The following is a 230,686-nucleotide window of genomic DNA, read 5'->3' as shown; positions in this document are numbered from 1 at the left end:
GTGTCAGGAACTTATTAGCCTCTGCACCGATGACTCCCGGCTGTAACCAGATTTGTTCACCACCGTTGAGGATTTTATGATTGCGCCAGTTATTTGTAAGTGTGATAAGCACTGAATCTGACAGTGCCTGCCCCGATAAGCTTGTTCCTGCTGCCCGGAAAGTCACTGGTATATTCAGGTTGTAACATGCCTTTATCGCGTAAACGACTTCATCCAGAGTATCAAGCTGAAGTATTAGCTTGGGAACCAAGCGATAGAAACTAGCATCAGTACCGTATGCCAACGTTAAGGTGGGATCGGTAATAATCCGCTTATCATCAATCTGATGTTGTAATTGCTCAATCAATGTCTTGTAGGGCTGCTGCATTGTGGCTCCGTGTACTTCCATATGCATAATGCATCTATTGTTATCGGTCGGGCTTGTGCTTCGCGTTGCGATTCACGCATTTATTGTAATAGCCATAGTTTATCGAGGGTGATTTAGTAAATAAATAACCTTTAATTCACAAGTTCGTTGCAAAATGTCGATCAATCGATTGAGCATCACCACAATGCGTTCAATTGCTTCAGCCACGAGCACTACAACTGAACCGAGATTAAGCTAAGTGTGGAGTCTGAGTAAAGTGCGAGGTGCGAGGTGCGAGGTGCGAGGTGCGAGGTGCGAGGTGCGAGGTGCAGAAAGTAGAGCCAGATTTCAGGCATAAAAAAACCAGCTCTAGGCTGGTCTAATACCATCTCACTAGAATGAGATGGAGGCGCGTCCCGGAGTCGAACCGAGGTCCACGGATTTGCAATCCGCTGCATAGCCACTCTGCCAACGCGCCTTCGTTATTACTTCTTGTTCATACCGTCAAAGACATGCCCTGCTCGGTATGGCGCCATTCTACAGAACCCACAGGGGCTGTCACGCAAAAAATGAAAAAATGAAACCGTTTGCTCTAATTTCCACCAATTACAGCAAAACATCGCCACCCCGTAAGCGTTCTGTTGTTGTAACTGGCTTATAAGCAATAAAAAAGCGGCCTGTGGCCGCTTTTCTACAATTCTTTCACGTTTGCTCAGGCATCCTCTGAATTAAGCAAATCGTCCTTTGCAGCCTTCAGGTAAATGTACATTGACCAATATGTCAGCACCATTGCCACATACAACGCGATATAACCAACCCACACTAACCATTCATTTGGGTGCCAAAGCAGAACAAGCAACGCAAACATCTGTGATCCTGTTTTGACCTTGCCAACCCAAGAGACAGCCACGCTGGAGCGCTTACCCAGTTCGGCCATCCACTCACGAAGCGCCGAAATAATAATCTCACGACCAATCATGGTCACAGCAGGGATTGTTACCCACAGAGAATGATAATGCTCGACAACCAGCACCATTGCCGTCGCCACCATTACCTTGTCAGCAACAGGATCGATAAAAGCACCAAAGCGCGTCGTCTGATTAAGCTTGCGAGCCAGATACCCATCAAACCAATCCGTCACCCCGGCTACAAAGAAAATTAATGCGGTCGCGAACGGCGCCCAGGTGTAAGGCAAATAGAATGTGACCACAAAAAATGGGATAAGCAATAGCCGGATGAAGCTGAGGATATTTGGAATCGTTAAACGCATAATTTATTAGTTCTTATGATTGACTTCATTAGGGTGCCGCAAAGCTAACTGTGTTGCAATGCGTCATAAATTTTCTCGGCCAAGGACTTACTGATACCGGGTACCTTAGCGATTTCTTCTCTGCTTGCTCTTTTTAGTTCTTGTAGACCACCCATATACTTCAATAATGCTTGTCTGCGCTTTGGTCCAATACCTTCGACATCTTCCAATGCACTACGTTTTCTGACCTTGGCTCGCTGAGCCCGGTGACCGCTAATCGCGTGATTATGGCTTTCATCGCGAATGTGCTGGACCAAATGCAAAGCCGGTGAATCAGACGGCATCGAGAACTCTTCCCCTGTGACCAAAAGTAGGGTTTCCAGCCCGGGTTTGCGTGTGGTTCCCTTTGCCACCCCCACCAACATTGATCGCTTCGGCCACTCTTTCATCAACGGATTAACTACATCATACGCTCTTGAGAGCTGACCTCTACCCCCATCGATAAAAATTATGTCGGGAATCTTATCTGGATCTAATTGTTTTCCATACCTTCGAGCAAGAACTTGTGCCATTGCAGCATAGTCATCTCCCCCTGTTATCCCGGTGATATTGTAACGGCGATACTCCTGCTTTAACGGGCCATCCTGATTAAACACCACACACGAAGCAACTGTTTTCTCCCCCATGGTATGGCTGATATCGAAACATTCCATCCGCTCAAGAATATTAAGCTTCAGTGCCTCGCTCAGTGCCGTAAAACGCTGCTGAATAGTCATTTTATGATTCAGCTTGCTGATCAGTGCCGTGTTGGCATTCGTTTGCGCCAACTTCTGATAGCGAGCGCGGTTTCCGCGCGACTGGGTTTTCAGCTCAACCTTTCGTCCGGCCAGCTCCGTCAAGGTATCAGCCAGCAAGGTTTTCTCTTCACCCAGATCGGCACCCAGCAGAATCACTGACGGGATTACCCGGCCTTCAGCCTGGTTAAGATAGAACTGGCTGACAAAACTGGATAGTACTTCCGTCAAATCGGCATCATTGGGCATTTTAGGGAAATAACTGCGGCTGCCGAGGATTTTGCCCTGACGTATATACAGCGCATGAATACAAGCCATTCCCCGTTCATGGGCAATACCGATAACGTCCATATCATCTTCGTTGTCATGGCTGACAAACTGCTGCTCCTGGACCCTGCGCAAAGCCTGGATCTGATCGCGATAGGTAGCCGCCTTTTCAAAGGCAAGTTGCTGGCTAGCCTGTTCCATTTTTTCAACCATCGAGGCGATAACCTGACGGTCTTTGCCCTGTAGAAACAGGCGCACAAAATTCACCTGTTCCTGATAGTCTTCATCGCTTACCAGTCCCTTCACGCACGGGCCGAGACAACGGCCAATCTGATACATCAGGCACGGACGGCTGCGGTTGGCATAAACAGAATCTTCGCACTGACGCACGGGAAAGATTTTTTGCAGCAAGTGAAGGCTTTCGCGTACAGCGCCCGAATCAGGATAGGGACCGAAATACTCTCCTTTGCGTTTCTTGGCTCCCCGGTGAATCATCAATCGAGGATGGGCATTCGCGCTAAGGAAGATATAAGGATAGGACTTGTCATCGCGCAGCAATACATTGTACTTGGGCAAGTACAACTTAATGTAGTTGTGCTCGAGGATCAGCGCTTCTGTCTCAGTGTGCGTTACGGTGACATCCACTTTGTGGATATTCTTCACCAAGGCACGGGTTTTCTCTCCCGACACATTGATACGAAAATAGCTCGACAGGCGCTTTTTCAAATCTTTGGCTTTGCCAACATAGATGACCTCGTCAGCCTCGTCGTACATTCGGTATACGCCGGGCTGATGAGTAACGGTTTTGAGAAAGCTTTTTGAATCAAAGCTTTTTTCGTCAACAGATTCGGACACTACAACGTCTCTGTGTCTAACATTCCATGACGAATTGCAAGGTGGGTCAGCTCTACATCACCGTTGATGTCCAGTTTATTGAACAGGCGATAACGATAACTGTTAACCGTTTTGGGACTTAAGTTCAGCTGCTCAGAAATCTCTGTCACTTTCTGACCTTTGGTGATCATCATCATGATCTGAAGCTCACGCTCAGACAGGTCTTTAAAAGGATTCTCAGAATCTGGTGCAAACTGGCTTAGCGCCATTTGTTGTGCAATTTCAGGGGATATATAGCGTTGTCCGCTATTCACCATACGGATCGCATTGACCATTTCATCCGGACCAGCACCTTTGGTCAGGTACCCCGCAGCCCCAGCCTGCATCACTTTGGTCGGGAACGGATTTTCGGTATGAATGGTTAAAACGATAATTTTAACATCGGGATTAAAGCGTAAAATCTTACGTGTCGCTTCAAGGCCACCGATCCCAGGCATATTCATATCCATAAGAATGATATCCGCATGTTCAGCACGGCACCATTTTACGGCTTCTTCACCACTGTCGGCTTCCCCTACCACTTTTATACCACGGACATCTTCAAGAAGACGTCGGATCCCTGTGCGAACCAGTTCGTGATCATCTACAAGGAATACATTAATCAAGCTGTATCTCCAATATGATTTGGCTCTGCACCCAGCCAGAATTGGCGGGATAGCTATTACTGATCTTACCCAATTTTACCCTAACTTGAAATCTGAACTGATGCTGTTTCTGTGTATCAGTGCAAAGTTTCCGCTAGAGTTCATACTTGACAAAAAGGGCTCTAATACTGTTTTTTGCATGTTTGAAACTCAATCATGCTGCACAGCAGTATTTACCATATATGCAAAAAAATAAAGTATAAAATTCAATATATCCAGAAGGTTATCTGCCACAAAGGGAAATAGACTTACATCATATATATTGAGTATGTTCTTAATAGCAAGTTATCACTGATAACACTATGAGGTATAGGAAAAAATCGGCTTTACGCGAACAATTTTCGAACAAATAACAATTATCCCTTTTCATATCCAGTACTTATAGACATGACAAATAAAATAACGTGCTAGAATCCAAATCGCATCATTGTCTAACTATCGATACAATTTTAGCTTAGAAAGCCCAAAAAAAAGATCATCACAATTATTCAATTTTCAACAAAATCTAAAATTTGTATCAATTCTGCGATTAACGATTAACATTTAGACGTCTAGATGTAAGGCTTTCCTTTATTGCTTTGCTTCATGTATGATTGCCACCGCTTATGTCTACCCACATAACCGCACTTGCTCAAAATGGATATTTGCGCACAGGTAATAACACACCACTGGTGTGTTTTTTTGTTCCTGTTGAATAGTTTGGCGGCCGTCTGCTTCTACTAGAGCTTTTCAGGTAGGCATGACAAAGAAAATACCCATAAAGAGTAAATTAAAGGTTATGTCATGAATCTTTCTGCCAAGACAGTGGTTCTTATTGCCATCGGCGCAGCGCTATATGGTATAGGCGGCCTGCCTATGTTTGGTATCCCTGTTTTTGCTAACACCACACTCAAACCGGCTATGGCTGTATTAGCTTTATTCAGCGTATTATTCGGCCCGCTTGTCGGCTTTCTGGTGGGCTTCATCGGCCACTGGGTAACTGACTTGTTTGCTGGTTGGGGCGTGTGGATCACCTGGGTGCTGGGCTCCGGCATTGTCGGGATGCTAATCGGGCTCTACCCGAAAATCACCAAGGAGCGGCTGGAAAAAGGCCTGTTTTCTAAGCTCGATTTCACCCTGTTTATCTTACTTGCCTTTATAGGCAACGTGCTCGGATATGGCTGCTCGGCCTTTCTAGACGCCGTTCTTTACGCAGAACCGTTCACGAAAGTCTTGGCTCAGCTGACCATTATTGCCGCAGGCAACACCGTCCTCATTGCTGTTGTCGGTCACTTCATTCTGACCGCTGTTGCTAAGCGAAAAAAACAGAGCTACAACCTGAAAGAGGCTTACTAGAGCATGACTATTGCGTTTTCCGACTTCTCGTTCAAATATTGGGCATTAGAAAAACCGACCCTTAAGAACATCAATCTCACGATTGAAAAAGGCGAGAAGGTCGTCATTGTCGGCCCGAGCGGCAGCGGCAAGTCAACCCTTGGTCAGTGCCTAAATGGCCTCATCCCGTTTGCAATCAAGGGGGATATCACCGGAAGTCTGTCTATCAACGGCCAAGATACCCGTCAGATGGATCTTCACCAGTGTACCAACATGGTCGGCACCGTCCTGCAAGATACCGATGGTCAATTTGTCGGGCTAAGTATCGGTGAAGATATCGCCTTCGCATTGGAAAACCAGATGGTTGCACAAGGCGAAATGCACAAGATCGTTAAACAAACGGCGAAGATGGTCGATCTGGAGGAAATGCTGAACCTGTCACCGTTCGACCTCAGCGGCGGCCAAAAGCAGCGTGTCTCGCTGGCGGGTGTGATGGTCGACGATGTCGACATCCTGCTATTTGATGAACCGCTGGCAAGCCTGGATCCTAAAACGGGCAAGGCAACCATCGAAATTATCGATCAACTGCACCAGAATTCCGGCAAAACCGTCATCATTATCGAGCACCGTCTCGAAGATGTTCTTCACCGCAACGTCGACCGGATCATCCTGATGGAACACGGGGAAATTGTGGCGAACATGACGCCTGACGAATTGCTGGCCAGTCCGCTACTCGCCCAGCATGGGATCCGTGAACCACTTTATCTGTCGGCACTGAAAGCGGCTGGCTGCGAAGTCACTGCTGCCGATAAACCCGCCCACTTGTCGACGCTTGATCTCGATAGCTTCAAACCTCAGCTACTTAACTGGTATCAGCAAAGAGGTGTCACCGAACAGAGTGAGACCAGTCAGCCTCTGCTCTCGGTTAACAACCTGAGCTATTCATACGATGGCCAGCGCAATACACTGGACGATGTTAGCTTCAGCATCAATAAAGGTGAATTTGTTTCAGTCCTCGGCAAAAACGGCTCCGGAAAATCCACTCTGACCCGCTTAATCATGGGGGTACTGGAACTGGATGAAGGCAGTATTGAGTTTGATGGACGAGATCTTGGCGAAAGCTCTATTTTCGAACGAAGCGAACACATCGGTGTGGTTCTGCAAAACCCGAATCATATGATTTCCCACCATATGATCTTTGACGAGGTCGCCTCGGGCCTTCGCAACCGTAATGTACCGGAGCAAATGGTCGAGAAAAAGGTCAACGAGATCCTGGAACTATGCGGGCTGGGCAAATACCGCCATTGGCCAATAGAAGCCTTGAGCTATGGCCAGAAGAAGCGGGTTACCATTGCCACAATCTTGGTGCTTGAGCCCGAACTGCTGATCCTGGATGAGCCGACTGCCGGACAAGACTATCACCACTATACGGCGATGATGGCATTCATCCGTGAGCTCAACCAGAAGCTTGGGATCACTATCCTGATCATTTCCCATGATATGCATCTGGTACTGGAATATACCGATCGCGCAGTGGTTATTGCCGACAGTCAACTGCTGGCCGATCAGGCTGTCCATACCATTTTCAGTCAACCTGAACTGCTTGAGCAAGCCAACCTAACCGTAACTAGCCTCTATACCATGGCCAAAGAGCTGGGTATCAAGCGTATCGACAACTTTATCCGTTGCTTCATTAACCATGAGGCAAATAAAACTGCATGAAGACAAATAAAATCAAATTTGGTATCAGCTACGCCAATACCGGCTCACCGCTGCACGCATTAAACGGCATCACCAAGTTCATTCTCTTTATGGGCTGGGTGACTATGGTGCTGACTACATTTGACCTCCGGATCATTTGCGTCCTGATCCTGGTCGGTTTCAGCTTGCTGAAACTCAGTCGAGTCCCTTTCGCTACCTACAAGCCTTTGATGATTGGCACGGCATCCGTGTTGGTGATGAATGCCCTGTTTATGTTCCTTATCGCCCCGCAGCAGGGTGTAGAATATATGGGAAGCGAAACCGTACTCATCGCTATGGCGGGAAACTATTCCATCACCACTGAAACCTTGTTCTACCTGCTGACAGTCACGCTGAAGTACTTCAGCATGTTCCCTATCGCACTGGTCTTTGTGTTTACCACCCATCCGACTGAGTTTTCGGCCAGCCTGAACAAGCTTGGCGTTCCTTACCGCATTGCCTATGTCGTCAGCCTGACGTTGCGCTACCTGCCGGAAGTCACCAAAGATTTTGTCAACATCATGCATGCCCAACAGGCACGAGGGGTCGATATCTCGAAAAACGTACCAGTGCTGACAAGAATTAAAAACGTCGCCAAAATCCTTGGCCCGCTGATTTTCTCAAGCCTGGATCGTGCCGATGTGATTTCCAATGCCATGACATTGCGGGGCTTCGGGCGTAACAAGAAGCGCTCTTGGTACAGCCTCAAACCGATGACAAAGGCTGATTATATGGTACTCATCGTTATTGCCAGTGTACTCACACTGGGCTTTATCAATCGCTACCAGTCAGAGCAGCTATTCTGGTACCCGTTCTAGCTGGTCTCCATACTTTTAAAAGCCGCTTCTTGCGGCTTTTTTTTGGTTTATCTCGCCATGTTCCAGGTCGATATCGACAAAATCCAGATCCGCGATAAGTCCATGCCGTTTGAGGAGTTTGTCCAACTAGCGTATTTCAACCAGATTTCGCTCTCGAGTACCGGCTTCTACCGTACACCAAAAATTTACTACGACCATCAAAAAGCACGACGACATCCCTTTTATTATTATGCTTATGGGGCATCATGTTCAGAGGTTGTCATCGACTCACTTACCGGCGAATACAAGATCTTACGAGCAGTTATTCTTCATGGCGTCGGCGCCCGTGCGCGTGCTATGGGCAGTTCAGACGGTCCAACAACCGCAATATACAGAAGTAACCTCAGAAAACCCTGCAGAGGCCACAACGAACATCAAATAACAACAATCAAGATAACAACCGCCAAGGAGTATGACATGTATAACGATAACTGGATCCATGAACTGGCCAAACTCGATGAACAAGGTGAAGCCTGTGTCATGGTAACGGTACTGGCCGACAAGGGATCTGTCCCGCGCGACGCCGGAACCAAAATGCTCGTTACCCGAAACACTATTGTGGCAACCATTGGCGGTGGTCATCTTGAGCACAAAGCAGTAAAAATGGCACGCGACATGCTACTAATAGGAGACAGGCATACCAAAGTTGAACACTTCAACCTTGGTGCCCGCCTTGGCCAATGCTGCGGGGGGATGGCAACGCTCAGTTTCGAGCCTATCGGCCACCAGCAAAACCACCTGGTACTGTTTGGTGCCGGCCATGTTGCCAAAGCATTGCTCCATATTGTGGCAACCTTGCCCTTCCGTGTGACATGGATTGACCAGCGAGAGAACGAATTTCCGGATGAGTTACCAACCGGAGTGAAAAAGCTGGTCTCCGATGATCCCGTGGCCGAGGTCAAGGATATGCCAACCAACAGTTACTATCTGGTCATGACCCATAACCACCAGCTGGATTTCGATCTCGCTAAGGCCATTCTCAACAGAAATGATACCGCCTACTTCGGCATGATAGGGTCATTGACCAAAAGGAAAAAGTTCGATTACCGATTAACAGAGCGCGGCTACAGTCAGGAAACAATCGAGCGAATGACCTGCCCGATCGGTATTAGTGCCGTAAAAGGAAAACACCCGGCAGAAATTGCAGTGTCGGTCGCTGGCGAATTGATTGCCCATTATCAGGGAGTCCCCATGGAGCAAAAACGCCCGACATGTACCACAGCAGCAGAACCGGTAACTCAGGCGAACAACGACAGCGCATGAATGAAATGGTCAGCGAGGACGCCAAGTATGCCGTTATCTTTGCCGGCGAGCTACGTATCCAGCACGGCGTATGTGTCGGGTGCGGCCGCCAAACTGTTTACCCCAAATAACATCGACCGCATCATGTACAACCCAATAGCCTGTCTTGTAAGCAGGCTTTTTACTCAGGCTTCTACCTCTTAATCACAACTGAACTGCCCCTTTAAACCAGCTTTAAAGACAACAGCTGAAATTACTTCACCTGAAAATCCACTTCCCAGGTAGCTCCTGAAGCAAGCGACTTAACGCGGCCCAACGGAAAAATGTGAAAAAAATTGAAAAAACAAGATCTTAATCCTAACACCTTCCTTTCATCACTTAGGTGTACCGTCTCTACCTTTGCGCCAATAGAAACGATAACAATTCTAATTATTGTGTTTTTCATCCCACTCAATGGATTTCAGAACAACAAGCCGCTTTTTTCGTGATTATTCCCTCAGAGTTATTAATCAGCGCCTATGATTAAATTTGGCAAAAACAATATTTATATGTGCCACTTATGGAGGAAGTATTATGCAAGGCAAGACCCAAGTACTCAGTTACTTGAATCAGGTGCTTACCGTAGAGCTAACTTCGATTAACCAGTATTTTCTGCATGCGAGAATGTTCAGAAACTGGGGGCTGGATGAGCTGAACGAGAAAGAATATAAAAAATCAATCAAAGACATGAAGCAGGCTGACGATCTGATTGAACGTATTCTGTTCCTCGAAGGACTTCCCAACCTGCAACACCTCGAGAAGTTGCGGATCGGTGAAGACGCCGAAGAAATGCTTCAATGTGATCTTGTACTGGAGATGGAACAGCTGGCACTGCTGCGAGAAGCGATTGCTTTTTGTGAAACCGAGGCCGATTTCGTCAGCCGAGAACTACTGGAAGATATCCTGGCTTATGAAGAAGAGTATGTCGACTGGATTGAAACCCAGCAGGAACTAATCCGTAACATTGGCATTGAAAATTATCTACAATCTCAAATGTAGAAGATAGGTGACGCATATGAAAGGCAATAGCAAAATCATCGGCACGCTCAACGCACTATTGGCCGGAGAACTTACCGCAATGGATCAATATTTTATCCACTCCCGCATGTATCAGGACTGGGGACTGGAGAAACTTTACGAACGTATTGATCATGAATTTGATGATGAAAAGGGCCATGCATCCCGCCTTATCGAGCGTATTTTGTTTCTCGAAGGCACACCGGATATGACCAAGCGTGAAGATCTCAAGATTGGCAAAGACGTGCCCGAAATGCTTGAAAATGATCTGCAACTGGAATATTCCGTCGACAAGGCGCTCAAAGAAGCCATCAAGGTCTGTGAGGAAGAGCAGGACTATCAGTCACGGGAAATTCTTGAGGTCATGCTAGCCGATACCGAAGAAGATCATGCCTACTGGCTTGAGAAGCAGCTGGGGCTGATTAAGAAAGTCGGTCTGCAAAACTACCTCCAGTCTCAAATGGGCTAAGTTTATTAGCTTACAGGGGGAAGCATCTCCCCCTGGTTGATGAATCATGGAACTGTTTTTCGTCCTTCTCATCCTGCTGGTCACCACTCGTATATTTGGTGAAATCGCCGAGCAACTTGGCCAGCCAAGCCTTGTCGGCGAACTTATCGCCGGCATAACGCTTGGTGCCTTGGCTGCACAGTTCCAAACAGAGCTCTTCCCCCAACTCGACGAACTTGGCAGCAGCCCTGTTTTTAATACGATCACTGAACTGGGCATGTTTTTTATCATGCTTCTTGCCGGCATTGAGCTGCAACCCAGCCGACTCATTGAATACTCAAGGGATGCCCTAGCCGTTGCGGTAAGTGGCATGATACTGCCAATGGCACTCGGTATCGGGCTAGGCTGGCTGTTTCTGCCGGCATCAGATGCTTTTTTTGCCCAATGCGTCTTTCTCGGTACCGCACTTACCATCACGGCGGTACCCGCTACCGTTCGCATCTTGATGGATCTGGGTAAACTCAATTCAAGATCAGGACAGATCATCGTTTCGGCAGCCGTCTTCGATGATGTCCTGAGTTTATTGTTACTGGCCTGGCTCACTGCACTGATCAGTGCCGATCCGCAAGCTAACAGTTTCGAGCTGTTACCTCTTATTGCCAAAGTCGTCAGCTTTTTTGTCATTACTTTCATTGTCGGCGTTTTCGTATTTCCATTCGGCGGCCGTTTTATAGGAGCCATTAAGCAACGGGAGTTCAAGTTCAGTGCTCTTCTTGTCGGTGCCATGGCCTTTTCCGTACTGGCTGAACTCCTCGATCTGCACTTTATTATTGGGGCTTTTATGGCTGGGCTATTTTTTGATCGCCGGACCATCAATGAGTCAGCATACATAGAGGTACGATACAAAACCTCTGCCATGACCTACGGCTTTCTGGCTCCCATCTTTTTTGCATCAGTTGGTCTCCATCTGGATTTATCTGCCGTCTTCACCGTACCGCTTTTCGTCGTCAGTCTGCTGCTTGCGGCCTTTTTCGGCAAATTTATCGCCGCTGGTGCAGCGGCCCGCTGGATGGGACTGTCCTGGCAGGATTCTGCTGCTGTTGGCGTCGGAATGAGTGCACGGGGTGCAGTTGAGCTGGTTATCGCCGATATAGCCCTCAAAGCCGGCTTATTTTCTAACCTCACAGTCAGCTCTCCCGTGGCAGAAAATATATACTCCGCCGTGGTGATCATGGCAGTAATTACGACATTAATGACCCCGATACTGCTTAAATACATTTATTCCAGTAAGACATAAACCAACAAACCTTAAATGGTCATTTAAATAAACGACAAACATTTTCACGATAAGGACTATTAAACCTACCGCTAATTTTAAACTAGCCCAGTTCATTCCCCCCCCCCTAAACAGCCACCATTACATAACAGTTAAACTAATGCTTCAAAATTAACCATCAGTTCAATAACACAAGAACTCAGCATAATCACAAAATAAATCACGAAAGATCTAGACTAAAAACTGGCTTATAACCAAAAACACAAAATTTTTAAACAAATACAACATAAGAAATTCTTTGCACATCAATTAGAATAAGTAATGATTAACTCATTGTTTTTGCGACATAACGCCAATGTTTGATATTGCCAGTAATGTTAATATCCTCCCGCAATTACAGTTTCTAACAAAGATTCGCATTCATTATCCATTAATAAAGAGATGTAGTTATGTGGAATAGACTTAATAAGTCAATGATGGTTTGCCAAATGATGTTTGGCCTATCATTTTACGGCGTGATGGTAATTCTGACTCGATTCTTCCTGGATGATCTTGGGTATAGTGAAGCTAATACCATGATGGTCGTCGGTGCCTTTTCTTCAATTGGTCCACTATTTGCCATCGCTGGCGGATTTATTGCTGATAAATTCCTAGGAGCATATCGCTCTCTGACTATCAGTTTCGGCGGTTTTGCAACGGGTTATACTTTACTAGTACTGGGCGCCTCGGCATCAAACGTTCAAATGAGCCTTGTCGGTATTGCCCTGGCCAGCTACTCCCGGGGCCTGATGTCTCCTTCCTACCCAAGCCTATATAAACGTACCTTTGCAACTGAAGAAGATTTTGAAAATTGCTACCCGGTAAACTATTCAGTAAACAACATTGGCTCCTTCCTGGGTCAATACCTGTTCCCAATGGTTGTACTGGCTATCGGCTTCAATGGCAGCTTTATGCTATCAGCGATTATCGCCTTCTTCGCATTTGCCACTCTGGTTGTTTCTCACAAGCCTTTGGTGGGTGTCGGTGCCGAAATCGATAAAAAACCGGTAAGCCCTAAGAAGTGGCTAGCCTTTATCGGTATCTCGCTATGTATGATCGGCCTGGTATTCTTCATGTTCTCCAACATGGATATCGGCAAGAACATTGTTTATGTTATCGGCGCAGCGGCAATCGGCTACTTTATCTCACTAATGGTCAAGGCTAATAAAGCCGATGCATTGAAAATGGGCACCATTCTTATCATTACTGTGCTAACAACAGCCTTCTTCGTCTACTACGGCCAGATAATGACATCCATGACCATGGTAACTATCAATACTATGCGCGGTGACCTGTTCGGGTTCATTCCAATTGCGCCAGAAGCATCGATGGCAATGAACCCACTATGGTGTATCGTTGGCGGCCCGCTAATCGCGATGACATTCTCTTCACTTGAGAAACGCAACATCAACTTCTCGACAGCAACAAAAGTTGGTTTTGCGTTCATCCTGACAGCGATTGCGTTCGGCATCCTGACAGCGGCTGTGATGGGCGTTGGCCCTGACGCTGTGATCCGCCCAGAAGTCTTCCTGGCTGTCCACTTCTTCCAGGCACTGGCTGAAGTAATCGTCGGTAGTATGGTTGTTGCCTTCATCCTGTCAGTCGCACCAAAGCACATCGAGAACTTCTCTGTTAGCCTGTTCTCTGTGGCCATCGCACTAAGTGGTATTGTGGGTGCGGTATTCTCAACGTCGATTGCTCTTGATAAAGGCCAGGAAATTACTCAGGAAATTATCCAGTCTGTTTACGGTGGCTATTTCAGCACGCTGACTATTTTGGCTGCAGTTATGGTAGTGGTCGCACTGATGGCCTCACGCGTCATCCGCATCATGCTTAAGAGCAGCGAAGCAGCAAACGAAGAGTTGGCACCTGTACAAGCCAAGGGCTAAGCTTTCTAACTAAGTTTCAATATAGGTTTGTTACTATCCAAAAGGCTTCCATCTGGAAGCCTTTTTACAGTAATAATATCAACATTGATGATGTCGCTACTGCTTAAATATATTTATACACAGGACCAATAGCTCAACACCGTATATTAACAAGCTCCAAATACTTATTTAAATAAGCAATAATTACTCTCACAATAAAAGGTTGTTATACAGATAGTTACTTTTAACATTGTTTATTCCATTGCATAAACCGTCCCAAAAACCCGCACTTTAGAATAGCCAAACTAATACTAGGCAACCATTTACCTCATCAGACCACCCAAAGCTAACAGTATAATAATTGCTGAAAACCCAGCCTGACGGGCTAAAATTCGATGTCTGAGCGAAATCAAGAAACTTAACACAAAGACATTCATAAGAAATACTACATATGCTCATTAGAATAAATAATGAATATCTCGCGAATTTTGAGACATAACGCCAATGTTTGATATTATCAGTAATGTTAATATCCCTTCCGCAATTACAAATTCTTACAAAGATTCCCTTTCATTATCCATAGATAAAGAGATTTAGTTATGTGGAATAGACTTAATAAGTCAATGATGGTTTGCCAGATGATGTTTGGCCTATCATTTTACGGCGTGATGGTAATTTTGACCCGATTCTTCTTAGAAGATCTCGGATATAGTGAAGCTGATACCATGATGGTAGTCGGTGCCTTCTCTTCTATTGGCCCCCTATTTGCCATCGCAGGCGGATTCATCGCCGACAGGTTCCTTGGCGCATACCGCTCTCTGACAATCAGTTACGGTGGTTTTGCAACAGGTTATACTCTGCTAGTCTTAGGTGCTTCTGCATCAAATGTTCCAATGAGCCTTGTCGGTATTGCACTGGCCAGTTACTCCCGTGGCCTGATGTCTCCTTCTTATCCAAGCCTATATAAACGTACCTTTGCAACAGAAGAAGATTTTGAAAATGGCTATCCGGTAAACTACTCGGTAAATAACATTGGTGCCTTCCTGGGCCAGTACCTATTCCCAATGTTTGTTCTTGCTATCGGCTTCAACGGCAGTTTTACGCTATCAGCAGCGATGGCCTTCATCGCATTTGCTATCCTGGTTGTTTCTCACAAGCCTTTGGTCGGTGTCGGTGCCGAGATTGACCAGCAGCCAGTTAGCCCTAAGAACTGGGCAGCCTTTATCGGTATCTCTCTGTGTATGATCGGCCTGGTATTCTTCATGTTCTCGAACATGGATATCGGTAAGAACATTGTTTACGTTATCGGCGCAGCGGCAATCGGCTACTTCATCTCGCTGATGATCAAAGCTGAAAAATCAGATGCACTGAAGATGGGTACCATCCTTATCATTACCGTGCTAACAACAGCCTTTTTCGTCTACTATGGTCAGATGATGACATCCATGACCATGGTAACTATCAACACTATGCGCGGTGATCTGTTCGGATTCATTCCAATTGCCCCAGAAGCATCCATGGCAATGAACCCACTATGGTGTATCGTTGGTGGCCCGCTAATCGCGATGACATTCTCTTCACTAGAGAAGCGCAACATCAACTTCTCGACAGCAACAAAAGTTGGTTTCGCCTTCATCCTGACTGCCATTGCGTTCGGTATCCTGACTGCAGCAGTAATGAGTGTCGGTGAAGATGTGGTTATTCGCCCAGAAGTCTTCCTGGCTATCCACTTCTTCCAGGCACTGGCTGAAGTTATCGTAGGTAGCATGGTTGTAGCCTTTATCCTGTCGGTTGCACCGAAGCATATTGAAAACTTCTCTGTTAGCCTGTTCTCTGTGGCTATCGCACTAAGTGGTATTGTTGGTGCTGTATTCTCAACCTCGATTGCTCTTGAGAAAGGCCAGGAAATTACTCAGGAAATTGTCCAGTCTGTATACGGCGGCTACTTCAGCACGCTAACCATGCTGGCTGTGGTTATGGTAGTGGTTGCTCTGATGGCCTCTCGCATTATCCGCATCATGCTAAAAAGCAGCGAAGCGGCACAAGAAGAGATGGCTACAGCAAAAGCTGAGAGCTAAGCTTCTTAACCAGCTTCAATGCTAACTTGTTGAAAAGGCTTCCATATGGAAGCCTTTTCTTTTGGCGGTTTCCCTCTCGATTGAACTATGCAATGTCTCAGAACACTTATTCTGAGCCTCAGCGTCAACCGCGCAAAAACGACTAACCCACCCAACTTGCCTTGACAGCTATAGTCATAATGATTGCGTACTGCATTTGTTAGCTAGAGAGGCGAGCCATTAACATACTGTGTGATATCTACAACTTAAGACGAGAAGCAGACTGAATATGACTATGCTTAACTTAGCTGTAGTAGTGAAATCTGTTGGACGGTATTAATGGAAATCGGGCTAAGAGCAATAGGCAGATCCAGGTGGTGGTGGCCTATTCGAGTTGTACTTGCTGGGGGACTATTAGTTCTTCCTCCATTGGCTGGTGCCTATTGGGCGGGAAAGCCACTGGCTCCCTATCTGAACTTACTGCCCTCGACGCTTTATGTGGAGCAGCCCCCCTTTTCCTGGCCCGTCTTTCTCATGCTCAGTGCACTAATCCTTGCATGCACACTACCCTTTATATATCGCTATTACTGTGTCCCCAAGACTGCCACCTATAAGCCCCCTTCCCGTTTCACCTATCCTTGGTGGGGCTGGATGGGGTTAGTATTACTCGGAGTCAGTTGGGCAATGGCTTTGGCACATAATGATGCCCCTCAGGGGTTACAGCGTTATACCTTCACACCCATTTGGCTGGGATATATCCTGATCATTAACGCGCTAAGTGTTAAGCGAGTCGGATCCTGTCTGATGCTCGATCGACCCAAAATGTTTCTGTTGCTATTTATTGTCAGCTCGGCATTCTGGTGGTTCTTCGAGTACCTCAACCACTTTGTACATAACTGGTACTACCTAGGGCCGCCTATCTCACCGCTGACCCGGGTAGTGACTGCGAGCCTGGCTTTTTCTACCGTACTTCCGGCTGTTCTGAGCACCGTTTACTGGTTAGCAACATTTAAACAGTTTCATCATGCCTACACCGACTATTGGACATTTAAGGTACCGCATCCAAGAGCAATAGCATTGCTGGCCTTGTCCATCTCTACACTGTCACTGTTTGCGCTGGGAGCCTGGCCTGATTCTACCTATCCTATGATCTGGGTGTCACCATTGATTGTTCTGATATCCTTGCAGGCCTTAACCGGTCAGCAAACAATCTTTTCAGTGCTACAGCATGGCGACTGGCGGCCATTTTGCTTCCCGGCACTCGCCGGTCTGCAATGTGGTTTTTTCTGGGAGCTATGGAACTATGGCGGTATGACTCCCTGGAAGTACAACATTCCTTTTGTTGATCGCTTCCACCTGTTCGAGATGCCCCTGCTTGGCTATGCCGGTTACCTGCCCTTTGGGTTGGAATGTATTCTAGTCGCCTCTTTTCTTGGACTTACCGTTCATACCGAACCGCAAACCCAACAGTAATTAATGTCAGGAGCTTACTGTGACAGTGGCCGGTGACGAAACGACCTTAAGTGACAGCGTCAAAGAAAACGTGGCCACTGGCTCATTGCCATCACGCGTCGGGCAAGTCACGGTAACAGAGACGGGCTCATTCACTCGCTTTCCGGTTTGGTGGCTTCTTTCAAGCATCTCGCTGATCATCTTCCCCTGGTAACAACTAAAGACCACATCATCTTCGGGCCTGCGCAAAAACTCCCCCTGGACAGATTTAAAAGCCAGCGACACATTCAGCCCTGAATGGTTGGCCATATCCATCGCCAACAGTCCGGCAGCCACATCGGCACCAATCGCCAATGCCCCGAAATACATACTCTCAAGATGGTTTTTTGTCTTGTCATTGAGCGGGATCTTTAATGACAGATGCTCATCACTTATCTCCAGGATTTCCGGAGTACAGTAATCAATGAGCTTAACTTTTTGTTTGCTAAAACTTTTCAACATCTCATTTGCCTGAGCGACTCTGCTATCCATTGCCTTCTCTCTTTTCCGTTAACTCATTAGACCAGTTAAGTTCGTTGTGCCGAAAAAGTCAAACTTCGATTTAAAAATACAAAAAAAACCCGACAACGTGTTGCCGGTGTCGGTCAAGGCAAAGGTGTTATTCTGTTTGTTCCAGCTTGCAGCCGTTAATTACCAGGTGGGTCAGAAACTCGGCGGCATCGGCGAAGTCCTGTTCATCAAGCTGTTCTTTATCCATCACCTTGCAGATCTGCCAACTGAAATCAGCATAGGTTTGCGTGGCCGCCCATATCGTAAACATCAAGTGTTGTGGTGACACCCGCGCCATTGCTCCGCGCTCGATCCAGCTTTCGAATTTGGCAATGATCATCTGTGACTGGCTGTGAAGTTTATCGGCAATATCGTCAGGAAGGTACTTGGCCCCCGTCATCACCTCATTGGCAAACGCCTTGGAGGCATAAGGGTGGTCACGAGATATTCTCAGCTTTGTCTTGATATATTCGCTGAGTGCTTCAGCCGGATCATCAAGTTCTTCAACCGGACGGGAAGCCTCAAGCAAAGGTTGGGTGACACTTTCGAGCACTGCTCGGTATAAGTTGTCCTTGGCTTTGAAGTAATAATAGATATTAGGCTTGGGTACATCGGCAGCCTTGGCAATATCAGCCACCTTAGTCGCCGCATATCCCTGTTCAGCAAAAAGCTGACAGGCGACTTGTATAATCAGCTCTTGGTTTTTTTCTCTTATCCGTGACATTGACAGTCCCGCCTATCTGACAAATTCAAATACCTAAACCACATATTGCATGCTACCGACACCAGCGTTTTATCAATATGTCTATATATGGTTTTTCTATAGTAATGGATCTCTGATAACGACGAAAGCTCCAAGCTCGGATCAGTTAACCAGATCAATGACTTGCACATCAACATGGACTGTCTGCTTGTCAGTAGCCATCACGCCACTCACTACTGCCAGTTCGTGGCTTCATCGACAAGATGTTGACTGGTATTAATCGCATTAAGTACAGCAAGGTAGAGATCAGAATCCTCTTCACCATATGCGGCCAGTTGGGCTTTGACCTGGTAAAGCTCCTCAAGGTTTTGTTCTTGTTGAGCAAGGTAGCGCCCTACCTGCCCACTGTTTTCGCTTGCCAGAGCGGGCTCGTGATCAACGATTGCAAACAGGACAGTCAATCCCACCGCGAGCGACGCAAAAACACCAGCTTTTGATATCTTCAACATGCCTGAACTCCTTCTACTAGCCACTCCACGTACTGTGTCAAACAATCGAACAGCTTACAATTAATGTCAGCTGAACTTGTTAGCTATTGTTAGTAAACACATGTCGTGAGTAACATCACAAATTTGTTGACCCCGGAGTCAAGTATTGATTAAATAGCCCGCAATTTGATCCCAATCACTTTATTATCGAGAAACTTGCCTATGACAATGACAACCAGCCACACTGCGCACCTAAAAATGTTTGCCTTCACGGCACTGATAAGCCTTTCATTTCCGATTGGTAGTCACATTACCGCGCAGCTAAACCCACTGGTTGTTACTTGGATACGCTACCTCCTTGCCAGCCTGCTGTTTTTGGGACTTCTGCTGGGACAAAAACAGCTCCGCGTACCAACAGCCAAGGACTTTGCCCGCTACACGGTGATCTGTCTGCCCGCACTGACCTATTTTGTCACCATGTTTATTGCACTTCAGGATACCAGTGCGCTCGATACCAGCGCGCTATATACCACAGTTCCGCTGATGAGCGCCGTACTGGCCGCAGTGATCTTCAGACGTCGTACGCCACTGACGGTCATCATTGCTCTTCTGGGCGGAATGCTGGGTGCCGGTTTGATTATTTTCCGAGGCGATCTGTCTGCAGCAGGTTCAATCGCATTAACCAGTTCGAACAAAATCTATCTGCTCGGCTGTTTGGCAATGGCCCTGAACCCAATCGTGGTCAAAAAATACTATCGCGGTGAATCCATTACCCATATGACTTGCTGGACATTAATCTGTGCCACAGGGCTGCTGACATTGGGGGCTGCACCGCAACTCGCCACCACAGACTGGTCTGTCATTTCATCCGACATCTGGTTCGGCATTGGTTATCTGGCCGTCTTTGCAACGGCACTGAGTTTCTTTTTATTCCAGCAAGGAAGCGTGTCGCTGGCACCCGAGCAGGTATCAGCGTATACCTACCTGATCCCGGTGATGGTGTTAATCGTCGATCGCGCACTGGGACATGTCGAGCCTTGGTCACATGTCGGTTACGGCGTGGTAATAGTGATGCTCTCAATGATGGTGATGATTGGAGGAACCTCGATTATCACAACGTTACGTCGTCACAAAATCACACCCTAATTAATTAACCGTAAGCATGCTGAGCCGCTGTCAGCCCGGGGGCCAGTGCATATTGCGTCCGCCAAGCAAGTGCAAATGAATGTGATATACCGCTTGTCCGCCCTGGCGATTGCAGTTCCAGACCAGGCGGTAACCATCCTCTGCCAGAGACAAATCCTTGGCCAGTTGCGTTGCCGTCAGGATCATATGTCCAATCAGCGCTGAGTGTTGTTTTTCGAGATCATTTATGGTCGCAATATGCAGATGCGGGATGATCAGAATATGCGTCGGGGCTTGGGGCGCATTGTCATGAAACGCGACAATTTGCTCATCTTCGTAAAGCAATGTCGAAGGTATCTCTTTACTCGCTATTTTGCAGAAAATACAGTCCATCAGCTCCCTTCCTCAGCATTGTTAGTTTAGCCGTTAACTGACCTGTAAGCCTCGCTGGAACCTTGTTGTATCAAAAGGTCAGTATAAGCATAACTGTATATTTCCTTTTTACCCTCACCCAGCCGGAATAAGTCCACCTCTGTCCAATAAATAAGGCTCTAAGCACTACGCAGGAAAAAGCGCCGTCACTTATGCTGAGAAGTGTCACGCTTGAAGGATCTGTCATCAAAGGAAGGTTTGTTTGTTGGAAGGAGCAACCTATGACCACCGCTTTTATCACTCATGGCGATTATCTGAAGCATGTGATGGGGGCGGATCATCCCGAATGCCCGGAACGCCTGGGAGCCATCACACAATACCTGGCATCCACAGAACTGGGTGATCGCATCAAATGGCTGGCAGCACAAACCGCCTCAGACGAGCAAATAGAGCGAGTCCACCCGGCCGAATACATCTGCTGGCTCGATAGCCTGCAGCCTGAAAAAGGGGTGGTTTATGCCGATGCTGATACCGCCCTAAATCCGCATACGATGCACGCCGCCCGCCTGGCAGCTGGCGCCGTGACTATGGCCACCGATATGGTACTTGACCAACAGGTTACCAATGCATTTTGCGCGGTTAGGCCGCCCGGGCATCATGCCGAAACCAGCACGGCAATGGGGTTTTGCTTCTTTAACAATATCGCTGTTGGTGTCGAACATGCCCTTAGTCGAAATGAGATTGAACGAGTCGCGATTCTCGATTTTGACGTCCACCACTGCAACGGCACTATCGACAGCTTCAAAAATCGCCCGGAAGTATTGGTGTGCTCAACCTTCCAGCACCCTTTCTATCCGCTTAGGTATTACGACATTCAGCGTCCGAACATAGTCAACTCGCCCCTGCGTGCCGGTACCAAAGGCAGTGAGTTTCGCCTTGCGATTAAGCGCGACTGGTTACCCGCTCTGCATAAGCACCAGCCACAAATGCTATTTGTCTCAGCCGGATTTGACGCCCACAAAGACGATCCGCTGGGGCAACTTTTGCTCGATGAGAGTGACTACCGCTGGGTAACGAATATCATCACCGATGCTGCTGCCTGCTATGCCGAAAACAGAATCGTGTCCACGCTGGAGGGAGGCTACAACCTGCTGGCACTGGCACACAGTGTCCACGCCCATATCGATGTACTTGCAGGAAAGACAAGCGATACCTGATCTATACAGCAGGCTGAGAGAGAACAAGAAAGGCCAGCAAGATGAGTCATACTCATACTGCTGGCCTTGGAGACATGGCTCAACTAATGCGCGAAACTAGTCGAACAAGTGACAAGCAACAAGGTGCTCTCCACCCTGTTCGCCGGTATTGTGAGTAGCAGGCCGCTCTTCCTTGCAGCGACTCGACGCATGCGGGCAACGCGTTCGGAAAGTACAGCCGCTTGGCGGGGCCAACGGAGAAGGGACATCACCCTGCAACTTCATTGACTCTTTGCTGGCTGTTGGATCCGGAATAGGAATCGCCGACAGCAACGCCTGGGTGTAAGGGTGCTTAGGGTTACGATAAAGCACTTCAGCCGGCGCTTTCTCGACAATCCTTCCCAGATACATCACGCCAACTTCATCACAGATATGCTGAACCACACCCAGATCATGGGCAATGAACAAGAAAGAAATACCCTTTTTCTCTTGTAGCTCTGCGATCAGGTTAAGTACCTGAGCCTGCACCGACACATCAAGTGCCGATACCGGTTCATCGGCAACAATGAACTTAGGCTCCAATACCAGTGCCCGCGCAATACCAATCCGCTGGCGCTGACCGCCAGAGAACTCATGGGGATAACGATTCAGCACCTGAGGGCGAAGACCAACGATCGCCATCACCTCGGCAATTTTAGCTTCTCGCTCCTCTTCAGTTCCAATTTTGTGGGTATCCAAAGGCTCGCGCAGGATCTCATGGATCGTCATTCGCGGGTTGAGCGAAGCATACGGGTCCTGGAAAATGATCTGGATATCCCGCCGCATAGCTTTAAGCTCACGATTGCTTAGCGAAGAGATATCCACGCCTTCCAGCTTCACTTCACCGGAGGTTGGCTCGTGCAGCCGCAACACGCAGCGTCCCAGTGTCGACTTACCGCAACCGGACTCGCCCACCAGGCCAAGTGTTTTTCCCCGTTCGATAGAAAAGCTGACATCATCAACCGCTTTACAAACCGCTTGAGTACCAAAAAAACGACTGCCCGCCGTAAAGTGCTTCTTAAGGCCGTTAACCTCTAACAATACTTCGCTCATTGGGCATCTCCATTCGGGCTGTAACAAGCAACCTTGTGATTTTCGCATCCACTAAGCTGAGGAACGGCTTGATGGCACTGAGTATGAACTTTGTCACAACGGTCTGCAAAACGGCAGCCGTTCGGCAGGTGCAGCAAGTCAGGAACTACCCCCTTAATCGTTGGCAGGCGCGGGATCTTCTTATCACGTACAACCGGGATCGACTCCAGCAAACCTTTGGTATAAGGGTGCTTCGGATTAGCAAAGATCTCTTCTACCGGTCCTTCCTCGATAATTTGACCGCAATACATCACCACCACACGCTGGCATGATTCAGCCACCACACCCAAGTCGTGGGTAACCAGGATCACGGCCATATTCAGCTCTTTTTGCAACCGGACCATTTCGTCCATCACCTGAGCCTGAATGGTCACATCCAGCGCCGTCGTCGGTTCGTCTGCCAGCAGCAGATCCGGACCACATGACAACGCCATCGCAATCATTACCCGCTGGCGCATACCACCGGATAGTTCATGAGGATACTGATCAATCCTTTTCTCGGGAGAAGGGATCCCGACAGTATCCAGCATATCGATAGCCCGGGCACGAGCCTGCTTTTTGCTGACACTGTTATGAAGCCGGATCACATCGATCATCTGTGTCGAGATCTTCAGCACCGGATTCAGTGCCGTCATCGGCTCCTGGAAGATCATCGAAATTTCGTTACCGCGAACTTTCCGATACTCCTTCTCACTCAGGCCTACCAGCTCACGTCCTTTAAAGCGAATGCTGCCATCAACAATCTTTCCCGGCGGTGACGGCACCAGTCCCATAATCGATAGCGAGCTCACGGACTTGCCGCAGCCGGACTCACCAACAATAGCGACCGTTTCACCCGGCATAACTTTGAAGTTCACTCCGTTGATCGCGCGAACCGTGCCTTTGTCGGTTTTAAATTCAACCGTAAGATTCTCCACCGATAGCAGTGGGGTTTGCTCAGACATATTAAATCTTCCTTGGGTCCAACGCGTCTTGCAGCGAATCAGAGAACATATTGAAGGCCAATACCAATACAAACAACATGCCTGATGAGGCGAAGAAGTTGCAGAAATGGCCGGCTGTTACCTCACCACTGGCTTCTGCGATCATCAGTCCCCAGCTAATGCTGTCTTTCACACCCAGCCCCAGGAAGCTCAAGATAACTTCACTTTTGATAGCGGTAATAAACAACAGGGTCATTTCCACCAGCAGGATATGAGAGGTGTTAGGTAGCAGGTGTTTGAAGATCACCCGGTAAACCGGTACACCCAGCGAACGGGCCGCCTCGGTAAACTCCATGTTCTTCAGTTTGATAACCTCTCCGCGCACCAATCGCGCCGTGCCCATCCAGAAACAGGACATCATGGCGATATGCATGGCATAAGGGTTATCCGCCAGGGCAACGGCAAACGCTGCCACCATCAGGTAGTAAGGGATACAGTCGAGGCAGTTCATCAGCCATAGAAAAAGTTCATCAATCCAGGTACCTGAAAAGTAACCCGTTGTTGAACCCACCAATGCCCCGGTAATCGTTGCGACCACCGCAACGGTCAAACCGACTTCAAAAGCTGTTTTGGTACTGTAGATTGCCCGTTGGAAAATATCCTGGCCGTTGATATTGGTACCGAACCAATACTCAGCCGTTGGGCCCATTTGCCCATCGGCGAGCAGTTCATCCCACCCCTGGGCAATTACGCCAAGCCATACCAGAACCGCGGTAAGCAGGTACAAGCCAACCACAGAAAGGCTGATCATTCCCACTTTGTCACGCGTGAATTTGTGAAAAGCTTTGGTCCATAGGGATTCACGTTTTTCCGGTGCCACCGCGCTACTTACCTGGTCCATTATTGCGTCCGACATTGCTTATTGTCCTTATTTAAGAGAAATACGCGGATCAACAACGCGATACAAGATATCTACCAGGCTAACCACCAGGATAAACATCAATGTGGTCAATACGATAATCGCCTTCAAGACAGGCAGATCACCGGTGGTAATCGCGTCGTAGGCTGTCAATCCAACACCCGGAATACCGAAGTAACTTTCCAGTAAAAGCGCACCACCCACTACTACGAAAGGAATGGAGAATACAATCCGGGTTACTATCGGGATTAGGGAGTTTCTCAGGACATGCTTGAATAAAATCGTGCTCGCACTGTGACCAAACGCCTTGGCTGTACGAACATGATCCCGGGTCGTCTCTTCAACAATCACCGCTCGATAGAATCGAGTGTTATAGCCCAGGGCCACAAACACCGATGATATGGTCGGCACAGTGATGTAGTAGAGGTAATCCGAGAGGGAATTCACTTCCCAGCCATAGACTGGGAAGAGATTCAGGCCATAACTGGAGCAGAAAATCAGCTGCGTCGTTATGATTACAATGAGATACGAAATACTCATCCCCACGACAGAAGACGACATGATCAACTTATCCAACCAACTGGAGCGGTGCATGGCAGCAAACAACGCCAGCATGACCCCCAGCACGTTACCCAGAATAAAGCCGGGCAACTGCAAGGCGATCGATACCGGAATGGTCTTCGCCAGAATCGACGTCACCTTTTCACCGGTTGAATCGGAATACCCGAAATCAAACAAGACAACTTCCTTGATGTACTCAAAGTAGCGTACAAAGAAAGGCTGGTCGTAACCGAGCTGATGCCGGATTTCATTGATCTCTTCGATGGTAGGGTTCCGGCCCAGCAAGTCGTAAGTCTTGTCCGGTCCGAAATAAACCATCAACACAAAGCTGATAAGTGTCACCCCAAAAAGCAACGGGATGCTGTACATCAGCTTCCTGAAACAGTGTTTTAAAATCTCCATAATGACCCAGCTTTAGTTATGATTTGATATCAACGTATTTCAGATAGTTACCCATTACGTCACGCTGTGGCCACATGATGGCGTTTTTGTGCCACATGCGAATACGCGTACGCGAGTAACCGCCGATACCGACACAATCGTCGACAACCATCTGGTTCATCTTCTTGTAGATTTCGGTACGTTCTGGGCTTGGCTGCATTACTGAGGCTTGCTCGTAAAGCTTGTTGAACTCGGGGTTGTTATAGTTCGAGCCATTGGAACCCGGTGAGCGGTTCGGGCCATAGAACAACTGTAGGGTGTTCTCTGCATCCGGATAGTCTAGTCCCCATCCCATAGGAATTAGCTGGGTTTTGCTCATCTTCACGTCTTTGTTGAAGTCGCCGAAGGTCGCATAGGTTTTCTGTCTAACTTTCTTCTTCGGATAACCAATTTTGGTCAGGTTTCCGCGGAATTGCTCAAAGAACTGCTTATTACGGGTACTAGATACACCCGGGTAGTTCAGGACAGGTAGATTTTGCTTGGTCCAGCCATGCTCCTTAAGCAATTTCTTCGCACCAGCAAGATCTTGCTGAATGGAAGACTGATCCATATTTGGATCAAAGCCGTCTGTTCCCGGAACAATAAAGCCAGGATACGCTTCACCAATGCCCAAATAGAAACGGTTCACACGCTGCGGCCAGTTAAAAGATTTCACAATCGCACAACGCAGTGCTTTATTGGCTTCATTAATCTCAGGATCTTTCGAATACCCGAAATATTCATCATCAAAGTTGAAGAAGTTATAAACAAGGCCAGCTTCAGGGTTAACACGGAAATTAAACCGCTCTGCATACTCAGGCTTTAGCTGAACAGGGTGCTTGTTTGCCAGCACTTCGTTCATCTGCTCGTTCTGCAATGTCGTATTGACAATTTCTGTTCCCTTGCTGAATGAGTTCCAGCGTGCAGAGGCTTGCTTAACCCAGTTCAGCTCGACACGGTCAACGATAGGCAGTGTCTTGCCGTCCAAACTTGCGATACCAGTAAAACCATGTACTTTCGCGTCGTAGCCAGAACCGGCCAGATCAAAAGTCTCCTGACGGTAATCGGTATTTTTTTCCAGTACCGTCTTGGTGCTGTTGTGAGACACCAACTTAAACGGACCTGAACCTACCGGGTGAACGGATAGCTCACGACCGTACTTTTCAACCGCTTCGACAGGAACAACACTCGAATAGCCCATTGCCAGGGTATAAGTCAGCTGCGGGAAGGGTTTGATAAGCTTAATCTGTACCGTGTGAGAATCTAGCGCCTTTACACCCTCAATGGTTTTCGAATAGTCAGAACCGTTTGCTTTCCAATCATCGACACCGACTATCTTGCCTGTCCATAGCCAAGAACCCTGAGAGCGGTTTTTAGGATCGAAGTGACGCTTAATCGAATAGACGAAGTCTTCCGCGGTAACTTCACGCCCTTTACCATCGGCAAACGCCGGGTCATCAATGAACTTCACGCCTTTTTTAAGCTTGATGGTATAGGTTAGCCCGTCTTCCGATACCTGTGGCATGTCCACTGCCAGGTTGGGCTTGAGCTCGAAGGGAGATTTTAGGTATTTGTATTCGTAGAGTGTGTCGTATACTGCTGTTGTAACTGTGTTTGCATATGTCGTACCGGCTTGCACCGGATCAAAAGTCGTTGGGGTGCCATCTTCGGAGAACTTCAAGACTTTGATGTCGTCCGCCATTGCCATGCTGGAAACCACCAGCGCCGCCAACGGTAACAAAGTAAATTTTTTCATATAACTTCCTGTTAATTAATCTCATGCTTTTGTTACATCCATGAGCGTTACTTATTGAGCAAAAGTTTCATTTTTTGCTCTTAAACCGGAGGTATCGACTAACGGGCTGCAAACCGGCTCAACATCCAAGTCTCGCCCGCTACAACCTCGGCAGCTCGAAGCTGCCAGAGGGTCAAAAACCCCAATTTATAAAAAGAATATTAAACCAAGTGCAACATGGACAACAGCATCTTGCAGCATAAGTGGGATGTAATGCAAATATTTCTAAACATTTGATACAGTTATATCAGCCTCATATACCAATCTTGACAAACAATATCGCCTAACCCCATTTCAACGAGCCAGTAACCCGTAAGTTAAGCGCTATAAGAATATTTACCATCACTGCAGCAAGGCTCTATCCAGCATCAATTCTCTATTTCCTTGGGTAAACACGAACCCTCTGATTTCGGTGAATAAATGAGATATATTCATGTATAAGCCACAGCAAGAGTTACAGAAAGATGAAGTTAGACGCGATTCTCTGGGATTACGACGGAACCCTTGTTAATTCTGTTCCCAAAAACATTGATATTACCAAATGCATCTTGTCTGAGGTTGCACCTCGTTTGACAGGCGAGAACCTGCCTCACTGGCTACAAAGCGAAGCGGCGTATCATGAGGCCAACCATGCCGCCAAGAACTGGCAGGAACTGTATGTGAAATTCTACGGCATGAGCGAACCAGAGATGCTGGCGGCCGGATCACTCTGGGGAAAGCACCAGCTTAGCAACACCACCCCAGTCCAACTATTTTCCGGCATTGATTCAGCAATACAGGAATTATCCGCCTTGCCACACGGTATCTGTTCGCAAAACGCTTCTACCAACATCATCAATGTCTTAACTGAAGCGCAGGTCGACGCCTGCTTCAAGGCCGTTATCGGCTATGATGATATCGCTCAGCACAATCAAAAACCTTCACCGGAAGGCGGGCTAATCTGCCTGGGTAAGATGTTTGACAAGCTGGAGGATAAAACGCTGATGTATATCGGTGATCATGAAGCCGATGTGCAGTTTGCCCGCAATTTGCAGACTGTATTACCTTCTAGCTCCAAGGTGATTTCGATAGCGGTAGCATACAGTGGCGCCACTCCTGAAAAATGGTCAACCCAGCCCGACTTTATTATTCAGTCTCCGAGAGAGTTAATTTCGCTTTGTCATAGCTCAAAGTAAAAATAGTAATCAATGGCCACCGGATATAGAGCAGCAACAATACAAGTTTGCTGCACTCAATTTGGTGGCTGATTAACGCCTTATCAGTCTTTTATTAAGAGCACACGGTTTATTAATATCGAACTGCCTATTAATAGAGATACACTGCGCCTGAGCTACGAGCACTGTTATCCGTCTGATCGCCACCAATTCCTGTCGCTCCAGAGCCTTCGCCATGAGCCCCGACAGCTAACGTCATACCCTCAGCACTTAGGGACACATCAGAGCAAAAAATATCTCTCACGCCCGGATTGGGGGATTTGATATATGCCTGCTGCTCCCAGGCTCCATCAGCAAGAGTAAATACGTACACCGCCCCTGAATAGCCTATGCTGTTATCCGTCTGATCACCGCCTATTCCTGTGGCACCAGAGTCCTCACCAAACGCAGCAACAGCCAAAGTGGTACCATGAGCACTTATCTCCGCAGCCGTACCAAAGTAGTCTCTTGATTGTGTATTCGAGGCTTTAACATAAGCCTGTTGCGACCATACCCCATCATCACGAGCAAACACATACACCGCCCCAGAGTCAGTCATGCTGTTATCGCCTTGCTCCCCATCAATACCAACGGCATTGGAGTCTTCCCCATGAGCCGTGGCAGCAAGCATCGAACCATCGTTGCTCAGTGACACAGAAAACACCCCAAACCCATCATAGGCTTCAGTATTTGAAGCCTTAATATATGCCTGTTGCGCCCACGCTTGCTCTGAGAGTGTAAAAACATACACCGCCCCCGAGTCAGTGGCACTGTTATCACTCTGATCGCCATCAATGCCTACCGCACTGGAGTCTTCACGTTCTGCCCCGACCGCCAGAGTAGCCCCATCAGCACTTAATGACACTGCAGACCCAAACCGGTCGTCGGCCTCTGTGTTCGAAGCCTTGACATAAGCCTGGTGTGACCACGTCGTTCCGGTCCGGCTATATACATATACGGCGCCTGAACTGACAGCACTGTTATCGACCTGATCACTATCTAGCCCCACACCGCTGGAATCTTCACCGACAGCCGCAACAGCCAAAGTAGAACCATCTGCATCGAGTGATACCGCAATACCGAAGTTGTCATCAGCATCAGGGATTGATGCCTTGATGTACGCCTGTTGTGTCCAGGTGTTGTTAGTGCGGGTAAACACATACACGGCCCCTGAATTGACAGCACTGTTATCGGCCTGATTGCCCCCAACGCCAGAAGCGCCGGAATCTTCCCCAAACGCGCCGACCGCCAATATCGTGCCATCAGCACTTAACGCCAGCTCGGAACCAAAGTAGTCATCAGCGTCAGAATTTGACGCCTTGATATACGCTTGCTGCACCCAGATATTATTAGAACGAATAAATACATAAACGGCACCCGCATTTTCGGCATTGCTGTCATTCTGCTCTCCACCAATCCCTGTCGCACCAGAATCTTCCCTCGAAGCACCGACGGCAAGGGTCGCACCGTCAGCACTTAGGGCAACAGAAACCCCAAAATTATCAAACTGCTCTGAATTCGAAGCTTTAAAGTAGCCAATAGCGGCAGTAACCGCAGCAGGGCCTGGTGTTTTCTCGTTACTTGACGTTTTACCCTGTGTATTAGAAGCAATGACAAAAAAATCTAATTCATCATCAAGTAACACGTCATCCAAGCTTATCTCAGCTTGTGTAGCCGACGTTGGTGCAGCAAGGGGCTCACAATCATCCGGCTTCGAGGTGTTTTTCAGGCAAACCTGATATGAAGTTGCCCCCTGGCTTGCTTCCCAAGTTAAGCGGAATGTTTTAACGCCGATGGCACTGGCCTCAATAGCCTCTAAATTAAAGCTTTTAGGCGCAGGAATGATATTCCCTGACTCGCCCCCTCCATTACAGCCAACCAGTACGGCAAAGAGCAGAGCTAAAATTCCTTTTTTCATGTGAGCACCTATTTATACCAATCTACATAAGTACTTGATCATTCTTGCTAGTTAAAATCACTTTTAACTGCGTTATGAATTTTGTAATTAGAGTAACTAGTTAGCTGCAATTCATGCCTTGTTCTAAGCGACTTTTCCAGCGCAACTATCTGAACAACTACTCATCCAGGTTGGTATTATCTGATATATGAACAACCTGAATACTACTGATTTCAGGCTCAGTTAATTGATTCAAACACGGGTATTAACTCAGGTGGGTAGAACAAATAGGTGAATAATCAGCCATAACAGATCATTATCAATTTAAGCGACAACGAAAATATTTGAATGGCAAATTATCCGGGCTGACTTAGGTTTTCCGTCAAACGCAAACTGGGCAGCCTACGAGCCACCCAGCTTATAATGGAACATAAAGTTCTTTATTACACATTGGTAAATTGCGGCAACCATCGGCGCTGGGCCGCAAACATCTCTTTAAACATGGCATCGATTTGCTCAAGGGTACACACGGTTGCTGTTACAGGATCCAGAGCCAGTGCATAGCGCGCAGCATCAAGATTATTAGTCAGCGCCGCCTCGACAATCAACTCTTGCACGGCAGTGTTGGTTTTGATCAAGCTGGCACACTGCATCGGTAAACGACCCATTTGCTGTGGGTGAAGGCCTTTACTATCAGCCCAAATTGGTACCTCAACAACACAGTTTTCAGGCAGGTTATCAATCAACAACCCTTCTGCTTGGCGGTTCGGTACATTGCCATTTATTCGTGTTCGCTCACCGCTGACCGTCGCATTGATCAGCTTTGGTGCATTGAGCATATTAGGCTCAATAACAAATTTCTGTATACCTGCTAACTGGGCGTCAATTTCCGCCTCGCCCGCGGCATGCACTTTTTCTTCCAGTGCCAACAAGTCCCAGCGTTGAGGCAGGAAGTGGTTAATCATCTCTTCATTTTTACGGAAATAAGGCAGGTAATCACTGCAATGCCAATGGTTTTCGGTGCACCATAATCCAAAGAACTTCAGCACTTCACAACGCACGCCATCAGCGGCATAGACCTTCGGATTATTAACCATTTCACGGATCTTGGGCTGTAAGTCTTTACCATTAGCCACCATCTTGGTGATCCATGTCATGTGATTGATACCCGCAAACTCATAATCAATGTGCGGAGGAACATCCTGATACATTAACCGCTGCCAGCGCTCTGGGGTCGATGGATGATCAACCCAGTCACCCTCCCCCAAATACCCCGCCAGCTGAGCCGTGGTGTAACGGACCCCATAACACAAGCCAACAGACTGTATCGTGCTGTAATCTTTTGCCGCCCAGGTTAACGGCGCAAGAGGGTTAGCATAGTTAATAAACAGTGCCTCGGGACAGACTTCCTCCATATCTCGCAGTATGGCCAGCATTGGCGGAATATGGCGTAGCGCGCGGAAGATACCGCCCGGCCCCATCGTGTCGCCAACCTCCTGTATCACTCCGTATTTGGCCGGGATTTGCATATCCAGCCGCCATGGCTCCAAACCTCCGACCTGAATGGCATTAATAACAAAATCGGCACCACTCAGCGCCTGGCGCCTGTTAGTGGTCATCCTGATCCGAACCCGGCTATTAGCCTGCTCTGCCATTTTTCCGATAAGCTGATAGCTTCTGTTAAGCACTTCGGGATCAATATCCATCAGCACCAAATCAATGCCATTCAGGGCAGGATAAGAGAATAAGGCCGAAGTAATCTGGCGAGTGAACATCACGCTGCCCGCACCGATAATGGTTATCTGAGTCATATCTATCCCTTATTAAAAAGTAACCGCCGCCATGATCCCATGTGCTGTTTCAGCATCATGCTATGGACCATCAACGAAACAAGAATGGTGACACCGTAGATCAGGCGAGTCCAAAAGCCGGCCAATCCGGCGCTAATAATCCCGGCTTCCAATATACCGATAATGCAGGCACCAAATAGGGTGCCAATCAAAGTGCCGCGGCCACCAAGGACAGACGTGCCGCCAATGAATACCGAAGCAAATACCAATAGCATGTAACCCTGCCCCTGATTGGGCCACCAGCTGCTCATCTCAAGGCTGACAAACACCCCGACCAAAGCCGATATCGCGCCCATCAGCATAAATAGCATCAGGCGAGTACGCTCAACCGGTACCCCCATCACGCGTGCCGCTTTTGGGTTATCGCCAATAAAATTGACGTTATCACCGAATACATGACGAGAGAGGATCAGCCAGAGCAAGAAAACCATCGAAAGCGCCCACAGTACCTGGGCCGGGATGAACTCGGCAATACGGCCGACCATCAGAGAGTGAATCCAGCTATCACGCACTTGCGGAATACTCAGCGCAAGGCCGTCAGCCAGCACGGTTGTCAGGCCACCAAGAAAGAACTGAGTGCCGATGGTGGCAATTATTGAAGGAATACGGAAATACACCACCAGTACCCCATTCAGAATACCGCACGCGATGCCCGCAGCAATCGCCGAACCAAATGCCAGTATGGGCGACTGGGTAAGCTGGAATATCTGGGAGAACACAAAACCACCCAGCGCAACAACAGCCGGGAAACTCATGTCGATTTCACGTGCAATGATCAGCAAGGTCAAAGCAAAAGCCAGCATCGCCGTAAACGGGATCGTCGACATGAAAGAGATGTAAATACGACCATGGAGAAAAGTCTCCGGGCTAGATACCGTAAATACCCCCCAGAGAACAACGAGGATAAACGCTGTTAACACCGGAACCCGATGACGTAGCATGAAAGTATTCATCAGGCCCCTCTTCCGACAGCATCCAGCAACGCCAACTGCAGCGAAGACTGGGTCATCTGTGATTTTCGATATTCCGCCACGATACTGCCGCGATCCATCACTACAAACCTGTCGGCAACCCGGTAGGCATCATTCATGTTATGGGTGATCAGCAAACATGCTCTGCCCTGCGACTTTAAGGCCTCGATAAAACACAAAACCTTTTCGACCTCGCCCACCGACAACGCTGTTGTTGGTTCATCCAGGATCACCACCCGAGCATCAAATAACATGGCTCGGCCAATAGCCAACCCCTGGCGTTCACCGCCAGAGAGTGAACTCACCGGCGCATCGATATTGGCCCCGACACCACGAAAATCCAGAGTCTTGAGAAGCTGAGCAGCTTGTCTGCGCTCTTCTTTGTGATCAATAAACCCCAATCTGTTGCGAAAATGCCGGCCAAGAAACAGGTTTCGCCAAACTGGCTGCTGCTCACCGAGAGAGCCAGATTGATAAACGGTTTCAATACCTAACTGGCGGGCCTGCTGTACCGAGTAACGGTGAGTTTGTACTTTATCTCCGCCAATCAGCAACTGGCCATCCTCAATTTGCTCAGCACCGGCGATCAACTTAATAAGGGTCGATTTTCCTGCACCGTTATCACCGAGCAGCGCGCACACTTCACCACGATTGAGCGAAAAGTGAATGTTTTTCAACGCATGAACCGGGCCAAACCATTTGTTCAACCCGGTCAATTCAAGCACTCGCTCCGTCATTAACGAATGCCTTTTGCCGCCAAGGGAGCAATAAAATCAATATTGCTCTGGTTGACAAAACCCGCTCCGGTATTGATATCAAGGCCAGAGAAACCATAACGCTTGCTCAGCACAACCTGCACCACCGACAGGTAACCCATCAAGTACGGCTGACTATCGGCCACCAGCTGGACATAACCGGTTTTAATCGCATCCGCTGTAGCTGGCGAAAGGCTAAACCCGGCGACATACAGCTCTTGCGGACGAACTCCGGCATTGCGCAAGAAATTCCCCATTTGCGAAGTCAGTGCGCCATGATCCACCATAATCAGTTTTACTTTAGGGTTACGCGCCAGATACGCCGTGATCACATTGGTTCCAAGAGAAGGATCTTTATCTGTTTCCGGTGAGATCTGAAGAAAGTCGACAGCAAGCCCGGCGTCTTCAAGCGTACTTATCAACCCACGGGTAGAATCACTGCGCTCGGCGATATCTTTAATGCCCCAAACCAGTGCTTGGTCTCCCGCCTTGAATTGGCCACGGCGCAACGCTTCTTTGGCCAAATGGACACCACGAGCTGCATTACTCACGCCGACATAGCCGAACCCTTTACTTTGCTCGGCCGACATCGTGCCAGGAAGGGCTGTATCCACTGACGTTACCTGTACCCCTTTGCTAAACGCTTCATCAACCAAGCCCTCGTAGGCACTGTCACCCGGATGCCCCATTACCACAATACCCGTTGGTTTGGCCGCCAAAGCCAGCTTGAAGTTCTCGATCATCTTTTGTGGCTGCCAGTCTGAGTACATCACACGCAGATCTACCCCCAGATCACCCGCCGCCTGTGTCGCGCCGTTTTGAACAACCGTTGCGTACGGGCCACCTACCGGACCGCCGACATCAAACCAAATCGACATATCCTTCCCGGAAGGAGCGGCCATCGCTGCCGAAGCGGACAACGAAACTACAGCCGAAAATAAAGCAGACAATGCCACTTTTTTCGATTTACAGGATAAAGCGCCACAAATTTTCACAACCGTAATACTCCACATTGGTATATGCACTTGTTGCGCATGATACCCCTAAAGCATTACCCGGTCTCAAGAGAATAGTCTTTTTATGATTTCTATCTCAATAAGAAGGGAGATTGACCAAAACAATGCGGCTACTAATTTCCTCTACCGACTAACAAGCTTAATACTTAATGTATTATTGCAGCGTAATAAACTTATTATCTTATCCAAGGCACCATCCGTTTTAGGACAATATATTTTCGAGCAAAATGATGATAAAACGCAGCTCCAGCGTGTAAAATAATCAGAATCCAATAAATATATGCACCCGTATTTTTATGGATTGTATCGACAATTGGTTCAAAATGCTCCCAGTCAGTTCGCAACCACTGTTCAACAATAATAGAATACATCGCTGTGTCATTAAATTTTGGAATCTCAAATAGAAAGAAAAAGTTAGTATCTAATTTGGTTTCCATATAGCCGTTATTGGCAGAATAATCATGACAGCGTATAGGCTCCAATGCATGGCATGAGCAGCCATTTTTTCGAACTTGCTTGCGCCTGGTACATCATTGGGTGTCCTATACATAACTTTCCTTTGTATTCCTGAACTTCATTTTTAGCTCCCGCTTCCCATATTTAAAGAAAGTAATGAAAGATAATCTATATAATTTTACCTATTTCGAACCTTAACCATCAGGAGAATTCGACTAAGTTGTTCGATTAATTTGATAGACTAGGGTTATTTATATTAACTAGTTGAAAAATAATATTACGTGTAATCGGTGAGACTACTCAGCACAACTAATATCGGAATAGCTATTCGCCCGTCTTAGCACAACAGGCGAATAAGGTACCAGTGTAATGACCTAATAAAGGAATGATTTTATTGATGACACTCTTTTAGCAATTTCAGGAAAGTAATAACTCGGGGGGCTTGTCAGCATTTTCGGCAAATTCTCTTCATATTTTTGACGAAAGTCTTTTCCATTTTTATATATTGCATAGTAATACTCTCTTTAATGTTGTGGCACTACATGAGCTAAATTCTTAAACATTCCTTTCTTTCGTCATACCAGCTCGTTCAGCATCTCAACGCTGTAAGTGGTTAGCGGCTGTCGGGTACGCACCTTTTCAACGTAATCCGGGTTGGCGATCAGCGGACGGCCGATAGCGATCAGATCTGCATCCCCCTTGTGTAACGTCTTGCGGCCCCGCTCAGCATCATAGCCTCCACACGCGATCACAATGCCTTTATAAAGACTGCGGATATATTGGGTTACCGTGCCGGCAAGATGCTCCTGCTCACTGTCTTCAAACATCCCCGTGTGAACATAGGTAAGATCGTATTGATTAAGGCGTTGCAAGACATAATCCGAGACGGCTTTATCGCGATCATCATGTTCCAAGTGTAAATAGCCCACCGGTGATACACGTAGGCCGACATGGGTAATTTCCTGCTTCACCGCATCCAGTACTTCAAACAGAATACGGGCCATATTCTCTTCACTGCCACCCCAGTCATCTGTACGACGGTTGGTATCCCAATGCAGAAACTGATCCAGCAGGTAACCATTAGCAGCGTGGATCTCCACACCATCAAAACCGGCTTCACGAGCATTAGCTGCCGCCTGAGCGAAGTCCTGAATCATCTGGCGGATTTCTGCCTCTGTCATTTCACGCGGCACATCATATTGCAGATCGTCAGTACGAGGTACGCGTCCCTTCAAGGCAACGGCCGAAGGCGCTATAGGCTTTTCACCATTGAGATAGATAGGGTGTGAGACCCGGCCGGTATGCCAGATCTGGGCGAAAATTTTGCCGCCTTTTTCATGGACTCTCCTAACCACCTTTTTCCAGCCTTCTACCTGTGCCGGAGTGAAAATGGCTGGGGTATTGGGATACCCCTGGGCGCTTGGCGATATCATCAGAGACTCGGTGATGATCAGGCCAGTATCGGCACGTCGGGCGTAGTAATCGGCCATCGCATCGGTCGGTACCAGGTTATCATCAGCCATGCTGCGGTTCATGGGAGCCATAACAATACGGTTGCTCAGAGTAAGATCACCGCTGAGCTCAAAATTGTTAAACAGGATATCTTGGTTCATAGAATACTTACCTTGCTTTAAATCGTTTTACTGGCCTCAGTCCCGGCTAAACCTGGTTTACCCGGGATAACCCCGTTCAGGATTAATTTGCCCAGCGAGTCTGGTTCATACCGCCGGCAATAGCGGCCACTTTACCTTCCGTTTCTTAGTCATAACGGTTTCCTTTAATTTACAACTTCGTATTTAACGTTCACTGGCTGGTGACCAGCGCTTGGCCATGGATATACCATCGAGCTCTGTGCCGACTAAATGATTGGTGTAATTGCTCATTACCTTTAAAGTGATCAGGGCAATTACTTCCAGTGCGTTTTGCTGGCTGTAACCGGACTTAAAAAAAGCGTCAACCAGCGTCTGTGACATCACCCCGCGCTGCTCGACAAGCTTTAGTGCGAAACTGCGTAGCGTGGCTAATTTGGGATTCCCTATCGGCTGGTCATCGCGAATGGCATTGATCACTGCCATATCCACCCCGTGCGTCTCAGCGTACTGGGTATGACCTGCCATGCAGTATCGACATTCATGAAAACGATTGACTGTCATCAGTACCACCTGACGCTCGGTCGGGGTTAAGTCTGTTTTACCGGTTTGCTCAGACAGATAGACATAGCTATTGAGCAGAACCGATGATTCGGCCATGTAACCGAGCAGATTCGGCACAAAGCCCATTGATGCTTTCGCTGCCTCAAGCTGAGCCAGAGAGTCTTGTGGTGCGTTATATTGGCTGTACTTGATAAATTTACTCATTATCCCCCCTCCACAAAGCCGTTGTTTTGCGATGGAAGAAAGATAACCGACATGCTTATCGAATAGAAGACATGGAATATGAATAGCAACTATTCCAATAAAGAATTAATAGAATGGGTAAATTGCACTTATTTGATATTTCACAAAATGGGGAGATCCGGCTCTGTATGCCGGAGAGAATTGTTATTGCCAGCCTAGTAGCCGGCAATTTACTGATAAAGAGTTTTATCAGATAACTTTTGTTTCAAGAAATCGACAAAGCATCGAACTTTAAGCGGCACATAGCGACTTTGAGGATAAATCGCATTAAAAGGAAGTGGTTTTGCTACAAAATCAGACAAAATCTGTTTCAGCTCACCCGATTTAAGATGTTCATCGACCATCCAAACCGGTAGCTGGGCAAGTCCCGTTCCATCAAGAACCAGCTTAAGGATCACATCACCGTTATCGCCCTGAAAGTTGCCATTAACAGCGACGGAGATATTCTTATCCTGATGGAAAAAATGCCAAATGTTGACAGTTTTCAGCATCGAATACACCAGGCAATTATGGCGTCGTAATTCAGTGGGCTCTTTAGGTTCACCGTGTTGAGCCAGGTACTCAGGAGCGGCGACTAACAACATAGGATTGTCGAACAGATGCCTGGCTATTAGGGATGAATCTTCCAGCTCTCTGGCCCGGATTGCCACATCAACACCTTCGCTGATAAGGTCCACATGCTTGTCACTTAATGCCAAATCCACCTTGATTTCAGGGTAGAGGGATAAAAACTCTGACAGTATTGGCGCGATGACAAGACGACCAAAAACAACCGGTGCAGTGATCCTGATAATCCCTTTTGGTGAAGCCACCTGGGAGCGAGCACTTGCTTCCGCTTCATCCAGTTCTCCAATGATAGACACACATTTCTCATAGTATTCCGCGCCAACCTGGGTCAAAGAGAGCTCTCGGCTGCTTCTGGTTAGCAACTTGACACCCAGCATGGTTTCCAGGGCTGCAACTTTTTTACTGATTGTGGCTTGGGTTGTGTTTTTCTCTCGGGCCGCCGCTGAAAAACTGCCAGTTTGCACTACCCGGATAAAAGCCCGCATTGCACCTAACTGATCCATTCACCTTCCTTATTAATTCAAATATCGAATAGATGGTATTCATTTTAGCATTCTTATATTCGATTTGGATAGCACCTATTATTGCTTCAACGTTAGGCAGCAGTCATGACCGACCAGTGAGACCTACTGGCCAGAAATGCCCTGAAGAATATAAAGCAGCCTACCTGAATGGGTGCGACAGGCCCCTGATTAATAGAAAACATAACGTTTAAGAGGTAAACCATTATGTCTAACCATCTCGTATTTTATGTCGAATTTGATGTAAAGCCTGAGTGTGTCGACAAGTTTGTCAAAGGCGCGACCGGTGTCCTCGAGGCGATGTCCCACGAAGATACCTTTGTATCGACCTATTTTCACCGCCACGCCGACAACCCTAACAAGTTCACTCTGTACGAACGCTGGGACGAGCCGTCAATGGATGACTTTATGAAGAACCAGTTGCAAGGCAAATCATACCGCGACGCGTACGAAGCCTACTTGCCGGATCTACTGGCCAGCCCGCGAAAGTTCACCGTACTGGATCCGATTGATGAATGGGAAAGCAAATAACCCCAGCTTTCGTTGATAACATAAACCCGCCTCAGGCCTCGCCAGAGGCGGAAAATCCGAGGAAATAATCATGAATATGCAACAAAAGATGCAAGAGCTGCTCGATAAGCAGGAAATGACAGAAGTCATGTATAAGTTCGCCCGCGCCCTGGACCGGGTTGACGGTGAACTAATGAAGTCAACCTACTGGGAAGATGCGATTGAAGAACATCAGGACCCTATCTTCCCGGATCTGTTCTTTTATAACGATAATGCTCACGCCTTTGTTGAGCCTGCAATGGAAGGGTTCAAAGCCCTGAAAGTCACTCAGCACCGTATCAGCAACCCGCTGATCGAAATTGACGGCGATAAGGCGACAGCCGAGTGCTATGTCTGGGCTTACCATGTTCACGAAGAAGACGGGGTCGACAAAGAGGGCATCTTGGGTGGCCGACATCATTTCCGCTTTGAGCGTCGCGACGGTATCTGGAAGATTAAGCACCGCTCAACCGTATTTGACTGGAACCAGAACCAGAACGCTACAGCGATCTGGGCGGAAAACTACAGCGATAAATTACGCGGTAAACGTAATAAAGAGGATGACAGCTATAACTACATCAGCATCTAAGCTGAAACCATTGTGATTGTTTAGCAGGCACAACATTTTCAAGCGGTAGTGAAGCAGTATATCCACTGCCACTGCTTCACTACTGCCTGATTTGTGCATTACCAGACGCTATTTGTATGCAGACTATGAGAAGGAAAACCCAATGACGGCGAACAAATTTAAGGCTGGCGATCAGTTTCCAATTATCGAGTTGCCCACATTAGACGGCAACAACATTTCCCTTGGTATTCCACAAACCGGCTTTGACTGGAAAATGGTGGTGGTCTACCGAGGCAAGCATTGCCCACTTTGTACCCGCTACCTCAATGAGCTTGAAAAGCTCAAAGAAGACTTTTTTAAGCTTGGTATCGATATTGTCGCAGTTTCTGCCGACAGCGAAACACAAGTAACGGCCCATATGGCAGATCTAACGGTAAGTTATCCCATTGCGTATGGCCTGAGCATAGAGCAGATGCAACAGTTGGGACTCTATATATCCCATCCTCGTTCGGCGCGGGAAACCGATCATCCATTTTCCGAACCCGGCCTTTATGTGATTAACGACAAGGGCCAGGTACAAGTTCTCGATATTTCCAACGGTCCCTTTGTCCGACCTGAATTGGGGGTGCTGCTCTCCGGATTATCATTTATCCGCAACCCGGAGAATAACTACCCGATCCGCGGAACCTATGAGTAAACGCCAACTTAAATGACTTATTGCACGAGTCAATGAGGATATGATGAACATGAAATTACCCCAACAGTTATTAGTCACCACCTTACTATTCAGCTCTATGGTTGGTTGTGCAGCAGAACAGCCGGCAATAGAAAGTGCGGTAGCAGATCTACAGCCACAAAACGTCAGGGAATTTATCGATCCGGCTATCAAGGCTCCGCTAGAACAGCTTCCGCCGGCATTGTCTTTAATCACCAAAGATTCTGTCCTTGATGCCAGAGCCACTGTACACAAAATGCTGAAATTTCCGGACACCCCAGGCGTGAAGGTTGAAAGAAAGGAGATATTAACTGCTGAAGGCGAGGTGCCTGTATTTGTATACCGTCCCGAAAATAGTACAGCGATCACCCCTGCTATCCTATGGATCCACGGTGGTGGCTATATTATGGGACGGGCGGACAGCAACGATTTTGCCGGAGAGTTTGCCAAAGAGCTAAACGCTACCGTGGTCTCTGTTGAATACCGGTTGGCTCCGGAACATCCATTCCCTGCCGGGCATAATGATGTTTATGCAGCCTTTTTATGGCTGGTAGACCACACCAAGGAGTTAGGAATCGATCCTGAACGAATTGCAGTTGGAGGAGATAGCGCCGGTGCCGGCATGGCGGCGGGGATGGTATTGCATAATCGTGATGCTAAGGGGCCGGCAATTGCTCTGCAACTGCTGATTTACCCAATGTTGGACAACTTGCATGATACCCCATCAGGCTCTATCGAAGACTATCCGGTTTGGAACAGGGAAACCTCGTTCAATGCCTGGGATATGTACCTCGGTGGCAGCAATCCTGGTGAAGCGGCATCACCTTATGCGGCACCTGCCAGAGCAAAAGATGTCAGCGGATTGCCTAAGACCTTTATGACTATCGGCGCCGTTGATCTGTTCAGAGACGAAGTTGTCGATTATGCCCAACGATTAATGGCGGCAGGCGTGCCGACTGAACTGGCCGTCTTCCCGGGAATGTACCATGGTGGCCAGGTGTTCGTACCCGATGCGCCTGTTAGCCAGCAAATGCGTGGTGCATACCTATCAGCTCTGAAAGATGCACTCGCCGAGAAATAACCGTCTTTTACACAACGTCTACTCCCTTCACTTGCCTCTAAGCCAGGTGAAGGGATCATCTTCTTCGTGAACCCTTGTCTAGGGGTCGGCACCCTATCTCTAATCACAATATATAGGCGAAAAAAAACCGCTGAAGTTTCAGCGGTTTTCTTAAATATGGCGGAGAGATAGGGATTTGAACCCTAGATACGCTACAAACGTATGCCGGTTTTCAAGACCGGTGCTTTCAACCACTCAGCCATCTCTCCGTAAGTGCGTCGAATAATACACACCCGTTTTGTAAGTGTAAATACCCACTGGCACCGACTGCTTAGTTATCAACCAAATCCGCCAGTTTATACCTATTTCAAAACTCAGAGGAAACAAACCTTGCAGCCGAAGAAAACCGTGTGATACTAAAATGACGAATAAAAAGTTAGGAAGGGAGCCTAAATGAAGTTCGGGTTAACTATCTCTGTATTGATAACCTTTTTATCAGCCAATGTGGCTTCGGCTTCCGAAGACTTACAGGTGTTTGAAGATACAATCAAGCAAGAATGCAGTATTTTGTTTGATCGTGAATTTTCCCGCTATCGACTACATGTCGATCCCTATGGCGCAGAGTCATATGGCATTGCATTTGCCAAAGGGAAATTACGCAGCAGCTCAGGTTTGCGCGCACCAGACTCATCCATGATCTGCATTTATGACAAGCGCTCTCGCCGTGCCGAAATAAGCCAGAGTTTCGACCCTGAACGTCTCAATTAACTCCAAGTATCTAGCCCAATATCTATCATTAGCTTTGAGTCCTAACAGCGACTTGCGCATCTCCGGCAGGAAGCTTCGGCTTACGGGTAACTAGATAAACCGCTATTGCAGCCAGTACAAAACCAATCACGCCATAGCCATCAAATGATTCGTCAAAGACCAGCCAGGCCTGAAAGGCAGTCATTGGCGGCACCAGGTAAAAAGTCGTAGCAACTTTAGATGCTTCGCCATTATCAACCATGTAGAGAAGCAATAAGATTGCAATACCTGACAGCACCACAACCGCCCACACCATGGCGAAGATAAATTCAGGCGTCCAGTCCACCACCATCGTTTCTGTTGTCAGCGCAACAGGCAGAAACAGCATCGCTGCCGCGATATATTGCCACACCGCGCCGCCGACCATATCCACACCCTGACAGAACTTCTTCTGGTAAAGGGTACCCAAGGTGATCCCCAACAACGCAAATGCGGCAAATATATAGGCTGCTTTTCGGCTCCCTTCTTGTTGCCACTCCATATTTCCTTGCAGCACCAGTCCAATCCCGATAAAACCAATAAGCAAACCGATCCATTGTGACAGGCGCGTCTTTTCATTCCATACCATCACGATAATAACAGCGGTAAGAATCGGCTGAAGCCCGACTAGTAACGAACAAAGCCCGGCCGGCATCCCGAGCGAAATCGCCTCATAGGTACCACCAAGATAAAACCCATGAATTAACAAGCCCGACATCATTGAATGGAATAGCGCCTTCCCACGTGGCAAGTGGGCACGCAGTACAAACATCAGCAGTATGAAAAGGACGATGTTGGCTACCATGCGGATCAGCAGAAACGTGGCCGGTTCGGCATACGGGAGCCCAAATCGGGCACCAATAAAACCTGAGCTCCAGAGAATGACAAAAATAAACGGTATCATACGAACAGCCATCACTATTTCCTTTCCTTTTTATTTGTTAGACATTACTTTAATCAGGTACAGAAAAGTTAATAGAGACAGATTTGATTGCTTTTTAGGGTACAGATTGCAACCGAGGAGGTGTGGTGTGTCAAAAAAATACCAGCAAGTTGTTGATCTCATCACTGAACGGATTGACAAGCAAAGCTATCAATCCGGTGACAAGTTGCCCTCAATCCGAGACTTGAGTACCCAGTTGGCAATCAGCAAGAATACCGTTATCCGTGCCTACCAACAGCTCGAGGCTAGTCAGCGAATAGAAGCTCATCCTCGTTCGGGGTACGTGGTCACCCAGCTAAAAAGTCCGGCCACGGCAACCGTCAGTGAGCCCGGCTATGTCGATTTGATGTCTCTGAGCAAGGAGATTATGAGCCTGTCGCTGTCTCATCAGGTACTACCGGCAGGCTCGGCACACCCCGATACCCGCTTTCCGGCCATCCGTTCCCTCTATGCCGAAATCGGCCGCCATAGCCGCTATCAGACCAATATTCCCAGCCACTACCAGCTTCCGCCGGGTAATGAAGTGCTACTTCGTCAGCTCGTCTTTATCAACCAGGAACTTGGCGTCACAACCTCGGCGAGCGACATCCTGATCACCCACGGTGCTCAGCAGGCCATCAGCCTAAGCCTACAGGCCATCACCCAGCCCGGCGACATTGTGCTTGTTGAATCCCCAAGCTACTTCGGCAACCTGCTCCTGCTTGAGTCGCTGGGGTTAAAAGTGGTCGAAATCCCAGCCAGTGTCACGAGTGGAATGGATTTAAACGCACTAGAACAAGCCCTTGAACGCTGGCCTGTCTCGGCCATTATCATCAACCCCAGCTTCAATAACCCAACAGGCTTCATGATGTCCGAACCGGACAGACTCGCGTTTTTGGCTCTCACCAAGGCAATCCCAATCATAGAGGATGACGTTTTCGGCGGCCTAGCCTATGGCCGCAGACAGTTGCCGCTTAAAGCTCTGGATCAGGAAAACCGAGTGATCTATTGCAGCTCACTGTCAAAAACCTTGGATTCCCGCCTGCGTATCGGCTGGGTCATTGCCGGAAAGTACCAGCATCAGATAGAGAAACGCCTGATAACAGACAATATGGGCAGTTTAAACCTGATGCAGTCTGCCGTCGGCCAGTTTCTGACAACAGGTAAATACCGTCAGCACCTCGGAAAGATCCGCAAAAGCTACGCCAGAAGACAACGTCTGTTCTTTAAGCTATTCACAACCGAACTCGATCGCTTCCCATGGCTGCAAGGCCAGTACCACCTCTCCCAGCCTGAAGGCGGTTTTCTTTGCTGGCTCACCTTGCCTGAACACGCAGATTGCACCGACATCTACCAAGAAGCACTACGGCAAAATATCAGCATCCTGCCCGGCAAGATGTTCAGTACACAGAGCCAGCATAATCATTGTATCCGCCTTAGCTTTGCTAATTTTGATGATAACAACCAATGGAAAGCGGGTCTGAAAAAACTCGCGCAGATCATTGCCGACCATAGCAATCAAATCAGTTTCAATGAAAACCACAGCAAATAAGGAAGGCTTGGTCTAAATTACAGGATAAGCCTTACTAACCAAGGACTTTAGCTCATGATTGTCTCTGTTGTCCGCACCATTTCTCTTGTTTTACTTTCCATTTCTGGTGCGCTCCTGTTTGCCGGCGCAGCAAAGGCCATTGAGGTAATAACAGGTTCAAGCAACAGCATGAACTACCAAGTCTCCCTAGTGGCCCAAGACTTGTCTGTTCCCTGGGGAGTGACTTTCATTAGTCCAAATCAATTGCTGATCACCCAACGCCATGGGGAAGCTGTCATCATTGATACTGCCGGGAACAACCGAACTCAGGTTAAGGGCTTGCCAAATGTTGCAGCTGCAGGACAAGGAGGTCTGCTTGATGTTGTGACCGAACCGGGCTACCAACTGCCAAATGGCTGGCTGTATTTTACCTATAGCAAAATGCTTGGTGATCAGGCTGTCACCGTGCTGGCTCGTAGCAAGCTCGACCAAGATACGCTAACCCAGTGGCAGGAACTGCTCGTAACCAATTCTGCCACAACAAGCTATCGCCATTTCGGCAGCCGGATCGCCTTTGATCAGCAAGGGCACCTGTTCTTCTCTGTCGGCGATCGTGGTGAGCGCCCTAACGGGCAGGATCTCACCACCCATGCCGGATGCATTCTTCGCCTCAACATGGACGGGACTGTTCCAGCCGATAACCCGTTTGTCTCCACCCCAGACGTACTTCCGGAGATCTGGAGCTATGGCCATCGCAACCCGCAAGGCCTGGCCTTTGATCTCCGCAATAACCGCCTATGGGCAATTGAACATGGGCCGCGTGGCGGTGACGAAATCAACCTGATCGTAAAAGGCAGCAACTACGGTTGGCCTGTCACCTCCCATGGCAAGGAGTACTGGGGACCTCTGTCTGTTGGGGAAGCCACAGAAAAAGAAGGCATCGTTTCGCCGCATAAAGTCTACATTCCCTCGATTGCCCCAGGAAGCTTACTGCACTATACAGGCGATGCCTTTCCCGGGTGGCAGGGAGACCTGTTTGCCGGCGCGCTAAAACTTGAGCATATCAACCGCCTTTCTTTGAACAAAGACGGAGATATCATCTCGGAGGAACGTTTAGTTTCACCGCTGAAAGAGCGTATCCGGGCACTGATACAAAGCCCCGAAGGCTGGATTTACTTCACAACGGATTCTGGCAATTTATACCTGATTTCACCTGAGCGTTAATCACCTGCTTGCAGCTGTATCTGATCCGCTCCATGGTCAAGGCTGTACAATTATTATCTTCCTTGTTACTGCACAAACCTCACTCTCACCAGGAACAGTAAACAATAACGCACATATGGTAACTGCCTCGCAACCTTAGCAAAGGCTACTGGACAAAACAGCGAGCCTAGGATGATCATTCCCTTAATGAGATAGATAGGCATGACCCCAAGCTCAAGGAATGAAGCACCTCTATGGATCTACAGTCACTCAAGAATTATTACTGTTCAACCCCGGAACTTCTCGATGATGCGTATGCCATTCGATACCAAGCCTATTTGCAACAAGGTTATATCGAAGCCAACCCACGGCAAAGGCTGGCAGACGAATTTGACAGCATGCCGAACAACCATACTTTTGTACTGCAGCACAAAGATCAGGTGATTGCCTCCCTGCGAGTGTCGATCATCAAGCAGCAACCCGGATGGTTAGATATTCCGGTCAAACGGCTATTTCCTGAAGTCTTTACCGAGTTAGAAGAAAAATATGACACCCTTATGGAATTAAACAGGCTCACTGTTTTGCCTGACATCACCGACTTTTCAGCCACGGTTCCCATGGCGTTATTTGCCAGTCCCATGCACTTGACTGACATTTCGGGTAAAACCCTGATCATCTGTGCCGCGAGGAAAAATCACAAGCGATTCTACGAGCGTCTCGGCTTCAGGAAAATCACCGATTACAAGCGGTACCCAACCCTGAAATTCGATACCGCCATGTTTGTCAGCGAATGGGCCCCTGATAAGGATCGTCTGGGCCAATATCCGCTGAAAGCTCATTACTCCCAGCTAAAACCTGCTTTATCCGAAACTGAACTGAGCCGGTTACTTCCCTGATAACCAGAAGCTTCGTAACGTACTGATTAGCTTTCAACCGATGAAAACTTGTCAGAGCAGCGTTGGTTTTATCGGCGAAAAATAAAAAATCCCCTTCGCCAATGACTAAGGGGATTTTTCGCGACAACTACAGGAGCAACAATTACAAGTGCTCACCACGTCGAAGTGCATCAATACGCTTGTCTAGCGGCGGGTGTGTCATGAACAGTTCAGACAGTGATTTCTTGCCGTTAATACCGAATGCCATCATTGAACCTTCAAGCTGAGACTCATGACTGACTTTCAACCGCTCAAGAGCCGCTATCATCTTCTCACGTCCAACCAGATGCGCCGAGCCTGCATCGGCTTTGAATTCACGATGGCGGCTGTACCACATAGTCAGAATACTCGCCAGGAAGCCAAACAGGATTTCCATCACTGTCGAGACAACGAAATACATCATGAAGCTGCCGCCTTCGCCCTCACCGTCTTCGTCACCACTGTTAAACCCGCTTACCGCACCGGCAACCAAACGGGAAACAAAGATTACAAAGGTATTCACGACACCCTGCATCAGCGTCATAGTAACCATGTCACCATTAGAGATATGGCTGACTTCATGCGCCAAAACGGCTTCGGCCTCGTCACGGGTCATGCTGTGAAGCAATCCTGTCGATACCGCAACCAGCGAATCATCCCGCTTGGCTCCCGTTGCAAACGCGTTGATATCTGCCGAGTCATAGATGGCCACAGTCGGCATGCCTATACCAGACTGCTGAGCCTGACGCGATACGGTTTCCATTAGCCAATGCTCGGTTTCATTGCGCGGGTGCTCAATCACCATGCCGCCAACGGAGCGCAATGCCATCGATTTTGACATAAACAGTGAGATTAGCGAGCCACCAAAACCAAACAGTGCCGCCATTACCAGCAAACCGTTCAAGCTACCGGGCTGTAAACTGGTAAAAGCATAGATAAGGTTCAAGACAACACTGAAGACCAGCATCACAGCAAGGTTAGTTGCCAGGAATAATGCAATTCGCTTCATATTTTTAATATTCTCCAATTAGCAATCAAGCTTTCTAGTTCTGTACAAACGATGGTTTACCATAAACAAATTGCATACGGTGCCATCAATTCGATTTGTTATTTATAGTATGGTCGATCAATCTAATTACAAGTAAAAGGGGTAAATTGTTACGTTTCGTTAGTATTGATCCGAGGATACGTCACTGTTATATATTGATATAAGACCACAACTGTACCCTATCATCGTACGCTATCCAAGAATCCAGCCCCGCCGATAACATGCTCGACAATCGGTGATGTTAGTCATAAATGGCAGCTTTAGACTTTAGTCTTATTGAAAGTATGAGAGCATTCCACTATTGTCGAAGGTATAGCATCAACGATGCAGTATACCGTCGTCGAATTTTCAAGGAGGAATGATGGCTGATCACGAAAACTACCAGGTTGCTATTGATATCCTACGCTGTCATCTGGGTATGTCAGCAGACGAAGCCCACAAAGAACTTGGTATTGAACCAACGGCTAGCAAAAAACGTTCTGATACCCAGGAAGCACTTATCGGGCTGACAGGCGAAAGCTAACCTAAGCGTTAACTAATTCCCCAAGACCTCCTCTTTTGAGGAGGTTTTTGTTTCTAACACGCAAAAAACGTGACTCTCATCACCAAATACAGCCTGCATTCAGCGTCCCTGCCGCATAATCGCACCATACAACAATTAATGATAAATCTGCCTGTAACTTCCGGTTTCGCTTATCGCGGTCAACCAGACTACAGCGGGTAAGGATTCTATTATGCAATCGACTCTAATCAAAACAGAAAGCACCTCAGCTAATGTTCAACCATTACACCCATTGATTATTTCATCTGCATACTTTTTCGGAGTGGCCCTGCTACTTGCGGCTTCAGCGTTTGCTATCCACTTCGAGGTTATTAAGTACAACGGCAATATCGGTGAAAATTCACTAATCGAATACCTGCAGGAAGGCTATCTATTCGTTACAGCAAGCCTTTTTGCCGCAGTTGCAATCAAACACCGTGAGCAACGGGGCTTTGCCCTGCTGGTCAGTGCATTTTTCTCTGTCATCTTGATCCGGGAACTCGACAGCCTGTTTGACCAGATTCAGCACGGCTTCTGGAAATATCCTGCGTGGATACTGGCAACTGTCGCTATCAGCTATGCGCTATCCCATAAGGAAACATCAATAAAACCGCTCACCAACTACATCAGACATAAAAGCTATGGATTGATGTTAGCCGGTATTGCAACCCTGTTCGTTTTTGCCCGCATCTACGGCATGGGAGACTTATGGCAGGGCGTCATGCAGGAGAACTACCTGCGTTCAGTAAAAAATCTGGCAGAGGAAGGGGTGGAGCTGCTTGCCTACAGCCTGATCGTATTCGCTGCGGCGTGGTATTGCCTGCCTGAGCTATTCAGAAAGAACAAATAACATCTCATCATTGATGACAAATCCAGCCAATAAAAAACCCTGCCAATGTGCAGGGTTCTTTATATTAAAACTAAACGCGAAACTGTTCGCCAGTAACTGCTTTCAGTTACAGTCCCAGAGGAGAAAGGTCAATGTACTTTGACAAGTCACGCTTCTTAATGCCAGGCATATACGGGATCTCACCCAGCTTTTTCCCTGGCAGATTCTCTTCCAGCATCCGGATAATCTCCGAATAGTTTTCAGTACCTGGATTAATACGGTTTGCTACCCAGCCAACCATCTCCAGGCCGTCATTCTTAATTGCTTCGGCAGTCAGAATTGCATGGCTTAAACAACCCAGCTTAACACCAACAACCAGTACGACCGGCAATTTCTCTTGCTTCACCCAGCTAGAAAGAAAATCGGTACGCGAAACCGGTACACGCCAACCGCCAGCGCCTTCTACCAGTACCACTTCAGATTTCGACTTAAGATGCTCCAGCCCCTGAGACAAGACATCAAAGTTAATCACTCTGTCTTCCTGCTCGGCTGCCAGATGCGGTGACACTGCCGCTTCAAACGCATACGGGTTCACTTCATCATAGGCAAGATCGACTACGGAAGCATCCTGAATATACAATGCGTCTGAGTTACGCATCCCCTCATCGGTCGGCGCACTGCCAGACGCAACAGGCTTATAACCCGCCATCTTAATGTTCGCGCTGCCAGCTGCGTGTAAAATTGCGCGAGAGGCAACAGTTTTACCGACTTCGGTATCTGTTCCTGCTACAAAGAAAGCGTTAGTCATTAATAATTACTCCAAAACAGACTTGGTATGTTGCCGGCAGTTGGCCATTCTCATCTCGGAACTCAGCATAAGCGCTCTCTAACGCCTGAATCGTTTTACGACCGGCCAAGCCTGCCTTGCGCTCCTGCTGCAGATGTGTAGCCCCTATCCCTTTCAGGTCTTTCATGAGTTCAACTGCCGTATTGTATTGCATCGTGATAGGCGTAAATTCTAGGCCATCGCTCGAACAGCCCGCTTGCGCCAGCGCAAGTTTTATCGCCTTTGGCGAAAGAAACTCATTTACATGTTGATACTGATCAACTTGCTGCCACGATTTAGCAAGCTCATACAGCGAACCGTCAGCCAATGTCGAGAACAAGATCAAACCGCCGGGCCTAACCACTCGCTTCAATTCTGCAAGCGGTACCGACAGATCGTCACACCACTGCAGAGCCAGGCTGCTAAAAGCAATGTCGAACTGGTTATCCTCAAGCGGCAGATCCTCGGCATCGGCCTCGATATATGTCGCCATATCGCCACACCGCTTCTTAGCATGAGCCAACATCTGAGCCGATAAATCCGCCGCACTAACCTGATAGCCTCGCTGCAACAATTGCTCGCTGAAGTAACCCGTACCACAACCAAGATCAAGCGCATGGCTGCCCACCGGACTGACAGCCGGAAGTTTGTCTAATAAAAGGTGACCGACCTGGCGCTGGAAGGCCGCCGCTTTATCATAGTGCTTGGCCGCCCGGCCAAAAGCCTCGGCTATCGCTTTTTTATCCTGCGGTTGGATCTCATGCTGACCATGAGTGACTGCATTCATTCCGTTAGTCATGAATCACCTCATTAATAGCTGTTGCGAGCTTGTCGATATCTGCTCGGCTGTGCGCCGCGGTCAATGTAATACGTAGACGCGCGCTGTTGGCCGGAACCGTTGGCGGACGGATAGCACTCACCCAGATCCCCCGATCTTTAAGCGCCCGGGAGGCCGCCATTGTTTTATCACTGTCGCCAATGATCAATGGTTTGATCGGGGTTTGGGTTGCAACAAGATCCACATCCGGAGCAACACGTTCAGCAAGCCGGTCACCCAGATCTTGCAGCTTGTCCCGGCGCCATTGATCCGCCCGGATCAAAGAGCATGCCTTACTTAGGGCAAACGCCTGTGCCGGCGGCATTGCCGTCGAATAAATAAAGTGACGAGCAAACTGGACCAGATATTCCGCCGTTTCCTCGTCGCATAATACTGCGGCCCCTTGCAAACCAAACGCCTTGCCAAAGGTGACAATCAGTACATCGGCCTTGATCCCGGCGTGATCACAACTTCCGCTGCCTTGTTCACCCAAGACACCGCACCCATGGGCGTCATCAACCACCAGCCAGCTGTGATGATTAACACAAAGGCGCTTGATATCCGCCAATGGTGACAAGTCACCATCCATGCTGAAAACCCCTTCCGTGACCACCATTCGGGCCGATTCGGGAGACTGCTGGTTACCGCGCAAGAGCGTGCGTTCAAGCACTGTCATGTCGTTATGGGCGAAACGCCGCATGGTTGCCGGTGACAATATGCCCGCCTCCATCAACGAGGCATGATTCAATTTGTCCTGAATCAGCACATCTTCCTTTTCCAGCAAAGTGAACAACAGCGCCTGATTGGCGCTGAAACCGCTGTTGAAAAGCAACGCCCTGTCGTAGCCTAGCCAATCGGCCAGTTGCGCTTCCAGCTCATGGTGGGCAGAGTGAAAACCAGTCACTAATGGCGAGGCCCCGCTCCCGGTACCATAGAGACTCAAGCCTTGCTGCCAGGCCGCAATCAGCGCAGGCTCCTGCGCCAGACCTAGGTAGTCATTGCTGGAGAAATTAACCAGGGATTCGCCCTGACAGTCGATCATCTGCTGGCGCCGGTCAAGACGAGTACGTTGGCGATACAACCCCTGAACTTTACGATCACTCAGGGCTTGTGTAATGCGGTGCTTAAAGCGAGGCATCGTAGAACAGATCGTCTTTTGACGGACGGGCTGCGACACGCTGAGCGACCTGGCCTAAAAGCTCTTGTTCTTGTATCTCATCCGGTTTTGCCGCTTGCTCCTGACGGTTGATACCGAGCTTGGCAAACAGCTGCATGTCCTTGTCTTCACCCGGGTTCGGTGTCGTCAGCAATTTACAGCCATAGAAAACCGAATTGGCACCCGCCATAAAACAAAGGGCCTGCATCTGCTCGTTCATATCTTCACGACCGGCAGACAGGCGGACTGCCGACTTAGGCATGATAATACGTGCCACAGCGATAATCCGGACAAAGTCAAACGGGTCGACATCCTCTACCGACTCCAGCGGCGTACCTTTCACCTTAACCAGCATATTGATCGGCACACTTTCCGGATGAACCGGCAGGTTGGCCAGCTCCACCAGCAGACTTGCACGGTCACGCGAGCTTTCGCCCATACCGATAATGCCGCCCGAACAAATTTTCATTCCGGCGTCACGGACATGGCTCAGGGTATCCAGGCGATCCTGGTAGGTACGGGTAGTGATAATATTGCCGTAATATTCCGGCGAGGTATCGAGGTTGTGGTTGTAGTAGTCAAGACCGGCACCAGCCAGCTCATCGGCCTGATCGCTAGTGATCATGCCCAGGGTCATACAGGTTTCCAGCCCCATGTCCTTTACACCACGGACCATATCAAGCAGATATGGCATGTCGCGCTCTTTCGGGTTTTTCCACGCCGCCCCCATACAGAATCGCGTCGCACCTGATGCCTTGGCCTTATTGGCCGCATCCAGCACGCGCTCGACTTCCAGCAGGCGCTCGCGCTCGACGTCGGTACGGTAATGGGCACTCTGCGGACAGTACTTACAGTCTTCCGGGCAAGCGCCGGTCTTGATTGAAAGCAAAGTACTAACCTGTACCTTATTCGGCTCATGATGCTGGCGGTGAACCTGCTGAGCTTCAAATACCAAGTCCATAAAGGGCTTGTCAAATAAGGCTTGAACTTCCTTGACGCTCCAGTCGTGACGTACTTCCACGTGTAATAACCTCTTTAGTCAGTGGCTGTTTGGCAACTGGAAAACAAGTAGGGCCAGGCTAAACAGCGACTTTATTCATTCTGTTTTCATTTGAATCAAGACATTAAATATCGATTCAAACAGGTATCAATACTTGGCTAGTCTACTTCGAGTTAGTAAACTGTCAACTACCAACAAGGGCAAAGGTTTACATCTGTGCAAAATTTAATCAACCCAATTGATCTAGAATTTGACCAGCAGCACGTCTGGCATCCCTATACCTCGACACTCAACCCGCTCCCCTGCTATCCGGTAGAGAGTGCCGACGGCGTCTACCTTCAGCTAGAAGACGGCAGGAAAGTGATTGACGGTATGTCTTCATGGTGGTCAACGATTCACGGCTATAATCATCCGGCACTCAATCAGGCCGCCAAGGCACAGATTGATAAAATGTCCCACGTCATGTTTGGCGGAATCACCCACCAGCCTGCCGTCGACCTCTGCAAGAAGCTGGTCGATATGACCCCGGGCCCCCTACAGCACGTATTCCTGGCCGATTCCGGCTCCGTGGCTGTCGAAGTCTCATTGAAAATGGCCCTGCAATACTGGCACGCCAAGGGAGAACGCCGTCCTAAATTTCTGACCGTCAAACATGGCTACCATGGTGATACCTTCGCTGCCATGTCGGTAACGGATCCCGACAATTCCATGCACAGCCTGTACAAAGGCTTTCTACCGGAGCATATTTTCGCCCAGTCTCCGCAGTGTCGATTTGATACAGAATGGAACGAAGAGGATATCCAGAACTTCAAACAGAAACTTGAAGCCAACCAGAATGAGATTGCAGCCGTGATCATCGAACCGATTGTTCAGGGGGCCGGTGGTATGCGGATCTACCATCCGACGTTCCTGAAACGCGTTCGCGAGCTATGTGACCAATCAGGTATCCTGCTTATCGCCGACGAGATTGCCACCGGCTTTGGCCGAACTGGCAAGCTGTTCGCCTGCGAGCACGCCGGGATCAGCCCGGACATTATGTGCGTCGGCAAAGCTCTGACCGGCGGCTACATGACTCTTTCCGCCACCCTCACCACCAAGCATGTCGCTGATACGGTCTGTAGCGGGGAAGCCGGCTGCTTCATGCACGGCCCGACATTCATGGGCAACCCGCTGGCCTGTGCCGTAGCCAATGCCAGCCTTGAACTCTTACTTCAGGGCCAGTGGCAGCAACAAGTCACCAACATAGAAAAACAGCTTGCTCGCGAGTTGCCGGAAATTGCTATGCTAAATAAGGTGAAAGACGTACGCTGGCTGGGAGCAATCGGGGTGGTTGAGCTCTTTGAGCCTGTTGATATGGCAAAAATACAGAAGGATTTTGTAGACAACGGTGTCTGGATTCGCCCTTTTGGCACACTTGTCTACATAATGCCTCCATTTATCATTAAACCACAGGAACTTAGCCGCCTTACTTCCGCAATGTTACGAACTCTGCAGTAGTATCGAAAAGCAGACAATTTCCTAAAATTGTCTGCTTATACTTTTCACTAGCGTTACATCCATTAAATAACGTCAGTAAGGCTATGAATTATGCAGTTACCCCTTTTTCCGTTACAGCTGTATTTGTTACCGGGCGGTATCAGCAAACTCAGGATCTTTGAACCCAGATACACTCGCCTGGTAAAACTTGCAATGGCGTCCGGAGATGGCTTCGGCCTGTGCATGAAAAACGGTGAATCACTTTGTCATTTCGGCACCCGAGCTATTATTACCGACTTTGAACGCCTCCCCGACGGCTTATTGGGCGTCACCGTCAAAGGTGTCGAAAAGTTTGTGATCAATGAACACTGGCAGGAGGATGATGGACTCAGGTTCGGTGATATCACCCTGATGAAGAACTGGTCTCCCACGTTAATGAAGTTTGCCGACCGGGATATCGCAAACAGTCTCCGGGCCTTGTTTGAAGAATATCCTGAACATGCCACCAACTACCCTATTCCAGACTACGAGGACATGACCTGGGTATGCCAGCGCTGGCTGGAAATATTGCCTCTGGAAACAAACCAGAAGCAATGGTTTATGAGTAGAAGTGACCACCGGGCTGCGCTGTCTTTTCTACACAATATTATTGATGAACAACTAAAAAAAGAATAACACGAGATAGAGGATTTCTTGCTGTTATGTCTCAATCTCTGTCTACGGACGTGCCTATTCACAATGACAAGATTGAGATCCTCAGTTTCCGCTAGCATCAGAATAAGTTACAGCTATCACCAAGACACACAACCAAAGCACATAACCAAAGCAACTAAACTCCTAACCTCGGCCATCACGCGCAAGCCGACTATCGACCTGACGTCGGTACCACTGCGACAACCTCCGCCGGATAAACGGTAACGCAATAATCCAGGCCAGGGGCCTCAGCCACCAAATCTTCTGCAGTAGCAGGCTATAGGCATCAAGCTCTCGATAAATCACCCCTTCGGCGTCCTCTACATGCAACACCCTCAAGGCACGGGCGGGATCAATACCGCGATCCATTAAATAGGCTTCCTGATCGGTTATATCAAACCAGCTGACCTGGTCAATGTGTTTGCCAAGCCAGACTTCATAACGAGCACGATCCTCAATGCAGCTCTTACAGGACCCATCGTAGTAAACAATTAGATGCGCTTTGGTCATGGTACCAACCTTAACAATCCGACAACGACTCAGGTGCTGTTTTAAATGTAGGAAATAATGTCTAGTTTTAGCAGTAAATATCAATATTTGTAGTTAAATTACAACAAATCAGGCTTTCTATAATGATAACCATTCTTATGCATGTGAACATTCTGAAAATTTCGTTAAATTTTGAGCTTTTTGATTGGCAAACAATAGCAAAATGATTGTTTCCAAATCTCATCCAATATGAATCACACACTTTTAGTGATGAATATAAGTCATTGATAAAAATCAAAATAAACTCAATGCCAATTTTAACATTCGGAGCAGAATCACAAACAATATATTTGTCATACATATAACAAAACAAAAACAGATAGCCAGATTGATTTTCGCGCCTAGAATACTCCCCCCACAAGATTGCCGGTCACGACAACCTCTACCGACAATTAATAATTAGAAAAATAACTTCACAAACACAATCTGAACACCGACTAATAGAGTGGGATATAGAATGATAAACCTTGCAATATCTGTTGTACCGATTTTGCTTCTTATTTGGATGATGACCAAGAAAGATGCCCTACCTTCGCACATCGCGCTGCCTGTTACAGCGCTTATTATTGGCCTGCTACAACTCTTTTACTTTGGCACTGACATCACCCTGATCTCTGCCAATATTATTGCTGGCTCTTTGTCCGCAATCACCCCAATTTCAATTATTGCAGGCGCAATTCTTCTTAACCGTGTTATTGCCCTTTCCGGTGCCGAAGATGTTATCCGCCAATGGCTAGAAGGGATCAGCCGTAACCAGACAGCGCAGCTGATGATCATTGGCTGGGCCTTCGCCTTCATGATTGAAGGGGCATCAGGATTCGGTACACCAGCCGCGATTGCCGCACCTATTTTGGTCGGTCTGGGTTTCAACCCACTGAAAGTCGCCATGCTGGCACTGGTGATGAACTCTGTACCTGTCTCTTTCGGTGCTGTCGGCACGCCAACCTGGTTCGGCTTTAGCAGCCTTGGCCTGAATGAAGATGCACTGATGGAGACCGGCCGCCTGTCTGCCCTGCTTCATTCCATTGCCGCTTTCATTATCCCGGTGATCGCGCTTAAGTTTGTTGTCAGCTGGCAGGAAATTCGCCGCAACCTGCTGTTTATCCAGCTAAGCGTACTGTCCTGTACCGTACCTTACTTACTATTTGCCCAATGGAACTACGAGTTCCCGTCACTGATTGGCGGTGCGATTGGCCTTACGCTGTCTATCCTGCTGGCACGCTACAACATCGGTCTTGAAACACCGGAGTCAACATCAAGCGTTAAGACAGAGCAGATCCCTTTTAAAACCATTCTAAAGGCCATGAGCCCGACCCTGCTGCTGATCCTTATTCTGATTGTCACCCGTATCCAGCAGTTGGGTATCAAGGGCATGCTGACAGACAACACACCACTATTTAACCTGAGTCTGGGCTTTAGTGATTTGAGTGTCAGCCAGGCGCTAATCATCAAACTGAGCAGTATCCTGGGCACCGAAACCAGCTGGGCATACAAGACGCTTTACGTACCGGCATTGATCCCTTTCCTGCTGGTCATACTCATCTCAATCCCGGTACTGGGTATGCAGCGCAGCACAGTCAAACAAGCTTTTACCGAAACAGCAAGCCGTATCAAGATGCCGTTTATTGCCCTTGTCGGCGCACTGATCATGGTGAAGTTCATGATGATCGGCGGAGACAAGTCGCCAATCATGACGACCGGGCAGGCCTTCTCCAACCTAATGGGGGCCAACTGGCAGTGGGTAGCGTCTTACCTGGGTGCGCTGGGTGCGTTCTTCTCAGGCTCGGCCACTGTATCCAACCTGACCTTCGGCGGCATCCAGCAAACAATTGCCATGAACGTTGCCCTACCGGAAACAACGATTCTGGCCCTGCAATCCGTCGGTGCCTCGATGGGTAACATGGTTTGTATCAACAACATCATTGCTGTTTCGACCATTTTGGGTATCGCCAACAAAGAAGGCTACATCATCAAGCGAACCGTGGTGCCTATGGTGCTTTACGGGGTGATTGTCGGTCTGGCAAGTGCCTTTGTCTAATCGGACAAACTTAAGTCGCAATCTGTGTTCAGCGTGAAATACCACGCTGAACACAAAGAATAACTACCACAATATAAACACGGGTAAACCGTCACTGGAGCAATATCATGAAGGTAAACTTTTTTGCCACCTGCCTGTGCGACACGGTAAAAGCCGAGGTTGCCAAAAAGTCTGTCGTGCTTTTGGAACAGCTTGGCTGCGAAATCATCTTCCCTGAAAAACAAGGATGCTGCGGACAACCTTCATTGAATAGTGGCTACATTGAAGGCAGCAAGCCGGCAATGAAAAACATGATTGCCGCTTTTGAAGAAAATGCTCATCCAATCGTTACACCGGCAGGCTCATGCGCTGCCTCGATCAAACGCTACCCGGAATACCTTGCCGACGAACCAGAGTGGGCAGCCCGCGCACAGAAGGTAGCCGGCCGCCTGTTCGAACTGACTCAGTTTATTGTCAACGAGCTGAGTGTCGAAAATGTCGGTGCCCGCCTGAAAGGCCGTGCCGTTTATCACCCGTCATGCAGCCTGATCCGCAAACTGGGCGTACGTGAGGAACCGCTTCGCCTGCTGGCCAATGTCGAAGGGCTGGAAATGGTGCCAATCAAAAACCAGGAAACCTGCTGTGGTTTCGGCGGCACCTTCTCGGTCAAGATGTCAGAGATTTCCGGTGAGATGGTCAAAGAAAAGGTCCACCACATTAGTGCCGTCGAGCCTGAATACCTCATTGGTGCCGATATCAGCTGCCTGATGAACATTGGTGGACGTATGACCCGTGAAGGGCGTCCGGTAAAAGTACTGCACATTGTCGATGTGCTGATGAGTCGTTAAGAGGGCGTTGTTATGTCAATGAAAACCAGCAATATCAAATTTAAAGACCGTATTGACGTCCAGATGCAAGACGACTTCATGCGTAAATCTGTGGCCAATGCCCAGGAGCGCATGTTTACCAACCGTGCGATTGCCGCCGAGAAGCTCGGCAACTGGGAAGAGTGGCGCGAGATGGGCATGGATATCCGCAACCACGTTCTGGAAAACCTGGACTATTATCTTCAGCAGCTCAGCGACAACGTCCAGAAAAACGGCGGCCATGTATTCTTCGCCCGTACGGCCGAAGAAGCCACTGCCTATGTCGAAAACATCGTCCAGGAGAAAAAAGCCAGGAAAGTCGTCAAATCCAAATCCATGGTGACGGAAGAGATTGGCCTGAACAAAATCATCGAACGCAATGAATGCGAAGTCGTTGAAACCGACCTCGGTGAGTATATCCTTCAGGTCGATGACTGCGATCCACCGTCTCATATCGTAGTACCGGCTCTGCATAAGAACCGGATGCAGATCCGTGACGTTTTCAAAGAGAAAATCGACTATCAGGGCTCTGATGATCCGGAAGAGCTGACCCGCTATGTGCGCGACTACATTCGCCATGATTTCCTGGAAGCGGATATAGGTATCACCGGCTGCAACTTCGCCGTCGCAGAATCCGGCACGGTATCGCTAGTTACCAACGAAGGTAACGCCCGTCTTGCCACCAGCCTGCCAAAGACGCACATTGCCGTGATGGGAATGGAGCGCATCGTTCCGACCTTTGAAGAACTGGATATTGTTGTCAGCCTGCTATGTCGCAGCGCCGTTGGCCTCCCATTGACCGGCTACGTGACGGCCCTGACGGGCCCACGCGAGGACGAGCACTGCGACGGCCCTGAAGAGTTCCACCTAGTGATTATCGATAACGGCCGCTCCGATATTCTTGGCTCAGAGTTCAAGGATATCCTGCGCTGCGTTCGCTGTGCTGCCTGTGTTAACACCTGTCCGGCCTACCGCCATATCGGTGGTCAGTCATACGGTTCTATCTACTCGGGTCCTATTGGAGCCGTGCTCTCACCACTGCTTGGTGGCTATGACGACTTTAAGGATCTGCCATACGCCTGTAGCTTGTGCCGCGCCTGTCACGACGTATGCCCGGTGAAGATTCCGCTGTCGGATTTGCTGCTCAAGCATCGCCAGAAAATGGCGGAAAGCAAACAGACACCATTACTTGAACGTGCCACTGTCAGTGCCTTCAACTTCATTAACGCCCGCCCTCTGCTATGGGGCAATACCGTAAAAGTGGGAGCAACAGTGGCCAGTGGCCTGATCCGAGACGGCAAGCTTCCGGTCAATGTCGGTGTCAGTGCGTGGACCGAATCACGCGACTTACCAGAGCCAGATGGCGAATCCTTCCGCAGTTGGTTCAAAAAACGTAACAAGGGATAAAGGTGGGAATTATGGCTAACAACGACTTAGAAAAAACAATGGTTCACCAGCGCGAACAGCGCATCTATAACCGCGACAGCTTTCTTGACAATATCGCCGAGAAGCTGGGCCGCGAGCGCAAAACAACACCCGTAGAGCGTCCTGCACTAAAATACCGCTGTCACCATGATGTGATGGCCGATAAGAGTCAGGACGAACTTAAAGCGGCGCTGATCAACTATACCGAAACAGCACTTGGTGCTCGTGCGATTGAAACGACTAAGGCCGAGCTGGCTGCGACGCTTAAATCAGCCTGTCTGCATTACGTCAACAACGAGGAAGAGAATTCCGAGCGCCAGGACAGTGAAACCATACTGTCGGCGGATAAAAGGCTACTGGCTCTGGTTAATCCATCTGAACTGGCCGACGAGCAACACACCGTCCATGTCTGGGATCAGTCAGCAGGCTATGAGCCGAATATTACAATTGCCGAACGTGCTCAGGTCGGGGTGGTATTCGCCGAACAGGCTCTGGCTGAATCAGGCACTATGGTGCTCTATAGCAATCCGGCACAGGGACGTGCAGTCAGCCTGCTACCGGAAGCCTCGGTCTTTGTGGTACCGAAGAGCGCGCTGATCCCGCGCCTGACCCAGGCAACAGCGGTCCTGCATGAAAAAGCCAGGAACGGCGAGCGGATCCCGTCTTGTGTTAACTTCATCTCGGGCCCGAGTTCAACCGCCGATATTGAACTGATCAAGGTGGTTGGTGTTCATGGCCCAGTCTACGCCACCTATATCATCATCGATGACATGTAGTCTGTTCTTCGTTTTCTGAAACCGCCCTCCCTGCAAAAGATGCGACCGTATGGTCGCATCTTTTGTATAATGCAGTCAGTTTCGAGGAGTAACCGTTTCCATGCCCCAAATTGATGATCTCGTCTTATTTACCCAGGTGATAGAACATGGCTCGTTCAGCAAAGTAGCCGAGCTAAATACAATCACAAAGTCCGTTGTCAGCAAGCGGATCAGCAAGCTTGAATCCGAGCTTGGTGTCCAGCTTATCTACCGGACAACCCGAAAACTGACCCTGACCGAACCTGGTGAAGTCTTATATCATCGCTCCAAGGATATCCGCCAGATCGCCCATTCGGCATTCGATGCCGTGACCGGTTTTAGCGAAACACTTTCCGGCCATATCCGGATGTCGGTCCCGACCATTTCCGGCGAACTATTGCTGGCTGAGGCGGTATCGGATTTTTGCCAGAAGCACCCCGGCATGACTGTCGATATGTCGCTGGACAACCATTTCGTTGACCTCTTGTCCGAGAACGTCGATCTGGTGATCCGTACCGGCTACCTCGAAGACTCCAGCCTGATCGCCCGCCATATTTTCAACTCGCGCTGGGTCATCTGCGCCTCGCCGAAATATATCGAACAGTACGGGATGCCAATGACGCCGAAGGCTCTCCAGCACCACAATTGCCTTGGCTACAACCAGCAGAGCACCGGCCCGTTCGACTGGCAATTTATCCGTAACGGCGAACTCTATACGCTCAAAGTTGCCGGCAACTTCTCATCTGACAATGCTGCCGCGCTTCGCAAATCGACCCTTGCCGGTAACGGCCTGTCCTACCTGCCTACCTGTCTGATTTATGACGATCTCCAGCAAGGCAGCCTGGTCGAGGTGTTACCGGAGCATGCCGGGAAGGTCGTCGGGATCTATGCGGTCTATCCGTACACCCGCAAACCGGCCAAGCGTATTCAGGCGCTGATAGAACATATTCGCGAGCGCTATCTGGAAATCAAAGACCGTTTCTAATCAGGTCCACCTCAATCAGCGATTCAACAAAACCTTAAGCAAAGAAATGGCGAGCCTATAAAGCTCGCCATTTCTTGTCTCTGATCTCAGCAGGTGTTATCTCTCGGGATTATGAACCGAGAGTTACGCTGCTGAATGCGACATGGCTTTTTTATTCTCCTCATCGACAATTTCCGTCAGGATCTGGGTAAATATATCGCGCAGATTATTCCAGTACTGACTGAAGCGGACCTCGTCGCGAAGGAAGGTTGTCATTACCGCAGAGCGCAGAATATACACCGAACCTTCGGCTTCCCACTCTTGCTCATCAAATCCACGCTCTCGCACATAGATGCTCGGCGTATCGCCATACTCTTCCACCGTCAGGGATGTTGATGAGGTGAGGAAATCTTTGCTGTAGGCACGACCCGACGCATAAGAACAGCGCTCATAAACACGCTGGTTCAGGCTGTTGTGATCAGCCAGACTGTCATTGCCCAGCTCTTTAAACGTAAAGTTGACCATATGAAAGTCCGGATGCATTAACGGGCGAACTTCAAAACTGCGCCCCTGAACAACAAACGGCTCAGCTGTAGCCAGCTTATTGGTAAACCAGTCTGCCGTTACAATACCGCGACCAATCACATGTCCATAGCCACTGATATTTAACGGCACCAGGCGGTGGGCAGCCCATACTGCCGCAGCTGTTGAGCCGGCTTTGGAGCCTTCCATAATCGAAGAGCCCAGCATCACCGGCTTGTCACCGGCATCCTGCTCATCGGACTCTTCAAATACATAGGCTGCATGATAGGAGATAAGATCAACAATACGGCTATCTTTCATCGCAATCGCCCCGGCAGAGTATGGGATATACCCCACTTTGTGCGGATCGACAGTGATAGAGTCGGCTTCTGACATCGCCTGAAACGCCTCATACACATCACGCTTAGGCCAGACAACGCCCTCAGGGATGATTTCCTTACTGCGATAGCTATCAACCAGAGCATCATAGTCCATGAACTGAGACTCTTCATCCAGGAACATAGAGCGGACATAGCCACCGTAGGCAGCATCGACATGAATATAGAACGAGCTGCCGTATCTCTCCTCGCATTCCTGGCGCAGTTTCACCACTTCATGAACGGCATCCACGGAACCTTCTTCGGTTGTCCCCACCACCGACACCATACCCAGAATAGGCGTACCTTCTTCCATGAGGCGGAAGGTTATTTCACGCATTTTCTTCACGTCAGTACGGTAGTTGCTATCTACATCCAGCGGGACAATGTGCTCCTGGCCCAGACCAAGAATATCCATGGCCTTCATCCATGAATAATGCTTTGATCGCGGTACCAGGAACTTGCCCAGCTTACCCGGCTCAACGCCGACACCTCGTGCGGACAATTCTCTAACCTGCTCGAAGATGCCACGTTTCTTCAGCTCATCGGTTAAATCCAGCACGTCTGAACTCTTCATGTTCAGCAATTGCTGCTCTGTTAAACCAGCAACCAGATCTTTTGCCTCATCATGATGGGCCATCGCCAGTGGCATTGATTTCAGGTTTCTGGCAACCCAAATACCTTCATAGTTGGCCACTGTACCGCCCGAGGTAATATGCCCCCATGACTTGCCGACGTCATAACCAAACATCTGGCAAAGATCACGGCCGGCCTCAAGTTCCAAATCTGTTGTGACAGGCGAGGCTTCAACCGCACAGTTATTTTGGTTGTACATCATCGTCATCACGTAGGCCAGATGCGACACCATCAAGGTATCGGCATTCATGTGGCCTAGGTAGCGTGGTGAAAACCAAGGGACTGATTTTGTTTTAAGGCGGGAAGACAAGTCGCGTAAGATATCCTCTGTACGGTATAAGGTATCGCGGAAATCTGGTTGATACTGGCAATGCGGAGTCACCAGAGCCGAATCTTCCGGGTGGAAGCCAGAGCGCCAATGCATATGCTCTGTTATGGCATATTCCATCATCTCTTTATAGAAAACCCGGTTCTCAGATTTAGGCCCCAGGAAAAGGGCATCGACATTTACATCTTTGTTCATAATAAACCCATACTGTAATCGTTTGGAAAACCAATGAAATGGTCCGTGACCATGCATCTGTTGGTCCTCGTTTCCACACTACAATCCAAATTCAGGCAGAGACTTATTCCCTCCGCCAAATCACAAGGTCTGATCGTTTTTCGAAAATTAATGTAATAGCAATCAACAGCAGTTCATCACCACGACCATGACTCAACGCCAAATCTGCCACCTTAAAATTGCAGGTAGCATAAACAATCTAAGGCGTTACTAATTCGAAGACTTCTAACTCGGAATTGGCAGCGATTCTACCGCAATGATCAGGACTTATATATGCAACAAGAAAGGTAAATAGGTATTTTGTAAATCTGGGTAACCAAGTTGTGGGCTTTATCACTAAAACCAACCCAAAATCGAAATATTAAATCCGGCCATAGGATTAATAGGCCGGATTTTTTACTACCAAGGCACCTTGCTGACTCACCTTAAAGCAATTTCTTCGTCTGGCTTGTCAGCGCCTGATTAATGTCTGCTAGCACTAAGGACGAATATGCTCAAAGTCCACTTTCACTTCTTGTAAACCCTCGAAGCCAGCTAACATCTTACCCTTGCTAACCCGAACAATATCAGCTTTATAGTAGTAAGGCTGCAGTGCCCCTTCATATTTAGGCGACAAGGCATAATACAACCGAGCTGGCTTTTCATAAGCTGCCTGGGCGCCAAGATAGCCAACCAAGGCATGCTCAAACTGATGATAACCATTGCCCCAGTGGAATTGCTTAGGTGCCCCTACTCCGCCATATTGGTGGTCTACCCAAGCATCAAAATAGGTGTTGAGGGTAAAGTTGAGCTGCTGGCTGGTGCTGCCCGGCTCGAGCATGTTGAGTGTCACCGCTGCCTGATCCAACTCTGCCCACTGCCAGGAAGAGATGTACCAGTTATACTGACCACTTCGCCAGGTCATAATTTCCGGCAACGTCTGCCACTGGCTATATAGTTTTTCAGACAAATATGGCTTCATCTGAGGCGGAGTCATCCCATATGCCGCACGCTGTAACGTCAGTGCCATCCCTTTGCGCCCCAACTGCTCCCAGTCAGGTTGCTGCAAATAGCGGCCAACCAGGTAAGTCATCCAATACGCCTTGATGGTGTGGCCGTAATCATTGTGTCGGGCAGTCACCATTTTCACCGCCTTATGGTGAATAGCACCATAAAAGCGCTGCTCATCTTCGGAATGGTATTGCGCCAGCATCTGCTCGGTTAGCCAATACAAATCCTGACGCCATTTCTGACGGGCAGGCTCAGGCAACAACGGCGTGACCAGTAATAGGTAAGCATTAATTTGATCCAACTGGGCTACGAGCTCCTGCTGCTTGCGGTATTGCTCGTCTCCGTCCTCGATAACCCAGAGCAACTGGTTGGTCGCCTTATCGCGATACTGGCTAAAGATAAACTGCTGTTGTTCGATCAAGACCTGCTCGACCACAGGATCACGGGTGAGGTAGTAATAGAAAGCCAGCCCCACAATAGCATAGGCCTGGTCCTGAGAGGTTCGCTGCTTCCAATTCAAGCCGGGCTTACCGTTTTCGCGAAAACTGATCATACCGCCATTGCGCTGATCCCTGAGCGTCTCCAGCAGATAATCAACCCCTGCCTTGGCCAGTTTCAGGGCGTCGACATCACCGGTCAAATGGTAAAGCACACCATAAGCATATATCTGACGTGACTTCATCCGGGTATAGTCGCGAGAAAAATGGCTTCGGATCCAATCCTGATTGAGCTCGTTGCAGGGAGCATCTGAATTAAGCAACACACCGTTATCACAGCGGAAAGTCGGAAAATTTCCGATCGGGGTGCCTTTGGCGGTATCCATCATCCAAAACGGACGTAAACCGTTCTCGACATGTTCAAGCCATCGCTCACCGGTCGGTAACGGCGAACTCTCTGACGGGTTCACTCCCGACAAGCTTTTTTCTGACACGCTTTGCGCCATCGCCGGTACTTGAACCACGCAAAACACACTCAGAAAAAGTAGCAGCCCCCGGATGGGGTTTCGTATCCAAGCGTTCATGATAATCCTTTATATTTATCTAATAAAATCAATGGATAATATAATAACAAGGACCTGCACAAACTGTCTTTGAGCTCACAGCAACAAAGTCTGTGATTAAATCTTAATTACTTATTAATTCGCTTCATTGCTGAGCGGAACAGTTCAATGATCGTCGATGCCAACGTTGTTTCCGGATGGGAGGCGTTATAGTCTTCGAGCGCTGAAATATAATTGGATTTAAACTTTTCAACGGCCTCTTTTTCATTGCCGGCATAGATAAGATCATCTTCGACGTCAAAACCTTGTGCAATTAGCTGCTCCTTCTCCCGAAGAAAAGTCTCTGAAGCCGAGTCCAGGAAAGTAAACTGACGACGGTCGGTATTTGGCAGAACAAAAAATTGATATTTGGCCATGTATCCCCTATTCATATTAACTGGATGAATATCTATATCGGCACATCGTGAGTGACCGGACAAGCCCTGAATTTAGTGTTCATTGCTATGATCAAAAAAATAAACCCAGCGGCCCATTGTTTATCCCAAATAGCACCGATTTCTGAGTATTCGCCCCAACCAGTATCGAATCGACTTTGTACCGTCTCCAGACCCTCATTGAGCGCATCTCTAGCACCTAGCACCTAACACCTTCGTTCGAGCAATCAGTGTAAATCTTACTTATGCTAGTTACCACCTCCCTACACTAATCCTTCATCCTTTACTTTTCAGTAGGTCACAACAACACTGTCTAGCTGGGTAGTCAGTATTAACAAAATTCCATGCAGACTAGTCAAGCTTAGATCACATACAGTCACGGCATTTTTGTTTAGCATAGTTCGAATTCGATCGTAATTAGCTCGAATTCGAACTACGAGTGTAATCGATAACAACAATACCAAGCAGTATGGCTGGCATTCATTCTGCTTAATTTCATGACCATCTACATAACAACAAAGATATTCACTACAGATCAGCGCAATAAAAGAGGGAGCAACATGGCATTAGGGAAAATGAAATCGATTAGATACAGCTACCCACTGTATTTTACGGGCTTTATGCTCATTGTGGGGCTGGTGACCACACTGGGTATTACCTACTGGGTATCCCCCAAGTTAGTCGAAAACGAAGAGACGATTATCAAAGGCGTACTTCAGGCGCTAAATAATGAAATATCAACGGAGTTGGAACAAGTTCAGTCGCAGCAGCGCGCCATCACCCAAACCATCCCGCTAGTCTCAAGCGAGCAGATAGATCAGATTTTACCGGGCCTGGTCGATCAATACGGCAACAGCAAAGTCTTTGGCGGTGGTATCTGGCCACTTCCCGAACAAAGACAACAAGGCATTGAGAAATTCAGTACCTTCTTCCACCGCGACGCCAGCAACAAATTAATCATCAATACTTATTGGAACTCGAAAGACTCACTCAACTACTACGAACAAGTTTGGTACAAAAATGGCCTTGCTGCACCAGCCGGACTTTGCGCATGGGCACCGGCCTACAAAGATTCAGCCAGCCCTGAAGCCAGAACCAACTGCGCAATGTCAATCTTCAAAGACAACCAGCGTTACGGCGTGGCAACCATTGATCTGACGCTGGGCTTTTTCAATGAACTGGCCGCCAAGAACGAACAAGCCCTAAACGGGGATATTCTTATTGTTGAAACTGACGGAAAGATCCTCAACAACACACGGAGCATCAATCGCTCGCTGGTGCTCGAGAACCTTTCATCAGTCACTCAGCAATCCCCTTTTGCGGCCAACATAAACAGACATCTCGCCGAGGTAAGGGAAGGCGTCCCGCTGCAGCTTAGCTACGATGATAGGGGTATCGCACATACTCTGTTCATGAACAAAATTGCCGGAACCCCATGGATAGTCGCCTTCAGCACTGAAACAGCGTTGCTCGAAGTGACGACCGATTCCATTCTCGCCACCCTGGCGTCTATCCAGCTCCCGATTGCTGCCACTATTATCGTATTTTGCTTTATTGCCTTCTCTCGCCTGACCCGGCGCCTTGCGGCATTGAGAAATAATATCGAGTCATTGTCGTCGGGCGAGGCCGATCTAACCGCCGAGATCACTATCAACAAATACGATGAAGTCGGTGATATCGCTCTCTCCGTTAACCATTTCATCCTCTATCTGCGCAATATGATGGGCTCGGTATCTGACGCCAGCCACCAGATCTCGGACATCATCCATAATGTCGAAAACCAAAGTCGCACCAACCAAGGTATTGTCGACCAACATGCCGGAGAGACCGTACAGGTCATCACCGCGATCAATGAAATGGCAACAACAGCCGAAACAATGGCACGTAATGCCATCGAGACCGAAACCGTCACACACGAAACAACCAGTGCCGCCGACCAGTCAAAACTGACCATTAATCAGGCCAGCGACAGTGTCTCCTTGCTGATGGAACAAGTTGAGACGGCCTCAATCAATGTCACGGAGATGAGCAATGAAACGCAGAATATCAGCTCGGTGCTCAACGTCATTCAAGGCATCGCCGAACAAACAAACCTACTGGCTCTGAATGCGGCCATCGAAGCGGCACGTGCCGGAGAGCAAGGCAGGGGCTTTGCTGTCGTCGCTGACGAGGTCCGTGCACTAGCGGCTCGTACCCAAAGCAGCACATCTGAAATCAACGAGATGCTGAACCGCCTGCAAACAGGGGTGAACAGCGTCGTTACGGCAATGGACAACACCAAGGCTCGCTGTTCGGTCGTGGTCGATGATACGCAGCGCGTGAATGGCGGCTTAGATGAAATGATTGGCGCCGTGAACACAATCAGTCATTCGAGTACGCAAATAGCCGCAACGGCAAAAGAACAGCACGCGGTAACAAAAGAAATTAATCAGAATATGGCTCAGATCCAAAACATCATCGAGATGCTAACGGTCAATGCCCAACAGACCACCCGTTCAACCCATTCTTTATCGGATGCCAACAAGCAGTTAAATGAACTGGTTAGTCAGTTCAAGCTCAACTGATTCAAATCGGGAAATTGAAGCTCATACTGTCAGGCAGCCACTACCAGCGGCCTGACAGATAGAGTGTCACGCCTAACCCTCTATCAACTTCATGAGCAGGTGACCGTCATACATAGCCTGCTTTACCAAGGCGGCACCCGGCATCGTTGCCTGGGTATAGAAACAGCTTTGTTCGATCTTTAGATCCTGGTTATAAACGGGTAGCGACTGAGTGCGCACACACTCCATGATGGCTGGGTAAAGTACACTCTTGGCGCGGTTAAATTCACCGCCAATCAGAATTTTCTCTGGATTAAACAGGTTCACCATGATAGCAATAGCCTGCCCAAGGTTATGACCCAGCTCGACAATCACCAGTCTCGCCAACGTATCGCCTTCAACGGCCGCATCACAAATCTTTTCGATGGTCAGTACTTTGCCGTGAAGTGAAGACGGATGTCCTTCACGCAAACCTTGCTCGACCTGTTCGATAATGGCTTTTACGCTCGCAACTGTTTCCAGGCAGCCGTGGTTGCCGCAAAAACAACGTTTACCATAAGGCTTGATTTGAATATGCCCCAATTCACCGATATTTCCGATACGCCCCTGAAGCACGATGTTGTCCAACACTATGCCCGCACCGACGCCATGATGTACCGAAATCAGAATGGAATTGGCGACATCACGCGAGTTACCGAATAGCTTTTCAGCCAGCGCCCAGGCACGCGTGTCATTGCCGATAAATACCGGTAGTCCGGTTGCCTCATGGATGGCGGGACCAAGTTCAAGGTTATGCACATCGTAGTGCGGCATCTGCAGAATAACGCCCTTCTCTGCGTTGACCAGTCCCGGTAGTGATACGGCAATGGCCGTGATCCGGTCTAATTCGCCGACGTGGTTGGCAAAAAAGGTATTTATTTCATCAAGGAGCTTCTTGAGGACAGCATCTTGCTGCAATACTTCGATATCCTGTCGCTCTTCCACCAAAATATCACCGCCAAGCTCGTGCAAGGCAATGGTCAGATAGCCGCGTCCGAGACGGATCGACATAAACTGCCATCCTTCGTTTGCCGGAAGCAGCCCTATCGCGGGTCGGCCCCGACTGGTCGATTCCTGATACTGGGTCTCCTTGACCAGGTGAGCTTCAATCAACTCTCGGGTGATCTTGGTGATACTGGCAGGCGCAAGCTGACTGCGTTTGGATAGTTCGATACGAGAAATAGGGCCGTACTGGTCAATAAGCTTGTAGACGCTGCCGGCATTATTTCTTTTAATATGGTCAATATGACCAGGCTGAGCGACATACATGCCAATACTCCCGACATTAAAAGTGAAAATAAACGTTAGTGGATTAATTTTTTTACTTTGCGAACTAATTGTGAAGTCGAATCTTCCTAAGACGTGATACCCATCACGACTAATACGCAACTATACCCATTTTTTGTGCTGTCAAATCATTATCAGGCATCTTTTTTCGATAGTTTTTTTACAAGTAAAATTTAAGATATACCCAACGCAAATTATTGCATGCCAATCTCATATACTCATACTTTTTTCGCACAACACGACCAGCAGATATGGCTTAAATTTCACGTGCCACTATTGACTAAAGACATCCGCCACGAGTTTTGACATAATACTCTGCTGCTATTTTTGCAGACAGTTTTTGCAATATACGATGTTCAACTCGCCACGAGGTTAGCGGTGTACAAAATTAACGAAGTCTTTGAAACCATTCAAGGTGAAGGTGTATTCACCGGCGTCCCAGCCATCTTTGTCCGTCTGCAGGTCTGCCCTGTCGGCTGCGCCTGGTGTGACACCAAACAAACCTGGACGGCCGAACCACAAGATTTTGCCCCGCTAAAAGACATCATGGCAAAAACTGCCGATTCACCGCTTTGGACAAACCTTGACGCAGAAGGCGTTGTTGCCTTGCTCAAAAATCAGGGCTATACCGCCAAACATGTCGTTATTACCGGTGGTGAACCTTGCATCTATGATCTGGTCCCTCTTACCCTATCACTGGAAAACGCTGGCTTCCGCTGTCAAATCGAAACCAGCGGGACATCGGAAATCAAGGCAACAGTCAATACCTGGGTGACTGTATCACCCAAGATCAATATGAAAGCCAAGCTGGCTGTATTGCCTTCAGCCCTTGAACGCGCCGACGAGATCAAGCATCCGGTCGGAACGGAAAAAGATATCGAGCAGCTCGACAACCTGATCGACGGTATCGTACTAAAACCCGATGTCAGCATTGCCCTACAACCAATTAGCCAGAAACCAAGAGCCACAGAGCTTTGTATCGAGACCTGTGTGAAACGCAACTGGCGGCTGTCGATTCAAACCCATAAATATCTTGCCATTGCCTAAGCCGAAACAATCCGTTCCTGTTCGATAGCAGGCTCCCCAAGCCATCATAAAGTGGCTTGGGACAAATTTTACTCAGCCCCCAGCCCTTTTTTCTGCCCTCTAGAGTGGCCGGGGATTAGTTAGTAGCGTGTATCTCACTAACGTTTTTATTCTTACATGTTAGATCCCTGACCAATCTACAAGACACTGCCCTTCCTTTAACACAGCCAAAAAACCCCAAATCTATACTGAGCGCAAAACATAATAAATGTTTGGGGATTTTGTTATGCGCGCTTATCTAGGATATTGCCTTGCCGCTTTCTGCTGCCTGTTACTATCGGCTTGTGGCGGCGGAGGTAAAGACGAACCCGTAGCAGCAGGTGCAGCGGCCCCTGCCTCGACCAAGTTTACGATTACTGTTGATACGCCTGCGGAGTTACTCACCGCCAAAACAACTGGTTTTGGCATTATCAGCTCCGCCTACGCAGAAGCTCAGGCAAACCTTACCGAAAGCAATTTCGCGGCTGTCTGGCTCGACAGCAAAGGGAAGATCCTTGAACGTATTGATATTACCAGTTGGCAAAACCTCGGTAACGGTACCTATGTGATAGAAGCCGGTACCCGGATCAGAGTCAATGCGGTGCTGCTTGTTGATCAATCACCGACCCCGGATATTACGGTGACTATTGGTGATGCAATCCCGTCTCATGTCTATATGGTGCCATTAACCGAAGAAAGAATTGCCGTCAGCCTGAAATCAAGCCTGGCCTATTACGCCCTGACCCAGCGTGTTCAGCTTGACGAAAGTTGGGGGATCTTCGAAGAAATTGTCGCTAACCCCGCACGCAGCAAAGTTTTTTTATTCCAGCAGGATCTCAACGCCATTGCCGATGATCTTGAAGCAACCCTGCTGCCCAAACTGGGGCTTGAGAATATGAGGCTCAGCAACCTGCTCTCACTCTCTATCGTGCAGAGCATGACCGCAGGCAGAATGGAGCGCTTCGTGACGGAGCAGGCTGCTGCAGAGGCCAATATTCAGGCAATTCTCAATGATGGCTACTGGAAAGTAGGGAGTTTCAGCTCCAACAGCGGCAGCGGTATTCTGACCGAGCAGATGGTTTACAGCGGACAGGGCGCTGAGCTAGGGGAAACAACAATCACTGAATATCGCTGGGACAAAAACGGAACTGAAGATATCTCGCTGTCAGAGGTCTTTACCTACCTCAGCGGCTCGACCAGCTTCGGCTCTGACGACATTACCCACCAGGTGCTCACATCAAATGGCTGGGTTGGCCTGTTCGACTACCTCAAGGTCGAGATTGCCACGGCAAAAACCATGTTGCTGACCGATGCGGCGTTGGACAAGGAAGATGAAACAGGGATCACAATGAATGCCAGTGTTTACCCACTTAGCGGTAAGAAGATCCATAACTACCTGTCTGGCAAAGATAACCATTACGTTACCCGCTATATCCAGCCTGAAGCAACATTTGAAGACGGCGCATTCGGCTTTTATTTCACCTGGCGTCCTGAAAATGAACGCTACCTGCTATGTGACAACCGCAACAACAACACCGCCTGCCGGATCTCACCCGTGTTATTACCCGATACCGGCTATACCGACCTGGACAGTGTCCTGACCGATCCAAATGACGCGGCAAACAGCGTTGATGATATAAACGGCTTCAAACTTGCTGATAATATTATTGTCGAGTTTATTTCCGACAATGTCTTTACCGCCCGGTACTGGGTGAACATTGCGGCCGACAACTGGAGCGTACAGGAGGTCAGTACCTGGGCCCCTATCAATGTATCTGGCAAAGCCATGTTCCGTTTTGAAGTGCCGGCTGTTATCAAGCAGTTATCTGACAACTACCCATTTGAGCAACAAAGCCTGTTCCTGGTCGAGGATCGCGGTTTTGTCCATATTGGCGAGAGCCTGCTTGATAATGAAGCCTTCCACTTTTCCGGCTTCGATAATGTCGCCAAGGAGCAGATTTTTGCGGCAGCCAGCCGGGACAACCTACCTCCGTTCGGGGTTTGTAACTTTGGCAACGGCTTCGGGACCAATCTGAGCAAATTCCTCAATGCCGTCACAGAGTGTGGTGGTGACGAGCGCTTTACCTCTCAGAGCGCAAATGCCCTTGTCGATCAGCATCTGGTCCAAATTTCCGAGCAGGGAGAAATCTCAGCGATGATCCTACGCGGCAACAACAGCTGGGAGCAGTATAGTAATACCGCGCTGATCCCCGCTAACCGCCAATGGGCGCTGACCGAAGAAGGCTACCTACAGCTCACCCCGAATAGCGCCAACGCTGATAGGTTTGACTACTGGTCATTGACCAGCCTGGATCGCAACAGAGGGATTCTGGCTCTCAAGGTCTACTCGGCTAACAACGAAACCGGCAATCAGATTTCAACCCTGTTAACCAAACAGTATGCGCCTGATCAGTTGGCTGCCTGTACAACCCAAAATTCGGGTTGGGCTCAACCTGCAGCCACCCCTGTAACCAAGAGAACTCTGGCGCAATATCAGGAGCAAGTTGCACAGTGCAAAGTCATCTGGGAGCAGCGAAACCCGCGCTTTACCGAATCACTGCTCATCGGACAAACCGGCAACACCAGTGACGATAAGGCGTTGCGCTTTGCTGGTGACAGCTCACGCTTCCTGAAGCTTAGCGATAATTTTGAAGGCGACTTTTTCACCGGAAATTACATTCACGAGGATGGCTGCAAATTCAATATCCCGATCAGGTGGAAGCTCGAAGATGACGGTACGTTATATTACGAGGCTGTTGACGGTTCGTTAAATGAGCGAATAGCAATGACCGATACAGACGGTTTCCGTTTCGCTATCAAGGGATTTAACCACCAGACCCGCTGGCAGGAAGATGCAAACTTGCAGTTCGCAACCGATGACGGCGAGATGTGGAGTGATATTGTCTCGTTAATAAGCGCATCAAGCGTGCCGAATGTTACCCACCAGGAGCTGTTAGATAACCCCGAGATCCCTGAAGAAGGACCGATTGCCGGCACTGTTCTTAACGATGGACTCGAATGTGCACCTCCTGCCCCCCCACCGCAGCCTGCACCATAAATTGCCTATACCTGAATTGATATTCAGTAATATAGACAAAAAAAAGCTCGCACTGCCGAGCTTTTTTTTGTCAAAGCGGAATATGACGAGATTTTCCAAAATCTGTTTTATTTGTGACCCACTTGTCACGTCCAACTTCACAATAACCAGCGCAAAACTATTTTTTAACAACCGCAACAAGTACAATATACCCATATAAAAAATATAAGAATAACAGACAGAACTGTTATCTGAACCAACTGAAGTCGCTCTTCAACATGTCAAAAAGCTAGGCAATTATCTTCCCGTTGCTTTGGCCGCTGCCGTGGAAAAAGAAGAGGCACAGGCGGTACTGATTCAGATTACGTGAAAGCCCTACAAAGAGATCATGGAAGATGCGCTTAACAATTGCTCACAAGCTCCTCTTAACACTATTCATCGTGTTCACCGTTGTGCTGATCACATCATTAGCCTATGAATCGCGCCAGCAAAAAGTACTACTAGAGTCGGTAATTAGCGAGCAAACCCTGGATAAGGCCGGCAACTACTTCGACAGCCTGAACATGATGATGCTGACAGGAACCATGGCCCAGCGAGAAACCTTGCGGGACAAGGTTCTTTCCCATAGCGGAATCGAAAATGTCCGTGTCATCCGAAGCCCGGCAGTAACAAATATATTCGGCCCGGGTCTTGAAGATCAGGCGCCAGTCGACGAATTTGACCAACGCGCACTTAAAGGCGAGCAAATTACCGAGACTGTGACCACCAATAACGGCCAAAGCCTGCTTGTTGCCCTGCCAATGAAAGCCAGCTCCAACTATCGCGGCACCAACTGCCTCCAGTGCCACATCGTGCCCGAAGGCGAAGTGCTTGGCGTGGTTCGCCTGGAATATAATCTCGGTCCTCTCTATCAGCGCGTCAATGAGCAACTACTGATTGCCGGCGGGATCATGGCAGCGATTGCAGCAACCGGCTTCCTGTTCTCGTTAACCCTGATCCGCAGAATGATTGTCAGGCCGTTACGCCGAGTGTCGGAGTACATGAAGCAAACTAGTGTCAACAAAGATTTGAGCGGCCGCCTCAATGAAACCCGGACCGATGAGATCGGCGAGCTGTGCCATAGCTATGATCAGATGCTGGATAACTTCTCTGCCAGCCTGCAACAGGTACAAAATACCTCGGAATCTCTTACCCTGCAGGCCAATCAGTTGATCAATGTCTCGGCAGATACCACCAATGCTGCTGACAGTCAGCGCAATGAAACCTCTGAAATGTTTGTTGCCATCGATGATATGCAGCACCAGCAACATGATATTGAGCAACGCACCACAGAAGCTGCAAACTTGAGCCAGAGTGCCTCTCAATCAGCAATTCTGGGTACTCAGCTGGCCAACGATGCCGGCAATGACATCAAAATTCTGGTCTCAGACATCGAAAACGTCAAAAGCCGTATCGATAACCTGAATGAGCAAAGCCAGCAGGTTGCCAGTATTTTAGACGTGATCCGATCCATTGCCGAACAAACTAACCTGCTGGCTCTGAATGCCGCGATTGAGGCTGCCCGTGCTGGCGAGCAGGGCCGCGGTTTCGCCGTCGTCGCCGAAGAAGTTCGCAACCTGGCCAACCGTACCCATCAGGCTACCGGGGATATCCAGTCAATTATCGAAGCACTGCACAGTGACTGCGAAGCGTCAGCCAGTGCCGTCGAAACAACCTGTCAGACCGCCCATAGCAAAATGGCGACCATCGAGCAGTTGTCCCATGCATTGTCCGAAATCGGTAGCGGCATTCAGGTAGTCAATAACCACGCCAACGATATTCAGCAGCAAAGTTCTGCCCAAGCCAATATGGCCGACTCCATCAGAACAAAAGTCGAAACCATCACCAGTCATGCAGACGATACCTCCGCTCATGCACTACAATCTCGTGAGATTAGTGTAAATCTTGAGCAGTTGGCCGAACAACTAGAGCGATTACTTCATCAATTTACCCTTTCAAGTGATAACAATGCTTGATGCTTGACGTAAGACAGGTAATATTGCTCTTTCGGACTGTATCTTTAAGTACAGATCTATAAAGTGCCTTAACGGAGAATAATTTAAACATGACTTACGCGCCTGTAACAGACGTATTAAGCGGAAAGCTAGCAGTAGACACTGAAGTCACTGTTCGCGGTTGGATCCGCTCACGTCGTGATTCCAAAGCTGGAATCTCTTTCCTTGCCATTTATGACGGCTCTTGTTTCGACCCGATTCAGGCCGTGGTCCCTAATGAGTTAAATAATTACCAGGAAGAAGTACTTAAACTGACAACTGGTTGCTCTGTTGAGGTGACTGGCAAGATTGTTGAATCACCGGCTAAAGGTCAGGATTTCGAGCTTGCGGCAACTGAAGTAAAAATCGTTGGCCTGGTTGAAGACCCAGATACTTACCCAATGGCAAAAACACGTCACTCTATCGAGTACCTTCGTGAAGTGGCTCACCTGCGCCCACGTACTAATGTGATCGGTGCGGTTGCACGTGTTCGTAACTGCCTGTCTCAAGCGATCCACCGCTTCTACCACGAGCAAGGTTTCTTCTGGATGTCTGCGCCACTGATCACAGCCTCTGACTGTGAAGGTGCCGGTGAAATGTTCCGTGTCTCTACTCTGGACATGGTGAACACACCGATGACTGACGCGGGTGAAGTTGACTTTGACAAAGACTTCTTTGGTAAAGAAACCTTCCTGACTGTATCTGGCCAGCTAAACGCAGAAGCTTACGCTTGTGCTCTGAGCAAGGTGTACACGTTCGGCCCGACGTTCCGTGCTGAAAACTCGAACACCAGCCGTCACCTGGCTGAATTCTGGATGGTTGAGCCAGAAGTTGCATTCGCAGAGCTTGATGACGTGGCAGAACTGGCTGAAGACATGCTGAAATATGTATTCAAGGCCGTTCTTGAAGAGCGTCGCGATGATCTTGAGTTCTTCGCGCAGCGTATCAACAAGGATGCAATTACTCGTCTAGAGCAGTTTGTAACGTCAGATTTTGCACAGGTTGACTACACTGACGCTATCCAGATCCTGAAAGATTCTGGTCGTGAGTTCGAGTTCGATGTTGAGTGGGGCATCGATATGTCTTCCGAACACGAGCGTTACCTTGCCGAAGAACACTTCAAAGCACCTGTTGTTGTGAAGAACTACCCGAAAGACATCAAAGCGTTCTACATGCGTATGAACGACGATGGCAAGACAGTAGCCGCAATGGACGTACTGGCGCCGGGTATCGGTGAAATCATCGGTGGCTCTCAGCGTGAAGAACGCCTGGAGCTTCTTGACAAGCGTATGGTTGAAATGGGTATCGACCCTGAGCACATGGGCTGGTACCGTGACTTGCGTCGCTACGGCTCTGTTCCTCACTCAGGCTTCGGTCTGGGCTTCGAGCGTCTGGTAACTTACGTAACAGGTATGGCTAACATCCGTGACGTAATTCCATTCCCACGTGCGCCACGCTCTGCAAACTTCTAATCTCAGTTAGAAGTGCACAGGAACCTATCTAGAGGTAGGTCACCGACTCCACAGGACGAGCTTTATGCTCGTCCTGTTTGTTTTCAGCCTTGCTATTTCTTTCAAGCCTGGTTCCGCCCAGCCCCTGCATAACTGACCGCAATATCGACAGGTGGAATATCATAGATAGCGAACAGAGTCAGACGAATAGACTTACTGATTCGCATCGAATAAGCTTATGCCTATCCGCTTGTGTGCCCTAAGCACCAGCACTAAACCCGATGAGCCTATTATGATCAGAGAAACTACCCTCGCGCCAGCAAGCCTGTGGGCCAAACCCTTCGTTTCAGAAGTCGCTGAAATTATCAACCTGCTAAAAGAGTATGGGTATGATTCAGCAACCCTCGCCCGTTTAACTGGCCTACAAGAGAAAAAAATCTCTGATTGGATGTCACGCTACAAGCGTGAACCTGAGAATATTTCTAATATTCCCTACCCTTGCTGGTGTTTTCTCGCAGCCCTCGCAGGCCGACCGAACATTCAAAATAACGGTCAGCCTATTGATGTCGATGCAAGGAAAGTAATGCGCGCATTCAAACCAACTGCGTTTAAAAATAGAAGCATTTTTGAAATGCCTAGCGAAAAAGAATTTAAGCGCATTATTGGTGACAACACCTTCACTGGCATAACGGTAGAAAGCCTTTGTGACACCTTTCAGTGGAAACCAACTCAACTCTCTGAAAGCCTGGAAAAAAGTACACTTCCTTTCTTAAATTGGTGTCTTATTCTCATGCTTTGCGGTTTCAATATCCAAAAAATGCTGCTGACTCAGCATGAGGGAGAAATCTCGCTGGATGAACAGCTCAGCTAAAGCGGTTCCAACTATAACAAAGGCCACCCTTCCCTTGGGTAGCCTTTGTTTATCACACTGAATAGATGTGTTTGATCTCAGTATTACTCTGCAGAACCCGGACGGAACTTCTGCTGAACACCAAGCAGGAAGTTACGCAAAATCTGATCTTTACATTCACGGTAATGCTTGTTGTCTGGTTTTCGGAAAAAAGCGCTTAGCTCATGCTTGCTCATAGTGAAATCAACCGACTCCATAATTTCAAGTATATCTTCAGCCTTGTAATTCAATGCAATACGTAGCTTCATGAAAATCATGTTATTGGTAAGACGTGACTCAGGCTCAGGCTGGACGCCCTCCTTCTTGCCGCGTTTTGAATTTATCAGGCCATTGAGGAAAATAGCCAGTTCACGGTCAGTACACTTCTTAAATGCAGCATCATCATCTTTCTTCAACCAGTCGCTAACTTGCTCTCGGGTTACCTCATGGTCCGCGGCAGCAAAAATGCTGATCATTGCCGCATCGTTATAATCAAAGGTATAGCGAATACGTCGCAAGATGTCGTTGTTAAGCACAGTAAATCCTAGTATTAGTGCAGCATTGCCGAAATGGCGTACTGCGAAATTGCCCGCTACTTTACCAGATATTAGTCCCCATTAGTTACAAACGCTGATTTAAAGCTGCTATAGTGGCCGCCACTCAGATCAAGCGAAGAAACAAAGCACATGAACACGCAACCCAATAACCCGCTGCACGGTATTACCCTGCAAACCCTACTCGGCGAGCTGGTTGATCACTATGGATGGGAAGAACTGGGCAGGCTGGTTAACGTCCGCTGCTTCAACAATGACCCGAGCATGAAGTCGAGCCTGAAATTTCTCCGCCGTACTGAATGGGCAAGAAAAGAAGTCGAACAGCTATACCTTGATACCTTCTTTATCTAGGAACGTATAAGCCCTGACAAGTCACAAATGCTGTCGTCATTAAATACCAAAAGGCCAGCCGCGTAACCGGGCTGGCCTTTCTGAACAGAAGACGCTAGAAAGAAAGTGCTGAATTAGTTCGTTTCAGGCTTCAGCTTTACTTGCTCCGAAGCGGAGTTCGGCTCATCTTCATCCTTAACTACTGAGACCATCAGGCCGGCAAAGATCATCGAAGCACCACCGAGCACAATCGCCATCATTGTATTGCCACCAAAAGCCCAGCGAGTGAAAAAGCCAAGTACGCCAGCAGCAAGGATCTGCGGCAACACGATAAAAAAGTTGAAGACCCCCATATAGAATCCCATTTTCTTTGCAGGCAGCGCGCCGGCCAAAATCGCATAAGGCATACACAGGATGCTGGCCCATGCCAAGCCTATTCCCACCATATTGAGCATCAGCATCGATGGTGTTTCGATCAGAGAAATTGAGGCAAGGCTCAGGCCACCGATGATCAGACTCAGGCTATGCACAAACTTACGGCTGGTGCGTTGGGCAAGCCAGGGTAAGGCAAATGCAGCCAATGCCGAAATACCATTGTAGGTCGCGAAACACAAGCCAACCCAGTCCGCCCCTTCGTTATACACCACTGAGCTGGTGTCAGTGGTACCGAAGATGTGAGATGTCACCGCCGAGGTGGTATAGATCCACATTGCAAACAACGCGAACCAAGAAAAGAACTGCACCACAGCGAGCTGAACCATTGTCTTTGGCATCGCCTTGATATCTGTGATGATCTCTTTCAGGCTGGCTTTTTCTTTTGGCTCAAACTGTTCATTGTTAAACTTTGCCAGCTCTTGCGGTGAATACTCCTTAGTACGAATTACCGTCCATAAGATGGAGCCAATAAACACCACGGCTCCACAAATAAAGGAGATTTTGACCGACGGCGGTACCTCGCCGGCTGGCGCTGTATTTGACACATCGAACACGTTTGTTAGCAGATAAGGCATGGCAGAGGCGACAACCGAGCCCACGCCGATAAAGAATGTTTGAACCGCAAAGCCCTGCGTTCGCTGCTCAGAAGGCAAGTTGTCGGCCACCAGCGCACGGAAAGGCTCCATCGAAATATTTATCGATGCGTCAAGAATCCACAGCATACCTGCGGCCACCCATAAATACGGGGAATATGGCATTACAATCAGCGCCACCGAAGAAGCTACCGCCCCGAACAAAAAGTACGGGCGGCGTCGGCCTAACCCTGTCCAGGTACGGTCACTGAAGTATCCAATGATAGGTTGTACGAGTAACCCCGTAAGCGGCGCAGCAATCCATAAGATAGGGATTTGATCAATGCTTGCTCCCAGTGTTTCAAAGATTCGACTGACATTGGCATTTTGCAAACCAAAGCCAAATTGAATTCCCATGAAACCGAAGCTCATGTTCCATATTTGCCAAAACGAAAGGCGTGGCTTTTCCATTAATATATCCCCGATATATACCACCGCAGTCTGAAATTTTATTGCGACTGCGGTAACTTCCAACTCCAGGCTGAATATGACGAACAATGTAAGAGTTGTGATTTGGTATGTTTATCGCCTGTATGTTATTAAAGCAGGGCTTTTTATATCCTTTAGTACAATAAACAGACCGTATTCATCATATTTGACCGTTTCCATCGGAGAGCAATCCTATTGGAAGCCACCCCCTACCATCTGTGATCAATTTCACACCAACAATGTCAAACATTACCGAATGTTGTAAAATTACACGCTTTTATATTTAAGTAACGAAAAAACGATCAGAAAGTGTATTTTTGCACCTTCTGACGTGGCTAAATGTCGTAATTTTATTGCAAATGAAATTGGTGACGATTGTCAAAGAGTGGTGAAGATTAACCAAAAACTATAACTATGAGCGACTTTGGAAAAATCTTTCATGAAATTGTTGCATTTTGTTGTCAATACTTACCTACAAAGGGTATAAATAAGGTTATGACCGTTTGTTTTTACCAGCATGGATGACCACGATGTTTGAGAAAATTACTGCTGCACCTGCCGACCCAATTTTAGGCCTGACCGAAGAGTTCAAAAAAGACACCCGCCCGGAAAAGATTAACCTGGGCGTTGGTATCTACAAGGACGAGTCTGGCAATACTCCTGTTCTGGCAACAGTAAAAAAAGCAGAAGCTATTTTATTGGAAAAAGAAACAACTAAATCCTATCTCAGCATTCCTGGTACTGCTGAATACGGTTTAGCTGTTCAGCAGTTACTTTTCGGTGCTGATGCATCCATTATTTCGGACAAACGCGCGCAAACCGCTCAGGCACCAGGTGGTACCGGTGCCCTTCGTGTTGCTGCCGAATTTATCAAGCGCCAGCTAGGCGATGTAAAAGTGTGGATCAGCAACCCGACTTGGGCCAACCACATGGGTGTATTCAAGGCTGCCGGTTTGGAAACGGCACAATATGCCTACTACGATGCAGAAACCAAAGACATGGACTTCGATTCTGCCCTGGCTGATCTGGCTAACGCTGCGCCTGGCGACATTGTTCTGCTTCACGGCTGCTGCCACAACCCAACAGGTATTGATCCGGACGCCGCACAATGGCAGAAACTGGCTGAGCTTTGTGTTGAGAAGCAACTGCTGCCAATGTTTGACTTTGCCTACCAGGGCTTCGCCAAGGGCGTAGAAGAAGATGCACAAGGCCTGCGTATTTTCGCGGCTCAGTGTAAAGAGCTGCTGGTTGCTAGCTCCTTCTCCAAGAACTTCGGCCTGTACAACGAACGTGTCGGCGCCTTTACCCTTGTTGCCGAAAGCAACGAGCTGGCAGTGACTGCCTTTAGCCAGGTGAAGAGCATTGCCCGTGTTATTTACTCTAACCCACCAGCTCACGGTGCTGCAATTGTTACCGAAATCCTAAACGATGCAGCCTTGCGCGCCGAGTGGGAACAAGAGGTTGCCGACATGCGTGACCGTATTCAGGAAATGCGTACGCTGTTTGTGCAAACTCTGAAAGATCTGGGCGTCGAGGCAGACTTCAGCTTCATCGAGCGCCAGAACGGTATGTTCTCTTTCTCAGGCCTGAACAAAGACCAGGTTAACCGCCTGAAAGAAGAGTTCGGTATCTACATTGTTGGTTCGGGCCGGATCAGCGTCGCGGGCATGACAAAATCCAACATGCCGCCGCTGTGCAAGGGTATCGCAGCTGTACTTTAACTTGCCGAAGCTCTGTAATAGGGCTTCCACGTTAAAGCACCGAAACAACAAAAAGGGCGCTCTTCGCGCCCTTTTCTTTATCTGTATAGCCTTTCAAACCCATCTGTCTCAAATTTAACGATGCAAAGAAAATCTGTTACTTTGAGTCTGAATCGCCTTTACCTTTATCTTTCTTCCTGAGCCGCTCTGCTTCTTCAGCCAGATTTATCGAGGGGCAAGACATTGCAAAAAAGCTCCCTCTCATATTGGTGTTCTAACTGCTCTCGCCAGGGCTTGTTAGAAACTGGGACCAAATAAAAGGTTTCTCTTGAAGTATCAGTAACAAAGGCCATTCCATGCTGCATCAGCTCGTAGTGAATATCATGGACAAATCCCAGAGAAAAACTCTGCCTGCCCGTTAGCTGATTGATATCTTCGCGCGTCAAACATACCCCTTGATCTTCATCAGCAAAGCGATTGCGGAGCCAGTCAGAAAACTCTCTAGCACTTATCATTGTCATAAAATATAGCCTCCGAGTATCAATTTCCCTGAAAAGTTCACTCCGTTATAGTTAAGTTATAGCAGAGCTGCGGAATATCGACAGCGGCAAAGTAAATTTGTCAATAAAATCAAGTGCCAATAGAAATGACTGATTTGATCGATTCAATGTCGTGGATTGCAGGATGAATATCTGAAAGAAAGGTAGGCAGAGATGTATCAGAAAAAGAACAGCTTGGATAAGAATTAAGAAGGACACCCGCTCCTGCTTTGGCAGGAGCGGGCTCGGCAAGGATTAAAGTGCTTTATAAAGTACTTTGTTACCTGCCAATTGGATACGCTCAACCAGACCTTCTTCGGCCAGTTTCTTAAGCGCACCTGTTGCCCATGAAGCTGCTTTCGCATCTTCCTGGCCAGCTTGAAGACCAATACCCTTAGGATTGATACCTTCAATGTTCTTAACCACAATATCCAGCACTGCCTGCTGTTTTGGAGTTAAAGACACTTGAGCCGCAGCCGGAGCTACCGCTTCAACTGGCTTTTGCTCTTCAACAGGTTTTGCCGCTGGAGCAGCTTTTACTGTTTCTGCAGTTGGTGCTTTTTTTACAGCAGCTTTCACGGCTGCCGGTTTGGCTACTGCTGCTACCGTTGCTTTTACGCGTTTTTGCAGCTTAAGCTGAACTTTACGTTTGTGAGAGATTCTCATTAAATTTCCTACTCCGTTGCACTACTTTCAGTCACCACCATATACCAGTCAAGGAATGAATGAGCTTGGTATTTCCAGCGGGAAAAAGTAAGCGCGTGTTATACCAAGTATGTTAGAGAAATGCCAGCAAACGGTCATTTAACCCGCAACAAAACATGATTTTACTCAAAAATAAGCGCTGGGCTCTCATTTCCAACAATTAGTAGCTGCCTAAAAATGTATCTAATATCAAACGATAACCTATAACTAAGCGGGTATTTTCAGCAAATAGGCCCAATTATGGCTACTTCATTAAAATCTCATTGACTAATATGCATTAGTGGGCACAAAAATATTATGCCAAGAGATCAGCCATACTTAAAAGAAGTGATCAGTAAGGAGAACAGCTTGGAGACACGCTATATAAAGCCACCGATATCAAAGCCCCGGGGACTGCTGCTGATCATCAGCCTGGCCGCATTTATTGCCCTTGGCCTGACTGTGTTCCTTGTGCCGGCGATTAAATCTGCCGCTGTCGCCATCTTATTGCTGGCAATTATCACCTTACTGATCATTGCGATAAAACAGGCGCAAGAGCCCGAGCTGTCCTTTACCCTTACCTTTATGCATATTCAGTTTCATAGCCCGAGTGGCGGCTGGCTGGCGCGATGGAAGAATATTGCCGAGATCGGCCCTGCCACGATTGCCAACCAAGGCTGGCACCAGCCGATACCCTGGGTCGGGATCCGGCTGAAGGATTACGAGGAGTTCCTTGACGCCATCTGTCCTCGTATTGCCAGCAAGATCCTGCTCGAGCAACGGGCATTGCTGTTTCTTGCCTACAAGCGGATGGATAACCCCCCCCATGAAATAGAAGACATGCTGTTTGACGATACGCACTACATCGGTCGTAGCGGAAAAACCTTCAAAGGGTTGCTGGCTATGCTGGCCAACCGAATGCATTACAACCGCGAGCTGCTCGGCTATGACTTCTTCATCTCGGAAGATCTGCTCGACCGCTCAACAGAGGATTTTGTCGGCCTTACCCGCCGTTATCTGGCGGCCTCATAACTGGCTGTTTCCTTTTCCTCGGTTTCCTGCGCTTTTAAGAATGGCAACAATAGCAAACCCACCACAGCCGCTGCCGCCGAGATAACAGTAAAAAAGCCCGACCAGTGGTAATACTCCATCACCAGGGCCAGCGGATAACCTGCCAGCGCCGCTCCCATATAGGCAAACAGTCCGACAAAGCCCGTCGCAGCCCCGGCAGAATTTTTATGGGAGCACTCTGCCGCCGCCATGCCGATTAGCATTTGCGGACCAAAAACAAAAAACCCGATAGTAAAAAAGCAGCCAGCCTGAAGCACAAAACCAGTGATCGGCATCAGCCACAGTGCCGCCACCGACAGAAAGATTCCGATAGAGAAGATCAAGTTCATCGGTCCCCGGTTGCCACCAAAGAGCCTGTCAGACCCCCAGCCGGCGACAAGAGAGCCGACAAACCCACCCACCTCAAACAACGACAACGTTGTGTTGGCAGTGATCAGGCTGTAACCGTGCTGCTCGGTCAGATATAAATTACCCCAGTCATTAACAGCTGTGCGCACGATATACACCAGCACATAACTAAACGCCAGCAGCCAGATATACTTGTTGCTCAACACGTACTTACTCAGGATATCACTGTGGCTCAGTCCCCTGCCCTCGTTTTCCTGGGCCAGCTCCAAGCTGTCCTTGCGCCAGCGGCCAACCGTCGGCAGCCCGAGAGTCACTGGCTTATCCCTTAGCCGCCAGCAAAGTACCAGACCAACCACAACAGCAATCAGACCAGGAACGATGAATCCGTAGCGCCAGCTATAATGCAGGGTCAGGAAACCCACCAGAAGCGGGATCAATGCGCCGCCAACATTGTGGGCAGTACTCCACAGTGACCACCACAACCCACGCTCTGAACGTGAATACCAGGTTGTCATCAACTTGGAGCACGGTGGCCATCCCCAGCCCTGGAACCAGGCGTTCAGTACCCACAGGCTTGTCATTACCAGCAATGAGCTCGAAAAGCCAAACAGGATATTGATCACACCCGTGGCAATCAGACCGATCCCCATAAAATAACGCGGGTTAGAGCGGTCAGAAATGATCCCGGAGAGAAACTTCGAACAGCCGTAGGTGATATAGAACAACGTTCCGATCATGCCAATATCGGCTTTATCAATGCCCAGATCAGCGATCATTGCCGGCAAGGCATAGTTAAAGCTCTTTCGCGTGAAATAAAACACGGCATAGCCGATATACATGGTAAACATTATGTGGAACCGCCAATGACGGTACATCTCGTCGACCTGTTTGGTGTCGGTAACCGTTGGCGCAGATTGCGGTGATTTTAGATAACCCAGCATCATTCTTTACTTATTCATTCAACCCAAGGACGTTACAACAGAAGCAGAATTACAACACAGGCAGAGTCACTCTAAGCTCAGTGCCCTGTGCTTCTCCCATTGTCTGGCTGTGCAGTGTGAAGGTTCCTCCGAGAGCCTGAACCCGCTCGCGCATCCCACGCAGACCAAATCCATTGAGTGTCAGCTCCGGCTTAAAGCCGATACCATTGTCCCTGACAATCAGCTCAACCTCTTCCCTGATGTCGATACGGATGCTCACTTCGGAGGCCCTGGCGTATTTCACGATATTATTGAGTGCTTCCTGGCAAATCCGGTACACAGTCACACTCATGGTGTCACTGAGTGCAGCCAAATCCTGGCCGTTATGGTGCCAATCAATAATGGTCTCTATACCGTGACTTTCGCACTCGAGTTCTCGGACCAACTGGTGCACGGCATCTTCAAGGCCGAGATCATCCAGTGACTTCGGTCTCAGCTGGGTCAGCAGTCCCTTGGTGGTATCGTAAATATTCAGTGACAGCGACTCAATCGTGGTTGCACAAGTCTTCCCCATCGGCGTATTTTCAACACGCTGGATAATCGAGGCCTGGGTACGAATCGCCGTGATGTTTTGCCCTATTTCGTCATGAAGCTCGCGGGCAACTTCGCGTCGGACCGATTCTTCGGCCTTTACCAGCTGACGGGATAAGCTATGGTTACGGACCAGTTCATGGCGGAGCTGCTGGTTCAGCTCACGCTGGCGCTGGATCCCCATCCCCAGCAAAATGCCTGTCAGGCTCTGGGCCGATAGCGACAACAAGAGATCGGTGATCTCAAGGTTGCTGCCCCCGGTTCTGGCCGCAATCAAGGCCACACTGTTTAGCAAGGTGCCCAGCAAAGCGCCCTGCCAGCCATACCGAAACGCCAGAAGAATGATCGGGATTGCCAGGCAGAACGGCGCAAACCGGCGCATCTCATCAGGCAGGCCAAGCTGAATCGCAATACTAACCATAAACAACGAGGCATAAAGCACCACATGCCGGCTTCGCAGCTCAACAGGGCGAGACACCAGACCGACAGTCAGCGGGATCCACGCTTTCTGAAACAAATAGCTCCAAATCAAATAGCAACTGGGCACCAGCATCAACCCGCCGGTAATGCTGACCAGCAGTACCATCAGGCTATGGTTGCTTTGTGAGGCGACTGCCAGCGTATTTATCAGCGCCGTCAGGCCGATCACTGCCCCCATGACGCATAACCTGCGCCACTGGGTGCCGTAATAATATTGATGGGCCAGCCACAGGACCGGCAGGCTGAGTAAACTCGCGGCAATAACCGACACCCACTGTGGCTGTTCGAGCATCACGGCCAAAGAGACAATCAGCCACCACTCCGCCCCGTATATAGCCGGCCAGTATTGTTTGGGGGCATGAAGAGATATCCCCAACCTCATCGCAAAGGGAAAAAATAAGACGGCCAGCTCGGGATCGAGTGTGAAGTAAAAGCCAATGATCCACAGACAAAACCAGCTGCAGGATATCAGCAGCCAGCTACACAGGGAGGTAATAGCAAAATTACGCATCAAAGCGCCTCAGAAGCGAAACACTTTGCCAGCTCGACATTATTCTTGACGTTCAGTTTGTCCATCGCATTGGCACGATGAACATGAACCGTCTTATGGCTAAGGCCCAGCTTGGCTGCCACCGTCTTTACATCCAGCCCCAATGCCAGCATCTCGCCGATCTGACGCTCGCGCTTGGTCAGTTGGGTCAGCTGCTTTCCACCACGATCGGGGGAAGCCAGTTTCAGCGCAATGTCAGGCGTCAGATAACAACCGCCGGTTGCCGCTGTTCGTACCGCCTGAATTAATTCATCCGGGCTACAACGCTTGCTCAAATAGCCCCTGGCCCCTGCTTCCAGTGCTTTTTCGACAATCGCTACCGAGTCATGGACACTCAGCATGATGCAGGCGATTCCTTCCGGCAGATCGGCCAGCAGAGACAAGCCGCTTTCGTCCGGCATCGAAATATCCAGAATACAAACCGTAGCCTTGCTGCCCGGAATGCCCAGCCTTGCTTCCTGAGCAGAGCCAAATTCCCGGACAACCTCTATATCGGTTTCCAACGACAGCAATTGGGCAAACCCAGAACGCACAATAATGTGATCATCTACCAGTACGACTTTGATCATCTAGCACCACCCGGCCACAGCAAAAAGAGGCATAAGCTACATCCATCCGCCCTGACAGGCAAGAGCGAAAAATGAAATCCCAGCATTCATTACATCCCTTATCACAAGAAGCAGTCAGGTCCACTTCCCATATATTCATAAAGGCATAAAAAAACCACCCAGAAGGGTGGTTTATTGAGTCAGAGCAACTTAGGCAAGTTCTACTTCAGTCTCTTGTAGCAGGCGCTTCTCGCGACGGATTTTCTTCTCTTCCGCGATAGCAACAAAGAACAACAAACCGATACATACTGCGGCTGAAGTATCCAGAGCCGCAAAGGTACCCTGCCAACCTGTCAAACCGAAGATAGGCGTACCATCGGCAATCATACCCAGACCAAGCTTGGCAAAACTGTCACCAATCAGGTAGGCAAACGTACCTTTGATACCGTCGGCAACACTGATCGCTTTCTTCGGAACAAAGCCAACGGCAGCAACACCGATAAGCAGCTGAGGACCGAACACCAGGAAGCCAAGTACAAACAGAGAACCCAGGTACATGTACTCAGTTGTCGCGGTCTGATAGAACTCAAGCGCAAAGATGATTAGTGCCAGAGAAACACATGCGACAAGGGCACGACGACCATTGGCCAAATCAGACAGGTAACCCCACATCAAGGTACCGACCAGAGCACCAACCTCGAACATAGTAAAGCCCTGGATAGCCGTTTCCTTCGAGAAACCAAGCTCCTGATAGGCGTAAACTGTCGACCACTGGTCAATACCGATACGTACGATGTACAGGAAGATGTTGGCAAAACACAGCAACCAGATAATCTTGTTCTTCAGCACGTATTCCATGAAGATTTCGCGCTTGGTCATCTGGTTTTCTTCAGCGTTGACATCCTCTTCGCTGACTTCTTCACCGAACAGTTCCTCGGCCTTGCCCAAGCCGTAAGCTTCCGGTGAATCACTGCCGTAACGCAGACCGATAAAGCCCACTACCAGAGCAATGATCGACGGGAAGACAAACATACCGATCACGTGACCATCAAACAGGTAGTTCGCACCGAACAGGGCAACACCTGCCGCACCGGCACCACCGACATTGTGTGACATGTTCCAGAAGCCCAGGTAGGTACCCCGCTTCTTACGCGGTGTCCACTTGGTAATGGTAGAGTAACTAGACGGACCACCGGTACTCTGGAAGAAACCGCTCAGACCATAGAAAGCAATCATCAGGAACAAGCTCACACCTGAACCGCCCATGCTCACACTGAAGCCCAGCATCGCAATACCAGACAGGATCAGCATGAACGGCAGAAACTGCTTGGTATTTTTACCATCGGCATAATAAGAAACGGCTGTTTTACCAATACCGTAGGTGATAGAGAAACCCAAACCAATCATACCTAGCTCTGTCATCGACAAGCCGTAGGTTGAAATCATGTCGTTTTGAGCAACATTGAAGTTTTTGCGGATCAGATACATGGTCAGGTAGCCAATAAATACAACCAGGTACGATTGCATGAATGGCTTAAACCACATCTTGCGGCGCTCTTCTACAGGCAGATCCAGCGTCGGCTTTCTGACCTGCTCCAACAATTTAAACATGTGAAACCCTCAATTTTCTAATATAAAGCCTACTTACTGAATACCTGGCATGTCCTGTTCACCACCGAACTATCAGACGGCATTCAGTAAGCAGACTCCTGGAGATCATCGGGAGCAAAAGAAATAGTTATGCCCATACCGAAACCTCGGCAACCCGCCAAACAAGGCGTTTGAAGGCAAGGCATAAGGATGTTCAACCCGATTGACTGAAGATTTTAAAGACGGTCAGGTTTACTGGCTTGAGAAGCCGACCTAAAACAATTAGGAAAGATTCCTAGTTTTTGCATCTTGGCTGGAAAAGCGTGAAAGTAGTCACATTAAAAAGATGGGGATAAAAGAAGAGAACTATAGTGTGTGCGAATCAATAAACAGAAAAGCGAGAGCTGAACACCCTCGCTTTGTCAGTCCCAGGAATTGAAGCCTGTTAGTACAGCGGCATTTCGTCTGCCACAAACGGATTTGACACCCGCTCTTTGCCAAATGTCGACATCGGGCCGTGACCCGGTACAAAGGAAACATCATTGCCAAGCGGCCACAACTTGCCCTTGATAGAATTGATCAAAGTCTGAAAATCGCCTTTCGGGAAATCGGTACGACCAATCCCGCCATTGAACAGCACATCCCCCACGAAGGCAACACTGGCTTCGGCACTGTAGAGCACGACATGACCCGGCGTATGCCCCGGCGTGTGATACACACTTAAAGACTGATTGCCGACGGTGACCACATCACCTTCTTCCAGCCACTGATCCGGATCGAAAGCTTCTGTCAGCGGGAAACCAAACATCTCGCTCTGACGAGGCAACCCCTGCAGCCAGAATGCATCCTCTTTATGCGGACCAATCACAGGTACACCTAGCTCAGCCGCTAACGGCGCGGTACCGCCGACATGGTCAAGATGGCCATGAGTCAGGATCAGCTTGGTGACTGTCAGCCCCAGTTGCTGAACCTTGTTTTTTAGCAAATGAATATCACCACCGGGATCGACCAAGGCAGCTTCATTGGTTTCATCACACCAAATAACCGAACAGTTTTGCTGAAACGGGGTAACTGGAACAATTTCAAACTGGAGACTCATAGCCCTTTCCTAACTCACAATAATCTGGGGGCAGGATAACACGCCACAGGCAGTAACAACAAAATCCCAGATACAACAAAGCCGGAATCTATCAAGAGAGGGAGATAGAAACCGGCTTTGGAATTATTCGACAAATATTACACTCAACTCGGTTGGCAGTTCGACCTTTATCACTTACCAACGACGAACCGGGCCTGTATCAATATGGACAAAACCACTCTTCGGGTAATAGCCTACGCCACCGAGGCGTAACTCGAGGGCAGCATTGCGCACCTTGGACAAGGGCACCCCTTCAAGATTGAAGTCAATGGCTTCGCCTTTCATATGGTAGCTCTTTTTTGCCACCCCGCCATTTTTCTGCAATGCTTTGTTGGTCTCGGGAGAGCGGTAACCGGAGATAATCCGCACCTGGCCCTTGTGCCCTAAACCCGCCTGTATTTCGGCAATTGCATCAAACAGACGGCGATCCATGTTTGCCACTTCATTACGGCGGAAATCACGGCAAATATGGTTAATTCGCTTCAGTTCTTGCTTGATATAACTTTGACCATCAAAGTACTGGGTTTCCAGATCTTCTTTAGTATGAATATTACACAGCGAAATCTTTCTCGCACTCGTTGCTTTGTACGGGCTAGCCAATGCCACTCCTGGCAATAAACATGCGCCAACCGCCAGTCCCCCAGCAACCAATAACTGGCGGCGCTTGTAATCAATCTCAGACATCCTAAACTAAACCACTTTCTTGCTAATGTCGGGCCAAAGCCATGAATCGAAAAGCAAGATACCGTTCAGTTTTTGTTCAGTCAAATGTGTTAAACGCAATAAAACGCTTAATTATTGTACCGCCATCGGCTAATGACTGACTTATAAGAAAATTATTCGTGGTAAATAATTGTGAATTTTTCTTCTTTTTGAGACATCTCACTCATTTGATCATAGCTATAGACATCATCACGAAAATTCACCAAACCCTGATTGTCTACCCAGGCTGTCTGATAAATCAGATGCACCTTAACCCGGTTGTTGAGTCCGACAGTTTTGGTTTTCGTCCTCGCCTTGAGCTCGTTGACACGCTGCTCGGTGACACCCGAGTAAGTCAGCAAAATCATCGCCAGGTCATCGGCATGCTCGACCCTGACGCAGCCTGAACTGAATGCCCGCTCGTCTTTGTTAAACAGGCTTTTGGCCGGTGTATCATGGAGGTAGATCGAGTTATCGTTCGGAATATTGAACTTAAAGCGACCAAGGGCATTTTTCTTGCCCGGTTTTTGCCGTAGCCGATACGGGAACGCTTTTGCATTGACAATTCGCCAGTCGATGGTATGGATCGGGATCTGCTCCGAACTTGTCCAACTGCGGATGACCCTGAAATCATTCCGGTACAGGTAACCTCGGTCATACCTGGCCTTGGGCAGAATATCTTTACGCATGATAGAAATCGGCACGTTCCAGTACGGGTTGAAGACAACCGATGCCACCGTCGAGGTCATCAAAGGGGTACGGCGACTGGGCCTGCCGACGATCACCTTGCTATCCAGCACATGTTTGTTATCCAGCCACAACGTCAGCTCATAGTCAGGAATATTAACAACAAGCATGGAGGGCTGATCGGCCGGCCATAGATGCAGTCGCTGCGCATTGAGTGCCAGGATCCGAATACGTTCTTTTGCCGGCATCGCCAGCCAGTAACGGGTTTTGGGGCCAATGGTGCCATCAACCTTGAGGCCATGTCGCTGCTGGAAGCTTTTGATAGCATTAACCAAGTCGATGTTGTAAGTGCGTACCTTCGCCTCACGCAACTGTTCTGCCTCGTAATCCTGCAAATCGCCAAGATTTTCGAGGATTGTGATCAAGCCGTCAGGGTTCTTAAGCCGGGTGCCAAGGCGGATAATCCCCTGCTGATAAAACCCGGGCCAGCGCTGGCTGGCGGCCTGCTCCAACTCCTTGATCGCCAGTTCGATCTGCGTATAGCGATCATCAGCCGGTTTTAGCCCGGCGACAAAAAACCGCAGCCTGTCGACCTCAACAGCACTGAGCAACCGCTCAAGCCCTACCGAAGAGGGAGCAGGCAGGCGCGACTCGACCCCGGCACCGAACAACCATCCGCGACCGAATTCAGGCAGACTTTCGATATAGCTCATATAAGCCAGCAGCGAATCGGTTGCCAGTAAGTCGTACTGGCGCCAGTCGTTAGAATTTTTGAAGTGTTGCAACAACGAGTAACGGCGCGTGTAGTCAGCACTAACGCCAGACTGCGCCAAGAGCCTAAGCTGCTCATCAAACTCATTGGCAGTAAAGGTGTCTTGCCAAAGCGGCGTATAGCCGATGGCATGGTATAACTGGGCAAGCTTATCAATATAGCGAATAGCAGAAACATCATTTGCAATTTCGAGTACCCACTGTTTCGCCTTTTGCTGTTGCAAGACATCTTCAGCGGGTTGCTGTAGCGAAGCGCCTACAGCCAAGTGGGATGATGGCGGTAGGCTTTCCGCCGACACCGTCTGTGTACAAGTGACCATCAGAACAAGCCCGATACAGCTAAGCTTTGACATTGCCATGAGAGATCCCCGTCAACAACATTTTAAGTATGGCAAACTCGCAAAATAACGGATTTAAATTTAGCTTCGGGGAACTCGCGGCAATGTTTCAATTCTTAAACTCAATCCATTTCGTCAGAAAAGATACAGGCAGCAGAAAAGGCCACCAGCATCCTATCCTTTTGAGTTAACTCAACAACACAGGTACTGGCAGACTCTATTGGAGATAGCCAAATTATTTTTACAAAAGACTGGAAAAAGGCATTAACTTGGCAAGACGTTCCAATGGTTATCCCACATAACCGGGCTTTGGTAGGCACGAACTTGCTTGGGCGGGGTAATTGTCAGCACTTTTCCTGAGCCCGAGCCGACCAACCACTCGCCATCAATCACACCGACACCGGAGGCATCAATCAGGGGTTTGATCTCAACCAGCTCCATGCTCGCCTCATGCCAGATACCATAACAATTTCCCCGCGGGGAGGTCGCCAGCAAATAGCCATCGACACTGGCAATACTGGCCACATAGTGGTTGAATCTCAACCAATGTTCATCGTCAGCCTTAAGATGTCGCAACGGCTGGCCACGACGATGCAGCGCCACCAGAGGGGCAGCCTGTTCAGGCTCGCCGCGGTATTGCTGCCCGCAGGCGATTTCACCGGTATCCGTGACACTCAGGTGACGGATACTGAGCCGTTTATCCTCCAGCTCAACGCGTTCCAGCACGCCGCCGGTTTGAACATCAAGATACACCAGCGCCGGCTGCATTGAATCCAGATTGAGTGGCTTTCTCCCCTGGGTGTGTACTCCGCCAACACCAATAGCCAGCGTATGCTCATCGGCTAACACGACTTCATGAGGGCCGATACCAAATCCCGTAAACTCGGCAACCTTGGCCATCCCGGCCTTAACGTCATAGACCCCAATCACCCCTTCGCTACTGGTCTTAACGCCTTCGGTCGCATAGAGATAATTGCCATCTGCCGAGAACACGCCATGACCATAATAATGGCGCTGGGGATCGGCGACCCTGATCGGCCACTCTTGCCCGCCCTGATAATCGAATACTTGCAAGTACTGCCCCGGACGACGACTAAACGCCGCCGCCAAGGTACCGTTAGGCTGTATAGCAATGCCGTGTCCACGACCCGGTAGCGCGAATTGATATATCGGCAGGCCATCCTGGCTGGCAACAACCACACTGTAACCACCAACAGGAGTACGGCTGCACCCGATGAGCTTCGGTGTCAGACGCTGTGCTGTCGCACCCGTCGAGCAGGCCGACAGCAAGCCGGCTGCCGGGACGACTGCCATCGCCCCCAACGCCGTCCGTAGCAGTTTCCTGCGAGTATAATCAGTCACCATCGGTTGCATTGAACCCCACCACTATACCCAACTCTGCTGCTACATCATCCTGCAGCGCGATCTGGATATATTCCAGCCCGTTGTAAATATTCAGCAACTCGCGGTAGCCTTCTTTGGTCTTCAACATCGGTACCATCGCGTCCGTTTCAGGCCAACTTTCCAGCAAGGAGGCAAAACGATTGCTGATCTGATCGGCCGTTACGCCATAACCACGCTGGCGTAATAACGCATCAAGCCCCCTGCCATCAGCCATATAAAGCTGCTGCATCGCTTCCACATTGATCTTGAGGTTGCCAAGCGAAGTCTGCGAGCGCCAAGATTCAGTCTGATAGATCTTGGGCGCCCCCGGCTTTCCTAGCGGACGGGTCAGTTTCTTCATACTGTAATCAAGCTGGTTGTTCAGTGCACCCAGATACTCACCGAGGGCCATCTGCGGCGTTAACTGCTGCCACGGATTTGGCCGCCACGCTTTCGTCAGTTGCTCGCCACTTTGCTGCAGACGATCCCCGACAGCTTCCGCCAGCTGACATCCCTTGCCGCTTTGCAGCAATGTCGGCTTTTCATACAAGAACCACTCAACAGCCCCCAGCCCCTGTACCGCAACACTTTGCTCAGCAATATCGGCTGCCGTCCATTCTGTATCCTGCTTCAGTAGCTGGTTAAGCTTGCGTCCGGTTGTATTTTTCTTGTCAGGCCAGAACTGGATTTGCCAGCTTAGCGCCAACGCCTCTTCACTGCCTTTCTCGCGCCCCTGCAGTGCCATCCACCTGTGCATCACCTGCTGCCAGGATTGACGGGCGGCCTCCAGTTGATTCTCATCATAAGACTGACATAAGGCGGTGAGCTCACTATTGACCTGACGAGAGGCATCTGCAAACAGCTCCGCCGCCTGCAGGTGCTGCTGATGAATCGTACCGGTCATGCTTTGCTGCTGATCATTACACCCGGTAACAGCCATTGCGATTGCAACCGCTGATAACGATGTTACTGATAGTTTCATGTCCGCTTCCTTTTACAATGACTGCAGAAATGCAATCAGGGCATCTCGGTCCGTTTTCGACAATGTCAGCACTTTGTCACGGCTTTGCTGGGCCTCTCCGCCATGCCACAGCACAGCTTCCATCAAGGTTCTCGCCCTGCCGTCATGCAGGAAGTTAGTGTGACCGTTAACTTCCTCGGTATAACCGATTCCCCACAGTGGCGCTGTTCGCCATTCACGACCGTTGGCCAAATACTCACCGCGATTATCGGCCAGTCCCTCGCCCATATCGTGCAACAGCAAATCGGTGTACGGATTAATTAACTGCTCGGACAGTGCCGGCAGCTCGGCATTTTTAGCGGTAGTAATCTGGCTGCGGTGGCAGCTATCGCACCCGACTTCTGCGAAAATGGCTTCGCCTTTCATCACTCGCGGATCAGTAACATTACGGCGTGAAGGCACCGCCAGGTGCTGTGAGTAAAACTCGACAAAATCCAGCACATTGTCACTGACTTCTGGTTTTCCGCCATCTGGAAGCTCATTGCATATCGACTGCTGAGAAGTACAATTTTCATTTGGGAACAGGTTGCTTGTCAGACCAACGTCACCATTGAATGCGGCGGCATTTTGCTGCATCAGCGTAGGCTGGCCGGCTTTCCAGCCAAAACGACCGGTTACCAGTTGCTGTTTCTCAACATCCCAGACTTTATTTAACTTGCCGGACACACCCTGGGCCGCATTTTCCTGCTCCCTCGCGATTGCCACCAAAGTCGCCTCCGGGATCTGCTCGAGCAGGCCAAGCCCGATCATCGGCGGGGCAATACGGGCCGACATCAACACATCGGAATGAAGCGGGCCGTAGTTCAGCTCTGTAATCGCCAGTTCAGGCTTACGCAAAGTCACCACTTCGCCATCGGCGAAGGTCACTGGCACATCGCTATAGGTAAGTTTGATCTGCCCTTCCGGCCTGGCCCCAGAAATGGAGAAATCCTGAAGCTGACCACCATAGGTTGGTTCCGGAATTACACCATCGGTGATCACGGCTTTCTTTTGCTCAGCGGTCATGGCAGGGATACTGAGGCGAACCAGCATCGAAACCGCATTACTGTCGCCCGGCTCAGGCGGATGACCCCGACCGTCCTTTATATGGCAGTTCTGGCAACCATTGGTATTGAACAATGGCCCTAAGCCATCACGGGCATCGGTCGTTGCCGGAGCCTGAACCCATGGATTACGGAAGAAACTGTTACCAACGCTGAAATCAAGGCGCTTTGACAAAGGCAGGTTACCTGCTGGCAACGAAAATGCGTTCGGCCCCGATTTTTTGACTGTGGTATCCCCTCCCGACTTCAACGCTTTAATCACACTTGGATCCGGCTTTTCTGGCGCAGAACCGGCATTAGAATCTTGGGCATTAGCGACAGTAGAAATTGCAGACAAAGAAAGAAACGCTGCGGCAAAATACAACTTCATAGCTCACACACTCATTTTTATATGACGACAAAAGGGCTCGACCGAGCCCCTTTCAATTAATTGTGGTTATCAGGTGTTTCTGATAATTAAAACTGGTGATCAGCCGTATCCGGGTTCAGGTTACTAACACCGATAATAGAGGCTGCACGCTCAATTTCTGCCGTCTGCTTAACCAGCGCCATGATAGATTTTCCGACCAGGGCATTACCTTCCTTGTTGCCAGATGCAATCAGCTGATCAAAATGTTGATTTTGCTTTTCTGCAGATTGAACCAGGGTATAAACCTGGCTACGGGCACGGTCAAACTCAGCCTGGATCTCTTTCGCAGCCTGCTTGTCTTTCTTCTCGACAAGATCATGAATGCTTGGACCAGAAACCAGCGTTCCGTTCACGCGCATATAGGTACCGGTATATACGTTGTAGATACCTTGCTCGTTATAGTAGTGGGAGTAGTGAGTGTTGTCAGAGAAACAATCGTGCTCGTCTTCGGTAGAGTTCGCCTCTAGCGCAACCTTCATACGCTCACCGGCCAGCTCGCCCAGAGAAAGAGAGCCCATACCGAATAGCATTTTACGTAAACCGTTGTCTGCCGAATCAGCCAACAGTTCGGTACGGTAGTTAGACGCGACGTCAGCAGACCACTGCTGTTCCATCCAGCTTAAATCGGCCTGCAGCAGCTCAGAAGCCGCCTTCAGGTAATCACGACGACGTTCACAGCCACCATTGGTACACGCTTCACCGTAGGCGAAGTCAGTGTACTGACGCTCACCGGCACCGTTGCCAGTGCCATTGAGATCCTGCCCCCAAAGTAGGAATTCGATAGCGTGATAACCGGTTGCAACGTTCGCCTCAGAACCGCCCAGCTCATTCAGCTCGGCCAGTAGTTCAGGTGTGATTTTTTTCACATCAATCTTGGCATTGCCGACTTGCAGTGACTCGTTACCGATGATGTTAGCCTGCGCGCCTTCATTGCCCAGCTCATACTGATAATCATCAGCAACGTAATCGATCAGGCCCTCATCAAGCGGCCAGGCATTAAGTTGTCCTTCCCAATCATCGACAATCGCATTACCGAAACGGAATACTTCAGACTGTTGGTACGGTACACGTGCCGCTTTCCACGCTTCACGCGCTTTGGCAAGGTTTGCTTCCGATGGGTTGGCGATAAGTGCGTCAAGTGCTTTGTCCAATGACTTCGCTGTGATCAGAGAGTCACTAAATACGCTGTGAGCCAGATCGGCGTAATGCTCGACAACCTCTGCTTTAGTTGGTGCCGCCTGCGCGAAAACTGGAAGTGTCAGTAATGACGCCGCAATAAGGTTGCGAGTGAATTTATTATTCATTGTGAGTTACGTCCTTTATATGAGCTGCTTTACCATAATCACTAATACGTATGTTAGTGATAATCATTTTTATTCACGCATGATAGCCATGATTTTTACATTTGGGAATAACTAATCACTTCATGAATAAAAAAAATAACCATACCGCTCAATTAAATAACCAAAAGATGCCGCGCTGTCTAAATTCCGCGCACTTTGCTAACATATCCAAGATTCTGATTGTTCTTCAATTGACACAAAACACTATCAATCGAGGCCTCCCCAAGTGCCCTTTCGTTGAGTTAATGGTCCTTGGCGACGATAATGAGGTTGAAGAACCACGGTTTTGTCGTGTTTACAGCAACTAAGCCTTTAATGTTTATCAATATTGATGTACCTTCGCGACACTAATTTGGGAGAGTTAAATGGACAAGCACGAAGAAGTCCTCATTGCCCTTCGACAAATTATTCGAGCTATCGATTTACACTCGAGAAAACTCAATAAAGTCGCAGGACTCACGGGGCCTCAATTAGTTTTGATGCGAGCGATTCGTGACTCAGGTGAAGTCACCATTCGCCAGCTATCAAACAACACAAACATGAGCCAGGCGACGGCAACGACGATTCTTGACCGTTTGGAAAAACGTGAGCTGGTCGTTCGTGAACGAAGCAAGCTAGATAAGCGAAAAGTACATGCTTACCTGACAGAAACCGGCAAAGAAGTGCTTGCCAAAGCACCGCTTCCGCTTCAGGAGAACTTTGTTTCCCGCTTTCAGGAGCTTGAAGAGTGGGAGCAGTCGCTGCTGTTATCATCCGTACAGCGGATCTCTTCCATGATGAACGCTGAACACCTTGATGTTGCCGCAGTACTGGAAGTCGGTAGTATCACCAAGCAAGAAGAAATAGCCCCCTAGTGTCAAATAGCCGGCTTGCCGGCTATTTGCTCCAAACTTTATGCCCATCCTGTCTGCCCACTTAGTCACTCACCATCTTAATCATGGAGTACAGCTATGTTACTTGAAGGCATAGAAACCCTGCTGGTACTGGCTAAAGAAGGGACCATGAGCAAAGCCGGCAGCTCTCTGTATATCAGTCAGAGCGCCGTCAGCAAACGTATTGCAAGGCTAGAGAAAAAGTTGGGAAAGAAGCTGATTGAGCCTTCCGGCCGCCGGATAAAACTGACCGTAGACGCCGTCGCCCTAATTGACAATATCGGCCCCAGCTATAAAGAAATCAAAGGGCTGATCTTTGATCAGCAGAGCTTCCAGGACCACACCATCATCACCCTTGAATGCTCAGAAACCCTGGTAGCCGGTTACCTTGGCGAAATGATGGGTAACTATATTAAGACCGACCCCTACATTTCCATTGCAACCCACCATACCCCGGTCATTGTCGAAAAAGTACAATCGGGAGAGGCGACCATCGGCTTTTGTGCCGGTCACCTGCCACCGCAGCACGGGCTGGCTGCCCGCCATCTTTTCGATGAACCCTTTGCGGTGATCAGCCACCAGCCCCTGCCGCAAACGCCGCAAGCCCTGCTGGTCAATGACTTTCAAAATCCGGCCAACGCCAATCAGGCCAGCCTGCTTCAAAAAGTCGGTATTGTTCCCTTGATGGAGATGGACTCCTACACGGCCGCAGCCCAGCTGGCACTGGGAGGCGTGGCCCCTGCGCTCGTACCGGCCTCTATCGTCAAAACGCTAAAGATAGATCCGGCATTTTGTCACCATTTTGATTTTCTTGATGAGCTCACCCGTCCGGTACACCTTTGCTACCGACAAAGCAGCTATCAGTCAGCGCGGATCCGTACGCTTATTGAAACCATTGCGGATGTTGTTCCAACAACAGCTTCACCGCCATCACCATCGAAATAATCACCACCATCGGTCGAATAAGCTTTCTACCTTTAGTCACCACAACCCTGGCACCAATACGGGCTCCCAAAAAGCCACCTACTGCCATCACCAGGCCAATTTCCCAAACCGGCAACCCGGCAAAAATAAAAAATAACAGCGCAGCAAAATTTGAGGTGAAGTTAAGCACTTTTGTTCTGGCTGTCGCTTCAACCAGTCCCAACTGGGCAATGACAACAAAGCCGACGGTGAACAAGGAGCCGGCTCCCGGGCCAAAAAAGCCATCATAAAAGCCGACACCGGCACCGACGGTCAGGGCAAACGCATTGTCCGATAGCTTAGGTGCCCCGCCTCCCTTGCCAGCCTGAGGTGCCAGCAAAAAATAGAGTGAAATACACACCAGCAAGACAGGGATCAGGCTTGTCAGTACGCCGGCCTCAATACGCTGGACAAGTTCAGCCCCGATTGCCGAACCGACGAAGGTACAGCCAATCGCATTTCGCATCTGGCTCAAGTTCACCAGGCCATTTCGCACAAAATATAATGAGGCTGAAAAGCTCCCGAATGCCCCCTGTAGCTTGTTTGTCGCCAGTGCCTGGGTCGGAGGCACACCTGCGGCCAGCAGTGCCGGAACGGTCAACAATCCACCGCCACCGGCAATTGCGTCAATAAACCCGGCCAACCCTGCCACCAAAAACAACAAGGCAATAATATCGTACGAAAAATCCATGTAGCTATATCTCTTCAGCCATACATAATGAGCGTGAAAGTTATCATTGCGGCCTGATCAGGAATAGCGAAACATAGGACGACAACCTATTCCCGATAGGAATCAGTGCATACAAGGTGTAACTTGATGTATTACTGATTAATCAGGGTACGGAGTGTCTGCCAGACCTGTTCGCCTGCCGGGTGGAGACGGGCCTGATACCGGTAAGCATAATAAGTGATGGGCAGCCTTAAGTGCGGCTCCCCGACGACCGCCACTTTGCCTCTCGCCAGCTCATCCTGTATTGCGTAATCCGGCAACCAGGCCACGCCCTGCCCCTGCAAGACCAGTACTTTCAGCAAATCGGTCATTGACGACAGAAACACTGCCTTCAGGTTCACCTGGTCACGAATGGCTTCTACCTGCCGTCCCATATAGGAACTCGGGCTATAAGCCAGCCAGGGAAGCTCCTTGTTGTTACTGATCTGATAGAGCGGCTGGCCATCGCTATCGCATGCGCAGACCGGTAGCAATTCAGCCTGTCCAATCTGCAAAGACTGGTACGGCGGCAACCTTAGCAGCTCATCGTCAAAAGCCAGCAGTATGTCACAGCCCCCTTCCTGCAGCTCTTCAATCGCCTGATCAACATCAATAGCCTCAACACTCAATAGCGGACTGTGCTTGCCGGCCAGCAACTTGGGCTGAATAGAAGGCACAAGGTTGGTTGCCAGCGAGTGCGCCGCGGCAACGCGGACTATATTGCCGCCCAGCTTGGATAAATCCGACAATTGGCCAACGCCGTCCATCATTTGATTAATCAGGGTACGGGCCGTGATCCGGAACAGACGGCCACTTGGGGTCAGGGCAACCGGTGTCTTGCTTCTGTCAATCAACTCAGCCCCGACAGTCTGTTCCAGGGCTTTGATTCGGCGACTAAAAGCGGGCTGGGTCACATTGCGGATCTGCGCGGCCTGCGAGAAATTCCGAACATCAGCGAGAGCGAGAAAATCTTCCAGCCACTTACTTTCTATATTCATAACTATTTGCGTAGGGAAAAAATGCAGTATAACGAAGCCGTATAATTAGACAGACACATTTCAACCACCAGCGATCACAGTTTTGACAATTACCCATACCGATCAGGCATGACAGTCCCAGCAACGGCATTTCTCATCAAAATAGCCTCGTCTTATAGTAAACACAGTTAAAAGTACTGCAGGAATGAGAGCATGAGCAGAAAATTAGGAATTCTTGGTGGCATGGGGCCATTGGCAACGGTTGAATTTATGCAAAAGATTATTTCTCGAACACCTGCTCACAATGATCAGCAGCATATTCCGATGCTTGTTAGTAATAACCCGCAGATACCAGACCGCACCGCTTACCTGATCAGCAATGGTGAAGATCCCTTCCCGGTCCTGAAACAGGGAATGGAGCAGCTGCAGCAAGCTGGCGCCGAATGCATTGTTATGCCCTGCAATACGGCTCATTACTGGTATCCCCGCCTGACCCAACTGTGTAATGTCCACACTATCAGCATTATCGACAGTGTCGTGAATGAAGCCAAAGAACGCCAATACCGCCAGGTGGGTGTACTTGCCACAACCGCAACCATGATGACTCGGATGTACCAGTCCAAACTGGCCCAGCAGCAGATCAATGCCCTCGAAACATCTGAGTCTGAGCAGCAGGCTGTGATGGATGGCATTTATGCCGTCAAAGCCGGCGACGTCGAACTCGGCAAGCAACTAATGCTGCCCGTATTTGAGGCAATGCTGGAGCGCGGTGCGGAAGCCGTCATCTTTGGCTGTACCGAAATTCCTGTTGCGCTGGCTGAGCAGACTCAGTCCCGCCCTGAATGCTGTCTGGATTCACTCGATATCCTAGCGGAGCAATGTATTCAATGGGCGCAGGAAGACGCTCCAGAGCTCGTCGCCTAGACACGCTGTTTCGCTTTAGCAAACGACGGAACTGTTATACTTACTAATGCCACAACATAAAATACGGCATTAGCTGAAGGCAGAGAATATGGCCAGTTTTGCCCGACATACACTTAACGAGGCGAGAAGAATTCAGCCCTATGACTGGGATGAATTTGTCGAAAAGGCCATTGAAGCGATAGACGAATTCTTTCGCCAACACTGGGACAATACGTAACTAAAGCAATCAAAGCTGAAGCAATCAAACAGGTGGAGTAGCAATACCCCGCCTGTTTGCCATTTTACAGATGCTGATTCCGGGTTATCGATTCCGGCACATCTCAGCCGGAAATGATAACTGCACCATCACATAGCGCTTGAACACTTCCTCGTACCCCTGATCATCCAGAGCCTTTTGCATACAAAGCAACCAGGCTTCTTTTTCAGCCACCCCAATCGCCAGGTGGCGGTGGGCGCCGGGGATATTCATACTGCCGTATTTTTCAGCATAGCGAGACGGGCCTCCCATCCAGCCGACCAGAAATGTCGTCAGCTTTTCTCTTGATTCGGTCAAATCCTCGGCATGCATTGCCCGGATTATTTCGGCTTCTGGCAGAGTGTCCATATACTCGTAAAATGCTTCGACCAGCTTCTTAACGCCCGCTTCGCCACCGGCGGCTTGCAGGGTACTGTCTCCAACACCGTATACAGGTGCAGTGGGTTTACTTACTGCGGAAATATCTTCTTGTTGAGGCTTCATGTTACTTCTTACTACTTATTATTAATGTACCGATTCATTGTATAGCAAGGCCCATCGCCATCATTAATAGAATGATCACAGAACGGTGCCCTCGCCATAACCAATCGAGCAACCACCGATAAAGAGCTACCACACAGCAGCCCTTTCCGGCACGGTCATTAACTCTCGTAAATCGGACCACCAAACGAGGTGACAGGCGGCGCTTCGCCTTCGAACTTCTCCATTTCCACCACAACCGTGTTGGCAGAAGTCGCCTGCGCCAATTCCGACGAGCCGACATCCATTGTCAAGGTATTCGGATCGCCATAGGTATCAATCGCACCAAGCTTTTCGTTCAGCGGCCCGTACCAGGCCCCTTCGTGAATACGCACCACACCGGTTGGATAGTCATCCGACACCCTGGCACCGGCCAGCAGTTGACCGCGATCGTTATAAACCCGGACCAGATCACCGTCACTGATTCCGCGCTGTTTGGCATCTTCAGGGCTGATATATATAGGTTCCCTACCCTGGACAGTATAGGTTGCCCGGTACTCTTCTGACTCACACATCTGAGAGTGCAAACGCTGATCGGGATGGCAAGACTGAAGCCAGAGCGGGAACTTGTCCGATTTCGGGCCGCCGTGCGAGCGCTCCGCCTTTTCAAACCACATAGGGTGTCCCTGACAGTGCTCGTAACCAAAGCGGTCTATTTTACGGCTGAAGATCTCGATAAATCCCGACGGTGTTCCCAACGGGTTAATTTCGGGATCCTGACGGAAGTCGGCATGACGGACAAAATTCTTGCCTTCCCCGAAATCGACCACACCATCAGCCCAGAATTTATCAAACTCCGGCATCTCAAAGTTTGCCTTGTTGGCCTCGCGACATTCATCATAGAGCTGTCTTACCCACTCCATTTCATCCATGCCGCGGGTATATTCCTTGTGGCGGCCAAAACGGCGGCAAAGCTCGGTAAAGATTTCAAAGTCCGTTTTCGACTGATACAAAGGATCCACCAGCTTGTGCATCGCCAAAATACCGGATGCCGAATAAGCACCATAGAGATCGATGTCGTTACGTTCAAACTGGGTGCAGGCCGGCAACACAATATCGGAGAAACGGCAGGTAGCCGTCCAGGCAAACTCAATGGTCACGACTGTCTGCAGCTTTTGAAAGGCTGTTTTCATCCGATTCCTGTCTTGGTGGTGATGCCAGGGGTTACAGCCACTGACTACCAGCATTTTGGTCTCGGGCAGCTTAACCTTGCTGCCGTTGTAGTTGATCTCCTTGCCAGGCTCTAAAATCGCATCAATCCAACGCGCTACAGGAATGGTACTGCTGTAGCCCTTAAAGTCATCGTTATCCCACTTGGGCTTTTTACCCTCATCAACATTTCGCGGAAAGCCGCCCGGGCCCGACGCGCCAGTCGGAGGAATTCCGACTCCGCTGTAATGATGAGAGTACGACACACCTCCGCCAGGCAAACCGATTTGTCCCAGCATCGCCGCGATAACCGCACCCATCCAGTACGGCTGCTCACCATGCTGCTGACGCTGGATTGACCAACCGAAGATCAGCTGAGTCCGATCTTTGGCCATCAGCCGTGCCAGCTCCCGTATTTGATCGGCCTTCACACCGCAAATCGGCTCGGCCCATTCCGGCGTTTTTTCGACTTTGTCCTTGGTTTCACCCAGCACATAAGGGATGAATTCATCAAAACCCAGAGCATAGGTCTCGATAAACTTCTTATCGTAGAGCGCTTCTTTATATAAGGTGTGTGCAACCGCCAGCATCATCGGCAGATCGGTTTGTGGGTTAACATAGAGCTGATCACAGCCCAAATAGTTCTGGGTCTTCGAGCGCACGGGATCGATGGAGATCACTTTGATCTCCCCTTTATTCACTTTGTCTTTAAGCTGCTCATAATAGCCGTAGGAATCATGGGTCTCGCACTGCCAGCCTACCTGAGTATTTTTGACCGGATCATTGGCCCACAGGATAATTGTTTTGCTGTTGGCCAGTATGTCCGGCCATGAAGTGCCCTGGGCATAGACTTCGGTTGACCCGAGTACATAAGGAAGTATCGTCTGTCCGGCCCCGGTGGAATAGTCCCCGACCTTGGTCATAAAGCGGCCGTGCATTCCCACGGCCCGCTGCATATGGTTACCACAGCTGTGAAACTGGCCGGTTTGCCGCCACCCGGTCATTCCTGCATGCAGCGCCCACGGACCGTAGTCTTTCTGGATCCGCTCCAGTTCTTGATAGAACAGATCCAGCGCCTCGTCCCAGGTTACCCGGACAAAACGATTATTACCGCGCGTATCACCGCTGTATTTGTGCTTCTTCAGCCAGTTGAGGCGAACCATCGGATAACGCACCCGTGACGGGCTATAGATAATACCTTTAATCCCGTTGATCATATCCGTCGGATACTTGTCTCTCTCGAGCGGTTTTATCTCAGTAACCTTGCCGTTATAGATATGGGCCCGGAACGCTCCCCAATGGGAACCCGAGACTTTCCAGACTCCGTCGGCCGTATACGGTGATGCCTCTTCTGTTGCCGCTCTTGCTGCCTGAACAAGCAGGCTCGGGCCAATAACAGACACAGCCGAGGTTGTCGCTAGGCCTTTTAAGAACTTACGTCGACTTAATGACATGGTTTCCCCCTCACTTGCCTCTTAATGACCGCCATCAGAGAAATCTGATGAATGCTTCTGCAGATACTTAAGTACCAGCGCCTCACTATCGTTATCCAGGTTCACAAATGCCAGCATCCCGTTGAACATACCCGGCCAGGTATTGGCATCGAAGTGATTCTCGGCAGGCTGGGTATGACAGACACTACAGTTGTCTTTGTAAGCCGGGCCCGCGACCGCCCAAATTTCTTCGACATCCTCCATCAGAGATTCTTTCGGCATCCACAGTTTGACACTGATCCGCTGCCAGCCGAGTCCGGTGAGATCGTCTTCTTTCTCTTCAAACTTTTCGACTAATGCATCACTGAGTGCAACATCCTTGCTCAACGCCGCCGTTGGAATATTGAGGCCAAAGTCTTCGTTGATCACCCGACCAAAACCCTTGGTTTTCCGCCAGCCCGCAATCTCAACCTGAATCGCATTATCCTTAACCTGCACCACTTTCACCTCAGAAGCCGGATTCAGCTGGCCACCATCCACCGTCAGCGCTTCGTCTTCGTACATTGGCAAGTAACGAACGCTGAAGTAACTCTCACCTTCCGAGTAACTGGTATTGTTGGCTTTCTGAACCAGCTCGGAGACCATACCGCCGGAAGCCTCCATATTACCCGGCAGCTCATGGGCGATTCCCTTATGACAGTCCATACAGCTCTGGTCCCGCTCGGCTGCCTGTTTCATCTGGACTTTGGCAAGATCGGACATTTCTTCCCACTTCATGCTGTCGTAGTTATGACAGTTTTTGCACTCCAGCGAGCCGTTGGCCGAAAAACGTTTCCATTCGTGATTGGCCAGCTCCAGCCGTTTTTCCAGAAACTTCTCGCGGGTATTAATGGTACCGAAAATTGCCCCGAACACTTCCTTGCTGGCCTGCATCTTACGGGCGATTTTATCTGTCCAGTTATGGGGAACATGACAATCTGGGCAAGTAGCCCTCACCCCAGAATGGTTTGACCAATGCACTGTCGCCTGCAGTTCTTCATAAACGTTGTCGCGCATTTCATGACAACCGATACAAAATTTCTCGGTATTGGTAAACTCAAGCGCGGTATTGAAGCCCCCCCAGAATATAATCCCGGCAATGAAACCACCCAGGCTCAACACACCTAAACTAATATGCACTGCCGGACGCCAAAACGTCGCCCACAGTTTATTTATCAAGCTAATCATAAGACCACCTTTTCGTTAACTTAACTGCTGAGGGCGTATTAACCGTGGCCGGGGGGACCGATGAAAAATGCCTGCATTGCCCAGACAATAAAACCGTAGCCACCGACAAGGACAACGGACAGGATAGGGAAGAGAAAAATGACAATAAACAGGAAGGATTGCCACTCATATTTTGCTCTGTCTTGAGTATCAACAGGTTCTGAGTTATTCATTGCTAACATCCCATCATTTTTATGATTATCCTCTTTGTCTACAGCCAAAGAGGTAGTGCACCACAAAGTATAGTTAAGGATATCAATTGCACTTCAATAGAATGATCCGCCCTGTCTATTTACCCGAACACCAAACGACGGCAAAAATACGGTTAATCAGAAAGCAAAAAGCCTGCTTCAGAGAAGCAGGCTTTTAAAGTTTCAGTATTCGATTATAGCCAATATCCGATTATAGCGACGCCATGTAGATAGTCTGGTGCTGCTGATATAGCTTCAGGCGATTTTCAAATTTGACATAACGCTGGGTGTTGGTTTCTTCCAGCTTTTCGATGGCCACTTCCTGAGCTTCGATAGCCTGGCGGAACTCACCGCATGCAGCATAGGCCGCAGCGAGATTATCATAGTCACCCGCATCACCTGTTCCTGTACGCTTCAGCACTTGCTTGGCCAATTTCAGGGCACGCTCGCCATCACGCATACGCTCGTCTGAACACGTCGCATACAGCCATACCAGATTACGCTTAGACTCTAGCGAACCACCGTTGGACGCTTCGTTAAACCATTTAATCGCATTGCCGCAGTCTACTTTACCGGTAGCACCTGATGCATAGTAGGCACCAAGCTCAACCATCGCCGGTACGTCACCTTCTTTGGCCGCTTCCATGTACCACTGAACAGCACGAAGGTTATCTTTGGGCAGCACTTGACCCGCTTTAAACAGGTCACCAATCATGGTCTTTACTTCCGGCATATCGACTGCCGCTTTTTCCAACCAGTACATGCCTTTCATCGGGTCAGCTCTCAGGCCGTTTGAGCCTTCAAGATAAGCTCGTCCCAGAAAAAGCTGCATATTTTTATCGCCCTGTTCGGCTTCTAGCTCGACATAATTTAAGGTTGATAACAGGTGATTCTCAGGAGATGTCGTTACAGAGGCCTGGGCTGTTCCGTAGCCGACTACAGCAAGGCCGAGCACGGCACCGAAAACAACTTTTTTAAGGGTCATTACTGCAGGCATATTAGGTTCTCTTTCATCTAGCTTCGTGGTGTTGATTGAAATCTATAGAAGTGATGATTAAAAAACAACCTGCAAAAGATAGGCAACAATGACTGAAATGACCGACATTTTCGATTATTCGATGTCAGCTCAGAGAGTTATATTTAAAAATAGTTAGTAGCGTATTGTTGATAATGAGAGATAGATCGTGTTCTTCCACCATATAAACTACCGATATATGCTTAACCAAAGCTGAATCTACAAAGATTATTCTGCTACCACCATGATGGCAAAGCCGCCAGCCCTCGCTGACGGCTTCACTGCGCCACTGTTCGATGGCTCACAATTACAACGGTAGGTATTTGTCTTCACCACTGGCAAGCTGTTGATCGGTATACTTCGGCGAGTCACCATCCAGATCGATATCAAGGTCAATCTGATCCGGCAAATCAAGCAGGCCATCACACACTAACACCACATCATAATTTCCCGCGGGAACGTATGGCATTGAGTAATTATTTTCGTCTGTGACCTTGGCCGTCATGGTCGGCGTGTATTCATTCGATCCAAGATCGCCGTACTTCTCCTGCTCATCATTGGATTCATAAAGATAGACATAGGCATTATCAGTTGTAGGACATGACGAAAGGTCAATGTCACCAAAAATGCTACCTGATAGGTTTTCATTCAGCAGCTGAAATGCTTCTTGCTTGAACTTATAGGCATTCTCAACCAGCTTGAACATACTCCTGAAGTCAAACGTCATTACAAACTTTTCAGGGGCATTGATATTGATATTCAAACCGTCGAACGTCAGATCATCATCAATCACCTTGTTATCGACCCAGCTACCGACATAGGAGTAAGGCACTCCCATAAATTCATCAATAGGTACATTAACAGGTAAATCATCAAGGAATTCGTATTCACCCCTTGCGAGTGACAATGCCATGCTGACATATTCACCGACAGGAACCAGCTGCTCCGAAATCAGGTCAACCAGATCAACACCGGTGATATCATGCAAATCGATCACGATAAACTTCGGTGTGCCGTCATCATAAACCGGGATCTCCGAGCCTTCAGGAATACATTGCTCAGAGCTTTTTACTTCTCCGTTCATGCTTCTTGTGGTCCACTCGACAATCTCGCCGGCTAGGTTGGTTAGCTTGACACTCTGAATTGCCACACAAGCCTGTAGCTGATCGCCGTCACCCGGCACTTCAGGCACTTCTGTTGGCGGTTTTGACACCCCTACTGAAACCGGTACTTCTCCGCTCCCCGAACCCGGGGTTGCATTTGCCGAACCTGAATCCCCAGACGAGCCTCCGCACCCAGCCACCACTAACGTGGCGAGCATCGTTAATATTATATTTCTCATCTCTACACCCCTACGACAATGTATAAATTGGCCGTGACCAAACGCATTCGCGGGCCGCCGCTCAGTTTGGCTTGTTATTCTGGATGGCCGATTCCAACAGTTAAAATTTTAGAGGCTAATAGCACCGCAAATAATTTATCGGTAACGTAATTAAGTAATGAGATGAGGTTCTTAGTAACAAGACATAAGGTCAAAAATGAACCTGTGCCGACAGAGAAATCAATAAAATTGTGCCATAAAAAAAGACCGGATCTCTCCGGTCTTCTCATCAGTTTCTGGGCTTGGCTACGTCGGTTACGCTAGGTCAAGCTCGAGCATTTCCTGGATATTGCCCTGGGATTTTGGCTCCTGGCCAAAACCGCGCAAGCCAACCACATGAACATGCTCGCGATCTTTGAAGATCTTACGAACCAGTTTGTAGGTGGTGCCTTTTTCAGGACTGATATTCTCCGGAGCCGCAATCAACAGCTGCATGTCCAAACGCTCACACAGCTCGAACAGCGTTGCGATAGATTTTGCATCCAGTCGGGCAGCCTCATCGAGGAACAACAGACGACACGGTATGATCTCTTTTCCGCGCAAACGACGAGACTCTTCTTCCCAGCTCTGGACAACCATTAGCAGGATTGCCTGGCCCGTACCGATTGCCTCACCGGTCGATAGCGCACCAGATTCGGCCTGTAGCCAGCCATCTGTACCACGGTTTACCTCAATGCTAAGTTCAAGGTAGTTACGGTAATCAAGCAGCTCTTCGCCCATGATCTGCGGCGAGCGCTGACCCATCTCAATATGCGGGTTCAGGCGCTGGAACAGTTTGGCAATCGCTTCGGAGAACGTCAGGCGATGGTTGCCGAACAGATCCTGATGCTGATCCTGCTGCTCCGCCAAACCGCTCAGCAGTGCCTCATGGGTATCACGCACTTTGACATTCAGGCGAACGCCTTTCACCTGACCAAAACCAATGTTCTGCAGACCCTGGTTCAGCATACGGATACGGTTTTGCTCTCGCTGGATTGTCTTGCGGATAATATTCGCCACCGAGTCAGAACTGATCGCCAGACGCTGTTCGCGGGCCGTCAGTTCTTCGCTCAGGCGAGCCAGCTCGACTTCCATCTCTTCGATCGCCTCGACCGGATCATCGGTGCGAATAATATCGTGACGGATACGCTCGCGAAGATGCTGGTAGACGGCAATATAGAACAGAACCTTACGCTCAGGACGCGAAACATCTTCCGACGCACGCAGCGCATCGCGCAATTCCTCGTTATCAGCCACTGCCAGACGCAATGCCCCCAGCGACTTATCCGATAGTGAGCGCAGCTCGTCGGCAGACATGTAAGCCATCTCGCGACGGTGCAGGCGACGTTCGACATCGCTTTCGCGCGCCAGACGCAACACCGCGCACCAACCGGCCTTGGCAGTTACCACCAGCTTGCGGATTTCCTGGTATTCCTTGCCGACTTTACGCAGACGCTTAACCAGCGCTTTCATCTCCAGCTCAATCGAGGTGATTGCTTTTTCCAGCTGGCTGCGACGGGTACGGGAGCTGTGCAGGCGCTCGTTCAGCTCGTCACGGCGCAGGCGGGCACGTTCTTCGGCTTCAAGATCAGCACGGACACCCAGTTCCTGCAGCTCACGTTCAAACTCCTGAACCGTTTCCAGCTTCGCCTGATGGGAACTCTTGAGCGATGCCATCAACTGGTTGTACTGGTTGGCCTGGGCACGTGACTGCTTCAGCGCATCACGGCTGCGGGTACGCTCGCGTTCTGCCGCAACCAATTTCGCCTTCAACTGCTCATTAAGCTCCGAGCTCTTGTTAAGTAGCTCAACTGAATCGGCATAGCTAAAGTGGTGGCGACGTTCAACCAGGTCCGCAATCGCAAAGATTTTGGTTTTCAGCGACTGCAAAGTGTTGTCAGCCTGCTCGTATTGAGCCTGCAGGGCATCAAACTGCTCCGGATCGGCATCCAGTGCAGATACCAGCCCTTCCAGTTCCACTACAGCCTTACCATGTCGGTCAAGGTAGTTACGTGCCTCATCAAGCTGAGACAGCTGCTGCTCAACGTCTTCAAAGCGCGCTGTCAGGGTGTCGTCTTCAAGCAGGTTAACAACCGGTGTCAGCTTGCCCAACAGCGCCAGCCCCTCACGCGCTGCCGTCAGCTGGCTGCGTTGCTGCTGCTCGGTCGCATCGGAGTCTGACAGGCTACGAGTGATCTGGTTACGCTTGTCACGCGCCGCTTTCAACCCTGCTTCCGGATCGGCATTAAAGGCAACGGCCATGTGCGTGGCAACAAAGCTATTGAAGCTCTGATACAGACGCTGCAGCTTTTGCGAATCAAACGCGGCCTTGGCGTGATCCTCGACAACCTGCTCGCGTTCCTCACGCAGCTGCTCAAGACGCTGCTCGCGGGCAGCTCGGCCAAATAGCGGGACTTTCGGGAAACGAGAGTATCGCAGCTGACGGTCGTTCAGGTGAACACAAACAGCCTCCTCCAATTCGTCAACGTCAAAACCACTGTCATCAAACGAGTCGGCATCCCCCTCGATGATATACAAATCATCCGGACAGTCATCCAACGCCACCAGCTTGTCTTTGATGCCCTTCAGATCAGGCACCACAATTGCGTGGCGCGCCGGGCCGTACATCGCACTGAAGTACGGGGCATCAGCCAGGGTAATGTCGTCATAAATTTCTGACAGCAGGCTACCGCCAAGCGTATCTGCCAATGCGCGCAGGCGAGAATCATCGCTACCGCCCGGCTGTGCCAGGCGCTCGATATCCAGCTCCAGCTGCGTCTTGCGTGCCGCCAACTGGTCGCGCTTTGACGAGGCCTCACGCTCCTTATCCAGTGTCAGCTGCATCGCATCCATCACCGCCTGGCTGTCAAACAGCTCGCGCTCAGACTGCTCAGACAATTTTTCCAGTGCATCTGATGCCGCAATCCAGGCCGGTGCCGATGCCTCTAGCGACGAAATTTGTGCAGACAGCTGCTGCTCCTGACGACGAAACTCGCCACGCTGCTCAACCAATACCTCTTGCTGTTGCTCAAGGCTTTCCAGCGTCGCTTCGTGACGGGCCTGCTCTTCAGCCAGTGCCAGCTCACTGTCGACAGTAACGGCAAAACGCTTGGCATAAGTTTCGGCCAACTCGGTCGCCTGACGCTGGTTGCGCACACTGCGCTCCAGGTCACGGTATTGTGCCTTGAGCTGTTCACCACGATCAGCAACGGCACGAAGCTGGCGGGCATGTGCAATCAGCTCGCGCGCCTTATCACCTGCCTGGGCACGATCAACCACACCGGCAATGGTTGTGACAATTTGCAGGCCTTTATCAAACTGCTGGGCCGCAGCCGAAGACATATCCAGCTTGTGTTTCAGGGCCAGCAGCGCTGTGGTCTGTACTTCCTGCTCCTGCTTGAGCTGAGACAGGTAAGGCACCGCCTGATCTGCAAGTAACTGATGATCACCGGACAGATCGCGGGCTTTCTCCAGCGCCTGTACCGCCTGCTGATATTGCAGGGCACGAGTCTGCTGCATATCCAGCGCCTGCTGGTAGTCCGCCAGCTGAGTTTTCAGGCTGTCGACTTCCTCTTCGCTCAGCAGCGACTGCTCTTCAGCCATCGCCAGCTGTTCGGCCGCTTCTTCAACCACCATCACCTGCTCTTCCAGGCGCTCAGTCAGCTCTTCAAGATCCTCGCGATAGCGTTCAATCTTCTCTTGCTGACGGACTGCGGTCTGAACCAGCTGCAGGTGATCCGACGCTGCCTGATGATCCTGCTCCAGCGCGCCTTCACGCTCTGTCAGTTCATCCAGCTCGCCGGTCATGTTGATCATCGATGTTTGCTGATCATCCAACACCTTACGCGAACCCAGCAGTTCGCCACGCAGGCTCAGGGTCTTTTCCAGCTTCTGGCGGCGCTCGTTGGCATGGCGCATATAGTCCGCAGCAACATAGTTGGTCGCCTCGGTGATCAAATGCTTAAACAGGTCACGGTCGTTCTGGGTAAGCTTAATCGCTTCCAGCGTCATCCGGTTCTCGCGCAGTGCCGCTTCCATATCCTGGAAGGCTTTCTTCACCCCGGTATTTTGCGGCAGCAGGTAGTCACGCAGTGAGCGGGTGATCGCACTCGAGATACCACCGTACAGCGAGGCTTCAATCAGACGATAGAATTTGGAACGATCGCTGCTGTTGCGTAATTTCTTCGGCAGGACACCAAACTCGAACATCTGGGCATGGTAATCCGTCACCGAGTTAAAGGCTTTGAAATGGGTCCCTTCGTACTCGGCGGCAATCTCTTTGACTTCATTGATCTGGCGAACCCGCGCCTGATTGTCAGACAAGGTTTCGACCAGGACTTCGGTTGGCTTAATATCCGATGGCAGGCCCTGGATAATAAATGGCTTAATATCCACTTTCTTGTCACGACCGGCCACTTGCTGCAGCTTGACCGCGAAGATGATGCGTTGCTTCTTGGAGTTAACCACATCCAGCGCCGCATAACAGGCACCCGGCTTCAGCTTACCGTGCAGGCCCTTGTCGCGCGAGGCGTTCGAGCTGCCGGCTTCCGTCGTATTTCGGAAGTGCAGCAGGCTCTGATCCGGGATCAGAGATGTAATGAATGCCGCCATCGTTGTCGACTTACCGGCACCGTTACCACCCGACAGAGTGGTCACCAAATTATCAATGTCAAAGGTGCGGGCAAAGAAGCCGTTCCAGTTGACCATTGTCAGCGATTGATACTTACCGCGTTCCATCAGGCTTCGCCCTCCTGTCCGTCATGCTCGGCTTGTTCTGTTTCTTGCTCGCCCGTTGCATCCAACAGGCTAGACTGGCTTGGCTCCTGCTGGTGAACCACCACCGCTTCACCGTCACGGATCAGACGCAGCTGGGCTTCACGTACATCATCGCCAGTGCGGACATCGGCACCAAAACGGAATACCGCCTCGCTGATGCGGAATTTGCCATTCTCGCCTACCGGAATGATCATCCCGATACGACGCAGGCGACGCAACGACGTTTTGACCTTGTCGAACAGTTTTTCCCGATCGAGATCAGAGCCGGTTGCCCGGTTGGTGACCAGCTTCATCAGCTTGGTCTCGTCGGCCAGTGCCAGTAGCTCGTCGAACAGTTCCTGGTTGGTAAATATCCCTTCGTGCGCCAAGCGCTCCGGGCTCAAATAAAGGAAACACAGTACCTTGCCCACCAGCATGTCGATTTCCGACAGTACGGAGCGGCCGATCAGTGACGTCGAGCGAGGACGCAGGTAGAAGAAACCTTCCGGGGCGCGAACCAACTCGGCATTATAGCGTTTGTAAAACATAACCAGCGGCTGCTCGAACTCAATCAGCAGAGCATGGTTATCCAAATCTTCGCTGGCGATGTGGCGGCCAGAACGTAGCGCATTATCCAGTGCCGGGAAAAGCGGGTTGGCTATTGCCTTGGCCAGCTTCTCAGGCATAAATTCTTCAATATTTATCGATGACATTAGCTTGTACCTTGGCTCCGTATTCATTGATTGCTTCCCAGTCAGGCTGTATTGCATTGAAGTCCGACTCCGAGTAACCGAGCCTTACCGCCTGATCAATCACAATGCGCGCCAAATCAAAGTGCTGCGCATGTGGTTGTTGAGCCAAATAATCTTTAAGAAGCAAACTTAGGTTGATTGCAGCACCCGTTTCTTTATGGGTCTGCAGCATTGCAGCAACTTGGTCGGCCAGCTGGTCGTTCACCAGGCTGAGCTCTTCAAATTCCATCTCTTCCGGCACAATACCGGTAACTTCGTCGTCTCTCAGCACCAACGCCTCGTCGCGCATGTCCAGCAGACGCTCGGCATCGGCGTAGGTCAGCAGCCATGGTTCGTCGAAATAATCGGTGACCGACTGACGCAAGCGCTGGCTGAAGGCACGGTTCTTATCCATATCGATCGCGGTACGGATGAACTTATGAACGTGGCGGTCATAGCCAATCCACAGATCAATGGCCTGCTGCCCCCAGTTGATGATTCGGTCAAGCTTGGCCTGCAGGATAAAGATCATCCCGTCGACGAAATCCAAGTCCGGGTTACCCTGAATTTCCTCCTGGATAGCCAACAGCTGGGTTTGCAGCTGGTCGCCTGCCGCCTGCAGCGTATCCTGCAGCTCACGCAGCGTACTGGAGGTTTCGTTCAGCAGGCTCTCACAGTTGGTGATTGCCGCCCGCCAATCCTGATTCAGCAGCTCGGCAATATCTTGCTTTACCTGTTGCTGCTGCTCATCCATGGTGCGCTGGTTAAGATCAATCCGGTCAAAGATTTCCGCCACTGAATATTTCAGTACGGCGTAGACCTGCTGGCGCCAGTGTTTCTCATCGCCACCTTCCTGCGCAGCTTCCGCTGCCTTGTTGATCTCGTCGGCAACCATTGCCAGCTGAATCGACAGTTTCAGTGAAGAATACTCGCGGTGACGGGCGTAGTAGTCGGTTATGCTCAGCGCAAGCGGGCTGAGACGGTAAATACTGGCCCCATCCGTCACCTCGCTGGTAAAGCGGGTGATCAGGCGCTGGCGAACCAGTTCATTAATGGCGTTATTGGCACGAAAGGCCAGGGTTTCCTGAGACTGATCAAACATATCGCTTACAATGCGAAACGCATCAATCAGCTCCCCTTCCCCTAATTCTTCATCAAAGCGATCGCCGCTTAATACAGCAATCGCCAACAAGAACGCCAGCCGCTCAGTTGGCAGGTTAAGCGAAAACTCATGCTGCTTAACCCAACTCACCAACTCAGGAACGGTCTGGGATACATCACTCATCCGTTGTCCTTATTGCTGTTATCGTTGCTTGTCCCGTTATCAGCCGGTGTCACCAGGTCTGATGGTTTCTGGGCATATACATGGATATAGCGGCCCAGGGACAAATAAGGTTCCTGACGACAAAGCTTCTGCTCCATCTCAAGAACTTGTTCAAAACTGTAGTCACCCACCATGGTTGTCTGCATATAGTCATGGAAGGTACGCACGCCGGTTTTTCCGAGAATGGTAAATCCGGCGTCGGTTAACCAGCTATAGACATCTTCCGGCTTGATAGCCTGCTGTGGCTGTAGCTTAAAGCGCTTGCGGTGCGGCATTCCCTCTTCGATATGAGTCAGGTTGCCACAAATTAAATTCTTGAACAGCAGTCCGTTGTAGTTGTAGAACATCACCGAGATAACCCCGCCGGGCCTGGTTTGCTCCAATAACCGCTCAAGCGCCTCTTTCGGATCGGACAGCCACTCCATCACAGCATGGAATAGCACCAAGTCCGCCGGCTCATTCAAATGCTCGCCAATTTCCTGGACCGAGCTGTGAACCAGACGATATTGCTCAAGAAGGCCGTTGTTGGCAATTTCCTGCTCGGCCAGCTTCAGCATTTCACCAGAAAGATCACATAAAGTGACACGATGCCCCAGCTCAGCAATTTTTTGCGATAGCTGGCCGATCCCCCCGCCTGCATCAAGTATATGCAACGGTGTTTGTGATTCCAGCAAGGCTAAAATTTGCTCAAGATCTTGCCAGACAACAGTCTGCCTGATTTGGCCTTTTGCTGTCCCGTAGATATTTTTAGCAAATTTTTGCGCTAGGTCGTCAAAATTTCGATCTTTGATCACGTCAGCTTTACGTTATGATAGCGGTTGAAAAAATGTGGCTTATTTTCTCACAAGCGTTATAGGAATAAAGGCTTGTGGTGCTTTTTCGAGCTCAACTGCTGAATTTTCGGACTACATTGCATGTTTGAACTAAAAAAAATTGTTTCTGCATTACTCATGCCCCTGCCCGCACTGCTGATAATCGGGTTTCTGGGCTTGTTGATACTCTGGTTTACCCGGCGCAAGGGACTTGCGTCCTTTTTCATCGGATTCGCCTTTATAGGCATTTTCCTCGTATCCTTCCAGCCGATAGCAACCAGCTTGCTTCGGCCATTGGAACGCGAGAATAACCCCTTCGTCCCGACATCCGCGACGGTGGACTATGTCATGGTGCTGGGAAGCGGGCATGTTATCGACCATGCGATGCCAATCACCTCCGAGCTGTCACGAACATCACTGATGCGCCTGGCGGAAGGCATCCGTATCCATCGCATGTTCCCCGGCTCCAAGCTGATCTTGTCGGGCTATGGTGGGGGCACCAGTATCAGCCAGGCCCGAATGATGGCGAAAGTGGCACTGGCGCTGGGGGCCAACAAAAATGATATCCTGCTGCTCGAAACCGCCAAGGATACCTGGGAAGAAGCGTTCCAGGCGGCCTCTGTTGTCGGTGATAGAAAACTGGTTCTGGTTACCTCTGCCAGTCATATGACCCGCGCGATGAATGAGTTTGAGCAAGCCGGCCTGGCTCCAACCCCTGCACCAACCAACTTTCTTGCCAGCAACAAGATCAAACAACCTTGGGAGCGCTATAAGCCGCAGGCCAAATACCTGGAACAAACGGAGCGCTATTGGCACGAAACTCTGGGCCAGTGGTGGCAGCGGCTAAGAAACCTCCTTGGCGAAACCAAGCAAGCTCCCCAGCAACCAGAATCAACGTCTAATGTGTCAATGGAACTGGCACTGAATACCGCCTCTCCCGCTTAGTTTCCCTTCGCTATCAGGCCGGCGAACCGGCCTGATACAACTCTACGCAAAGCATATAAAGCAAATTGCAACCCGCACCCTATACACAACCAGCAAACAATCCAGCCAAGCTATTGTTTTGGTTAATAAACAACCTACAAGTGTGATTATCGAACCCATATTCCAAACAGTTTTAATATGTTCGATTTTCTTATAGTTTTGGTAATAAAAAACCGTTTCTGATAAGTGCCTTGCATCATACAATTGCGCTCCCAGCTAATAGATAAGTCTGAAATAGTGCTTTCAGGCGAACAAAATACTACTTGGAATGGCTCAGCATAATGTATCTAGTGATTAACCTGGCGCTCTTTGCCCTGCTTATTGGCTTCTTGTTCAAACAACAAAAAGCCGAGTACACCCTCTCAAGACAGGTCTTTACCGGTCTTGGCTTCGGCGTCATCTTCGGCGGCGCGCTTCAGCTCGTTTACGGTGGAGGTAGCCCGGTCATTGCAGATACCCTCGACTATATCAATATCATCGGTGCCGGTTATGTCAGCCTGCTGAAAATGATCATTATGCCGCTAATCATGGTTTCCATCATCGGGGCGATTATCAAAGTCAAAGACTCCGGTTCGCTGGGCAAGATCTCAGGCCTTAGCATCGGGATCCTACTGGCGACCACGGCGGCTTCTGCGCTTATCGGGATCCTGGTCAGCAACCTCTTTGGCCTGTCTGCTGAGGGCATCGTTCAGGGAGCACGCGAGATTGCCCGTGGCGAAGTGCTTGAGACTCGCCTTAGCACCGTCGAGTCACTATCCTTTGCCGACATGATTATTTCATTCTTCCCAGTGAACCCATTTGCCGATTTAGCCGGCAGCCGCCCGACATCAACCATCGCCGTTGTGATCTTCTCGGCCTTCATCGGTGTCGCAGGCCTGAGCGTTATCCGTAACCAGCCAGATCTTGGTGCAAGCTTCGAGAAGTTTATCAATGTAGCCCAGGAAGTGGTCCGTACCCTGGTTCGCATGGTGCTTAGCCTGACACCTTATGGCGTACTGGCCCTGATGAGTAAAGTCGTGGCCGGTTCTAACTATGATGACATCCTGAGCCTGATCAATTTTGTGACCGCTTCTTATGTCGGCCTGGCACTTATCCTGGTCATGCATCTAGTGCTGGTCTCATTCGTAGGCATAAACCCAGTTCGTTACCTGAAGAAGATTCTGCCGGTATTGACCTTCGCCTTCACTTCCCGCTCAAGTGCAGGAACTATCCCGTTAAATGTCGATACTCAGGTGAAAAAGCTAGGCAACGGTGAAGGTGTGGCAAACTTCTCTGCTTCCTTTGGGGCTACCATGGGGCAGAATGGCTGTGCCGGTCTGTATCCCGCCATGCTGGCCGTTATGATTGCGCCGACAATCGGTATCAACCCGCTTGACCCTGGCTTCATGCTGACACTGATTGCGATTGTCACTATCAGCTCGTTCGGTATCGCGGGTGTCGGTGGCGGCGCAACTTTCGCCGCTTTGATTGTTCTATCCGCCTTGGATATGCCGGTTGCCCTCGCTGGCCTGCTGATCTCTATCGAACCGCTGATTGATATGGGACGTACTGCGGTAAACGTAAGCGGTGCGATGACGGCCGGCACAATTACCTCGCGGGTTTTGGGCCAGGCCGACAACAGCCTGTTCGACGCTGACGATGATAATGACAACAAAGCAGTTAACGCTTAAAAACCATCCCAACAAATAGATTCAAGACCACCTGCGGGTGGTCTTTTTGTTATTGCCATCATCACTTTTTCGGCAACACCGTTTCATGAACGGAATATGAATTGCCTACTCACATCAAGTTCAGTCACGCTGGTGTTTAATAGCTTCATCAACTAAGACATCAGTTACAAAACCCCCACGCACGAAAACAATCACGATTAAATAGGTAGGATGACCATGATTAAGACAACTGTTTACGCAATTACCGCCGCGATGATCATCATGCCGACTGTCGCACTGGCTAACCCTAACGGTCTGTCGTACAGCGGCCCAATTCAAACAATCACCGTCAGTGAAGTACTCGAGCAGACCAACCTGTTCTCGGAGCAGAATGTCATTCTGGAAGGTAAGCTGATCAAACAAATTAATGCTGATACCTATGTATTCAGCGACGGTAATGATGAAATCAATGTCGAAATCGACGACGATATCCGCCTCGAGCAAACCATTACCGCCAATACCCGCCTCCGTGTCTATGGCGAAGTGGAAGGAGGCACCAGCCCAGAGATTGAAATCGACAAGATTCAAGTCTTGTAGACTCACCGTAACTTGCTCGGAAAACAAAGAGACAAAAAAGGCTGGTCATCATGACCAGCCTTTTAGGTACAAAAATTATCGCTGTCATTCAGCTAACGAGCATTCAACGACCATCAGCCGATCAACTCGCGGACCTTTTCCAGATCCTCCGGCGTATCCACTCCGGCAGGCGGTGCATCAATAGCAACCTCAACATGGATTTTCTCGCCGTACCACAGCACACGAAGCTGCTCCAGCGCCTCGATTTTTTCCAGCGCGCTCGGCTCCCAGTTAATATAGGTATTAATGAAACCGGCACGGTAGGCATAAATGCCGATATGGCGCATCAGATTCTGGTGGATCTCCTGCGGACGCTTGGCAAAATTATCGCGATCCCACGGAATCGAAGCCCGGCTGAAATACATCGCATAGCCATTCTTGTCCGTCACGACTTTTACGGCGTTAGGATTGAAAACTTCGTCAGCATGGTCAATCTCAACAGCCAGCGTGGCCATCGGCGCGTCGTCATTGTGGGCAAGGTTATCGGCAACCTGGCGAATGATGGTTTCAGGAATTAACGGCTCGTCACCCTGTACATTCACCACGATCTGATCGTCTGCCAACTGGTACTTCTCGACAACTTCTGCCAGGCGCTCGGTGCCAGACTCGTGATCATCACGGGTCAGGCAGACTTCACCGCCAAACCCTTCAACCGCATCGACAATACGCTGATCATCGGTAGCAACAATCACCTGCTCGGCACCGGCTTTGCTCGCCTGCTCGTATACCCACTGGATCATCGGCTTGCCGCCAATATCTGCCAGCGGCTTACCCGGTAGGCGTGATGACTGGTAGCGTGCCGGTATGATTACCGTAAACGACATTATTTCACCTCGTCTGGGCTTAACGTGCGAGCTTCAGGCTCAAGCAGAACCGGAATGCCATCCTTGATGGGATAGGCAAGACGGTCAAACTTGCAAACCAGCTCACTTTTGTCTTTATCGAAGTTCAGCTTGCCCTTACAGACAGGGCAAGCCACGATTTCAAGCAGACGATGATCCATATTCTTCCTTTACCTCAATAATCCGGTTAATAATAGCCTCAGCTTCAGGCGCTGGCAGCACGGCATCAACAGGCAGATACCACCAGTTCAGCTGAGCGAAAGTTTGGCATTTCACCGCATCTTTCTCTGTCATTACCAAATGCCGGCCTTGCTCGGCCAGCTGTTTTAATTCCTGCTCGGAGAACGCCTGGTGATCAGCAAACGGCTGACACACCACGGGCGTCACTCCCAACAAGCTTAGTGTATTAAAGAACCGAGGGGGATGACCAATACCTGCCATCGCAACCACATCGGTCAGTTCTGCAGCCTGCCTACGCTCGCCGGTTTGAAGATTAATCAGCGCCGACGGTTGCAGCTGCATAGAGGCTTCACCCTGTTGAGGCTGACCACCGTTGCAGATCAGAAAGTCGACCTCACTCAATCGCTCGCAAGACTCACGTAACGGCCCCATCGGGATCAGCTGCTCATTGCCAAAGCGACGCTGGCCGTCAATAACAACAATTTCGATATCACGCTCTAGCGCATAATGCTGCAGGCCGTCATCGGTAATGATGACGTCGACATCCTGTTCCAGCAGGCGTTGTACGGCTTCAGCACGTTTTGGCGATACAACCACCGGGGCACCAGTACGGCGATGAATCAGTACAGGTTCATCACCGGCTTCTGCGGTCGAGGTTTCTGCACTCACCGCAAAAGGGTAATACGGTGCTTTGCCACCATAGCCACGCGACACGACGCCGGGTTTCAGCCCCTTGGCCTGAAGTTGCTCGACCAGCCAGACGACCACCGGTGTTTTACCATTGCCGCCAGCGGTAATATTGCCGACAACGACAACCGGAACCGGCGCCCGGTAAGCAGCTTTCTCGCCACACTGGTACTGCTGGCGACGGCGACGGCTGATCACACCGAACAACTTGCTAAGCGGCCACAGCAATGGTTTGAGCAATAATCCCGCCGGATGCTGCTCAAACCAAATTTTTTCGATAAGGGTCGACATTATTCACCAAATTGGATGCGATGCAGCTGGGCGTAAGCGCCATTTAGCGCCAGCAGCTCAGCATGAACACCACGCTCGATAATAGCCCCCTCATCGACAACCAGGATCTGATCGGCATTCTCGATTGTCGACAGACGGTGCGCAATAACCAGCACAGTACGGTCTTTCTGAAGCTCATCCAGTGCCGACTGAATAGCACGCTCAGATTCTGTATCCAGTGCGGAGGTTGCCTCATCAAGGATCAGCACCGGCGCATTTCTCAGCAAGGCACGAGCGATAGCAATACGCTGACGCTGGCCGCCCGACAGGCTCACGCCGTTCTCACCGATCATGGTATCAAGACCGTTGTCCATGTCCTTGATAAAGTCCATGGCATAGGCCAACTCGGCTGCCTTTTCAATTTCGGCACGGCTAAACGTATCGCCACTGGCATAGGCGATATTGTTGGCGATGGTATCGTTAAACAGGTGCACGTTTTGTGAGACCACTGCGACTTGCTCGCGCAGGTTAGCCAACTTGTAGTCGCGGATCTCGTGATCATCGATGCTGATCTGGCCCGAATCGACATCATAGAAGCGAGTCAGCAAATTCGCGATGGTACTCTTGCCCGATCCCGAACGGCCAACAAGGGCCAAGGTCTTGCCAGCAGGGAGCGTAAAGTTAACATTGCGCAATGCCGGGGTATCTTTGGTTGGATAGGTGAAGGTTACATCTTTAACCTCAATATCACCTTTAACACGCTCGGCCACGACAGTACCGTGATCTTTTTCCGTTTCCAGCTCCATTAGTCCAAACAGAGTCTGGCAGGCCGCCATACCGCGCTGGAACTGAGAGGTGACATTCGTCAAGGCTTTAAGCGGGCGCATCAGACCGAACATGGCACCGAAAACCAGTGCAAACGTACCCGGCGTCAGCTCGGCGCGCAATGCTTCGGTATTGGCCAGGATCAACACCACCACCAGAGCCAGCGAAGCAATCACCTGGATCACCGGGTTCGCTATCGCCTGTGCCGATACCAGTTTCATCGTCTGCTGGCGCATACGGTTACTGACATCATCAAAGCGCTCTTTTTCAACCTGCTGGCCGCCGTAGCTCAGCACCACCTTGTGGCCTTTCAGCATCTGCTCGGCAGAAGAGGTCACGGAGCCCATGGCGTCCTGCATATTTTTTGAAATACGGCGAAAACGCTTGGAGACCACGCGGATACTGATCGCCACAACCGGGGCGATAACCAACAGAATGGCCGACAGCTGCCAGCTGTTCCAGAACATAATCCCCATAAGGGCAATAATGCTTGCCCCTTCTCGAACCAGGCTAACCAAGGAACCACTGGTAGCGGCGGCTACTTGCTCCGAGTCATAGGTAATACGGGACAATAACTTGCCGGATGATTCCTGATCAAAAAAGCCCACCGGCATTTTCATGAAATGGTTAAACATCTGGCGACGCAACGACATGACGACATTACCGGAGACCCAGGACAGGCAATAGGCAGACACAAAACCGCTGAGGCCACGGAGGATCATCAGTCCCAGCAAGTACAGAGGCATCATTGCCAAGAAGTTCGATTCAACGCTATCCAAGCCGCCGAAACTTTCATCCATAAGTGGTTTGATCATCGAGAGCATCAGCGCATCACTCGCCGAGCTGATAATTAACGCAACAACGGCGACGCCAAGGCCTGCCTTATATAAGCTGATTGAAGGCCAAAGCCGTTTAAACGTATCCCAAGTGGATTGATCTGTTGGTTGTGTCATGAAAACCGGTTTTTCTTGAAGACAATTCTAACCATTCTACTCCTTTCGTGCCGATGCACCAAACAAGTTCCGTCATCTCATTCTCGCGCCGCTTAATTATTAGGCACTTTATCAGCGAGTTACTCGTTAAACAGTGCCCGGAACCAGCTATTTCTGACCTCTTGCCGATAACGCAAAATATCAATGTCGCCGCTGTTAATACTGACGGACACCTGTCCGCTGCGGGCTGTTGACAACCAGACAGCCCCTTTGTCCAGATAGCGTTGCCTGACAGATGCTGAGGGCAGCGGCCACGGGCTATAACGCGCCACGGAAACCAGTGCATAAGCCGGTGCCATCGTGGCAAGCCAGGTAGCCGTCGACGAGGAATTGCTGCCGTGATGAGGAACAAAAAGTATTTCTGGATTGAGGTCAGGTTCTAGATTGGCCAGCAGCAGCTCTGAAATAGCATCAATATCGCCGGTCAGCAGAACCGATGTCGGATTGTCGGGGCTCAATGCCCTGTCACTAATTTCGATGACACAAGAATGCGGATTAGCAGCCCGCTCCACCAACCTGGGGGGCCAGAGTACACGAAAATCCAATTGCAGCCATTGCCACTGTTCGCCGCGAAGGCAAGGCATAAAGCCAGCCCGCCGGTCACTGCTACGTTTCCACCCGGGCTTTAGCCTTGTTATAACATCTGCCAGCCCGCCAGCATGATCGCTGTCCGCATGGCTGAGGATAAGCCCGTCAAGCCGGTTCCTTCCTGTCGCAAGCATGACCGGTTCAATCACCGAAGTTGCAATACTCCCCTGTTCCCAGCGGTTACCGGTATCGTAGAGAACGGTAGAATCGTCACGCCGGATCAGTACCGCCAAGCCATGACCGACATCCAGCATCTCAACCTGCCAGTCAGGGGTAGATTCAGCATCATGCTCAAGCAGTCCGAAAGTCCCGTGCCAGCTAACTATCACCAGAGCAGCCCCAGCGTACAGCGCCTTAAAGGTGCGAACAGGCAGAAACCACAACAATATAGCCAGAGCCAGAACGCCAAATAAAAACGGCAGCCAATACGCCGAGATACGCCACCAGGAACCACTGGCAAGCTCAGCTAACCTTAAGACAGGAAACAACGACAGATCAGCCAACCACCACAACCACGCCGACAATGACGGCAGCCACAAAGTGGCAATAGCGGCCAGCACCAAGGGAACGGTCAGAAAGCTTACCCAGGGGACGGCGAACAGATTGACAACGGCCGCAGCCACAGACACGCCGCCGAACCACAACCACTGTACCGGCAGCATCATGCTCATCAGGACCAACTGTACCATCACCAACAGCTTCAGTTTGTTTCGCCCGCTTCGCAGCCAGGTCGCCTCGCCCCCGGTGTCGGCCCGTATCCCGCTGACACTGGCGACATACAATACGAAAACCGCCGAAAACGATAGCCAAAGGCCTGCCGAATATGAGCCTAGCGGATTAAGGATCAGGCACACCATCAGGGCTAGCAACAAGATCTGCCAACCGGGCCAATGCACCCGGCACCGAATCAGCACCATGACCATGGTGCTCATCAACAGCGCCCGTTGTGTAGGCAGGCTAAATCCTGCTAGCCAAGCGTAACCCAGAGCAAACAACAGGCCCAGCCATAACGGTAGCCAAAGCAGGCAATCCCATTCGGGGCCAATACCGCGGATCTGGCTGCCGAGCCACCATCCGCACACCACAGCCAGGCCAATATGGAGGCCGGAAATCGCCATCAAATGCGACAAGCCGCTGTCTCGCAGCAGAAGCCAGTCTCTATCAGACAGTCCGTCACGAAAACCAAAGCCAAGTGCCAGCAAGTAGGACCGATTAGCCAGACCTTCAGTCAATGCCACCACTCGATCCAGCAACCGTTGCCGCGAAGTGATTTCGGAAAGTACTGGGCCGGAGCGGATAGATGACGGCAACTTCCGACCGGAGAGTACCGTCCCTTTACCATGCAGTTGATTACCCAGGAAATAACGCTCGGCATCAAACCCTGCATGGTTAACCCTGCCATAGGGCCGACGAAGCCTAACTTCCAGCTCCCAGCGCTCGCCCTGCTTCATTTCGACAGTTCGCGGCCACTCCAGTCTCACTCGCAACGGATTATATGCAGGTAGTTCGTGCTGCCCTATCAAAGAAAGCGTAAAATCAAACTTGGAGGTGGGGATATTTTGATTAATTAGGCTGCTAACTTCACCAACTATGGTAATATTCTCGCGCTCATTAGGTATTAATCGGACAGCATCTGCATAAAATGTTGCTCCAATTTTCGCCACAAAGGCACCAATAACGACCCAGATCAACAATCTGAGCCGTGAAAGGTATAAAACTACACCACCTATCATTAAGGCTGTAATAAACCATATGTAATCTGGTATTAACGGCCAGAAATGAAGCGACAAAATTCCTAACGCAATACCGGCTACGGCTTGGTTCATAACCGTGTTGCCACAATTACAAACGAATAAAAATGCCAAGACAAGTAATTAGACGTTTCTTGCCAAGCCATGACGTAATCAAGCGCCAGAAAGCGCTCAAGATTTTCGGTAATGTGCTTTACAACCCCAATTTGTGGTGTCTCAACCGCCGGTCGGCCTCCGGAGCCTTTGCCGTGGGCCTCTTTATGGCATTTGTTCCGCTCCCCAGCCAGATGATCATGGCTGCTGGTCTTGCCATCTTGTTCAGTGTTAACTTGCCCCTGTCTGTTTGCCTTGTCTGGGTCAGCAACCCGGTTACCATGCCAGTGCTTTTCTATGGTGCCTATAAGATCGGGGCCTGGCTGATGAATACTCCCCACCAACCTTTTCACTTCGAACTTTCGTGGGAGTTTTTGCTGCACCAAATGAATCAAATCGGGCCTCCCTTCCTGCTCGGCTGTGCCGTCTGCGGGGTATTTTTTGGTCTTGTGGGCTATCTGGGCATTCGTGGACTGTGGCGCTATTCGGTAGTACGGAGCTGGAACAAACGACGTTTTCGCTAACAGGTGGTTCTCAAGCCCACCACTGCAGAACGTAAAAAACCTCGCCTAAGCGAGGTTTTTTATACTTTTAACCAATGACATACAATGCCTAAATACCCGTGTGAGAACCAGCTATCAAACAATCGGCGGTGCAGTCTACATTTTCCGCGCAAGCCGCGAGGCTATTCTCACAATTTAACGGCTCAGCCTGTCTGTTTACTGATCTTGGATATTGATATTAGCTACTTGGCACTCAGCACCTGAGCAGGCTGCAAGGCACTAGCCCGTCTTGCCGGGTACCAGGTTGCCAGCAGGCTAAGTACAATCGCGGTAAGCGAAACTATCGCGACATCCTGCCAGGCCAGCTCGGTAGGGAGAAAATCAACAAAGTAGATATCTCCGGAAAGGAACTGGTGGCCAATTATACTCTCCAGCCCCTTTATCAGCGATGTCAGGTTAATTGCAACCAATGAACCCAGCATAGCCCCCAGCAGACTGCCAACAACCCCCGACAAAATACCGTGCCAGATAAAAATAGCTTTCACTAGCCCATCGCCGGCCCCCATGGTGCGTAATATGGCAATATCTGCCGAGCGATCTTTTACCGCCATCATCAGGGTCGAAATAATGTTGAAGCATGCCACGCCAATCACCAGCACCATCACCAGATACATAATGGTACGTACCATCTGGATATCCCGGTATAAATAGCCGTATTTCTGGGTCCAGCTCTTCAGGTAGACATAAACCGGCAGGGTAAACCCGACCTCACGCACTATGGTTTGCGCATCCAGTACATTCTCGACATTCAGCGAGATCCCGGACACTCCGTCCCCCATAGACAAATATTGCTGGGCATCCGCCAATGGTACCAAAGCAAAGTTATGGTCTATCTGACCTCCCAGCGCCAGCAGGCCGGATACTTGTAGCCGGATACGGTGCGGAGCCTTAAGCTTCAGCGCCGGATCAGGGTTCGGGATCATTGCCGTGATCCAGTCGCCCTCAGTAATACCCAGCTTGTCAGCGACACCCTGCCCTAAAATCACCTGTTTTTGGCCCGCCGTGAACGACTGCCAGGCGTTGTCCTTCACATAGTCAGGAATCGCACTGACCTTACGCTCCTCTTCGGGATTGACCCCACGAACCTCCACCGCCTTCAGGCTGCTGCCTTTTTCGAGCAGCGCGGTAAAACGGATATAAGGGGCGGCGGCTGTTACCTGCGGATGCTCCTGCACGGTATCCAGCACCGAGGTCCACTCGGTAAACGGTGGCTTAACCGCTTCAAGTTCGCCGTGCGGGATCACCGACAGCACCCGGTTTTGCAGCTCACGCTCAAACCCGTTCATTGCCGACAGGCCGATGATGATCACCGCCACGCCGACAGCGATACCCAGCGTCGATGAAATCGAGATGAATGACACCATCCGGTTACGTTGTTTTGCCCGGCTAAAACGGCTACCGATAAACAGAGAAAGCGGTCTGAACATTACGCCACCTCTACCTTCTCCAGCTCGCCATCTTGCATGTGCATACAGCGATCCAGCTTACCGGCCAACTCGTTATCATGGGTTACCACCAGAAAAGCGGTGCCCGACTCTTTGTTCAGCTTGCGCATCAGCTCATAAATTTCAATGGCCGTCTTGTGATCCAAATTACCGGTCGGCTCGTCGGCCAATACCAAGGCCGGGTTGTTCACAATCGCCCGGGCAATTGCCACACGCTGACGCTCGCCCCCGCTGAGTTCAGAAGGACGGTGCTCCAGACGGTGCTGCAAACCAACCTGTTCCAGCATACTTTCTGCCTGGGATCTTGCCTTATCAGACGGGACACCGCCGATAAGCAGCGGCATCGCCACATTCTCAACCGCACTGAAGTCAGCCAGCAAATGGTGGAACTGATAAACAAAACCAATTTCCTGATTACGGATTTTCGCCTGCTTATTAGCGCTCATGGCGTTGAGCTTCTGGCCTTTGAAAAAAACATCACCCGCCGTTGGCTGATCCAAGGCACCCAGCAGGTGCAACAGGGTACTTTTCCCCGAGCCGGAAGCCCCTACAATCCCGACCAGTTCACCGGCATTGATACCGAAGCCAACGTCTTTCAACACCTCTGTTTCGAGCTGAGCTTCGCGATAAACCTTACGCAACCCATGACAAACCAATAACGAATTACTCATAACGCAATGCCTCAGCAGGACGAACAGATGCTGCACGATAAGAAGGAAACACAGTTGCCAGCAGGCTCAATACAATCGCGCCGACAATAACCAAGAAAATTTGTACCGGCTCGACCACCACAGGCAGCGAACCACCGACCATAAGCAGCTTGACGCCCAGCACAGACAATACAGAATTCAGGTTGAGCGCCAGAAGCGTACCCAACAGGCCACCGGAGAGCGCACCAATAACGCCGCTGCTGGCTCCCTGAACAATAAACACCAGCAGGATTTGACGGCTTGTCATCCCCTGGGTTTTGAGAATAGCAACCTCGGCCTGCTTCTCCATCACCACCATGATCAGCGCCGAGATAATATTAAACGCCGCCACCCCGATGATCAGACCAAGCATCAGGCCCATCATGTTCTTTTCCATCTTGACGGCCTGAAATAACTCACCACGCTGTTCACGCCAGTCAGACCACACCCAGCCATTTTCCAGCGGTAACTGAGCAAGCTCGGTCACAACAAACGGGTCATCGACAAACAGGCGCCAGCCGCTAATTTCGCCGGGCTTATAGCGCAGCAACTTACCGGCATCGACAATATTGGTGAGGATCAGTTGCTTATCGACGTCCGAGCCGGTGTTGAACATGCCTTCGACCACAAAGTTACGCTGGCTCGGAATACGTCCGAGTGGCGTATACTGGCTGGCACTGGTGACCATCAGGCGTACCTTGTCACCAACATCAACGCCAAGCTGTCCGGCCAGTGACTGGCCAAGAATAACGCGATAGCTACCCGGGGTAAGGTTGTCCACTTCTCCCTGAGTGACATAGTAACCGACCGGCTCGAAGGCATCCGGGTCAACGCCCAGCAGCGTGCCAGCCGATAATGACGAGGCACTTTGCAGAACAGTTTCACTGCGGGTTAGCGGCGTAACCATGCCCACATGGGGCAAACCGGTGAGCGAAGCCGGCGGCTCGCTCTCCCAGGCAACCTTGCCACCGGGCTGTGATACCAGTGCCTGGGGCATCACGCCAAGGATCCGTTCCTTGAGCTGCTGTTCAAAACCGTTCATCACCGAAAGCACCGTTACCAGAGCCAACACACCTATGGTGATCCCAGCCGTAGACATATAGGAAACAAAGCGGCTGAATCGGTCCCCGGAACGACCTCGCAAGTAGCGCAGGCCAATAAAGAAAGAGACTGGATGAAACATAAACGAAGTCGAAACCATCCTGTTATTAACTGCCCGCAAGAATACCCGTTGCAGCAAGTGATTACCATCCGGAGGCGCAAAACTAATGTAAAAACAGAGGGTAAAATAGGCACTGTGACAGTGCCGCGCTTGCTCGAAAGCGAAGGGTAAGTGATAATCGAAGGATAGTTAATTAATCACGAGTATGACATGAATCAGGACGAGTATTTTTCGGTCAGTGCCGGGCTAACCATCAACGTCGAGCTGCTCCCCCCCAGCGAACAGCTACCTGATGAGATAGCATTCAGCCATGAAATTCCGCCGCTGTTTCGTGTCGCCAGCGAATGCACGGGGCTCGAGGACGGCATTGAGCAGTCACTGCAAAAGCTCACCAAGGAAGACAGCAAGCCGCTGCTCGATTACCTGACGGCCCAGAACAGCAAGATTAACCTCTTGCTGTCTTACGTGTTGTCACAACAAGACGATCCGGCCCACCGCCACCTCACAGAAACGTTTGGTGCCAGTCAGCTCACATTTTACTCTAACAGTGCTTTTCCTGTCGGCAGCAACGCCCGGGTTAAGCTATTTTTAGACAAGCCATCAGCAGCCGTCTACTGCTATGCCAACGTCACAGGCAGTGCAGCAAAAGGTAATAAGTTTGAAATTACACTCAAATACAACCGCCTGCAGGAAGATGATCGGGACTTGCTGATACGCGCAGCTCTCTATTTTCAACAAAAACTATTGCGCCAGCGCGCCCAACAGCGAACAGATACCCAGTAAAGCACATGAAATCGAATCAACTACTCTCCCTTCCTTTACCGACCAAGCAAGGGGACAACCGGTTTATCGGTAACGTATCAGGCGCAGCTCTGGCCTTGTCTGTTGCAGAGCTGGCTCAATTGCATCAGGGACCGGTACTGGCCGTTGTGCCTGATACCCAGACAGCCCTTCGCCTACAGCCCGAGATAACCCAGTTTACCGGCGTAGAGGTCAGCGTCTTTCCGGATTGGGAAACCCTGCCCTACGATAATTTTTCGCCGCATCAGGACATCATTTCTGATCGTCTTTCACGTCTGTATAAGCTGCCGACACAAAGTGACGGGATCATCCTGGTTCCTATCAGTACGCTATTACAGCGTCTGACACCGCGTGAATTTATCCACCAGCATGCATTGATGGTCAGCAATGGTGATAGGCTGTCACTGGACAAGCTTCGCCTCCAGCTTGAGGCCTCTGGCTACCGGCATGTTGATCAGGTCATGGAGCATGGCGAGTATGCCAGCCGCGGTTCATTGCTGGATCTCTTCCCGATGGGCAGCAACCAGCCGTACCGTATTGACTTTTTTGATGATGAAGTCGACTCGATTCGCCAGTTTGACCCGGAAAACCAGCGCTCGACTGGCGAAATGGACAGTATTCACCTCTTGCCTGCCCACGAATTTCCGACCGATGAGATTGCGGTAGAAAACTTCCGTATGCGCTGGCGCGAACGATTCGAGGCACGTCGAGAACCTGAGTCTATCTACCAGCAGGTAAGCAAGCGGACCTGGCCGGCCGGCATCGAATACTGGCAGCCTCTATTTTTCGAACAGACCGAAACCCTGTTTGACTACCTGCCCGATTCAAGCCTGCTGATCACGGTAGGTGAGCTGGAACAGGCGGCCGATCAGTTCCTGGCAGATGCCGAATACCGATTCGAACAGCGCCGCGTTGACCCGCTCCGGCCGCTCCTTAGCCCGAAGGAACTCTGGCTAGGCAAAGACGAAATGTTCAGCTGCTTTAAGACCCTGCCGCAAGTACGTATCCGTCCGGATGCCGAGCCTGAAAAAGCAGGCCGCTACAACCCGCAGTTGGACGCTGTACCGACGCTGACTATCAACCATCAGCTCAAAGAGCCTCTTGCCGAGCTGCGCCGTTACTCGGAACAGTTTGATGGAAAAATCATTTTCTCCGTAGCCTCCGAAGGCCGCCGCGAAGCCCTGCTCGATCTGCTGGCCCGTATCAAGCTTCGCCCTATGGTATGCAGCACCCTCCACGAGGCTGCCAATTCACCGGGAAAATTTGCCCTGGTAATTGGTGCCGCGGAACAAGGTTTTGTCCTGAGCGAACCGTCTATCGCTTTTATCTGCGAAAGCGACTTGCTCGGGGAGCGTGTGGTACAACGCCGCCGACGCGAAGATAAAAAAACCGTCAACGCCGATACGATTATTCGCAACCTCGCCGAGCTCCAGATCGGCCAGCCCGTTGTCCACCTTGACCATGGTATCGGCCGCTACCAGGGCCTGCAGACCCTGGAAGCCGGCGGGATCACCACCGAATACGTGACACTTGAATATCAGGGCGGCGCCAAGCTGTATGTCCCAGTTGCTTCGCTGCACCTGATCAGCCGCTACTCCGGTGGGGCAGAAGAAACCGCGCCGATTCACAAGCTGGGCGGGGAAACCTGGGCCAAGGCACGCAAGAAAGCGGCAGAGAAAGTGCGCGATGTAGCCGCCGAGCTGCTGGATGTCTATGCCAAGCGCGAAATGAAGCCCGGCTTTAAATTCACACTCGACCGTGAAGCCTATGCCGATTTCTGCACCGGATTCCCGTTTGAGGAAACCCACGACCAGGCACTAGCCATCAACGCCGTGCTGTCGGACATGTGCCAGGCCAAGGCCATGGACCGCCTGGTTTGCGGTGACGTCGGCTTTGGTAAAACCGAAGTGGCGATGCGAGCAGCTTTTGTTGCCGTTGATAACAGCAAGCAGGTAACCGTACTGGTGCCAACCACGCTGCTGGCACAACAGCATTTTGAGAACTTCCGCGACCGTTTTGCCAACACCCCGGTACGGGTCGAAGTATTGTCTCGCTTCAAGACGGCCAAAGAACAGAAACAGATCTTGGCCGACGTTGCAGAGGGTAAAATCGACATCTTGATCGGTACCCACAAGCTGCTCAATGCCTCGGTCAGCTACCAGGATCTGGGGTTACTGATTGTCGATGAAGAACACCGTTTCGGTGTCCGCCAGAAAGAGAAAATCAAGGCAATTCGTTCCGATGTCGATATCCTGACGCTAACGGCCACCCCGATCCCCCGAACCCTGAACATGGCGATGAGCGGGATGCGCGATCTGTCGATTATCGCCACTCCGCCGGCAAGACGCCTGGCTATCAAGACCTTCGTTCGCGAACGCGAGGATATCCTGGTTCGTGAAGCCGTTCTTCGTGAAATCATGCGTGGCGGACAGGTCTACTTCCTCCACAATGATGTCGACTCCATTGAAAAAACAGCCGAAGATCTGGCCAAGCTGATCCCGGAAGCTCGCATCACCTTTGCCCATGGCCAGATGCGCGAGCGCGAGCTTGAGAGAATCATGAGTGATTTCTATCACCAGCGTTTCAACCTGCTTGTCTGTACCACAATTATCGAAACCGGTATCGATGTCCCGACCGCCAACACTATTGTGATTAACCGTGCCGACCATCTTGGTCTGGCCCAGTTGCACCAGTTACGCGGCCGTGTCGGACGTTCCCACCACCAGGCCTATGCCTACCTGCTGACACCGCACCCGAAACGAATGACCAAAGATGCGGTGAAACGCCTTGAGGCAATCTCGTCACTCGAAGATCTCGGTGCCGGCTTTACCCTGGCAACCCATGATCTCGAAATTCGCGGTGCCGGGGAGCTCCTGGGCGACGAACAGAGCGGTCAAATCCAGTCCGTCGGCTTCACATTGTTTATGGAAATGCTGGAACAGGCTGTCGAGGCTCTGAAAGAAGGCAAGGAGCCGTCGCTGGATGATCTGCTAAAACAGCAGACTGAAATTGAGCTGAGACTGCCGGCATTGCTGCCCGACGAATATATCCCGGATATCAATACCCGTCTGTCGCTCTACAAACGCATTGCCAGTGCCGACAGCGAAAACGCCCTGAACGAGCTGAAAGTCGAGCTAATAGACCGCTTTGGCCTATTGCCGGATGCAACCACCAACCTGCTGACTGTCAACAAACTTAAACTGAAGGCTGCCGGTTTGGGCGTTCGCCGTATAGAGGCTGGCGAGAAAGGCGGATATGTAGAATTTGCCCAAAACGCGTCTATCAACCCGGGCTTCCTGGTCAATTTGTTACAGTCACAGCCGCAGCACTACCGGATGGATGGCCCGACTAAACTGAAAGTGATGGCTCCGATGAGTGATCGCAAAGACAGAATAAAGTATGTTGACGGGCTTCTAACAAAGCTTGCGGAAAACACCCTATAATTGATGGCACTATAGTGCGGAGTATTATCTTGAAAAAACTGATTTATTTGCTGCTTATTGCCATTAGCTGGCCAAGTCTGGCAGCGCGACAATTTGATATTGAGGTTATTCTGTTCAAGCGCAACATCGATCCTGCGCAAGTCAGTGAGGCCTGGCCGGATCAGCAACAACCCGTCAATATGAAGGGCACCGTATCTTTCGATGACGAAAGCCTGCTGGCCAGCAAGGACATCAGCCTGATGTTGCCAGAGCAGTACCAACTGACGCCACAGTACAATAAGCTCAAAGGTCATGCCGGTTTCACACCACTGGCTCATTTTGGCTGGCGTCAGGGTGACCTGAGCAAGGCAGCGGCGCCGAAGTTTCACCTAACGGCCGGCAAAGATTATTCACCCCAGTACCTTGCCGACGGTACCTCGAAAGCAGCACTTAGCCGCGAGGCCATCAGCCCGCAACCAGAGCTACCTGCTGTTGCCGAAAGCGAAACCGTAATGACAACAGACGGCATGCCTGTCACGACGGAAGTACCGGCCGTTGCCCCTGAGCCACCGCTTTATGAACTTGAAGGCAATATTCGCGTCTACGTCCAGCACTATCTGTTTACTGAAACCAGCCTTGACCTGCGCGAGCCGGGTCGTCGTGAGGTGATTGTCGGTGCCGAGCCTATCGATCTCGAAACCGACCTGCTGGCTGAGGACAGCAATGTTCAGGTAGGCCACTTGCAAGAAGTGAAGAAGAAAGTGGAAGTTGAGGAGTTCCTGAAAAGCTACCGCTTTGAACAGCAGCGAAAAATGCGCAGCGGCGAAACCCACTACCTTGATCATCCGCTGATGGGCATGGTTATTCAGATCCGCCGGGTTGAAGAATAACCCGTCCAACGTGATGTCACCGAGAAGGCTGCCAGTGGGCAGCCTTTTTTATCGACGCAAAAAGTAAATAGATTTCACAGATATAGCCACCACCCGTTGCCGACATGCCGCTCCCTTCCTATGCTTACCTTGGACACAAGATCTCCCTCAGGGACGTAGACTAAGGAAAGTTTTCCCCCATGAATACCGACTTTGACATCTCCACGCCGCGACTTGTGCTTCGCCCATACAAGATTGTCGATCTTAACGAACTCATTGATGCGGTCAGGTCGTCGGTATCCGAGCTAAGCCCATGGCTAAGCTGGTGTACGTCAGACTACGACCAGCATGATGCCTACGAGTGGATCAATGCCAGCAGAAACAACTGGCAACACAACATCAGCTACGAGATGGGGATCTTTGAACGCCACTCCGGGCTGCTAGCCGGTAGTGTGTCACTAAATAACGTGTCAATAACCTTGAATTCGGCGGAACTTGGCTACTGGATCCGGAGCTCCTTCCATCGTCAAAGGTTTGCGACCGAGGCCTGTCAGGCTATCAGTGAATTTGCGTTCAGTACCCTGGGGCTGACGCGGCTGGAAATTGTTACCCATACTGGCAATCTTGCCAGCCAAAGAACCGCCCTGGCCATCCAAGCCAAATTCGAATGTACTGCCAGAAACCGGATCTTTGCCGCAGGCAAACCCAGCGACGGACTGGTGTTTTCGCTTATCCCGCAAGATCTGCACCCTGCCAAGCCAGCCTTCCCGACAGCATAATCATTTCACAGTGACCGGGATCACTGCCTGCCAGCGGACAAAGTTGGTATGAATTATACGGTTAAGGTACTATGAGCCAGACCTCAAGCTAAGGAGCGGGTATCTATCGTGTTTAAAATTATCATCACTATTGCGATCATCGGCCTTGTCATTTTCTTCATGCAACGCTCTCAAAGCAATAAGCAATCAGCAGCTGAAAACATCAAAATTGGCCAGGAGTTTCTGGCTGAGAACGGACAGCAGGAAGGCGTGAAGAGCACCGATTCAGGCCTGCAGTATCTTGTTCTTCAGGAAGGTACCGGCACGGTACACCCGAAACCGTCTGACAAAGTCACCGTTCACTACCATGGTACGCTGATTGACGGCACCGTATTTGACAGTTCTGTCGAGCGTGGCAAAACTATCGAGTTTGGCCTTGGCCAGGTCATCAAAGGCTGGACTGAAGGGTTACAGCTGATGGTTGAAGGGGAAAAGACCCGGTTGTTTATTCCCGCAGAGCTTGCCTACGGCAACCGCTCAGTCGGCTCGATCCCGGCCGGTTCGGTACTGATTTTTGATGTCGAGCTCATCAAGATCAATTAAGGCTTTTACCTGGCCATATAAAAAGTTTTGAAGTAAAACATTACGATATAAAAACGCCGCTAACGAATAGCGGCGTTGTTATAGGCAACGAATAAGCGCTCGGCTGTTAATGTAGCTTCAGGTTCGGACGCAACACACGGTTAATTCGACCGACCAGCATCATCAGGCCGGTCTTGAACACGCCGTGAAGCGCGACCAGGTGCATGCGGTACAGCGAGATATACACCACGCGGGCAATACGCCCCTCAACCATCATCGAGCCCTTGGTCAGGTTGCCCATCAGGCTACCTACCGTCGAGAAGCGACTGAGCGAAACCAGTGAGCCATGATCGCTATAGACATAAGGCTTCTGCGCGCGATCTGTCATCTTGGCAACAATGTTAGAGAAACAGCGGCTCGCCATCTGATGCGCGGCCTGAGCTCTCGGCGGTACGAAACTACCGTCCTCCTGCTCGCAGCAGGCCAAGTCACCAATCACGTAAATATCGTCATCGCGAGTCGTCTGCAGTGTCGGCTTGACCACCAGCTGGTTAATGCGGTTCGTTTCAAGACCCGCAATCTCTTTCATGAAATCAGGCGCCTTAATACCGGCAGCCCACACCATAATCTGAGCCGGGATATGATCGCCGTCTTTGGTTGTCAGGCCGGTTTCATCAGCCTTGGTCACCATCGTCGCCGTACGCACATTCACCCCAAGCTTGGTCAGTTCGCTATGTGCCGCACTGGAAATACGTGGCGGCAGTGCCGGAAGAATACGCTCGCCCGCCTCAACCAGGTTGACATTCAGGCGCGAACTGTCCAGATCGCCGAAACCGTAGGTACGCAGCTCCTTCACCGCGTTGTGCAGCTCCGCCGACAGCTCGACCCCGGTCGCACCGGCACCGACAATCGCAATATCAACGGTTTTTTGGTCTTTGTTCGCGTGCAGCTTCAGGAACTGGTTGTTCATTTCAGTACGGAAACGGTGCGCCTGCTCCGGGCTATCCAGGAAAATACAGTTGTCGCGCACACCCGGCGTATTGAAATCATTGGATGTCGAGCCGATAGCCAATACCAGAATATCGTATTCCAGCTCGCGCTCCGGCATTAATAGCTCGTCGTGCTCATCATAGAGTGCGGCCAGCTTGATTGACTTGTTCTCGCGATCAATCGACTGCAGGCTGCCCATCTGAAAATCAAACGAATGGTTTTTCGCGTGAGCCCGGTAGCTCAGGGCATCAACCCCGGCATCCATCGAACCGGTTGCCACTTCATGCAGCAGCGGCTTCCACAGGTGGCTGGCTTTGCGATCGACAAGTGTTACTGTTGCACGGCGTTTGCGCCCCAGAGTACGACCTAGCTTGGTCGCAAGCTCAAGACCGCCCGCACCGCCACCAACTACGATAATACGAGTCACGATAACTTCCTCTTATTTTGTATAAATTTTATTGCTCAGAGCCGATTGCCCGTTATTCATCCCTAAACGACAGATGACAACGCTCTGGCTAGCTGACTAATACCAAACTGAACAATGCTCTGGTCACGCAGGCACGCCAAAGTCCACTGTGCAATTTGGTATTGAAGCAGACGGACTGGGCCCGTCTGCGGAGGGTAGGAGGTAATTAACGTGTTTCTTTAAAGGCTTTTATAGTTTGTAGATGCTGCGAGATCTTTTTAAATTTATGCGTTTGGTTCTCATCCCAGATGATTTCGTAGTAATCACCCAAGGCATCTTTTGTATCGCGATTATCTAATACTTCATCATTAGTTGAAAGTATGCAAAGACAATTACCGGCATTTTTTTTACGAAAGTCTGTAACACATTTTGTCGAGATGTCGGCATATTCTTCAGGTCGGTCAATTCTTCCTTCCATGTTCAGTTCGGGGTGCAAATTTGGGTTAAATATGACCTGTTTGATCCCGCACAAAAAGCCGATGCGCTCGGACCAAAAGCCACCGAGCCCTACCCCGCAAATCAGCGGATGAGGGTCGCTGGATTCTTCGATTAACTTATGCACTTCCTTGAGCAAATGCTGCATATCGTGCTTAGGATGGAGCGTACTGTAATTCACAAAGCGAACATCAGGGTCAATAAATTGAAGCTGTAGTACCTTTTCATGATTACCTGGGCTTGTAGAATCAAAGCCATGCAGATAGATGATCATTTGTTATCCCCGTCATTCTTATTCTTAACTCTGAATTTAATCTAACACGTTTCGTAAGGTTTAAAAGGCATAAAACACGACTTTCTTAACAAATAAGTGCCATTTACCGCTATTGATTTATCAAAACCGCTACATCTTTGCGGATTGCACTTAACCGATTATCAAAAAACCGAAGCTGGCTCTGTGACAGACTGTGATTAAATCGCCTTAACAGCTCAAAACGGCGATTAAGGTAAAAGTTCAATTCAGACTGAATAGCATCATTTTCCAAGGCAACCAGACGCTGGAGCTCGCGGCTCAGCTCGGCTTCAAAGTCCGGCCGCTCTCTATTTGTCATCAACACACGCCAATTTTGCAGGAACTGATACCAAACAGTGAAAAATTCCGGTTCCATTTCAACCTGGTACCCGGCCAGCTCCTTCAGCAAGGACTTTTGCCTGCTGCTCAGCGTGCCAACCCAATCCTCGGCCGTCTCCTGAAGGGCACTCGCCCTTTTATCGATCTTCTGCCTGGTTGTCAGGATTTCGCGCTCTTGCTTAACCTCATCAATGGCAGACTGAATATTACCGTTCAGCTGCGCTACTTGCTGATCATCCATCAGTTTGAAGGTTGCCGCCAACGGTTTGGCCAGCAGAGCCACTGAATCCTGCCCCAGAGAGGTGAATGAAAAGTGATAGCCTCGGACCTGACCAAACGACAACGGTCGCTGCAAATCGGATTGCAACGCAAAGATGTCACGATGGATCTTTGGCAGTTCCTGCCGCCGGTGAATAGCCAATGCTTTGTCCAGCTCGGCATCAAATACCTTTTTCTGGCCGGAGGTCAGCGTGACATAACCAGAAAGGTAATACGGGATCCAGTAGTTGAGAGTATTGTAGCCAAGGCGCATCACACACCCCAGAAGGATGAGCATGATAAAAGCACCCGTAGCAAAACGCGTCAGCCGTTGGGGCATCTTAACTCCCTTTCAATTGTTTAAGCAGAACAATGAATCGGTGAATTAATAGTGTAGACCTGAGTTTCGGCAGTATACCCAAACTACCTCAAGATGCAGGATTCAGAGTGAGACCAGCGTGCTCAGTTCAAGGAAAATGACGGTAGGAATGGTAGTCCCTTTCAACGTTATTTGACACAGAAATGGGCGCGCTGGCTCACTCCCTAAGGGCGAGTTCCAGTTCTTTTGAATAGATAGGGGCTTCTATGCGTTGTTACCGATTATCAATTTAGAGCCACTAGATTTTCTAATCGGTGCCTAGCCTACAAGCCAAGTAATTCTCGCTGAAACGAGCATCTTGAGGTAGCTTGGGTATATATTTCGCAGCAAAGAAACTGCAGGTAAGTTAGTACCGCGAGGAGCCCGCTTCTGAGTTAGCCACTGTTGATAGTCCCCCTGGCTTGACGCCGTCCAATAGTCAGCTCATGCGCGAGACTGAATCATGATTAGAGTAGCTCTCGGAATAGCTCTTGGGCCAGCTTGTCGGCTTCAGTCTGGTAGCTATTATCTGGCCACACCGTTGCTCCGACATAATACCAGAGCATTGCCAAATAACGGCACCAAGGCTGCCATGCCGTTACCGCAGCCAGCCAGCGCTCATGCTCCCGGGTGCCCAGCAGCCGGCAGTAAACCGCAACAGCCTTCTCCCGCTCCAAACCATTGGCACTGATTGTCAGCGCCAGATCAAGAGAGGGATCGCCCGCGGCTGCGTATTCCCAGTCAATCACCCGCTTATGCCCTTCGGGCTGGCAAATGATATTGTAGCGACCCAGGTCATGGTGGCAGCAAGTGTCATCAAACCAGCTCTGTATAGAGAGGTGCTGGAAGTGAGCAAAGAGTTGTTGCAGTGAGGAAGATTTGAACCTGATGTCGATCTGCTCCCAGTAATGGGCAGCTTTCTGTTTTACATCAAGACGCCAGCAAGGAACCGGCAAGGCGTGAATGTCGACCTGGAGCTGAAGCAACTCCTCATCAGACAGGTTATCAGCAGCCGTCGTCCCTTCAAGCCACTCGACGAGCAAGCCCTTATCCAGCAGCGCAATACTACGCGGGGCCAGGTTTGATGACTCAAGGTTCTTGAGCACCTGATGCTCACGTTCGCGAGAGAGCCCGAATGCCACGCTTGACTCGGCAATCGGTCGCCACACTGCCTTTGAGCACATGGCCGTAGGTACATCTCGAAGTTCAAGCAACCAGCAACGGTTACTCAGGCCGCCGGTCAGCGGCCTGGCAGAAAGTAACTCGATATCCGGCAAGGCATTCAGTAAAGCGGGATCAAACGTATTCACTCATCGCCTCACGTCTTGGCAGAGTTCGAGCATATAGTGCTATTACCAGCCCAGCATGCTCTTGGCTTCCTGCTTGCGGATTTCAGTTTCGTCCGCCCACTCAACCAGACCGGTTTCCAGATCCATCAGGCGCATTGTCATCTTGTAGTAGACGTCTTTATCGCTACCAGCCTGCTTGACGATACTTGCCAGGTTGCCGTATAGCATGTATTCCGCACCCACCATTTTACCAAACTGAATCGCTGTGCTCTGATTCACCAGCTCATCGTTGTTTTGGAAATTCAGCTGCTTGCGCACATTTTCAACACGCGTCATATCAACGAAACGGAATTTACCCGAGTTAAGCAGGCGCGTACTGACTGAGTCAGTCACCGATTCGGTATCGATATGTTCACTGGTTTTGTTCTTAATTCCGTCAACAACAATAATTGGTCGGTTGCCGTTTCCGGTGATGTAGGCCACGGAACCTGAGCTCAGCATACTATCAGTCATTTCCTCAGCAATCTTTTGCAGATCCGTCGAGCCAAACTCGATAGTCGTGGTTTCTGCAGCCTGTGCATCGCCGTAGCTGACCTTCTGCGCACAACCACCCATCAATGCAGCTACGCCTAATAATGCAATTACGCTTTTTTTCATCTTATTACCTTTCATTACTGTTGTCGCAGAACAGGCCACCGGGGTGGCCTCAATCCCCATTAATAATCCGCTTCGCGGATATAGATACGATACTGTTTGGCTTCAGGCTTTCTGGCAACCGCCTGCAAAGTGACTGAGTCCCGGCCATGAAGTACAAACTGGCGCCACGGACTGTCACTGCCGTAGACTTCCAAGCCCTGAGCATCGTACCAGTAGAAGCGGTATTGCAACTTCATATCCGAATCAACTTTACTGGTAACGGGTACACCCGCCTTCATCAACCCATTCGTTTCAGCAACTATCGCTTTCTCGATTTCAATCTGGCCTGCCAGCGATGAATTGCCAATCACTACGTTCTGGTTGCTGCTTTCAATACTGATCCCCGATGTTGTCGACGAACAGGCGGAAAGCGCCAGCGCGAACACCAAGACAGAAATATATTTCATCATTAACTCTCCCCTAACAATACCGACCACCAGCTAAGCTGATTTCCCTGACGGGAAACCCAGACCATTGTGGTTCGTCCTGCCGCAACCTTGATGTCCAGGCTCTGGCCGCTCCAGCTGAGTTTGTGTGTCCCTGCTTGTAAATCAGTATGATACATACTGATTGAAGATGGTAGAGATTGCCAGCTTCGGGTATCCGGTTGCTCGGTCAGCGTATTAAAAATGTTAGCGAGCGCATTGCCCAGTTCATTGCCATTCTTCGCTGCCGACTTCCTGACTTCGTCTTTTGCCAATACCCGCAACGCCTGGCGGACCACTATCACCGGCAGCTCCTCGTTCAGGCTGTTCCTGGCCATATTGTCGACATTCGCCAGCTCGCTCCCGTTAACGGGCTTATCATCAAGCACCAATGTACTCATCGGCGGGCGAGTGGAGTTACGGTAGTAAGGCAATGCCAGGTTATAAATCACCCCGTCGCCGCGACTGTCCTGTAGCCACAGGGGCAAGCGCCATCCGTCTCGGGCCAGAACAACCCCCTGCTCGTCCAGAATGACCACCCGGCCTTCTCCCGCCTCGGCCGGCGCGTACTTGCCATACCGCGCCTGCAGCCGGGTAAGGTCCTCGGTCATCTGCATCCGCGTCGCAAGCCGCAATACGGTATTGGCGATGTACATGTTGTTCGGTGCGACCGCCAGGGCCCGTTTATAGTCGATATAGGCACTGTTCAACTCACCGTCGGCCTCATACAAAATACCCGACAGGTAGAACAAATAGCCATTTTGTACATTGGCGAGCTTTTCCCCGGCATCCGGGTAACGGGCCAGCACGGCACCGAGATTCTGGTTCAGACCCTTGCGCTGTGCTTCCTGGGCCGCCTGACCAAGCTCAGCCTCGCGCAGTTTCCGGGCAGATTCCTGAACCTGATTGGCCCTTCGGACCTCTACCAGCGCCCCTTCCAAATCCTTTTGCTGGATATAGTTGAGAGCAAGGTAAAGGTGCATAAAACCCAGCTCGTAATCCGCAGGCTGGTAGGTGATCATATTGTCATTGGTCAGCAGTGCCCCGGCCTGATTCAGGCCTTCGGACAGCTGAATAACGGCCTGGCGCTGCTGCTCTTTGACCGCCATATCTGCACGCTGAAGCGCGGCGAAACTGTCCGGGTACTGCCCGGCGACAAAATTCACCCGCCCCCGCTCCATCCCGTCAAGGATATCTCCTGCCGGGGCATCAGGGAGGGCTTCGACCGCCTCGGTGTAATTACCCTGTTGCAAGGCTTGGTGAACCTGCGCATTCGACGCGCTGTAATGGCTGAATAAACTCTGAGTCGACAAGTTCGCACAGGCCGTTATGCTCAGCGATAACATCAGCACTGCGGCACGTTTTAGCATTGTGTTAGTAACCCATTTTCAAAAACAAAAAAGTCTGAGTGTTCATGGTAAAAGAACATAATCCACTCAGACCTGACCCAGCAATATTAGTTCCCGCGGTTATCACGGCGATCTATTGTTACTTACCCAACCAGCATCGGGCCTAATGGGCGACCGGCAAGAAGGTGCATGTGAATGTGGTACACTTCCTGACCGCCATGCGGGTTGCAGTTAACAATCAGACGGTATCCGTCCTCCGATACCCCTTCTTTCTCTGCCAGCTTACGTGCAACCGTAAACAGACGCCCCATCATGGCTTCATCATCCGCTTCGACGTCATTGACCGTCGGGATAAGTTTGTTGGGAATAATGAGGATATGGCTTGGCGCACGCGGATTAATATCCCGAAATGCAGTCACTAAATCATCCTGATATAAGACATCTGCCGGAATTTCCTTACGAATAATTTTACTGAAGATAGTTTCTTCTGCCATATCATGCTCCATTTACTATGTTGTGTCTCAGGTTATCTCCTGTCAGTGGAGTATGCTTGAGTCCAAACTATAGAGCAATATTGAACACCGTTTTAAACCATTAATCCAGTAAATATTTCATAAATTAAGTTATTTTTTGATGCCGCCGTCAAAGTATGTAGCGCTGAATTTCATTTATCATTTGCTGCTACTGCTCGTCCCCATGGCAAGATGCTAGAGTGGTATGTGTCGATTTTGTCTTTTTCAGTTTGCTTTTTTTGCTACTTAAAATTACAACATCACAATTTATACGAAGGTCAATAACATAATTACAGCTTCGTATTAATGTACTTTATGTGGGCTTGCTGTCGCTCACGTTTGCCAGAGTTTAGGGATATTATGAAGACAAAGAGACAGACCTCTGTCATTCGACGTATGTACACTGGTTTTGCGGTAATGGTCATACTGTTTGCTGCAACCATTTTTCTGATGCTGGATGGAACAAACCGGATCCACAACCAACTAAAAACGGTCACCTCTGATGCCCTGCCGCTGGTGTCTACCGCCAACCAGACTAGTGTTCGACTTCTTGCCGCCGACAAAATATTCAAGGACTTTCTCACCAGCCAGAATCCGGAACGGATGAAGGTCTACGAAGAAAACTTCAGTCAGGCCCACATCGCCTTTATCGCAGCACTTGATCAGCTTCGTGAAGCCGCGGCGGGTAATGATGCCCTAAGCACCCAATTGAGCGAGCTTATCGCCCTGGAAGAAAGGTATTTTTCCGAAGCCCATGTCGCGATGGATAACTATCGTGCCCAGCTGCTTGCACAAGAAGCCCGTTTGAAGTCTGCACGCCGTTTTCAGCAGCTCCACAACGAGCTAAATACCCGGATGAAAGAGTACGTCGAAGATCAGAGCAGTATTTCTGTCAAAATGATCGCAAAAAACTATTTCATCAAGCTTCGCCAGACCGAAACCATCACCTCTGACGCCCTGGCGACAGATAACATCACGGTCATCGAAAAAGCGGTCAAGAGCAACAAGCGAAACGTCAACCACCTCGGTAACGCCTATCGCTCACTCACCGCCCTGATTCCGGAGCTCAAAGGCACCTTCGACAAATCTATTGCCCAGTACACCCTTGATATCGGCAAGTCCGGCGGGGTACTGGATGTGCATTTTCGCTACATTGAGGCCCGCAACCGCCTCTACGACAACATCGCGACACTGGCAAATGAAATCGATCAGGCTACCAACCTGCTCGATACCTTCAGAACCAAGGCCAACGATTACATGGAAAGCGCCATCGCCAGTGCCGACAGCGCCTATAGCCGTGGGCTGACCAATGCCGTTCTGATAGGTATCGGTGCGACCCTGTTTGCCGTTTTTATCGGCTGGTATCTGGCGCAGAGTGTCCGCAAGCCGCTTGAATCAACGCTGAAGACCCTGGAAGCACTCACCACCGGTGACATGACCAAGCGTAGCGACAACAACAATTTCGTCGAATTCAACAAGCTCAGCCGCCATATCAATACGCTGGCCGATAACTTACAGGAAGTTCTGGGCAAACTCAGCCAGGCATCTCAGGACCTGACATCGGTTGCCGAGGAAAACCAGTCAACAACCACCGAAGCCAAAAACCGTCTCAACGAGCAACGACAGCAAACAGCCTCTGTTGCCACCGCCATGACCGAGATGGAACAATCTGTGACGGACGTCTCACACAGTGCACAAAACACCATGGAGCGGGTCCACGAGGTAGAGAAAGCCTCAAATACCGGCCGCGAAGTCATGAGTCGCAATATCAACACCGCCCACCAGCTCTCCGAGCGTTTGGACGAGTCTGTAAATGCGGTATCCAAGCTTCAGGAGATGAGCAGCAGTATCGGTTCAATTCTGGATGTGATCCGTAACATCGCCGATCAAACCAACCTGCTGGCACTGAATGCGGCCATTGAGGCAGCTCGGGCCGGCGACCAGGGCCGCGGTTTTGCCGTCGTCGCCGACGAGGTTCGCGTACTGGCCAAGCGCACCACCGACTCGACAGCGGAAATTGAAACCATGATTCAAAGCCTGCAGTCACGTTCCGGTCAGGCAGTATCTGTGATGCAAAGCTGTGTTAGCGAGATGGAGAACAGCATTACACAGGCGTCGGATGCCAATAGCGCAATGGAGGAAATACAGGCTATCATCTTCGAAATCAGCCAGATGAGCTCACAAATAGCCCAGGCCGCCGAAGAACAGCGTACGACGACAACCTCCATCGCCCGTAGCCTGGAAGATATCAGCCATATTGCTGACTCCAACTACAGCTCAATGGAAGAAGTCGCCGAAGCCAGCAGCAAGCTCGATAGCCTGGCTCACCAGCAAAATGACCTGGTCATGCGATTTAAGCTGTAACGCCTATACATCTACGGCAACAACCACTAAAGCCAGCATTATTGCTGGCTTTAATTTATCAGCAGGAGTTATCAGCCCGAACCGATACACAACTGAGAGCCATAACAGTGCAAACGATTGCGCTTTAAATCATCAACTGGTTACTTTGTTTGATCATTGCGCTTTACTTAAGGTAGGGATGCTTTTAGAATCGGGCAAATTTTTTGGGAGGGAAGCAATTATGACGACAATTTCGATTACACGTCCTGATGACTGGCACACGCACTTACGTGATGGCGAGGTATTAAAAGATACCGTCCGTGATATCAGTCAGTATATGGGGCGAGCAATCATCATGCCGAACCTGGTTCCACCGGTTACCGATACTGACGCTGCATTAGCCTACCGCGATCGTATCCTTGCCGAAAAACCTCAAGGCAACTTCTCCCCTCTAATGACGCTATACCTCACCGACAACACCTCCCCTGAAGAAATTCGTAAAGCAAAAGCCACCGGCCACATCTATGCAGCAAAACTCTACCCGGCAGGTGCAACCACCAACTCCGATTCCGGCGTGACCTCCATCGACAAGCTAATTCCTACGCTTCAGGCAATGCAAGAAGTCGGTATGCTGTTGCTTATCCATGGTGAGGTCACCACTCACGATGTCGATATCTTCGACCGCGAGAAGACGTTCCTTGATACGGTACTTGCCCCGATTGTCGAGCAGATGCCGGACCTGAAGATTGTTGTCGAGCACATCACAACAAAAGACGCTGTTGAGTTCGTCACCAACGCCGGTCCTAACGTGGGAGCAACCATCACCGCTCATCACCTGATGTTCAACCGAAACCACATGCTGGTTGGCGGGATCCGTCCGCATTTCTACTGCCTGCCAATCCTGAAGCGCAACATCCACCAGCAGGCACTGATTGAAGCGGCGACCAGCGGCAGCCCTAAGTTCTTCCTCGGTACCGACTCAGCCCCTCACGCCCAGGGCCGCAAAGAATCAGCCTGTGGCTGTGCCGGCTCCTACACCGCCCATGCCGCGATTGAACTCTACGCTGAAGTGTTCGAGCAGGCGGGCGCGCTGGATAAGCTTGAAGCCTTTGCCAGCTTCAACGGCCCTGACTTCTACGGCCTGCCGCGCAATACCGATACCATTACCCTTGTCAAAGAGAGCTGGACCGTACCGGAGACGATGTCCTTCGGCAGTGACGTCGTCGTTCCTATCCGTGCAGGCGAAGAAATGAACTGGAAAGTTATCACCAGCTAAACGCCCGATAACCATGCCCTGTCATACAGGACAAGGCAACCAGGCAATGAAAAGGGCTCCCGCGGGAGCCCTTTGAATATCTAACTACTATTGAATTGATGCTAAACCGTAGCTAGGCTGCTTGCGGCACTTTCAGGTGATGGAACATCCGGTACAGAACCGGTACCACAATCAGTGTCAGCACGGTTGCAAAACCCAGCCCGAACATGATCGTCACCGCCATCGGCTTGAAGAACACATCCGGCAGCAGCGGGATCATCCCCAATACCGTGGTAATAGCCGCCATACATACCGGGCGGACACGACTCACAGCTGCATCGACCACTGCCTGATACTTTTCCTTGCCGCTGCTGATCTCAATCTCGATCTGATCGAGCAGAACGATACCGTTTTTGACCAGCATGCCCGACAGACTCAAAAAGCCCAGCAGCGCCATAAAGCCAAACGGTGTATTCAGCAACAGCAATCCTGTCGTCACCCCGATAATCGCCAGCGGCACTGTCGCCCATACAATCACAGCTTCTTTAACCTTGTTGAACAAGAAAATGGTGATCAGGAACATAAACAGATAGCCCATTGGCATGGTCTGGAACAATGACGCCTTGGCATCGGCTGACGATTCATACTCGCCGCCCCATTCCAGCGAGTAGCCCGGAGGGAAGTCCAGCGCCTCAATTTTAGACTGGATACGGCCCTGCAGAGTCGCCGCGGTTTCATCCCCCAAAGGATCAGGATCGGCCATGATAGTCAGCATTCGCTTGCGGTTCTTACGTACCACCAGCGGATCTTCCCAGATCACATTCACCCCGAGCATCACCTGCTGGATTGGAATATAGCCCTGAATAGCCGGGCTCCAAATCTTCATCCCTTCAATGGTACTGACATCCACACGCTCCTCATCGGGCAAGCGCGCCACAATCGGCATCAGATTGGTGCCGTCACGATAGAGACCGACAGACAAGCCGGAGAACGCCATCTGCAATAGATCATCGACGTCAGATTTGGTGATCCCGTAGCGGCGGGCCTGGCTTTCATTGAAAATAGGCTCAAGTACCTTGGTCCGTTCACGCCAGTCATGGCGCACATTAAAGGCACCGGGATCAGCACGCATGATGTCTATCGCCTGCTGAGCCAGGCCTCGGAGCACCGTCGGATCCGGCCCGACCAGACGGGCTTCAATCTTAGAGCCCGAAGACGGACCAAGCTCGATACGCTTGAGCTTGTATTCAATGTCAGGGTGTTTGGTGTCGAGCTCATCGCTGACTTTTCTCAGCATCGGCATTACGTCTTCATAAGTGTCGACGCGGATTATCAGCTCGCCATAGGCCGCGTAGCTCTTCTCCGGTGAGTAGGTCAGCATAAAACGCTGTGCCCCTTTACCGGCACTGGACGAAACGTGACTGACGTTCTCCTGCTGGCTGGCCCACGCTTCAAGCTCATGCAACTTATCGTTGGTCGAACGAATGTCTGTTCCTTCCGGCAACCACACATCAACCATAAACATCGGTGTTGTCGACGACGGGAAGAAGGACTGTTTCAGCTGCGTAAAACCATACAGACTTGCACCAAGCATCGCGATCAAGACAATCACAGTCAGCCACGCATTCCGCATGCAGGCTTCCAGCGCTTTCTTGTATGCGACAAAGACAAACCCTTTGTACGGGTCATCGTCCTCGCCATCGCCTTTATTCTTGACGCCCTTAAAGAACATATCGGCAAAAAACGGGGTTAGCGAAATAGCCGTAAACCAGCTCAGCATCAGAGAAATCAACAATACACTGAATAGGGTGGCACAATATTCACCGGTCGAGTCTTGTGACAGTCCGATAGGCGCAAAAGCGGTAACCGCGATAACCGTGGCCCCCAGTAGCGGCCATTTGGTCTGAGTGACAATATCGGACGCAGCCTGCATCCGCGTCCGGCCTTTTTGCACTCCAATCAGGACCCCCTCGACAACGACAATGGCGTTATCCACCAGCATCCCGAGGGCAATGACCAGAGCGCCGAGCGATATTCGCTGCAAGTCGATCGCCATCCAGCTCATAAAGACGAAGGTTCCCAATACGGTTAACAGCAAAATCAAACCGATCAGGATACCCGAGCGAAGCCCCATGAAGAACAGCAGAACAACGATAACAATGGCTACGGCCTGGCCGAGACTGACAATGAACCCCTTGACGGACTTATCGACCTCATCAGGCTGGCTGTAAATCACGCCAATATCAATCCCGACAGGCTGCTGCTCTTTCAGCTCATCCAGACGGCGGTAAACCCCTTTACCGATTTCCACTACGTTGACACCATCGACAAACGATATGCCGACGCTCAGTGCTACCTTACCGTTATAGCTCAACAGGTTATCAGGCACCTCTTTGAACCCGCGCTTGATTTCTGCCACATCGCGCAGGTAAATCAGCCCTTGGGCACCGCTCTCGGTAATAATCAAATCACCCAGTGCATCCACATCGGTGAACTCCCCGGTCGGATGGACACGAATATACTCGGTCCCGATTTTGACCGCACCGGCGCTCGAGACCAAGTTCTGCGTCGCCAGGGTGTTGTAAATCGTCTGCGGCGAAATACCCAGGCTGCTCAGCCTCTGCAGGGAGATTTCGATAAACACCTGTTCTTGCTGGGTGCCCGTAACAGAGACCTTAGCAACCCCGTCTACCAACTCAATCTCACGGCGAAGATAATCGACATAATCATTGAGTTCTTTGTACGAATACCCGTCACCTGTGATCGCCAGCAAAATACCGAACACATCACCGAAGTCATCAATGACTGACGGCTCTGCGACCCCCGGCGGAAGGTTCGGTTCGAGATCATTGACCTTGCGGCGTAGCTCATCCCAGATCTGCGGCAAGTCATCAGGACCGTAATTGTTCTTCATTGTCACCGTGATCTGTGACAGTCCACGACTGGAGATGGAGTTGACTTCATCCACATAAGCCAGTTGCTGGATTTCCTTCTCAATCGGATAGGTCACCTCTTCTTCGACCTGAAGCGGGGTCGCCCCCGGGTAGGCCGTCACCACCATGGCATCCTTGATGGTAAATGCCGGATCTTCCAAGCGTCCCAGGCCAAAGAAGGCCATGGTCCCGCCAATCAGGAAGATCAGCGACAGCATCCAACTGATCACTTTGTTTTTAATAAAATAGGCTGCGATATCTTGTTTCATTATTGTTCAGCCTCCTTGGCAATCACTTCCACCTGCTGGCCTTCCCGCAAGCGGTTTCCTCCCGCCACGACGATGGTTTCCCCTTCCTCAAGTCCCGCCAGCAAGCGAACGCCTTCAGGAACAACTTTATCGGTTACCACGCGGCGCTTGATTACTGTCTTGCCATCGTTTACCACCCAGACAAACTTGTCTGTTGATGACAGGTCATCGCCATCTTCATTAAAAATGGCCTCCAGTGGGATCACTGGCTCGCCCTTTCTGTAGATTTTCAGTTTCTGCGCATCAGCCCGAACTTCTACGGCCATCCCATCAAGGATGAAGCGATCCTCCGGCATCGGCATGGTCAAGGTCACCAGGAACGAGCCTGACTCAGGATCCGGCTCTGTGGTAAATTCCTTCAGGGAGGCCTGATACTCAGCACCATTGTCAAGCACCACCCGCGCGCCGGGTTTTGATTCCTGAATATCAACAGCAGAGCTTTGGGAATAAATGAGGTCCGGTGCCTGGATCAAAATATCGACACTGTTGGCACTATGAATATTCATTACTTGCTGGCCGACTTGTATGTTCTCGAACTGCTCGATAGGCACCCGGGAAATCACCCCGTCAAAAGGAGCAACCAGCTTGGTAAACGTCAGGTTCAGCTTGGCGATGTTGAGCCTTGCCCGGGCAATCTTACGCTGCGCCCGCAACTCATCAAACTGTGACTGGGCCAGGAAGCCTTTGTCAACCAGCTTGGCCGAGCGCCGATACTGACTATCGGCCACATTGTACTTCGCCTGTGCATCATCAACTTCCAACTGGTAGTCCGTTGGATCCAGCTGGGCAAGCAACTGGTTCTTTTTGACAAAATCCCCAGGGCGCACCGCGATACGGGTCACCTCGCCCTGAATTCGAAATGACAGACTGGATTTATCGGCCGCTGCCGCCACGGCAGGAAAGGTCAATTGCGGCGCGGCATCAGCCAAGGCAACAACATCCACGCTGACGGGTTGTACAATTTGCCGCTCTTCTACCACTGGCTTTTCACAGCCTTGTAATATAAACGCCGCCCCCAGCGCCAATGAGATCAAGGATAGCTTTTTCATCTTACAGTCCTCGCTCCTTAACCCAGGCACGCACTTTCTGGCCTTCCTGAAGCTCCCCTACACCAGAAATCGCAATCTGGTCGCCATCATTCAGCCCGGCGACCACTCGCCCCTTGTCATCCAGCTCAACTTCGGTCTTGTGGGCAATACCGGCTTCGTCGACATGCCAGACATAGGTTGCGCTTCCCTCTTGTATCACCGCGCGTTTGGGAATCGCCCCCGAATTACCTTTCGGAATAGCAATTTTCACCAGCCCCGCCATGCCGGGAAGAATATTCTTGCCTTCAGGGCGTTCCATAAACAACGTCACTTTAAAACTCGACGTTGTGGGGTCAGCCTCGGTATCAATCTCTTTAAACTCAGCCGGGTAGACTTCGTCTGGGATCGTATCGAAAATAACGCTTGGCTGAGTATCTGACTGCCCCTGATAGCGGGCCAAAAGGTGTTCGGGTAATTGGAAGGTGACATTGATCAGACCGGCGCTCTGGATATGCATCACCGGCTCTTTAGCCATGATATATTCATAGTTTTCAATCAATGACAGAGAGAGCGTCCCGTCGTAGGGAGCAACAAGAGTCGCATAGCCCAGGTTTGATTTTTGTTTGCTCAGGGCTGCCTTGGCCTGTTTTAACTCGGCCTTGGAGGTATCGAAATCCAGCTCCGACACGACGTTGGTTTTTCTGAGTTCCTGATCTCGCTTAAACTGCACATAGGCCAGTTCATAATTCGCCTGCGCCTGTTCAACCAGCAACGTCAGTTCATCGGGATTCAGGCTGGCCAGTTTTTGTCCCCGCTTAACATCTTCACCCGGGTTTACATCCAATGAAATGACTTGTCCAGACACCCTAAATGCCAACACCGCCTTGTCACCGGCCTCAACGGTGGCCGGAAAAGTACGGAATGTTTCATTGTCGCCCACGGATACCGCCTGGAGTTTTACCGGCCTCGATTCCGGCTCAGGTACCTCTACCTCTTTCTTACCGCACCCTGACACTAGCAAGCCAGTGATGACGGTCGCTAATAGCGCGCGCCCCATACAACCTCTCCAAAATTATTCTTGTCTACTCTTGTTTTTTCTTCTGGTGTTAAGCGCAAGATCACCAGCCGCTGCTACATTCACAACAAAAAGCCTTTAACCACAAGGTACTAGTGTAGCCAATAAAACGACACAGAAACCCAACAAACCACGAAAAAGAAGAAAAAACAATTCATTAAGCCGAGCCACCGGACCTTACCAAGTCTTTGGGCTATGCTCTATTTTCAAGGGAGGGATTTCAGAGAAAATCAGAAATGGAGAAAAATAGCGGAAGCAAAAAACCTCAAAAGATATAAAAAAAGGAGCCATATAGACTCCTTCTCAAACAGTCAGACGAAATGCTAAGCGTCCATTTCGGCAATATTGACTTTCCAGGTATCCGGACCTGTCTGATGGGCATTGGTCCCTTCAGCATCAACCGCTACCGTCACGGGCATATCTTCGACTTCAAATTCGTAGATTGCTTCCATGCCAAGATCTTCAAAAGCCACTACACGCGCTTTCTTAATAGCCTTAGCCACAAGATAAGCGGCACCGCCGACAGCCATCAGGTAAACAGCCTTGTGTTCCTTGATGGATTCAATCGCGGCCGGACCACGCTCGGCTTTACCTATCATCCCGGTAAGCCCTGCCTGACCGAGCATCATTTCAGTAAATTTATCCATACGGGTCGACGTTGTCGGACCAGCCGGGCCAACAACCTCATCACCTACTGCATCAACAGGACCGACGTAATAGATAAAGCGGTTTTTGAAATCAACCGGGAAATCTTCCCCTTTAGCCAGCATATCCTGAATACGCTTATGGGCAGCATCACGACCGGTCAGGATTTTGCCTGACAACAAAACGGTCTCGCCAGATTTCCACTCCTGGACATCGTCTTTAGTAACTTCGTCAATATTAACGCGGCGAACATTCTCACCCACTTCCCAAGTTACTTCGGGCCAGTCTTCCAGCTTCGGTGGCGTTAACTCCGCCGGGCCGGTGCCGTCAAGTTTGAAATGGACGTGACGGGTTGCGGCACAGTTCGGGATCATACAAACCGGCTTGGAAGCGGCATGAGTCGGCGCTGTTTTGATCTTCACGTCGACAACGGTTGTCAGACCGCCTAGCCCCTGCGCGCCGATACCCAGCTTATTTACACGGTTGTAGATATCCAGGCGAAGCTCTTCCTCAGCATTCTGCGCACCACGTTCCTGCAGCTCATGAATATCAACCGACTCCATCAGCGACTCTTTCGCCAGCACAGCCGCTTTCTCGGCAGTACCGCCGATACCGATACCCAGCATACCCGGCGGACACCAGCCCGCCCCCATTAGCGGCACTGTTTTTTCAACCCACTCGGCAACATCATCCGACGGGTTCAGCATCACCATCTTGGTCTTGTTTTCCGAACCGCCGCCCTTGGCAGCAATCTGAATCTCTACCTTGTCGCCCGGTACCATATCAATATGTACCACGGCAGGGGCATTGTCTTTGGTGTTCTTACGGCTTCCGGCTGGATCCGCAACGACAGAGGCTCGCAGCGGGTTATCCGGGTTGGTATAGGCCTGGCGAACACCTTCGTCAATCATTTCCTGTACAGTCAGATCGCTGTCCCACTGCACATTCATACCAATTTTGACAAAACACGTGACGATACCGGTGTCCTGGCAGATCGGACGGTGGCCTTCTGCCGACATGCGCGAGTTGATCAGGATCTGCGCAATGGCATCTTTCGCTGCCTGACTCTGCTCCTTGTTATAGGCTTTTTCCAAGGCCTGAACAAAATCCAGCGGATGGTAGTATGAAATGTACTGTAGTGCGTCCGCCACACTATCAATCACATCTTGCTTACGAATGACGGTCATAATTGCCCTCGTTATTTATTATCATTCCATGGCGCCCGACTATTTTGCCGTTACAGCATGCTTCCAGTGTAGGGTGTGGTTCGCATTGCTCGAGTCCTGCGTATAGGGAATAGGATGTGCAGAAAGCAATGGAACCACGTGCCATGATCCTCATGGCAGTGTCCTTTATGAGCTACTCAGACTGAATCAGTAAAAATAAAACACAAAGGATCGTCCTTGGGCGTCGTATTAAATTCTGCGTTTATGATACTCTTGCCAACAATTTCGCGCCATGCGCCAATCGAACACCTGTCACAAAAAAGAAAATGATTTGTAAATCGCATCCGCTACTCGCAATTGAACAACTCGATTATACCCCAGAAGCAACTCTGTCGTGGTTTGAGCCCTTGTCCACCCACCCCTGGGCTATGATATTACGCTCGGCAGCTCAGGATCACCCTGATAATCGTTTTGATATTCTAGTTGCCGATCCTTTGGCCACTTTAGAGACACATGGTGAAACAACCCGTATTAAGTTTTCAAATGGTGACGAAAAAGCGAGCAACGCCGATCCGTTCAAGCTAGTAGAAGAACTGCAGGCTTCATTATTGCCGCCGCTTAACCCTATGACGGATGTACCATTTATAGGCGGTGCCCTTGGCTATTTCAGCTACGACCTCGGTCGACGGGTGGAAGATCTCCCAGCGCTTGCCGAACAGGATATTGATGCTGCAGACATGGCTGTCGGCATTTACGACTGGGCACTGATCGCCGATCACCATACCCAAACGCTGTTTCTCGTTTCACCAAAAGACAGCGGACGCCTGCAATGGCTCCAGGAGCAACAAAATGCCTTTAAACTGCAACAGAGCGGCGCCAGCGAGCAACAAAATAAATCATTTTCATTAACATCCCAATGGGCCGCCAATATGACAAAGGCGGCTTATTGCAACAAATTTGACCGAGTGCAGGACTACCTGCTATCCGGGGACTGCTACCAAATCAACCTTGCCCAGCGCTTCCAGGCAAGCTACCAGGGTGATGAATGGACGGCCTACCTGCGCCTTGAACAAACCAATGGCGCGCCGTTCTCCGGGTTTATCCGCACCTCGGAATGTACGGTTCTCTCTGTATCTCCGGAGCGTTTTCTTCAACATAATCAAGGCTATGTTGAAACAAAACCCATCAAGGGCACACGGCCTCGCTCTGCCGATGAGATACAAGATGCCACCAACGCCACCGAGCTACGCCATGCCAGCAAGGATCGCTCGGAAAACTTAATGATTGTCGACTTGCTGCGAAATGATATCGGCCGGGTGGCCAAGCCTGGGTCAGTGGCTGTCCCCAAGTTGTTTGAGATCGAAAGCTTTCCGGCCGTCCATCACCTTGTCAGTACGGTCACCGGCGAGCTGGATACACTGTACTCCTCAACCGATCTATTGCGCGCCTGTTTTCCCGGTGGTTCAATTACCGGCGCACCTAAAATTCGCGCCATGGAAATCATTGAAGAGCTAGAACCACACCGCCGCAGCGTCTATTGCGGCAGTATTGGTTATATCAGCCGCTGCGGTCGAATGGATACCAGTATTACTATAAGAACCCTTATTTCTCAGCAAAGTACCCTGTATGCCTGGGCGGGCGGCGGTCTTGTTGCAGACAGTGATGCCGACAGCGAATACCAAGAAACACTGGACAAACTGAGTAAAATTCTGCCAATCTTAGAAAAGTAGATTGTTATCTATACCCAAGTAATTCTCGTTGAAACGAGCATCTTGAAGTAGCTTGGGTATATCAATAACCACGGACGGTTTATGAACTATCAGCAACAATTGCTAGCGCGTTTTCTGCTAGCCCCACAGACCAGCTATGACCAAAGCCACTCGGCTCGGGTCAGGCAGCATGTGTCTGCGTCCGGCTCCTTTAAGCGAGCTGCGGTTATGATCCCCCTTGTTCCCCGTCAGAATAGTTTCAACGTTGTCCTGACACGTCGCGCCAGCCACTTAAAACACCACCCGGGCCAAATTGCCTTCCCTGGTGGCGGATATGAATCACAAGATACGGATTTAATTGAAACGGCCATTCGGGAAACCAAAGAAGAAACTGGAATTTTATGCAACAGAGAGCGCATATTGGGACAGCTTCCTTCTTTGCCGACAATCAGTGGCTATATCGTTACGCCGTATTTGTCGATCATCTCTCCAAACTACAGGCCAGACCTGGATCCAAACGAGGTTGACGACCTGTTTGAAGTGCCTATCAAACACCTATTAAACCCGGTGAATATGCGCACTGAGAAATTTACTATCGACGGCATAAAACACAATATTTATGCAATTCCATACGGTGATTATGCTATTTGGGGGGCAACCGCCCAGATGATTCGATTGTTATCAAAACAGCTTTGGTATTAATAAACCCGCTTCTAACACATCATTTTCCCTAACCTGCCCGCAACATCCTTTGTGATCAAGATCACCTTTAATTGTATTGCAATTTGCACCCATTACATAACGGGATCTCGATCAAAGTTTTCCTTCTATAAATCCTCAAAATGCGCGCCGTTCCTAATTTCCGTTCCGTAATTTAACTTAGGTATATAACCATGCATACCACTTCCAACACAGCAGTAGCTTCAACGGCTAAAGCAAAATGGACGTATAAAGATTTTACTTGGGCCCTTTCACTATTCGGTACCGCTGTAGGTGCCGGTGTACTTTTCCTTCCGATTAAAGCCGGTGCCGGCGGTTTCTGGCCACTGGTTATCCTAGCCCTGATTGCAGCACCAATGACTTGGTTCGCACACAAGAGCTTGGCTCGTTTTGTACTTTCTGCTAAAAACCCAGAAGCTGACATCACCGATACTGTTGAAGAACACTTTGGTAAAGCTGGCGCAAACATCATCACTTTTGCTTACTTCTTCGCCATCTACCCAATCGTTCTAATCTACGGCGTTGGTATTACCAACACGGTTGATTCTTTCATGGTTAACCAGATGGGCATGGAATCTGTTCCACGCTGGCTTCTGTCTGGCGGCCTGATCGTTGCGATGACTGCTGGTGTTGTCTTCGGCAAAGAGCTAATGCTTAAAGCCACTTCTGCAATGGTATACCCACTGGTATTCATCCTGCTTGCACTGTCTGTATACCTGATCCCTGATTGGAACACATCAATGGTATCGGTAAGCCCAGACTGGAGCGCAATGCCTGCTATTATCTGGCTAGCAATTCCAATCATCGTATTCTCTTTCAACCACAGCCCAATCATCAGCCAGTTCTCTAAAGAACAGCGTCGTGTATACGGTGAAGATGCAGCGAAGAAGACTGACATGATCACTGGCGGCGCAGCAATGATGCTGATGGGCTTTGTAATGTTCTTCGTATTCTCTGTTGTTCTGTCTCTGTCTCCAGAGCAGCTAGCAACAGCAAAATCACAGAACATCAGTGTTCTGTCTTACCTTGCTAACGTTCATGAGTCTCCGCTGATTTCTCTGCTTGGTCCACTGGTTGCCTTCGCAGCAATTACTTCAAGCTACTTCGGCCACTTCCTGGGTGCTCACGAAGGTCTTGTTGGCCTGGTGAAGTCTAGCTCAGAAATGCCAGTTAAGAAGATTGAGAAAATCTCTCTTGGTTTCATCGTAGTTACTACCTGGATCGTTGCGGTTATCAACCCAAGCATCCTGGGCATGATTGAAACTATGGGTGCTCCAATGATTGCAGCAATCCTGTTCCTGATGCCTGTATTCGCGATGTACAAAGTACCAGCTATGGCTAAGTACAAGACATCTGCACCAGTACAGATCTTCACAGCTATTTGTGGTATCGCAGCAATTACTTCTGTAATCTACGGCGCATTCTAATAGGACATCACACTTGTTGTGATAAATATAGACTACCAACTTAGCTGTCTGAGAAAATGTGCCACAACGCATAGTCTTCTCAAGCAATTCGGGTAGAATATATGACACTTAAGAGCAGGAAGCGTGTGCCGACTGCTCTTTTGTTTTTCTAGTGATCTCGCCAAGGAAGGGGCGAGAGTTTAATACTATGACAGTCTTGGCCGGAGGCAAGAGCGCTTCCTACCGACTGAGGTAATTCGCATGATCAGTGTTTTTGATATCTACAAAATTGGTGTGGGCCCTTCCAGTTCGCACACGGTTGGTCCAATGAAAGCAGGTAAGGAGTTCATCGACGACCTGCGCTCAATGGGCAAATTACGTGATGTAACTAAAATTACCGTTGACGTTTATGGTTCACTTTCTCTTACCGGTAAAGGTCACCACACAGATATCGCTATCATTATGGGGCTTGCGGGCAACAGTCCGGAGCATGTTGATATCGATAGTATCCCGGGCTTTATCTCTCGTGTTGAAGAAACCGAGCGCCTTCCTGTTGGCATGCACTGCCACACTGTAGATTTCCCTCGCGACGGCGGTATGAACTTCCATACTACCAACCTTCCTTTGCACGAAAATGGCATGACCATCCACGCATGGATTGGTGACGAAGAAGCCTATACGAAAACGTATTACTCCATCGGCGGTGGCTTTATCGTTGATGAAGAAAACTTCGGCAAATCAGCGGAGTCGAGCGTTAAAGTACCTTACATGTACACCATGGCTGAAGAGCTAGTTGAACAATGTAAAGAAAGCGGCCTGTCTATCAGCTCTCTGGTAATGGCTAACGAGCGCGCGATGAATGCCGAAGAAGAAATTAACACTTACTTCGCCAATATCTGGAAAACCATGCGTGAGTGTATGGAGCGCGGTATGAGCGAAGAAGGTATTCTGCCGGGTCCACTACGTGTTCCTCGCCGTGCAGCAGCACTACGCCAGCAGCTGATGACGACTGAAAAACTGAGCAATGACCCAATGACAGTCGTTGATTGGGTTAACATGTACGCTTTCGCTGTCAACGAAGAAAACGCCGCTGGCGGCCGTGTTGTAACGGCTCCAACCAACGGTGCTTGCGGTATTATCCCTGCGGTACTGGCGTACTACGACAAGTTCATCCAGTCTGTCGGACCAAAAGAATACACTCGCTACTTCGCCGCTTCTGGTGCTATCGGTGGCCTGTACAAGCGCAACGCCTCTATCTCTGGTGCCGAAGTAGGCTGCCAGGGTGAAGTTGGTGTGGCATGTTCAATGGCAGCTGCCGGCCTTGCTGAGCTGATGGGCGGTAGCCCTGAGCAAGTATGTATGGCCGCAGAAATTGCTATGGAGCATAACCTTGGCCTGACATGTGACCCTGTTGCCGGTCAGGTACAGGTACCATGTATCGAGCGTAACGGTATTGCAGCGGTTAAAGCAATCAATGCGTCTCGCATGGCGCTGCGCCGTGCCTCTGAGCCTCGCGTTTCTCTGGACAAGGTTATCGAAACCATGCTTGAGACAGGTAAGGACATGAACGCTAAGTACCGTGAAACCTCTCAGGGCGGACTGGCTATCAAGGTTATCTGCTAAGCAACTAGGTGATTAGAGTATCGAGAAAGTGTTCTTTCTCGGTAAATAACCTGAAAGCTATGTAGTAAAAGCTACCCACTGGGTAGCTTTTTTCTTACCTTAACTTCTTTACTTACGACTCGGCACTCGAAACCTTCAACAGCTGTTCGATATCTTCTGCCAGCGCTTCCCCGCACTGCAGGGTTGTTACCCAGGAGATTGGGATCCCCTTCTCGTCACCAAAACCGTAGCAGGCTCCGGCCAGCGCACCAACCAGAATGCCACGGCCGCAGGTATCACCCGAAACCTGGATATTCTTGATTATCGCCTCGGTATAACTCTCGCTGTTTTGCAATATCCAGGCAGCCATCGGCAAGCTGTCAGCAAGGTGGCAAGCCTGGTTGGCAATAGCCAGGACATGGCTCAAGTCATTCACATCCCCGCTGAGCAACCTGACCTGCTCTATCTTGTCTCGGATTTCTATCGGCGCTTTCACCTTAAGCACGTTGAGTACAGGCTCCATCCGCCTTGAGCGCAACGCCTCGTTGAGGGCACTGGCAAAGGCTTTGGCACACGCGAGCGCTGTCTCATTCTGGTGGGTAATGCCGACAACCCGTTCAATCTCCTGTTCAAGCTGCTCAGAGGGCATTTTCAGAGCCACCAGGGCCGGCACCGAGCACAGGGCCGGATTCTGGTCGTCTTCGCTCCCCGAATCTTCGGGCCAATCTTCCGGTGGCAGTGAGAACAAGGTCAGCAACAGCGCCTTGGTCGGGCTATCGATATAACCAATAAACTCACCGCCCGGTCCGAAGTACTCGAGGATCTGCTGCTGGATAGCATGAGTCCCGGTATCAGAACCGCCCAGCAAGCGAATATACAGAGCCAACCACTCTCCATAAGCCGTTAATTCGCCAGCAGTTAACTTGTCATGGGCATAATAACCGTCCACCCCTTCGTAATGTTCGGCATTCGGCTCGATAAAAGGAAAATGCGGCATGTCTGCCAGCTGCTTGATCCGCTCGGGAGAATATATCCAATGCGTTCCCATGCTGGCGGCATCGGCAACCAATGCGCCCATTAACGCTGCGTAACGTTGCGCCATTATCCCCACCCTCTTGCTCAGAAAATACTAATCATAAGCTTATACCAATTTCAGCCGTACTATTGATCCCTTGTCCCCGGCAGCCGGTTACAAATCGCAGGCATAAAAAAACCTCGCCGGAGCGAGGTTTTTTGCAAATTCTGTCAGATTAAGCAGCGGCTTTCAGGCTTGCTTTCTCTTTTTTCAGTTCGCCAACCGGTAGGATTGTACGGCCGTACTCATTGTTCAGTACCTGAGCCATCGCGAAGTAAATTGCACTTGCACCACAGATGATACCTTCGAAACCAGCGATAGTACCAATCAGTTCACTACCTGTGAAATCACGAGCAGCCAACAGGAAGAACAATACAGTCAGGGAGCCGAATACGAACTGCTTAGCACGTGGGTAGCATAGAGAGCCAATGAACATGAAGCCCGTGAAGACACCCCAAAGTAGCAGGTACCAACCCATGAAGCTTGCAGGGCTTGCAGGCAAACCCATGTAAGGCATAACAATCAGACCAACCAGCGTCAGCCAGAACAGGCCGTAAGAAGTAAATGCTGTTGTGCCAAACGTATCACCACGCTTAAAGCACATTGTGCCTACGATCACTTGGCTAATGCCACCATAGAAAATACCCATCGCCAGGATCATAGAATCAATCGGGAAGAAGCCCGCATTGTGGATATTCAAAAGGATAGTGGTCATACCAAAACCCATAAGGCCAAGAGGCGCTGGGTTAGCAAGTTTCGTAGACATTTAGTTCCCCTACAGGAGTAATTCAAAAAATGTGATAAAAATTAAAAAATGGGTGCATTTTTGATGCGCGGCGAATTCTAAAGGATGATGGGGGGCAAATCAATCCAATTTCAGCTCATTTCTTAGCCAAACTAAAAAAAAGTGGAATTATGGGCTAAATATGTAAAGTTTTTTTGTAATTTTTGACTCGGTTTATTGTGTTTAAATATAATCAAATTCACATACCTAGCTAAATATAAATGGCTTTTTCAGTATAATTTATTGATATACTTCGCAAAAATGCATCCCCCTTGCTTTGGCATTTGTTTACACAATAAAAAACCACAAAAAAAGCAGCCTGTGGCTGCTTTTCTGTTCTAAACAACATTTATCCCGGCTAACGTGCCTTATACTCCAGACACATCGACCGATATCTCGTGTATTACTGACTGACTGTACGCCCCGACGTCAGCCTCTCCGGCACATCTTCAGTTGAAGTATTCAACTCCAGAGAGCCTGTTCCTGCTGCAAGCTGCTCAGCATTGGCTGTCGGCAAGCTGTCGGAGTTACCCATGAGACGTGCCTTAAGCTGTTTAATCTGTTTCTGCTGCGCGGTCACCAATGCCGTTAGGGCGGCAAGCTGTTCATCATCTTTCCGAGCACCACCAGCCTTTTGCGAAGCGGCATACAACTGGCGCGCACTCGTCACCTCGCCCTTAATCTGCTCGGCCTGACTTTTCAGCGACTGATCCCTCAGATCACTGCCATTGAGTGCCATGGATATTTGCAACAGCTTGGTCTCGATATCAAGGATAAAGTTCTCGTATTCATCTTTGCTTCGATCACGAAGTGCTTTAACTTCCAGTGCTATATGCTTGGCATGGGCAAGTTCGAACTGAATTTCAGAAACAATTCGCTTTATATCATCAAAGGCTCTGGGGGCTCTTTCAATCAGCTCCTTACCTTTCAAAATCTCCGCCTCGACTCTGGCATAACTGACAGGCGCATAGTATCTAACATCTTCACGCCGCAGCTTTCGCAGCGCATCTTCCTGGGGAGAAATATAAGTCTTCTTAATTGTCCGTATTTCCAAGCTATGCGCACGCTCTAGAAATTCTTCCTGCTCTTCTTTGGCATCACTCAATTCACTGTTTTCCACCAAGCGGAATAACTTGGCGTAAAATCGGGTCAGCCTGACATACTCGCTGCGATAATACTGGCGGGCATCGATCGAGTTCAGATAGTTCAACTGAGTGATTGCCGGCTCGAGCACATCATCCGCCACACGTTTTAAGTGCTCGAGTTCCTTTAAGGTCTGCTCCAGCACGATAACCTCTTCATAAAAGCGATCAAGGTAGGTCGATGATGAAAACAGCGAATAGCTTTTGGATGCCACCTCTGGCGAATCTTTAAATTCCTGGAAAATTGAATCCGCCTTTTCCCAGCTCGACATCATTAAGGCATATTTATCGGGTGAATAGACTTTCAGTTGTTCGGTACCCTCCAGCTTTTTTAGCCAGATCTGATGCGCTTTCAGGGCTCCCTGAAAGAGATTTTCGGTATGTATCTGAGATGAAACTCCTTCTCCACCCTCTGGTGTGCTTTGGCAAGCACTCAGTAAAGCGGCCAGGCATATAATACAGGCCGCTTTCCCCATTTGTTTCATATCTCATTCCGCTGTTAAAATTTGCAAAGCACAATACTGATTAAATCGACCAACAGATAATAAATAATCACTCTCGGCCATTGGCTGCGACATCCCCAGCCAACTCCAATCAGTGTGGCTGAATGTATCGCTCAGCATCTAAGCAAATACGCTAATTAGTATATTGGACTCAAATTGAGTCTTTTAGTTCTATCTTGTTATTATTTAACACTAAAACCTTTAGTATTGATAAATTCCTTCATAAATGGTCGAGCTTCTTTATTCAAGATTGCCGTAATTTGCTCAGACCACGAAGTCTCTTTGTTACCACCGGTACGGGTTCGATAATACTCACGTACCTTATTGTCATAATGCGCCAGCTGTACGCTATCGAGCTCGGCCTGATAGCTATTTTGATGAACAATTATTGATTGAGGCAATCTAGGCTTCAATTCTGGATGCTGTGCCGGATATCCCAAGCATAATCCAAATAATGGGATCACGTGATGCGGAAGCGACAATAATTTGGAAACCTTTTCAGGATTATTACGAATTCCGCCTATATACACCCCGCCTAACCCCAGAGACTCGGCCGCCACCATCGCATTTTGCGCCATCAGCGCGGCATCCACAGCGCCAATCAGAGTCTGCTCCGTAAACCCCAGTTGCGCCTCGGGATGAATTTGCTGATGACGCTGGAAGTCAGCGCAAAACACCAAAAACTCGGCAGCCGAGGCAACATAGGGCTGACCACCGGCAAATTCAGCCAATTGCTTGCGTTTGTCCGATTCCGTCACTCGGATAATACTGACACACTGAATGAAACTAGACGATGAGGCCGCAATCGCACAGTCAAGAATTGCCGATAACTGCGGGGCAGAAACAGGCTGTTCCGTAAACTTACGGATTGAACGGTGCTGGAGAATAGTCTCGATGGTCTGATTCATGGATATCCTTATCACACTTGAGATTATTTAGAATTGCAGCGCAATGTAACACAAATTCACCGTCTCTATCATTAAGCTTCTGTCAAGATGGAACCAAGTCTGCCGGTTAATTATCCAACTTGTCAGCAGAATCAAGTTCAGGTGATCGCTTGTTGGGACAACAGTTACATATTTGCTCCAGGATGCTTAATAGGCGCTCCTTATTTAATGGTAGCGGATTGCCTTTGATCGCATTCGACAACAGCGCATCTTCAGCCACGTCATTGAACATGACATCGCACAGACCGTATTCCGAAATCGGGGGGAGATTCAACCGTTTCAGGGTACGCTTGGTCCACAAAATGCCGTCGATGATTTCGGCATTCATCCTCCCCGTCAGGATACACGCAAGCTGACGGTAACGGTTGAGTACATCTGCCCTGCCGGCTTCCCTGGCGGCCAGTACATTTTCCTGCATCACGTAGGGAGACAACTGAGCGGTGATCAGGCCATGGGGCGCATTAAGACGGCCACCGAGAGCCGAGGCAAGCCCGTGGGCAGCACCCAGCTTGGCGTTTGCCAATGCCATTCCGCCCAGCATGGCCGCAAATGACATATCGGCACGGGCACGGGGATCATCATCCTCGCTGGCCGCAAGGATCGCCCCGGACAGACGCCGCAGCCCTTCTTCACACACCATATCGGTTAACGGGTTCGGCTCTCCGCATACATAGGCTTCCATCAAATGACTGAAGGCATCCATTCCGCAACAGCCCGACATAACCGGATCCATTCCATAGGTAAGCGTCGGGTCGACTATCGCCAGATCAGCCAGCATATCCGGGCTACGCAGGCTGACCTTGACGTTCTCCTGGGCCGACCGGAGCACCGCATTCTTGCTGACTTCCGAGCCGGTTCCGGCCGTAGTCGGGACCGCAATAAACGGAATAGGCTTGGCCTGCAACGGCACGTTTCGCCCGACTACCTCGACATAGTCATACACACTGCCCTGATTCGGGATCATCGCTGCCAATGCCTTGCCGGCATCCAGCACACTGCCTCCGCCGATCGCCAACACCATATCCGGCCGGAACTTTCGCCCCATCGCGGCCATTTCTTCTATCATGGCTATCAGCGGCTCGCCATGAACAGCTACCTGCTGATAGCGCATATTTTGCTGCTTGAGATAACTGATCACCGGATCGGCCCGCTGGCTGTCTCTGCCGGTCACCAGCAAGACGCTATAGCCAAACTGATTGAGCGAGGACAGTGAATTATTCAGGGCTCCCTCGCCGAATATGATCCGAGTAGACGTCATAAACTGGAACATAGGCACTCCATTACACTATTGAATTATTTCATTATCATCGAGTGTGCCCGCTAGACGGAGTGCAATGTTGATTCTGAGCAACATTTTGCCGAGAACGTGGTACTTGTCAGCCATAATCACTACCTCATCACACTTCGTTCGATTCCGCCTTTTTCACCCTTGCTAGCGAAAACTCGCTATCAATCGGTTTTATCTATCACAGCAAGAGATAAATCCCACTTTCTCATCACATCCAGTCACGATATAGTTACCGCATCAGAATAAAGGAGAGAGATTATGTTCGTTGTTATTTTCGGTCGCCCGGGCTGCCCATTCTGTGTTCGTGCCAAAGAGCTGGCAGACACGCTGAAAGAAGATCGTGAAGACTTCAACTACCGTTATGTCGACATCCACGCCGAGGGCATCAGCAAGGCTGATCTCGAAAAAACAGTCGGAAAACCAGTAGAAACCGTTCCTCAGATCTTCATCGACCAGGAACATGTCGGCGGCTGCACTGAATTTGAAGCATACGCAAAAGAAAACTTGGGTCTTTTTCAGTAAAACCTTGTTTTAACAAACACTTAAAAAAGGCTGACTATTCAGCCTTTTTTTGTGACTTATTGTACTGATATGCGATTTTTCGGTATAACCGTTGCCTAAAATCAGCTAGAATTCCACCACTCTTGTTGCTGTCTTTCTTCACCGGAAAATGTTGTTGTGAACATTGATGTAGCCGCCCTTCTCCATCAGAATGATATTCTGTTGCTTTTTGTTGTACTCGCCGTTGGTCTCAGTGTCGGAAAACTCCGAATCGCCAACCTTCAAATCGGTAATTCCATCGGTGTACTGCTCACGGCATTACTCTTTGGCAATGCCGGGTTTACGTTCAATGCCGAATCCCTGAATATCGGCTTTATGCTGTTTATTTTCTGCGTCGGTATCGAAGCCGGGCCGAACTTTTTCGGCATCTTCTTCCGCGACGGCAAGCATTATCTAATGCTGACACTGGTCGTGCTGCTTTCAGCGATTGCCATCACCATGAGCATGGCAAACTACCTCAACCTTGAACTGGGGTTAGCCACCGGTTTGATGGCCGGATCACTGACAGCCACCCCGGTACTGGTAGGTGCAAAGGATGCGCTGAATAGCGGCCTGTCAGGCATCATCGACAGCAATACGATCAAGCATATGGTTGACAGCCTCAGCGTCGGCTATGCCATGTCCTATCTGGTTGGTCTGGTGAGCCTTATCGTACTGGCCAAGCTGATGCCGAAACTTCAGAAGCAAAATCTGGCCGAATCCTCACAGCAAATCGCCCGTGAACGCGGCATTGGCGAAGTCGGCCAGCGCAAGGTCTATCTGCCGATTATCCGTGCCTACCGGGCCGGTCCTGAACTGATTAACTGGATTGACGGCCGTAACCTGCGTGAGCTGGGTATTTACCGCCAGACAGGTTGTTATATCGAGCGGGTTCGCCGTAACGGTATCCTGGCCAACCCTGACGGCGATGCCATTTTGCAAGAGGGCGATGAAATCGCCCTGGTCGGCTACCCGGACAGCCATGCCCGTCTGGATCCCAGCTTTCGTAACGGGAAAGAGGTCTTTGACCGTGACCTGCTCGATCTGCGGATTGTCGAAGAAGAGATCGTGGTTAAAAATGACAGCATTGCCGGCAAACGCTTGTCCGATCTGAACCTGTCTGAATACGGCTGTTTCCTGAACCGCGTCGTTCGCGCCCAGATCGAAATGCCGATGGACCACAATATCCTGCTCGACAAAGGGGATATCCTGCAGGTCAGCGGTGAGAAAAGTCGGGTACTCGGCCTGGCAGAACGTATCGGTTTTATCTCGGTACACAGCCAGATTGCCGATCTGCTTGCCTTCTGCTGCTTCTTCATCATTGGCTTGTTGGTCGGGACTATCACCATGACCTTTGGCCAGATTGCATTCGGCCTGGGTAGCGCAGCCGGCCTGCTGGTCGCCGGTATTACCCTGGGTTTCCTGAGGGCCAACCACCCGACCTTCGGTTATGTACCGCAAGGCGCACTGAACATGACCAAAGATCTCGGCCTCATGGTATTTATGGTGGGTATCGGTCTGAGTGCCGGCTCCAACCTGTTCGAATCACTGGCCCAAGTTGGCCTGGCCGTCTTTGCGACCAGTCTGATGGTTAGCGTGATCCCGGTCGTACTGGCCTACCTGTTCGGTGCCTATATCCTGAAGATGAACCGGGCATTGCTGTTTGGTGCCATCATCGGTGCCCGTACCTGTGCCCCTGCCATGGATATGATCAACGAGCATGCCCGCAGTACCATTCCGGCCCTTGGTTATGCCGGCACCTATGCTATTGCCAACGTACTGCTGACCATAGCCGGTACCCTCATCATCATCCTCGGCTAGACTGATACAACAGTACCAGACACTGACTCGCAATCTCTGAATTATGATTGACGAGTCAGCGTCTATTCAGTCCTCTTACCTATAGTGATACCAATACAAGCATTTTTAAGCGAATAGTGCGGTTTGAGCACACATTTCATCAGCCCGATATTCGCCAGCCCCTTTTGTATTCAGTATATTGAATTAATACTTTTATTTTTGGTAATCAGAATTATGCGTATCCTTATCGTCGAAGATGACCCGATTCTCAGTCATCACCTAAAATCTCAGCTCAGTGAACTAGGCCACCAGGTACAATGTGCAGGCACTGCAGAGGAAGGCCTGTTCTTTGCCCAAAATTACCCCAATGACGTTGCGATCGTTGACATTGGCCTGCCGGATCGCGATGGCATCAGCCTGATCAAAGATATCCGCAAAAAAGGGCTTCGGTTACCGATTCTGATCCTGACTGCCCGCTCGAACTGGCAAGACAAAGTAACCGGCCTTGAAGCAGGCGCCGATGACTACCTGGTCAAGCCATTCCAGAAAGAGGAAATGGTTGCTCGCCTAAGCGCCCTGGTTCGCCGCAGCGCCGGGTTTGTTAAGCCCGAGATGACCGCGGGCGAAATCCGCGTCGATTTGCTGGCCAAGCAAGTTTTCATCGGCGAAACCCAGCTAGAGCTGACAGCCTTTGAATATGATCTGCTGGAGTACCTGATGCGCCACAGCCGCCAGGTAGTGTCTAAGCAACGCCTGCTAGATGTGCTTTACGAAGATCAGGAAGGCGATCCGAACACCATTGAAGTGATGATCAGCCGCCTGCGCAAGAAGTTCACTACCAATGGCCAGGAAAATCCCATTTCGACAATTCGAGGTCAGGGCTATATTTTCGAGTTGCAAGCTCAATGAGCCAGATCCTGAAACCGAGACTGCGCCGCCGGGTACTGGTTACCTCGGTGGCGATCATTGTCCTTATCACCTCGGCACTGGCTGGCGTTATCAACCAACTCTACAGCCAGAGCTATATGGCTGCCTATTCTTCGGAACTGGTGGCGCAGATGCCGATGGTGGTAGCCCAGCTCAACCGGGCCGGCCTTATCAAGGATGTCGATAAATGGATTGACTCTGTCGATCCCTCCGATACCGACTACATGTCCGTCGTCTGTGATATGAAAGATCATACGATCTGGCTGTCTGACGAAGCCAAGGAAGCCAACATTGGCAACATCTGCAGCGAGCTGCCGGATGATATTCCGGTACCGACCTTAATCGAAACGGCAGATGATGAGAGCTATATTGCCTACAACATGAGCCGGGACCGTGAAGGTGGTAATATCTACCAGTTGGTTGTGTTGCGTTCGGGCGAGTCCTACCAGTCGTCGCTGAACCAGCTGCACAAGCGCACCACCTTTTACCTCGGGCTGTTTGTCCTGATCGCGATAGCTTTTCTTATCGCCGCTTTTCACTGGAGCTTCCAGCCACTGCGAAAACTGGCAGCACAGCTGGATCAGATGACCGAAGCCAAGCGGAACAAGCTTGATGATGATTTTCCGATGGAACTTCAGGATGTTACCCTGGCACTGAACCGACTTATCCAGATCAGCAACGACCAAAAGGGCCGCTATCGCCACGCAATGGATGATCTGGCCCACAGCCTGAAAACACGACTGGCCGCTACCAATGCCTTGCTGGATGACAAGGACATCGCCCGTCCCGATCTCAACCAGCGGATCATGGAGCAAATCAGCCAGATGGATGAACTGGTTCAGTACCAGCTCAAACGCGCCATGATGGGTCAGCAAGGCCTGCAAAAAGATCAAACCGAGCTAAAACCGGCCGTAGACAGCTTCAGCCGTTTGCTGAGCAAAGTCTACAGCGATAAAAGCGTGAATCTCAGATACTTTTTCGATCTTAAGCTCAAGTTGCCAATCAACCGTACCGACCTGATGGAGTTGCTAGGCAACCTGCTCGAGAACGCTTACCGCTTCTGTATTAGTGAAGTGCGGGTTTGTGTCGATGAGCGTAATGATTGCTATATGATCCGGATTGAAGATGACGGCCCGGGAGTGTGCGAAGAGATGCGCGAGGCGATTTTCCAGCGCGGAGTCCGCGCCGACCAGCTCAACCCCGGTCAGGGCATCGGCTTGTCAGTCTGCCACGAGATCGTCAAAAGCTATCAGGGCACGATCCATGTCGAGACAGCCAGCATCGAGGGCGCGGCATTTGTGATTCGCATACCCAAGCACTAAGCCTGTTCTTTACCTCGAGTAAGAAAATGAACAAGCTAGTCCAATCAAAAAAACCGCCCTCGGGCGGTTTTTGTCTTTCTAGTGTTGCCGGTAAGGTAGCTTGATTAGATATTCTCTACATCAAACTCAACCAGCGGGTTCACATCTGCATCGTAGTCTACAGACTCAATACCGAAACCGAACAGCTTCAGGAATTCATCTTTGTATTCCTGGTAGTCCGCAACCTCAAACAGGTTTTCATTCGTTACATTTGGCCACAGATCACGGCAGTGCTTCTGGATATCTTCGCGAAGTTCCCAGTCATCCAGACGCAGACGATTTTCTGCATCAACTTCCGGTGCTGTACCGTCAGCCTTGTATAGACGCTGAGTAAACATACGGTGGATCTGCTCCATGCAGCCCTCGTGTACGCCTTCTTCACGCATTTTCTTAAATACCATGGCGATATACAGTGGCATTACCGGAATGGCAGAGCTTGCCTGAGTGACGACACTCTTCAGTACAGCAACATTTGCCGCCCCACCGGTCGCAGACAACTTATTGTTAAGCTCTGTCGCTGCTCGGTCCAGGTCCATTTTCGCCTGACCCAGCGCACCGTGCCAATAAATTGGCCAAGTAATTTCGGTACCAATGTAGCTGTAAGCAACAGTCTTACAACCGTCGGCCAGCACACCGGCCTCTGACAGGGCATTGATCCACAGCTCCCAGTCCTGGCCGCCCATGACTGTTACTGTGTCAGCCACTTCCTGCTCGTTCGCAGGCTCAATGCTCGCTTCAATCAGCACGTCTTTGTTTGTATCAACGGCTGTTGCAGTGTAAGTCTCGCCCATAGGTTTCAGGGTTGAGCGTATCACTTCACCGGTTTCCGGCATCTTACGCACTGGAGACGCCAGAGAGTAAACCACCATATCAATCTGACCAAGATCTTCTTTAATCAGATCAATCACTTTTTGTTTTGCTTCGTGAGAGAAAGCATCGCCGTTCAGGCTTTTCGAGTAAAGGCCTTCTTCTTTGGCTAACTTGTCGAATGCAGCTGAGTTGTACCAACCTGCTGTACCTGGCTTTTTCTCTGTACCTGGTTTTTCAAAGAACACACCAATGGTCGCCGCACCGCCACCAAATGCTGCAGCAATACGAGAAGACAGGCCGTAGCCGCTTGAAGAACCTACAACAAGTACACGCTTTGGCGCATCAGCAATTGGGCCCTGAGCCTTGGTGTAAGCAATCTGCTCTTTTACGTTCTCTTCACAACCCACCGGGTGAGTTGTTGTACAAATAAATCCACGAATTTTAGGTTTGATGATCATTTTCAACTTCCCTTACATAGTTGACTGTAGGATAAAAGGTTAATGACAAATTCGCATTAAATTTATGAGCGTAAACGTTAAAAAGGGTAGTGGTTGGAGGTGTTGATCACCACTTTTCGACTCATACTGCCGTTTTTTGCACCAAATTTCACTCTCTGTAGTCGTCGCAAAAGTGAAAAAAGAAGGGAGGAAGTTCATCATGCTATTGCGGGAGATCGGCAAATTACAGACAAAAAAGTGCCACGCAATTGCGTGGCACATGGGAGACACCAGGTTTATCGTTCGTTAGAGAGCAATCGCTCTTAGGCAGCCTTTCCCGGTTGCAAACTACCTTTTTTAAACTGAGCAGCAGCAAAGTGATCAACCTGAATCGCTTTCTGTCTTAGCTGGTCAGCATTGTGCATTTTTTCGACATCCTGATCTGTGACGATCCCCGCACTCAAGGCAATTTGTAATTTCTCTGTTAACGAAACCTTGCGCGGGATCTCACCAGACTTGGTTGCCTTGGCAAGTTTACGCTCAATATCCTTTACACCGTGCATGGCAATAAAGGCACGTTCCATAATCGCGACAGGATCGCTGTCTTTCTCGCCGACATAGCACATATGGGTCAAGCGTTCACGATGTGCACCGGGAGTCATTAACAGCTCGGCAATCTTCACCGTAATCTCATCTTTCGGAGCCTGGTAGCGAATCCCCAGCGGGAACAACAAAGTGCGCAGCAGACGACCAACGCCCTTGCGCGGGAAGTTGCTCAGCACTTCGTCAAAGGCCACACCGCATTGATGCAGGCAGTGCTGCAGCGCGTAATGTACCATCGGCAAATCATCCTGCTGACGACCTTCGTCCTCGAACCGCTTCAAGGTTGCCGAAGCCAGATATAAATGGCTAAGCACATCACCCAATCGCGCCGATACCAGCTCACGCCGTTTCAGCTCACCGCCCAGGCTCAGCATGGCAAAATCAGCAGCGACAGCCAGTGCCCGGCTCATCCGCGACAAGTGACGGTAGTAAACCGCCGTTTCACCGCTGACCGGTGATCGGTTAAAGCGGGAACCGCTGAAAGCGTTAAGCAGGGATTTCGACACATTACTAATTGCAAAGCCGATATGCTTCGACAGCAACGTATCGAACTCTTTGGCTCCCTGTTCGGCATCCGGGTTAGCCGCAGCCTCCATTTCACTCAGGACATACGGATGGCATCGGGTTGCCCCCTGACCGAAGATCATCAGGTTACGAGTCAGGATATTCGCCCCTTCAACCGTGATCGCCACCGGCATACCGAAATAATGGTGACCCAGGTAGTTCATCGGCCCCAACTGAATAGCCCGCCCGGCGTGGATATCCATGGCATCGTTAAGGATTGTCCTGGCCATTTCCGTCATGTGGTACTTGGCAATTGCGGTCACGATACCCGGCTTTTCTCCCATATCCAGCGAGCTGGTCGTCAGGGTGCGGGATGCTTCGAGCATATAGGTATAGCCACCGATACGGCCCATGGCCTGGGCAACCCCTTCAAAGTTACCAATTGACATACCGAACTGCTTACGCACATAGGCGTACGCGCCGGTGGTTTTGGCCGTCAGGTGACCGACAGCAGTACCCAGTGCCGGCAATGAGATACCTCGACCGGCCGACAGGCACTCCACCAACATTCGCCAGCCACGTCCGACATAATCCTGACCACCAATGACCCAATCCATCGGGATAAAGACATCCTCTCCGCGGGTCGGGCCGTTCATAAAGGCAAGATTCAGCGGATCATGACGCTCACCGATATCGACTCCCGGGTGATCTGCAGGGATCAGCGCACAGGTAATACCGATATCAGTCTTATCGCCAATCAGTCCATCCGGATCGTGAAGCTTGAAGGCAAGTCCGAGCACGGTAGCAACAGGCGCCAGGGTAATGTAGCGCTTATTCCAGCTCACGCGGATACCCAGCACTTCCTCGCCTTGATATTCGCCATAACAGACCACTCCCTTATCCGGGATACCGCCGGCATCAGAACCCGCTTCCGGTCCGGTGAGGGCAAAACATGGAATATCATCACCGTGGGCAAGACGTGGCAACCAGTAGTCTTTCTGATCCTTAGTACCGTAATGAGACAGCAGTTCACCCGGGCCGAGCGAGTTCGGCACCATGACACACACTGCGGCACTCAGGCTACGGGTCGCAATACTGGTAACAATTGTTGAGTTGGCGTGGGCGGAAAAATTCAACCCACCGTACTCTTTACCAATGATTAATGAGAAGAACTTTTCTTTACGCAAGTATTCCCAGACGTCAGGCGGCAAGTCCCGGTCTTCCTGAACAATCTGGTAGTCATCAAGCATATCAAGCAGGGTTTTCAGCTTGGTGTCGATAAAAGCCTGCTCTTCATCGCTGAGCGATGGCTTCGGGTAGTTCAGCAACGTATTCCAGTTGGGAGAACCACTGAATAGCTCCCCATCCCACCATACGCTTCCGGCCTCCATGGCCTCGCGTTCGGTATCAGATAGTGGCGGCAGTACTTTCTTAAACATCTTAAATGCGGGATCACTGAGGTAGCGTTTTCGCATGTTGGTTAACGTGCTCATGTTTCAGGTCCTTTTGTCTCATTTGTCGTTATTGGTTTTATGTCACTTATCGTGTTCCTGTCGGCTCTTCTTGCACAAGCAAGAGCGGTTGTTCAATAGGTGCAGCAACGCCAGCAGCCAGATAAGGCACCAGTCGTTCAATCAAGTCTTCAGTCGTTACCGTGCGGGAGAAGTCACTTTCGGCAATTTCGCACAAGGCGGTTGTCGAGGCCATGGTGAAAACAGAAGCTCCCAGGGTAAAATGCAATCGCCAGAATAAGGTTTCGGGATCCAAAGAGGGGTTGGCGCGGCATACCGCCGTGGTAAACAATTGCAACACATCTTCATAGCGGGTCAGAATGAACCAGCGGAGGTGCCCCTGAACATCGGTATACCCCCGGCCGATAAGAGACATGAAGATTGTCGCGCCTCTCTGACGGTAGTCGTTCAGGTTGATCAACGGTGTTTTCACGCAACGAAAGACATCTTCCATTGAAAAATCGTCACGTGTCAGCAGCACTTCCAGCTCGGCTTTCAGGGCAGGCATAAACTCTTCCAGATAACGGCTCAGCACTGCTCTGACCAAGGTTTTCTTATCGCCGTAATGATAATTTACCGAAGCCAAGTTAACACCGGCCTTACTGGTTATGGTCCGCAATGACGTTTCCTTGAAGCCATGTTCAGCAAACAACAGCTCTGCCGCATCAAGGATACGGCTCTTGGTTTCTCCTTTTCCCGCCATTTTCATTCACCTGTATTAAACACATGTTTAAACTTTACATCTCATTAATATTTTTAACAAGACACAAATAAATTCGAATGAGTCATTTGGGACTCAAAACCCATGTGAATCAGCCAGTCTGTGATGCTGATCGCCAATTTTTGAAGAATGAGAAAAGAGAAGTACCACCTCCAACTAGGTTAAAAACTTGTTAAATCAACAACTAATGAACCACCAGAATGTTGAAAGCATATTTACTTGGGCAGCAGAGAAAAAATAATAAGAAAAAATGCCATTTAACGGGAACAAAAAAACAGATCGTAGGTCATATATTATGCCACTGCTTTTTCTTAGAAGACTTTCTTCAGAGCCCGTCACCTAATGGAGATGGGCTTTCTTTATTCTGGCAGCCGAACGCTCAGAGACTGCAGCCTAGCTTTCCTCTCCCTTGGTGGCGCTGCTAGCAACAAATACAGACACTTAAAAAAAATTGATAGATTTTTAGAAATTTAAGGAACCAACGCAAAAACGATCAGTCATATATAGTGACATTAAGATTAAAGACACCTTATTTTGTTAGCTGGCCGCCAAGCAAGCCTTCTTTCTTTAATCTAACAATGCCACTGCTGCTAAACTCCTAATTGTGTAAATAGAGCCTTTGCCCGCTGAATTTCAGCGGGCTTTTTTTATACATCGTGATATATACCCAGTACTGCTTCTAGCTACTACCATTCCGGCAGCTATTGAGTTTTAGCTCTATTAAAAAACAAAAAAAAATGAATCTTTTTTTGAACCATTCCTTTTTATGCCAGTCATAACTAATGACATTCACATTAATGGAGAGTTAACCAACACTTTTCATTAATCAACAATGCCACTGCTGCTAAACTCCTAATTGTGTTAAGGATTTAACCCGCTGAATTTTCAGCGGGCTTTTTTTTGCCTAGTGAACAAGTTTGAAATACGATCATCGTTCTCACATGTTACTCACTTCTTGTAATTAAGACAGAAGCAACTCTGAAATGTATTAGTAGTCACGCTGTCAATTACATCTGTGCACATTAAAAACAGGCCATAAAACACACTAACTGTAAGTAAATAAAGCGCTTATAGAAAGCCGATACTATTTTTTTAATTTTTTTTGAACCTTACTGAGTTGGCACAGTCATATTAAGTAAGATTAATGTTATCGGCTCTGTATATGTAAGGTCATATCTCGAGCAGGTAATTATTGATTGCCACTGCTGCTTAAACTCCTATTCATATAATGGAATGTTGCGCTGAGCCTTTTCTCAGCGCTTTTTTTTTGCGTAATTTTTGCTACACCCAAGCTACCTCTATGTTACATCAGTCATACTCGGGGCTCATCGCCATCAGATCGGGGTGTGTCACCGCGATCCCTAATACAGCAAATGTCTGCTCTGCGTTGATCTCCTTTCCCTGCACTACAACCGAAGGCGCAAAATCAGGCAAAGGCAAACCTGCCAGCGTCGCCATTTTGGTATAATAGGCTTGCCGTGACGGATGACTCGGCGCAGCCAGGTGTAACACTGACTGAGCAGGCCAGCATGCAATCACGCAGCTGATAGCCTGAATACAATCATCAAGGTGCACCAGATTCACAGGCTCGGCACCATTAGCCAACGCTGTGCGGCCTGACAGGAATTTAACCGGATGACGCCCCGGACCAATCAAGCCTGCAAGCCGTAGGACAACAACCTTGTCCCCCCATTGCTCATAAAGCCACTGTTCAAGCAACCGATGCGCCTTGCCGCTCGCAGTGTCAGGCACAGGTACCGTAGATTCCGTAACTTCTCCTGTGACGCTGCCATAGACGGAGGTTGTACTGATGAATATTACCCGTTTGCAGCCATGTGCCTGAGCGGCAGCCGACAAGCTTTTTATCTTCGCAACAAAAGCGGCATCAGCGCCTTCACCCCGACCGGGCGGGACATTAATAACTAATACGTCTGTATTGAAAAAGTCAGCATATTGTCTCTGTCTTCCATCGCAGTTTTCAGCCTGTGGGTTTTCGACCGGAAGCGATAATTCAACACCATGAATGCCGGCAGCAGCGAGCTGGCTAATCCGGTTACGATCCCGGCTGGTACCATATGTCTCATAGCCGTTTTGAACCAAATGCTTTGCCAGAGGCAACCCGAGCCACCCGCAGCCGCATATACTCACCCTCATCATTGATCCCTCTTCAAATGCAACAAAAGACATAAAATAACTACGGTTATTTATTTCGATCTGTAAATTAATTCCTTACAAATGAAAATAAACAACATAAATCCCCGCATAATTCGCGCATAACAGGCATTTTTCTAAAAAATTTTTTCAGAACTGAAAGGAAAAATTCGATCCCTGTCAAACTATAATAAAAAGTAAAAGCTATATTCATCGATTTGCTAGGAGCATATCCATAAAAAGTAGTATAGTTTCACCAAATTGGCTTCGTGAACCCATGAAGGCCTCTAATGAAATTCAGTAACGAAGCGCGGTAATCGCTATGAATACCCTAGAGAAAATTCAAAAGAACTTAGATAACTTCAGCAAATCCGAACGTAAGGTTGCTGAAGTAATCATCGCGTCACCACAGACAGCGATTCACTCCAGTATTGCGACACTGGCCAAAATGGCTGATGTCAGTGAGCCTACCGTGAACCGTTTTTGCCGTCGCCTTGATACCAAAGGTTTTCCGGACTTTAAACTGCACCTCGCACAAAGCCTTGCAAACGGAACACCTTACGTTAATCGTAACGTTGAAGAAGACGACGGGCCAGACGCCTATACATCGAAAATTTTTGAATCAACCATGGCTTGCCTGGATGTTGCCAAAAATAGCCTTGATCCGATGCAGGTTAACCGTGCCGTTGACTTGCTGACCCAAGCGAAGAAAATTTCTTTCTTCGGACTCGGCGCCTCGGCTTCTGTTGCCCACGATGCCCAGAATAAGTTCTTCCGCTTTAACATTCCTATCGTCTGTTTCGATGATATTGTTATGCAACGCATGAGTGTAATCAACTGCACTGACGGCGATGTGGTTGTAATGATTTCGCATACCGGTCGCACGAAGAGCCTGGTAGAAATCGCCCGAATGGCACGTGAAAACGGCGCAACAGTAATTGGTATTACAGCCAAAGACTCGCCGCTGGATCGTGAGTGCTCGCTCTCTATCTGTCTTGACGTACCGGAAGATACAGACATCTACATGCCAATGGCTAGCCGAGTGGTTCAGATGACTGTCATTGATGTGCTGGCGACCGGCTTTACTCTACGCCGAGGCGCCGGATTTCGCGAAAACCTCAAGCGAGTGAAAGAGTCCCTGAAGGACTCACGTTTCTCGAAAGAAGGCATCGCGTAGCGGCTGCATCACTCCACCAGCCCACATACTCTAAAAGCATGAGTCGTAACCGGTTCATGCTTTTTTATTCATCCAGCTCCCCAGACAACCAACACGTCCTTCAACTCAACGAGCAACACACTACACTTATTACAGTTCAGCAATCCCCCGCAAGCCCGTATGAATGGCATCAGTTCACGCCATAGCAGCCTGACTGATAATTCTTGCGGCCTCGGGAAGCAAGTACAACAGCTTGAATGACAATGAAAATTTATTCATAAACTTTTCATCTTGACTTGGTAGTTTCTTACAATTACTTGATTGAGAACAGCGCCGTAAAGCGCTATCGTGTAGTAAAGTTTCATCCACATTCAATGTGGCTTGATTATCAAATAATCATCGTTTCATTGTCTTCCACAACATAAAGATGGAGTTTCCAATGTCTGAAAGGCTAAGACGTACAAAAATCGTGACGACCCTGGGTCCTGCGACTGATCGCGATAACAATCTAGAGAAAATTATCGCAGCCGGTGCCAACGTCGTCCGAATGAACTTCTCGCATGGTAGTCCTGAGGATCATATCCAGCGGACTAAAACTGTACGTGAAATTGCCGCGAAGCTTGGTAAACATGTCGCGATTCTTGGTGATCTTCAAGGTCCGAAAATCCGGGTTTCTACTTTCAAAGACGACAAAATCGAGCTGGCCATCGGCGAGACATTTACCCTCGACAGCGACCTGCCTAAAGGCGAAGGCGATCAGCAAGCCGTTGGTCTGGACTATAAGGAATTACCCAAGGACGTTATCCCGGGCGATATCCTGCTCCTTGACGATGGCCGTGTTCAACTACGAGTGACAACCGTCGATGGTAACAAAGTTCATACCGAGGTGACTGTAGGCGGTCCGTTGTCCAACAACAAGGGCATCAACAAAAAAGGCGGCGGCCTGTCTGCCGAGGCGCTGACCGACAAAGACAAAGCCGATATCGTAACCGCTGCGGCAATGAAAGTTGACTATCTGGCCGTTTCTTTCCCGCGCAACGGCGAAGACATGAAGTACGCCCGTCTGCTGGCGACTGAGGCCGGTCTGGAAGCAAAACTGGTAGCCAAGGTTGAGCGTGCCGAGTCCGTTGCGACGACCGAGGCAATGGATGACATCATCATGGCTTCCGATGCCGTGATGGTTGCACGTGGTGATCTCGGTGTAGAGATTGGCGACCCGGAACTTGTCGGCGTCCAGAAGAAACTGATCCGCCGCGCTCGCAGCCTGAACCGTACCGTGATCACAGCCACGCAGATGATGGAATCGATGATCACCAGCCCTATGCCAACACGTGCAGAGGTCATGGACGTAGCGAACGCCGTGCTTGACGGGACTGATGCGGTAATGTTGTCAGCCGAAACAGCTGCAGGCCAATACCCGGAAGAAACCGTCAAGGCAATGGCAAGCGTATGTGTCGGTGCCGAGAAAGAGCCGAGTATTAACGTCTCTAACCACCGTCTGGCACGTACGTTTGCCTCGTCGGAAGAAACCATCGCCATGTCTACCATGTATGCAGCCAACCACATGGAAGGTGTCAAGGCGATGATTACCATGACAGAGTCAGGCCGTACACCGCTGATGATGTCACGTATATCATCTGGTTTGCCTATCTATGCTATGTCACGCAACGAAAGCACGCTAAACCGTTCAGCCCTGTACCGGGGTGTTACTCCGATCTATTTCGATCGTGACAGCGATGCCGGACTGGCGGCGGCAAAACATGCTATCGCGGTACTGAAAGAGCAAAACTACCTGACAGAAGGCGATCTGGTCATCATCACTCAGGGTGACGAAATGGATATTGTCGGCTCGACCAACAACATGCGTATTCTGACAGTGGAATAAACTCTCCCCAACCATGTTCGCCCCCCTCCCCTTTATGGGGAGGGAACAAGACCACACGCACGCGAAAGCTGTATCTGGTCCTCGTCCTTTCAGATAATGAACCAGGTGGGATTATTCCTGTTGCAGGCGGTTACTGCTTGGGCGGGATCCAGTTGGGGTTGATGCGCGAGGTCAGAACATGGTCTTCCCAACGGCCATTAATCAGCAAGTAGTCCTTCGCCTCACCTTCTTTTCTAAAACCGGCGGCATCGAGCACCGCAGCACTTTTTTGATTCCTCGGCATATAGGCAGCCATAACCCGGTGGAAATGCTGCTGCTCGAACATCCACGCCACCGTTGCCTCAAGCGTTTTCCGCATTATTCCTTGCCCCTGGCAGCGCTCATCAAGTGAGTACCCGACATGGCAGGCAAAGAACGGATGTCTGACCAAATTGCTGTAGTTGATCACTCCGCAGATATCATCAGATCCCGGTTTCACGATAATGAAATAATATGCCAGTTTGTGCTTATGTAGCTCCGCAAGCTGACCGAGGCGCTTATCCCAGCCAGCCTCGGTGAAGAAAGCCTCCTCGCGCAGCGGCTCCCAGGGCTGCAGAAATGCCCTGTTCCTTTGATAGTAGGCAGCAATCAAGGGAGCATCCCTTGTGGTGATAAGTCGTACCTTAAGCTCATCCACCGTGATGCTCGGAGAACGATTAATAATTGACTGAAACAACAGTACCTCACCTTCGATTAGGGCCCAATAATAAAACGTTACCACACGCATCGTGCCGACAACATACTTTTAGTCATTTCATAAATGAATGACCAGCATAACATTTTGCCCGCAAAGCCAACTTGTATACGGTTTTCTGAGCTATGATTGGATCAGCTAGCGCTTCCGCCAAGTAGTAATTCTTCAAATGACAGTGATTGATTATGTATTATGACTACCTTGATACGGTATTAGGAAAAATCTATTTACTTGCAGACAGCCAGGGGCTCAGGCAACTAACAGTAGGGAGCGGTGGCTTTTGCCCTGATTCCAGCTGGGAACACAGTCCGGAATTCATGCAACAATTCACCTCCCAGCTCAAGGAATACCTTCAAGGACAACGCAAAACCTTCACCCTTTCCCTCGCCCCCCAAGGCACATCCTTTCAACAACAAGTCTGGCAAGCAATCACCGAAATCCCGTTTGGCACATGCCTCTCTTACCAGCAAATTGCCGATAAAATTCACCAACCCTCAGCGGTGCAGGCCATCGGCATGGCCAGGAACGTCAACCCGATCCCTATTATTATCCCCTGTCACCGGGTCCAGGGAGACAACCACCAGCAAACCAATTGCCGCTACGGTCAAGATATGACACTGCAGTTACTGGCACTCGAGTCGGGCAAGTTGACATTATTGCAGCCCGTATAAGAAAAGGAGGCCAACGCCTCCTTTAATATTTAGTCGTTAAGGTATACCTAATTAGTGCTTGCCAATGCCGTATTCACGCAGTTTATTAGCAACAGCAGTATGCGAAACCCCCAGCCGCTTGGCCAGTTTACGGGTCGACGGATAGCTGCGATAAAGGTTGTTCAAGATCCCCGACTCATAGCGCTTCATGATCTCGTCCAAAGAGCCATCCAGCGTCTCGTCACTAATAACACTGGCCGTTTCGTTTTCCGGTAGCTGGACATCGTCCACGGTCACTTCGGTGCCGTCGACCTGCGTCATGGCACGGAACAGAACATTTCGTAACTGCCTGATATTCCCCGGCCATGCATACTGGCTAAGGTATTGCGCCAGTTCATCCGAAATAACCGGCTTCGGCTGTTGCATCTCCTGCGCAAACTGGGCCAGAAACAGCTCGGCCAGCGAGACGATATCACCGGTTCGTTCACGCAGCGGCGGCACAACAAGAGCCAGTACATTCAGGCGGTAATACAAATCTTCCCGGAACTCACCGCTGGCAACCAAATCAGGCAACTTCTTCTGTGTCGAGCAAATAACCCGGACATCAACCTTCATTTCTTTCTCTTCGCCTACCCGGCGGAACGTGCCGTCCTGCAGGAAACGAAGCAGCTTGATTTGCAGGTGCGCCGACATTTCACCCACTTCATACAGGAAGACGGTACCGCCGTCTGCCTGCTCGAATATCCCCTTCTTGCCCGGCTCTGTGGCACTGCCTGCAAAACCAAACAATTCGGTTTCGGCGGCGTTATCCGGCATCGAGACACAGTTCACCAGCAAAAATGGTTTGTCACGTCTCAGAGAGCGCCGGTGACAGGCGCGAGCCAGCATTTCCTTACCGGTGCCGGTTTCTCCCTGGATCAGCAAGGGGGCGTCCAGCAGTGATAGTTTCTTGGCCTGGGCAAGCAAATGCTTGAATCGAGAAGACTGCCCGACAAAGTGCTCAAAGCCGTTGTCGCTGCTGATCTCCCGCATCGCGACAGGCATTTTCGCTTCAGACAAAGACTTGAGCAGGATAACAGCACTGGCCAGTACCTGCTTTTCGCTTTCGTCGGCAACATACACCGGCATGACCTCCATCATGTAGTCCAGCCCGGAGAGCACGATCATTTCACTGCGCTTGGCCGCCTCTTCTTTTTCCAGCCAGCGGTGAAAATTAAAGCCAAGCAGCGTCTGAATGCCTTCACCAAGAATATCACCGCGAGTTTTGCCCATCAGCAACTCGGCAGCATCATTGGCAAGATCAACCTTACCTTGCAAGTTAATTGAGAAAAACGGATCCGGCAGGGTCTCCAGCAAAGCCTTCAGCTCTTTGTGCTCGCGCTCGCTCGGCATAAACTGGATCTTGCGGACATCGGTCACACCGTCCAGCTGGCGGATTTGCGACATCAGCTGACTAAACTGCTCGAACTCGATCTCCGGGCAGTTGAGGTAGATAATCCCTATTCGATCAATTTCAATACCCCGTAAATCTATCTGCTGACTGGTCAGAATATCCAGTAGCTCGCGGGTCATACCAAGTCGGTCTTCACAATTGACTTGTAGCCTCATATCACACGCCTTCTCAATTACTTTTCTTACAAGGTGTCAGGAATTGTTGACACTGAAGAAGTGTGCGCCTTCACTGTAAACGAGTCAAGTTCGCAATGGTGCATGATGAGAGATTGGACAATAGCGGGAGGCGAGTTTGACCATTTAGTCGCCACATCGGCAATATAACTCGGGGAATATCCCGCAGTTAAGGCTAACCAGGATCAGGTTTAGCCATGCGGAAGAACCCACATGGCTATTTGCTTTACTGGTTATTTCGCGTCTTTCTGCTGACGGGTCAAGCGCAAAACCAAATCTTTGCGGATTTCACTTAACTTCGGCTGCTGATCAGGCTGCCAAGGCAGCGGTCGCATCAAGCTGATCGCTTTGAGTCCCAGGCGTCCGGTCAGCAGTCCGACACCGACGCCTTGCGCCACCCGCGTCGACATCCGGCCAGCCAAGTCCATCGACAACATATCCATGCCGGTATCGGCAATCATCTCGCTGGCACCGGCAACGGCCATGTTGGCAAGTACCAACTTAACAAGCTTGATCCTCGACCAGTACCCCAACTCGACGCCATAGACAGCCGATACCTGATCAATCAGCTTGAAGTTCCGCCACGCCACCAGCAGCATATCGGCAACGGCCAGCGGACTCACCGCCACCATCACCGCGGCCTCGCTGGCATATTTGGCCACAAGACGGCGGGCCAGCTTATCCTGATGAGTCAGCACCATCTGATCATACAGCTGCAGCACCTCACGGTCGTTATGTGTCGCCGCCAGCGACTGCATCCAGCGGTCATAGCCGACATGATCGTCACGAATTGCACTCTGCTTCGCCAACTTGGTACAGAACGCCTTGCCCTGACCAATGCTGTCGGCTTCCAACAATGCCTGCGCCTGCTCCCGCTCGGACTGGCGGTGTTTCAGGCGGCGAAGCTTGAGCAGCTCACTGCCAATAGCCGTAATCCCTGTGGCTGCCACAGCGGCGATAATCGTGCTCCAGCCAAGCGCCAGCCAGTCGGCACTTTGGTAGGCAGTGACAACATAGTCCAGCGTCTGCCAGCCAGCCATTGCCGTCGCGGCAACCAGGAGCCCCTTAAACCAACGACCGCTGCGCTTGGGCTTGCTGGCGAGAGTCTGCGCCAGTTGCTCCTCGACATCAGGCTCAGAGGCCGTGTCCGGCAAGAAAGCCTCACTCTCAGCAAACTGTTGCTGGGCAGTCAGCTCCTGCTCCGCAGTCGATCCCGCCTGCTCGGGCTCATCAAATAATATTTTTGCTTTATAAGGTTGAGTCATCGCAATTTATCTCCCAACAGATATTCCAGTGCTTTATCCATTCTGATGTGAGGCAAAGGCTCATCGCTCTGGATGTCCAACGGACGGAAATTAACAAAATCAAAGCCGTATTGCTGCCAGTAGGCGTCATTCGGCAAACGGCGCGGCACTTCACCCGGAAACAGCATCTGTGCCTGTCCACTCAGGGTATGCCCCCTCAGTGCCGGCACCTGCTGTCCCTGATGGGAAACAAATCCCGGCTCTGTGGCCTGAATCGACGACAAGCTCACGCAATCCATTTTGATCCCTTCAAACGATGCCGTCTGCCAGGCATCGTTGACTATCTGCTGGAGCAAGCTGACCAGGTTCGGATGCTGCTCCGGTGTAACGTGATCAGCCTTGGTTGCAGCAAACAGCACCTTGTCGATTCGTGGTGAAAACAGCCTGCGCAACAACGAACTGCGGCCATACTTAAAGCTCTGCATCAGCTGATCCAGCGCCTGTCGCATATCATTGAATGACTCGGGCCCGGCATTAAGCGGCTGCAGGCAGTCAACCAGAATGATCTGGCGATCAAACTTGGAAAAATGCTCGCGGTAAAACGCTTTGACTACGTGTTGCTGGTAATACTTATAGCGGCTCTTTAGCATCCCGAAATTGCTATGCTCGTCAGCCTGCTGTAACTGGACTTCGGAATATTTATCGGCCCAGACAAACGGGAAGAACTGCAAAACCGGCGCTCCGGCCAGCTCGCCGGGCAGTACAAACCGCCCCGGCTGTACCCAGTGCAATCCCCCTTCGGCCTTGCACTTGTACAGGTATTCGGTAAAAACGGCTGACAGCCGCTCAATCAGGGCCTCGTCAGCCGGTGCCAGCGGGTCAAAGCCCTCGGCCACCTCCAGCCAGCTTTGCGCCAGTTCGCTACGCTTGCCCTTTAACAGTTTAGCCTGCTGCTGCGACCAGCTAAGATAGTCCATCTCCAGCAGGGGCAGGTCCAGCAGCCACTCTCCCGGGTAATCGACAATATCCAGGTACAGGGTCGCGGTATCCTGCAGCAGTTTCATCGGCCCCTTTTGCGGCTTGTAGCGCAATGCCAGCCGGGTCTGGCTGACATCCCGAGTGGGATCCGGCCACATCGGCGGAGACTCCAGCAGTGCACTCATTCCTTCGTCATAACCAAACTTGGGAACATGCATGTCTACCTGCGGCACGCGTTTTGCGCCGAGAAGGTGCCCTTCACGCACGGCTGAAAACAAAGGAAGCCTCGGGTTGGTACTCACATGAAGCAACTGATTAACAAGCGATGTTATAAAAGCTGTCTTACCCGCACGAGACAATCCCGTCACCGCCAGACGCACGTGGCGATCCAGGCTGCGGTTCACTAACTTGTTTAACTCGTTACCAATTCGATTCATATTTCTTCCTAACTCATTACTCTATAAATAGAATACCAACCCCAAAATTAACCACCGATGAATACCTTCGTCCGGGTAGATTCAGCTCAGGGGGATAAGCAAACAGTAAAAAGCAGGCATAAGGCCTGCTTCAGGAATGACTGTTCGGCAAGGTGTCAGCACGCACTCAGAGATTTTTAAACTCTCTGGCAACCTTAAATGCCGAAGAGGTGACATAGGCCTCCATGTGACGTAAATCCTTTTCCATGCCATCCAGTTCGGCTTCGACATTGCTTAAGATCTGCTCCGGAGAAAGCCCGGCCTGCCAAGGCTTCTGCTTGATGGTATGTTCCCGGTAGATGTATTGCTGCTCTCTGCGCTCCTCCGGCATTTTATCCAGAATCAAGCTTGCCGCGATATACGCCACGATGGCAAAGAACCCGAACCCTAGCAAGAAAGCGGACACAGCCAGGATCCTAACTAACCAGATTTCCATACCGAAGTACTCAGCAATACCCGCACAAACCCCGCTTATCTTTCCGTTCTGCGGATCTCTATACAAGGTTTTACTCATCGGCGTTGCCTCCACTGCGGTGCTTCCGCATCCAGAATCTGCTCCAGCGTTTTGATGCGCTCCTGCATCTGTTCTGCACGCATCACAAGGGTTTGCAGCTGTTCATGTTCTTCGCCAGATAGCCCCTGAGTAGCATTACGTTGGCCACGGTAGTGCAGAATCAACCATAGCGGCGCAACAAAAATTAAGAACGCCATCAACGGCCATACTATCCAACCCATAAATTACCTCCATCCTCGTTTCGTGCAGAACCCAATATTGTCACTATCTTACTCTTTATCCTTGATATTTGCCTTCATGCGTTCAAGTTCTTTCTCAATTTCGTCCTGCGCCTGAAGATCGGCAAATTCCTGCTCCAGGTTTTTACCACGACCAATGCTGTAGCTATCGGCTTCGGCTTCCATTTCATCAATACGACGCTCGTACTGTTCAAACTTAGACAGGGCCTCGTCTACCTTGCCGGTATCTAGCTGACGGCGGACTTCGCGACGGTTGCCTGCTGCCTGATGGCGAGTCACCAACGCCTGCTGACGGGCGCGGGTTTCCTGCAGCTTACGCTCCAGCTCGGCCACTTCGCCGCTTAGCTTGTCGATGGTCTCTTCAACCAACTTATACTCTTCGTTAAGCGTTAGCACCACATCACTGAGTTTTTGCTTTTCGATCAACGCCGCACGCGCCAGATCGTCACGGCCTTTCTGTAGCGCAAGGCTCGCTTTCTGCTGCCAGTCATCAATCTGTACCTGCAGTGAGTCGATACGACGCTGCAGCTCTTTTTTGTCTGCCAATGCCCGAGCTGACGAAGTGCGTACTTCAACCAGCGTATCTTCCATTTCCTGGATGATAAGGCGGATCATTTTCTGCGGATCCTCAGCCTTATCCAGCAATGAGTTGACGTTTGCATTGACGATATCTGCAAAGCGAGAAAAAATGCCCATATTGAATCTCCTTAATGCGTTAATCCGCGTTGGTTCCTAGGCCTACATGCTAGGTTGCTGTAATGACTCTACATTAAGCACTGTATCAAACTCTGTGCCAACTTTTTGTTTCATATTTATCAATAGCTTAGCTTTGCAATCCCTAACTCCCAATGCTATGGTGTGAACAAGTACGCCAATAGTTAGTGAGATTGACCATGCAAAAAACAGATAACCTTATCGGTGAGTCAGAATCATTTCTTGCCGTGCTCGATCAGGCCTCCCGCCTCGCCCCACTCAACCGCCCTATTCTTGTTCTGGGTGAACGGGGCACAGGTAAAGAGCTTATTGCCCAGCGCATGCACTACCTGTCCAAGCGTTGGGACCAGCCGCTAGTCACATTAAACTGTGCTGCATTGAGTGAGGGGGTTATCGATTCCGAACTGTTTGGCCATGAAGCCGGCTCCTTTACCGGAGCAAAAGGCCGCCACCAGGGACGATTCGAGCGTGCCGAGGGCGGAACCCTGTTTCTGGACGAACTGGCCACGGCACCACTTGGCGTACAAGAAAAACTGTTACGCGTTATCGAATACGGCGAATACGAACGTGTCGGCGGCAGCAAAACCTGCCAGGCCAACGTACGCCTGATCTGCGCAACCAACGAAAACCTGCCCCAGTTGGCCGAAGAAAGAAAATTCCGCGCCGATTTGCTTGACCGGCTTGCCTTCGACATTATTCATTTACCGCCGCTTCGCGAACGTCGCGAGGATATTTTGCCGCTGGCCGAATACTATGCGGTCCGCATGTGCCGGGAGCTCGACTACAGCTTCTTTGCCGGTTTTACCCCGGCCGCGAGACAGGAGCTGCTCGATTATCACTGGCCGGGCAATATTCGCGAGCTCAAAAACGTCATTGAGCGCTCGGTGTTTCGGCATGCCCTGGAAGGAGAGGCCGTTGATCACATCGTTATCGACCCTTTTCATGCCCCCTGGCACGACAAGCCCGTAGGGAAACCTGCCGAGGAACCGTCTGCGCTTGCAGCAGCAGTGGACTTTCCGCTCGACTTTCGCCAGTGGCAGCAGGATCAGGAAATCGCGGTTATTCGCCAAGCCTTGGAGCAGGCTAAATTTAATCAGCGAAAAGCCGCTGAGCTATTAGGTTTAAGCTACCATCAACTTAGAGGGCTGCTGCGCAAATACCAGCTGGTCGGCAATTCGGAATAAGCCCAAGCAGTCCTTTTTTGCCCTGACAATAGACAGCCGCATAGACAATAGCACTAAGTAATAGAAGGTTATTTTAGGAGATAGCTTGGTGACAGTGATGGATAATGTTAAATTTAGCCACTTGTTTTCAAAAAAATCCTTTTCTTTATGAGCGCCTATACTCGTCTACTGCTTGCGTGCTTTGGACTGTTCAGCCTGATCGGCTGCTCGGAGCCACACCAAGACAGCAATATTCGCAGCCGCGGCTTCGTTTATTGCGGGCAAGATACGCCGACGACCTTTAACCCCCAACTTATTGATGGCGGACTGACCGCGGATACGCTGGCAGCACAGATCTTCGATCGCCTGTTATTGCTCGATCCGATCAGCCACCAGCCACTTCCGTCGCTTGCCCGCAGCTGGTCTGTCAGTGATGATGGCCTCGAATATACCTTCAACCTGCGTAAAGGCATCGAGTTTCAGAGCACGGACTGGTTCAAGCCGACCCGCCAGCTCAATGCCCAGGATGTCGTATTCAGTTTCAGGCGCATTATCGACCCCAGCCACCCCTTCCACAAGGTCTCCGGTGGCCGCTACCCCTGGTTCGAGAGCCAGGGCTTTAGTAGCCTGGTTGATAACATCGAGGTCGTTGACTCTCATACGGTGAAGTTTACCCTTGCCCGCCCGGACAATGCTTTCCTGTCTAATCTGGCGACCACCTATGCGGTTATTCATTCGCAAGAATATGCCCAGAGCCTGTTAAAAGCCGGCAAACTGCATCAGCTGGACATGAAGCCAATCGGCACCGGACCATTTTACCTGTCGCAATATCTGCCCAACGACCTGATCCGGCTGGTCCGCCACTGGGGCTACTGGCAAGGCGCCGCTCCGATGGAGCAGGTCGTCTTTGACATCTCGTCTCGCGGTACCGGCACCCTGGCGAAACTGCTTAGCAAAGAATGCGATGTCCTCTCGTCCCCTGTTGCCAGCCAGCTGCCGGTGATCAGCAACAGCGAGGAGTTTGAACTTATTGCCCAGACCGGGATGAATGTGGCCTTTGTTGCGCTGAATAACAGCAAATCCGAACTGAAAGATCCGCGGGTTCGCAAGGCCATCAACCTAGCCATCAATCGCGAAAACTTGCTCAATTCGGTTTACTACGGCACCGGCACCAAGGCAAAAAGCATTCTGCCGCCAATGTCCTGGGCCTATAACCACAGCAGCAAAGCATTGGATTACGACCCGGTTAAGTCTCTGGCACTGCTCAAGCAGGCCGGTTTTGACAAAAACCTCAGCCTGACGATGTGGGTACCGCTCGAACCGAGGCCTTATAACCCAAGCCCGAGAAAAACCGCCGAGCTGATACAGGCCGATCTCAATGCCGTAGGTGTTCAGCTGAAAATTTTATCGCAAGACACCCTGAGCAGGCTGAGCTCCACGGTTGCAACGAACAGCGACATGGTGCTCACCGGCTGGATTGCCGACAATGGTGATCCGGACAACTTCCTTCGCCCACTGCTGTCATGCAGTGCCAAGAGCGCCGGGTTAAACGTTGCCAATTGGTGCAACCTCGGATTCGATAATCTGCTCGAGCTGGCGTCGCGCACCAACAAGCTCGAACAGCGCGTCGACTACTACCATCTGGCACAGGATATCTTAGATACAGAGGTACCCATTATTCCACTGGCTCACGGTGTCCACTTCCAGGTTCACCATCAGTCTCTGGGTGGGTTGCAAATGAGTCCTTTTGGTACTCGCTCATTCTCCAGTGTTTACCGCAGCGAGTGACATCATGTTTATTTATACTATTCGCCGTTTGAATCTGTTCATGATCACCATGGCTATTTTGACCATGGTCGGTTTCAGCATTCTCCGCCTCGATCACAGCTCGCTCTGGAGCAACCAGCCATTCTGGAGTGGTTGGTTCACCTATATCGACAATCTGCTCGTGGGCAACCTGGGGCTGAATCAACATGGTTCGCCGGTACTGCTTGACGTGCTGACGGTCTTCCCGGCGACGCTCGAGCTGTGTTTCTTTGCCTTCACCCTGTCACTGCTGGCAGGTATCCCGCTTGGAACCCTGGCTGGCGTGAAACGTGGTCGCTTTGTCGATACCTCAATTTCATCCCTGGCCCTGGTCGGCTACTCCATCCCGCTATTTTGGCTGGCAGTATTGCTAATCATGCTCTTTTCGCAGCAGCTTGGCTGGCTGCCCGTGGCCGGACGCTACAGCGTCCTCTATGAAATTGACCATGTGACCGGCGTTGCCCTGATTGATGTCCTGCTCTCTGACAAGCCGTACCGCTCGGAAGCCCTGATGGACACTATCCGCCATCTGATCCTCCCGACCTTGGTACTGGCAATGGCACCGACCACCGAGGTGATCCGCCTGACCCGCACCTCAGTGGCCGAAGTGATGAACCAGAACTTCATTAAAGTCGCACAGACCAAGGGCCTGTCGATGTTCGAAATTATCATGCGCCATGTCCTGAAGAATGCGATTCCGCCGATCATCCCGAAACTCGGCATGCAGTTTTCGACCATGATGACGTTTGCGATGCTGACCGAATCAATCTTCAACTGGCCGGGCATTGGCCGCTGGCTGCTCAATGCTATCTCCGAGCAAAATTATGTCGCAATTCAGGCCGGTGTCATTACTGTCGGTAGCTTTATCCTGATTGCCAACATTCTGTCAGATCTCACTGGCGCCGTTGTTAACCCGCTTGTCAGAAAGGAATGGTATGCTATCAAATAACATCTACCAGGAGCAGAAAATCCCGACTCAGTGGGAGCGGGCCTGGCAAAACTACCGGGCCAACTCGCTGGCCATGTTCGGTTTGTGGTGTTTGCTTTTCCTGCTGATTGTGACTCTCAGCGCGCACTTTATCATCCCTTACGCGCCCAACCAGCAGGTAGGCGAACTCTTGATGCCGCCATCGTGGGATCCGAGCGGCCATGTCGAGTTTTTCTTCGGTACCGACGATCTCGGCCGTGACATACTGAGCCGCCTGCTACTGGGCACCCAGCTAACCTTCGGCTACGCACTGCTCATTGCCCTGGCATCCAGTGTCATCGGTATTGTCATCGGTGTGATGGCAGGTATGACCCGCGGGCTCAAGTCGAGCTTCCTAAACCATATTCTCGATACTGTACTGTCCATTCCGTCGCTGCTGTTGGCCATCATTGTCGTGGCCTATATGGGCCCGGGCGAAGTCAATATCCTGCTGGCTATCTGGCTGGCACTGATCCCTCGTTTCATTCGTGCCATCTACACGGCAGTGCACAACGAGGTTGAAAAAGACTACATCATCGCTGCCCGCCTGGACGGTGCCAACGATTTCTATTTGCTCTATAACTCCATTCTGCCCAATATCCTGACGGCCATTACCAATGAGCTCACCCGGGCCATCTCTATCGCCATCCTTGATATTGCCGCACTGGGTTTTCTTGGCCTCGGCGCCCAGGCACCGTCCTCCGAGTGGGGAGCGATGCTGGGCGATTCCATCGAGCTGATTTACCTTGCGCCCTGGACTGTCACCTTGCCCGGACTGGCAATCACCTTCAGTGTATTGGTAGTAAACTTAGTAGGAGAAGGACTCCGCCAAGCAATCAATGCGGGGATTGATTAATGCCTTTATTAGATATCCGTAACCTGACCATTGAAATCGAGACCCCGCAAGGGTTGGTCAAAGCCGTCGACCGTATGAGCCTGACCCTCAACGAGGGCGAGATCAGAGGGCTCGTGGGTGAGTCAGGTTCAGGCAAAAGTCTTGTCGCCAAGGCCATCGCCGGGGTCACCAAAGACAGCTGGCGAGTCACGGCCGACCGTTTGAGGCTGGGCGACGTTGATCTGCTCTCGCTATCCACCCGTGAGCGCCGAAAGATAGTCGGGCGCGAAATCGCCATGATTTTCCAGGAGCCTTCCTCCTGTCTGGATCCGTCTGAACATGTGGGTGAACAGCTGGAAGAGGCGATCCCCCAGGTATCATTCAGCGGCCATTGGTGGCAACGCTTTCAGTGGCGCCAGAAACAGGCAATTGCCCTGCTGCACAAAGTGGGGATCAAAGATCACAAGCGGGTAATGAAAAGCTACCCGTATGAACTGACAGACGGCGAGTGCCAGAAAGTCATGATTGCCATGGCGATTGCCAACCGCCCTCGCCTATTGATTGCCGATGAACCGACCAACGATTTGGATCCGATCACCCAGGCGCAGATCTTCCGCCTGCTTAGCCGGATGAACCAACTCGGCAATACCACTATCTTGCTGGTCAGCCACGACCTGACGACGGTAACCCAGTGGGCAGACAGGATCACCGTGATGTATTGCGGCCAGTCGGTCGAATCCGGCAGCCGTAAACAGCTGCTGCAATCACCGCATCACCCTTATACCGAAGCGCTGCTCCGTGCCATGCCTGACTTCAATCTGGATGTGCTGCCCCACAAATGTAAACTGGAAACGCTGCCCGGCTCTATTCCTCCTCTGCAGCATTTGCCCATCGGCTGTCGCCTTGGCCCGCGCTGTCCCCATGCCCAGCGCAAATGTGTCGAAGTACCGAAGCGAAGAAAGATAAAAAACCATAAATTCAGCTGTCATTTTCCGCTGAATATGGAGGAAACGAATAAGTGAGTGCGCTACTAGAAGTCGAACACCTGAAAAAAGACTATCACTACCGCTCGGGGCTGTTTCGCCGCCGAACGATAGAGGCCGTCAAGCCGGTATCATTCACCTTGGAAGCCGGTGAGACTATCGCGTTTATGGGCGAAAACGGTTCAGGCAAGTCGACGCTGGCCAAAATGCTATCAGGGGTTGTCGAGCCGACCGAGGGGATCATTAGAGTCAACGGCGAGCCGTTAGCCCCCAATGACTTTCAGACCCGCTGCAAGCTGATCCGGATGATCTTTCAAGATCCCAATACCTCGCTGAATCCACGGATCCAGATAGGCAAAATTCTGGAAGGGCCGCTGAAACGAAATACCAATATGACGCCGCAGGCCCGCGAGCGCAGGATCATGATGACCCTGAAACGCGTCGGCCTGCTGCCCGAGCACGCCTATTTCTACCCGCAGATGCTGGCAACCGGCCAGAAGCAGCGTGTCTCCCTTGCTCGCGCCCTAATCCTCCAGCCTTGTATTATCGTGGCTGATGAAGCCCTTAACGGTCTCGACATGTCTATGCGCTCCCAGATCCTCAACCTGTTGCTGGAGCTACAGGAAGAAATGGGACTGTCGTATGTTTACGTATCGCAGCATATGGGGGTTATCAAACATTTCACCGACAAGGTGATGGTTATGCAAAATGGCGAGGTGGTTGAGCAGGGCCTGACGGCGGATGTTTTCGCCAATCCCCAGCACCCGCTGACGCAAAAACTACTCGACAGCCATTTCTCGGCACCGTCGCACGACCGAACCAACCGTATAAGCAGCGCGACGCCTAAAATTGAGTGCTAAGCGTGCGAAAACAATCTACCTGGCGGGCTGACTTCAGCCCGTCTGTCTATGGGTAACAATCCCTAGTCCAATCAGCCAAATGTCACCCACACCGCGCCAGCCCCTAATAGCACAGAGCCCAAAATCGGTACGATAATAAACTTACGTAATGACTTAGCACCAATAACACTCGCCATGCCCATTTTAATCAGGCTGTTAACGGAAGCGGCAATAAAGATTCCCAGCATGGCCGTATTCACCAGCAGGCCATTGGCACTCTGCCTACCCAGAGCCAGGGTAATGGCATCGACATCGGTAATGCCTGAAATCGCCGCCAGCAGCAGCGTTCCGGTATTCCCAAACCAGTCTTGCAGCAAATTAGCCAGTAACATGATCGCCAGCAGCACGATGCCGAAAAAGAATGCCGAGGACAACGCCAGCGGATTTTGTTTTACCTGCGGTGATTCATCCGTCTCAATCTTGTAGTGAGTCCAGATCCAATAGGCTGGAAGATAAAAGCCCAGCATCATCAGCAACATTGGTAGCCATAGCATTTCGACCAGGGTGTAGTTCACAACAGAGCAGACAAATAAGATACGCGGAAACATCGTTCCGCAGCTGATCAGGATCCCGCTCGCCAGCAAGCCGCTGAGATGCGCCTGCTGTTTGGAAAGGTGTGAAAACTGCAGTGTCAGTGCGGTCGAAGAGCTCAGTCCCGCAAAGAGACAGGTGAACAAGATCCCCTTTTCGGCGCCGCCAATTTTGATTGCGAAATAGCCGACAAAGGAAATACCGGCAATCAGCACCACCATCCACCAAATCTCATAGGGATTGACGGCCTGCCATGGCCCCATTCCCTGATTGGGCAGCAGTGGCAACATCACAACAGAGATCAGTAACAGGCGCAGGGCGGCATCCAGCTCGTACTCCTGAAGCTTCATCAATGCGGTATGCAGCTCTTTCTTGTTATCGAGAATAATGGCAGTGATCACCGCCGCCGAGGCTGCGATCACCGGCTCGCCGACAACTGCCAGGCTACCCAGCAAAAAGGTGATCAGCATGCCGACCAAACCAGTAATGCTGAGGTTTACTTTTACTTTTTGGCTCTTGATGTAGGCGACGATAATCAGGACAGAAAAGGCAAGAAGAGAAAAGCCGAGAAAAAGCTCTGAAAAGAACGAAGCCAACAGGCCGCATATGCCTCCGAGCAGACCAATCAGCGAGTAGGTACGAATACCGGCGATACGTGATCCCGCGGCTTCATTACGATCGACCCAGCCACGCTGGATACCGATAATAGCGCCTAGCATCAAAGCAATGAACAAACGCCAGAACGATGAATCAAAATCGAATGCCACATCCATTTTCGTACTCCTCAGCCTACTCCATCCACGGCCGACATAATGAACAACAATTCTCTGTTTAGTCTAAGTGTATGAAAAAAAACATTGCTGAACATCGATATCCATCGAAACTTTGATCGACTCCGGTCCAAAAGAAACGCCCGGCATTAGCCGGGCGTTATTAGACATTGTCACAGTAAATTGTCTATGCCAGAGATTGGTTGATCTCGGCGAGCACGGCGGCAGGATCGGCCGCTTTGGTTATCGGGCGTCCAATGACCAGGTAATCCGAACCGGCCTGAACTGCCTCGACTGGCGTCATCACCCGGCGCTGGTCGCCAGCAGCACTGCCTGCAGGTCGGATACCCGGAGTGACCAGCTTGAACGCTTCGCCAAGCTCAGCCTTCAGCATACCCGCTTCCTGGGCCGAGCATACCACTCCGTCCAGGCCGCTGTTCTTGGTCAGCCGTGCCAGGTTAAGCACATGCTCCTGCGGCTCAGCCTGGATACCGATGCCACGCAGATCGGCCGCTTCCATACTGGTAAGCACCGTCACGCCAATCAGCAACGGGCGGTCTTTGCCATACGGCTCGAGAATGTCACGCGAGGCCGCCATCATACGTTCGCCACCGCTCGCATGGACATTGACCATCCACACCCCGAGATCCGCCGCTGCCGCTACCGCACGGGAGCAGGTATTCGGAATATCATGGAATTTCAGGTCCAGAAATACAGAATGGCCCCGATCATGCAGTTTACGCACAAAGTCAGGGCCAAAATAAGTAAACATCTCTTTGCCAACTTTCAGTCGACAACTTCCCGGTTCAATACGGTCAACGAACGCCAGGGCTTCGTCTTGGCTTGGGTAGTCGAGAGCGACAATCACTTTTGGGTCTAACATGGCATCTCCTGCTTAGTTATTGTTCAATCCTCCCCAGCGCGCTGAGGGCGGTCAGGATTGTACAGTAAAATCATTTTTTTTCGAGCATTAATTGAATATTGATCCGAAGCCACTAAAAGTACCACTCTTCTTTGCCAGCCAATCGTTTTACCCCGGCAGCAAACATATCGGAGGCTTGAGCAAGTGATATCCGCAAGGACTTAACGGCTTACCTGTCAAGCCAGCCTCACCGCTTTCTCAACACTCTGCATTTTGCTGTGATTAGGGTATATTGACCTGACGATTGGTACGATAAAGGGTGAGGCCCGTTTTCATCACAAGTCACCCCCTATCCACTGAAACGTTGCAAGGATGCGAGTGTGTTTGAGAAAGTCATCGGTATATTATTCCCCGTCTTTGCGATTGTGCTTATCGGCTACGTGATAAGCCGACATCTCAAGCCTGACTTCAAACCAATCAATCGCATCAACATGGACGTGTTTGTCCCGGCTCTGATCTTCTCATCACTGGTAACCATGAAGCCTGATACAACTCAGGTTACCCTGCTCGCTGCCGCAACCTGTGCCGTCTTGCTCCCCGGGCTGCTGATGTTCGCCCTGTGCCGGTTCAGGAAAATCACCTTCAAGGCCTGGGGGCCGCCACAGATGTTTCGCAACAGTGGCAACCTCGCGATCCCACTCTTTAGCTATACCTTTGGTGATACCGCCATCGGATCTGCTGTCTTGCTGTTTGTGGTCTCGACCACCTTGCATATCACCGTCGGGATGGCCCTGCTCAGCAATAAGGGCACCCTGTCGATACAGCAGCTATTGAAAACCCCTCTGTTACTGGCCACACTGGCTGCTCTTGCCTGTAACCTGCTGGAGATTCCGGTCTGGCGGCCTGTTTACGAGGCAACCCACCTTCTGGGCCAGGCGTCGATCCCGGTGATGCTGCTGTCCCTGGGCGCACAGATGGTCAACCTACGCCTGGCTGGATTGCGTACCGGCCTGATGACGACTCTGTTCAGTCTTGGCACGGGCGCCATCGCCTTTGCCGTGATTTACCTCTTCATCCCGCTTCCCCACCAACAGTTGCAAATGATGGTGCTGTTCACCATGTTGCCGCCGGCCGTCATGAACTACCTTTTTGCCGAGCGGTTTGACGTCGAGCCGAACAACGTGGCATCGATGGTGCTGTTTGGCAACTTCTTTGCCGTGGTCACCCTGCCAGTCTTATTGTGGGGTGCGCTGGCGCTATGATCAGGTTGTGCCCCTGATAAGGTTGAAGCCAAAAAAAAGCCCATTCACCAGAACGGGCTTTTCAACATTATTCGCCATCAAGGCCGCGGATCGGTTTGACAGCTCCCCAGCTTTTACATGACGGGCACTGCCAATACAGAGAATGGGTCGCGAATCCGCATTTGCGACAACGGAAATGCGGCTTAATCTTCAGTTGCTCACCAACAAGCGATCGCAGGGTCGTCAGGCTGTCTTTTGCCCGGCCTTCTTCCGCCTCATCCAGGTGATAATCCATCAATTGATAGAAACCTTTCATTGTCGGGTTCTTGGTGAGCTGGCGAGTCATGAATGTCTGGGCCATCACAGAGCCTTCATGCTTGGAGATCTCATCGGCCAGCATTAGCTCAGCCGTCGCCCCGGCCTTCTGCTCGACACACTGACGCAAGTATTTCAGCCAGCCCGTCTCATTGTTGGTGGCTTCGTAGCACTGCAGCAGCATTGGCAGCGTTTCGCTGACATAATCGATATCCTGCTCGACCACCCGCTCCAGCTGTTTGGCGGCCGTCTTATAGTCTTCGGCACTGATCAGAATTTTCGCCATCATTATCGATGCTCGGACACAGGTTTTATCCGCTGACAATGCTTTTTTCAGAAACTGTTTGGCTTTATCCGAGTTCAGGGCGCTCATTTCGAGCATAGCCATCTCGCACCAGTAATGGGCGATGTCATGCTTTAGCTTGGTTTTGCCCATTTTCACCAACTGAGAGGCCACCTCGATGGCTTTTTCCCATTCGCGGGTCTGCTGGTAAATTGTCAGTAACTGCTGCAGCGCCCCTTTACGGTGATCGGGTTCATCCAATAATTGTTCGAAGATTTTTTCGGCACGATCAAAAAAGCCGGCAGCCATATAATCTTTTGCCAGTTGCTGCAGCGCCAGATTTCGCTGATCTATGGTTAGGTTGGGGCGGGCAATTAAATTCTGGTGAATACGAATGGCGCGATCAACCTCGCCCCGGCTGCGGAAAAGGTTTCCCAGAGCAAGGTGAGTATCAATGGTTTCGCTATCAACCTGGAGCAGCTCTATAAACACATCAACCGCTTTATCTGACTGATCAGATAGCAGCAGGTTCAAGCCAGTCACATACTGGCGCGACATGTGGTGAGACTGCTCCTGTTGTTTGTTACTAGCGCTCCTGTTACCCATATACCAGCCATAGGCAGCGGCAATCGGGAGTAACAGGAACAACAGCTCTAGCATTAACGATTATTCCTTAACAGGCTCAGCACGTAGCTGGTTCAGCTCTTGCTGTTGTTTGGCTACCTTTTTGCTTAGGCGGTTTCTTGAGAAACGGGTTTTCAGATACAGCAGGCCACAAATCAACCAACCGATCGCAAAACCGGAACCGAATGCAATACCAAGCAAAGTAGATAGCTGGAACTCACCCTGAGCTACAAGAAAATCGAAATTTACCAGCTGCTGGTTCTGGGCACCAAGAGCCAGCGTGAGCAAAAAGCAAACAGCTAAAATCAGAAAGCTAATTATCTTCATCGTAAATCCTTCTCACTTGATCAAAAGTTTGATGGGTTGATTATGCAAGATTTTGACACATCAGACCATGATCAATAGACATAAAAAAACGGCATACTATCAGCATGCCGTTTTTTTGTTCTAATCACGCTTAACCAGCAGCAATTGCCGAGTTAACTCGATCGCGCAATTCCTTACCAGGCTTGAAGTGCGGAACGTACTTGCCGTCCAACTCAACCTTGTCGCCTGTCTTAGGGTTACGACCGACGCGTGGAGCACGGTAATGCAATGAGAAGCTACCAAAGCCACGGATTTCAATACGATCGCCCTCTGAGAGAGTGGTCGCCATGTGCTCAAGGATTTCCTTGATTGCATCTTCTACCTGTTTGGCAGAAAGATGTGTTTGTTGACTACACAGTCTTTCAATTAATTCAGACTTTGTCATAAACACCCCGTTTTTAGTATGTTTCTCAATAGTATAACCGCTTAGGGGGAAAAGTGATCCCCCTTAGCTCAATTATTCGCCTTTAGCCGCTTTGAAAGCGTCAGCCATAGCGTTACCGAAAGAAGCATCTTCTTGCTTGTTCAGGTTAGCCATTGCTTCTTGCTCTTCAGCAACGTCTTTAGCACGAACAGATAGGTTGATTACGCGGTTCTTACGGTCAACGCCTGTGAACTTAGCTTCAACAGAATCGCCAACAGAAAGAACTAGAGTTGCGTCTTCAACACGGTCAACAGATGCTTCAGAAGCACGTAGGTAACCTTCAACACCTTCAGCTAGCTCGACAGTTGCGCCTTTCGCGTCAACAGCAGTAACAGTACCAGTAACTAGAGCACCTTTCTTGTTAACTGCAACGAAACCGTTGAATGGGTCTTCTTCGATCTGCTTAACGCCAAGAGAGATACGCTCACGCTCTGCGTCTACTGCTAGAACTACTGCAGAAATTTCGTCGCCTTTCTTGAAGTCACGAACTGCTTCTTCACCTGAAACATTCCAAGAAATGTCAGATAGGTGAACTAGACCGTCGATGCCGCCTTCTAGACCGATGAAGATACCGAAGTCAGTGATAGACTTGATCTTACCAGTTACGCGATCGCCCTTAGCTTGCATTTCTGCAAATGACTGCCATGGGTTAGCTTTACACTGCTTAAGACCTAGGCTGATACGACGACGCTCTTCGTCGATATCAAGAACCATAACTTCAACTTCGTCGCCCACGTTAACAACTTTAGATGGGTGGATGTTCTTGTTAGTCCAATCCATCTCAGAAACGTGTACAAGACCTTCAACGCCTTCTTCGATTTCAACGAAGCAGCCGTAGTCAGTTAGGTTAGTTACGCGACCAGAAAGCTTAGTACCTTCTGGGTAACGCTTAGCGATTGCTACCCATGGATCTTCGCCTAGCTGCTTAAGACCTAGTGATACGCGAGTACGCTCACGGTCGAACTTAAGAACTTTAACGTTGATTTCGTCGCCAACATTAACGATTTCGCTTGGGTGCTTAACGCGTTTCCAAGCCATATCAGTGATGTGTAGAAGACCGTCAACACCGCCAAGATCAACGAATGCACCGTAGTCAGTAAGGTTCTTAACGATACCTTTAACTTCCATGCCTTCTTGTAGAGAAGCAAGTAGCTCGTCACGCTCAACGCTGTTTTCAGATTCGATAACTGCGCGGCGAGAAACAACAACGTTGTTGCGCTTCTGGTCAAGCTTGATTACTTTGAACTCTAGCTCTTTGTTTTCTAGGTGAGCAGTGTCACGAACTGGACGTACGTCAACTAGTGAACCAGGTAGGAACGCACGGATACCGTTAAGTTCAACTGTGAAGCCACCCTTAACTTTACCGTTGATGATACCAACAACTGTTTCAGCATCTTCGTAAGCTTTTTCAAGCTGGATCCAAGCTTCATGACGCTTAGCTTTTTCACGAGAAAGTTTAGTCTCACCGAAACCGTCTTCGATTGCGTCAAGTGCTACGTCTACTTCTGCACCGATTTCGATTTCAATTTCGCCGGCAGCGTTTTTGAATTCGTCAGCAGGGATAGAAGACTCAGACTTAAGGCCAGCGTCTACAAGAACGTAACCGTTCTCGATAGCTACTACAGTACCTTTAACGATCGCACCTGGGCGAGTTTCGATTTCGTTTAGAGACTCTTCAAAGAGTAAAGCAAAAGATTCAGTCATTATTTAATCTTCAATATGATTAACAACCATGGGTATCCTACCGCATGGGGTTGGTAGTAATGTCAGTATTCATCCGTGACACCGACGCCATCATGCTGATCACTCAGCAGATAATTTTTTTTCAACATAAGCCAATGCCTGGGCAGTAACTTGCTCTATTGACATCTCAGTAGAGTCTAGCACCAAAGCATCGGCAGCGGGACGCAACGGAGCCACCGCACGGTTGCGGTCGCGATCGTCGCGTTCCTGAATTTCGCTTAAAAGACTGTCAAAGTTAACATCTAAGCCTTTCTGTTGCAACTGGTTCATGCGGCGATTTGCACGCTCTTCCGCACTGGCATCAAGGAAGATTTTCACTTCTGCGCCCGGGAAGACCACGGTCCCCATGTCACGACCGTCGGCAACCAGTCCTGGTGCCTCGCTAAATGCACGCTGACGACGCAGCAGTGCTTCGCGCACGCGTGGCAATGCGGCCACTTTTGATGCGGCCATGCCCGTTTCTTCTCGACGAAGCTCGCCGGACACATCCTCGCCTTCAAGAATAACCTTGACCAACTCGCCTTCGGCCTTGAACTGAACATCAAGGTGTGCCGCTAGCGGAACCAGCGCATCTTCAGATTCAAGATCAACACCATGGTGAATAGCTGCCAGTGCCAGTACGCGGTAGATCGCTCCGGAATCAAGCAGTTTCCAGCCCAGTTTATCTGCCAATAGCATACATAGCGTCCCCTTGCCGGCGCCGCTTGGCCCATCAACAGTGATCACTGGAGCATGAGTAGACATAGGTTTTCTCCGAATTCGTTCAAATATCGAGCTTTAATACCAAACATTTAGCCCATGGCACTGGCCAATAGGTTTGGTATTACAGCTCACAAACGGGGGCGTATTATACGGGAAAAAAATCGTGAGTACTATCAAATCGAATTGCTGAAACCACCGAATGTTCGTTATCTGGCATTGTTGCTGGCACACAGAAGACAAAAACCCGCCAGGTGGCGGGTTTCTCTAATAACAGAATGACTTAGCGGTTTGTCAGTTTAGCAACTTAGCTCGGCCAGCTTGTCAAAATAGTCCGGGAAGGTCTTCGAGGTACACTTGGGATCATTAATGGTCACCGGAGTATCGCTCAGTGCCACCAGCGAGAAACACATCGCCATCCGGTGATCATCATAGGTATCAATCGCCGCATGCTTAAGCTGCGCCGGCGGGGTAATGATAATGTAGTCACTGCCCTCCTCGACCTCGGCACCGACCTTGCGCAGCTCGGTAGCCATTGCAGCAAGGCGATCGGTTTCCTTGACCCGCCAGTTATAGACATTGCGGATCGACGTCACCCCGTCAGCAAACAACGCTGCCGTCGCAATGGTCATTGCCGCATCCGGGATATGGTTGAAGTCCATATCGACAGCCTTTAGTTCGCCACGGCGGGCAATGACATAATCGTCGCCCCACTCAATCTCAGCACCCATCGCTGCCAGTGCATCAGCAAACTGAACATCCCCCTGGATACTCTTCTTGCCAATACCGGTGACTTTCACTTGTCCGCCCTTGATAGCAGCCGCTGCCAGGAAGTAAGAGGCCGACGATGCATCGCCTTCAACCAGGAACTCGCCCGGCGCCTGATAGATCTGACCCGCCGGAACAACAAACTCCTGGTAGTCACGGTTCTCTACCGTCACCCCGAACTGGGCCATGATATGCAGAGTGATATCAATGTAGGGCTTGGAAACCAGCTCGCCTTTAATTCGGATTAAGGTATCGGCCTTGGCCATGGGTGCCGACATCAAAAATGCGGTCAGAAACTGGCTGGAGATAGAGCCATCGATTTCGACTTCTCCCCCCTGAAGGCCCGTTCCCTTGATTTTAAGCGGTGGATAGTTGTCATTTTCCAGGTAGGTAATCTCAGCACCGGCAGTACGAAGCGCCTCTACCAAGTGGCCGATCGGACGCTCCTTCATGCGAGGTTCACCGGTCAGAACGAACTCTCCCTCACCGAGACATAATGCCGCGGCTAACGGACGCATCGCGGTCCCGGCATTACCCAGGAAGAGTTCAAGCGCCTGCTCGGGTTTGAACGCCCGCCCCAACCCGGTGACCTCGCAGACTGTTTTGTCATCGGACAACTGATAGCTCACACCCAGCTGCTTGAGGGCATTTAGCATGTGACGGATGTCGTCGCTGTCGAGCAGGTTGGTAAGTCGCGTGGTACCTTGAGCTAACGCCGCCAATAGAAGGGCACGGTTTGAAACACTCTTCGACCCCGGTAGATTTACTTCGCCATTGATCTGATTTATCGGCTGTAACGTTAAACTTTCCATCTGTTATCTATTCAATCCTGTTTTTTGGGCGTTCCAGCAGATTAGCGAATAATGTCTCAGTTAGCTAGTACTGATTAAACCCAATCGATATCACAGAAAATGGTAAGATGAGTCAGCCGTGAATTCGCAGGCATCCAGAGAGATTTTTCATAACAAGGAGTAAAATGTGGCAGCAGAAACACCCAAAGTCGGGGTCGGTGTGATCATTGTTAACGACCAGGGAAATGTCTTGATTGGCAAAAGGAAGAATAGCCACGCGCCCTACTATTCGATCCCCGGTGGCCACATGGACATAGGAGAGACCTTTACCCAGTGTGCTGCGCGCGAGATAGAAGAGGAAACCGGGCTGCTGATTAAGAACCCAAAAGTCATTGCCGTCACCAACAACCTGCAAACCTACCATGAGTCCGGCAAGCACTATATCAGTGTGACTGTGCTGGCCACCGAATTTGGCGGACAGCTGGAGCTACGCGAGCCTGATAAGTGCGAGGGGTGGCAATGGGTCGATCCTACTCACCTTCCCCTGCCGCAGTTTGATGCCAGCGAGCAGGCTATTCGCTGCTACCTGGAAAAACGCTTTTGCCTTGAGTAATACCAATCTATACCCAAACTACCTCAAGATGCAGAATTCAGAGTGAGTCCAGCGAGCTCAGTTCAAGGAAAATGACGGTAGGAATGGCTATTCCCTTTCAACGTTATTTGACACAGAAATGGGGTCGCTGGCTCACTCCCAAAGGGCGAGTTCCAGTTCTGTTAAGTAGATAGGGGCTTCTATGCGTTGTTACCGATTATTAATTTAGAGCCACTAGATTTTCTAATCGGTGCCTAGCCTACAAGCCAAGTAATTCTCGCTGAAACGAGCATCTTGAGGTAGTTTGGGTATACATATATAAAAACCGGTGTCGTGGACACCGGTATTTTTGTTTGTCGAGTTTTAGCACTCAAACTTGAGGGATGCATTATCCACCCAGTCTTCACCAAGTATCTCAATAGCCAGGGATGAAATACGCTGCATCACAGGAAGTGTCGTCAGCCCGCTAAAAATCAGGCCGCAGGAGTCTGAAACAAAGAAGCGCTTTAAAAGGTTGGCAAGCAAATTGATTCGAGCTTCCTGTTGACTATCGAGGCTCCTCGTCAGTGACAGGGTAAGGTTGTCTGCACCGGCAACAATGCATAACTTTGCGATATCATTAAGCTCATACTCGGACGCAATTTCATCCAGCGGCAAGCGAAGGTTAAGCGTGTAATGGCCGCATTGTTCCTTGAGCGAAACCAGCATATTAAAAATATCGTGGCGCAGTGCGGAGCGATACAGCGCAAGCGGAAAATCAACTTCGACTTCTGCAATCGTGCTGTCGCTTGCAGCCGCCGCATGCGGAAGCATCGCTTCACTGTCGCTACCTGAAAAGTACCCTGTGCTCACAAGGTGCTTTTTCAGTGAATAAAAGAATGGCTTCTGTTGATTGAAAACCAGGTAACACGTTGCATCCTGCAGCTGTTGACTCGCTTTATGCTCGCTAAACAAAGAAGTCAGGCACTCCTTGTCGCGGCCTTGCAAACTCAGTAACTGAAAATCTGATGCTTTCTTTTGATATACATTTGAGTTCATCATCGTTCTAGCTAATCCCTCGCAATAATTTCCTCATATGATACAAGAAAATAGCCTCAACACTGTTTCCGCTGAGGGAAACTGTGTTTATCTAGATGGTTAAATTTTGCACAGTGATTGTGATGTATATCTGATGCTATCGGCAAAAATATGTATAAAATGGCATCGGGAACCTCTTGCCACTCGCTGAGCAACCATATTCTTCTCCACTACCATTCCAGACTGGAATAGTGATCTTATCCGTCAAGATCTTACGTACACTACGAGTGTTACCCTAAAACATCACTCTTACAGTCACCCGACAAAAGGTAGAAGATGAACTTAATTACCCGTTTTTTGACGACAGTTGCTCTATTTTACTTGTCTGGCTGCACTGGTATGCCAGAGCAAATAACGCCGGTCAAACCGTTCAGCATAGATCGTTATCTTGGCACCTGGCACGAAATAGCACGTCTAGACCACAGCTTTGAACGGGGCCTTTCCCAAGTTTCAGCAACATACAGCCTTAATGAGGATGGCTCTGTCAAAGTAATCAACCGGGGCTATAGCAAAGAAGAAAATGAATGGAAGGAAGCAGAAGGTAAGGCCAAGTTCGTCGGCGCCAGCGATACAGCCCACCTCAAAGTATCTTTTTTCGGCCCTTTTTACGGCAGCTACGTTGTCTTTCACCTCGAACCCGACTACTCCACTGCTTTAGTTAGCAGCTATAACACAGATTATTTCTGGATTCTTTCCCGCGACAAGTCACTGCGCCAAGACAAGGTGCAATACTACCTCTCGATTGCCGAGCAAAATGGCTTCGATACCCGCAAAATCATCTTTCCGCAGCAGTGATAAAAAAGCCTCTCAAAAGAGAGGCCTTGGTGAATGAAATTCGGGCTACTATGCGTTTTCTTGCTCAAATTTCTGCATGAAGTCCACCAGTGCCTGCACACCCTCGAGCGGCATGGCATTGTAGATAGACGCCCGCATACCACCGACAACACGATGACCTTTCAGTGCCTTCAGGCCGGCAGCATCCGCCTGCTCAAGGAATTCCTTGTCCAATTCCGGCTTTTTCAGCTGGAACGGAACATTCATCAGCGAGCGGTTCGCAGGGTGTACCTCGTTGCGGTAAAAATCAGACTGATCAATAAAGCGATATAGCTCTTCCGCCTTGGCCTCATTGCGCTTTTGCATCTCTTCGACCCCGCCGATCTCTTTCAGCCACTTAAACACTTCCCCGGCCAGATACCAGGCAAAGGTCGGCGGCGTATTGAACATCGAGTCCTTATCAACCAACACGGTATAGTCAAGAATACTCGGCAACACCTGCTTGGCCTTTCCGAGCAAATCATCACGAACAATAACAATCGTCAGACCGGCCGGACCGATATTTTTCTGAGCACCGGCATAGATCACACCGTATTTCGATACATCGATTTTTCGTGACAGTATGGTCGAAGACATATCGGCAACAATCGGTTTGTCTGTCACCGGCAGATCACGGATCTCGATACCGTCGATTGTTTCATTCGGACAAAAATGTACAAATGCAGCATCACCTGACAGCGGCCACTCAGATGCAGGCAATACCGCCTTCTTGCCGTCACGCTCACAGGTAATATCAACAACATTCGGCTGACAGTATTTCCCGGCTTCCTTGGCTGCACTGTTAGCCCAGTAACCACCATCCATATAGTCGGCGGTATCTGCCTCACCTAACAGGTTCATCGGTACCGCTGCAAACTGGCCGCGAGCACCACCGTGACAGAAGAGTACATGGTAGTTAGCTGGGATAGACAGCAACTCTCGCAGATCTTTTTCTGACTGCTCGGCAACCGCAAGAAACTCCTTGCTGCGGTGGCTAATTTCCATCACAGAGGTGCCCAGGCCGCTCCAGTTAACCAATTCTTTCTGTGCTTTCTGTAAGACATCTGCTGGGATCATTGCCGGACCAGCACAAAAATTGTAGACCTTTTCCATGATGTAAGACTCGCTCCTGCTCTGCATAGGGATAATATAGCTATTTGTCACATCTGGCGCCCGCAGGCTAAGTGTGACAAAGATCAATTACTTTTGTTTTTACACCTTTATGCGTACGCTGAAAAGCCTTAACAACAAGTATTTCTGCAAAAAAGAACAACTGACCGGATATTCAGGGCAAACTGAACAATTCACAGACTCAACAGGAAAAATAGCAGCCGTTTGGGCTCCCCGTCAGACATAAAAAAACGCAGCCCGTAGAGGCTGCGTTCTTGTTAAGCAAATTGTCGTGAAGTTTATTCTTCGTCAGAAGAAGGGGCTTCATCTGAATCTGATTGCTCGGCTGGATCTGCGTTGTCAGTATCAGCAGCTTGCGCTTCTGTTACTTCTGCATCTTCGATATCGGCATCAATGATGTCTTCCTCTTCAGGCTCATCGATACGTTGCAGGCCAACAACCAACTCTTCATCAGCAGTACGGATTAGCGTAACACCCTGGGTATTACGGCCAACGCGGCTTACTTCAGATACACGAGTTCGAACTAACGTACCACCGTTGGTGATCATCATGAACTCATCGCCGTCTTCGGTTTGAATAGCGCCAACAACCTTACCGTTACGCTCAGAGACCTTGATCGATACAACACCTTGTGTCGCACGGCTCTTCGATGGGTACTCTTCAAGCGAAGTTCGCTTGCCGTAACCATTTTCGGTTACCGTCAACACGTCGCCGTCGTTGTGAGGAACGATCAGAGAAACCACTTTGTCGCCATCGGCCAGTTTCATACCACGGACACCCGCAGCAGTACGGCCCATACCACGTACTTGCTCTTCAGAGAAGCGAACGACTTTACCGGCTTCGGAGAACAGCATGATTTGGTCGGTACTGTTTGTTACATCGACCCCAATCAGCGAATCGCCTTCGCGTAGGTTCACCGCAATGATACCTGCGCTACGCGGACGGCTGAAGTCTGTCAGAGGTGTCTTCTTAACGGTACCGTCTGCCGTTGCCATGAATACGAACTTATCCGCTTCGTATTCTTTAACCGGCAGGATTGCAGTAATACGCTCGCCTTCTTCCAGAGGAAGGATATTGACGATAGGCTTACCACGCGCGGTACGGCTCGCCAATGGCAGCTGGTACACTTTCAGCCAGTACATACGACCACGGCTAGAGAAGCACAGAATGGTGTCGTGCGTATTGGCAACCAGCAGGCGCTCAATGAAGTCTTCATCCTTCATTCGCGTTGCCGCCTTACCCTTACCACCACGGCGCTGAGCTTCGTAGTCACTCAGCACCTGGTATTTCACGTAGCCTTCGTGTGAAAGCGTAACAACCACATCTTCCTGAGTGATCAGATCCTCAAGATCGATATCATGGCTAGCGGCAGTGATTTCAGTACGACGCGGATCATTGAACTGCTCTTTAACCAGTTCAAGTTCTTCACGGATCACTTCCATCAGGCGCTCAGAGCTACCTAGGATATGCAACAGTTCAGCAATTTCTTCCAGCAGCGCTTTGTATTCGCCCAGGATTTTCTCGTGTTCTAGACCGGTCAGCTTGTGTAGGCGCAGATCAAGGATTGCCTGTGCCTGCTGCTCTGTCAGGTAGTACTGGTTGTCACGAATACCGTATTGCTCTTCCAGCCATTCCGGACGTGCCGCATCGGTACCGGCACGTTCCAGCATTGCAGCAACGTTACCCAGATCCCAACCACGCGCAACCAGGCCAGCCTTCGCTTCAGCCGGTGACGGAGCACTCTTGATCAGCTCGATAATTTCATCGATATTGGCCAGCGCCAGTGCCAATCCTTCAAGGATATGGGCACGCTCACGGGCTTTGCGTAATTCGTAAATAGTACGGCGTGTCACCACTTCACGGCGGTGGTTCACGAAGCACTTCAGCATCTCTTTCAGGTTGAAAAGCTTAGGCTGACCATTGTCCAGCGCAACCATGTTGATGCCGAATGTCGTCTGCAGCTGCGTCTGAGCGTACAGGTTGTTCAGCACAACCTCGCCAGTCGCATCACGTCGACACTCGATAACAATACGCATACCGTCTTTGTCTGACTCATCGCGCAGGGCACTGATGCCTTCAACTTTCTTATCTTTAACCAGCTCGGCGATTTTCTCGATCAGGCGGGCTTTGTTCACCTGATACGGGATCTCGGTAACAATAATGGTCTCTTTGCCATTCTTGTCCGCTTCGATCTCGGCTTTTGAGCGCATGTAAACTTTACCGCGCCCCGTCTTATAGGCATCAATGATACCTTTGCGACCGCTGATCAGTGCCGCTGTCGGGAAGTCCGGACCTGGAATATATTCCATTAACTGATCAATGGTGATGTCTTCATCGTTGATATAGGCCAGGCAGCCATCGATGACTTCGCCAAGGTTGTGCGGCGGAATGTTCGTTGCCATACCGACGGCAATACCCGAAGAACCGTTAACCAGCAGGTTCGGAATTTTCGTAGGCAGTACTGCCGGAATTTGTTCAGTGCCATCATAGTTAGGCACATAGTCAACCGTTTCTTTGTCTAGATCGGCCAGCAGCTCGTGGGCAATTTTTGCCATACGAACTTCGGTATAACGCATCGCAGCCGCGGAGTCGCCATCGATAGAACCGAAGTTACCCTGACCATCTACCAGCATGTAGCGAAGAGAGAAAGGTTGCGCCATACGTACGATGGTGTCGTAGACCGCACTATCACCGTGTGGGTGATATTTACCGATTACGTCACCAACCACACGGGCTGATTTTTTATATGCTTTATTCCAGTCATTGCCTAGCACATTCATCGCGAACAATACGCGACGGTGCACTGGCTTAAGGCCATCACGCACATCCGGAAGAGCACGACCCACGATAACTGACATCGCGTAGTCGAGGTATGAGCCTTTCAGCTCCTCTTCAATGTTTACGGGCGTGATCTCTTTTGCAAGATCGCTCATGGAGCCAATATCCCTCAGGTAATTTCTGTCGTATTTTTATACGTGCAAGGTGCGAGAATATAGCATAAATCAGCCTAGATAGGCACACCTTTCACAATTTATGTTGTGAGTAATTTAGCGGATTTACCAAAAATCAGACACTAACTTGACGCCTTTCTGGCATTAATCACGCTCAAACGGTTATTTTTCACCCACTTCGATGAATTGAGATTTTTCTCAAAATAAAAAAAGTGCTACCAATTGTAAAAAATGGATCTTGTCGCTTTTTATGCAACTTAGCGCAATACCTGACTGGGAGCTGAACAGTTATCTGATCAAGGTCACTTTAATCATCATATTGCGGCGTAAAATTGCTGTTGCACCCACCGTTTAGCAATATGAAACGGACCTGTACACTAATATTTTTCAAAGGAAAATAAGTGAGGTCACTATGTTAGGCAAAGCAATCAACACCATCGGACTGTGCATCATTGGCGGTAAATACATTTTAATGCTAATTCTCGCTGCAATGACGGTTTTTTCAGGCTCTTTCAGCCCTGAATTGCTGGCATTTAACAATAGTTAACAATGATCATGCCCCCAAGCTTCCTACTCCCAGAGTCGTATCAAACCGAACAGGGGAAAGCCTGAAGCAGTAGCCCTGATCTGCTGCTTCCTTTTCTAGGAACGTCCAAAATCTGCTGCCTGCCCCCTTGCCGCTAATCGTCTGCCCAGGCGACAAAAACTATTATTTCCTGCTCCGGTCTTCCGCTATAATGTCGCCACCAATAAAGGAAATGGCGATAAGAATGACCAAGCAGTTGAATGTCGATCCGGCAGAAATCAGTAAATTTGAAGAAATGGCCTCCCGTTGGTGGGACCTTGAGGGTGAATTCAAACCACTTCATCAAATCAATCCACTACGCCTGAATTACGTCATCGATAATGCTGGCGGCCTGTTTGGCAAAAAAGTCCTTGATGTAGGTTGCGGCGGCGGCATTCTGGCCGAAAGCATGGCTGTAGAAGGCGCAGACGTAACGGGCCTCGATATGGGTAAGGAACCACTTACTGTCGCTCGGCTTCATGCGCTGGAAACTGGCACCAAACTGGAATATGTCCAGCGAACCGCCGAAGAGCATGCCGACATGTTCCCGCAAACCTACGATGTCGTGACCTGTATGGAGATGCTTGAACACGTACCGGATCCCGCTTCCGTCATCGCATCATGTGCCAAAATGGTGAAGCCTGGCGGCCATGTCTTTTTCTCGACCCTCAACCGCAACATCAAATCCTACTTGTTTGCCATTGTCGGGGCCGAGCAGCTATTAAAACTGGTCCCCAAGGGAACCCACGATCACAATAAGTTCATTCGACCGTCAGAGCTGATTGACATGATCGACCAAACCCCGCTCCAGGAACGCCACATTACCGGCCTCCATTATAATCCGCTCACTGACAACTACTGGCTGGGTAACAATGTAGACGTCAACTACATTGTCCATACCGTCAAACCCTAACCGGTTTTGCAAGGGCGCTTTCCGGCGCTCTTGTACCAAATTCAGTTGCCTCTCTCCCGACTTTCGACACACCCGCACTTTCTGCGGCTACAATAAGAAAAGTAACTCGCAATATTTTCCGTTACCACCAACTATTTCAATTGGATAAGGTACGATAGTCCCCTCTTTATGATAAGGATATTGCAATCATGAGCCTGCCTATCAGAGCCGTACTGTTTGATCTCGACGGTACTTTACTTGACACTGCGCCCGACATGGCCGAGGCCGCCAACAAAGTACTGGCTGACTATGACCATGGCCCGCTCACCGAGGAGCAAATTCAGGCCAATACCAGTTACGGGGCTAAAGGTCTGCTAACCGCGGGCTTCGGCTCAATTCCCTCCCACCTGGATGCCCAGCAGCTCAGACGCGAGTTTCTCGGCTATTACCAGCAGAACATCTGCGAGGGCACATCCATCTACCGCGGCATCAACCGGCTACTCGCCTATCTCGATCACCAGCATATTCCCTGGGGGATCATGACCAACAAGCCCGGTTTTCTGACCGAGTTGCTGCTGCCGTTTTTCCCCGAACTGTTGAAAGCACAAGTCATTGTATGTGGTGACACCCTAACCGTTGCCAAGCCGCACCCCGAGCCATTGCTTCACGCCAGCGAAATGCTTGGCATTGCGCATACGGCATGTGCCTATATCGGTGACATAGAAAAAGACATGATAGCGGCCAATGCTGCCCGTATGCATGGGTATGTTGCCGGTTGGGGATATATCGGTGAGGCCCATACCCCGAGCACCTGGCAAGCCAAAGGTATCCTGCCTACGCCGGAAGCGCTGATAGATATGCTCGAGCAGCAGAACGACCATCGGGACCCAGAATAAGTCATTTCTTAATCAATAAGTTCACAGCATCTTGAGTACGTTAAAATTGATAAAAATCAAGGGAATTTTTTTTTATCCCGATAATTTTTTCCTCGGATTTTATTTGATTTTTCCTATTATATTGGCGCATCTGTCTAAATCAGTTAGTGAACGCTAACATTTTTTTTGCCATCCCCATGTTATCCACAGGCGGTTAAAAATTACCGCCTTGCAAAACGGCCCCTTCATCACTATCTTGTAACCCCATAAGCTCAACACCCCAATATATAGTGTTTTCGTTTCACCTTAGGAAGTGAACAAAGATCACAATCTTTGCTACTCTTAGTGTGAAAGTTGCAAAAAACACTGTTATTCAAGAAATACTGGGAAAAAGACCAAAAATGAATCAACAGCTAACTGTTACCAAGCGTGATGGACGCAAAGAAAGTATCGATTTGGAGAAAATCCACCGAGTGATAGCCTGGGCTGCCGAAGGCCTGGAAAATGTCTCCGTATCACAAGTCGAGCTAAAGTCTCACATTCAGTTTTACGAAGGGATCAAGACTGAGGATATCCACGAAACCATCATCAAAGCAGCAGCTGACTTGATTTCAGAGGAAACGCCTGACTATCAGTACCTTGCTGCACGTCTTGCTATCTTCCACCTGCGCAAGAAAGCCTATGGTCAGTTCGAGCCACCAAAACTTTTTGACCACGTTACGAACCTTGTAGAAAAAGGTAAGTACGACAACCATTTGCTCGAAGACTATAGCAAAGAAGAATTTGACCTGATGGACAGCTACATTGACCATTGGCGTGATATGAACTTCTCTTATGCCGCTGTTAAACAGCTGGAAGGCAAGTATCTGGTTCAGAACCGTGTAACAGGCGAAATTTTCGAAAGCGCCCAGTTCCTGTACATGATGATCGCTGCCTGCCTGTTCGGCAAGTATCCGAAAGAAACCCGTCTTAGCTACATCAAGCGTTTCTATGATGCGGTATCGACATTCAAGATTTCACTACCGACACCTATCATGTCAGGTGTACGTACTCCGACCCGCCAGTTCAGCTCCTGTGTACTGATCGAATGTGACGATAGCCTGGATTCAATCAATGCCACAGCAAGCTCGATTGTACGTTACGTTTCCCAGCGTGCCGGCATCGGTATCAACGCTGGCCGCATTCGTGCTCTTGGCTCGGAAATTCGTGGCGGTGAAGCCTTCCATACGGGCTGTATCCCGTTCTACAAGTACTTCCAGACTGCCGTTAAGTGCTGCTCGCAGGGCGGTGTTCGTGGCGGTGCCGCAACCCTGTTCTACCCAATTTGGCACGGTGAAGTCGAGTCATTACTGGTTCTTAAGAATAACCGTGGTGTTGAAGAAAACCGCGTCCGTCACATGGACTACGGTGTTCAGATCAACAAGCTTATGTACACCCGCCTTATTAAGGGTGAAAGCATCAGCCTGTTCTCACCATCAGATGTTCCTGGCCTGTACGATGCGTTCTTTGCCGACCAGGCCGAATTTGAACGCCTGTACGTGAAGTACGAGCAAGACAGCAGCATCAAGCGCAAAACCATCAAGGCAATTGAGCTATTCTCGCTGCTGATGCAAGAGCGTGCGTCTACCGGCCGTATCTACATTCAGAACGTCGACCACTGCAACACCCACAGCCCGTTTGATCCGGCTGTTGCACCAATTCGCCAGTCTAACCTTTGTCTGGAAATTGCACTGCCGACCAAACCACTGAACAACGTTGAAGACGAAAACGGCGAGATCGCCCTGTGTACGCTATCAGCGTTTAACCTTGGTGCTATCGACTCGCTGGATGATCTGGAAGAGCTGGCCGATCTGACTGTTCGCGCGCTGGATGCCCTGCTTGATTACCAGGACTATCCGCTTCCGGCTGCACGCCGCTCGACCATGAACCGCCGTACCCTGGGTGTCGGTGTGATCAACTTTGCCTACTACCTGGCGAAAAATGGTGTTCGCTACTCAGACGGCAGTGCAAACAACCTGACTCACCAGGCATTTGAAGCAATGCAGTACTACCTGCTAAAAGCATCTGTCGGTCTGGCAAAAGAGCAAGGCGCGTGTCCGTCATTTAACGAAACCACCTATGCTCAGGGCATCCTGCCTATCGATACCTACAAGCAGGACATCGATAAGATCTGTAGCCAAGAGCTTCACTACGACTGGGAAACATTGCGCGAAGAGATCAAAACACACGGTCTGCGCAACTCGACCCTGTCTGCCCTGATGCCATCTGAGACCTCATCTCAGATCTCGAACGCAACCAACGGTATCGAGCCACCACGTGGTTTCGTATCAGTTAAGGCATCGAAAGACGGTATCCTGAAGCAAGTTGTACCTGAGTACAGCAAGTACAAAGACAACTACGAGCTACTTTGGAACATCGGCAGCAACGACGGCTACCTGCAGCTGGTCGGTATCATGCAGAAATTCATCGATCAGGCGATTTCAGCCAATACAAACTACGATCCGAGCATCCAGCCGGGCGGCAAAGTACCGATGAAGCTCTTGCTTAAAGACCTGCTGACAGCGTATAAACTCGGCGTGAAAACCCTGTACTACCACAACACCCGTGACGGCGCGGCAGATAGCCAGGGCGATGCAGGCGCAGATGACTGCACCAGCTGCAAGATTTAACTGAATTGAAACGATGGGAGCTTAAGCTCCCATCGATGTTGAGGATATGATGGCATATAGCACTTTTTGTCAAACCAATAACGATCAGCTAAAAGAACCGATGTTCTTCGGCCAGTCAGTCAACGTTGCTCGTTATGACCAACAGAAATTTGAAATTTTCGAAAAGCTGATTGAAAAGCAGCTTTCCTTCTTCTGGCGTCCGGAGGAAGTAGACGTATCGGGCGACCGCATTGATTACAATAATCTGCCCGATCACGAAAGACACATTTTCATCAGCAACCTGAAATATCAGACCCTGCTTGATTCTATTCAGGGCCGCAGCCCGAACGTTGCGCTACTGCCAATTGTTTCGATCCCGGAGCTTGAAACCTGGATTGAGACCTGGTCGTTCTCGGAAACGATCCATTCGCGTTCCTATACCCATATCATCCGCAATATCGTGACGGATCCGGCCATTGTGTTTGACGATATCGTTGATAACGAGCACATCATCAAACGTGCCGGCGATATCTCGAAATACTATGACGAGCTGATCTCTGCCACCAGTGATTATCATCGCCTGGGCGAAGGTACCCATACCGTCAACGGTCAAACCGTTACGGTTAACCTTCGCGAGATCAAGAAGAAGCTTTATCTGTGCATGATGTCGGTCAACGCGTTGGAAGCGATCCGCTTCTACGTCAGCTTTGCCTGCTCGTTTGCTTTCGCCGAGCGAGAGCTAATGGAAGGTAATGCCAAGATCATCAAGCTGATTGCCCGCGACGAGGCTCTTCACCTTACCGGCACCCAGCATATCCTGAACCTGCTGCGTACCGGTCAGGACGATCCTGAAATGGCTGAGATCGCCCAAGAGTGCCAGCAAGAGTGCTTCGATATCTTCAAAGAAGCTGCCGAGCAGGAAAAAGAGTGGGCGGAATACCTGTTCAAAGATGGTTCGATGATCGGTCTGAACAAAGACATCCTGTGTCAGTATGTCGAGTACATCACCAACCTGCGGATGAAGGCGGTTGGCCTTGAGCATGCTTATCCGGGTGCGACGCAAAACCCAATTCCGTGGATTAACTCATGGCTATCTTCGGACAACGTTCAGGTTGCCCCACAGGAAGCTGAGATCAGCTCATACCTGGTCGGTCAGATTGACAACGACGTCAGCGCCGACGATCTGGGTGACTTCGAGCTATGAGTCAATTAACCATCAAGGTTAACGGACAAACGGTTCACGGCAACAGCCGTGAACCGTTACTAAACCAACTGGAAAAAGCCGGCCTGCAACCTGAGTTCCAGTGCCGAAATGGCATGTGCGGTGCGTGCCGCTGCAAATTGAAGGCCGGTGCCGTCAATCAGGATGATGTGATGGCTTTTGTCGCCCCTAACGAAGTATTAGCCTGCAGCTCGGTGCCCAAGAGCAACCTCGAGATCGAATTCGATTACCTGCTGGCAGAAAACCCACTGGCCGACCAACAAGCCGCCAATAGCTAACAACTGACTACGACACCAACTCGACCTCTTCACTCAGCGTAGGCCGCTTGAACGTCTTCAGCCATTCCAGCAATGTCTGCTGCGGCATTGGTTTAGCATAATAAAACCCCTGATGATAGTTCACCCCTCGCAGCAGCAGGCTCTCTGCCTGCTGAACTGTCTCCACGCCTTCGGCTATAATCGACATATCCAGACGACGAGCCAGTCCTATCATCGAATCCAGAAGCGGAATGGCGGTGCCTTCTTCCACGAGCTCTTTAATAAAGACCTTGTCGATTTTAACCACATCAAACGGAAAACGCCGGATCAAATCAAGCCCTGAGTAACCGGTGCCGAAATCATCCACTGCAATTCGAAAACCACAGGCCTGTAGCCGGTTGAGCTGGGCGATAACAGTCACCATCTCCGACTCCGAAAATGCCAGCTCCTCGGTCACTTCCAGGAGCAAGTACTGGGTGATCATCCTATCGTTATTGCAACGCTGGCAGATACGATCCGCAAACTCGTGATCAAGCAGTGAGTGACGGCTAATATTCACCGACAGATAACGCGACTCCATCAGGGCTTCATTGTCACGAATAAAGTCGATAGCTGTGTCGAGTACGAAATCGGTTAGCGCGGAGATTTTTCCCAGTTGCTCGGCCAGCGGAATAAATATTAGTGGCGAGATCATTCCATGAACCGGATGTTGCCAGCGCAATAACAATTCAAAGCCCAGGGGCTTATCAATACGGGGATCAACAATTGGCTGGAAGTAGACTTCCAGTTCGCGATTTTTTAGTGCCCACTCAAACGTGGCTGGCAAAGACTGGCGTAATACCCTGCGGTGGCTCGCATAGGCATAAATCAGGCTAAAGACACTGCCAAGCAGTATCGATATCCAGTACTGCTCTATCAAATAATGTAATTTAAACCGCGGCGTCACCAGAAATTCAAGTTCTAGTGGGTACTGGGGTGAAGAAAAATTCAAGACACTCACCTGATGCCTTGCCTCATTAACATCAATGCTATTGTGAGCACTCTGGTGGGGCTTTCCGGCAACAGTAACAACAAAGGGTAAATTATCAAACTGCAGCCCTTTACCGACTAGCTCAGTAAGAACATCGGGCGGGATCAGTGCATTCGCCCCCATGCCATCCTGACCACGCAGGTATATAAAAAAGGATTGGGTCTTCCCCGTTTTCGCCCGGGTTAAAGAAAGTGTTCTGCTGCCTGCGGTTTCCGGCCAGCGCGCAATCGTACTGGGAAAAATACGTATCGATGTCCGGCCAAGGTTACTGGTACAGTATACTCTGTTGTCCTGGTTAATCAGGCCTATCTCTTTCACACGATATGAAAGAAACACCGTTTTACGCAGCGCCCCAACATCACCCGGCGTACAGGCCATATTGTCCATCAGCAACGGCTGAAGACTCGCAGCAGTATTATCAACAAAACTATTAATTCGAGATAGCGCATCTTCACCCAATATCGAAAGTTCCGCATGGAGCTTCCAGAAATAAAAGGGCAAGCTAAGAAAAAATGTCAGTAAATAAATAACAACCACATCCCTAAATAAGGAACGGTTAGTGCCTGTCTGATTTCCTAAACCTTTTCGCTTCGATGTTATATTATTCCGTTATATCATTATCACCATGCATCCAAGCCAACTTGTTTAGTTATTTTTCATTAAAATATGGAAGTGATGTCTAATTTTTATCTTTATAATGGGGATACTACATACTATTTCGACAAATAAAAAGAGCGGATCAAACGAACAGTTCAAATATGATATTGACCTTATCATAGCAATGATAATATTCACATATTTTTGCAACTAACACTAAGTTGCAAACATTATTTTTTGCGATAAATATATCTTTTTACTTTAGATTTCAGCGCATATCCATATGAAACAAATACAATTCATCATTAATTATAATGATAGTTCTATTAGTAATAGGGGTATTAGAATAAAAAATAAAAGCTGCCAAGTGACAGCTTTAAATAACAATTTAACTTATTAAAGCGAGAGGAATACTTCCTGCTCTGTTGCCAGTGATTCATACTGGCCGATAACCGGACATTGATCCAGGTACCTTCTCAGCATATCTAGCATGACGGTGGCAATGACACTACGCTGGGCACGGTGATTATAGTTACGTTTAGGCGAGATCCGTTGTGCCCAACTCCCCGTCGGAGTCGACAGCGCTACAATCACTCCCCCGTCATTACACGCTCCCGATACCAATGCCAACTGAGCTCCCACTTCTTCACGAACGGCAACGGCTACCGCCGCGACTTCTTTCGGGCTTTCGCTTTCTAAGTTTGGCTCTGCCGACATTGTCCAGGCCTGCTGTAAGGCACCTCTGCTCTCGTCATGATCCTGCAACCAATTCGCTAGCCAGCCGCCGGTAAAATGCTCAACAACCGTCAGGCGCTGATCGGTCGCCACTAGCTTTTGACCCACATGTTGCACCAGGTCAACATCAACACTGACAACATTATCGCCTAACAGCTCAATCATCTGTTGCTGTACCGAGGCTGCCAGTCCGGCAGCCCGGGGCGTAAATAGCTTTACTTCAATAAACGGTAGCGAAGAACGATAACCGACTTCAAATCCGGCAGGTAACTGCAAGGATGCCAGCGTTTGGCCGATCCCTGACTCAGACAGACCAAAGGTGTAAAAACGATGGCAGTCCAGCGCATGAATAGTGTCAAACTTTGACTTAAGACGAGGCAGAATTTCCTCCTGCGTCATCTTCTTAAACTCACTGGGCACACCGGGCGTAAAATAGACCCATGCCCGATTAAGCTTGATCGCAAAACCACAGGCTGTGCCAATCGGGTTCTCGAGCAATTCAGCCCCTTCAGGTAGCATTGCCTGCTTGAGGTTTGTTTTAGGCATCTCCCGCCCAAGTGCCTGATACTTGGCTTGCATCTGCCGGACCCAGTAGTCCGACTGCTCCAGGCCTGAATCAGCAGCAATAGCAGCCGCCTGAGCAGTTAAATCATCCGTTGTCGGCCCGAGCCCACCATTAACCACCACAATATCAGCCGTTAGGCTGCAATGCTCAATTTCAGCCGCTAAGTCTTCAAGCTTATCGCCAACAGTCGTTCTGCGAGACAGAGGAAAACCATGTTGAAAAAACAAACGCGATAGCCATGCGGCATTTGAATCGACAATATCCCCATGCAGTACTTCTTCCCCGGTACTGATCATTGCTACTTGCAACATGCTTTCCCTCTTTTTGTCATTATGAGCGGTATCTAATACACCTTATACCCAAGCTACCTCAAGATGCTAGTTTCAGCGAGGATTACTTTACTACTAGGTCGAGCCGCGCAGACCAGGCACAAATATTCAGTTGATTTTATAGCCAGCCCCGCGCATTGGCATTTATTGAAAAAGTCAACACCTCCACTCACCCATCACTCGAAATGTAAATAAATGTTTACAACCAAAAATACACTTGTTGACAGTCAGTATCACTACCTTTAAGGTAGCAAGCAGTTTCAATCAGGAGCAGACTTCGGATACGCAGGCTGTTTAACTATAGAAAGGTCAAATAACGTGAAAACTTGCTTCATCTACACCGACTATCGATAGCCACAGTGGCACGAACAGGTGTAAAGAATAGTTACCACCCGGTACTCAGCATTCATCTCGATTCCGCCATTGTGGCCATTTCTCTACCGGGAGATAAGAGCACAGGTATGCGCCTATCAAACAGCTGCCATCTCCCCCACTAACTAGAACTAACAACAGGGAAATTTAACGCAATGACCATGAACAAAACACTCGGCAGCACATTAATTATTGCCGGAACCACCATAGGTGCCGGTATGCTGGCACTGCCACTGGCTTCAGCCGGACTTGGCTTTGCCACAGCGACACTTCTCATGTTCGGTATCTGGGCCCTGATGATTTACACCGCGCTGCTCATGCTGGAGGTCCACCAGCACGCCGATCAGAATGCAACGTTGCATACTCTGGCCCACCAGTTACTGGGACGAAAAGGCCAGATCATTGCCAGTTTTGCCATGTTGTTCCTGTTCTACTCTCTCTGCGCGGCGTACATTGCCGGGGGCGGAGCCCAGCTCAATGACAAGCTAAACAACTGGATGGGAATGCATGTCGGCCCGCAAACCGGTACGATTATTTTTACCCTGCTGATTGCTTCGGTCGTGTCGGTGGGGACTCACTCGGTTGATATGGTGAACAGGATCCTGTTTGCCCTCAAGATTGTCGCGCTTGCTACCATGCTTTTCTTGCTGGCACCGCACGTACAGGGCGGACATCTCGTTGATATGCCAGTCCAAAAAGGCCTGTTGCTTTCTGCTCTGCCAGTCATATTTACGTCTTTCGGTTTTCACGGCAGCATTCCGTCCATCGTTCGCTACGTCGGCCTGGATATGAAAGCGCTGAGAAAAATCATGATTGTGGGCTCGGCAACGCCATTGATGATCTACGTTTTCTGGCAGGTTGCCAGCCAGGGCGTCTTGAGCCAGCCGGATCTAATGGCCAGTACCACGCTTGGCACTTTCATCGCAACGCTAAGCCAGATGCTACACAACCCAATGGTAAGCCAATCGGTGTCTGTCTTTGCTGATCTGGCACTGGCAACCTCATTTCTAGGCGTCAGTCTGGGATTGTTTGACTTCCTGTCTGACAGCCTTAAGCGTGGTAACCAGGTTAAAGGTCGCCTGCAGACAGCCCTGGTCACTTTCGTGCCACCTCTGGGTTTTGCCCTCTTCTACCCACAAGGCTTTATTATGGCGCTGGGTTTTGCTGCCATCGCCCTTGTGATCCTGGCAATTTTCTTGCCTGTCGCTATGGTAAAGGCACAACGCAAACAACGTCCGCGCAGTGAAAGCGACTACCAGGTAAGTGGTGGCTCTGCAACCCTGGCGCTTGTCACCGGTCTGGGGATCATGATCATCTCGGCCCAGTTCCTGCAAATGGCCGGCTTCATTCCTGCCGTGGGTTAATAGATAGCATCAGGTTAATAACGCAAGATAAATAGACGCCAGATTAATAGACAGATACATAAATAGACTGACAATCTAATGGGGTCCCATTTATTGCCAGTTTGTTACAACCATAAGGCTTGCACATGCAAGCCTTATTCATTATCAATGATAATGATAAACTTAGCAGGCAAAATTCATCATCTAACGCCAATTGCTGCGAAACAGCAAAAACAACAAGTATTTCCTCTAGGAATTTTTTCCCATTTCAGTAATACTCTTGCCCGTCCTTAACCCCACCCTGATTTCGTTAATTCGGAGCGTACCTTGCGCACTACACACTTGTCCTCTGCGATGCTGGGCTGCTCGCTAAGCATGTCTGCTTTGGCATGGAATGATGTTACGGCATCCTACGATACCTATACCCAGCCTATATTTTTGCACGCTTATACCGAGACGGTTCAGTACTCGGCCTCAAGTTCAGCCCCTCTCCCGACTGCCGATAGTGACAACGAGCTGAGGAACAATCCTCTGCCGCTGCACCTGTCGGGCTCACCTGAAAAAGACTGGGACTATTTGCTGGGCCAGTCGTATACCATTCTCGGACTAAGTGTTGCTACCGTCGGGCTCATGACACTGTTGCCGGAGAGTGTGACAAACTGGGACGAAGAAGATCGTAACCTTAGCAACCTTGGGAAAAAATGGTGGGACAATGTCAGTGCCGGGCCGGTTTGGGATGAGGATGCGCACTACCTTAACTACATTATGCACCCTTACTTTGGCGGGGTTTACTATACTGCGGCCCGCCATTCGGGCTTCAATGAGTGGGAATCGTTCTTATATTCCGCAACGATGTCGACGTTCTTCTGGGAGTATGGGGTAGAAGCTTTTGCCGAGGTTCCTTCCATTCAAGATATCATCGTAACACCGTTATTCGGTGCCGCCGTGGGTGAATGGATGTACCAGACCGAAGCCGAGATTACGGCCAACGGCGGCGAGGTCATGGGATCTGAGAGTCTGGGGAACGTCAGCCTGTTCCTGCTAAATCCAGTCGGCCATATCCACTACTGGATGACAAACTGGTGGGAAGGCGATACCGAAGTCAGCTTCACCTATACCCCCTGGTTTGGCAACACAGAAGCGGCCAACTTCGCCCTGGACGCCGGCGCAAATTACGATAGCGCCTTTGTCGGCCTACAGGTCAGGCTCGACCTGAACTAGCCGACACAACTGCTTAATATTATGGTGATTTTTTAAGCATGCTCCGACATAATATGATTTCTGTAAATTGTCATACATAGGCTGAGATGGATTTAGGAATATTACTGGCGATGACGCTGATTTTTATCGGCTCATTCGTACAAAGTTCAATAGGTTTTGGACTGGCGATAGTGACCGCTCCTATCCTGTTTCAAATTTCACCCAGCTATGTCCCGGCCCCTATTACTGTCGTGGCGCTCTTCCTGTCCGTCATCAATGCCAGCCATCACAGAGCAACCATTTCCCTCAAAGGGTTGTGGATGGCGTTTATCGGCCGGGTGCCCGGCTCGGTGGCTGGCGCATTTCTGCTCTACTGGGTTGACGCGAACCAATTGTCGCTCTGGCTGGGCGTGCTGGTGATCCTCGCCGTAATCGTCAGCTTGCTCCCTTTCCGTATCCAGCCAACGCCAAACAGAATGATGATTGCCGGCTTTTTTTCCGGCTTCTTTGGCACCAGCTCCGGGATCGGCGGACCGCCAATGGCGCTGTTGCTACAGCATCAGGAGGGTAACTTAATCAGAGCCAACCTGTCGGCCTTCTTCGTGGTCAGCAGCTTGCTATCGTTGATCGTCCAGGTCCCAATCGGCTATATGACATTGCACCATTTTTATCTGTCACTTCCCCTGCTCCCGGCCTCCTATCTCGGGTACAAAGTCGCAATGCGCTATATAAACCGGATTCCCAAAAAAAACATTCGCCTGGCCTCGTTGGCTATTTGCTTTGTATCGGGGATAACGGCCATTGTCTCGGCCCTTTCTTAAAGGGCCTATGGATTAAAGGAACTCTGGATTAAAGGGACTCAGGCACTAACTCTGCGTGAATTAATATATTCCTCGGCGTGATCGGCTTGGGACAGAAAGTGCCAACGGACACCTGGTACCCCGACTCTTCCATATAGCAGGCCCGGTCATACACCAGCCACATCTCCAGCGGACGCCTGAACAACTGGCGTACTAGCTCCATCCGCTCTACAAGCGCAAAGCGCTTTTCACCCACCTGTTGCCAATACTGATAATCAATACCTGCCGGCAGGATGACTTGCTTCTTGTCGGCCGCCCAGCGGCAAAAATCCTCAAACCCGTCATTAAGCTGCGCTTTCTGGACATTTGGAACCGGCATATAGTCATCACAACCTCGTACAAAACGTTGCAAACTGTCAAAACCGAGACGAAAACTCACTTCGACAAATCGCTGTTTGCGCACACGCTGGCCTGCCGTCACCGTCTCCTGCAACGGTAAACGCAAGTCATGCTTACCTAAAGTCAATGTGCTTTGCCGACCGATCCGCGACAGCGGCTGATAATGCTTTGCTCGGATCAAATGATAGCAACACGGAGAAATACTTACGGCCCGGCCTTGCTTGGCAGCCACACGCTGCAATAGCGATACATGCAAATCCCCACAGGCGTGCAGGGCAACCGCATGCTGCTGTGAACAAATATGCTGCTCGCTGGCCGGATCAAAGGCATCACCCTGGACAAAATCAATCGGCAACTTTAGCTTGCGGGCTGCTGCTTCCCCTTCTTCACACAATGCCTGTTGCCACTCCAAACTGGTAACCGCTGTGCCGTGACTCGCAGCCAGTACCCGGCCAAGATGCCCTTTGCCGGCGCACCACTCAAGCCAGGGTAATTCCAGCGCAGGGATGACTTGGTTAAAAGCGGTGATCTGCTGCCACTTTCGTCCGGGGATCCCAACATCCAGTCCTTTAGGCAAAGACTTTTGCTGACTGGGGTAAGACTCGGTCATCGCGAGCTGATACAGCTGCGGGGCATCAGGGATCCACTCGACTAAGGCCTGTGACAATGCGTCGCCCTCTTCGATATAGCGTGCAATCGCCTCGTCATCCAGCGACAGCAGCCACTGGCAAAGCCCGGGGTGGCTATGCGTCCAGACCAGTTGATTTGAGGCAAACGGCATGAACTGCCAAAACTCGCGATTTGAGGTTAACAGCGCATCAAGGCGGCGATACAGTGGGGAATACCCTGTCATGAAACGACTACTCTCAGGCAATAATGGGATCAGCCCGGCATTTTATATTAGAGCCGCTATTTTTACTCATTATTTTGAACAAGAAGAGGTTTGACCAAAAAGAAAGAGCCGCACAAGTGCAGCCCTTATAACGCTTTGTCATGGTACTACTTAACCGGCAAATCCATGCTCGAGAACATCGCCTCGATTTCTGCGTTGGTTTTCAGCGCTACTGCCTGATCAACCACATTTCGCGTCAGGTGCGGAGCGAATCGCTCCATAAAGTCATACATGTAAGTGCGAAGGAAGGTTCCCTTCTTAAAGCCAATCTTGGTCGTACTGGCTTCGAAGATATGGCTGGCATCTATCGCCACCAGATCATCGTCGGTTGCCGGATCCATTGCCATGCTGGCAATCACGCCAACACCGATCCCCAGTCTCACATAAGTTTTTATCACGTCGGCATCTGTCGCGGTAAACACGATTCTCGGCGTCAGTCCCGAACGGTTAAACGCGCTGTCCAGCTCTGAGCGACCGGTAAAGCCGAAGACATAAGTCACCAACGAGTAGGCAGCCAGGTCATGAATCGTAATTTCGGACTTCTTGGCCAGTGGGTGATCGGCCTTGACAACAATGGAACGATTCCAGTGGTAACAAGGCAGCATGATCATATCTTGATATAAATGCAGCGCCTCGGTGGCAATGGCGAAGTCTGTGGTGCCCTTCGCAACGGCATCGGCAATCTGGGATGGCGTACCCTGGTGCATATGTAACGAGACTTTAGGGTACCTTGCAGTAAAGCCCTGAATCACGGAAGGTAGTGCATAGCGGGCCTGAGTATGCGTTGTGGCAATATTCAAGGTTCCGATTTCCGGATGGGTGTGTTCGCCCGCGACTGACTTGATACTCTCGACACGTGATAAAATGTCACGGGAAATTCGGACAATGTCCTGACCGGCCGGTGTCACCTTGGTCAGATGCTTACCACTACGCTCGAAAATTTGGATCCCCAGCTCATCTTCCAGCAAACGAACCTGCTTACTGATGCCGGGCTGAGATGTGTATAAACTCTCTGCTGTAGAAGAGACATTAAGGTTATGATTAACAACCTCAACAATATATCTTAACTGTTGTAGTTTCATGGTACCGCCCAACTTATAGTCCGTTACATCATATCAGTGCAACCATGGATTTCATCATGTTATATATCGAATCTCTTCATTTTCATAGCAATTCTTTACGATTTTACAGCATGTGAGCGCGGTTTTTGTTCAATAAAAACCAATAGCACATTTGGAATAGTGCCGACGCTCCGGATAAGCCAGACCCACGATGGATAAAACCGCTTATCTATTCGGGCATTAGCGGACTAGTGTAGCAAAATTGACTGTCATGCTATGCCGTAATTGCCAGATAGTGTATCTTATAGGGCTCGACCAAACGCACGGAAGACATACGTATCTTATGAGTATACCTTTAATGATTGGCCTCATTTCGTTGTTGCTGATACTGATTGTTGGATACAACATCATCATCCAGTATCGCCAACGTCTAGAAAGCGCGAAACACCAAGAGCTGGCCAAATTCATTGCTATCATTGATGCTACTGAAGATCTTATCGGTAACGCTCACCATTTGCCGTACAGCAAAGAACTTCTGGTGTGCCTGAACCAACGAATTTTGCACGCGCTGGAGAGCATGAGCGAAGCTGATCCTTCGGACAGAAACCTGCCTGCGCGAATCAAAAATGTTGCCGAGCAAATCAACCAGCTCCAGCAGAATTATTCCAATGCCGATGTGGCGACCTTCAAAGTGCCAAGCACCGACAAACAGGCGATTGGAATGCTGCAACTTGTAAAACGCCTGAAAACCGTTATTAAAAGCGAACATAGCAAAGGTCGATTTGCTACTCAGGCTTTTGTGGCCGAAAATGCCCGCCTTGAAGGTATTCAATTACGGATCAACATTGAAAACGTTATCAAGCGAGCCAATGATGCGCGTATGAAACGCCAGCTTGGTACGGCAAAACAGCTGCTTAAAAAGGGCATCGATGTACTGGCGAGCAAAAACGACAATTATGCCAATCAGACTCGCGACAAGCTGCAAAAAATGCTGGGCGAAATAGACAGCAGCCAAAACCAGAGCCATGAGCAGGAACGCCAGCAGATCATCGAGAAAGAACAGGATGATTTGGATGTATTGTTCCAGCCTAAACGGAAATGGTAGGGCGACAGCTTAAGTAAGTTTCCAAGACTAAAGAACACCACAAACAAGGCCGCGTAATGCGGCCTTGTTTTATTTACATCATCTATACCCAAGCCACTATCAGGCAGCCAGCGACTTACTCGCCTTCAGCTTTTTTACCTTTTCATCGCCCTCTTCTACTCCTGCCTGATCACTGAGTACCTCCGCGAGCGTCGAACGGGACAATCGCCCTTCAACGTCACCGTCCGCGTTGATGACCGGCAACGGGTGATCGCTGTCTAGTGTTTCGGGGATCACTGCTTCCAGCAAGGCATCGGTATGAACTGCCGGCACACTGTCGAGCAGGGACGGGTCGATAGCCTTGCCATACTCGGACTGCTCGACACCCTCGAGCGTTTCCTGGGTGAGCACGCCCTGATAGCCATCTTCGTTAATATAATAGCCGTAGTCATCCTTGGACTTGCGCATCTCGGCAAGTGCCTCACCGATAGTCTCGGCAGAAATACGGCAAACCTGCGGCTTCATGACCGTCTCGACAGTCAGTGCACGTGCCCGGTTTACGTCCTTCACGAAGGCTTCAACATAATCGTCAGCAGGATGGAGCAAGATATCAACCGGCTCTCCCTGCTGTACCAGTACGCCATCGCGCAAAATGGCAATACGATCGCCAAGACGCAGCGCCTCATCCAGATCATGGGTAATAAACACAATTGTCTTGTGCAGTTTTTCCTGCAACTCGATAAGCTGATCTTGCATCTCGCTCCGGATCAGGGGATCCAGTGCCGAGAAGGCCTCGTCCATCAGCAGGATATCGGCATCGGTACACAGGGCTCTGGCCAGCCCGACACGCTGCTGCTGACCACCGGACAGATTGGCAGGAAAATGCTTGTCATAACCGTCAAGCCCTACGGTTTCTAACCAATATCTCGCCTGCTTTTCACGCTCTTGCTTCGCGACACCCTGGATCTGTAGCCCGTAGCCGATATTATCCATGACACTACGATGCGGCATTAACCCAAAGCGCTGAAATACCATCGACATCTTATGACGACGAAACTGCTGCAAGGCCTTATCGTCAAACGACATCACATCACTGCCTTCGACTTCTATCACCCCTGCGGTAGGATCTATCAAGCGATTGAAATGACGGATAAGGGTCGATTTTCCCGAGCCCGACAGCCCCATCACAACGAAGATTTCGCCGGGGTAGATATCCATATTGATGTCACTGAGTCCAACGGTATGCCCGGTTTCGGCCAAGATGTCGTCCTTGGACTTGCCCTCTTTCACCTGCTGCAATACTTTGCCGGCATTGGGACCAAAGACCTTGTAAAGGTTCTTTACCCTTATTAGCGGGGTCTTTCGCTCTTTACTAGCCATGATCGTGGCCTCCTAAGTGCTGCTGAGTACGTTTGGCATAGCTTTGCGTGACCCGGTCAAAAATGATCGCCAGCGCCACAATCGCCAAACCATTAAGCAGGCCTAGCGTAAAATACTGATTGGTAATGGACTTCAAAACGGGTTGTC

Annotated in this window: 197 protein-coding genes, 2 tRNA genes and 1 pseudogene (2 of these 200 only partly in view); 85 read left to right on the top strand and 115 right to left on the bottom strand. The window is 49.9% G+C overall.

Annotation, left to right across the window (positions count from 1 at the left end; genetic code table 11):
- From EIZ48_RS01215 to uvrY, 5 genes are all read right to left on the bottom strand, one after another.
- On the bottom strand, window positions 1–367 hold the 5' portion of the coding sequence (locus EIZ48_RS01215) for an FAD-binding and (Fe-S)-binding domain-containing protein (protein WP_160648308.1). The gene continues 2,480 nt to the left of window position 1, outside the view; only the first 367 of its 2,847 coding nucleotides appear in the window; its start codon is at window positions 365–367; the stop codon falls past the left edge of the window.
- Window positions 368–750: 383 nt separating this feature from the next.
- Window positions 751–824, bottom strand: a tRNA-Cys gene (locus EIZ48_RS01210).
- A 234-nt stretch (window positions 825–1,058) separates the two neighbouring features.
- Entirely contained in the window at window positions 1,059–1,616 is a 558-nt protein-coding gene (gene pgsA / locus EIZ48_RS01205; RefSeq protein WP_160648307.1) for a CDP-diacylglycerol--glycerol-3-phosphate 3-phosphatidyltransferase, read from the bottom strand.
- Window positions 1,617–1,660: 44 nt separating this feature from the next.
- Entirely contained in the window at window positions 1,661–3,511 is a 1,851-nt protein-coding gene (gene uvrC, locus EIZ48_RS01200; RefSeq protein ID WP_160648306.1) for an excinuclease ABC subunit UvrC, read from the bottom strand.
- Window positions 3,511–4,155: a UvrY/SirA/GacA family response regulator transcription factor gene (gene uvrY / locus EIZ48_RS01195; RefSeq protein WP_075766377.1), complete on the bottom strand. Its 645-nt coding sequence runs from the start codon at window positions 4,153–4,155 to the stop codon at window positions 3,511–3,513. Before uvrY ends, uvrC begins: the two co-directional genes overlap by 1 nt.
- 822 nt (window positions 4,156–4,977) lie before the next feature.
- Here uvrY and EIZ48_RS01190 point away from each other — a divergent pair.
- From EIZ48_RS01190 to EIZ48_RS01145, 11 genes and pseudogenes are all read left to right on the top strand, one after another.
- Window positions 4,978–5,529: an ECF-type riboflavin transporter substrate-binding protein gene (locus tag EIZ48_RS01190; RefSeq protein WP_160648305.1), complete on the top strand. Its 552-nt coding sequence runs from the start codon at window positions 4,978–4,980 to the stop codon at window positions 5,527–5,529.
- A gap of 3 nt (window positions 5,530–5,532) precedes the next feature.
- Window positions 5,533–7,230, top strand: coding sequence for an ABC transporter ATP-binding protein (locus EIZ48_RS01185; protein ID WP_160648304.1), 1,698 nt, complete (start codon window positions 5,533–5,535; stop codon window positions 7,228–7,230).
- Window positions 7,227–8,066 (top strand): energy-coupling factor transporter transmembrane component T family protein, encoded by an 840-nt coding sequence (locus tag EIZ48_RS01180; protein WP_160648303.1) that lies wholly within the window; start codon window positions 7,227–7,229, stop codon window positions 8,064–8,066. Before EIZ48_RS01185 ends, EIZ48_RS01180 begins: the two co-directional genes overlap by 4 nt.
- A gap of 42 nt (window positions 8,067–8,108) precedes the next feature.
- Window positions 8,109–8,390, top strand: a pseudogene (locus EIZ48_RS29170) (molybdopterin cofactor-binding domain-containing protein); the annotation flags it as partial.
- 132 nt (window positions 8,391–8,522) lie between these two features.
- Window positions 8,523–9,368 carry a xanthine dehydrogenase accessory protein XdhC gene (gene xdhC / locus EIZ48_RS01175; RefSeq protein ID WP_205298568.1) on the top strand — a complete coding sequence of 282 codons (846 nt, stop codon included), beginning with the start codon at window positions 8,523–8,525 and terminating at the stop codon, window positions 9,366–9,368.
- A 552-nt stretch (window positions 9,369–9,920) separates the two neighbouring features.
- A complete protein-coding gene (gene bfr, locus EIZ48_RS01170) occupies window positions 9,921–10,385 on the top strand; it encodes a bacterioferritin (RefSeq protein WP_160648301.1) in 465 nt (154 codons plus the stop codon).
- A gap of 16 nt (window positions 10,386–10,401) precedes the next feature.
- Complete coding sequence (bfr, locus tag EIZ48_RS01165; RefSeq protein ID WP_160648300.1) at window positions 10,402–10,872, top strand: bacterioferritin; 471 nt, start codon at window positions 10,402–10,404, stop codon at window positions 10,870–10,872.
- Between the two features lie 46 nt (window positions 10,873–10,918).
- Window positions 10,919–12,148, top strand: coding sequence for a cation:proton antiporter (locus EIZ48_RS01160; RefSeq protein ID WP_160648299.1), 1,230 nt, complete (start codon window positions 10,919–10,921; stop codon window positions 12,146–12,148).
- Between the two features lie 428 nt (window positions 12,149–12,576).
- Window positions 12,577–14,055 (top strand): peptide MFS transporter, encoded by a 1,479-nt coding sequence (locus EIZ48_RS01155; protein ID WP_160648298.1) that lies wholly within the window; start codon window positions 12,577–12,579, stop codon window positions 14,053–14,055.
- 578 nt (window positions 14,056–14,633) lie between these two features.
- Window positions 14,634–16,112, top strand: a complete 1,479-nt coding sequence (locus tag EIZ48_RS01150; RefSeq protein WP_160648297.1) for a peptide MFS transporter — start codon at window positions 14,634–14,636, stop codon at window positions 16,110–16,112.
- Between the two features lie 630 nt (window positions 16,113–16,742).
- Window positions 16,743–17,564, top strand: coding sequence for a hypothetical protein (locus EIZ48_RS01145; protein ID WP_160648296.1), 822 nt, complete (start codon window positions 16,743–16,745; stop codon window positions 17,562–17,564).
- 6 nt (window positions 17,565–17,570) lie between these two features.
- On the opposite strand, the gene EIZ48_RS01140 is transcribed toward EIZ48_RS01145, so the two are convergent.
- The 3 genes from EIZ48_RS01140 to EIZ48_RS01130 all read right to left on the bottom strand — a co-directional run bounded on the left by EIZ48_RS01140 (window position 17,571) and on the right by EIZ48_RS01130 (window position 19,304).
- A complete protein-coding gene (locus EIZ48_RS01140) occupies window positions 17,571–18,074 on the bottom strand; it encodes a PaaI family thioesterase (RefSeq protein WP_160648295.1) in 504 nt (167 codons plus the stop codon).
- Between the two features lie 127 nt (window positions 18,075–18,201).
- On the bottom strand, window positions 18,202–18,816 hold the full coding sequence (locus tag EIZ48_RS01135; protein ID WP_160648294.1) for a TetR/AcrR family transcriptional regulator: 615 nt from the start codon (window positions 18,814–18,816) through the stop codon (window positions 18,202–18,204).
- Window positions 18,817–19,028: 212 nt separating this feature from the next.
- Window positions 19,029–19,304, bottom strand: a complete 276-nt coding sequence (locus EIZ48_RS01130) for a hypothetical protein (protein ID WP_160648293.1) — start codon at window positions 19,302–19,304, stop codon at window positions 19,029–19,031.
- A 201-nt stretch (window positions 19,305–19,505) separates the two neighbouring features.
- Between EIZ48_RS01130 and EIZ48_RS01125 the strand changes: the two genes are divergently transcribed.
- Complete coding sequence (locus tag EIZ48_RS01125; RefSeq protein ID WP_240152824.1) at window positions 19,506–20,429, top strand: DMT family transporter; 924 nt, start codon at window positions 19,506–19,508, stop codon at window positions 20,427–20,429.
- Between the two features lie 30 nt (window positions 20,430–20,459).
- Here EIZ48_RS01125 and EIZ48_RS01120 read toward each other — a convergent pair whose 3' ends face one another.
- On the bottom strand, window positions 20,460–20,801 hold the full coding sequence (locus EIZ48_RS01120; protein WP_205298564.1) for a histidine triad nucleotide-binding protein: 342 nt from the start codon (window positions 20,799–20,801) through the stop codon (window positions 20,460–20,462).
- A 260-nt stretch (window positions 20,802–21,061) separates the two neighbouring features.
- Here EIZ48_RS01120 and EIZ48_RS01115 point away from each other — a divergent pair, with 260 nt between their 5' ends.
- Window positions 21,062–21,997, top strand: coding sequence for a histone deacetylase family protein (locus EIZ48_RS01115; RefSeq protein WP_160648292.1), 936 nt, complete (start codon window positions 21,062–21,064; stop codon window positions 21,995–21,997).
- Between the two features lie 96 nt (window positions 21,998–22,093).
- On the opposite strand, the gene EIZ48_RS01110 is transcribed toward EIZ48_RS01115, so the two are convergent.
- The 5 genes from EIZ48_RS01110 to EIZ48_RS01090 are packed head-to-tail and all read right to left on the bottom strand — an operon-like array spanning window position 22,094 to window position 27,686.
- Window positions 22,094–23,068, bottom strand: a complete 975-nt coding sequence (locus tag EIZ48_RS01110) for an ABC transporter ATP-binding protein (RefSeq protein WP_160648291.1) — start codon at window positions 23,066–23,068, stop codon at window positions 22,094–22,096.
- The gene (locus EIZ48_RS01105; protein WP_160648290.1) at window positions 23,065–24,051 is read right to left on the bottom strand and encodes an ABC transporter ATP-binding protein; all 987 of its coding nucleotides are present in this window, start codon (window positions 24,049–24,051) and stop codon (window positions 23,065–23,067) included. The genes EIZ48_RS01110 and EIZ48_RS01105 overlap by 4 nt, the downstream gene beginning before the upstream one ends.
- A gap of 1 nt (window position 24,052) precedes the next feature.
- On the bottom strand, window positions 24,053–24,946 hold the full coding sequence (locus EIZ48_RS01100) for an ABC transporter permease (protein ID WP_160648289.1): 894 nt from the start codon (window positions 24,944–24,946) through the stop codon (window positions 24,053–24,055).
- A gap of 12 nt (window positions 24,947–24,958) precedes the next feature.
- On the bottom strand, window positions 24,959–25,912 hold the full coding sequence (locus tag EIZ48_RS01095) for an ABC transporter permease (protein ID WP_083651949.1): 954 nt from the start codon (window positions 25,910–25,912) through the stop codon (window positions 24,959–24,961).
- A 16-nt stretch (window positions 25,913–25,928) separates the two neighbouring features.
- Window positions 25,929–27,686, bottom strand: coding sequence for an ABC transporter substrate-binding protein (locus EIZ48_RS01090; RefSeq protein WP_160648287.1), 1,758 nt, complete (start codon window positions 27,684–27,686; stop codon window positions 25,929–25,931).
- Between the two features lie 503 nt (window positions 27,687–28,189).
- On the opposite strand from EIZ48_RS01090, the gene EIZ48_RS01085 reads away from it, so the two are divergent.
- A complete protein-coding gene (locus tag EIZ48_RS01085) occupies window positions 28,190–28,900 on the top strand; it encodes an HAD family hydrolase (protein ID WP_160648286.1) in 711 nt (236 codons plus the stop codon).
- A 130-nt stretch (window positions 28,901–29,030) separates the two neighbouring features.
- Here EIZ48_RS01085 and EIZ48_RS01080 read toward each other — a convergent pair whose 3' ends face one another.
- The 9 genes from EIZ48_RS01080 to EIZ48_RS01040 form a co-directional block, all read right to left on the bottom strand.
- On the bottom strand, window positions 29,031–30,836 hold the full coding sequence (locus tag EIZ48_RS01080) for an integrin (protein ID WP_160648285.1): 1,806 nt from the start codon (window positions 30,834–30,836) through the stop codon (window positions 29,031–29,033).
- A gap of 422 nt (window positions 30,837–31,258) precedes the next feature.
- A complete protein-coding gene (locus EIZ48_RS01075; RefSeq protein ID WP_160648284.1) occupies window positions 31,259–32,626 on the bottom strand; it encodes an alpha-glucosidase/alpha-galactosidase in 1,368 nt (455 codons plus the stop codon).
- Between the two features lie 2 nt (window positions 32,627–32,628).
- Window positions 32,629–33,618 carry an ABC transporter permease gene (locus EIZ48_RS01070; protein WP_160648283.1) on the bottom strand — a complete coding sequence of 330 codons (990 nt, stop codon included), beginning with the start codon at window positions 33,616–33,618 and terminating at the stop codon, window positions 32,629–32,631.
- The gene (locus tag EIZ48_RS01065; protein ID WP_160648282.1) at window positions 33,618–34,373 is read right to left on the bottom strand and encodes an ATP-binding cassette domain-containing protein; all 756 of its coding nucleotides are present in this window, start codon (window positions 34,371–34,373) and stop codon (window positions 33,618–33,620) included. The genes EIZ48_RS01070 and EIZ48_RS01065 overlap by 1 nt, the downstream gene beginning before the upstream one ends.
- Window positions 34,373–35,269: a sugar ABC transporter substrate-binding protein gene (locus EIZ48_RS01060; protein WP_160648281.1), complete on the bottom strand. Its 897-nt coding sequence runs from the start codon at window positions 35,267–35,269 to the stop codon at window positions 34,373–34,375. The genes EIZ48_RS01065 and EIZ48_RS01060 overlap by 1 nt, the downstream gene beginning before the upstream one ends.
- 314 nt (window positions 35,270–35,583) lie before the next feature.
- The gene (locus EIZ48_RS01055; RefSeq protein WP_160648280.1) at window positions 35,584–35,844 is read right to left on the bottom strand and encodes a cytochrome b/b6 domain-containing protein; all 261 of its coding nucleotides are present in this window, start codon (window positions 35,842–35,844) and stop codon (window positions 35,584–35,586) included.
- A 594-nt stretch (window positions 35,845–36,438) separates the two neighbouring features.
- Window positions 36,439–37,476 (bottom strand): alkene reductase, encoded by a 1,038-nt coding sequence (locus tag EIZ48_RS01050; RefSeq protein WP_160648279.1) that lies wholly within the window; start codon window positions 37,474–37,476, stop codon window positions 36,439–36,441.
- Window positions 37,477–37,659: 183 nt separating this feature from the next.
- Window positions 37,660–38,220: a carboxymuconolactone decarboxylase family protein gene (locus EIZ48_RS01045; protein ID WP_160648278.1), complete on the bottom strand. Its 561-nt coding sequence runs from the start codon at window positions 38,218–38,220 to the stop codon at window positions 37,660–37,662.
- 209 nt (window positions 38,221–38,429) lie between these two features.
- A complete protein-coding gene (locus EIZ48_RS01040) occupies window positions 38,430–39,329 on the bottom strand; it encodes a LysR family transcriptional regulator (protein ID WP_160648277.1) in 900 nt (299 codons plus the stop codon).
- 225 nt (window positions 39,330–39,554) lie between these two features.
- Between EIZ48_RS01040 and EIZ48_RS01035 the strand changes: the two genes are divergently transcribed.
- The 4 genes from EIZ48_RS01035 to EIZ48_RS01020 all read left to right on the top strand — a co-directional run bounded on the left by EIZ48_RS01035 (window position 39,555) and on the right by EIZ48_RS01020 (window position 42,260).
- Window positions 39,555–39,878 carry a putative quinol monooxygenase gene (locus EIZ48_RS01035; RefSeq protein WP_160648276.1) on the top strand — a complete coding sequence of 108 codons (324 nt, stop codon included), beginning with the start codon at window positions 39,555–39,557 and terminating at the stop codon, window positions 39,876–39,878.
- Between the two features lie 70 nt (window positions 39,879–39,948).
- Window positions 39,949–40,485: a nuclear transport factor 2 family protein gene (locus EIZ48_RS01030; protein ID WP_160648275.1), complete on the top strand. Its 537-nt coding sequence runs from the start codon at window positions 39,949–39,951 to the stop codon at window positions 40,483–40,485.
- A 142-nt stretch (window positions 40,486–40,627) separates the two neighbouring features.
- The gene (locus EIZ48_RS01025) at window positions 40,628–41,161 is read left to right on the top strand and encodes a peroxiredoxin-like family protein (RefSeq protein ID WP_160648274.1); all 534 of its coding nucleotides are present in this window, start codon (window positions 40,628–40,630) and stop codon (window positions 41,159–41,161) included.
- Between the two features lie 49 nt (window positions 41,162–41,210).
- Entirely contained in the window at window positions 41,211–42,260 is a 1,050-nt protein-coding gene (locus tag EIZ48_RS01020; protein WP_160648273.1) for an alpha/beta hydrolase, read from the top strand.
- A gap of 157 nt (window positions 42,261–42,417) precedes the next feature.
- Here the strand turns inward: EIZ48_RS01020 and EIZ48_RS01015 are convergent.
- Window positions 42,418–42,508 (bottom strand) — tRNA-Ser (locus tag EIZ48_RS01015).
- A 184-nt stretch (window positions 42,509–42,692) separates the two neighbouring features.
- Between EIZ48_RS01015 and EIZ48_RS01010 the strand changes: the two genes are divergently transcribed.
- The gene (locus EIZ48_RS01010) at window positions 42,693–43,007 is read left to right on the top strand and encodes a hypothetical protein (protein WP_160648272.1); all 315 of its coding nucleotides are present in this window, start codon (window positions 42,693–42,695) and stop codon (window positions 43,005–43,007) included.
- Between the two features lie 28 nt (window positions 43,008–43,035).
- On the opposite strand, the gene EIZ48_RS01005 is transcribed toward EIZ48_RS01010, so the two are convergent.
- Window positions 43,036–43,941 (bottom strand): DMT family transporter, encoded by a 906-nt coding sequence (locus EIZ48_RS01005; protein ID WP_160648271.1) that lies wholly within the window; start codon window positions 43,939–43,941, stop codon window positions 43,036–43,038.
- 115 nt (window positions 43,942–44,056) lie between these two features.
- Here EIZ48_RS01005 and EIZ48_RS01000 point away from each other — a divergent pair, with 115 nt between their 5' ends.
- The 3 genes from EIZ48_RS01000 to EIZ48_RS00990 all read left to right on the top strand — a co-directional run bounded on the left by EIZ48_RS01000 (window position 44,057) and on the right by EIZ48_RS00990 (window position 47,577).
- Window positions 44,057–45,499: an aminotransferase-like domain-containing protein gene (locus EIZ48_RS01000; RefSeq protein ID WP_338046886.1), complete on the top strand. Its 1,443-nt coding sequence runs from the start codon at window positions 44,057–44,059 to the stop codon at window positions 45,497–45,499.
- A gap of 168 nt (window positions 45,500–45,667) precedes the next feature.
- Window positions 45,668–46,702: a PQQ-dependent sugar dehydrogenase gene (locus EIZ48_RS00995; protein ID WP_439126568.1), complete on the top strand. Its 1,035-nt coding sequence runs from the start codon at window positions 45,668–45,670 to the stop codon at window positions 46,700–46,702.
- A gap of 233 nt (window positions 46,703–46,935) precedes the next feature.
- Window positions 46,936–47,577 carry an N-acyl amino acid synthase FeeM domain-containing protein gene (locus tag EIZ48_RS00990; protein WP_160648268.1) on the top strand — a complete coding sequence of 214 codons (642 nt, stop codon included), beginning with the start codon at window positions 46,936–46,938 and terminating at the stop codon, window positions 47,575–47,577.
- Between the two features lie 142 nt (window positions 47,578–47,719).
- Here EIZ48_RS00990 and htpX read toward each other — a convergent pair whose 3' ends face one another.
- Entirely contained in the window at window positions 47,720–48,604 is an 885-nt protein-coding gene (gene htpX, locus EIZ48_RS00985) for a protease HtpX (protein WP_160648267.1), read from the bottom strand.
- Window positions 48,605–49,004: 400 nt separating this feature from the next.
- Between htpX and EIZ48_RS29010 the strand changes: the two genes are divergently transcribed.
- Together EIZ48_RS29010 and EIZ48_RS00980 are read left to right on the top strand one after the other, a co-directional pair.
- Window positions 49,005–49,166, top strand: a complete 162-nt coding sequence (locus tag EIZ48_RS29010; RefSeq protein ID WP_192928416.1) for a hypothetical protein — start codon at window positions 49,005–49,007, stop codon at window positions 49,164–49,166.
- A 211-nt stretch (window positions 49,167–49,377) separates the two neighbouring features.
- Complete coding sequence (locus EIZ48_RS00980; RefSeq protein ID WP_160648266.1) at window positions 49,378–50,034, top strand: hypothetical protein; 657 nt, start codon at window positions 49,378–49,380, stop codon at window positions 50,032–50,034.
- A 106-nt stretch (window positions 50,035–50,140) separates the two neighbouring features.
- Here the strand turns inward: EIZ48_RS00980 and bioD are convergent, their stop codons facing one another.
- From bioD to bioB, 4 genes are read right to left on the bottom strand one after another with little or no spacing between them, the layout of a single operon-like run.
- A complete protein-coding gene (gene bioD, locus EIZ48_RS00975; protein WP_160648265.1) occupies window positions 50,141–50,821 on the bottom strand; it encodes a dethiobiotin synthase in 681 nt (226 codons plus the stop codon).
- On the bottom strand, window positions 50,814–51,638 hold the full coding sequence (gene bioC, locus EIZ48_RS00970) for a malonyl-ACP O-methyltransferase BioC (protein ID WP_160648264.1): 825 nt from the start codon (window positions 51,636–51,638) through the stop codon (window positions 50,814–50,816). Before bioC ends, bioD begins: the two co-directional genes overlap by 8 nt.
- A complete protein-coding gene (gene bioF / locus EIZ48_RS00965; RefSeq protein ID WP_160648501.1) occupies window positions 51,631–52,794 on the bottom strand; it encodes an 8-amino-7-oxononanoate synthase in 1,164 nt (387 codons plus the stop codon). The genes bioC and bioF overlap by 8 nt, the downstream gene beginning before the upstream one ends.
- A complete protein-coding gene (bioB, locus tag EIZ48_RS00960) occupies window positions 52,781–53,833 on the bottom strand; it encodes a biotin synthase BioB (protein ID WP_160648263.1) in 1,053 nt (350 codons plus the stop codon). Before bioB ends, bioF begins: the two co-directional genes overlap by 14 nt.
- A gap of 195 nt (window positions 53,834–54,028) precedes the next feature.
- On the opposite strand from bioB, the gene bioA reads away from it, so the two are divergent.
- Both bioA and EIZ48_RS00950 read left to right on the top strand, forming a co-directional pair.
- Window positions 54,029–55,309, top strand: a complete 1,281-nt coding sequence (bioA, locus tag EIZ48_RS00955) for an adenosylmethionine--8-amino-7-oxononanoate transaminase (protein WP_160648262.1) — start codon at window positions 54,029–54,031, stop codon at window positions 55,307–55,309.
- A 90-nt stretch (window positions 55,310–55,399) separates the two neighbouring features.
- Window positions 55,400–55,963 (top strand): LON peptidase substrate-binding domain-containing protein, encoded by a 564-nt coding sequence (locus EIZ48_RS00950; RefSeq protein ID WP_160648261.1) that lies wholly within the window; start codon window positions 55,400–55,402, stop codon window positions 55,961–55,963.
- A gap of 162 nt (window positions 55,964–56,125) precedes the next feature.
- Here the strand turns inward: EIZ48_RS00950 and EIZ48_RS00945 are convergent, their stop codons facing one another.
- Window positions 56,126–56,491, bottom strand: a complete 366-nt coding sequence (locus tag EIZ48_RS00945; RefSeq protein ID WP_160648260.1) for a DCC1-like thiol-disulfide oxidoreductase family protein — start codon at window positions 56,489–56,491, stop codon at window positions 56,126–56,128.
- Between the two features lie 496 nt (window positions 56,492–56,987).
- Between EIZ48_RS00945 and EIZ48_RS00940 the strand changes: the two genes are divergently transcribed.
- The 5 genes from EIZ48_RS00940 to EIZ48_RS00920 all read left to right on the top strand — a co-directional run bounded on the left by EIZ48_RS00940 (window position 56,988) and on the right by EIZ48_RS00920 (window position 62,617).
- A complete protein-coding gene (locus tag EIZ48_RS00940) occupies window positions 56,988–58,568 on the top strand; it encodes an L-lactate permease (protein ID WP_160648259.1) in 1,581 nt (526 codons plus the stop codon).
- Window positions 58,569–58,675: 107 nt separating this feature from the next.
- Window positions 58,676–59,395: a (Fe-S)-binding protein gene (locus EIZ48_RS00935; RefSeq protein ID WP_160648258.1), complete on the top strand. Its 720-nt coding sequence runs from the start codon at window positions 58,676–58,678 to the stop codon at window positions 59,393–59,395.
- A 12-nt stretch (window positions 59,396–59,407) separates the two neighbouring features.
- On the top strand, window positions 59,408–60,820 hold the full coding sequence (locus EIZ48_RS00930) for a LutB/LldF family L-lactate oxidation iron-sulfur protein (protein WP_160648257.1): 1,413 nt from the start codon (window positions 59,408–59,410) through the stop codon (window positions 60,818–60,820).
- 38 nt (window positions 60,821–60,858) lie between these two features.
- Entirely contained in the window at window positions 60,859–61,614 is a 756-nt protein-coding gene (locus EIZ48_RS00925; RefSeq protein ID WP_160648500.1) for a LutC/YkgG family protein, read from the top strand.
- 100 nt (window positions 61,615–61,714) lie between these two features.
- Window positions 61,715–62,617, top strand: coding sequence for a LysR family transcriptional regulator (locus EIZ48_RS00920; protein WP_160648256.1), 903 nt, complete (start codon window positions 61,715–61,717; stop codon window positions 62,615–62,617).
- A gap of 123 nt (window positions 62,618–62,740) precedes the next feature.
- Here EIZ48_RS00920 and EIZ48_RS00915 read toward each other — a convergent pair whose 3' ends face one another.
- The 3 genes from EIZ48_RS00915 to EIZ48_RS00905 form a co-directional block, all read right to left on the bottom strand.
- Entirely contained in the window at window positions 62,741–64,654 is a 1,914-nt protein-coding gene (locus EIZ48_RS00915) for a pyridoxal phosphate-dependent decarboxylase family protein (RefSeq protein ID WP_160648255.1), read from the bottom strand.
- Between the two features lie 517 nt (window positions 64,655–65,171).
- Window positions 65,172–66,626, bottom strand: a complete 1,455-nt coding sequence (locus EIZ48_RS00910) for an AGE family epimerase/isomerase (protein WP_240152837.1) — start codon at window positions 66,624–66,626, stop codon at window positions 65,172–65,174.
- Between the two features lie 185 nt (window positions 66,627–66,811).
- Window positions 66,812–67,099, bottom strand: a complete 288-nt coding sequence (locus tag EIZ48_RS00905) for a hypothetical protein (protein WP_160648253.1) — start codon at window positions 67,097–67,099, stop codon at window positions 66,812–66,814.
- A gap of 578 nt (window positions 67,100–67,677) precedes the next feature.
- Here EIZ48_RS00905 and EIZ48_RS00900 point away from each other — a divergent pair.
- Window positions 67,678–69,681 carry a methyl-accepting chemotaxis protein gene (locus tag EIZ48_RS00900; protein ID WP_205298563.1) on the top strand — a complete coding sequence of 668 codons (2,004 nt, stop codon included), beginning with the start codon at window positions 67,678–67,680 and terminating at the stop codon, window positions 69,679–69,681.
- Between the two features lie 72 nt (window positions 69,682–69,753).
- On the opposite strand, the gene mlc is transcribed toward EIZ48_RS00900, so the two are convergent.
- Entirely contained in the window at window positions 69,754–70,968 is a 1,215-nt protein-coding gene (gene mlc / locus EIZ48_RS00895; protein WP_160648252.1) for a sugar metabolism global transcriptional regulator Mlc, read from the bottom strand.
- 396 nt (window positions 70,969–71,364) lie between these two features.
- Here mlc and queE point away from each other — a divergent pair, with 396 nt between their 5' ends.
- The 5 genes from queE to EIZ48_RS00870 all read left to right on the top strand — a co-directional run bounded on the left by queE (window position 71,365) and on the right by EIZ48_RS00870 (window position 79,443).
- Entirely contained in the window at window positions 71,365–72,033 is a 669-nt protein-coding gene (queE, locus tag EIZ48_RS00890) for a 7-carboxy-7-deazaguanine synthase QueE (RefSeq protein ID WP_160648251.1), read from the top strand.
- 265 nt (window positions 72,034–72,298) lie between these two features.
- The gene (locus EIZ48_RS00885; RefSeq protein WP_160648250.1) at window positions 72,299–75,109 is read left to right on the top strand and encodes a hydrogenase expression protein HypA; all 2,811 of its coding nucleotides are present in this window, start codon (window positions 72,299–72,301) and stop codon (window positions 75,107–75,109) included.
- Window positions 75,110–75,483: 374 nt separating this feature from the next.
- Window positions 75,484–77,103, top strand: coding sequence for a methyl-accepting chemotaxis protein (locus EIZ48_RS00880; protein ID WP_160648249.1), 1,620 nt, complete (start codon window positions 75,484–75,486; stop codon window positions 77,101–77,103).
- A gap of 89 nt (window positions 77,104–77,192) precedes the next feature.
- A complete protein-coding gene (asnS, locus tag EIZ48_RS00875; RefSeq protein ID WP_160648248.1) occupies window positions 77,193–78,593 on the top strand; it encodes an asparagine--tRNA ligase in 1,401 nt (466 codons plus the stop codon).
- Between the two features lie 271 nt (window positions 78,594–78,864).
- Window positions 78,865–79,443 carry a hypothetical protein gene (locus EIZ48_RS00870; protein WP_160648247.1) on the top strand — a complete coding sequence of 193 codons (579 nt, stop codon included), beginning with the start codon at window positions 78,865–78,867 and terminating at the stop codon, window positions 79,441–79,443.
- A gap of 83 nt (window positions 79,444–79,526) precedes the next feature.
- Here the strand turns inward: EIZ48_RS00870 and EIZ48_RS00865 are convergent, their stop codons facing one another.
- On the bottom strand, window positions 79,527–79,997 hold the full coding sequence (locus tag EIZ48_RS00865; protein ID WP_160648246.1) for a DUF1456 family protein: 471 nt from the start codon (window positions 79,995–79,997) through the stop codon (window positions 79,527–79,529).
- A 150-nt stretch (window positions 79,998–80,147) separates the two neighbouring features.
- Between EIZ48_RS00865 and EIZ48_RS00860 the strand changes: the two genes are divergently transcribed.
- Window positions 80,148–80,366, top strand: coding sequence for a VF530 family protein (locus EIZ48_RS00860; RefSeq protein WP_075766448.1), 219 nt, complete (start codon window positions 80,148–80,150; stop codon window positions 80,364–80,366).
- A gap of 113 nt (window positions 80,367–80,479) precedes the next feature.
- On the opposite strand, the gene EIZ48_RS00855 is transcribed toward EIZ48_RS00860, so the two are convergent.
- Entirely contained in the window at window positions 80,480–81,823 is a 1,344-nt protein-coding gene (locus tag EIZ48_RS00855; protein ID WP_160648245.1) for an MFS transporter, read from the bottom strand.
- Window positions 81,824–82,371: 548 nt separating this feature from the next.
- Between EIZ48_RS00855 and EIZ48_RS00850 the strand changes: the two genes are divergently transcribed.
- Complete coding sequence (locus tag EIZ48_RS00850; protein WP_160648244.1) at window positions 82,372–83,562, top strand: amino acid aminotransferase; 1,191 nt, start codon at window positions 82,372–82,374, stop codon at window positions 83,560–83,562.
- Between the two features lie 194 nt (window positions 83,563–83,756).
- Here EIZ48_RS00850 and EIZ48_RS00845 read toward each other — a convergent pair whose 3' ends face one another.
- The gene (locus EIZ48_RS00845) at window positions 83,757–84,062 is read right to left on the bottom strand and encodes a hypothetical protein (RefSeq protein WP_075766450.1); all 306 of its coding nucleotides are present in this window, start codon (window positions 84,060–84,062) and stop codon (window positions 83,757–83,759) included.
- 273 nt (window positions 84,063–84,335) lie between these two features.
- Window positions 84,336–84,746 carry a MarR family transcriptional regulator gene (locus EIZ48_RS00840; RefSeq protein WP_075766451.1) on the bottom strand — a complete coding sequence of 137 codons (411 nt, stop codon included), beginning with the start codon at window positions 84,744–84,746 and terminating at the stop codon, window positions 84,336–84,338.
- Between the two features lie 387 nt (window positions 84,747–85,133).
- Between EIZ48_RS00840 and EIZ48_RS00835 the strand changes: the two genes are divergently transcribed.
- Window positions 85,134–85,796 carry a DUF2982 domain-containing protein gene (locus tag EIZ48_RS00835; RefSeq protein ID WP_240152823.1) on the top strand — a complete coding sequence of 221 codons (663 nt, stop codon included), beginning with the start codon at window positions 85,134–85,136 and terminating at the stop codon, window positions 85,794–85,796.
- Here EIZ48_RS00835 and EIZ48_RS00830 read toward each other — a convergent pair.
- From EIZ48_RS00830 to EIZ48_RS00780, 11 genes are all read right to left on the bottom strand, one after another.
- Entirely contained in the window at window positions 85,778–87,124 is a 1,347-nt protein-coding gene (locus tag EIZ48_RS00830) for an MFS transporter (RefSeq protein ID WP_160648498.1), read from the bottom strand. The genes EIZ48_RS00835 and EIZ48_RS00830 overlap by 19 nt on opposite strands.
- A gap of 49 nt (window positions 87,125–87,173) precedes the next feature.
- Window positions 87,174–88,685: a signal transduction histidine-protein kinase/phosphatase UhpB gene (gene uhpB, locus EIZ48_RS00825; protein WP_160648242.1), complete on the bottom strand. Its 1,512-nt coding sequence runs from the start codon at window positions 88,683–88,685 to the stop codon at window positions 87,174–87,176.
- Window positions 88,685–89,293: a response regulator transcription factor UhpA gene (gene uhpA / locus EIZ48_RS00820; protein WP_160648241.1), complete on the bottom strand. Its 609-nt coding sequence runs from the start codon at window positions 89,291–89,293 to the stop codon at window positions 88,685–88,687. The genes uhpB and uhpA overlap by 1 nt, the downstream gene beginning before the upstream one ends.
- Window positions 89,294–89,482: 189 nt before the next feature.
- Window positions 89,483–90,883, bottom strand: a complete 1,401-nt coding sequence (uhpT, locus tag EIZ48_RS00815; RefSeq protein WP_160648240.1) for a hexose-6-phosphate:phosphate antiporter UhpT — start codon at window positions 90,881–90,883, stop codon at window positions 89,483–89,485.
- 424 nt (window positions 90,884–91,307) lie between these two features.
- Complete coding sequence (locus EIZ48_RS00810; protein ID WP_160648239.1) at window positions 91,308–91,961, bottom strand: MBL fold metallo-hydrolase; 654 nt, start codon at window positions 91,959–91,961, stop codon at window positions 91,308–91,310.
- A gap of 174 nt (window positions 91,962–92,135) precedes the next feature.
- Window positions 92,136–92,684: a peptidoglycan L,D-endopeptidase MepK gene (mepK, locus tag EIZ48_RS00805; RefSeq protein WP_160648238.1), complete on the bottom strand. Its 549-nt coding sequence runs from the start codon at window positions 92,682–92,684 to the stop codon at window positions 92,136–92,138.
- Between the two features lie 152 nt (window positions 92,685–92,836).
- On the bottom strand, window positions 92,837–94,519 hold the full coding sequence (locus EIZ48_RS00800; RefSeq protein ID WP_160648237.1) for a L,D-transpeptidase family protein: 1,683 nt from the start codon (window positions 94,517–94,519) through the stop codon (window positions 92,837–92,839).
- Between the two features lie 243 nt (window positions 94,520–94,762).
- Window positions 94,763–95,872 (bottom strand): DUF1513 domain-containing protein, encoded by a 1,110-nt coding sequence (locus EIZ48_RS00795; protein ID WP_192928414.1) that lies wholly within the window; start codon window positions 95,870–95,872, stop codon window positions 94,763–94,765.
- The gene (locus EIZ48_RS00790; RefSeq protein WP_160648236.1) at window positions 95,853–96,863 is read right to left on the bottom strand and encodes an imelysin family protein; all 1,011 of its coding nucleotides are present in this window, start codon (window positions 96,861–96,863) and stop codon (window positions 95,853–95,855) included. Before EIZ48_RS00790 ends, EIZ48_RS00795 begins: the two co-directional genes overlap by 20 nt.
- Before the next feature lie 12 nt (window positions 96,864–96,875).
- Window positions 96,876–98,315 carry a di-heme oxidoreductase family protein gene (locus tag EIZ48_RS00785; protein ID WP_160648235.1) on the bottom strand — a complete coding sequence of 480 codons (1,440 nt, stop codon included), beginning with the start codon at window positions 98,313–98,315 and terminating at the stop codon, window positions 96,876–96,878.
- A gap of 86 nt (window positions 98,316–98,401) precedes the next feature.
- Window positions 98,402–99,658, bottom strand: coding sequence for an imelysin family protein (locus EIZ48_RS00780; protein WP_160648234.1), 1,257 nt, complete (start codon window positions 99,656–99,658; stop codon window positions 98,402–98,404).
- Window positions 99,659–100,062: 404 nt separating this feature from the next.
- On the opposite strand from EIZ48_RS00780, the gene EIZ48_RS00775 reads away from it, so the two are divergent.
- Both EIZ48_RS00775 and EIZ48_RS00770 read left to right on the top strand, forming a co-directional pair.
- Window positions 100,063–100,551 carry a MarR family winged helix-turn-helix transcriptional regulator gene (locus tag EIZ48_RS00775; RefSeq protein ID WP_075766463.1) on the top strand — a complete coding sequence of 163 codons (489 nt, stop codon included), beginning with the start codon at window positions 100,063–100,065 and terminating at the stop codon, window positions 100,549–100,551.
- Window positions 100,552–100,647: 96 nt separating this feature from the next.
- Window positions 100,648–101,514 carry a LysR family transcriptional regulator gene (locus tag EIZ48_RS00770; RefSeq protein ID WP_160648233.1) on the top strand — a complete coding sequence of 289 codons (867 nt, stop codon included), beginning with the start codon at window positions 100,648–100,650 and terminating at the stop codon, window positions 101,512–101,514.
- On the opposite strand, the gene EIZ48_RS00765 is transcribed toward EIZ48_RS00770, so the two are convergent.
- Both EIZ48_RS00765 and EIZ48_RS00760 read right to left on the bottom strand, forming a co-directional pair.
- Entirely contained in the window at window positions 101,453–102,223 is a 771-nt protein-coding gene (locus EIZ48_RS00765) for a TSUP family transporter (RefSeq protein WP_160648232.1), read from the bottom strand. The two genes, EIZ48_RS00770 and EIZ48_RS00765, sit on opposite strands and share 62 nt — an antisense overlap.
- A gap of 131 nt (window positions 102,224–102,354) precedes the next feature.
- Complete coding sequence (locus EIZ48_RS00760; RefSeq protein WP_160648231.1) at window positions 102,355–103,239, bottom strand: LysR substrate-binding domain-containing protein; 885 nt, start codon at window positions 103,237–103,239, stop codon at window positions 102,355–102,357.
- A 192-nt stretch (window positions 103,240–103,431) separates the two neighbouring features.
- On the opposite strand from EIZ48_RS00760, the gene cuyB reads away from it, so the two are divergent.
- Both cuyB and EIZ48_RS29655 read left to right on the top strand, forming a co-directional pair.
- Entirely contained in the window at window positions 103,432–104,142 is a 711-nt protein-coding gene (gene cuyB / locus EIZ48_RS00755; protein WP_075766467.1) for a cysteate racemase, read from the top strand.
- An 88-nt stretch (window positions 104,143–104,230) separates the two neighbouring features.
- The gene (locus tag EIZ48_RS29655) at window positions 104,231–104,359 is read left to right on the top strand and encodes a hypothetical protein (RefSeq protein WP_275690343.1); all 129 of its coding nucleotides are present in this window, start codon (window positions 104,231–104,233) and stop codon (window positions 104,357–104,359) included.
- Between the two features lie 84 nt (window positions 104,360–104,443).
- Here the strand turns inward: EIZ48_RS29655 and EIZ48_RS00750 are convergent, their stop codons facing one another.
- The 10 genes from EIZ48_RS00750 to cmoM all read right to left on the bottom strand — a co-directional run bounded on the left by EIZ48_RS00750 (window position 104,444) and on the right by cmoM (window position 118,935).
- Window positions 104,444–104,881, bottom strand: coding sequence for a group II truncated hemoglobin (locus EIZ48_RS00750; RefSeq protein WP_160648230.1), 438 nt, complete (start codon window positions 104,879–104,881; stop codon window positions 104,444–104,446).
- A 158-nt stretch (window positions 104,882–105,039) separates the two neighbouring features.
- Window positions 105,040–107,520, bottom strand: coding sequence for a trimethylamine-N-oxide reductase TorA (torA, locus tag EIZ48_RS00745; protein ID WP_160648229.1), 2,481 nt, complete (start codon window positions 107,518–107,520; stop codon window positions 105,040–105,042).
- Between the two features lie 21 nt (window positions 107,521–107,541).
- Entirely contained in the window at window positions 107,542–108,726 is a 1,185-nt protein-coding gene (gene torC / locus EIZ48_RS00740) for a pentaheme c-type cytochrome TorC (protein WP_160648228.1), read from the bottom strand.
- Between the two features lie 38 nt (window positions 108,727–108,764).
- Window positions 108,765–108,938: a periplasmic nitrate reductase, NapE protein gene (locus EIZ48_RS00735; RefSeq protein ID WP_075766471.1), complete on the bottom strand. Its 174-nt coding sequence runs from the start codon at window positions 108,936–108,938 to the stop codon at window positions 108,765–108,767.
- A 229-nt stretch (window positions 108,939–109,167) separates the two neighbouring features.
- Window positions 109,168–109,953, bottom strand: coding sequence for a tetratricopeptide repeat protein (locus tag EIZ48_RS00730; RefSeq protein WP_160648227.1), 786 nt, complete (start codon window positions 109,951–109,953; stop codon window positions 109,168–109,170).
- 325 nt (window positions 109,954–110,278) lie between these two features.
- Window positions 110,279–111,313 (bottom strand): hypothetical protein, encoded by a 1,035-nt coding sequence (locus EIZ48_RS00725; RefSeq protein WP_160648226.1) that lies wholly within the window; start codon window positions 111,311–111,313, stop codon window positions 110,279–110,281.
- A 294-nt stretch (window positions 111,314–111,607) separates the two neighbouring features.
- A complete protein-coding gene (gene mukB / locus EIZ48_RS00720) occupies window positions 111,608–116,068 on the bottom strand; it encodes a chromosome partition protein MukB (protein WP_160648225.1) in 4,461 nt (1,486 codons plus the stop codon).
- Window positions 116,068–116,799 (bottom strand): chromosome partition protein MukE, encoded by a 732-nt coding sequence (gene mukE / locus EIZ48_RS00715; protein ID WP_160648224.1) that lies wholly within the window; start codon window positions 116,797–116,799, stop codon window positions 116,068–116,070. The genes mukB and mukE overlap by 1 nt, the downstream gene beginning before the upstream one ends.
- Window positions 116,780–118,102: a chromosome partition protein MukF gene (gene mukF, locus EIZ48_RS00710; RefSeq protein ID WP_075766476.1), complete on the bottom strand. Its 1,323-nt coding sequence runs from the start codon at window positions 118,100–118,102 to the stop codon at window positions 116,780–116,782. The genes mukE and mukF overlap by 20 nt, the downstream gene beginning before the upstream one ends.
- Window positions 118,099–118,935: a tRNA uridine 5-oxyacetic acid(34) methyltransferase CmoM gene (gene cmoM / locus EIZ48_RS00705; RefSeq protein ID WP_160648223.1), complete on the bottom strand. Its 837-nt coding sequence runs from the start codon at window positions 118,933–118,935 to the stop codon at window positions 118,099–118,101. The genes mukF and cmoM overlap by 4 nt, the downstream gene beginning before the upstream one ends.
- 120 nt (window positions 118,936–119,055) lie before the next feature.
- On the opposite strand from cmoM, the gene elyC reads away from it, so the two are divergent.
- The 3 genes from elyC (at window position 119,056) to EIZ48_RS00690 (ending at window position 122,183) form a co-directional block, all read left to right on the top strand.
- On the top strand, window positions 119,056–119,898 hold the full coding sequence (gene elyC, locus EIZ48_RS00700; RefSeq protein ID WP_160648222.1) for an envelope biogenesis factor ElyC: 843 nt from the start codon (window positions 119,056–119,058) through the stop codon (window positions 119,896–119,898).
- A gap of 320 nt (window positions 119,899–120,218) precedes the next feature.
- A complete protein-coding gene (locus EIZ48_RS00695) occupies window positions 120,219–121,607 on the top strand; it encodes an L-cystine transporter (protein WP_192928413.1) in 1,389 nt (462 codons plus the stop codon).
- Between the two features lie 216 nt (window positions 121,608–121,823).
- Window positions 121,824–122,183 (top strand): YgiW/YdeI family stress tolerance OB fold protein, encoded by a 360-nt coding sequence (locus tag EIZ48_RS00690; RefSeq protein WP_160648221.1) that lies wholly within the window; start codon window positions 121,824–121,826, stop codon window positions 122,181–122,183.
- A 113-nt stretch (window positions 122,184–122,296) separates the two neighbouring features.
- Here the strand turns inward: EIZ48_RS00690 and kdsB are convergent, their stop codons facing one another.
- From kdsB to EIZ48_RS00665, 5 genes are all read right to left on the bottom strand, one after another.
- The gene (kdsB, locus tag EIZ48_RS00685) at window positions 122,297–123,046 is read right to left on the bottom strand and encodes a 3-deoxy-manno-octulosonate cytidylyltransferase (RefSeq protein ID WP_075766481.1); all 750 of its coding nucleotides are present in this window, start codon (window positions 123,044–123,046) and stop codon (window positions 122,297–122,299) included.
- Window positions 123,046–123,225 (bottom strand): Trm112 family protein, encoded by a 180-nt coding sequence (locus EIZ48_RS00680; RefSeq protein ID WP_075766482.1) that lies wholly within the window; start codon window positions 123,223–123,225, stop codon window positions 123,046–123,048. Before EIZ48_RS00680 ends, kdsB begins: the two co-directional genes overlap by 1 nt.
- Window positions 123,206–124,222: a tetraacyldisaccharide 4'-kinase gene (gene lpxK, locus EIZ48_RS00675; protein WP_160648220.1), complete on the bottom strand. Its 1,017-nt coding sequence runs from the start codon at window positions 124,220–124,222 to the stop codon at window positions 123,206–123,208. The genes EIZ48_RS00680 and lpxK overlap by 20 nt, the downstream gene beginning before the upstream one ends.
- Window positions 124,222–125,979 carry a lipid A ABC transporter ATP-binding protein/permease MsbA gene (msbA, locus tag EIZ48_RS00670; protein WP_160648219.1) on the bottom strand — a complete coding sequence of 586 codons (1,758 nt, stop codon included), beginning with the start codon at window positions 125,977–125,979 and terminating at the stop codon, window positions 124,222–124,224. Before msbA ends, lpxK begins: the two co-directional genes overlap by 1 nt.
- 119 nt (window positions 125,980–126,098) lie before the next feature.
- Window positions 126,099–128,432, bottom strand: a complete 2,334-nt coding sequence (locus tag EIZ48_RS00665) for a DNA internalization-related competence protein ComEC/Rec2 (RefSeq protein ID WP_160648218.1) — start codon at window positions 128,430–128,432, stop codon at window positions 126,099–126,101.
- 32 nt (window positions 128,433–128,464) lie between these two features.
- Between EIZ48_RS00665 and EIZ48_RS00660 the strand changes: the two genes are divergently transcribed.
- A complete protein-coding gene (locus EIZ48_RS00660) occupies window positions 128,465–128,974 on the top strand; it encodes a DUF2062 domain-containing protein (protein WP_075766486.1) in 510 nt (169 codons plus the stop codon).
- A 221-nt stretch (window positions 128,975–129,195) separates the two neighbouring features.
- Here EIZ48_RS00660 and lolE read toward each other — a convergent pair whose 3' ends face one another.
- The 3 genes from lolE to lolC are packed head-to-tail and all read right to left on the bottom strand — an operon-like array spanning window position 129,196 to window position 132,330.
- The gene (gene lolE, locus EIZ48_RS00655; RefSeq protein ID WP_160648217.1) at window positions 129,196–130,440 is read right to left on the bottom strand and encodes a lipoprotein-releasing ABC transporter permease subunit LolE; all 1,245 of its coding nucleotides are present in this window, start codon (window positions 130,438–130,440) and stop codon (window positions 129,196–129,198) included.
- A complete protein-coding gene (gene lolD / locus EIZ48_RS00650) occupies window positions 130,440–131,129 on the bottom strand; it encodes a lipoprotein-releasing ABC transporter ATP-binding protein LolD (protein ID WP_075766488.1) in 690 nt (229 codons plus the stop codon). Before lolD ends, lolE begins: the two co-directional genes overlap by 1 nt.
- Complete coding sequence (lolC, locus tag EIZ48_RS00645; RefSeq protein ID WP_160648216.1) at window positions 131,122–132,330, bottom strand: lipoprotein-releasing ABC transporter permease subunit LolC; 1,209 nt, start codon at window positions 132,328–132,330, stop codon at window positions 131,122–131,124. The genes lolD and lolC overlap by 8 nt, the downstream gene beginning before the upstream one ends.
- A 189-nt stretch (window positions 132,331–132,519) precedes the next feature.
- On the opposite strand from lolC, the gene EIZ48_RS00640 reads away from it, so the two are divergent.
- The 5 genes from EIZ48_RS00640 (at window position 132,520) to bamJ (ending at window position 138,762) form a co-directional block, all read left to right on the top strand.
- Complete coding sequence (locus EIZ48_RS00640) at window positions 132,520–133,092, top strand: PilZ domain-containing protein (protein WP_160648215.1); 573 nt, start codon at window positions 132,520–132,522, stop codon at window positions 133,090–133,092.
- A 5-nt stretch (window positions 133,093–133,097) separates the two neighbouring features.
- Complete coding sequence (gene mfd / locus EIZ48_RS00635; RefSeq protein WP_160648214.1) at window positions 133,098–136,553, top strand: transcription-repair coupling factor; 3,456 nt, start codon at window positions 133,098–133,100, stop codon at window positions 136,551–136,553.
- Between the two features lie 29 nt (window positions 136,554–136,582).
- A complete protein-coding gene (locus EIZ48_RS00630; RefSeq protein WP_160648213.1) occupies window positions 136,583–137,422 on the top strand; it encodes a peptidoglycan binding protein CsiV in 840 nt (279 codons plus the stop codon).
- Window positions 137,423–137,601: 179 nt separating this feature from the next.
- Window positions 137,602–138,180 carry a GNAT family N-acetyltransferase gene (locus EIZ48_RS00625; RefSeq protein ID WP_160648212.1) on the top strand — a complete coding sequence of 193 codons (579 nt, stop codon included), beginning with the start codon at window positions 137,602–137,604 and terminating at the stop codon, window positions 138,178–138,180.
- 108 nt (window positions 138,181–138,288) lie between these two features.
- Window positions 138,289–138,762: a BamJ family beta-barrel-assembly machinery protein gene (bamJ, locus tag EIZ48_RS00620; RefSeq protein ID WP_160648211.1), complete on the top strand. Its 474-nt coding sequence runs from the start codon at window positions 138,289–138,291 to the stop codon at window positions 138,760–138,762.
- A gap of 106 nt (window positions 138,763–138,868) precedes the next feature.
- On the opposite strand, the gene EIZ48_RS00615 is transcribed toward bamJ, so the two are convergent.
- The 8 genes from EIZ48_RS00615 to hinT all read right to left on the bottom strand — a co-directional run bounded on the left by EIZ48_RS00615 (window position 138,869) and on the right by hinT (window position 146,132).
- Entirely contained in the window at window positions 138,869–140,158 is a 1,290-nt protein-coding gene (locus EIZ48_RS00615) for an FAD-dependent oxidoreductase (RefSeq protein WP_160648210.1), read from the bottom strand.
- A 205-nt stretch (window positions 140,159–140,363) separates the two neighbouring features.
- A complete protein-coding gene (gene ycfP / locus EIZ48_RS00610; protein WP_160648209.1) occupies window positions 140,364–140,906 on the bottom strand; it encodes an alpha/beta hydrolase YcfP in 543 nt (180 codons plus the stop codon).
- A gap of 109 nt (window positions 140,907–141,015) precedes the next feature.
- Window positions 141,016–141,861: a DUF6279 family lipoprotein gene (locus tag EIZ48_RS00605; protein WP_160648208.1), complete on the bottom strand. Its 846-nt coding sequence runs from the start codon at window positions 141,859–141,861 to the stop codon at window positions 141,016–141,018.
- A gap of 485 nt (window positions 141,862–142,346) precedes the next feature.
- Window positions 142,347–143,189: a phosphotransferase gene (locus EIZ48_RS00600; RefSeq protein ID WP_160648207.1), complete on the bottom strand. Its 843-nt coding sequence runs from the start codon at window positions 143,187–143,189 to the stop codon at window positions 142,347–142,349.
- Window positions 143,190–143,231: 42 nt separating this feature from the next.
- Window positions 143,232–143,825: a penicillin-binding protein activator LpoB gene (gene lpoB / locus EIZ48_RS00595; RefSeq protein ID WP_160648206.1), complete on the bottom strand. Its 594-nt coding sequence runs from the start codon at window positions 143,823–143,825 to the stop codon at window positions 143,232–143,234.
- A 59-nt stretch (window positions 143,826–143,884) separates the two neighbouring features.
- Window positions 143,885–144,271 (bottom strand): YcfL family putative periplasmic lipoprotein, encoded by a 387-nt coding sequence (locus tag EIZ48_RS00590; protein WP_160648495.1) that lies wholly within the window; start codon window positions 144,269–144,271, stop codon window positions 143,885–143,887.
- A gap of 2 nt (window positions 144,272–144,273) precedes the next feature.
- Window positions 144,274–145,659: a COG3014 family protein gene (locus EIZ48_RS00585; RefSeq protein ID WP_160648205.1), complete on the bottom strand. Its 1,386-nt coding sequence runs from the start codon at window positions 145,657–145,659 to the stop codon at window positions 144,274–144,276.
- A 122-nt stretch (window positions 145,660–145,781) separates the two neighbouring features.
- Complete coding sequence (gene hinT, locus EIZ48_RS00580) at window positions 145,782–146,132, bottom strand: purine nucleoside phosphoramidase (RefSeq protein WP_160648204.1); 351 nt, start codon at window positions 146,130–146,132, stop codon at window positions 145,782–145,784.
- 378 nt (window positions 146,133–146,510) lie between these two features.
- On the opposite strand from hinT, the gene EIZ48_RS00575 reads away from it, so the two are divergent.
- The gene (locus EIZ48_RS00575; protein ID WP_192928412.1) at window positions 146,511–148,514 is read left to right on the top strand and encodes a methyl-accepting chemotaxis protein; all 2,004 of its coding nucleotides are present in this window, start codon (window positions 146,511–146,513) and stop codon (window positions 148,512–148,514) included.
- Window positions 148,515–148,734: 220 nt separating this feature from the next.
- Complete coding sequence (gene pyrC, locus EIZ48_RS00570) at window positions 148,735–149,769, top strand: dihydroorotase (RefSeq protein WP_160648203.1); 1,035 nt, start codon at window positions 148,735–148,737, stop codon at window positions 149,767–149,769.
- A gap of 112 nt (window positions 149,770–149,881) precedes the next feature.
- Here pyrC and EIZ48_RS00565 read toward each other — a convergent pair whose 3' ends face one another.
- The 4 genes from EIZ48_RS00565 to EIZ48_RS00550 form a co-directional block, all read right to left on the bottom strand.
- On the bottom strand, window positions 149,882–152,950 hold the full coding sequence (locus EIZ48_RS00565; RefSeq protein ID WP_160648202.1) for an efflux RND transporter permease subunit: 3,069 nt from the start codon (window positions 152,948–152,950) through the stop codon (window positions 149,882–149,884).
- Window positions 152,950–154,038, bottom strand: coding sequence for an efflux RND transporter periplasmic adaptor subunit (locus EIZ48_RS00560; protein WP_160648201.1), 1,089 nt, complete (start codon window positions 154,036–154,038; stop codon window positions 152,950–152,952). The genes EIZ48_RS00565 and EIZ48_RS00560 overlap by 1 nt, the downstream gene beginning before the upstream one ends.
- A gap of 1 nt (window position 154,039) precedes the next feature.
- The gene (locus tag EIZ48_RS00555) at window positions 154,040–155,074 is read right to left on the bottom strand and encodes an efflux RND transporter periplasmic adaptor subunit (protein WP_160648200.1); all 1,035 of its coding nucleotides are present in this window, start codon (window positions 155,072–155,074) and stop codon (window positions 154,040–154,042) included.
- Window positions 155,075–155,415: 341 nt separating this feature from the next.
- A complete protein-coding gene (locus EIZ48_RS00550) occupies window positions 155,416–156,924 on the bottom strand; it encodes a fumarate hydratase (protein ID WP_160648199.1) in 1,509 nt (502 codons plus the stop codon).
- 305 nt (window positions 156,925–157,229) lie between these two features.
- On the opposite strand from EIZ48_RS00550, the gene pabB reads away from it, so the two are divergent.
- The 4 genes from pabB (at window position 157,230) to EIZ48_RS00530 (ending at window position 162,361) form a co-directional block, all read left to right on the top strand.
- On the top strand, window positions 157,230–158,633 hold the full coding sequence (pabB, locus tag EIZ48_RS00545; protein ID WP_160648198.1) for an aminodeoxychorismate synthase component I: 1,404 nt from the start codon (window positions 157,230–157,232) through the stop codon (window positions 158,631–158,633).
- Window positions 158,634–158,714: 81 nt separating this feature from the next.
- Window positions 158,715–159,314 (top strand): CoA pyrophosphatase, encoded by a 600-nt coding sequence (locus EIZ48_RS00540; protein WP_160648197.1) that lies wholly within the window; start codon window positions 158,715–158,717, stop codon window positions 159,312–159,314.
- Between the two features lie 191 nt (window positions 159,315–159,505).
- Complete coding sequence (locus EIZ48_RS00535) at window positions 159,506–160,759, top strand: aromatic amino acid transport family protein (protein ID WP_160648196.1); 1,254 nt, start codon at window positions 159,506–159,508, stop codon at window positions 160,757–160,759.
- A 240-nt stretch (window positions 160,760–160,999) separates the two neighbouring features.
- Window positions 161,000–162,361 carry an L-serine ammonia-lyase gene (locus tag EIZ48_RS00530; protein ID WP_160648195.1) on the top strand — a complete coding sequence of 454 codons (1,362 nt, stop codon included), beginning with the start codon at window positions 161,000–161,002 and terminating at the stop codon, window positions 162,359–162,361.
- Between the two features lie 112 nt (window positions 162,362–162,473).
- Here the strand turns inward: EIZ48_RS00530 and EIZ48_RS00525 are convergent, their stop codons facing one another.
- The 5 genes from EIZ48_RS00525 to EIZ48_RS00505 form a co-directional block, all read right to left on the bottom strand.
- On the bottom strand, window positions 162,474–163,442 hold the full coding sequence (locus tag EIZ48_RS00525; RefSeq protein WP_160648194.1) for an ADP-ribosylglycohydrolase family protein: 969 nt from the start codon (window positions 163,440–163,442) through the stop codon (window positions 162,474–162,476).
- Window positions 163,443–163,590: 148 nt separating this feature from the next.
- Window positions 163,591–164,181 (bottom strand): acetate uptake transporter, encoded by a 591-nt coding sequence (locus tag EIZ48_RS00520; protein WP_075766510.1) that lies wholly within the window; start codon window positions 164,179–164,181, stop codon window positions 163,591–163,593.
- Window positions 164,182–164,602: 421 nt separating this feature from the next.
- On the bottom strand, window positions 164,603–165,826 hold the full coding sequence (locus EIZ48_RS00515) for a coiled-coil domain-containing protein (protein ID WP_160648193.1): 1,224 nt from the start codon (window positions 165,824–165,826) through the stop codon (window positions 164,603–164,605).
- Window positions 165,827–166,026: 200 nt separating this feature from the next.
- A complete protein-coding gene (nfsA, locus tag EIZ48_RS00510; RefSeq protein ID WP_160648192.1) occupies window positions 166,027–166,752 on the bottom strand; it encodes an oxygen-insensitive NADPH nitroreductase in 726 nt (241 codons plus the stop codon).
- 106 nt (window positions 166,753–166,858) lie between these two features.
- Window positions 166,859–168,061 carry an iron-containing alcohol dehydrogenase gene (locus EIZ48_RS00505; protein ID WP_160648191.1) on the bottom strand — a complete coding sequence of 401 codons (1,203 nt, stop codon included), beginning with the start codon at window positions 168,059–168,061 and terminating at the stop codon, window positions 166,859–166,861.
- A gap of 276 nt (window positions 168,062–168,337) precedes the next feature.
- Between EIZ48_RS00505 and EIZ48_RS00500 the strand changes: the two genes are divergently transcribed.
- From EIZ48_RS00500 to EIZ48_RS00485, 4 genes are all read left to right on the top strand, one after another.
- Window positions 168,338–168,601 carry a GrxA family glutaredoxin gene (locus tag EIZ48_RS00500; RefSeq protein WP_075766514.1) on the top strand — a complete coding sequence of 88 codons (264 nt, stop codon included), beginning with the start codon at window positions 168,338–168,340 and terminating at the stop codon, window positions 168,599–168,601.
- A gap of 156 nt (window positions 168,602–168,757) precedes the next feature.
- On the top strand, window positions 168,758–170,440 hold the full coding sequence (locus tag EIZ48_RS00495) for an aspartate:alanine antiporter (RefSeq protein ID WP_160648190.1): 1,683 nt from the start codon (window positions 168,758–168,760) through the stop codon (window positions 170,438–170,440).
- Between the two features lie 213 nt (window positions 170,441–170,653).
- Window positions 170,654–171,328, top strand: a complete 675-nt coding sequence (locus EIZ48_RS00490) for a response regulator (RefSeq protein ID WP_075766516.1) — start codon at window positions 170,654–170,656, stop codon at window positions 171,326–171,328.
- Window positions 171,325–172,668 carry an ATP-binding protein gene (locus tag EIZ48_RS00485; protein ID WP_160648189.1) on the top strand — a complete coding sequence of 448 codons (1,344 nt, stop codon included), beginning with the start codon at window positions 171,325–171,327 and terminating at the stop codon, window positions 172,666–172,668. The genes EIZ48_RS00490 and EIZ48_RS00485 overlap by 4 nt, the downstream gene beginning before the upstream one ends.
- 104 nt (window positions 172,669–172,772) lie before the next feature.
- Here the strand turns inward: EIZ48_RS00485 and fabV are convergent, their stop codons facing one another.
- The 4 genes from fabV to EIZ48_RS00465 form a co-directional block, all read right to left on the bottom strand.
- The gene (gene fabV, locus EIZ48_RS00480; RefSeq protein ID WP_160648188.1) at window positions 172,773–173,975 is read right to left on the bottom strand and encodes an enoyl-ACP reductase FabV; all 1,203 of its coding nucleotides are present in this window, start codon (window positions 173,973–173,975) and stop codon (window positions 172,773–172,775) included.
- Between the two features lie 302 nt (window positions 173,976–174,277).
- Window positions 174,278–176,554: an acyl-CoA dehydrogenase gene (locus tag EIZ48_RS00475; protein ID WP_160648187.1), complete on the bottom strand. Its 2,277-nt coding sequence runs from the start codon at window positions 176,552–176,554 to the stop codon at window positions 174,278–174,280.
- Window positions 176,555–176,600: 46 nt separating this feature from the next.
- Window positions 176,601–177,275: a TetR family transcriptional repressor PsrA gene (gene psrA, locus EIZ48_RS00470; RefSeq protein ID WP_160648186.1), complete on the bottom strand. Its 675-nt coding sequence runs from the start codon at window positions 177,273–177,275 to the stop codon at window positions 176,601–176,603.
- A gap of 1,326 nt (window positions 177,276–178,601) precedes the next feature.
- Complete coding sequence (locus EIZ48_RS00465) at window positions 178,602–179,450, bottom strand: SDR family oxidoreductase (protein WP_240152822.1); 849 nt, start codon at window positions 179,448–179,450, stop codon at window positions 178,602–178,604.
- 316 nt (window positions 179,451–179,766) lie between these two features.
- Between EIZ48_RS00465 and EIZ48_RS00460 the strand changes: the two genes are divergently transcribed.
- The gene (locus EIZ48_RS00460; protein WP_075766522.1) at window positions 179,767–180,621 is read left to right on the top strand and encodes a MurR/RpiR family transcriptional regulator; all 855 of its coding nucleotides are present in this window, start codon (window positions 179,767–179,769) and stop codon (window positions 180,619–180,621) included.
- Window positions 180,622–181,039: 418 nt separating this feature from the next.
- A complete protein-coding gene (gene pyk, locus EIZ48_RS00455; protein ID WP_160648185.1) occupies window positions 181,040–182,485 on the top strand; it encodes a pyruvate kinase in 1,446 nt (481 codons plus the stop codon).
- Window positions 182,486–182,615: 130 nt separating this feature from the next.
- Here pyk and rimJ read toward each other — a convergent pair whose 3' ends face one another.
- A complete protein-coding gene (gene rimJ / locus EIZ48_RS00450) occupies window positions 182,616–183,200 on the bottom strand; it encodes a ribosomal protein S5-alanine N-acetyltransferase (protein WP_160648184.1) in 585 nt (194 codons plus the stop codon).
- A 203-nt stretch (window positions 183,201–183,403) separates the two neighbouring features.
- Here rimJ and EIZ48_RS00445 point away from each other — a divergent pair, with 203 nt between their 5' ends.
- Window positions 183,404–183,889, top strand: a complete 486-nt coding sequence (locus EIZ48_RS00445) for a methylated-DNA--[protein]-cysteine S-methyltransferase (RefSeq protein ID WP_160648183.1) — start codon at window positions 183,404–183,406, stop codon at window positions 183,887–183,889.
- Between the two features lie 51 nt (window positions 183,890–183,940).
- On the opposite strand, the gene tyrR is transcribed toward EIZ48_RS00445, so the two are convergent.
- The 6 genes from tyrR to pspA form a co-directional block, all read right to left on the bottom strand.
- Entirely contained in the window at window positions 183,941–185,476 is a 1,536-nt protein-coding gene (tyrR, locus tag EIZ48_RS00440; protein WP_160648182.1) for a transcriptional regulator TyrR, read from the bottom strand.
- Window positions 185,477–185,727: 251 nt separating this feature from the next.
- Window positions 185,728–186,759 carry a YcjF family protein gene (locus EIZ48_RS00435; RefSeq protein WP_160648181.1) on the bottom strand — a complete coding sequence of 344 codons (1,032 nt, stop codon included), beginning with the start codon at window positions 186,757–186,759 and terminating at the stop codon, window positions 185,728–185,730.
- Window positions 186,756–188,153: a YcjX family GTP-binding protein gene (locus EIZ48_RS00430; RefSeq protein ID WP_160648180.1), complete on the bottom strand. Its 1,398-nt coding sequence runs from the start codon at window positions 188,151–188,153 to the stop codon at window positions 186,756–186,758. Before EIZ48_RS00430 ends, EIZ48_RS00435 begins: the two co-directional genes overlap by 4 nt.
- Before the next feature lie 166 nt (window positions 188,154–188,319).
- Window positions 188,320–188,706 (bottom strand): envelope stress response membrane protein PspC, encoded by a 387-nt coding sequence (pspC, locus tag EIZ48_RS00425; RefSeq protein ID WP_160648179.1) that lies wholly within the window; start codon window positions 188,704–188,706, stop codon window positions 188,320–188,322.
- Entirely contained in the window at window positions 188,703–188,927 is a 225-nt protein-coding gene (gene pspB / locus EIZ48_RS00420; RefSeq protein WP_075766530.1) for an envelope stress response membrane protein PspB, read from the bottom strand. The genes pspC and pspB overlap by 4 nt, the downstream gene beginning before the upstream one ends.
- Window positions 188,928–188,975: 48 nt before the next feature.
- Window positions 188,976–189,641, bottom strand: a complete 666-nt coding sequence (pspA, locus tag EIZ48_RS00415; protein WP_160648178.1) for a phage shock protein PspA — start codon at window positions 189,639–189,641, stop codon at window positions 188,976–188,978.
- 197 nt (window positions 189,642–189,838) lie between these two features.
- On the opposite strand from pspA, the gene pspF reads away from it, so the two are divergent.
- The 6 genes from pspF (at window position 189,839) to EIZ48_RS00385 (ending at window position 196,273) form a co-directional block, all read left to right on the top strand.
- The gene (gene pspF / locus EIZ48_RS00410) at window positions 189,839–190,843 is read left to right on the top strand and encodes a phage shock protein operon transcriptional activator (RefSeq protein WP_160648177.1); all 1,005 of its coding nucleotides are present in this window, start codon (window positions 189,839–189,841) and stop codon (window positions 190,841–190,843) included.
- Between the two features lie 147 nt (window positions 190,844–190,990).
- A complete protein-coding gene (gene sapA, locus EIZ48_RS00405) occupies window positions 190,991–192,610 on the top strand; it encodes an ABC transporter substrate-binding protein SapA (protein WP_160648176.1) in 1,620 nt (539 codons plus the stop codon).
- 4 nt (window positions 192,611–192,614) lie between these two features.
- Window positions 192,615–193,577: an ABC transporter permease gene (locus EIZ48_RS00400; RefSeq protein WP_160648175.1), complete on the top strand. Its 963-nt coding sequence runs from the start codon at window positions 192,615–192,617 to the stop codon at window positions 193,575–193,577.
- Window positions 193,564–194,451, top strand: a complete 888-nt coding sequence (sapC, locus tag EIZ48_RS00395; protein ID WP_160648174.1) for a putrescine export ABC transporter permease SapC — start codon at window positions 193,564–193,566, stop codon at window positions 194,449–194,451. The genes EIZ48_RS00400 and sapC overlap by 14 nt, the downstream gene beginning before the upstream one ends.
- Window positions 194,451–195,452: a peptide ABC transporter ATP-binding protein gene (locus EIZ48_RS00390; RefSeq protein WP_075766536.1), complete on the top strand. Its 1,002-nt coding sequence runs from the start codon at window positions 194,451–194,453 to the stop codon at window positions 195,450–195,452. The genes sapC and EIZ48_RS00390 overlap by 1 nt, the downstream gene beginning before the upstream one ends.
- On the top strand, window positions 195,449–196,273 hold the full coding sequence (locus tag EIZ48_RS00385) for an ATP-binding cassette domain-containing protein (RefSeq protein ID WP_160648173.1): 825 nt from the start codon (window positions 195,449–195,451) through the stop codon (window positions 196,271–196,273). The genes EIZ48_RS00390 and EIZ48_RS00385 overlap by 4 nt, the downstream gene beginning before the upstream one ends.
- Window positions 196,274–196,344: 71 nt before the next feature.
- Here EIZ48_RS00385 and EIZ48_RS00380 read toward each other — a convergent pair whose 3' ends face one another.
- Window positions 196,345–197,616: an MgtC/SapB family protein gene (locus EIZ48_RS00380; protein WP_160648172.1), complete on the bottom strand. Its 1,272-nt coding sequence runs from the start codon at window positions 197,614–197,616 to the stop codon at window positions 196,345–196,347.
- 184 nt (window positions 197,617–197,800) lie between these two features.
- Window positions 197,801–198,496, bottom strand: a complete 696-nt coding sequence (gene pyrF / locus EIZ48_RS00375; RefSeq protein ID WP_160648171.1) for an orotidine-5'-phosphate decarboxylase — start codon at window positions 198,494–198,496, stop codon at window positions 197,801–197,803.
- Between the two features lie 359 nt (window positions 198,497–198,855).
- On the opposite strand from pyrF, the gene EIZ48_RS00370 reads away from it, so the two are divergent.
- Complete coding sequence (locus tag EIZ48_RS00370; RefSeq protein ID WP_160648170.1) at window positions 198,856–199,737, top strand: AEC family transporter; 882 nt, start codon at window positions 198,856–198,858, stop codon at window positions 199,735–199,737.
- A gap of 67 nt (window positions 199,738–199,804) precedes the next feature.
- Here EIZ48_RS00370 and lapB read toward each other — a convergent pair whose 3' ends face one another.
- From lapB to aroA, 6 genes are all read right to left on the bottom strand, one after another.
- Complete coding sequence (gene lapB, locus EIZ48_RS00365) at window positions 199,805–200,974, bottom strand: lipopolysaccharide assembly protein LapB (RefSeq protein ID WP_160648169.1); 1,170 nt, start codon at window positions 200,972–200,974, stop codon at window positions 199,805–199,807.
- 6 nt (window positions 200,975–200,980) lie between these two features.
- Window positions 200,981–201,265: a LapA family protein gene (locus tag EIZ48_RS00360; RefSeq protein WP_075766542.1), complete on the bottom strand. Its 285-nt coding sequence runs from the start codon at window positions 201,263–201,265 to the stop codon at window positions 200,981–200,983.
- Window positions 201,266–201,395: 130 nt separating this feature from the next.
- The gene (gene ihfB / locus EIZ48_RS00355) at window positions 201,396–201,689 is read right to left on the bottom strand and encodes an integration host factor subunit beta (RefSeq protein ID WP_075766543.1); all 294 of its coding nucleotides are present in this window, start codon (window positions 201,687–201,689) and stop codon (window positions 201,396–201,398) included.
- Window positions 201,690–201,761: 72 nt separating this feature from the next.
- Window positions 201,762–203,432, bottom strand: a complete 1,671-nt coding sequence (rpsA, locus tag EIZ48_RS00350) for a 30S ribosomal protein S1 (protein WP_160648168.1) — start codon at window positions 203,430–203,432, stop codon at window positions 201,762–201,764.
- Between the two features lie 99 nt (window positions 203,433–203,531).
- Window positions 203,532–204,215 carry a (d)CMP kinase gene (gene cmk, locus EIZ48_RS00345; RefSeq protein WP_075766545.1) on the bottom strand — a complete coding sequence of 228 codons (684 nt, stop codon included), beginning with the start codon at window positions 204,213–204,215 and terminating at the stop codon, window positions 203,532–203,534.
- A 254-nt stretch (window positions 204,216–204,469) separates the two neighbouring features.
- Entirely contained in the window at window positions 204,470–205,750 is a 1,281-nt protein-coding gene (gene aroA / locus EIZ48_RS00340; protein WP_160648167.1) for a 3-phosphoshikimate 1-carboxyvinyltransferase, read from the bottom strand.
- 166 nt (window positions 205,751–205,916) lie between these two features.
- On the opposite strand from aroA, the gene EIZ48_RS00335 reads away from it, so the two are divergent.
- Window positions 205,917–206,342, top strand: coding sequence for an NUDIX domain-containing protein (locus EIZ48_RS00335; RefSeq protein WP_160648166.1), 426 nt, complete (start codon window positions 205,917–205,919; stop codon window positions 206,340–206,342).
- A gap of 342 nt (window positions 206,343–206,684) precedes the next feature.
- Here EIZ48_RS00335 and EIZ48_RS00330 read toward each other — a convergent pair whose 3' ends face one another.
- Entirely contained in the window at window positions 206,685–207,362 is a 678-nt protein-coding gene (locus EIZ48_RS00330; RefSeq protein ID WP_160648165.1) for a hypothetical protein, read from the bottom strand.
- 312 nt (window positions 207,363–207,674) lie between these two features.
- Here EIZ48_RS00330 and EIZ48_RS00325 point away from each other — a divergent pair, with 312 nt between their 5' ends.
- Window positions 207,675–208,193 carry a lipocalin family protein gene (locus tag EIZ48_RS00325; protein WP_192928411.1) on the top strand — a complete coding sequence of 173 codons (519 nt, stop codon included), beginning with the start codon at window positions 207,675–207,677 and terminating at the stop codon, window positions 208,191–208,193.
- 48 nt (window positions 208,194–208,241) lie between these two features.
- Here the strand turns inward: EIZ48_RS00325 and serC are convergent, their stop codons facing one another.
- Both serC and gyrA read right to left on the bottom strand, forming a co-directional pair.
- Entirely contained in the window at window positions 208,242–209,324 is a 1,083-nt protein-coding gene (gene serC / locus EIZ48_RS00320; RefSeq protein ID WP_160648164.1) for a 3-phosphoserine/phosphohydroxythreonine transaminase, read from the bottom strand.
- Between the two features lie 296 nt (window positions 209,325–209,620).
- Window positions 209,621–212,275, bottom strand: coding sequence for a DNA topoisomerase (ATP-hydrolyzing) subunit A (gyrA, locus tag EIZ48_RS00315; RefSeq protein WP_160648163.1), 2,655 nt, complete (start codon window positions 212,273–212,275; stop codon window positions 209,621–209,623).
- 430 nt (window positions 212,276–212,705) lie between these two features.
- Between gyrA and EIZ48_RS29650 the strand changes: the two genes are divergently transcribed.
- The 6 genes from EIZ48_RS29650 (at window position 212,706) to EIZ48_RS00290 (ending at window position 218,773) form a co-directional block, all read left to right on the top strand.
- Window positions 212,706–212,840, top strand: coding sequence for a hypothetical protein (locus tag EIZ48_RS29650; protein WP_275690342.1), 135 nt, complete (start codon window positions 212,706–212,708; stop codon window positions 212,838–212,840).
- Window positions 212,841–213,063: 223 nt separating this feature from the next.
- Complete coding sequence (ubiG, locus tag EIZ48_RS00310) at window positions 213,064–213,771, top strand: bifunctional 2-polyprenyl-6-hydroxyphenol methylase/3-demethylubiquinol 3-O-methyltransferase UbiG (RefSeq protein WP_075766552.1); 708 nt, start codon at window positions 213,064–213,066, stop codon at window positions 213,769–213,771.
- A gap of 188 nt (window positions 213,772–213,959) precedes the next feature.
- Window positions 213,960–214,646, top strand: coding sequence for an HAD family hydrolase (locus EIZ48_RS00305; RefSeq protein WP_160648162.1), 687 nt, complete (start codon window positions 213,960–213,962; stop codon window positions 214,644–214,646).
- A gap of 380 nt (window positions 214,647–215,026) precedes the next feature.
- A complete protein-coding gene (gene nrdA, locus EIZ48_RS00300) occupies window positions 215,027–217,294 on the top strand; it encodes a class 1a ribonucleoside-diphosphate reductase subunit alpha (protein ID WP_160648161.1) in 2,268 nt (755 codons plus the stop codon).
- Window positions 217,295–217,343: 49 nt separating this feature from the next.
- Window positions 217,344–218,477: a class Ia ribonucleoside-diphosphate reductase subunit beta gene (nrdB, locus tag EIZ48_RS00295; protein WP_160648491.1), complete on the top strand. Its 1,134-nt coding sequence runs from the start codon at window positions 217,344–217,346 to the stop codon at window positions 218,475–218,477.
- A complete protein-coding gene (locus tag EIZ48_RS00290; protein ID WP_160648160.1) occupies window positions 218,474–218,773 on the top strand; it encodes a 2Fe-2S iron-sulfur cluster-binding protein in 300 nt (99 codons plus the stop codon). The genes nrdB and EIZ48_RS00290 overlap by 4 nt, the downstream gene beginning before the upstream one ends.
- Window positions 218,774–218,780: 7 nt before the next feature.
- Here the strand turns inward: EIZ48_RS00290 and EIZ48_RS00285 are convergent, their stop codons facing one another.
- Both EIZ48_RS00285 and EIZ48_RS00280 read right to left on the bottom strand, forming a co-directional pair.
- Window positions 218,781–220,319, bottom strand: coding sequence for an EAL domain-containing protein (locus tag EIZ48_RS00285; protein ID WP_338046885.1), 1,539 nt, complete (start codon window positions 220,317–220,319; stop codon window positions 218,781–218,783).
- A gap of 456 nt (window positions 220,320–220,775) precedes the next feature.
- Window positions 220,776–221,990, bottom strand: a complete 1,215-nt coding sequence (locus tag EIZ48_RS00280; RefSeq protein ID WP_160648158.1) for a CinA family nicotinamide mononucleotide deamidase-related protein — start codon at window positions 221,988–221,990, stop codon at window positions 220,776–220,778.
- A gap of 545 nt (window positions 221,991–222,535) precedes the next feature.
- Between EIZ48_RS00280 and tyrP the strand changes: the two genes are divergently transcribed.
- The 3 genes from tyrP to EIZ48_RS00265 all read left to right on the top strand — a co-directional run bounded on the left by tyrP (window position 222,536) and on the right by EIZ48_RS00265 (window position 225,744).
- On the top strand, window positions 222,536–223,744 hold the full coding sequence (tyrP, locus tag EIZ48_RS00275) for a tyrosine transporter TyrP (RefSeq protein WP_160648157.1): 1,209 nt from the start codon (window positions 222,536–222,538) through the stop codon (window positions 223,742–223,744).
- A 306-nt stretch (window positions 223,745–224,050) separates the two neighbouring features.
- Window positions 224,051–224,944 carry a DUF3943 domain-containing protein gene (locus EIZ48_RS00270; RefSeq protein ID WP_240152821.1) on the top strand — a complete coding sequence of 298 codons (894 nt, stop codon included), beginning with the start codon at window positions 224,051–224,053 and terminating at the stop codon, window positions 224,942–224,944.
- An 86-nt stretch (window positions 224,945–225,030) separates the two neighbouring features.
- Entirely contained in the window at window positions 225,031–225,744 is a 714-nt protein-coding gene (locus EIZ48_RS00265; protein WP_160648156.1) for a sulfite exporter TauE/SafE family protein, read from the top strand.
- 28 nt (window positions 225,745–225,772) lie between these two features.
- Here EIZ48_RS00265 and EIZ48_RS00260 read toward each other — a convergent pair whose 3' ends face one another.
- Window positions 225,773–226,975, bottom strand: a complete 1,203-nt coding sequence (locus EIZ48_RS00260) for a methyltransferase (protein ID WP_160648155.1) — start codon at window positions 226,973–226,975, stop codon at window positions 225,773–225,775.
- A 146-nt stretch (window positions 226,976–227,121) separates the two neighbouring features.
- Entirely contained in the window at window positions 227,122–228,096 is a 975-nt protein-coding gene (gene cysB, locus EIZ48_RS00255; RefSeq protein ID WP_075766561.1) for an HTH-type transcriptional regulator CysB, read from the bottom strand.
- Window positions 228,097–228,418: 322 nt separating this feature from the next.
- On the opposite strand from cysB, the gene EIZ48_RS00250 reads away from it, so the two are divergent.
- Entirely contained in the window at window positions 228,419–229,180 is a 762-nt protein-coding gene (locus EIZ48_RS00250) for a DNA repair protein (RefSeq protein WP_160648154.1), read from the top strand.
- 99 nt (window positions 229,181–229,279) lie between these two features.
- Here the strand turns inward: EIZ48_RS00250 and EIZ48_RS00245 are convergent, their stop codons facing one another.
- Both EIZ48_RS00245 and EIZ48_RS00240 read right to left on the bottom strand, forming a co-directional pair.
- Complete coding sequence (locus tag EIZ48_RS00245) at window positions 229,280–230,539, bottom strand: quaternary amine ABC transporter ATP-binding protein (protein ID WP_160648153.1); 1,260 nt, start codon at window positions 230,537–230,539, stop codon at window positions 229,280–229,282.
- Window positions 230,532–230,686 carry the final stretch of an ABC transporter permease gene (locus EIZ48_RS00240; RefSeq protein ID WP_075766564.1) on the bottom strand. Its footprint extends 745 nt past the window's final position, so 155 of the gene's 900 nt are visible here — the last part of the coding sequence; its start codon lies beyond the right edge, outside the window — the gene reads right to left on this strand; its stop codon occupies window positions 230,532–230,534. The genes EIZ48_RS00245 and EIZ48_RS00240 overlap by 8 nt, the downstream gene beginning before the upstream one ends.

This window comes from Photobacterium alginatilyticum (genome assembly GCF_009910675.1).
Taxonomy (GTDB): domain Bacteria; phylum Pseudomonadota; class Gammaproteobacteria; order Enterobacterales; family Vibrionaceae; genus Photobacterium; species Photobacterium alginatilyticum.
Note: the sequence above shows the minus strand (reverse complement) of the source record. Positions and strands in the feature narration are given on the sequence as shown.

Excerpts from the sequence above, each read along its gene's own strand:
- EIZ48_RS00920 (WP_160648256.1), top strand. The coding sequence starts at position 61,715 with ATGCCCCAAATTGATGATCTCGTCTTATTTACCCAGGTGATAGAACAT.
- EIZ48_RS00790 (WP_160648236.1), bottom strand. The coding sequence starts at position 96,863 with ATGAAACTATCAGTAACATCGTTATCAGCGGTTGCAATCGCAATGGCT.
- EIZ48_RS00855 (WP_160648245.1), bottom strand. The coding sequence starts at position 81,823 with ATGGAAAAGCCACGCCTTTCGTTTTGGCAAATATGGAACATGAGCTTC.
- EIZ48_RS00990 (WP_160648268.1), top strand. The coding sequence starts at position 46,936 with ATGGATCTACAGTCACTCAAGAATTATTACTGTTCAACCCCGGAACTT.
- EIZ48_RS01145 (WP_160648296.1), top strand. The coding sequence starts at position 16,743 with ATGGGGTTAGTATTACTCGGAGTCAGTTGGGCAATGGCTTTGGCACAT.
- bfr (WP_160648300.1), top strand. The coding sequence starts at position 10,402 with ATGAAAGGCAATAGCAAAATCATCGGCACGCTCAACGCACTATTGGCC.
- EIZ48_RS00325 (WP_192928411.1), top strand. The coding sequence starts at position 207,675 with ATGAACTTAATTACCCGTTTTTTGACGACAGTTGCTCTATTTTACTTG.
- torA (WP_160648229.1), bottom strand. The coding sequence starts at position 107,520 with ATGTCATTAAGTCGACGTAAGTTCTTAAAAGGCCTAGCGACAACCTCG.
- bioD (WP_160648265.1), bottom strand. The coding sequence starts at position 50,821 with ATGACTAACGCTTTCTTTGTAGCAGGAACAGATACCGAAGTCGGTAAA.
- EIZ48_RS01180 (WP_160648303.1), top strand. The coding sequence starts at position 7,227 with ATGAAGACAAATAAAATCAAATTTGGTATCAGCTACGCCAATACCGGC.
- EIZ48_RS01095 (WP_083651949.1), bottom strand. The coding sequence starts at position 25,912 with ATGGAGATTTTAAAACACTGTTTCAGGAAGCTGATGTACAGCATCCCG.
- EIZ48_RS00925 (WP_160648500.1), top strand. The coding sequence starts at position 60,859 with ATGGTTCACCAGCGCGAACAGCGCATCTATAACCGCGACAGCTTTCTT.
- lpxK (WP_160648220.1), bottom strand. The coding sequence starts at position 124,222 with ATGTCGACCCTTATCGAAAAAATTTGGTTTGAGCAGCATCCGGCGGGA.
- uhpT (WP_160648240.1), bottom strand. The coding sequence starts at position 90,883 with ATGTTTAAATTGTTGGAGCAGGTCAGAAAGCCGACGCTGGATCTGCCT.
- EIZ48_RS00750 (WP_160648230.1), bottom strand. The coding sequence starts at position 104,881 with ATGAAGCCTCAACAAGAAGATATTTCCGCAGTAAGTAAACCCACTGCA.
- mlc (WP_160648252.1), bottom strand. The coding sequence starts at position 70,968 with ATGTATGTCGCTCAGCCTGGTCATATTGACCATATTAAAAGAAATAAT.
- EIZ48_RS00535 (WP_160648196.1), top strand. The coding sequence starts at position 159,506 with ATGCATACCACTTCCAACACAGCAGTAGCTTCAACGGCTAAAGCAAAA.
- ycfP (WP_160648209.1), bottom strand. The coding sequence starts at position 140,906 with ATGATCATCTATCTGCATGGCTTTGATTCTACAAGCCCAGGTAATCAT.
- EIZ48_RS01050 (WP_160648279.1), bottom strand. The coding sequence starts at position 37,476 with ATGAACCAAGATATCCTGTTTAACAATTTTGAGCTCAGCGGTGATCTT.
- pabB (WP_160648198.1), top strand. The coding sequence starts at position 157,230 with ATGATTTGTAAATCGCATCCGCTACTCGCAATTGAACAACTCGATTAT.
- EIZ48_RS01115 (WP_160648292.1), top strand. The coding sequence starts at position 21,062 with ATGACCACCGCTTTTATCACTCATGGCGATTATCTGAAGCATGTGATG.
- EIZ48_RS00730 (WP_160648227.1), bottom strand. The coding sequence starts at position 109,953 with ATGCCTGCAGTAATGACCCTTAAAAAAGTTGTTTTCGGTGCCGTGCTC.
- sapC (WP_160648174.1), top strand. The coding sequence starts at position 193,564 with ATGCTATCAAATAACATCTACCAGGAGCAGAAAATCCCGACTCAGTGG.
- tyrR (WP_160648182.1), bottom strand. The coding sequence starts at position 185,476 with ATGAGGCTACAAGTCAATTGTGAAGACCGACTTGGTATGACCCGCGAG.
- asnS (WP_160648248.1), top strand. The coding sequence starts at position 77,193 with ATGACTTACGCGCCTGTAACAGACGTATTAAGCGGAAAGCTAGCAGTA.
- mukE (WP_160648224.1), bottom strand. The coding sequence starts at position 116,799 with ATGTCATCGATAAATATTGAAGAATTTATGCCTGAGAAGCTGGCCAAG.
- EIZ48_RS29650 (WP_275690342.1), top strand. The coding sequence starts at position 212,706 with ATGTTAGGCAAAGCAATCAACACCATCGGACTGTGCATCATTGGCGGT.
- cmk (WP_075766545.1), bottom strand. The coding sequence starts at position 204,215 with ATGTCTACTCATGCTCCAGTGATCACTGTTGATGGGCCAAGCGGCGCC.
- EIZ48_RS00585 (WP_160648205.1), bottom strand. The coding sequence starts at position 145,659 with ATGCTAAAACGTGCCGCAGTGCTGATGTTATCGCTGAGCATAACGGCC.
- EIZ48_RS01005 (WP_160648271.1), bottom strand. The coding sequence starts at position 43,941 with ATGGCTGTTCGTATGATACCGTTTATTTTTGTCATTCTCTGGAGCTCA.
- EIZ48_RS01190 (WP_160648305.1), top strand. The coding sequence starts at position 4,978 with ATGAATCTTTCTGCCAAGACAGTGGTTCTTATTGCCATCGGCGCAGCG.
- EIZ48_RS01150 (WP_160648297.1), top strand. The coding sequence starts at position 14,634 with ATGTGGAATAGACTTAATAAGTCAATGATGGTTTGCCAGATGATGTTT.
- rpsA (WP_160648168.1), bottom strand. The coding sequence starts at position 203,432 with ATGACTGAATCTTTTGCTTTACTCTTTGAAGAGTCTCTAAACGAAATC.
- EIZ48_RS01135 (WP_160648294.1), bottom strand. The coding sequence starts at position 18,816 with ATGTCACGGATAAGAGAAAAAAACCAAGAGCTGATTATACAAGTCGCC.
- EIZ48_RS00885 (WP_160648250.1), top strand. The coding sequence starts at position 72,299 with ATGCGCGCTTATCTAGGATATTGCCTTGCCGCTTTCTGCTGCCTGTTA.
- EIZ48_RS01035 (WP_160648276.1), top strand. The coding sequence starts at position 39,555 with ATGTCTAACCATCTCGTATTTTATGTCGAATTTGATGTAAAGCCTGAG.
- EIZ48_RS01160 (WP_160648299.1), top strand. The coding sequence starts at position 10,919 with ATGGAACTGTTTTTCGTCCTTCTCATCCTGCTGGTCACCACTCGTATA.
- EIZ48_RS01100 (WP_160648289.1), bottom strand. The coding sequence starts at position 24,946 with ATGTCGGACGCAATAATGGACCAGGTAAGTAGCGCGGTGGCACCGGAA.
- EIZ48_RS01090 (WP_160648287.1), bottom strand. The coding sequence starts at position 27,686 with ATGAAAAAATTTACTTTGTTACCGTTGGCGGCGCTGGTGGTTTCCAGC.
- EIZ48_RS00485 (WP_160648189.1), top strand. The coding sequence starts at position 171,325 with ATGAGCCAGATCCTGAAACCGAGACTGCGCCGCCGGGTACTGGTTACC.
- EIZ48_RS00860 (WP_075766448.1), top strand. The coding sequence starts at position 80,148 with ATGAACACGCAACCCAATAACCCGCTGCACGGTATTACCCTGCAAACC.
- EIZ48_RS00640 (WP_160648215.1), top strand. The coding sequence starts at position 132,520 with ATGAATCAGGACGAGTATTTTTCGGTCAGTGCCGGGCTAACCATCAAC.
- xdhC (WP_205298568.1), top strand. The coding sequence starts at position 8,523 with ATGTATAACGATAACTGGATCCATGAACTGGCCAAACTCGATGAACAA.
- EIZ48_RS00765 (WP_160648232.1), bottom strand. The coding sequence starts at position 102,223 with ATGGATTTTTCGTACGATATTATTGCCTTGTTGTTTTTGGTGGCAGGG.
- EIZ48_RS29655 (WP_275690343.1), top strand. The coding sequence starts at position 104,231 with ATGGCCAGTTTTGCCCGACATACACTTAACGAGGCGAGAAGAATTCAG.
- EIZ48_RS00760 (WP_160648231.1), bottom strand. The coding sequence starts at position 103,239 with ATGAATATAGAAAGTAAGTGGCTGGAAGATTTTCTCGCTCTCGCTGAT.
- EIZ48_RS00900 (WP_205298563.1), top strand. The coding sequence starts at position 67,678 with ATGGCATTAGGGAAAATGAAATCGATTAGATACAGCTACCCACTGTAT.
- EIZ48_RS00500 (WP_075766514.1), top strand. The coding sequence starts at position 168,338 with ATGTTCGTTGTTATTTTCGGTCGCCCGGGCTGCCCATTCTGTGTTCGT.
- EIZ48_RS00250 (WP_160648154.1), top strand. The coding sequence starts at position 228,419 with ATGAGTATACCTTTAATGATTGGCCTCATTTCGTTGTTGCTGATACTG.
- EIZ48_RS00905 (WP_160648253.1), bottom strand. The coding sequence starts at position 67,099 with ATGGCCAAATATCAATTTTTTGTTCTGCCAAATACCGACCGTCGTCAG.
- lolD (WP_075766488.1), bottom strand. The coding sequence starts at position 131,129 with ATGAGTAATTCGTTATTGGTTTGTCATGGGTTGCGTAAGGTTTATCGC.
- EIZ48_RS00780 (WP_160648234.1), bottom strand. The coding sequence starts at position 99,658 with ATGAATAATAAATTCACTCGCAACCTTATTGCGGCGTCATTACTGACA.
- EIZ48_RS00605 (WP_160648208.1), bottom strand. The coding sequence starts at position 141,861 with ATGCCCCAACGGCTGACGCGTTTTGCTACGGGTGCTTTTATCATGCTC.
- bioC (WP_160648264.1), bottom strand. The coding sequence starts at position 51,638 with ATGACTAACGGAATGAATGCAGTCACTCATGGTCAGCATGAGATCCAA.
- EIZ48_RS01105 (WP_160648290.1), bottom strand. The coding sequence starts at position 24,051 with ATGTCTGAGCAAACCCCACTGCTATCGGTGGAGAATCTTACGGTTGAA.
- EIZ48_RS01070 (WP_160648283.1), bottom strand. The coding sequence starts at position 33,618 with ATGAATACTTTCATGCTACGTCATCGGGTTCCGGTGTTAACAGCGTTT.
- tyrP (WP_160648157.1), top strand. The coding sequence starts at position 222,536 with ATGACCATGAACAAAACACTCGGCAGCACATTAATTATTGCCGGAACC.
- EIZ48_RS00430 (WP_160648180.1), bottom strand. The coding sequence starts at position 188,153 with ATGAATCGAATTGGTAACGAGTTAAACAAGTTAGTGAACCGCAGCCTG.
- EIZ48_RS00680 (WP_075766482.1), bottom strand. The coding sequence starts at position 123,225 with ATGGATCATCGTCTGCTTGAAATCGTGGCTTGCCCTGTCTGTAAGGGC.
- kdsB (WP_075766481.1), bottom strand. The coding sequence starts at position 123,046 with ATGTCGTTTACGGTAATCATACCGGCACGCTACCAGTCATCACGCCTA.
- cysB (WP_075766561.1), bottom strand. The coding sequence starts at position 228,096 with ATGAAACTACAACAGTTAAGATATATTGTTGAGGTTGTTAATCATAAC.
- EIZ48_RS00400 (WP_160648175.1), top strand. The coding sequence starts at position 192,615 with ATGTTTATTTATACTATTCGCCGTTTGAATCTGTTCATGATCACCATG.
- EIZ48_RS01055 (WP_160648280.1), bottom strand. The coding sequence starts at position 35,844 with ATGGAAACCAAATTAGATACTAACTTTTTCTTTCTATTTGAGATTCCA.
- nrdA (WP_160648161.1), top strand. The coding sequence starts at position 215,027 with ATGAATCAACAGCTAACTGTTACCAAGCGTGATGGACGCAAAGAAAGT.
- mfd (WP_160648214.1), top strand. The coding sequence starts at position 133,098 with ATGAAATCGAATCAACTACTCTCCCTTCCTTTACCGACCAAGCAAGGG.
- bfr (WP_160648301.1), top strand. The coding sequence starts at position 9,921 with ATGCAAGGCAAGACCCAAGTACTCAGTTACTTGAATCAGGTGCTTACC.
- EIZ48_RS00520 (WP_075766510.1), bottom strand. The coding sequence starts at position 164,181 with ATGTCTACGAAACTTGCTAACCCAGCGCCTCTTGGCCTTATGGGTTTT.
- EIZ48_RS00565 (WP_160648202.1), bottom strand. The coding sequence starts at position 152,950 with ATGAAACAAGATATCGCAGCCTATTTTATTAAAAACAAAGTGATCAGT.
- EIZ48_RS00770 (WP_160648233.1), top strand. The coding sequence starts at position 100,648 with ATGTTACTTGAAGGCATAGAAACCCTGCTGGTACTGGCTAAAGAAGGG.
- EIZ48_RS00690 (WP_160648221.1), top strand. The coding sequence starts at position 121,824 with ATGATTAAGACAACTGTTTACGCAATTACCGCCGCGATGATCATCATG.
- gyrA (WP_160648163.1), bottom strand. The coding sequence starts at position 212,275 with ATGAGCGATCTTGCAAAAGAGATCACGCCCGTAAACATTGAAGAGGAG.
- EIZ48_RS01075 (WP_160648284.1), bottom strand. The coding sequence starts at position 32,626 with ATGACTCAGATAACCATTATCGGTGCGGGCAGCGTGATGTTCACTCGC.
- EIZ48_RS00525 (WP_160648194.1), bottom strand. The coding sequence starts at position 163,442 with ATGGCGCAACGTTACGCAGCGTTAATGGGCGCATTGGTTGCCGATGCC.
- EIZ48_RS01130 (WP_160648293.1), bottom strand. The coding sequence starts at position 19,304 with ATGTTGAAGATATCAAAAGCTGGTGTTTTTGCGTCGCTCGCGGTGGGA.
- pyrC (WP_160648203.1), top strand. The coding sequence starts at position 148,735 with ATGACGACAATTTCGATTACACGTCCTGATGACTGGCACACGCACTTA.
- ihfB (WP_075766543.1), bottom strand. The coding sequence starts at position 201,689 with ATGACAAAGTCTGAATTAATTGAAAGACTGTGTAGTCAACAAACACAT.
- EIZ48_RS00445 (WP_160648183.1), top strand. The coding sequence starts at position 183,404 with ATGTATTATGACTACCTTGATACGGTATTAGGAAAAATCTATTTACTT.
- EIZ48_RS00540 (WP_160648197.1), top strand. The coding sequence starts at position 158,715 with ATGAACTATCAGCAACAATTGCTAGCGCGTTTTCTGCTAGCCCCACAG.
- EIZ48_RS01125 (WP_240152824.1), top strand. The coding sequence starts at position 19,506 with ATGACAATGACAACCAGCCACACTGCGCACCTAAAAATGTTTGCCTTC.
- EIZ48_RS00940 (WP_160648259.1), top strand. The coding sequence starts at position 56,988 with ATGATAAACCTTGCAATATCTGTTGTACCGATTTTGCTTCTTATTTGG.
- EIZ48_RS01010 (WP_160648272.1), top strand. The coding sequence starts at position 42,693 with ATGAAGTTCGGGTTAACTATCTCTGTATTGATAACCTTTTTATCAGCC.
- EIZ48_RS00800 (WP_160648237.1), bottom strand. The coding sequence starts at position 94,519 with ATGGCAATGTCAAAGCTTAGCTGTATCGGGCTTGTTCTGATGGTCACT.
- sapA (WP_160648176.1), top strand. The coding sequence starts at position 190,991 with ATGAGCGCCTATACTCGTCTACTGCTTGCGTGCTTTGGACTGTTCAGC.
- EIZ48_RS01020 (WP_160648273.1), top strand. The coding sequence starts at position 41,211 with ATGAAATTACCCCAACAGTTATTAGTCACCACCTTACTATTCAGCTCT.
- EIZ48_RS01085 (WP_160648286.1), top strand. The coding sequence starts at position 28,190 with ATGAAGTTAGACGCGATTCTCTGGGATTACGACGGAACCCTTGTTAAT.
- EIZ48_RS00840 (WP_075766451.1), bottom strand. The coding sequence starts at position 84,746 with ATGAGAATCTCTCACAAACGTAAAGTTCAGCTTAAGCTGCAAAAACGC.
- EIZ48_RS00490 (WP_075766516.1), top strand. The coding sequence starts at position 170,654 with ATGCGTATCCTTATCGTCGAAGATGACCCGATTCTCAGTCATCACCTA.
- EIZ48_RS00360 (WP_075766542.1), bottom strand. The coding sequence starts at position 201,265 with ATGAAGATAATTAGCTTTCTGATTTTAGCTGTTTGCTTTTTGCTCACG.
- lolE (WP_160648217.1), bottom strand. The coding sequence starts at position 130,440 with ATGTTCAGACCGCTTTCTCTGTTTATCGGTAGCCGTTTTAGCCGGGCA.
- aroA (WP_160648167.1), bottom strand. The coding sequence starts at position 205,750 with ATGGAAAGTTTAACGTTACAGCCGATAAATCAGATCAATGGCGAAGTA.
- EIZ48_RS01025 (WP_160648274.1), top strand. The coding sequence starts at position 40,628 with ATGACGGCGAACAAATTTAAGGCTGGCGATCAGTTTCCAATTATCGAG.
- pyk (WP_160648185.1), top strand. The coding sequence starts at position 181,040 with ATGTCTGAAAGGCTAAGACGTACAAAAATCGTGACGACCCTGGGTCCT.
- EIZ48_RS00590 (WP_160648495.1), bottom strand. The coding sequence starts at position 144,271 with ATGAAATATATTTCTGTCTTGGTGTTCGCGCTGGCGCTTTCCGCCTGT.
- torC (WP_160648228.1), bottom strand. The coding sequence starts at position 108,726 with ATGATTAGCTTGATAAATAAACTGTGGGCGACGTTTTGGCGTCCGGCA.
- EIZ48_RS01060 (WP_160648281.1), bottom strand. The coding sequence starts at position 35,269 with ATGTCGATTTGGTTTGATGTCGGCGGTCCGGTAGGTGGCCCGTACGCA.
- EIZ48_RS00505 (WP_160648191.1), bottom strand. The coding sequence starts at position 168,061 with ATGTTCCAGTTTATGACGTCTACTCGGATCATATTCGGCGAGGGAGCC.
- EIZ48_RS00390 (WP_075766536.1), top strand. The coding sequence starts at position 194,451 with ATGCCTTTATTAGATATCCGTAACCTGACCATTGAAATCGAGACCCCG.
- EIZ48_RS00945 (WP_160648260.1), bottom strand. The coding sequence starts at position 56,491 with ATGACCAAAGCGCATCTAATTGTTTACTACGATGGGTCCTGTAAGAGC.
- pspA (WP_160648178.1), bottom strand. The coding sequence starts at position 189,641 with ATGGGCATTTTTTCTCGCTTTGCAGATATCGTCAATGCAAACGTCAAC.
- EIZ48_RS00735 (WP_075766471.1), bottom strand. The coding sequence starts at position 108,938 with ATGAATAACTCAGAACCTGTTGATACTCAAGACAGAGCAAAATATGAG.
- EIZ48_RS00830 (WP_160648498.1), bottom strand. The coding sequence starts at position 87,124 with ATGCTGGGTTATCTAAAATCACCGCAATCTGCGCCAACGGTTACCGAC.
- EIZ48_RS00845 (WP_075766450.1), bottom strand. The coding sequence starts at position 84,062 with ATGACAATGATAAGTGCTAGAGAGTTTTCTGACTGGCTCCGCAATCGC.
- cuyB (WP_075766467.1), top strand. The coding sequence starts at position 103,432 with ATGAGCAGAAAATTAGGAATTCTTGGTGGCATGGGGCCATTGGCAACG.
- EIZ48_RS00515 (WP_160648193.1), bottom strand. The coding sequence starts at position 165,826 with ATGAAACAAATGGGGAAAGCGGCCTGTATTATATGCCTGGCCGCTTTA.
- EIZ48_RS29010 (WP_192928416.1), top strand. The coding sequence starts at position 49,005 with ATGGCTGATCACGAAAACTACCAGGTTGCTATTGATATCCTACGCTGT.
- EIZ48_RS00725 (WP_160648226.1), bottom strand. The coding sequence starts at position 111,313 with ATGAGAAATATAATATTAACGATGCTCGCCACGTTAGTGGTGGCTGGG.
- EIZ48_RS00435 (WP_160648181.1), bottom strand. The coding sequence starts at position 186,759 with ATGACTCAACCTTATAAAGCAAAAATATTATTTGATGAGCCCGAGCAG.
- EIZ48_RS00980 (WP_160648266.1), top strand. The coding sequence starts at position 49,378 with ATGCAATCGACTCTAATCAAAACAGAAAGCACCTCAGCTAATGTTCAA.
- lapB (WP_160648169.1), bottom strand. The coding sequence starts at position 200,974 with ATGCTAGAGCTGTTGTTCCTGTTACTCCCGATTGCCGCTGCCTATGGC.
- mukB (WP_160648225.1), bottom strand. The coding sequence starts at position 116,068 with ATGGAACGCGGTAAGTATCAATCGCTGACAATGGTCAACTGGAACGGC.
- EIZ48_RS00245 (WP_160648153.1), bottom strand. The coding sequence starts at position 230,539 with ATGGCTAGTAAAGAGCGAAAGACCCCGCTAATAAGGGTAAAGAACCTT.
- EIZ48_RS00660 (WP_075766486.1), top strand. The coding sequence starts at position 128,465 with ATGCCAAGACAAGTAATTAGACGTTTCTTGCCAAGCCATGACGTAATC.
- EIZ48_RS01030 (WP_160648275.1), top strand. The coding sequence starts at position 39,949 with ATGAATATGCAACAAAAGATGCAAGAGCTGCTCGATAAGCAGGAAATG.
- EIZ48_RS00555 (WP_160648200.1), bottom strand. The coding sequence starts at position 155,074 with ATGGGGCGCGCGCTATTAGCGACCGTCATCACTGGCTTGCTAGTGTCA.
- EIZ48_RS00305 (WP_160648162.1), top strand. The coding sequence starts at position 213,960 with ATGAGCCTGCCTATCAGAGCCGTACTGTTTGATCTCGACGGTACTTTA.
- uhpA (WP_160648241.1), bottom strand. The coding sequence starts at position 89,293 with ATGATCAAAGTCGTACTGGTAGATGATCACATTATTGTGCGTTCTGGG.
- pspC (WP_160648179.1), bottom strand. The coding sequence starts at position 188,706 with ATGAGTAAAACCTTGTATAGAGATCCGCAGAACGGAAAGATAAGCGGG.
- pgsA (WP_160648307.1), bottom strand. The coding sequence starts at position 1,616 with ATGCGTTTAACGATTCCAAATATCCTCAGCTTCATCCGGCTATTGCTT.
- EIZ48_RS00775 (WP_075766463.1), top strand. The coding sequence starts at position 100,063 with ATGGACAAGCACGAAGAAGTCCTCATTGCCCTTCGACAAATTATTCGA.
- EIZ48_RS01120 (WP_205298564.1), bottom strand. The coding sequence starts at position 20,801 with ATGGACTGTATTTTCTGCAAAATAGCGAGTAAAGAGATACCTTCGACA.
- fabV (WP_160648188.1), bottom strand. The coding sequence starts at position 173,975 with ATGATCATCAAACCTAAAATTCGTGGATTTATTTGTACAACAACTCAC.
- EIZ48_RS01080 (WP_160648285.1), bottom strand. The coding sequence starts at position 30,836 with ATGAAAAAAGGAATTTTAGCTCTGCTCTTTGCCGTACTGGTTGGCTGT.
- serC (WP_160648164.1), bottom strand. The coding sequence starts at position 209,324 with ATGGAAAAGGTCTACAATTTTTGTGCTGGTCCGGCAATGATCCCAGCA.
- psrA (WP_160648186.1), bottom strand. The coding sequence starts at position 177,275 with ATGGCGGGAAAAGGAGAAACCAAGAGCCGTATCCTTGATGCGGCAGAG.
- EIZ48_RS00935 (WP_160648258.1), top strand. The coding sequence starts at position 58,676 with ATGAAGGTAAACTTTTTTGCCACCTGCCTGTGCGACACGGTAAAAGCC.
- msbA (WP_160648219.1), bottom strand. The coding sequence starts at position 125,979 with ATGACACAACCAACAGATCAATCCACTTGGGATACGTTTAAACGGCTT.
- EIZ48_RS00915 (WP_160648255.1), bottom strand. The coding sequence starts at position 64,654 with ATGAACAAAGATGTAAATGTCGATGCCCTTTTCCTGGGGCCTAAATCT.
- nfsA (WP_160648192.1), bottom strand. The coding sequence starts at position 166,752 with ATGAATCAGACCATCGAGACTATTCTCCAGCACCGTTCAATCCGTAAG.
- EIZ48_RS00465 (WP_240152822.1), bottom strand. The coding sequence starts at position 179,450 with ATGATGAGGGTGAGTATATGCGGCTGCGGGTGGCTCGGGTTGCCTCTG.
- htpX (WP_160648267.1), bottom strand. The coding sequence starts at position 48,604 with ATGAAGCGAATTGCATTATTCCTGGCAACTAACCTTGCTGTGATGCTG.
- EIZ48_RS00460 (WP_075766522.1), top strand. The coding sequence starts at position 179,767 with ATGAATACCCTAGAGAAAATTCAAAAGAACTTAGATAACTTCAGCAAA.
- EIZ48_RS01045 (WP_160648278.1), bottom strand. The coding sequence starts at position 38,220 with ATGAGTAAATTTATCAAGTACAGCCAATATAACGCACCACAAGACTCT.
- EIZ48_RS00475 (WP_160648187.1), bottom strand. The coding sequence starts at position 176,554 with ATGAGCACGTTAACCAACATGCGAAAACGCTACCTCAGTGATCCCGCA.
- nrdB (WP_160648491.1), top strand. The coding sequence starts at position 217,344 with ATGGCATATAGCACTTTTTGTCAAACCAATAACGATCAGCTAAAAGAA.
- pspB (WP_075766530.1), bottom strand. The coding sequence starts at position 188,927 with ATGGGTTGGATAGTATGGCCGTTGATGGCGTTCTTAATTTTTGTTGCG.
- pyrF (WP_160648171.1), bottom strand. The coding sequence starts at position 198,496 with ATGTTAGACCCAAAAGTGATTGTCGCTCTCGACTACCCAAGCCAAGAC.
- EIZ48_RS00930 (WP_160648257.1), top strand. The coding sequence starts at position 59,408 with ATGTCAATGAAAACCAGCAATATCAAATTTAAAGACCGTATTGACGTC.
- EIZ48_RS00995 (WP_439126568.1), top strand. The coding sequence starts at position 45,668 with ATGAACTACCAAGTCTCCCTAGTGGCCCAAGACTTGTCTGTTCCCTGG.
- lpoB (WP_160648206.1), bottom strand. The coding sequence starts at position 143,825 with ATGAAAAAAAGCGTAATTGCATTATTAGGCGTAGCTGCATTGATGGGT.
- EIZ48_RS01065 (WP_160648282.1), bottom strand. The coding sequence starts at position 34,373 with ATGACGGAGCGAGTGCTTGAATTGACCGGGTTGAACAAATGGTTTGGC.
- EIZ48_RS00810 (WP_160648239.1), bottom strand. The coding sequence starts at position 91,961 with ATGAGTCTCCAGTTTGAAATTGTTCCAGTTACCCCGTTTCAGCAAAAC.
- EIZ48_RS01040 (WP_160648277.1), bottom strand. The coding sequence starts at position 39,329 with ATGGATCAGTTAGGTGCAATGCGGGCTTTTATCCGGGTAGTGCAAACT.
- EIZ48_RS01140 (WP_160648295.1), bottom strand. The coding sequence starts at position 18,074 with ATGGATAGCAGAGTCGCTCAGGCAAATGAGATGTTGAAAAGTTTTAGC.
- EIZ48_RS00880 (WP_160648249.1), top strand. The coding sequence starts at position 75,484 with ATGCGCTTAACAATTGCTCACAAGCTCCTCTTAACACTATTCATCGTG.
- EIZ48_RS00290 (WP_160648160.1), top strand. The coding sequence starts at position 218,474 with ATGAGTCAATTAACCATCAAGGTTAACGGACAAACGGTTCACGGCAAC.
- EIZ48_RS00530 (WP_160648195.1), top strand. The coding sequence starts at position 161,000 with ATGATCAGTGTTTTTGATATCTACAAAATTGGTGTGGGCCCTTCCAGT.
- hinT (WP_160648204.1), bottom strand. The coding sequence starts at position 146,132 with ATGGCAGAAGAAACTATCTTCAGTAAAATTATTCGTAAGGAAATTCCG.
- mukF (WP_075766476.1), bottom strand. The coding sequence starts at position 118,102 with ATGAGTGATGTATCCCAGACCGTTCCTGAGTTGGTGAGTTGGGTTAAG.
- EIZ48_RS00870 (WP_160648247.1), top strand. The coding sequence starts at position 78,865 with ATGATCAGAGAAACTACCCTCGCGCCAGCAAGCCTGTGGGCCAAACCC.
- EIZ48_RS00795 (WP_192928414.1), bottom strand. The coding sequence starts at position 95,872 with ATGCAACCGATGGTGACTGATTATACTCGCAGGAAACTGCTACGGACG.
- EIZ48_RS00380 (WP_160648172.1), bottom strand. The coding sequence starts at position 197,616 with ATGGATGTGGCATTCGATTTTGATTCATCGTTCTGGCGTTTGTTCATT.
- EIZ48_RS00950 (WP_160648261.1), top strand. The coding sequence starts at position 55,400 with ATGCAGTTACCCCTTTTTCCGTTACAGCTGTATTTGTTACCGGGCGGT.
- EIZ48_RS00575 (WP_192928412.1), top strand. The coding sequence starts at position 146,511 with ATGAAGACAAAGAGACAGACCTCTGTCATTCGACGTATGTACACTGGT.
- EIZ48_RS00330 (WP_160648165.1), bottom strand. The coding sequence starts at position 207,362 with ATGATGAACTCAAATGTATATCAAAAGAAAGCATCAGATTTTCAGTTA.
- ubiG (WP_075766552.1), top strand. The coding sequence starts at position 213,064 with ATGACCAAGCAGTTGAATGTCGATCCGGCAGAAATCAGTAAATTTGAA.
- EIZ48_RS00625 (WP_160648212.1), top strand. The coding sequence starts at position 137,602 with ATGAATACCGACTTTGACATCTCCACGCCGCGACTTGTGCTTCGCCCA.
- EIZ48_RS01110 (WP_160648291.1), bottom strand. The coding sequence starts at position 23,068 with ATGAGCGAAGTATTGTTAGAGGTTAACGGCCTTAAGAAGCACTTTACG.
- pspF (WP_160648177.1), top strand. The coding sequence starts at position 189,839 with ATGCAAAAAACAGATAACCTTATCGGTGAGTCAGAATCATTTCTTGCC.
- bioF (WP_160648501.1), bottom strand. The coding sequence starts at position 52,794 with ATGCCTCGCTTTAAGCACCGCATTACACAAGCCCTGAGTGATCGTAAA.
- EIZ48_RS01155 (WP_160648298.1), top strand. The coding sequence starts at position 12,577 with ATGTGGAATAGACTTAATAAGTCAATGATGGTTTGCCAAATGATGTTT.
- EIZ48_RS00850 (WP_160648244.1), top strand. The coding sequence starts at position 82,372 with ATGTTTGAGAAAATTACTGCTGCACCTGCCGACCCAATTTTAGGCCTG.
- EIZ48_RS00560 (WP_160648201.1), bottom strand. The coding sequence starts at position 154,038 with ATGAAAAAGCTATCCTTGATCTCATTGGCGCTGGGGGCGGCGTTTATA.
- EIZ48_RS00280 (WP_160648158.1), bottom strand. The coding sequence starts at position 221,990 with ATGTTGCAAGTAGCAATGATCAGTACCGGGGAAGAAGTACTGCATGGG.
- EIZ48_RS00550 (WP_160648199.1), bottom strand. The coding sequence starts at position 156,924 with ATGACCGTCATTCGTAAGCAAGATGTGATTGATAGTGTGGCGGACGCA.
- EIZ48_RS00785 (WP_160648235.1), bottom strand. The coding sequence starts at position 98,315 with ATGAAGTTGTATTTTGCCGCAGCGTTTCTTTCTTTGTCTGCAATTTCT.
- EIZ48_RS01185 (WP_160648304.1), top strand. The coding sequence starts at position 5,533 with ATGACTATTGCGTTTTCCGACTTCTCGTTCAAATATTGGGCATTAGAA.
- lolC (WP_160648216.1), bottom strand. The coding sequence starts at position 132,330 with ATGTTTCATCCAGTCTCTTTCTTTATTGGCCTGCGCTACTTGCGAGGT.
- EIZ48_RS00265 (WP_160648156.1), top strand. The coding sequence starts at position 225,031 with ATGGATTTAGGAATATTACTGGCGATGACGCTGATTTTTATCGGCTCA.
- EIZ48_RS00260 (WP_160648155.1), bottom strand. The coding sequence starts at position 226,975 with ATGACAGGGTATTCCCCACTGTATCGCCGCCTTGATGCGCTGTTAACC.
- uhpB (WP_160648242.1), bottom strand. The coding sequence starts at position 88,685 with ATGCGTAATTTTGCTATTACCTCCCTGTGTAGCTGGCTGCTGATATCC.
- EIZ48_RS00665 (WP_160648218.1), bottom strand. The coding sequence starts at position 128,432 with ATGAACCAAGCCGTAGCCGGTATTGCGTTAGGAATTTTGTCGCTTCAT.
- EIZ48_RS00695 (WP_192928413.1), top strand. The coding sequence starts at position 120,219 with ATGTATCTAGTGATTAACCTGGCGCTCTTTGCCCTGCTTATTGGCTTC.
- mepK (WP_160648238.1), bottom strand. The coding sequence starts at position 92,684 with ATGTCTGAGATTGATTACAAGCGCCGCCAGTTATTGGTTGCTGGGGGA.
- elyC (WP_160648222.1), top strand. The coding sequence starts at position 119,056 with ATGTTTGAACTAAAAAAAATTGTTTCTGCATTACTCATGCCCCTGCCC.
- EIZ48_RS00910 (WP_240152837.1), bottom strand. The coding sequence starts at position 66,626 with ATGGCGCAAAGCGTGTCAGAAAAAAGCTTGTCGGGAGTGAACCCGTCA.